At 25.5% G+C, this 230,686-nt stretch carries 198 protein-coding genes, 4 tRNA genes, 1 rRNA gene, 1 other RNA gene and 4 pseudogenes (2 of these 208 only partly in view); 121 read left to right on the forward strand and 87 right to left on the reverse strand.

Annotated elements, in window-relative coordinates; translation table 11 throughout:
* Nucleotides 1–415, forward strand: the final stretch of a protein-coding gene (gene metG / locus BAKON_RS00555) for a methionine--tRNA ligase (RefSeq protein WP_014499272.1). Its footprint begins 1,229 nt before the window's first position; only the last 415 of its 1,644 coding nucleotides appear in the window; its start codon lies off the left edge, out of view; its stop codon occupies nucleotides 413–415.
* Nucleotides 416–467: 52 nt separating this feature from the next.
* On the opposite strand, the gene tilS is transcribed toward metG, so the two are convergent.
* On the reverse strand, nucleotides 468–1,790 hold the full coding sequence (gene tilS, locus BAKON_RS00560) for a tRNA lysidine(34) synthetase TilS (protein WP_014499273.1): 1,323 nt from the start codon (nucleotides 1,788–1,790) through the stop codon (nucleotides 468–470).
* Nucleotides 1,791–1,822: 32 nt separating this feature from the next.
* A tRNA-Val gene (locus BAKON_RS00565) sits at nucleotides 1,823–1,896 on the reverse strand.
* A 162-nt stretch (nucleotides 1,897–2,058) separates the two neighbouring features.
* Here BAKON_RS00565 and BAKON_RS00570 point away from each other — a divergent pair.
* From BAKON_RS00570 to tyrS, 12 genes and pseudogenes are all read left to right on the forward strand, one after another.
* Complete coding sequence (locus BAKON_RS00570; protein WP_014499274.1) at nucleotides 2,059–2,682, forward strand: riboflavin synthase; 624 nt, start codon at nucleotides 2,059–2,061, stop codon at nucleotides 2,680–2,682.
* Nucleotides 2,683–2,786: 104 nt separating this feature from the next.
* The gene (gene rsxA / locus BAKON_RS00575) at nucleotides 2,787–3,368 is read left to right on the forward strand and encodes an electron transport complex subunit RsxA (protein WP_014499275.1); all 582 of its coding nucleotides are present in this window, start codon (nucleotides 2,787–2,789) and stop codon (nucleotides 3,366–3,368) included.
* On the forward strand, nucleotides 3,335–3,871 hold the full coding sequence (locus BAKON_RS00580; protein ID WP_430393313.1) for an RnfABCDGE type electron transport complex subunit B: 537 nt from the start codon (nucleotides 3,335–3,337) through the stop codon (nucleotides 3,869–3,871). Before rsxA ends, BAKON_RS00580 begins: the two co-directional genes overlap by 34 nt.
* Nucleotides 3,872–3,976: 105 nt before the next feature.
* Nucleotides 3,977–5,494, forward strand: a pseudogene (rsxC, locus tag BAKON_RS00585) (electron transport complex subunit RsxC); the annotation flags it as partial.
* A gap of 47 nt (nucleotides 5,495–5,541) precedes the next feature.
* Complete coding sequence (locus tag BAKON_RS00590; protein ID WP_014499278.1) at nucleotides 5,542–6,603, forward strand: RnfABCDGE type electron transport complex subunit D; 1,062 nt, start codon at nucleotides 5,542–5,544, stop codon at nucleotides 6,601–6,603.
* On the forward strand, nucleotides 6,600–6,743 hold the full coding sequence (locus BAKON_RS03245; RefSeq protein ID WP_193372671.1) for a hypothetical protein: 144 nt from the start codon (nucleotides 6,600–6,602) through the stop codon (nucleotides 6,741–6,743). Before BAKON_RS00590 ends, BAKON_RS03245 begins: the two co-directional genes overlap by 4 nt.
* A 20-nt stretch (nucleotides 6,744–6,763) precedes the next feature.
* Nucleotides 6,764–7,231 carry an RnfABCDGE type electron transport complex subunit G gene (locus tag BAKON_RS00595; RefSeq protein ID WP_264357806.1) on the forward strand — a complete coding sequence of 156 codons (468 nt, stop codon included), beginning with the start codon at nucleotides 6,764–6,766 and terminating at the stop codon, nucleotides 7,229–7,231.
* On the forward strand, nucleotides 7,221–7,919 hold the full coding sequence (locus BAKON_RS00600; RefSeq protein WP_014499280.1) for an electron transport complex subunit E: 699 nt from the start codon (nucleotides 7,221–7,223) through the stop codon (nucleotides 7,917–7,919). The genes BAKON_RS00595 and BAKON_RS00600 overlap by 11 nt, the downstream gene beginning before the upstream one ends.
* Nucleotides 7,916–8,542, forward strand: a complete 627-nt coding sequence (gene nth / locus BAKON_RS00605; protein WP_014499281.1) for an endonuclease III — start codon at nucleotides 7,916–7,918, stop codon at nucleotides 8,540–8,542. The genes BAKON_RS00600 and nth overlap by 4 nt, the downstream gene beginning before the upstream one ends.
* A gap of 22 nt (nucleotides 8,543–8,564) precedes the next feature.
* Nucleotides 8,565–9,152 carry a hypothetical protein gene (locus BAKON_RS03265; RefSeq protein WP_226989524.1) on the forward strand — a complete coding sequence of 196 codons (588 nt, stop codon included), beginning with the start codon at nucleotides 8,565–8,567 and terminating at the stop codon, nucleotides 9,150–9,152.
* 17 nt (nucleotides 9,153–9,169) lie between these two features.
* Nucleotides 9,170–10,744 carry a replication restart helicase PriA gene (gene priA / locus BAKON_RS00610; RefSeq protein WP_226989525.1) on the forward strand — a complete coding sequence of 525 codons (1,575 nt, stop codon included), beginning with the start codon at nucleotides 9,170–9,172 and terminating at the stop codon, nucleotides 10,742–10,744.
* Between the two features lie 128 nt (nucleotides 10,745–10,872).
* Nucleotides 10,873–12,141 carry a tyrosine--tRNA ligase gene (gene tyrS, locus BAKON_RS00615; protein ID WP_014499282.1) on the forward strand — a complete coding sequence of 423 codons (1,269 nt, stop codon included), beginning with the start codon at nucleotides 10,873–10,875 and terminating at the stop codon, nucleotides 12,139–12,141.
* A gap of 7 nt (nucleotides 12,142–12,148) precedes the next feature.
* Here the strand turns inward: tyrS and BAKON_RS00620 are convergent, their stop codons facing one another.
* Complete coding sequence (locus tag BAKON_RS00620; RefSeq protein WP_014499283.1) at nucleotides 12,149–12,532, reverse strand: iron-sulfur cluster assembly accessory protein; 384 nt, start codon at nucleotides 12,530–12,532, stop codon at nucleotides 12,149–12,151.
* 233 nt (nucleotides 12,533–12,765) lie between these two features.
* On the opposite strand from BAKON_RS00620, the gene ydiK reads away from it, so the two are divergent.
* The 11 genes from ydiK to yajC all read left to right on the forward strand — a co-directional run bounded on the left by ydiK (nucleotide 12,766) and on the right by yajC (nucleotide 24,928).
* A complete protein-coding gene (gene ydiK / locus BAKON_RS00625; RefSeq protein WP_014499284.1) occupies nucleotides 12,766–13,848 on the forward strand; it encodes an AI-2E family transporter YdiK in 1,083 nt (360 codons plus the stop codon).
* Nucleotides 13,849–14,213: 365 nt separating this feature from the next.
* Nucleotides 14,214–15,260 carry a 3-deoxy-7-phosphoheptulonate synthase gene (locus BAKON_RS00630; protein WP_014499285.1) on the forward strand — a complete coding sequence of 349 codons (1,047 nt, stop codon included), beginning with the start codon at nucleotides 14,214–14,216 and terminating at the stop codon, nucleotides 15,258–15,260.
* 193 nt (nucleotides 15,261–15,453) lie between these two features.
* Nucleotides 15,454–17,382: a threonine--tRNA ligase gene (gene thrS, locus BAKON_RS00635; RefSeq protein WP_014499286.1), complete on the forward strand. Its 1,929-nt coding sequence runs from the start codon at nucleotides 15,454–15,456 to the stop codon at nucleotides 17,380–17,382.
* A gap of 3 nt (nucleotides 17,383–17,385) precedes the next feature.
* Entirely contained in the window at nucleotides 17,386–17,925 is a 540-nt protein-coding gene (gene infC / locus BAKON_RS00640; RefSeq protein ID WP_014499287.1) for a translation initiation factor IF-3, read from the forward strand.
* A gap of 88 nt (nucleotides 17,926–18,013) precedes the next feature.
* Complete coding sequence (rpmI, locus tag BAKON_RS00645) at nucleotides 18,014–18,211, forward strand: 50S ribosomal protein L35 (RefSeq protein WP_014499288.1); 198 nt, start codon at nucleotides 18,014–18,016, stop codon at nucleotides 18,209–18,211.
* Nucleotides 18,212–18,253: 42 nt separating this feature from the next.
* Entirely contained in the window at nucleotides 18,254–18,610 is a 357-nt protein-coding gene (gene rplT, locus BAKON_RS00650; protein ID WP_014499289.1) for a 50S ribosomal protein L20, read from the forward strand.
* A 193-nt stretch (nucleotides 18,611–18,803) separates the two neighbouring features.
* Nucleotides 18,804–19,793 (forward strand): phenylalanine--tRNA ligase subunit alpha, encoded by a 990-nt coding sequence (gene pheS / locus BAKON_RS00655; RefSeq protein ID WP_014499290.1) that lies wholly within the window; start codon nucleotides 18,804–18,806, stop codon nucleotides 19,791–19,793.
* Between the two features lie 9 nt (nucleotides 19,794–19,802).
* Complete coding sequence (pheT, locus tag BAKON_RS00660) at nucleotides 19,803–22,190, forward strand: phenylalanine--tRNA ligase subunit beta (protein WP_014499291.1); 2,388 nt, start codon at nucleotides 19,803–19,805, stop codon at nucleotides 22,188–22,190.
* A gap of 4 nt (nucleotides 22,191–22,194) precedes the next feature.
* Complete coding sequence (locus tag BAKON_RS00665) at nucleotides 22,195–22,503, forward strand: integration host factor subunit alpha (RefSeq protein WP_014499292.1); 309 nt, start codon at nucleotides 22,195–22,197, stop codon at nucleotides 22,501–22,503.
* Nucleotides 22,504–23,455: 952 nt separating this feature from the next.
* Entirely contained in the window at nucleotides 23,456–24,568 is a 1,113-nt protein-coding gene (tgt, locus tag BAKON_RS00670; protein ID WP_014499293.1) for a tRNA guanosine(34) transglycosylase Tgt, read from the forward strand.
* A 24-nt stretch (nucleotides 24,569–24,592) separates the two neighbouring features.
* Nucleotides 24,593–24,928: a preprotein translocase subunit YajC gene (gene yajC, locus BAKON_RS00675; protein WP_014499294.1), complete on the forward strand. Its 336-nt coding sequence runs from the start codon at nucleotides 24,593–24,595 to the stop codon at nucleotides 24,926–24,928.
* A gap of 79 nt (nucleotides 24,929–25,007) precedes the next feature.
* On the opposite strand, the gene glyS is transcribed toward yajC, so the two are convergent.
* Nucleotides 25,008–27,056: a glycine--tRNA ligase subunit beta gene (gene glyS / locus BAKON_RS00680; protein ID WP_014499295.1), complete on the reverse strand. Its 2,049-nt coding sequence runs from the start codon at nucleotides 27,054–27,056 to the stop codon at nucleotides 25,008–25,010.
* Nucleotides 27,031–27,969 (reverse strand): glycine--tRNA ligase subunit alpha, encoded by a 939-nt coding sequence (gene glyQ / locus BAKON_RS00685; protein WP_014499296.1) that lies wholly within the window; start codon nucleotides 27,967–27,969, stop codon nucleotides 27,031–27,033. Before glyQ ends, glyS begins: the two co-directional genes overlap by 26 nt.
* A gap of 661 nt (nucleotides 27,970–28,630) precedes the next feature.
* Here glyQ and nfo point away from each other — a divergent pair.
* Together nfo and rplY are read left to right on the forward strand one after the other, a co-directional pair.
* Nucleotides 28,631–29,497 carry a deoxyribonuclease IV gene (gene nfo / locus BAKON_RS00690; RefSeq protein WP_014499297.1) on the forward strand — a complete coding sequence of 289 codons (867 nt, stop codon included), beginning with the start codon at nucleotides 28,631–28,633 and terminating at the stop codon, nucleotides 29,495–29,497.
* A gap of 13 nt (nucleotides 29,498–29,510) precedes the next feature.
* Nucleotides 29,511–29,795, forward strand: a complete 285-nt coding sequence (gene rplY / locus BAKON_RS00695; RefSeq protein ID WP_014499298.1) for a 50S ribosomal protein L25 — start codon at nucleotides 29,511–29,513, stop codon at nucleotides 29,793–29,795.
* Nucleotides 29,796–29,855: 60 nt separating this feature from the next.
* On the opposite strand, the gene BAKON_RS00700 is transcribed toward rplY, so the two are convergent.
* Nucleotides 29,856–30,629: a DedA family protein gene (locus BAKON_RS00700; RefSeq protein ID WP_014499299.1), complete on the reverse strand. Its 774-nt coding sequence runs from the start codon at nucleotides 30,627–30,629 to the stop codon at nucleotides 29,856–29,858.
* A 213-nt stretch (nucleotides 30,630–30,842) separates the two neighbouring features.
* On the opposite strand from BAKON_RS00700, the gene BAKON_RS00705 reads away from it, so the two are divergent.
* From BAKON_RS00705 to apaH, 3 genes are read left to right on the forward strand one after another with little or no spacing between them, the layout of a single operon-like run.
* Nucleotides 30,843–32,135: a peptidylprolyl isomerase gene (locus BAKON_RS00705; RefSeq protein WP_014499300.1), complete on the forward strand. Its 1,293-nt coding sequence runs from the start codon at nucleotides 30,843–30,845 to the stop codon at nucleotides 32,133–32,135.
* Between the two features lie 49 nt (nucleotides 32,136–32,184).
* On the forward strand, nucleotides 32,185–33,009 hold the full coding sequence (gene rsmA / locus BAKON_RS00710) for a 16S rRNA (adenine(1518)-N(6)/adenine(1519)-N(6))-dimethyltransferase RsmA (protein ID WP_014499301.1): 825 nt from the start codon (nucleotides 32,185–32,187) through the stop codon (nucleotides 33,007–33,009).
* 44 nt (nucleotides 33,010–33,053) lie between these two features.
* Complete coding sequence (gene apaH, locus BAKON_RS00715; protein WP_014499302.1) at nucleotides 33,054–33,869, forward strand: bis(5'-nucleosyl)-tetraphosphatase (symmetrical) ApaH; 816 nt, start codon at nucleotides 33,054–33,056, stop codon at nucleotides 33,867–33,869.
* Between the two features lie 34 nt (nucleotides 33,870–33,903).
* Here apaH and folA read toward each other — a convergent pair whose 3' ends face one another.
* The 8 genes from folA to ribF all read right to left on the reverse strand — a co-directional run bounded on the left by folA (nucleotide 33,904) and on the right by ribF (nucleotide 45,190).
* A complete protein-coding gene (gene folA / locus BAKON_RS00720) occupies nucleotides 33,904–34,386 on the reverse strand; it encodes a type 3 dihydrofolate reductase (protein WP_014499303.1) in 483 nt (160 codons plus the stop codon).
* A gap of 79 nt (nucleotides 34,387–34,465) precedes the next feature.
* Nucleotides 34,466–37,705, reverse strand: coding sequence for a carbamoyl-phosphate synthase large subunit (carB, locus tag BAKON_RS00725; protein WP_014499304.1), 3,240 nt, complete (start codon nucleotides 37,703–37,705; stop codon nucleotides 34,466–34,468).
* 27 nt (nucleotides 37,706–37,732) lie between these two features.
* Nucleotides 37,733–38,884 carry a glutamine-hydrolyzing carbamoyl-phosphate synthase small subunit gene (gene carA, locus BAKON_RS00730; RefSeq protein WP_014499305.1) on the reverse strand — a complete coding sequence of 384 codons (1,152 nt, stop codon included), beginning with the start codon at nucleotides 38,882–38,884 and terminating at the stop codon, nucleotides 37,733–37,735.
* Nucleotides 38,885–39,094: 210 nt separating this feature from the next.
* Nucleotides 39,095–39,904, reverse strand: coding sequence for a 4-hydroxy-tetrahydrodipicolinate reductase (dapB, locus tag BAKON_RS00735; protein WP_014499306.1), 810 nt, complete (start codon nucleotides 39,902–39,904; stop codon nucleotides 39,095–39,097).
* Complete coding sequence (ispH, locus tag BAKON_RS00740) at nucleotides 39,897–40,868, reverse strand: 4-hydroxy-3-methylbut-2-enyl diphosphate reductase (RefSeq protein ID WP_014499307.1); 972 nt, start codon at nucleotides 40,866–40,868, stop codon at nucleotides 39,897–39,899. The genes dapB and ispH overlap by 8 nt, the downstream gene beginning before the upstream one ends.
* A gap of 66 nt (nucleotides 40,869–40,934) precedes the next feature.
* Nucleotides 40,935–41,411 (reverse strand): signal peptidase II, encoded by a 477-nt coding sequence (gene lspA, locus BAKON_RS00745; protein WP_014499308.1) that lies wholly within the window; start codon nucleotides 41,409–41,411, stop codon nucleotides 40,935–40,937.
* Nucleotides 41,411–44,233: an isoleucine--tRNA ligase gene (gene ileS, locus BAKON_RS00750; protein ID WP_014499309.1), complete on the reverse strand. Its 2,823-nt coding sequence runs from the start codon at nucleotides 44,231–44,233 to the stop codon at nucleotides 41,411–41,413. The genes lspA and ileS overlap by 1 nt, the downstream gene beginning before the upstream one ends.
* 21 nt (nucleotides 44,234–44,254) lie before the next feature.
* On the reverse strand, nucleotides 44,255–45,190 hold the full coding sequence (ribF, locus tag BAKON_RS00755; protein ID WP_014499310.1) for a bifunctional riboflavin kinase/FAD synthetase: 936 nt from the start codon (nucleotides 45,188–45,190) through the stop codon (nucleotides 44,255–44,257).
* A 195-nt stretch (nucleotides 45,191–45,385) separates the two neighbouring features.
* On the opposite strand from ribF, the gene rpsT reads away from it, so the two are divergent.
* Nucleotides 45,386–45,655: a 30S ribosomal protein S20 gene (gene rpsT, locus BAKON_RS00760; RefSeq protein ID WP_014499311.1), complete on the forward strand. Its 270-nt coding sequence runs from the start codon at nucleotides 45,386–45,388 to the stop codon at nucleotides 45,653–45,655.
* 49 nt (nucleotides 45,656–45,704) lie between these two features.
* Here rpsT and dnaJ read toward each other — a convergent pair whose 3' ends face one another.
* The gene (gene dnaJ / locus BAKON_RS00765; RefSeq protein ID WP_014499312.1) at nucleotides 45,705–46,838 is read right to left on the reverse strand and encodes a molecular chaperone DnaJ; all 1,134 of its coding nucleotides are present in this window, start codon (nucleotides 46,836–46,838) and stop codon (nucleotides 45,705–45,707) included.
* Between the two features lie 112 nt (nucleotides 46,839–46,950).
* Entirely contained in the window at nucleotides 46,951–48,864 is a 1,914-nt protein-coding gene (gene dnaK / locus BAKON_RS00770) for a molecular chaperone DnaK (RefSeq protein WP_014499313.1), read from the reverse strand.
* Between the two features lie 368 nt (nucleotides 48,865–49,232).
* Between dnaK and ndhC the strand changes: the two genes are divergently transcribed.
* The 16 genes from ndhC (at nucleotide 49,233) to BAKON_RS00860 (ending at nucleotide 66,882) form a co-directional block, all read left to right on the forward strand.
* Nucleotides 49,233–49,601 (forward strand): NADH-quinone oxidoreductase subunit A, encoded by a 369-nt coding sequence (gene ndhC, locus BAKON_RS00775; RefSeq protein WP_044005654.1) that lies wholly within the window; start codon nucleotides 49,233–49,235, stop codon nucleotides 49,599–49,601.
* Nucleotides 49,602–49,651: 50 nt separating this feature from the next.
* The gene (locus BAKON_RS00780) at nucleotides 49,652–50,326 is read left to right on the forward strand and encodes a NuoB/complex I 20 kDa subunit family protein (protein WP_014499315.1); all 675 of its coding nucleotides are present in this window, start codon (nucleotides 49,652–49,654) and stop codon (nucleotides 50,324–50,326) included.
* A gap of 97 nt (nucleotides 50,327–50,423) precedes the next feature.
* On the forward strand, nucleotides 50,424–52,226 hold the full coding sequence (gene nuoC, locus BAKON_RS00785) for an NADH-quinone oxidoreductase subunit C/D (RefSeq protein WP_014499316.1): 1,803 nt from the start codon (nucleotides 50,424–50,426) through the stop codon (nucleotides 52,224–52,226).
* A gap of 22 nt (nucleotides 52,227–52,248) precedes the next feature.
* Complete coding sequence (gene nuoE, locus BAKON_RS00790; protein ID WP_014499317.1) at nucleotides 52,249–52,737, forward strand: NADH-quinone oxidoreductase subunit NuoE; 489 nt, start codon at nucleotides 52,249–52,251, stop codon at nucleotides 52,735–52,737.
* Nucleotides 52,734–54,065 carry an NADH-quinone oxidoreductase subunit NuoF gene (gene nuoF / locus BAKON_RS00795; protein WP_014499318.1) on the forward strand — a complete coding sequence of 444 codons (1,332 nt, stop codon included), beginning with the start codon at nucleotides 52,734–52,736 and terminating at the stop codon, nucleotides 54,063–54,065. Before nuoE ends, nuoF begins: the two co-directional genes overlap by 4 nt.
* An 81-nt stretch (nucleotides 54,066–54,146) precedes the next feature.
* Entirely contained in the window at nucleotides 54,147–56,879 is a 2,733-nt protein-coding gene (gene nuoG / locus BAKON_RS00800) for an NADH-quinone oxidoreductase subunit NuoG (RefSeq protein ID WP_014499319.1), read from the forward strand.
* Nucleotides 56,876–57,853 carry an NADH-quinone oxidoreductase subunit NuoH gene (gene nuoH, locus BAKON_RS00805; protein ID WP_014499320.1) on the forward strand — a complete coding sequence of 326 codons (978 nt, stop codon included), beginning with the start codon at nucleotides 56,876–56,878 and terminating at the stop codon, nucleotides 57,851–57,853. The genes nuoG and nuoH overlap by 4 nt, the downstream gene beginning before the upstream one ends.
* Nucleotides 57,854–57,868: 15 nt before the next feature.
* Nucleotides 57,869–58,411, forward strand: coding sequence for an NADH-quinone oxidoreductase subunit NuoI (gene nuoI / locus BAKON_RS00810; protein ID WP_014499321.1), 543 nt, complete (start codon nucleotides 57,869–57,871; stop codon nucleotides 58,409–58,411).
* 10 nt (nucleotides 58,412–58,421) lie between these two features.
* Nucleotides 58,422–58,931 (forward strand): NADH-quinone oxidoreductase subunit J, encoded by a 510-nt coding sequence (nuoJ, locus tag BAKON_RS00815; RefSeq protein ID WP_014499322.1) that lies wholly within the window; start codon nucleotides 58,422–58,424, stop codon nucleotides 58,929–58,931.
* 30 nt (nucleotides 58,932–58,961) lie between these two features.
* Nucleotides 58,962–59,264 (forward strand): NADH-quinone oxidoreductase subunit NuoK, encoded by a 303-nt coding sequence (gene nuoK, locus BAKON_RS00820; RefSeq protein ID WP_014499323.1) that lies wholly within the window; start codon nucleotides 58,962–58,964, stop codon nucleotides 59,262–59,264.
* On the forward strand, nucleotides 59,261–61,111 hold the full coding sequence (gene nuoL, locus BAKON_RS00825; RefSeq protein WP_014499324.1) for an NADH-quinone oxidoreductase subunit L: 1,851 nt from the start codon (nucleotides 59,261–59,263) through the stop codon (nucleotides 61,109–61,111). Before nuoK ends, nuoL begins: the two co-directional genes overlap by 4 nt.
* A 90-nt stretch (nucleotides 61,112–61,201) precedes the next feature.
* Nucleotides 61,202–62,704, forward strand: a complete 1,503-nt coding sequence (nuoM, locus tag BAKON_RS00830; protein WP_014499325.1) for an NADH-quinone oxidoreductase subunit M — start codon at nucleotides 61,202–61,204, stop codon at nucleotides 62,702–62,704.
* A 20-nt stretch (nucleotides 62,705–62,724) separates the two neighbouring features.
* Nucleotides 62,725–64,185 (forward strand): NADH-quinone oxidoreductase subunit N, encoded by a 1,461-nt coding sequence (locus BAKON_RS00835; RefSeq protein WP_014499326.1) that lies wholly within the window; start codon nucleotides 62,725–62,727, stop codon nucleotides 64,183–64,185.
* Between the two features lie 572 nt (nucleotides 64,186–64,757).
* Entirely contained in the window at nucleotides 64,758–64,952 is a 195-nt protein-coding gene (locus tag BAKON_RS03335; protein WP_044005632.1) for a TerC family protein, read from the forward strand.
* A gap of 198 nt (nucleotides 64,953–65,150) precedes the next feature.
* On the forward strand, nucleotides 65,151–66,392 hold the full coding sequence (folC, locus tag BAKON_RS00850) for a bifunctional tetrahydrofolate synthase/dihydrofolate synthase (protein ID WP_014499327.1): 1,242 nt from the start codon (nucleotides 65,151–65,153) through the stop codon (nucleotides 66,390–66,392).
* Nucleotides 66,393–66,651: 259 nt separating this feature from the next.
* Nucleotides 66,652–66,882 (forward strand): CvpA family protein, encoded by a 231-nt coding sequence (locus BAKON_RS00860; RefSeq protein WP_264357802.1) that lies wholly within the window; start codon nucleotides 66,652–66,654, stop codon nucleotides 66,880–66,882.
* 74 nt (nucleotides 66,883–66,956) lie between these two features.
* Here the strand turns inward: BAKON_RS00860 and BAKON_RS00865 are convergent, their stop codons facing one another.
* Together BAKON_RS00865 and ispE are read right to left on the reverse strand one after the other, a co-directional pair.
* Nucleotides 66,957–67,904 (reverse strand): ribose-phosphate pyrophosphokinase, encoded by a 948-nt coding sequence (locus tag BAKON_RS00865; RefSeq protein ID WP_014499328.1) that lies wholly within the window; start codon nucleotides 67,902–67,904, stop codon nucleotides 66,957–66,959.
* Between the two features lie 100 nt (nucleotides 67,905–68,004).
* A pseudogene (gene ispE, locus BAKON_RS00870) lies at nucleotides 68,005–68,879 on the reverse strand (4-(cytidine 5'-diphospho)-2-C-methyl-D-erythritol kinase).
* Nucleotides 68,880–69,112: 233 nt separating this feature from the next.
* On the opposite strand from ispE, the gene prfA reads away from it, so the two are divergent.
* From prfA to sirB1, 3 genes are all read left to right on the forward strand, one after another.
* A complete protein-coding gene (gene prfA, locus BAKON_RS00875) occupies nucleotides 69,113–70,198 on the forward strand; it encodes a peptide chain release factor 1 (RefSeq protein WP_014499329.1) in 1,086 nt (361 codons plus the stop codon).
* On the forward strand, nucleotides 70,195–71,022 hold the full coding sequence (gene prmC, locus BAKON_RS00880; protein ID WP_014499330.1) for a peptide chain release factor N(5)-glutamine methyltransferase: 828 nt from the start codon (nucleotides 70,195–70,197) through the stop codon (nucleotides 71,020–71,022). Before prfA ends, prmC begins: the two co-directional genes overlap by 4 nt.
* 168 nt (nucleotides 71,023–71,190) lie before the next feature.
* The gene (gene sirB1, locus BAKON_RS00885; RefSeq protein ID WP_014499331.1) at nucleotides 71,191–72,000 is read left to right on the forward strand and encodes an invasion regulator SirB1; all 810 of its coding nucleotides are present in this window, start codon (nucleotides 71,191–71,193) and stop codon (nucleotides 71,998–72,000) included.
* 7 nt (nucleotides 72,001–72,007) lie between these two features.
* Here sirB1 and nadE read toward each other — a convergent pair whose 3' ends face one another.
* Entirely contained in the window at nucleotides 72,008–72,814 is an 807-nt protein-coding gene (nadE, locus tag BAKON_RS00890) for an ammonia-dependent NAD(+) synthetase (protein WP_014499332.1), read from the reverse strand.
* An 83-nt stretch (nucleotides 72,815–72,897) separates the two neighbouring features.
* Here nadE and BAKON_RS00895 point away from each other — a divergent pair, with 83 nt between their 5' ends.
* Both BAKON_RS00895 and pta read left to right on the forward strand, forming a co-directional pair.
* Nucleotides 72,898–74,115: an acetate kinase gene (locus BAKON_RS00895; RefSeq protein WP_014499333.1), complete on the forward strand. Its 1,218-nt coding sequence runs from the start codon at nucleotides 72,898–72,900 to the stop codon at nucleotides 74,113–74,115.
* A gap of 44 nt (nucleotides 74,116–74,159) precedes the next feature.
* Nucleotides 74,160–76,280, forward strand: a complete 2,121-nt coding sequence (pta, locus tag BAKON_RS00900) for a phosphate acetyltransferase (RefSeq protein WP_014499334.1) — start codon at nucleotides 74,160–74,162, stop codon at nucleotides 76,278–76,280.
* A 26-nt stretch (nucleotides 76,281–76,306) separates the two neighbouring features.
* Here pta and yfaE read toward each other — a convergent pair whose 3' ends face one another.
* From yfaE to gyrA, 4 genes are all read right to left on the reverse strand, one after another.
* Nucleotides 76,307–76,570, reverse strand: coding sequence for a class I ribonucleotide reductase maintenance protein YfaE (yfaE, locus tag BAKON_RS00905; RefSeq protein ID WP_014499335.1), 264 nt, complete (start codon nucleotides 76,568–76,570; stop codon nucleotides 76,307–76,309).
* A gap of 1 nt (nucleotide 76,571) precedes the next feature.
* Nucleotides 76,572–77,702, reverse strand: a complete 1,131-nt coding sequence (gene nrdB / locus BAKON_RS00910) for a class Ia ribonucleoside-diphosphate reductase subunit beta (protein WP_014499336.1) — start codon at nucleotides 77,700–77,702, stop codon at nucleotides 76,572–76,574.
* A gap of 62 nt (nucleotides 77,703–77,764) precedes the next feature.
* Entirely contained in the window at nucleotides 77,765–80,050 is a 2,286-nt protein-coding gene (gene nrdA / locus BAKON_RS00915) for a class 1a ribonucleoside-diphosphate reductase subunit alpha (protein ID WP_014499337.1), read from the reverse strand.
* 84 nt (nucleotides 80,051–80,134) lie between these two features.
* Nucleotides 80,135–82,636: a DNA topoisomerase (ATP-hydrolyzing) subunit A gene (gyrA, locus tag BAKON_RS00920; RefSeq protein ID WP_014499338.1), complete on the reverse strand. Its 2,502-nt coding sequence runs from the start codon at nucleotides 82,634–82,636 to the stop codon at nucleotides 80,135–80,137.
* A 264-nt stretch (nucleotides 82,637–82,900) separates the two neighbouring features.
* Here gyrA and BAKON_RS00925 point away from each other — a divergent pair, with 264 nt between their 5' ends.
* Nucleotides 82,901–83,626 (forward strand): DUF2076 domain-containing protein, encoded by a 726-nt coding sequence (locus BAKON_RS00925; RefSeq protein WP_014499339.1) that lies wholly within the window; start codon nucleotides 82,901–82,903, stop codon nucleotides 83,624–83,626.
* Between the two features lie 108 nt (nucleotides 83,627–83,734).
* Here the strand turns inward: BAKON_RS00925 and BAKON_RS00930 are convergent, their stop codons facing one another.
* Nucleotides 83,735–84,328, reverse strand: a complete 594-nt coding sequence (locus BAKON_RS00930) for a peroxiredoxin C (protein ID WP_014499340.1) — start codon at nucleotides 84,326–84,328, stop codon at nucleotides 83,735–83,737.
* 93 nt (nucleotides 84,329–84,421) lie between these two features.
* On the opposite strand from BAKON_RS00930, the gene ung reads away from it, so the two are divergent.
* A complete protein-coding gene (gene ung, locus BAKON_RS00935; RefSeq protein ID WP_014499341.1) occupies nucleotides 84,422–85,063 on the forward strand; it encodes a uracil-DNA glycosylase in 642 nt (213 codons plus the stop codon).
* A 76-nt stretch (nucleotides 85,064–85,139) separates the two neighbouring features.
* Here the strand turns inward: ung and grpE are convergent, their stop codons facing one another.
* A complete protein-coding gene (grpE, locus tag BAKON_RS00940) occupies nucleotides 85,140–85,706 on the reverse strand; it encodes a nucleotide exchange factor GrpE (RefSeq protein ID WP_014499342.1) in 567 nt (188 codons plus the stop codon).
* 117 nt (nucleotides 85,707–85,823) lie between these two features.
* Here grpE and nadK point away from each other — a divergent pair, with 117 nt between their 5' ends.
* Entirely contained in the window at nucleotides 85,824–86,702 is an 879-nt protein-coding gene (gene nadK / locus BAKON_RS00945) for an NAD(+) kinase (protein WP_014499343.1), read from the forward strand.
* 93 nt (nucleotides 86,703–86,795) lie between these two features.
* The gene (locus tag BAKON_RS00950) at nucleotides 86,796–87,104 is read left to right on the forward strand and encodes an outer membrane protein assembly factor BamE (RefSeq protein WP_014499344.1); all 309 of its coding nucleotides are present in this window, start codon (nucleotides 86,796–86,798) and stop codon (nucleotides 87,102–87,104) included.
* A 35-nt stretch (nucleotides 87,105–87,139) separates the two neighbouring features.
* Here BAKON_RS00950 and ssrA read toward each other — a convergent pair.
* Nucleotides 87,140–87,505, reverse strand: a transfer-messenger RNA (tmRNA) gene (ssrA, locus tag BAKON_RS03185).
* Nucleotides 87,506–87,636: 131 nt separating this feature from the next.
* On the opposite strand from ssrA, the gene grxD reads away from it, so the two are divergent.
* Nucleotides 87,637–87,963, forward strand: a complete 327-nt coding sequence (grxD, locus tag BAKON_RS00955) for a Grx4 family monothiol glutaredoxin (RefSeq protein ID WP_014499345.1) — start codon at nucleotides 87,637–87,639, stop codon at nucleotides 87,961–87,963.
* 155 nt (nucleotides 87,964–88,118) lie between these two features.
* Here the strand turns inward: grxD and rnt are convergent, their stop codons facing one another.
* Nucleotides 88,119–88,778, reverse strand: coding sequence for a ribonuclease T (rnt, locus tag BAKON_RS00960; RefSeq protein ID WP_014499346.1), 660 nt, complete (start codon nucleotides 88,776–88,778; stop codon nucleotides 88,119–88,121).
* 219 nt (nucleotides 88,779–88,997) lie between these two features.
* Here rnt and BAKON_RS00965 point away from each other — a divergent pair, with 219 nt between their 5' ends.
* From BAKON_RS00965 to ychF, 3 genes are all read left to right on the forward strand, one after another.
* Nucleotides 88,998–89,609: a Fe-Mn family superoxide dismutase gene (locus BAKON_RS00965; RefSeq protein ID WP_014499347.1), complete on the forward strand. Its 612-nt coding sequence runs from the start codon at nucleotides 88,998–89,000 to the stop codon at nucleotides 89,607–89,609.
* Between the two features lie 149 nt (nucleotides 89,610–89,758).
* A complete protein-coding gene (pth, locus tag BAKON_RS00970) occupies nucleotides 89,759–90,292 on the forward strand; it encodes an aminoacyl-tRNA hydrolase (RefSeq protein ID WP_014499348.1) in 534 nt (177 codons plus the stop codon).
* A 40-nt stretch (nucleotides 90,293–90,332) separates the two neighbouring features.
* A complete protein-coding gene (ychF, locus tag BAKON_RS00975) occupies nucleotides 90,333–91,421 on the forward strand; it encodes a redox-regulated ATPase YchF (protein WP_014499349.1) in 1,089 nt (362 codons plus the stop codon).
* A 63-nt stretch (nucleotides 91,422–91,484) separates the two neighbouring features.
* On the opposite strand, the gene thrC is transcribed toward ychF, so the two are convergent.
* Genes thrC through thrA form a run of 3 tightly spaced genes read right to left on the reverse strand, consistent with a single transcriptional unit; the run spans nucleotide 91,485 to nucleotide 96,175 of the window.
* Nucleotides 91,485–92,774 (reverse strand): threonine synthase, encoded by a 1,290-nt coding sequence (thrC, locus tag BAKON_RS00980; protein ID WP_014499350.1) that lies wholly within the window; start codon nucleotides 92,772–92,774, stop codon nucleotides 91,485–91,487.
* A 3-nt stretch (nucleotides 92,775–92,777) separates the two neighbouring features.
* The gene (gene thrB / locus BAKON_RS00985) at nucleotides 92,778–93,707 is read right to left on the reverse strand and encodes a homoserine kinase (protein WP_014499351.1); all 930 of its coding nucleotides are present in this window, start codon (nucleotides 93,705–93,707) and stop codon (nucleotides 92,778–92,780) included.
* Nucleotides 93,708–93,724: 17 nt separating this feature from the next.
* Nucleotides 93,725–96,175: a bifunctional aspartate kinase/homoserine dehydrogenase I gene (gene thrA / locus BAKON_RS00990; protein WP_014499352.1), complete on the reverse strand. Its 2,451-nt coding sequence runs from the start codon at nucleotides 96,173–96,175 to the stop codon at nucleotides 93,725–93,727.
* 686 nt (nucleotides 96,176–96,861) lie between these two features.
* Between thrA and hpt the strand changes: the two genes are divergently transcribed.
* A complete protein-coding gene (gene hpt, locus BAKON_RS00995) occupies nucleotides 96,862–97,398 on the forward strand; it encodes a hypoxanthine phosphoribosyltransferase (RefSeq protein WP_014499353.1) in 537 nt (178 codons plus the stop codon).
* 19 nt (nucleotides 97,399–97,417) lie between these two features.
* Here the strand turns inward: hpt and panC are convergent, their stop codons facing one another.
* The 3 genes from panC to dksA all read right to left on the reverse strand — a co-directional run bounded on the left by panC (nucleotide 97,418) and on the right by dksA (nucleotide 99,655).
* Nucleotides 97,418–98,275: a pantoate--beta-alanine ligase gene (panC, locus tag BAKON_RS01000; RefSeq protein WP_014499354.1), complete on the reverse strand. Its 858-nt coding sequence runs from the start codon at nucleotides 98,273–98,275 to the stop codon at nucleotides 97,418–97,420.
* 16 nt (nucleotides 98,276–98,291) lie between these two features.
* Complete coding sequence (gene panB, locus BAKON_RS01005; protein WP_014499355.1) at nucleotides 98,292–99,083, reverse strand: 3-methyl-2-oxobutanoate hydroxymethyltransferase; 792 nt, start codon at nucleotides 99,081–99,083, stop codon at nucleotides 98,292–98,294.
* A gap of 122 nt (nucleotides 99,084–99,205) precedes the next feature.
* A complete protein-coding gene (gene dksA, locus BAKON_RS01010; protein WP_014499356.1) occupies nucleotides 99,206–99,655 on the reverse strand; it encodes an RNA polymerase-binding protein DksA in 450 nt (149 codons plus the stop codon).
* A 305-nt stretch (nucleotides 99,656–99,960) separates the two neighbouring features.
* On the opposite strand from dksA, the gene truA reads away from it, so the two are divergent.
* The 4 genes from truA to BAKON_RS01030 all read left to right on the forward strand — a co-directional run bounded on the left by truA (nucleotide 99,961) and on the right by BAKON_RS01030 (nucleotide 106,257).
* Entirely contained in the window at nucleotides 99,961–100,761 is an 801-nt protein-coding gene (gene truA, locus BAKON_RS01015) for a tRNA pseudouridine(38-40) synthase TruA (protein ID WP_014499357.1), read from the forward strand.
* A gap of 68 nt (nucleotides 100,762–100,829) precedes the next feature.
* Nucleotides 100,830–103,124 carry a penicillin-binding protein 1B gene (gene mrcB, locus BAKON_RS01020; RefSeq protein ID WP_044005657.1) on the forward strand — a complete coding sequence of 765 codons (2,295 nt, stop codon included), beginning with the start codon at nucleotides 100,830–100,832 and terminating at the stop codon, nucleotides 103,122–103,124.
* 67 nt (nucleotides 103,125–103,191) lie between these two features.
* Entirely contained in the window at nucleotides 103,192–105,816 is a 2,625-nt protein-coding gene (gene secA, locus BAKON_RS01025) for a preprotein translocase subunit SecA (RefSeq protein ID WP_014499359.1), read from the forward strand.
* Between the two features lie 54 nt (nucleotides 105,817–105,870).
* Nucleotides 105,871–106,257, forward strand: coding sequence for a (deoxy)nucleoside triphosphate pyrophosphohydrolase (locus tag BAKON_RS01030; protein ID WP_014499360.1), 387 nt, complete (start codon nucleotides 105,871–105,873; stop codon nucleotides 106,255–106,257).
* A 72-nt stretch (nucleotides 106,258–106,329) separates the two neighbouring features.
* On the opposite strand, the gene coaE is transcribed toward BAKON_RS01030, so the two are convergent.
* Entirely contained in the window at nucleotides 106,330–106,983 is a 654-nt protein-coding gene (gene coaE / locus BAKON_RS01035) for a dephospho-CoA kinase (RefSeq protein WP_014499361.1), read from the reverse strand.
* 55 nt (nucleotides 106,984–107,038) lie between these two features.
* On the opposite strand from coaE, the gene BAKON_RS01040 reads away from it, so the two are divergent.
* The 4 genes from BAKON_RS01040 (at nucleotide 107,039) to lpdA (ending at nucleotide 113,690) form a co-directional block, all read left to right on the forward strand.
* Nucleotides 107,039–108,088, forward strand: coding sequence for a GMP reductase (locus BAKON_RS01040; RefSeq protein ID WP_014499362.1), 1,050 nt, complete (start codon nucleotides 107,039–107,041; stop codon nucleotides 108,086–108,088).
* Nucleotides 108,089–108,320: 232 nt separating this feature from the next.
* A complete protein-coding gene (gene aceE / locus BAKON_RS01045; RefSeq protein WP_014499363.1) occupies nucleotides 108,321–110,984 on the forward strand; it encodes a pyruvate dehydrogenase (acetyl-transferring), homodimeric type in 2,664 nt (887 codons plus the stop codon).
* 14 nt (nucleotides 110,985–110,998) lie between these two features.
* Nucleotides 110,999–112,207 carry a 2-oxo acid dehydrogenase subunit E2 gene (locus tag BAKON_RS01050; RefSeq protein ID WP_014499364.1) on the forward strand — a complete coding sequence of 403 codons (1,209 nt, stop codon included), beginning with the start codon at nucleotides 110,999–111,001 and terminating at the stop codon, nucleotides 112,205–112,207.
* A 61-nt stretch (nucleotides 112,208–112,268) separates the two neighbouring features.
* Nucleotides 112,269–113,690, forward strand: a complete 1,422-nt coding sequence (gene lpdA / locus BAKON_RS01055; RefSeq protein ID WP_014499365.1) for a dihydrolipoyl dehydrogenase — start codon at nucleotides 112,269–112,271, stop codon at nucleotides 113,688–113,690.
* Nucleotides 113,691–113,825: 135 nt separating this feature from the next.
* Here the strand turns inward: lpdA and speD are convergent, their stop codons facing one another.
* From speD to BAKON_RS03340, 21 genes and pseudogenes are all read right to left on the reverse strand, one after another.
* The gene (gene speD, locus BAKON_RS01060; protein WP_014499366.1) at nucleotides 113,826–114,626 is read right to left on the reverse strand and encodes an adenosylmethionine decarboxylase; all 801 of its coding nucleotides are present in this window, start codon (nucleotides 114,624–114,626) and stop codon (nucleotides 113,826–113,828) included.
* A 27-nt stretch (nucleotides 114,627–114,653) separates the two neighbouring features.
* Nucleotides 114,654–115,514, reverse strand: a complete 861-nt coding sequence (speE, locus tag BAKON_RS01065; RefSeq protein WP_014499367.1) for a polyamine aminopropyltransferase — start codon at nucleotides 115,512–115,514, stop codon at nucleotides 114,654–114,656.
* 268 nt (nucleotides 115,515–115,782) lie between these two features.
* Nucleotides 115,783–116,481: a 5'-methylthioadenosine/adenosylhomocysteine nucleosidase gene (locus tag BAKON_RS01070; RefSeq protein ID WP_014499368.1), complete on the reverse strand. Its 699-nt coding sequence runs from the start codon at nucleotides 116,479–116,481 to the stop codon at nucleotides 115,783–115,785.
* A 66-nt stretch (nucleotides 116,482–116,547) separates the two neighbouring features.
* Nucleotides 116,548–116,892: an iron-sulfur cluster insertion protein ErpA gene (gene erpA / locus BAKON_RS01075; protein WP_014499369.1), complete on the reverse strand. Its 345-nt coding sequence runs from the start codon at nucleotides 116,890–116,892 to the stop codon at nucleotides 116,548–116,550.
* Nucleotides 116,893–117,128: 236 nt separating this feature from the next.
* A complete protein-coding gene (gene ftsZ, locus BAKON_RS01080; RefSeq protein WP_014499370.1) occupies nucleotides 117,129–118,283 on the reverse strand; it encodes a cell division protein FtsZ in 1,155 nt (384 codons plus the stop codon).
* Between the two features lie 57 nt (nucleotides 118,284–118,340).
* Nucleotides 118,341–119,597, reverse strand: a complete 1,257-nt coding sequence (gene ftsA, locus BAKON_RS01085) for a cell division protein FtsA (protein ID WP_014499371.1) — start codon at nucleotides 119,595–119,597, stop codon at nucleotides 118,341–118,343.
* Nucleotides 119,598–119,790: 193 nt separating this feature from the next.
* Nucleotides 119,791–120,723 (reverse strand): D-alanine--D-alanine ligase, encoded by a 933-nt coding sequence (locus tag BAKON_RS01090; protein WP_014499372.1) that lies wholly within the window; start codon nucleotides 120,721–120,723, stop codon nucleotides 119,791–119,793.
* Nucleotides 120,724–120,727: 4 nt separating this feature from the next.
* A complete protein-coding gene (murC, locus tag BAKON_RS01095) occupies nucleotides 120,728–122,173 on the reverse strand; it encodes a UDP-N-acetylmuramate--L-alanine ligase (protein ID WP_014499373.1) in 1,446 nt (481 codons plus the stop codon).
* 41 nt (nucleotides 122,174–122,214) lie between these two features.
* The gene (murG, locus tag BAKON_RS01100; RefSeq protein ID WP_014499374.1) at nucleotides 122,215–123,279 is read right to left on the reverse strand and encodes an undecaprenyldiphospho-muramoylpentapeptide beta-N-acetylglucosaminyltransferase; all 1,065 of its coding nucleotides are present in this window, start codon (nucleotides 123,277–123,279) and stop codon (nucleotides 122,215–122,217) included.
* A complete protein-coding gene (gene ftsW, locus BAKON_RS01105; protein WP_014499375.1) occupies nucleotides 123,276–124,475 on the reverse strand; it encodes a cell division protein FtsW in 1,200 nt (399 codons plus the stop codon). Before ftsW ends, murG begins: the two co-directional genes overlap by 4 nt.
* Complete coding sequence (murD, locus tag BAKON_RS01110) at nucleotides 124,472–125,791, reverse strand: UDP-N-acetylmuramoyl-L-alanine--D-glutamate ligase (RefSeq protein ID WP_014499376.1); 1,320 nt, start codon at nucleotides 125,789–125,791, stop codon at nucleotides 124,472–124,474. The genes ftsW and murD overlap by 4 nt, the downstream gene beginning before the upstream one ends.
* Entirely contained in the window at nucleotides 125,791–126,861 is a 1,071-nt protein-coding gene (mraY, locus tag BAKON_RS01115) for a phospho-N-acetylmuramoyl-pentapeptide-transferase (protein ID WP_014499377.1), read from the reverse strand. The genes murD and mraY overlap by 1 nt, the downstream gene beginning before the upstream one ends.
* Nucleotides 126,855–127,430 carry a glutamate ligase domain-containing protein gene (locus BAKON_RS03270; RefSeq protein ID WP_430393311.1) on the reverse strand — a complete coding sequence of 192 codons (576 nt, stop codon included), beginning with the start codon at nucleotides 127,428–127,430 and terminating at the stop codon, nucleotides 126,855–126,857. Before BAKON_RS03270 ends, mraY begins: the two co-directional genes overlap by 7 nt.
* Entirely contained in the window at nucleotides 127,385–128,221 is an 837-nt protein-coding gene (locus BAKON_RS03275; RefSeq protein WP_430393312.1) for a UDP-N-acetylmuramoyl-tripeptide--D-alanyl-D-alanine ligase, read from the reverse strand. Before BAKON_RS03275 ends, BAKON_RS03270 begins: the two co-directional genes overlap by 46 nt.
* On the reverse strand, nucleotides 128,218–129,711 hold the full coding sequence (gene murE / locus BAKON_RS01125) for a UDP-N-acetylmuramoyl-L-alanyl-D-glutamate--2,6-diaminopimelate ligase (RefSeq protein ID WP_014499378.1): 1,494 nt from the start codon (nucleotides 129,709–129,711) through the stop codon (nucleotides 128,218–128,220). Before murE ends, BAKON_RS03275 begins: the two co-directional genes overlap by 4 nt.
* A gap of 15 nt (nucleotides 129,712–129,726) precedes the next feature.
* The gene (ftsI, locus tag BAKON_RS01130) at nucleotides 129,727–131,484 is read right to left on the reverse strand and encodes a peptidoglycan glycosyltransferase FtsI (RefSeq protein WP_014499379.1); all 1,758 of its coding nucleotides are present in this window, start codon (nucleotides 131,482–131,484) and stop codon (nucleotides 129,727–129,729) included.
* 27 nt (nucleotides 131,485–131,511) lie between these two features.
* On the reverse strand, nucleotides 131,512–131,715 hold the full coding sequence (locus BAKON_RS01135; RefSeq protein ID WP_014499380.1) for a cell division protein FtsL: 204 nt from the start codon (nucleotides 131,713–131,715) through the stop codon (nucleotides 131,512–131,514).
* Nucleotide 131,716: 1 nt separating this feature from the next.
* Complete coding sequence (rsmH, locus tag BAKON_RS01140) at nucleotides 131,717–132,655, reverse strand: 16S rRNA (cytosine(1402)-N(4))-methyltransferase RsmH (RefSeq protein WP_014499381.1); 939 nt, start codon at nucleotides 132,653–132,655, stop codon at nucleotides 131,717–131,719.
* Nucleotides 132,656–132,885: 230 nt separating this feature from the next.
* Nucleotides 132,886–133,362 carry an acetolactate synthase small subunit gene (ilvN, locus tag BAKON_RS01145; protein WP_014499382.1) on the reverse strand — a complete coding sequence of 159 codons (477 nt, stop codon included), beginning with the start codon at nucleotides 133,360–133,362 and terminating at the stop codon, nucleotides 132,886–132,888.
* A gap of 3 nt (nucleotides 133,363–133,365) precedes the next feature.
* A complete protein-coding gene (gene ilvI / locus BAKON_RS01150) occupies nucleotides 133,366–135,081 on the reverse strand; it encodes an acetolactate synthase 3 large subunit (RefSeq protein WP_014499383.1) in 1,716 nt (571 codons plus the stop codon).
* Nucleotides 135,082–135,380: 299 nt separating this feature from the next.
* Nucleotides 135,381–136,434, reverse strand: a pseudogene (locus tag BAKON_RS03340) (FAD:protein FMN transferase).
* Between the two features lie 297 nt (nucleotides 136,435–136,731).
* Here BAKON_RS03340 and degP point away from each other — a divergent pair.
* Entirely contained in the window at nucleotides 136,732–138,168 is a 1,437-nt protein-coding gene (gene degP / locus BAKON_RS01160; RefSeq protein ID WP_014499384.1) for a serine endoprotease DegP, read from the forward strand.
* Between the two features lie 44 nt (nucleotides 138,169–138,212).
* Here degP and dapD read toward each other — a convergent pair whose 3' ends face one another.
* On the reverse strand, nucleotides 138,213–139,037 hold the full coding sequence (gene dapD, locus BAKON_RS01165) for a 2,3,4,5-tetrahydropyridine-2,6-dicarboxylate N-succinyltransferase (protein ID WP_014499385.1): 825 nt from the start codon (nucleotides 139,035–139,037) through the stop codon (nucleotides 138,213–138,215).
* A 70-nt stretch (nucleotides 139,038–139,107) separates the two neighbouring features.
* Nucleotides 139,108–139,902 carry a type I methionyl aminopeptidase gene (map, locus tag BAKON_RS01170; RefSeq protein ID WP_014499386.1) on the reverse strand — a complete coding sequence of 265 codons (795 nt, stop codon included), beginning with the start codon at nucleotides 139,900–139,902 and terminating at the stop codon, nucleotides 139,108–139,110.
* Nucleotides 139,903–140,166: 264 nt separating this feature from the next.
* Between map and rpsB the strand changes: the two genes are divergently transcribed.
* The 9 genes from rpsB to dnaE all read left to right on the forward strand — a co-directional run bounded on the left by rpsB (nucleotide 140,167) and on the right by dnaE (nucleotide 152,085).
* Nucleotides 140,167–140,901 carry a 30S ribosomal protein S2 gene (rpsB, locus tag BAKON_RS01175; RefSeq protein ID WP_014499387.1) on the forward strand — a complete coding sequence of 245 codons (735 nt, stop codon included), beginning with the start codon at nucleotides 140,167–140,169 and terminating at the stop codon, nucleotides 140,899–140,901.
* A gap of 74 nt (nucleotides 140,902–140,975) precedes the next feature.
* Nucleotides 140,976–141,785, forward strand: a complete 810-nt coding sequence (tsf, locus tag BAKON_RS01180) for a translation elongation factor Ts (protein ID WP_014499388.1) — start codon at nucleotides 140,976–140,978, stop codon at nucleotides 141,783–141,785.
* 51 nt (nucleotides 141,786–141,836) lie between these two features.
* A complete protein-coding gene (pyrH, locus tag BAKON_RS01185; protein WP_014499389.1) occupies nucleotides 141,837–142,565 on the forward strand; it encodes a UMP kinase in 729 nt (242 codons plus the stop codon).
* A gap of 78 nt (nucleotides 142,566–142,643) precedes the next feature.
* Nucleotides 142,644–143,201, forward strand: coding sequence for a ribosome recycling factor (gene frr, locus BAKON_RS01190; RefSeq protein ID WP_014499390.1), 558 nt, complete (start codon nucleotides 142,644–142,646; stop codon nucleotides 143,199–143,201).
* 94 nt (nucleotides 143,202–143,295) lie between these two features.
* Nucleotides 143,296–144,492 carry a 1-deoxy-D-xylulose-5-phosphate reductoisomerase gene (ispC, locus tag BAKON_RS01195; protein ID WP_014499391.1) on the forward strand — a complete coding sequence of 399 codons (1,197 nt, stop codon included), beginning with the start codon at nucleotides 143,296–143,298 and terminating at the stop codon, nucleotides 144,490–144,492.
* A 93-nt stretch (nucleotides 144,493–144,585) separates the two neighbouring features.
* Nucleotides 144,586–145,335 carry a polyprenyl diphosphate synthase gene (gene uppS, locus BAKON_RS01200; protein WP_014499392.1) on the forward strand — a complete coding sequence of 250 codons (750 nt, stop codon included), beginning with the start codon at nucleotides 144,586–144,588 and terminating at the stop codon, nucleotides 145,333–145,335.
* Between the two features lie 208 nt (nucleotides 145,336–145,543).
* Entirely contained in the window at nucleotides 145,544–147,946 is a 2,403-nt protein-coding gene (gene bamA, locus BAKON_RS01205; RefSeq protein ID WP_014499393.1) for an outer membrane protein assembly factor BamA, read from the forward strand.
* Nucleotides 147,947–148,109: 163 nt separating this feature from the next.
* Nucleotides 148,110–148,565, forward strand: coding sequence for a 3-hydroxyacyl-ACP dehydratase FabZ (gene fabZ / locus BAKON_RS01210; protein ID WP_014499394.1), 456 nt, complete (start codon nucleotides 148,110–148,112; stop codon nucleotides 148,563–148,565).
* 34 nt (nucleotides 148,566–148,599) lie between these two features.
* Nucleotides 148,600–152,085, forward strand: a complete 3,486-nt coding sequence (dnaE, locus tag BAKON_RS01215; protein WP_014499395.1) for a DNA polymerase III subunit alpha — start codon at nucleotides 148,600–148,602, stop codon at nucleotides 152,083–152,085.
* A 179-nt stretch (nucleotides 152,086–152,264) separates the two neighbouring features.
* Here the strand turns inward: dnaE and BAKON_RS01220 are convergent, their stop codons facing one another.
* Entirely contained in the window at nucleotides 152,265–153,983 is a 1,719-nt protein-coding gene (locus tag BAKON_RS01220) for a proline--tRNA ligase (RefSeq protein ID WP_014499396.1), read from the reverse strand.
* Nucleotides 153,984–154,280: 297 nt separating this feature from the next.
* Here BAKON_RS01220 and flhB point away from each other — a divergent pair, with 297 nt between their 5' ends.
* Both flhB and flhA read left to right on the forward strand, forming a co-directional pair.
* The gene (flhB, locus tag BAKON_RS01225; RefSeq protein ID WP_014499397.1) at nucleotides 154,281–155,432 is read left to right on the forward strand and encodes a flagellar biosynthesis protein FlhB; all 1,152 of its coding nucleotides are present in this window, start codon (nucleotides 154,281–154,283) and stop codon (nucleotides 155,430–155,432) included.
* Nucleotides 155,425–157,512 (forward strand): flagellar biosynthesis protein FlhA, encoded by a 2,088-nt coding sequence (flhA, locus tag BAKON_RS01230; RefSeq protein ID WP_014499398.1) that lies wholly within the window; start codon nucleotides 155,425–155,427, stop codon nucleotides 157,510–157,512. The genes flhB and flhA overlap by 8 nt, the downstream gene beginning before the upstream one ends.
* Nucleotides 157,513–157,645: 133 nt before the next feature.
* Here the strand turns inward: flhA and argS are convergent, their stop codons facing one another.
* Nucleotides 157,646–159,376, reverse strand: coding sequence for an arginine--tRNA ligase (gene argS / locus BAKON_RS01235; protein ID WP_014499399.1), 1,731 nt, complete (start codon nucleotides 159,374–159,376; stop codon nucleotides 157,646–157,648).
* A gap of 418 nt (nucleotides 159,377–159,794) precedes the next feature.
* Between argS and BAKON_RS01240 the strand changes: the two genes are divergently transcribed.
* From BAKON_RS01240 to BAKON_RS01250, 3 genes are all read left to right on the forward strand, one after another.
* Nucleotides 159,795–161,341 (forward strand): 16S ribosomal RNA (locus tag BAKON_RS01240).
* 54 nt (nucleotides 161,342–161,395) lie between these two features.
* A tRNA-Ile gene (locus BAKON_RS01245) sits at nucleotides 161,396–161,472 on the forward strand.
* Nucleotides 161,473–161,484: 12 nt separating this feature from the next.
* A tRNA-Ala gene (locus BAKON_RS01250) sits at nucleotides 161,485–161,557 on the forward strand.
* On the opposite strand, the gene gloB is transcribed toward BAKON_RS01250, so the two are convergent.
* Together gloB and rnhA are read right to left on the reverse strand one after the other, a co-directional pair.
* A complete protein-coding gene (gloB, locus tag BAKON_RS03195) occupies nucleotides 161,549–162,304 on the reverse strand; it encodes a hydroxyacylglutathione hydrolase (RefSeq protein ID WP_014499400.1) in 756 nt (251 codons plus the stop codon). The two genes, BAKON_RS01250 and gloB, sit on opposite strands and share 9 nt — an antisense overlap.
* A 46-nt stretch (nucleotides 162,305–162,350) precedes the next feature.
* A complete protein-coding gene (gene rnhA / locus BAKON_RS01255; RefSeq protein ID WP_014499401.1) occupies nucleotides 162,351–162,821 on the reverse strand; it encodes a ribonuclease HI in 471 nt (156 codons plus the stop codon).
* Nucleotides 162,822–162,877: 56 nt separating this feature from the next.
* Between rnhA and dnaQ the strand changes: the two genes are divergently transcribed.
* From dnaQ to BAKON_RS01280, 5 genes are all read left to right on the forward strand, one after another.
* Complete coding sequence (dnaQ, locus tag BAKON_RS01260; RefSeq protein ID WP_014499402.1) at nucleotides 162,878–163,597, forward strand: DNA polymerase III subunit epsilon; 720 nt, start codon at nucleotides 162,878–162,880, stop codon at nucleotides 163,595–163,597.
* Between the two features lie 71 nt (nucleotides 163,598–163,668).
* Nucleotides 163,669–163,742: transfer RNA gene (locus BAKON_RS01265), tRNA-Asp, on the forward strand.
* A 58-nt stretch (nucleotides 163,743–163,800) separates the two neighbouring features.
* Nucleotides 163,801–164,382 carry a D-sedoheptulose 7-phosphate isomerase gene (gene lpcA / locus BAKON_RS01270; protein ID WP_014499403.1) on the forward strand — a complete coding sequence of 194 codons (582 nt, stop codon included), beginning with the start codon at nucleotides 163,801–163,803 and terminating at the stop codon, nucleotides 164,380–164,382.
* A 105-nt stretch (nucleotides 164,383–164,487) separates the two neighbouring features.
* Nucleotides 164,488–164,964: a xanthine phosphoribosyltransferase gene (gpt, locus tag BAKON_RS01275; RefSeq protein WP_014499404.1), complete on the forward strand. Its 477-nt coding sequence runs from the start codon at nucleotides 164,488–164,490 to the stop codon at nucleotides 164,962–164,964.
* A 77-nt stretch (nucleotides 164,965–165,041) separates the two neighbouring features.
* The gene (locus tag BAKON_RS01280; protein ID WP_014499405.1) at nucleotides 165,042–165,626 is read left to right on the forward strand and encodes a nucleotide exchange factor GrpE; all 585 of its coding nucleotides are present in this window, start codon (nucleotides 165,042–165,044) and stop codon (nucleotides 165,624–165,626) included.
* Between the two features lie 32 nt (nucleotides 165,627–165,658).
* Here BAKON_RS01280 and BAKON_RS01285 read toward each other — a convergent pair whose 3' ends face one another.
* The gene (locus BAKON_RS01285) at nucleotides 165,659–165,955 is read right to left on the reverse strand and encodes an RnfH family protein (protein ID WP_014499406.1); all 297 of its coding nucleotides are present in this window, start codon (nucleotides 165,953–165,955) and stop codon (nucleotides 165,659–165,661) included.
* Nucleotides 165,956–166,044: 89 nt separating this feature from the next.
* Here BAKON_RS01285 and smpB point away from each other — a divergent pair, with 89 nt between their 5' ends.
* Both smpB and tadA read left to right on the forward strand, forming a co-directional pair.
* Complete coding sequence (gene smpB / locus BAKON_RS01290; protein WP_014499407.1) at nucleotides 166,045–166,533, forward strand: SsrA-binding protein SmpB; 489 nt, start codon at nucleotides 166,045–166,047, stop codon at nucleotides 166,531–166,533.
* A gap of 8 nt (nucleotides 166,534–166,541) precedes the next feature.
* Complete coding sequence (gene tadA, locus BAKON_RS01295; RefSeq protein ID WP_014499408.1) at nucleotides 166,542–167,003, forward strand: tRNA adenosine(34) deaminase TadA; 462 nt, start codon at nucleotides 166,542–166,544, stop codon at nucleotides 167,001–167,003.
* Nucleotides 167,004–167,028: 25 nt separating this feature from the next.
* Here tadA and acpS read toward each other — a convergent pair whose 3' ends face one another.
* From acpS to lepA, 5 genes are all read right to left on the reverse strand, one after another.
* Complete coding sequence (gene acpS / locus BAKON_RS01300; RefSeq protein WP_014499409.1) at nucleotides 167,029–167,409, reverse strand: holo-ACP synthase; 381 nt, start codon at nucleotides 167,407–167,409, stop codon at nucleotides 167,029–167,031.
* Nucleotides 167,410–167,536: 127 nt separating this feature from the next.
* Nucleotides 167,537–168,388 (reverse strand): GTPase Era, encoded by an 852-nt coding sequence (gene era / locus BAKON_RS01305; RefSeq protein ID WP_014499410.1) that lies wholly within the window; start codon nucleotides 168,386–168,388, stop codon nucleotides 167,537–167,539.
* Entirely contained in the window at nucleotides 168,385–169,065 is a 681-nt protein-coding gene (rnc, locus tag BAKON_RS01310; protein WP_014499411.1) for a ribonuclease III, read from the reverse strand. The genes era and rnc overlap by 4 nt, the downstream gene beginning before the upstream one ends.
* Before the next feature lie 135 nt (nucleotides 169,066–169,200).
* The gene (gene lepB, locus BAKON_RS01315; RefSeq protein WP_014499412.1) at nucleotides 169,201–170,145 is read right to left on the reverse strand and encodes a signal peptidase I; all 945 of its coding nucleotides are present in this window, start codon (nucleotides 170,143–170,145) and stop codon (nucleotides 169,201–169,203) included.
* Nucleotides 170,146–170,160: 15 nt separating this feature from the next.
* Complete coding sequence (lepA, locus tag BAKON_RS01320; RefSeq protein ID WP_044005635.1) at nucleotides 170,161–171,954, reverse strand: translation elongation factor 4; 1,794 nt, start codon at nucleotides 171,952–171,954, stop codon at nucleotides 170,161–170,163.
* 230 nt (nucleotides 171,955–172,184) lie between these two features.
* Here lepA and mnmA point away from each other — a divergent pair, with 230 nt between their 5' ends.
* The 11 genes from mnmA (at nucleotide 172,185) to ribA (ending at nucleotide 182,995) form a co-directional block, all read left to right on the forward strand.
* Nucleotides 172,185–173,297, forward strand: a complete 1,113-nt coding sequence (mnmA, locus tag BAKON_RS01325) for a tRNA 2-thiouridine(34) synthase MnmA (protein ID WP_014499414.1) — start codon at nucleotides 172,185–172,187, stop codon at nucleotides 173,295–173,297.
* A gap of 29 nt (nucleotides 173,298–173,326) precedes the next feature.
* Entirely contained in the window at nucleotides 173,327–173,962 is a 636-nt protein-coding gene (gene hflD, locus BAKON_RS01330) for a high frequency lysogenization protein HflD (RefSeq protein WP_014499415.1), read from the forward strand.
* Between the two features lie 38 nt (nucleotides 173,963–174,000).
* Nucleotides 174,001–175,371 (forward strand): adenylosuccinate lyase, encoded by a 1,371-nt coding sequence (purB, locus tag BAKON_RS01335; RefSeq protein WP_014499416.1) that lies wholly within the window; start codon nucleotides 174,001–174,003, stop codon nucleotides 175,369–175,371.
* Nucleotides 175,372–175,461: 90 nt separating this feature from the next.
* Entirely contained in the window at nucleotides 175,462–176,052 is a 591-nt protein-coding gene (locus tag BAKON_RS01340; protein ID WP_014499417.1) for a transglycosylase SLT domain-containing protein, read from the forward strand.
* Nucleotides 176,053–176,134: 82 nt separating this feature from the next.
* Nucleotides 176,135–176,917 carry an enoyl-ACP reductase FabI gene (locus BAKON_RS01345; RefSeq protein WP_014499418.1) on the forward strand — a complete coding sequence of 261 codons (783 nt, stop codon included), beginning with the start codon at nucleotides 176,135–176,137 and terminating at the stop codon, nucleotides 176,915–176,917.
* 202 nt (nucleotides 176,918–177,119) lie between these two features.
* Nucleotides 177,120–179,057 (forward strand): exoribonuclease II, encoded by a 1,938-nt coding sequence (gene rnb / locus BAKON_RS01350; protein ID WP_044005660.1) that lies wholly within the window; start codon nucleotides 177,120–177,122, stop codon nucleotides 179,055–179,057.
* A 62-nt stretch (nucleotides 179,058–179,119) separates the two neighbouring features.
* On the forward strand, nucleotides 179,120–179,767 hold the full coding sequence (locus BAKON_RS01355) for a YchE family NAAT transporter (RefSeq protein ID WP_014499420.1): 648 nt from the start codon (nucleotides 179,120–179,122) through the stop codon (nucleotides 179,765–179,767).
* A 37-nt stretch (nucleotides 179,768–179,804) separates the two neighbouring features.
* A complete protein-coding gene (gene lipB / locus BAKON_RS01360; RefSeq protein WP_014499421.1) occupies nucleotides 179,805–180,440 on the forward strand; it encodes a lipoyl(octanoyl) transferase LipB in 636 nt (211 codons plus the stop codon).
* 126 nt (nucleotides 180,441–180,566) lie between these two features.
* A complete protein-coding gene (gene lipA, locus BAKON_RS01365; protein ID WP_014499422.1) occupies nucleotides 180,567–181,520 on the forward strand; it encodes a lipoyl synthase in 954 nt (317 codons plus the stop codon).
* A 93-nt stretch (nucleotides 181,521–181,613) separates the two neighbouring features.
* The gene (pyrF, locus tag BAKON_RS01370) at nucleotides 181,614–182,354 is read left to right on the forward strand and encodes an orotidine-5'-phosphate decarboxylase (protein WP_014499423.1); all 741 of its coding nucleotides are present in this window, start codon (nucleotides 181,614–181,616) and stop codon (nucleotides 182,352–182,354) included.
* Between the two features lie 56 nt (nucleotides 182,355–182,410).
* On the forward strand, nucleotides 182,411–182,995 hold the full coding sequence (gene ribA, locus BAKON_RS01375; protein ID WP_014499424.1) for a GTP cyclohydrolase II: 585 nt from the start codon (nucleotides 182,411–182,413) through the stop codon (nucleotides 182,993–182,995).
* Nucleotides 182,996–183,055: 60 nt separating this feature from the next.
* On the opposite strand, the pseudogene BAKON_RS01380 reads toward ribA, so the two are convergent.
* The 9 genes and pseudogenes from BAKON_RS01380 to trpD all read right to left on the reverse strand — a co-directional run bounded on the left by BAKON_RS01380 (nucleotide 183,056) and on the right by trpD (nucleotide 191,792).
* Nucleotides 183,056–183,488, reverse strand: a pseudogene (locus BAKON_RS01380) (transcriptional regulator).
* A gap of 247 nt (nucleotides 183,489–183,735) precedes the next feature.
* Nucleotides 183,736–185,196, reverse strand: a complete 1,461-nt coding sequence (gene cls / locus BAKON_RS01385; RefSeq protein WP_014499425.1) for a cardiolipin synthase — start codon at nucleotides 185,194–185,196, stop codon at nucleotides 183,736–183,738.
* Between the two features lie 335 nt (nucleotides 185,197–185,531).
* Entirely contained in the window at nucleotides 185,532–185,939 is a 408-nt protein-coding gene (gene yciA, locus BAKON_RS01390) for an acyl-CoA thioester hydrolase YciA (protein ID WP_014499426.1), read from the reverse strand.
* Between the two features lie 37 nt (nucleotides 185,940–185,976).
* Complete coding sequence (locus tag BAKON_RS01395; protein ID WP_014499427.1) at nucleotides 185,977–186,510, reverse strand: septation protein A; 534 nt, start codon at nucleotides 186,508–186,510, stop codon at nucleotides 185,977–185,979.
* 28 nt (nucleotides 186,511–186,538) lie between these two features.
* Nucleotides 186,539–187,282: a YciC family protein gene (locus tag BAKON_RS01400; RefSeq protein ID WP_014499428.1), complete on the reverse strand. Its 744-nt coding sequence runs from the start codon at nucleotides 187,280–187,282 to the stop codon at nucleotides 186,539–186,541.
* Nucleotides 187,283–187,389: 107 nt separating this feature from the next.
* Nucleotides 187,390–188,199, reverse strand: coding sequence for a tryptophan synthase subunit alpha (gene trpA / locus BAKON_RS01405; protein WP_014499429.1), 810 nt, complete (start codon nucleotides 188,197–188,199; stop codon nucleotides 187,390–187,392).
* Nucleotides 188,174–189,343, reverse strand: a complete 1,170-nt coding sequence (trpB, locus tag BAKON_RS01410; protein WP_264357807.1) for a tryptophan synthase subunit beta — start codon at nucleotides 189,341–189,343, stop codon at nucleotides 188,174–188,176. Before trpB ends, trpA begins: the two co-directional genes overlap by 26 nt.
* A 78-nt stretch (nucleotides 189,344–189,421) precedes the next feature.
* A complete protein-coding gene (gene trpCF, locus BAKON_RS01415) occupies nucleotides 189,422–190,783 on the reverse strand; it encodes a bifunctional indole-3-glycerol-phosphate synthase TrpC/phosphoribosylanthranilate isomerase TrpF (RefSeq protein ID WP_014499431.1) in 1,362 nt (453 codons plus the stop codon).
* Nucleotides 190,764–191,792 (reverse strand): anthranilate phosphoribosyltransferase, encoded by a 1,029-nt coding sequence (gene trpD / locus BAKON_RS01420; protein WP_014499432.1) that lies wholly within the window; start codon nucleotides 191,790–191,792, stop codon nucleotides 190,764–190,766. Before trpD ends, trpCF begins: the two co-directional genes overlap by 20 nt.
* Nucleotides 191,793–192,023: 231 nt before the next feature.
* On the opposite strand from trpD, the gene BAKON_RS01425 reads away from it, so the two are divergent.
* From BAKON_RS01425 to topA, 4 genes are all read left to right on the forward strand, one after another.
* Nucleotides 192,024–192,923, forward strand: a complete 900-nt coding sequence (locus BAKON_RS01425) for a DMT family transporter (RefSeq protein WP_014499433.1) — start codon at nucleotides 192,024–192,026, stop codon at nucleotides 192,921–192,923.
* 29 nt (nucleotides 192,924–192,952) lie between these two features.
* Nucleotides 192,953–193,693 (forward strand): pseudouridine synthase, encoded by a 741-nt coding sequence (locus BAKON_RS01430; RefSeq protein ID WP_014499434.1) that lies wholly within the window; start codon nucleotides 192,953–192,955, stop codon nucleotides 193,691–193,693.
* An 89-nt stretch (nucleotides 193,694–193,782) separates the two neighbouring features.
* Nucleotides 193,783–194,820 (forward strand): protease SohB, encoded by a 1,038-nt coding sequence (gene sohB / locus BAKON_RS01435; RefSeq protein ID WP_014499435.1) that lies wholly within the window; start codon nucleotides 193,783–193,785, stop codon nucleotides 194,818–194,820.
* An 85-nt stretch (nucleotides 194,821–194,905) separates the two neighbouring features.
* Entirely contained in the window at nucleotides 194,906–197,491 is a 2,586-nt protein-coding gene (gene topA, locus BAKON_RS01440; protein ID WP_014499436.1) for a type I DNA topoisomerase, read from the forward strand.
* A gap of 29 nt (nucleotides 197,492–197,520) precedes the next feature.
* On the opposite strand, the gene BAKON_RS01445 is transcribed toward topA, so the two are convergent.
* Nucleotides 197,521–198,318, reverse strand: a complete 798-nt coding sequence (locus tag BAKON_RS01445; protein ID WP_014499437.1) for an inositol monophosphatase family protein — start codon at nucleotides 198,316–198,318, stop codon at nucleotides 197,521–197,523.
* A 232-nt stretch (nucleotides 198,319–198,550) separates the two neighbouring features.
* Between BAKON_RS01445 and BAKON_RS01450 the strand changes: the two genes are divergently transcribed.
* The 4 genes from BAKON_RS01450 (at nucleotide 198,551) to glyA (ending at nucleotide 203,443) form a co-directional block, all read left to right on the forward strand.
* Entirely contained in the window at nucleotides 198,551–199,642 is a 1,092-nt protein-coding gene (locus tag BAKON_RS01450; RefSeq protein ID WP_014499438.1) for a bifunctional tRNA (adenosine(37)-C2)-methyltransferase TrmG/ribosomal RNA large subunit methyltransferase RlmN, read from the forward strand.
* A gap of 48 nt (nucleotides 199,643–199,690) precedes the next feature.
* Nucleotides 199,691–200,803, forward strand: a complete 1,113-nt coding sequence (ispG, locus tag BAKON_RS01455) for a flavodoxin-dependent (E)-4-hydroxy-3-methylbut-2-enyl-diphosphate synthase (protein ID WP_014499439.1) — start codon at nucleotides 199,691–199,693, stop codon at nucleotides 200,801–200,803.
* Nucleotides 200,804–200,875: 72 nt separating this feature from the next.
* Nucleotides 200,876–202,120 carry a histidine--tRNA ligase gene (hisS, locus tag BAKON_RS01460; protein WP_430393314.1) on the forward strand — a complete coding sequence of 415 codons (1,245 nt, stop codon included), beginning with the start codon at nucleotides 200,876–200,878 and terminating at the stop codon, nucleotides 202,118–202,120.
* Nucleotides 202,121–202,189: 69 nt separating this feature from the next.
* Complete coding sequence (glyA, locus tag BAKON_RS01465) at nucleotides 202,190–203,443, forward strand: serine hydroxymethyltransferase (RefSeq protein ID WP_014499441.1); 1,254 nt, start codon at nucleotides 202,190–202,192, stop codon at nucleotides 203,441–203,443.
* Between the two features lie 89 nt (nucleotides 203,444–203,532).
* On the opposite strand, the gene bioD is transcribed toward glyA, so the two are convergent.
* Nucleotides 203,533–204,207: a dethiobiotin synthase gene (bioD, locus tag BAKON_RS01470; protein ID WP_014499442.1), complete on the reverse strand. Its 675-nt coding sequence runs from the start codon at nucleotides 204,205–204,207 to the stop codon at nucleotides 203,533–203,535.
* A 365-nt stretch (nucleotides 204,208–204,572) separates the two neighbouring features.
* Entirely contained in the window at nucleotides 204,573–205,604 is a 1,032-nt protein-coding gene (bioB, locus tag BAKON_RS01475; protein WP_014499443.1) for a biotin synthase BioB, read from the reverse strand.
* Between the two features lie 77 nt (nucleotides 205,605–205,681).
* Here bioB and bioA point away from each other — a divergent pair, with 77 nt between their 5' ends.
* Nucleotides 205,682–206,986: an adenosylmethionine--8-amino-7-oxononanoate transaminase gene (gene bioA / locus BAKON_RS01480; protein WP_014499444.1), complete on the forward strand. Its 1,305-nt coding sequence runs from the start codon at nucleotides 205,682–205,684 to the stop codon at nucleotides 206,984–206,986.
* On the opposite strand, the gene pgl is transcribed toward bioA, so the two are convergent.
* Nucleotides 206,967–207,971: a 6-phosphogluconolactonase gene (pgl, locus tag BAKON_RS01485; RefSeq protein ID WP_014499445.1), complete on the reverse strand. Its 1,005-nt coding sequence runs from the start codon at nucleotides 207,969–207,971 to the stop codon at nucleotides 206,967–206,969. The genes bioA and pgl overlap by 20 nt on opposite strands.
* Nucleotides 207,972–208,051: 80 nt before the next feature.
* On the reverse strand, nucleotides 208,052–210,490 hold the full coding sequence (mfd, locus tag BAKON_RS01490; RefSeq protein WP_014499446.1) for a transcription-repair coupling factor: 2,439 nt from the start codon (nucleotides 210,488–210,490) through the stop codon (nucleotides 208,052–208,054).
* Between the two features lie 550 nt (nucleotides 210,491–211,040).
* Between mfd and BAKON_RS01495 the strand changes: the two genes are divergently transcribed.
* From BAKON_RS01495 to gap, 4 genes are all read left to right on the forward strand, one after another.
* Nucleotides 211,041–212,240, forward strand: a complete 1,200-nt coding sequence (locus BAKON_RS01495; protein ID WP_014499447.1) for a lipoprotein-releasing ABC transporter permease subunit — start codon at nucleotides 211,041–211,043, stop codon at nucleotides 212,238–212,240.
* Nucleotides 212,233–212,913, forward strand: coding sequence for a lipoprotein-releasing ABC transporter ATP-binding protein LolD (gene lolD / locus BAKON_RS01500; protein ID WP_014499448.1), 681 nt, complete (start codon nucleotides 212,233–212,235; stop codon nucleotides 212,911–212,913). The genes BAKON_RS01495 and lolD overlap by 8 nt, the downstream gene beginning before the upstream one ends.
* 23 nt (nucleotides 212,914–212,936) lie before the next feature.
* Nucleotides 212,937–214,172, forward strand: coding sequence for an FtsX-like permease family protein (locus BAKON_RS01505; RefSeq protein WP_014499449.1), 1,236 nt, complete (start codon nucleotides 212,937–212,939; stop codon nucleotides 214,170–214,172).
* Nucleotides 214,173–214,282: 110 nt separating this feature from the next.
* A complete protein-coding gene (gap, locus tag BAKON_RS01510; protein ID WP_014499450.1) occupies nucleotides 214,283–215,281 on the forward strand; it encodes a type I glyceraldehyde-3-phosphate dehydrogenase in 999 nt (332 codons plus the stop codon).
* A 669-nt stretch (nucleotides 215,282–215,950) separates the two neighbouring features.
* On the opposite strand, the gene fldA is transcribed toward gap, so the two are convergent.
* On the reverse strand, nucleotides 215,951–216,460 hold the full coding sequence (fldA, locus tag BAKON_RS01515) for a flavodoxin FldA (protein ID WP_014499451.1): 510 nt from the start codon (nucleotides 216,458–216,460) through the stop codon (nucleotides 215,951–215,953).
* Between the two features lie 486 nt (nucleotides 216,461–216,946).
* Here fldA and phrB point away from each other — a divergent pair, with 486 nt between their 5' ends.
* The 7 genes from phrB to BAKON_RS01550 all read left to right on the forward strand — a co-directional run bounded on the left by phrB (nucleotide 216,947) and on the right by BAKON_RS01550 (nucleotide 226,041).
* Nucleotides 216,947–218,374 (forward strand): deoxyribodipyrimidine photo-lyase, encoded by a 1,428-nt coding sequence (gene phrB, locus BAKON_RS01520; protein WP_014499452.1) that lies wholly within the window; start codon nucleotides 216,947–216,949, stop codon nucleotides 218,372–218,374.
* A gap of 20 nt (nucleotides 218,375–218,394) precedes the next feature.
* Nucleotides 218,395–219,138 carry a Nif3-like dinuclear metal center hexameric protein gene (locus tag BAKON_RS01525; protein ID WP_014499453.1) on the forward strand — a complete coding sequence of 248 codons (744 nt, stop codon included), beginning with the start codon at nucleotides 218,395–218,397 and terminating at the stop codon, nucleotides 219,136–219,138.
* 97 nt (nucleotides 219,139–219,235) lie between these two features.
* A complete protein-coding gene (locus tag BAKON_RS01530; protein WP_014499454.1) occupies nucleotides 219,236–221,947 on the forward strand; it encodes a 2-oxoglutarate dehydrogenase E1 component in 2,712 nt (903 codons plus the stop codon).
* Nucleotides 221,948–221,950: 3 nt separating this feature from the next.
* The gene (sucB, locus tag BAKON_RS01535; RefSeq protein WP_014499455.1) at nucleotides 221,951–223,153 is read left to right on the forward strand and encodes a dihydrolipoyllysine-residue succinyltransferase; all 1,203 of its coding nucleotides are present in this window, start codon (nucleotides 221,951–221,953) and stop codon (nucleotides 223,151–223,153) included.
* A gap of 169 nt (nucleotides 223,154–223,322) precedes the next feature.
* A complete protein-coding gene (gpmA, locus tag BAKON_RS01540; protein ID WP_014499456.1) occupies nucleotides 223,323–224,018 on the forward strand; it encodes a 2,3-diphosphoglycerate-dependent phosphoglycerate mutase in 696 nt (231 codons plus the stop codon).
* Nucleotides 224,019–224,219: 201 nt separating this feature from the next.
* Complete coding sequence (pfkA, locus tag BAKON_RS01545; RefSeq protein ID WP_014499457.1) at nucleotides 224,220–225,182, forward strand: 6-phosphofructokinase; 963 nt, start codon at nucleotides 224,220–224,222, stop codon at nucleotides 225,180–225,182.
* Nucleotides 225,183–225,249: 67 nt separating this feature from the next.
* On the forward strand, nucleotides 225,250–226,041 hold the full coding sequence (locus tag BAKON_RS01550; RefSeq protein WP_014499458.1) for an MIP/aquaporin family protein: 792 nt from the start codon (nucleotides 225,250–225,252) through the stop codon (nucleotides 226,039–226,041).
* A gap of 9 nt (nucleotides 226,042–226,050) precedes the next feature.
* Here BAKON_RS01550 and tpiA read toward each other — a convergent pair whose 3' ends face one another.
* The 5 genes from tpiA to aroA all read right to left on the reverse strand — a co-directional run.
* Nucleotides 226,051–226,815: a triose-phosphate isomerase gene (tpiA, locus tag BAKON_RS01555; protein ID WP_014499459.1), complete on the reverse strand. Its 765-nt coding sequence runs from the start codon at nucleotides 226,813–226,815 to the stop codon at nucleotides 226,051–226,053.
* 109 nt (nucleotides 226,816–226,924) lie between these two features.
* Nucleotides 226,925–227,209: an integration host factor subunit beta gene (gene ihfB / locus BAKON_RS01560; protein ID WP_014499460.1), complete on the reverse strand. Its 285-nt coding sequence runs from the start codon at nucleotides 227,207–227,209 to the stop codon at nucleotides 226,925–226,927.
* 91 nt (nucleotides 227,210–227,300) lie between these two features.
* Nucleotides 227,301–228,977 (reverse strand): 30S ribosomal protein S1, encoded by a 1,677-nt coding sequence (gene rpsA / locus BAKON_RS01565; RefSeq protein WP_014499461.1) that lies wholly within the window; start codon nucleotides 228,975–228,977, stop codon nucleotides 227,301–227,303.
* A gap of 128 nt (nucleotides 228,978–229,105) precedes the next feature.
* Nucleotides 229,106–229,762 (reverse strand): (d)CMP kinase, encoded by a 657-nt coding sequence (gene cmk, locus BAKON_RS03200; RefSeq protein WP_014499462.1) that lies wholly within the window; start codon nucleotides 229,760–229,762, stop codon nucleotides 229,106–229,108.
* Nucleotides 229,763–229,816: 54 nt separating this feature from the next.
* A protein-coding gene (gene aroA / locus BAKON_RS01575) for a 3-phosphoshikimate 1-carboxyvinyltransferase (RefSeq protein ID WP_014499463.1) crosses the window boundary here: on the reverse strand, nucleotides 229,817–230,686 show its 3' portion. Its footprint extends 414 nt past the window's final position; 870 of the gene's 1,284 nt are visible here — the last part of the coding sequence; its start codon lies off the right edge, out of view; its stop codon occupies nucleotides 229,817–229,819.

A 230,686-nucleotide genomic window follows, 5' to 3' on the forward strand; every position in this document is an offset into this window, starting at 1 on the left:
TAAATTAAATAATATGCAATTATATCAATATTTTATTAATGCCAGTAGTAACATTGAAAATTTTTTAGAAAATCGTGAATTTAATTTTGTTGTGAAAGAGTCTATGAGATTATTAGATGTAGCTAATCAATATATTAATGAAAAAAAACCATGGAAAATAGAAAAAATAGAGAAAAATTTTACTAATTTACAAGAAATTTGTACAATGGGTATTAATTTATTTAGAATTATTATGATTTTTTTAAAACCGATAATACCTGATTTAGCAATTAAGACAGAATCTTTTTTAATTTCAAAATTAACTTGGGATAGTATTAAGAAACCACTTTTATCTCATAAAATAAATAAATTTATTCCATTATATAAAAGAATTAGTATGGAAAAAATTTCTGAATTAATTAATCTATATAGATAATGATAAATTGTCTTCTAAAATATATTGCGAACAATTTTTGATAAAGAGATTTTTAATAAAATGAAAATAGATCATTATGAGCAGATTTTAAATCACTTTCCCAGGATATTTTCCACGTGCCTCTATTTTTATTATTTATATTAATAATAAAGACTCCTAGAGCACTAATAAAATTATTGTTATAAAACACAAGTGGAATTTGATTTCTTAACCAAGGAGGAATTTTTTTCTCTTGCCATATTTTTTTTATCTTTCTTTTTTTATTTCTTCCTAAAATTAAAACATATCCTTCATATTGAAAACGAATATTAATTAATTCATTATTTTTAGGTGCTGGAAGTTCAATACCATTATTATCTTTTATTAAATTTCCTAGGTTATTAGGAAGTATTAGTTTAGTATATTTTTTATGCCAAAAAAGTAGGGTATTTTTAAGATTGATTTGTTTTTTTATAAAATAAAGCGATTCTTTATAACGTCTTATTTCATATTTTTCTAGAATTATTTTAGGATTTGCATCTATTCGACTAAAAATCATTTGATGATAAATGCATTGAATATTCTTATAAGATGGTATTTTTATTTTTTTTGATAAAAGCCAATATCTAATTAGTGCTGTGCATATTTCTTTTTTTATATTCTTAAAATCTTTAATATTTAAAGAATCGTCAAATTGTATAAAATCATGAATTTTTTCATGTAGAAAATAATTTAATAGCCTAGTTTCTTGTTGACATATATTTGTTGTACGAAAACAATTTTTTAAAAAATAAGGCCATCTTTTTTCTAATACAGGAATAATTGTATGTCGTACAAAATTACGATCATAATCAATGTTTAAATTACTAAAATCTTCAATCCAGTGTAAATGTTTTTTTTTGGCCCAAAACATCAGCTCTTTTTTTGTTTTATTTAGAAAAGGACGAACTATTTTTTTGGTGCCAAATAAAGTTTCAAAAGACATACTGGAAAGTCCAGTAGGGCCGCTTCCTCTTTTTAAAGATAAAATAAATGTTTCACATTGATCATTCATATGATGACCGGTCAATAGTATTTCGTCAAAAAATAAATGATTATATATAATATTGTATCTTTTTATTCTTAGTTTTTCTTCAATATTACTTGTTTTTTTATTAATATTAATATTTTCAATAATCAATGAAATGCTATTTATATCGCAAATTTTTTTACAATGTTCTGTCCATTTTTTTGAAAGTAAAGTAAGATTATGATTAATATGAATGGCACGTATCTTGATGGAATATTTTTTTTTTATTTCTAGTAATTGATGAAGAAGTACCGTGGAATCCAACCCACCACTATAAGCTATTAAAAATGATTTATTTTTATATTTACTGATAGTTTTTTCAATCAAATAAAAATTGCCTATAAACTTATATTTTTTAATACGTTCGAGTGGACTTGAACCACCAACTTCTACCATGTCATAGTAGCGCTCTAACCAATTGAGCTACGAACGTAAATATTAAAAAAATTTTCTTATATTTTTATAATTCGGATTATATATTATTATTAATATAATATACAAACATTTTTTTTTAAAATTAGAATTTTATAAAAAATATTTTTTTATTAGTAATATATATATAAATAAATTACAAAAATTGTTTTAAGGAAATATTATGTTTACAGGTATTGTAAATGGAATTGCCACTATTGTTTCTATTAAAAAAAAAATAAAAAGTTATAGATATACAGTTGAACTTCCATCTAATTTATCTAAAAATTTAAATTTAGGTGATTCAATATCACATAATGGATGTTGTTTGACTGTGCAATCAATTAATGGTACTTATATAATATGTGATGTTGTTGAAGAAACTTTAAAACGTACTAATTTAGGAATACTAGATATTGGAGATAATATCAATATTGAAAGATCAGTAAAATATGGAGATGAAATTGGTGGTCATATCGTGTCTGGTCATATTATGAACACAGCTGAAATCTGTAAAATATTAAAATCAGGTAATACTTGTACTATATGGTTAAAAATAAAGAACGTATCATTAATGAAATACATTTTTTATAAAGGATTTATTTGTATTGATGGTATTAGCCTTACTGTTGGAGATGTTGTTAAAAATGAGTTTTGTGTTCATATTATACCTCATACCTTTTTATCGACTACTATAAAAAACAAAAAAAATGGTAGTTTAATGAACATTGAAATTGATTTTTATACTCAAACAATTGTTGATACTACAGAACGTTTAATTAATAAAAATATTAAATGCATTTTGTAGTTTTATATAAAAAAATTTAAGAAATTTGATTTTAATATAAATAAAATTTCAGATTATGTGATGATTAATAATAAAATTAATATACTTAATTATAGGCATTTAAAATGAAACATTATATTTTATTTTTTATTTCTAATATATTAATTGAAAATTTTATTTTAGTAAAATTTCTTGGTTTATGTCCTTTTTTGGGTACTTCAAATAAAATTGAAACTGCTTTTGGGATGAGTTTTGCAACTGCTTTTGTTGTACTTGTATCATCAGTATTGTTATGGTGGGTTAATGCTTTTATTTTATTACCTCTTGATTTAGTTTATTTAAGAATTATCGCTTATATGTTGATTATTTCATTTAGTGTTCAATTTTTAGAAATAATATTGCGTAATACCAGTCCTATTTTATATCGTTTACTTGGAATTTTTCTTCCATTAATTACAACTAATTGTGCGGTTTTGGCAATTCCATTGTTTAGTTTGTATTCAAATCATACATTTTTAGACACTATATTTTATGGAATAAGCGCATCGTTTGGATTTACTTTTGTAATGATTGTTTTTTCTTGTATTCGCGAACGTATAGTATTGTCTGATGTTCCTTTGCCATTTAAAGGTGCTCCTATTGTTTTGATCACTGTGAGTCTAATATCTATTACATTCATGGGTTTCAAAGGTTTGATAAAATTTTAATTATGTTCATACTCATTATTTTTGGTGCATTATCTTTTTTATTAGGAATAATATTAAGTTTAACCGCTTATAAATTTCGATCAAAAGAAGATCCTTTCATAGACATAGTTGATGAATTATTACCTCAAAGTCAATGTGCTCAATGCGGATATTCTGGATGCTATCCTTATGCAAAAGCAATAGTACAAAATTCTGAAGAAATCGATAAATGCATTCCTGGTGGTGCTGATCTTATATTGGAAATAGCTAATGTGTTAAATATAAAAGAACCCAAAGAAAATTTAACTATTGACAATAAAAAACAAAAAAAAACAACTGTATGGATTGATGAAAAAAACTGTGTTGGATGCTCAAAATGTGCTATTTTTTGTCCAGTAGACGCAATAGTTGGTGCCCCTAATTTCATTCATACAGTTTTACAAAAATTTTGTACTGGTTGTAATATTTGTTTATTACATTGTCCAACTAATTGTATTAAAATAAAAAAAGAAATTCATGAATAAGTTAAAATTATTAAAAATAAAAAAAATTTTAAAAAATTTTTTTTCTATAAAATGGTGGGAAAAAATATTTTTTTCCATTTTTAACATAAAAAAAAATATAATTTTAAAGGAGGTTTGAAATATGTATTTCAAAAAAATGAATCCAGGAGTGTGTTATTAAAATCTTTACCTCTTCCTGATAAATTTTTTATTTTTATAAAAGGTGATTTTTGTAATAAAAAATTGCGTGTTGAAATAAATCAAAAAGTATTACGTGGACAACCTTTGATTTTTAGTAATAAATTCGACACTCCTATTCATGCTCCTACTTCAGGTTTAATAGAAGATATTTTTTTTGATTCAAATCATACTCAAAAACATAAAAAGAATATAAAAATCGTGCTTTCCCCTGATTATTTGGATAAATGGATCCGGTTAAAACCTATTGAAAATTATAAAAAATATACTCCTGAAAAACTAATTAAAATAATTCATCAATCGGGTATTGTTGGTCTTGGAGGAGGTGAGTTTTCTTCTGCAAAAAAATTAAAATTAAGTATAAACAAAGTACATACTTTAATTGTAAATGCTGTAGAAAGTGAACCTTATATAAGCGCAGATAATTGTTTAGTATATAATTATATAAACGAAATTTTGATCGGATGTAAGATTATTTGTTGGATAACAAAAATTCAAACAGTTGTCATCGCTATTCAAGAAGACAGTATCGAATCAATTTCAAAAATTTATGGTTTAATTAAAAATGAATCATTATTTAAAATCTGTATTCTTAAAAAGAAATATCCTGGAGGCAGTAGTAAAGTACTTATCAAATCTTTAACAGGAAAAGAGATACCTTGTAATAAACATGCTGTAGATATAGGATATCTTATTTTTAATGTTGCTACAATATTTTCAATCAAAAGAGCAATTATTAATGGAGAACCATTAACAGAACGTATTATAACTCTTTTTAGTGATCAAAATTTTTTATCTGGTAATTTTTGGATTAGAATAGGGACTCCAATAAAATATTTTCTTACTGATAATAAATTAAAAAAATGTTTAATTGCATCTGTATATTTAGGAGGTCCATTCATGGGGAAAAAGATTAATAATACAAATTACTCTGTATCAAAAAAAACAAATGGTATTTTAATTAAACTTGAACAAGAGAAAAGTAAAAATATCATCGAAAAAAACTGTATTCGATGCGGTTATTGTTTGCATGTATGTCCCGTGAATTTGATTCCCCAACAGCTTTATTGGTACAGCCGAAATAAGAATCATAAGGAAACAAAAAAACACTATATTTTAGATTGCATTGAATGTAAAGCATGTGAGAAGGTATGTCCTAGTCATATTCCATTAGTAAAATATTTTAAAAAAGAGAAGCATATTTTAAAAAGTATTAAATTAGAAAATAATCATAAAAAAATATCATTAATTAGATTTAAAAAAAGGGAAAAACGTTTATTAAATGCCAAAATGACAATTAATATTAATGATCAAAAGCATGCTTTTATAAAAAATAGCAACGTATATTTAATAAAAAATAGAGATGAAAAAATTAGTAATACAAAAAAAAATGTACGAAAAAAAGTACTTCAAGAAGCGATAGAACGTATGAAATCTAAAAAATAAAGTTTTATCTAAAAAAATTTTATATTAATATATAACATAAGAAAAAAATGAACTTTCCTTGTATCTATCATACTTATAGTATTAGAAAAATAATGTTTCTAGTTATTATAGCTTGCATTCCAGGTCTTTTTACTAAGTTTTATTTTTTTGGTGGAGGAGCTTTAATACAGATTTTATTTTCTATATTTATTACTTTATTACTAGAAATCAGCATTTTAAAAATGCGTCTTAAAAAAATTAAAATTAATTTACGAGATAATTCCTCGATTTTAACTTCAGTTTTATTTGCACTAAGTATTCCTGTTTTACTTCCTTGGTGGATAATAGTTATTGGTTTGTTTTTTTCTATCATTGTTGCTAAACATTTATATGGCGGAATGGGTCAGAATATATTTAATCCAGCTATGGTTGGATATGCAGTATTATTAATATCTTTTCCTATTCACATGAATAGTTGGAATGAAAGAGATTTTTCTTTGTCTATTTTTGATGATTTAAAAAAATCTTCATGTATTATTTTTTTTAAAAATCATACATGTACTATCAGTAGTACTAATACTATTAGTAATAGAAAATTGCGTATTACTCCTGATGCTTTTACAGAAGCTACTCCTTTAGACGATTTTAAAATTAAATCTCATTTAAGAGATAATTTTTTATCAAAAGAGATTACATTAAACGATAAAAAAAATAATATTCAGACTAGTTGGAAATATATGAATATAAGCTTTTTTTTAGGTGGAGTTTTTCTGTTATTTACAAAAATAATTTGTTGGCGTATTCCGATCAGTTTTTTAACTTCTTTAGGAGTTATATCAATTATAACTTATTTTTATTCACAAGAGTTATTTATGTCTCCATTAGTTCATTTTCTTTCCGGTGGAACTATGATATGTGCATTTTTTATTGCTACAGATCCAGTAACTACTTCTTGCACTAATATTGGAAAAATAGTTTTCGGTATTATTATCGGTTTTTTGGTTTGGATTATTCGTAATTATAGTGATTATCCTGATGCAATTGCTTTTTCTGTTTTATTTGCAAATATGACTGCACCATTAATGGATTATTATATAAAAACTTCTGGATATGGTCATAATAATATATGAAAACATTCAAAGAAATATTCAAACAAGCTTTTTTAATGAGTTTTTTTTCAATTGTATCTATATCTGGAATAGTTTTAATAAACAATATCACAAAAAATAAAATTATTTTTCAAAAAGAAAAAGAAAAAAAAAAATATTAGAAGAGGTTGTTCCTTCTAATATCTATAATGCTTTCGAAAAAAAAATGTATAAAATTAAAAATAAATTATTAGGAGATTGTAAAATACATAATTTGTGGTTGTTGTCTAAAAATAATAAACCTAAAGCCGCAATTGTTGAAACGACAGCACCTGATGGTTATTCTGGTTCTATTTATATGATAGTCGCAGCATATTTTAATGGAAAAATTATTGGTGTAAGAGTTTTATCACATAAGGAAACACCAGGAATTGGAGATAAAATTGAATTATCTGTTTCTGATTGGATTAGTAAATTTACTAGTATGTATGTCTCTTCTTTAGAAGACAAGAATTTTAAATTACGAAAATATGGAGGAGAGATCGAACAATTTACAGGAGCTACAATTACACCACAATCAGTAACGAATTCTGTTAAAAAAACAGTTTTTTTCATTAAAAATATACCATCAATATTTAATCTTTTAAATAAGGATGTTCATGAATATTAAATATTTTTTAAATAATAGATTGTGGAGAAGTAATTCTTCTTTAGTACAATTATTAGGATTATGTCCAGTTTTAGCAATGACAACTAATTCTGTCAATGCCATAGGTTTAGGAATAACAACTACTTTAGTATTAACTATTACAAATACTATAATTTCTATTTTTAAAAATTTAATACCCAAAAATTTGAGAATTCCAATTTATATGATGATTATTTCATCGATTGTTACATGTATAGAAATGTTGCTTCATGCTTATCAATTTAATTTATATCAATCTTTAGGTATTTTTATTCCATTAATCGTAACAAATTGTATTATTGTGGGACGAGCAGATCTTATTGCTTATAAAAGCTCTATAATATCATCTTTTTTCGATGGTATTTTTATAGGTTTAGGATCAACTTGTGCTATGTTTATAGTAGCTTCTATACGTGAAATATTAGGTAATGGAACTTTATTTTTTGGATTGAATAAAATTGTATCTAATATAGACAGCTCTATTTTTATTACATTATTAGATAAAAAATATACTATAATTTTAGCTATTTTCCCACCTGGTGGTTTTTTTGTATTAGGTTTTATAATTGCTTTTAAAAATTGTATAGACTTATATTATAAAAAAAATAAAATTAATAATTCTTTAAAATGTTTATGTACTAATCAGACAAAAAAAATAATAAAAAAATGAATAAAGAAAAACGTTACAAAATTTTATCACTCTTTCAGAGTAAAAATCCTGTGCCTCAGACAGGACTAGTTTTTTCTTCTCCTTTTGAATTATTATTATGTGTAATGCTTTCAGCTCAATCTACTGATATCATGGTGAATAAAATTACTAAAATATTGTTTAAAAAAGCAAATACTCCTGAGAGCATTTTGTTATTAGGATTAGATCGTCTGAAAAGTTATATTAAAAATATTGGTTTGTATAATATTAAAGCATTAAATATTCTTCGTACTTCTTTTTTGATATTAACTAAACACAAAGGAATTATTCCAAATAATCGTATTGAATTAGAATCTTTTCCTGGGGTAGGACGGAAAACATCTAATATTGTTTTAAACATATTGTTTAAAAAAAAAACTATTGCTGTAGATACACATGTTTTTAGAGTATCTAATCGTACTCATTTTGCTAAAGGAAAAAATGTAAAAGAAGTTGAAAAAAAATTAATTAAAGTAGTTCCTGATATTTTTAAAACAAACTTTCATTCTTGGTTTATTTTACATGGTCGGTACGTTTGTACTGCACGAAAAATAAAGTGCAGTATATGTTTGATATCAAAATTATGTGAATTTAAAAAAAAATAATATATTTATTATGGATATATAAGTGATTATTGTAAAAGTTGTTTTGCCTATTCCAGTTAGAAAATATTTTAAATATTTTATGCCTGATTTTATGTGTCCTGTTATTGGAGGTCGAATTATAGTTCCTTTTAATTCTAAAGATGTAATAGGCATTGTAGTTGCCGTGTATAAAAAAAACGATATTAATCAATTGAATTTTAAAAATGTTAAATCATTGATTGATACTAAATCGCTTTATACTGGCATTATATTAGATCTAATAAGATGGATACATAAAAATTGCCATTGTCCCATTGGGAATCTATTTTTTTCTGTTTTGCCAAATATTTTACATTCTAATTATATTATAAAAAATGAATATATTTGTCAGTGGAGAATAACAAAAAAAGGCCAAGAATTAGATTTAAACTATTTAAAAAGAAGAAAAAAACAGCTATATACCTTGCTTTTTTTAAAGAAAAAAGATGTTTTAAGTACTGAACTGAAAAAATACAACTTATCTAAAGTTATTTTAAAAAAATTAGAAATTGAAGATTTATGTAAAATAAATCTTAATTATAAAGTGTTGTTTAAAAAAAAAACTTTAAAATTAAAAAAAAAATATTTTTAAATAAAAAAATTTTAATTATGCTTAACGACATTTTAATAAAAAAATGTTTTGTATCTTGGTTATTAACTAAAACTAATTTGTATTCTAAAGTTAAATTTTATTTAGGTTTAATTAAGTCATTAGTATATAAAGATATGCAAATTTTAATTTTAGTGCCTTATATTAAAAATATAAACATCATTTTAGTTTTTTTAAAAAAATATTTTCATGTTTCTATTGACATAGTACATTCAAAATTAACTAATAAAAAATATCTCAAAAGTTGGATTCGAACTAAAAATGGTGAAAATTCTATTGTTATTGGTACAAAAAAAAGTATTTTTTTATCTTTTTTAAAGTTAGGTGTTATTATTATTCTTGAAGAACACAATATGCAGTATAAAAGTATCAATCAATGTAGATATAATATTAGAGATTTAGCTATATTAAGAGCATACAAAGAAAATATACCTATAATTTTAGATTCAGAGACTCCTTCATTAAAAACATTGTATAATATTTTAAATAAAAAATGTTTTTATATTCGATTGTATCAATACAATCATATTAGTAGATTAAATTATAGTATTGTTGATTTAAAAAAAGATAAAATAAAATTTGGTTTGTCTTTGACTTTAATAAATGAAATTAATAAAAATTTCAAAAACAAACAAGTTTTATTAATTTTTAATAAATTTAGTTTATTTTTTTTTGTTTTAGCATGTGAAAAATGCAACTGGATATTTAAATGTACTAATTGTCATAGTTATTTTGAAATCAATCAATATAGTAATACTTTATTTTGTAAATTTTGTTTAATTCGGATTAAAAAACCAGTTTTTTGTCATAATTGTAGATTTTTTTCGCTAGTTATACTCAAAATAAGTATAGAAAAAATTAAAAATAAAGTAAAAGATATTTTTCCAAATATTCCATCATTTTTTATATTAAATAAAAAAAATATTGATAAAAAGATATTAAATACGAAAATTTTTGAATTTTCTATTTCTAATCCTTGTATTATTATTACAACAGAAGAAATCGTCCAACATTATTATTTTCCTCATGTAAAATTAATTAGTTTAATCTGTATTGATAATTATTTTCTTTCTTTTAATTTTCGTTCTATAGAATATTTTTCTCAATTCTATATTAATTTAAGCAGATTGATTAGAAGTATAAAAAAATCATTTAAAATATTGATACAAACATCATTTTCTAATAATTTAAATTTAAAAGAAATATGCAATAGTGGATACTTTCTTTTTTCCAAGAAAATTTTGTTAATGAGAAAAAAGTTTTTATTGCCTCCTTGGAGTTTTCAAAGCATTGTTTATTCTGAAAGTTTATATGCTGAATATAATATTATTTTTTTAAATTTAATTCGTAACATCTTAATCAAAAAATCTAATAAATATAATTGTTTTTTATGGTTTGTAGGACCTGATAATACTTTTTTATTTAAAAATAAAAAAAAATATTTTCATCAATTATTAATTCAATGTTCTTCTCGTGTTTCTCTTAATAATATATTAAACGAATGTATTGACATAATTAATATTTTTACTGTTTCAAAACGAGTTAAATGGTTTATAGATATTGATCCTAATTAAAATAAAATACAAAATATATCCTTTAAAAATAATTATCAATTTTTTTTTATACTCGTTGAAGTTCTAATAAAATTAGCATAAAATATTTTTTAGAAAAATGAAAAATAAATATTTAAAAAGAGGTTTGAATGAGTGAATTTAATTTAGTTAAAACATTGCGTGATAGAGGTTTAATATCTCATATTACAAACGAAGATAATTTAAGCAAACTCATTCGAAATAATTCAATTTCTCTTTATTGTGGATTTGATCCTACAGATGAAAGTCTGCATATAGGTCATCTCTTACCTCTAATTACTTTAAAAAGATTTCAGATGGCAGGTCATAGACCAATAATATTAATAGGGGGTGCCACAAGTTTAATCGGGGATCCTAGTTTTAAAGAAAAAGAACGTATTTTTAATACTAATAATAATATTGATATATGGTCAAAAAAAATTAGTAAACAAATTTCTTGTTTTCTAGACTTTAATTTAGGTAAAAATAGTGCTTTATTATTAAATAATAATATGTGGTTTAATAAGATGAACATCTTATCATTTTTACGAGATGTTGGAAAATACTTTTCAATTAATACTATGATTAATCGAGCAGCGGTCAAGCAACGCATTATGAGACCGGATCAAGGAATTTCATTTACAGAATTTTCTTATAACTTATTACAAGCATATGATTTTTTTATTTTAAATAAACAATATCAAGTAGATCTACAAATTGGAGGGTCAGATCAATGGGGTAATATTTCTTCAGGAATGCATCTAATACATCGCAAATCTAAGAAAGAAGTATATGGTTTAACAATGCCTCTTCTTCTTCAGTCCAATGGAATTAAATTTGGAAAAACAGAGTCAGGAACTATATGGTTAGATGCAAAAAAAACTAGTCCTTATAAATTTTATCAGTTTTGGATGAACATAGAAGATATTAATGTATACTACTTTTTGAGACTTTTTACTTTTATAAAAATATCAGAAATTAATAGAAGAGAACAAAAAAAACACATTGAAAATCAAATTATTTATGATAAGTCTTTTCTTGCAAAGAATATTACTCGTCTAGTACATGGAAAAGAACAATTATTAGCGGTAGAAAGAATTACAGAATTTCTGTTTTTGAAAAATATCGATCATATTCAAGAAGTTGATTTTCAACAATTGAAGCAAGATGGTATACCGTTCATTGAAGTAGATAATATAAAAGATTTGCAAGAAGCATTAGTATTAACTTCATTAGCACAATCTCGAACACAAGCTAAAAATATGATAATCTCTAATTCTGTATCTATTAATACTAAAAAAATAAGAAAAAATCATATTTTTAATAGCCAAGATAAATTATTTGGAAAATTTACTTTATTATCTAGAGGAAAAAAAAATCATTCTTTGTTGTGTTGGTGATTAATTTTTAATTAATTGAAAAACTTTCACCACAACCACAAAATTTTTCCAATTTAGAATTATAAAACTTAAATATTTTATTGATATTATTTTTTACAAAATCTATTCTAACTCCTTCTAAAAATGGCATATCTTTGTAAAGAATATATATAAGAATATTTTTGTAAAAAAAACTAATTTCTTGTTTTGTTTTAACTTCTGTATTTTTTACTAATTTCATGGTATAGCGAAATCCTGCGCATCCTGATTTTCTTATACTTAATCTTATCCCTATGTTATCAGGATTTAAATTAATCAAAAATAAAATTTGTTTTATAGCATTTTTAGTTATTGAAATACCTTTCCACGTATTTTTATTAGGTAAATAAGTACTAACTTGATTTTCATTCATGATATTCTCGTTGTTAAAAATATATTTATAGAAATAAAAAAATAATTTTATTTAAAATACAATTCTAGTATAAATAAACATTTGTATTTTAAACAATATCATTTTTTATTAATTATTTTTATAAATTTTGATGTTATAATTGTTTTATACTTTTAAAAAAAACTTTTTATGAAACTACATTAATTTTTCAAGAAATTATTTATAATATAAAAATATTGAGGTACAACCATTATATGCAAAATCCAAAAGAGAAAATAGATTTATCGCAGTCTATTTTATCACTGATATTTGTTATCTCTATGGGTGTAATAAGTTTTTTAGTAATTCATCCATTTATATTAGGATTTTCTTGGGCTAGTATGATTGTAATTGCCACTTGGCCTCTTATGTTGAAAATACAAAAATTTTTAGGTGGAAAACGTTCTCTTGCTGTATTAATTATGATTATTATTTTACTTCTTTTTTTTATTATTCCCGTGTTTTTTTTAGTAAATAGTTTAATCGCAACAAGTATACCCCTTATTCATTGGTTTAGTTCAAATACCCTAGAATTTCCAGAATTAGCATGGTTACAAGATATTCCGCTTATCGGTAAAAAAATATTTTTTAATTATCAAGAATTATTAGATAGTGATGGAGGTGAATTAATTCGTGAAGTAAGACCTTATATGGGACGTACAACAGAATTTTTTATAATGCAAGCTAAAAATTGTGGATTATTTTTTGTACATTTAATACTAATGCTATTTTTTAGTGCTTTATTATATTGGAATGGTGAAAAAATTAGCAATGCTATTCGTCATTTTGCATTTCGATTAAGTAAAAAAAATGGTGATGCTATTATTTTACTGGCTACTCAAGCGGTTAGAGCTGTTGCGTTGGGAGTGGCAGTAACGGCTTTAATTCAAGCTCTTTTATCTGGTATAGGATTATTAATTTCTGGTGTTCCTTATTGGGCATTGTTAATGATAATAATTTTCTTTTCTTGTTTAATACAATTAGGACCATTGCCTATTTTAATACCCTCGATTTTATGGCTTTATTGGAACAATGATAATACTTGGGGTACAATACTGTTAATTTGGAGTTGTCTCGTATTTTTACTTGATCATATACTTAGACCATTTTTTATACGTATAGGGTCTGATTTGCCTATTTTATTAATTTTATCTGGAGTAATTGGTGGTTTATTGACTTTTGGAATGATTGGTTTGTTTGTTGGTCCAGTGGTATTAGTGATTTTTTATCGCTTAATAATATCATGGATGTACGGAATTTCAATGGCATCTTTTTTAGAAAATACATCGTCAAAATAAAATTTTAATTAATATTAATATTAAGATAATAGATAAAATAAATACTTTTAATTAAATATAATCTAAATTATGATAATATACAAAAGATCATTTGGTTATATCTAACAATCACTAAATAGAAAACTGATCATATTATATAACTATATTTTTTTTAAGGTTTGATTTCATTTTTTTTCTGTTTGAAAATTCTGTCATACTTATTTAAAGTATACTATTAAAAATTTTTCTCCCTAATATTATGAAATTTTTTCTATCAAGTATTTTAAGAAACTATTAGAAATGAGATTATGACTGGTTAGTTTTTTTGCTATTGTTATGAAATCTTCATATTCTTTCCAGAATAAAAAACTCATTTAGAGAACAAAATGAAAAAAACAGATGAACTACGTACAATACGAATTGATCCATTAATAACGCCAGCTGAATTAGCAAAGCAGTATGCGATTACTTCAGATATCATGGATACTGTTATCGCAACAAGAAAAAACATTGCTCGCATTATGACTGGAAAAGATTTGCGATTACTTGTTGTAATAGGTCCATGTTCAGTTCATGATCCTATCGCCGCAGTAGAATATGCACATCGATTATATGAATTACGAGTAAAATATAAAGATCGTCTTGAAATTATAATGCGTACATATTTTGAAAAACCAAGAACAGTCGTTGGATGGAAAGGATTGATTTCAGATCCAGATTTAAATGGAAGTTTTAGAGTTAATCATGGATTAGCCATAGCTCGTAAACTATTATTAGACATTAATGCATTAGGTATGCCTGCAGCAACAGAGTTTCTTGATATGGTTATAGGGCAATTTATTGCAGATTTAATTAGTTGGGGCGCTATTGGAGCAAGAACAACTGAAAGTCAGATTCATAGAGAAATGGCTTCTGCTCTTTCTTGTCCAGTAGGTTTTAAAAATGGCACTGATGGTAATATACGAATTGCAATTGATGCTATTCGTGCAGCAAAAGTTAGACATTTGTTTTTAGCACCTAACAAAGATGGACAAATGACAATCAATCATACTAGTGGTAATCCATATGGGCATATAATTATGCGAGGAGGTCGTTCTCCTAATTATCATGCAGATGATATTAATTTGGCAGTAAAACATTTACGTGAGTTCAATTTATTAGAACATTTAATGATTGATTTTAGTCACGGTAATTGTTTAAAAGAACATCTTCGTCAAAAAAATGTTGCCAAGTCTGTTTCAGATCAAATTTCTCATGGTTCTAAAGCTATTTTTGGTGTTATGATTGAAAGCTTTTTAGAAGAAGGTTTCCAAACAGTAGTTAATAATCAACCGTTAATATATGGTAAATCAATTACTGATGCCTGTTTGAATTGGAAAGACAGTACTTTAATTATTCAACAATTAGCAGATGCTGTGGATGCTCGTTTTTAATTCATATGCTAGTCAAAAAAATTTGACTAGCATCTTTTTGTTAATTTTGTAATATTTTTATATTAAACTTATCTTGATAGTCTATTTATAAAAAAATATTTTTTTATATGAGAGTACATGATATGTAAATATTTAATTAATAATTTTTTTCATAAATAATAAACAATTAATATTTTTAATTAAGGAATGAAGAATGCCTGTAATAAGATTTTTTGATAGAAGTCAACAGGTGTACGAGCATTCTGTTTCACTGATAGAGATTATTCAAAACAAAAAACCTAGTATCATAAATTCTCTTGTTGCAATTTCTGTTAATGGTCATTTTTCAAATTTAAATGCTTTAATAAAAGAAGACTCTTCTATAGAACTCATTAGTATAAAAGATCATAAAACATTAAATATCATTCGATATTCTTGTACGCAACTTTTAAGTTATGCTATAAAAAATATATGGCCGCTTTCACAGATTGCTGCAAGTGACATTATAGAAAATGGTTTTTATTGTGATATCGACTCTGAAAGAAAAATTTCAGAACAAGATCTAGTTTTATTAGAAAATAATATGAACATTCTAGTGAAAAAAGAATATAATATTTTAAATAAATTAGTTTCTTTTTCTGAAGCAAAAGAAATTTTTAAAAAATATTTTGAAAAATATAAAATTTCTTGGATTGATAAAAACATGGATTGTAAAAAGCAAATTTCTTTGTATTATCACGAAAATCATGTAGATATTGATAGAGGAATGCAGGTTTTTAATATAAAATTTTGTAAATATTTTAAATTGCAAAAAATTGGAGGTGTTTACTGGGAGGGAAATAAAAAAAATAAAATGTTGCAGCGTATTTATGGTACTGCCTGGTCTAATAAGATGGAGTTAGACAAACATCTTAACTATTTAAATGAATTAGAAAAAAGAGATCATAGAAAAATCGGAAAACTGCTTCAGTTGTATCATATGCAAGAAGAATCTCCAGGTATGATTTTTTGGCACAATAAAGGTTGGATTATTTTTAATGAATTACAAAATTTTGTTCGATGGAAATTAAAAGAATATAAATATAAAGAAGTTAAAACACCATTATTAATAGATAAGTCAATCTGGAAAAAAAGTGGACACTGGGATAATTATAAAAATGCTATTTTTACTACATTATCAGAACATCGAAAATATTGTATTAAACCAATGAATTGTCCTGGGCATGTGCAAATTTTTAATAGTAGATTAAAATCTTATCGAGATTTACCTATCCGCATGGCAGAATTTGGAAGTTGTCATCGTAACGAACCTTCAGGTTCTTTACACGGTTTGATGAGAGTGCGTAATTTCACTCAAGATGATGCTCATATATTTTGTACTAAAGAACAAGTGCGTGATGAAATTAACGATTGTATTAAAATGATATATGATTTGTATAGCACATTTAATTTTAAAAAAATACTAGTTAAATTATCTACTCGTCCAGAAAAACGTATTGGTACTGATTCTTTATGGGATGAATCAGAAAAAGATTTATCTGATATGTTACTAGAAAATCATTTATCATTTGAATATCAATCAGGAGAAGGTGCTTTTTACGGACCTAAAATTGAATTCATTTTACAAGATTCTTTAGACCGAAACTGGCAATGCGGGACAATTCAACTTGATTTTTATTTACCATTGCGTTTAAGTTCGTTTTATATTAATGAAAATAACGAACGTAAAACTCCTGTTATTATTCATCGGGCTATATTAGGTTCAATAGAACGGTTTATTGGTATATTAATTGAGGAGTGTTCAGGTAATTTACCTACATGGTTATCTCCAATACAGGTAGTTATCATTAGCATTACTAATGTTAGTTCAGATTATGTTAAAAAATTATTTAAAAAGTTTTCTGATATTAATATTCGTATAGAATCTGATTTAAGAAATGAAAAAATAGGTTTTAAAATTCGAGAACACACACTACGTCGAATTCCTTATATATTGATTTGTGGTGAAAAAGAAATTAGTTCTAAAAAAATATCTGTTCGCAGTCGAAATGGCCGTAATTTTGGAATGATTGATATTGATTATTTTATTAAAAAGTTACAAAAAGAAATTATTACACGTAACTTTCATCAAATGGAGGAATAAAGTATTAAAGGTGGAAAAAGAATTCAATTAACACGTCCTAATCGAATTAATAGTGAGATACGTGCAATTAAAGTTCGTCTTACTGGAGTTGAAGGCGATCAAATCGGCATAGTTAATTTACGTGAAGCTTTAGAAAAATCTGAGGAATTAGGATTAGATTTAGTTGAAATTAGTCCGAATGCTGAACCTCCTGTTTGTCGTATTATGGATTATGGAAAGTTTCTTTATGAAAAAAGTAAATCTTCCAAGGAACAGAAAAAAAAACAAAAAGTAATTCAGATAAAAGAAATAAAATTTCGTCCTGGTACTGATGAAGGTGATTATCAAGTTAAATTACGTAATTTAATACGTTTTTTAGAAGATGGTGATAAAGTCAAAATTACTCTACGATTCAGAGGTCGTGAAATGGCACATCAAAAAATTGGTATTAATGTGTTAAATAGAGTTAAAAACGACTTAATTGAATTAGCAATTGTAGAATCTTTTCCATCTAAAATCGAAGGTCGACAAATGATAATGATTTTAGCACCAAAGAAGAAATAGTAATTTTTAATTATATTTTTTAGAATAAACATATAAATTATTTAAACAATTTTTTATATTTTTTTTCATAATTTAAATGAAATAGTTTATGCCAAAAATTAAAACTTTAAAAAGTGCAGCTAAACGTTTTAAAAAAACTGCATCTGGTAAATTTAAACGTAAACAAGCAAATTTACGTCATATTTTAACGAAAAAAACAACAACTAAAAAACGTCATCTTCGTCCCAAGATTTTAGTGTCTAAAGGAGATATAGATAGAGTTAAATCTTTTTTACCATATGCGTAAATTAACTTATTTTATTAAGATTTTACGAATAGGAGAGCATAAATGGCTCGTGTAAAACGTGGAGTAATTGCTCACGCTCGTCACAAAAAAATCTTAAAACAAGCAAAAGGTTACTATGGAGCTCGTTCACGTATTTATAGAGTAGCGTGTCAAGCAGTAATTAAAGCTGGTCAGTATGCTTATCGTGATAGACGACAACGAAAACGACAATTTCGTCAACTATGGATTTCACGTATTAATGCAGCTGTTCGTCAAAGTAAAATGTCTTATAGTAATTTTATTTTTGGTTTAAAAAAAGCCTCAATTAATATTGATCGAAAAATATTGTCTGACATTGCCGTATTTGATATGTTTTCATTTAACGTATTAGTTAAAAAAGCAAAAGAAGCTTTATTATAAATATTAAAATTGAATATATAAGAGGGGAAAGTTCATCTCCCCTCCATTTTAAAAAATTTATAATATTTAGTAAATTTTTTTTATATTTCAATTTCAGACTCGTTAATTTAAAGAAAAATAAGCTTCCTTTATGGAAGCTTTTTAGTATGTTAAACATGCACTTTAATACAGATAAAATAAAAAAGTATATAAAATGTTAAATTTAAATAAATTATTTGAAACTATTCAAAAAGATATAAAAAATTCAAAAAATATAGAAGAATTAAATGAAATTCGTATTAAATTTTTAGGTAAAAAAGGCATTTTAACTTCTTATATGAAGAGCTTAAAAAATTTTTCTTTTGAAGAAAAAAAGAAATACAGTATTATTATTAATCAAAAAAAACAAGATATTATTAATAAAATTAATAAAAAAAAACAAAAATTAACAGTATTTTTTTTAGAAAAACGTATTAAAGAAGAAACTATTGACGTGTCTTTACCTGGACGTCGTACTGAACGTGGTTGTTTGCATCCTATAACATATACTATTGATTATATAAAAAATTTTTTTTCCCAATTAGGTTTTCAATCAATTAGCAGTCCTGAAATAGAAGATGAGTATCATAATTTTGATGCTTTAAATATTCCTAAATATCATCCAGCCAGAGATAATCATGATACTTTCTGGTTTGATGAAAATCGATTATTAAGAACTCAAACCTCAAGCATGCAAATTCGCATCATGAAAAAAGAAAAACCTCCAATGAGGTTTATTTTTCCTGGAAAAGTATATCGTAATGATTATGATATTACACATACACCCATGTTTCATCAGATTGAAGGTTTAATAGTTGATAAAAATATTAATTTTTCTAATTTGAAATGGATTATATATAAATTTTTATACAATTTTTTTGGAGAAGATGTTTCTATTAGATTTCGTCCATCTTATTTTCCTTTTACTGTTCCTTCTGCAGAAGTAGACATTATTAATGTTTATGGTAAACCTTTGGAAATATTAGGCTGTGGAATGGTACACCCTAATGTTTTGAATAATATGAATATTAATTCGAACATATATTCTGCTTGTGCTTTTGGAATAGGTGTTGAAAGAATAACAATGTTACGCTATGGAATATATGATCTTCGATCTTTTTTTGAAAATGATATAAGATTTTTAAATCAATTTAAATATAATTAGCGAGATAAAATGAAATTTAGTGAAAAATGGTTACGTGAATGGATAGACCCAAATGTTAATAGTACAGTTTTATGTGAACAAATTTCTAATTCTGGTATTGAAGTAGAAAATATTGAGCATTTCAAGTCTATATTTTATGGCGTTATAGTTGGTGAAATAGTTCAATGTATTTTACATTCTCAATACAATAATTTAAAAATATTAAAAGTAGATATAGGAAAAAAAAAATTATTAAACATTGTTTGTGGAGCATCTAATTGTTGTAATAATATGAAAGTTGCAGTAGCTACTGTCGGTGCGATTTTACCAAAAAATATCATAATTAATGCGAAACTTTTAAAAGGAGAATTGTCTGAGGGAATGCTTTGTTCTTTTTCTGAATTAGGTATTTTTTTTGATGATAAAAAAATTATTGAATTTCCTAAAGAAACGCTTATAGGAACAAATGTCAATGAATATTTATCATTAAAAGATAATATTATTAAAGTTTCTATTACATCAAATCGTCCAGATGGTTTAAGTCTTCTAGGTTTATCTCGTAATATAGCAGCTATAAATAATTTAACAATACCACCTTTAAAACAAAAATCAATTCCTATAATTATACAAAAAAAAATTGATATTGATATTCAATCTAAAAAAGAATGTATTAATTATTCAGGAAGAATTATACAAAATATCAATATGAATGTTGAAACTCCTTTTTGGATGAAAAAAAAATTATTTTTCTCTGATGTTTTATCAGAAAATATTATGACAAATATTATTAATTATGTGTTAATTGAACTTGGACAACCATTAAATATATTAAATGCAGATTGTATTGATGGTGCTATTATAGTTCGTATGGCTAACAAAAAAGAAAAAGTGTTTTTAAAAAATAATATCAAAACAACTTTAAATGAAAAAATATTAGTTTTTGCTGATAAGAATAAAATATTGTCTATTCCTGGAAATATAAATTCTAATATTGTTGATATAAACGAGAATACTAAAAATATATTTTTAAGTTCTGCTTTGATTGATAAAAAAGCAATTTCTTGTATTATTAAAAAAATGAATTCTAATAAAGCTTTGGAATATTATAATTATGGTATTGATCCGTGTATTCAAAATTATGCTATTGAATACGCAACTGATTTAATTATAAAAATATGTGGTGGCATGCCAGGTCCTATTAATAGTAATAAATCTCATTCGCCTATACATAAAAATAATACAATAAGGTTATATCATCAAAAATTAAATAAAATAACAGGTTTTTTGATTGATCCAACGATTGTTTCGAATATTTTATCTAGTCTCGACTATCAGTTAAATTTTCAAAAAAATTTTTGGGATGTTATTCCTCCTAGCTGGCGATTTGATATATTAATTGAAGAAGACGTAATTAGTGATATACTTCGAATATATGGATATAACAATATTTGTTTAACTCCATTAAAAGAAAATTTAAACTGTAGTAATAAAAATGAATTAACAGATTCTTTATTAAAAAAATTTTCTGTTATATTAACTAATAAAGGTTATTATGAAGTTATTAACTATGGTTTTATTGATCCTAAAATACACAATTTAATTTTTCCAAATAAAAAAACTTTATTATTATCTAATCCTATATCTCAAGATATGTCATGTATGCGTTTATCTTTATGGCCTGGTTTGCTTAAAAATATTTCTTATAATAAAAATCGTCAACAAGCAAATATTCGCATTTTTGAAAGTGGACTTTGTTTTTCAATAGATAAAAAAGAACATCTTGGTGTTAGACAAGAAATTTTTTTAGCGGCAGTAATCAGTGGTAACGATATTAAAGAAAATTGGTATGATAAAATAAGAAAAATGGATTTTTATGATTTAAAAGGTGATTTAGAATCGATATTAGAGTCAGTATATCAATTAGATGATATAGAATTTCGACGTGAGAAAATTTCTGGATTGCATCCGTCACAAAGTGCATCTGTATATTGTAAAAATCATTTAATTGGTAGTATTGGAACAATTGATCCAAGATTAGAAAAAGAATTAAATATAAATAGTACTACATTTTTATTTGAAATATCATTAAATAATTTTTCAGATATTAAACCATTAAAAATCCAAGAAATTTCAAAATTTCCTACAATTCGACGTGATATTGCAATATTAATATCAAAAGATATTGCGGTTTATAATATTATTAAAAAATGTAAAGAGTTTTTTATTGATGAAAAAGTAGAAATTAATCTATTTGATATGTATTTTTCTAAAGAATTTAATAGTGATAAAAAAAGCTTAGGCATTAGTTTTATTTTTCAGAATAAAACAAGAACTTTACAAGATGAGGAAATTAATTTAATGATGAATGATTGTATAGAAGTATTAAAGAATAAATTTCAAGCTGTATTAAGGAAATAAAATTATGGTTCTTACAAAAGCTGAAATTTCAGAAAATTTATTCGAAAAGTTACAATTAACTAAACAAGATTCAAAAAAATTTGTAGAATTTTTTTTTGAGGAAGTTAGGAAATCTTTAGAGAAAGGAGAAGATGTTAAATTGTCTGGATTTGGAAATTTTCAAATAAAGAACAAAAAAGCTCGTCCTGGTAGAAATCCTAGAACAGGAGAAAGTTTTCTTATAACAGCTAGACGAGTAGTGACGTTTAAAGCCGGTCAAAAACTCAAGGCCAAAATTGATCATTTTTTAATAAAAAAAAATAATCATATCTAATATCATTAGAATAGTTTTCTTTTTAAAAAGAAGTAGAGCATGCGACTTTCTGATTTTTCTTTTAATTTACCAAAATTACTTATACCTTTTTATCCTTATTTTATTTTTAGCTTATGCTGCTAAACAGTGATGTATAAAAATTCTAGAATATCGTTTTAAAAAATACTAAATTTATTCCTGCTTATTTTTTTAGACAGAAAGAAAGTAGAAGAAAATTTAAAAATTGAGTTGAAAGAATATTAAGTATTCATAAGATATTAGCAATAATCAAAAATTCCTAAAATATCAATATTAAAATTAAAATTTTTTTAGACTGAATATAAAATTAAAAGTTTTGTTATTAGGTACAAGATTTCTTTTTTTAAAACTATTTTCATAGTAATAGTTATTTAGCTATTGACATCATTAATAATATTCGAAAACTTCTTGGACTGCTAGATTACATTTTGATTTACCTTTATTAGAAAAATTATACAATAAAATCCTAGATATAGACTACATAATTCTTCATATAGGTCCTGGAATATTTTAAACTATTAAAACGATAAAAATCAAAGAATATATTATACATTCTAAATTATTTGAGATTTCTTTTTTACTGATTAAAAATGTTAAATATTTTAAAAAAATAAGCATATTATAGGAATTGGTACTATTTTACCTTGTGTTTTAGAAAGTGCATATCATTTACCTGAATAGGGTAAAAATAAAAGTTTTATTGATGATTATAATTTTTATTTTTCTAAATCAATATTAATTGAATTATTTTCTTCTTTTTTAGAAAATAGAAACACAATGAATGCTTATCATAAAGTAATAATAAATTAATATAGTTTTTTTAGCTATATCTGTAGGATCTATAAAAATTATAATAAATTATTTTAATATTGATTGTTTAATATACTTCGAACAAAAATTCTTTAAAAAATATTATTAGGATCATGAGGAAGAAATGAATTTTCAACTTTTACATCAAGATGGAAATGCTAGATATGGTTTTTTTAATTTTAATAAAAAAATAATAGAAACACCTATTTTTATGCCAGTTGGTACTTATGGTGCTGTAAGAAGTATCAGTACAGAAGAAATTAAAAAGACTGGAAGTAAAATTATTTTAGCTAATGCATTTCATTTATATTTTAGACCTGGACATAAAATAGTCAAATTACATGGAAGTTTACATGATTTTATGAATTGGTCTGGACCTATTCTTACAGATTCTGGAGGATTCCAAATTTTTAGTCTTTCACAGTTTTGTAAAGTTAATAATGAAGGAGTTCTTTTTAAAAATCACATCAATGGAAAAAATATTTTTTTAACTCCAGAAATTTCTATGAAAATTCAATTAGATTTAGGTTCGAATATTGTTATGATTTTTGATGAATGTATTTCATATACTCAAGATTGGGAAAAAACAAAAAGTGCAATGGAGAGATCATTAATTTGGGCAAAAAAAAGTCGTTTATATTTCGATTCTCATAAAAATAAAAATTTATTATTTGGGATTATTCATGGAGGAGTGTACTCATCTTTACGTGATATATCACTAAAAGAATTAATAAAAATAGGTTTTGACGGATATGCATTGGGTGGTTTAGCTGTTGGAGAACCAAAAAAAGAAATGTATAGATTATTAGATCATGTTTGTCCTCAAATACCAAAAAATAAACCTCGATATTTAATGGGAGTAGGTAAACCAGAAGATTTAATAGAAGGAGTTAATCGGGGTATAGATATGTTTGATTGTGTCATGCCCACTCGAAACGCTAGAAATGGATATTTGTTTGTTACAAATGGCATAATTAAAATTAGAAATAAACAATACAAGGAAGATTTATCTTGTTTAGATAGTGCTTGTACTTGCTATACTTGTCGATATTATACTCGTTCTTATTTACATCATTTATCTTCTTGTAATGAAATGTTAGGAGCTCGTTTAAATACAATACATAATTTACATTACTATCAGACGTTAATGTCTAATATAAGAAATTCAATAAAAAATAATAAATTTCGTCAATTTGTATTGAATTTTTATAAGCAAAAAAATAAAATAAATTTTTAATAAGACAGTTTTAAGGAAAAATAAATGAGTTTTTTTATTCAAAATGCAAATGCTGCAGTTTCTGAAACATTAGAAAATAATAATTCATATTCTTTGATATTTATGGTGATAATATTTTTATTAGTTTTTTATTTTATGCTGTTTCGTCCTCAACAAAAGAAAGACAAAGAACATAAAAATCTTATGAATTCTCTTGTTCAGGGAGATGAAGTGATGACTACTAGTGGTTTTTTAGGACGAATTAAAAAAATTACAAAAAATGGATATATTTTGCTTCAATTAAACGATACAACTGAAATATTCATAAAGCAAGAATTTATTTCATCATTATTACCTAAAGGCACTTTACGATCTTTATAATTTTTATTTGTAAAATAGGGTTTATTTGTAATAAACTATTTATTTTTTAAAAATATTTAATATAAATAAGAAAAATCTACTATGGAAAAGAAAATTTTTTTAATTTATCCAATATTAGTAATCGATTTAATCGTATCCTAGAGTTGGGATGATGTATTTTTACTTTCTTAAAAAAATTGCATATAGGTTTTTCAAGATCTTTTATTTTAACTAAAATATCTTGATATCTTTTTTCTAAAAATAAAGTTCTTGTATAAATATTAAAATTTTCTATTTGATTAAATAATATGATTTCTTCTGCTTCTATCATTAGTTTGATATTTATGTATCCAGTAATTTTCTCATTTTCTTTTTCTAAAATATTAGATATTCTTTTAATAGATAATATTATTGATTTTGAACTTTCTAATTTTTGGAAAAAAGATATAGCTTGTATTTTTTGATGAATATCTATTAGTTGTGTTGATTGATATGATAATACTGATTTGATAACTTTTATACTATATCCTGTTTCTTGATACCAATAAAATAGTCTTTTTATAAAAAACTTAATAATTTTATTAGATAAAACCGTATTATTAGAATTTTCTTTATTATACAGATAAAGACTTTTATTAATTAAATCTTTTAAATCTAATAATATGTTTTTTTCTATAATAATACGTATTATGCCTATAGCTAAACGTCTTAATCCAAATGGATCTTTATCTGAACTTAGAGTGTTTCCAACATAAAACATTCCTGATAAAGTATCCATTTTATCAGTAATTGATAATGCACAACCTATTGAAGTGTATGGAAGCTTATCCCCTGAAAAAGCTGGTAGATATTGTTCTTTAAGAGCAATAGCAATATCTTTTTTTTCTTGATCTTCTAAAGCACAGTACATGCCTATAGTGCCTTGTAATTCTGGGAACTCACATACTGTATTAGTTACGAGATCACATTTAGATAGCATTGCTGATCTGATTGCATCTTGTACATTGCTATGACTATATTTAGCAATCCATTCTATAAGCAATTGAAGCCGTAGTGTTTTTTCATATAATGAACCAAGGTTATTATGGAATAAAACTTTTTTTAGAGATAAAAGATAATGTTCTAATTTTACTTTTCTATCATTTTTAAAAAAAAAATTAGCATCTGAAAGTCGTGCATGCATTACTTTTTGATTTCCTATAATAATCTTTTCTGGTTCTTTTGAATTAATATTAGAAATAAAAATAAAATACGGAAGAAGTTCTTTCTTGGAATTATATATTGGAAAACATTTTTGTTGTTTTTCTATAGTGTATATTAATATTTTTTTTGGCATCTTAAGGAATTTTTTTTCAAAAGTTGCTAAAAGTGCTGTAGGTGATTCTACTAAAGCAGTCACTTCTTCAATTAAATAATTACTATTTTTTGCAAATCCATTAATATTTTGTGCAGTTTCTTTGATTTTTTTTAAAATTGTTTCTTTTCGAATTTCATAATCAGCAATAATGTTATTTTTTTGGAAAAGAATTTTTGGATAATTTTCTGCATTATTAATTTTTATTTGATCGTCTTTTGAAGAAAGATGATTTTGAAGAAGATTATTAGAAGAAACATTAAATATCTTTCCTGAAATAATTTGATTATCTAATAATATTACAATATTACGAATAGGACGAAAGAATTTTTGATTATTTTCTTCCCATCGCATAGCTTTTTTTATAAAGATTTTTTTAAGAGCTAATTCAGTAATTTTGGGAATTAATCGTTCGGTATTTTCCTGTTTTTTTATTTTTTTATATAATAACCACTCACCTTTTTCGTTTTTTAAATGACTAGCTTGATTTATGTTAATTTTACAATGTTTTAACCAACAAATAGCAGCTTCTGTTAAAAATCCATTTTTATCGTAAGAATTTAATATCGATGGACCTCTTTTTTTAATTTCTATGAATTTATCTGTTGTATCAATATCTGTAATTTTTAATGCGAGTCTTCTTGGAGTGGAAAAGTGCTTAATACTTTTATATGTAATATTATAAGAATTTAATTCTCTAATAAAGTTTTCATAAAAACATAAAGATATTTTTGAAAGCAATCTAGAAGGTAGTTCTTCTGTACCTATTTCAATTAATAATGTTTTTTTTTTCATGTTTTTCTCTTTTTTTGTTACATAATGGAAAACCTAGTTTTTCTCTTGAATTTAAATATTTTATTGCAATTTGAGTAGTTAATTTTCGAACTCGTAAAATGTAATTTTGACGTTCGTTTGAAGATAAAACTTTTCTTGCATCTAATAAGTTGAATATATGATTTGCTTGTAATATTTTTTCATATGATACGAGAAATAGTGGTTGTTTTAAATTTATTAATTTTATTGCTTCTTTTTCATATTGTTGAAAGGAATTAAATAAAAAATCAATATCAGAATATTGAAAATTATACTGTGATTGTTCTATTTCATTTTGTTTGAAAATATCACCATAATTTATTTTTTTATTATCATGCACACTCCAAACCAGATCATATACATTTGATTTATTTTGCATATGCATAGCAATTCTTTCTAAACCGTATGTTATTTCTACAGTTACAGGATTACATTCTAATCCGCCTACTTGTTGAAAATAAGTAAATTGAGTAATTTCCATACCATTTAACCAAACTTCCCACCCAATACCCCAAGCACCTAATGTAGGATTTTTCCAATTATCTTCTACAAAACGTATATCATGTATTTTTTCATCTATATTTAATAAATTCAACGAATTTAAATAAAGATTTTGAATATTTTTTGGAGGAGGTTTTATAATGACTTGAAATTGATAATAATGTTGCAAACGATTAGGATTTTCTCCATATCTTCCATCAGAAGGACGACGGCAGGCTTGTACATATGCAGCATTGATTGGTTCTGGTCCAATGGTACCTAAAAAGGTTATATTATGAAAAGTACCTGCTCCTATTGGAAGATCTAAGGGTTGAAAAATAGTACACTGTTGTTGTGACCAGTATTCTTGTAAAGTTTTAATTAAATGATAAAAATTATTATGATAATTTTTCATGTTACATCCAAAAATGATAACAATTCTTTTTTTTTATATATTTTAAATATTTTGGAATAATTAAAAATGTACTTATATGTAAAATAATAATAAAATTTTGTAAAGAATTTATTTTAAAATTTAATGCATTTTAAAAAAAAAGATTAAAAGTTCTATTTTATAAAGAATACAGTGATACAAATTAAAAAGAAAGAAAATTATCAATTGATAAATATATATTATAAATCATGATTTTACTTGATTCAGATTTAATAAATTATAGTTTAAAAAATAAACTAGTTGTATTTGTAAAAAATATATTCTATAAAATTTTTTAAGATTAACTCGTATAATTTTTTTTTAAAATATTAATTTTATAATATAAATAATATTACTATTAATTCTTTTTTATAATTTTGTTTGAATTCTGACTAAAAATTTTCTTCATAAATTTTATTTATAAAAAATATTGAATATTGAATTCAATTTATTTTTATTGATTAAAATATGTTTTCTCAGTATCATATTATTTTAATGTAAAAAATTTGTTTCTCTATTAAATAGAAAATTAAATTTTTACTAATATTTATATATATTCTTATTATGTCATTCTTTTTTAATTTTTTAAATATTTTTTAAAATATTGAAACAGAAATTATTCTAGCAGGAAAAAGATGAAAATATGAATTATATTGGAGCACATATTAGTTCTTCTGGTGGTTTGGAAAAAATAATTTTACGTGCTGTTCAAATAAAAGCAACAGCATTTTCTTTTTTTACGAAGAATCAGCGTCAGTGGTTCTCTCCTCCATTGGTTCAAAAAACAATAGATTGTTTTAAAGATTTATGTATTAAGCATGCATTTACACCTCAACAAATTCTACCTCATAGTAGTTATTTAATTAATTTAGGCCATCCTATTGATGAATTATTAGAAAAGTCTAGAACATCTTTTATTGATGAAATGATTCGTTGTAACCAACTTGGTTTAATACTTTTAAACTTTCATCCAGGTAGTCACTTAAATAAAATTACTGAAGGTTCTTGTTTGTTAAGAATTGCTAAATCTATTAATATAGCTTTAGAAAAAACTAAAAATGTAATTGCAGTAATAGAAAATACAGCAGGACAAGGAACTAATGTAGGATATTGTTTTGAACATTTATCTCAAATTATTGAAAATGTTCATGATAAATCTAGAGTTGGGGTATGTATTGATACTTGTCATTTGTTTGCATCAGGATACGATTTGCGTACTGAGCAAGATTGTAAAAATACATTTGAAAAATTTAATAATTTAATAGGATTAAAATATTTAAGAGGGATACATTTAAATGATTCTAAAAGAAAACTTAATAGTCGTATTGATCGTCATGAAAGTTTGGGATTAGGTGAAATAGGGAAATTAGCTTTTAGATGGATAATTAGAAATAAGAATTTCTACAATATTCCAATTATTTTAGAAACGGTTAATCCTAAGATATGGAAAGAAGAGATTCATTGGTTAAGATCACAAAAAAAATATAATCAAAAAATTTTTTTATATTAAAAGAGGTATAAAAATGTTAACACTACAAGCAGACAAAAGACAAGAAAAAGGTAAAAGTTTTAGTCGACGATTACGTATTAATAATAAGTTTCCAGGAGTTTTATATGGATCTGATAAATCTGAAATTTTACTTATACTAGATCATAACGCTGTTTTTAATTTACAAAAAAAATATGAATTTTATAAAGAAAATTTATTTTTACTTATTGGAGATGAAAAATATAAAGTTAAAGTGCAAGCTATTCAACGGCATGCGTTTAAGTTAAAATTATTGCATATTGATTTTATATATGTTTAGTTAACAATATCAGATATATGAATCAATATTATTTTTTTAAATATAATTTTTATAAATATTTTATGATGTCCCTAATAATATAGTAAAAAAAATTTTTCTAAAAATTAGCATTGTAGGATGAAACTGTATAAAAATTAAGCTTAAAAATCCAGACGATATAGTTAAAAATGCCAGCCATCCGATTTTTTTCTTAGTAAAAAAAGATGCAGTATTAATTATATGATTTTTTCTCATGTTCCACCATTTTGATATCAGCCATATTCCCAGCCATATCAAAATTGCAATAGATAATAAAAACCATTTGAAATAATCATTTTGAGAACTTTGTGGTATTTTTATAGCGATTCCTGTGACTATACCAGGGAAAAAATATACTGGTGGCCACAATATACATCCAACAATACTAGGGAAAATAAATTTTTTTAATGGTAGTTTCAACATTCCAGAAACCATTGGTATTAAGGGTCTAGTTGGTCCTATAAATCGTCCGATAATGATTGTAATTATACTATGTTTATGCAATAAGGATTTTGTTTTATCAAGTAATCTTTGATTTTTTCTTAAAAAATTAAAATTACATAACCAATTTTTAAAATATAAACCGATATAATATGAAATCCAATCACCTAATAAACATCCAACTGTACCAGAAATCCAAGCAGGATAGAATGATAATCTTCCATCACCTATAAATGTACCTAAGGTAGTCATTAAAATGATACCAGGAAGTAATAATCCTACTAAGGCAAGAGATTCCAAAAAAGACACGATACCAACTACTAAGAGAGAGTATGTTAAAGACTGTGTTATTAAAGATGTTAACCAAGATTCCATAAAGTCTCATTATTATTAAGTTTTTTTAATATTAAAAGTAAATTAATATTTTATACTGTATATTTTTTTTAAAATAACCTCAAGAAAATATTATAAATTTATTTTATTTTTTTCTAATACCTTTAAAGTAGACTACAAAAAATATTTTCTATTATTAATTGATAGAAAAGATATTTTAGTATAAAACGCTTGTTTATAAAAAGAAGAATTATAATGAAAGTATTGATTTTTATATTTTTTTATATTTTTACCGGTATTTTTTGTGTTTTAGCTAAAGAAAATCAGATAGATAATATTATAGCTGTTGTCAATGATCAAGTTATATTAAATAGTGATGTTAATGAAATGCTTTTTTTTCTAAAAAAAGAACGTAGAAATTTCAAAATTCCTTTGAGAAGTAATTTCTTAAAAGACAAAGTAATTGAAAAATTAATTGTGAATTCTTTAATATTACAAGAAGCAAATAGAATGAATGTTCGTATTACTCAAGAACAAATTGATACTGTAATAGAAAATATTGCTTCAAAAAAAAATATTAATATTAATGAATTTAAAAAAAATATTTTATTTCATGACCTAAATAATCATTTTTATTATGATAATTATATGAAAAATATTGAAAGATTATTAAAAATAAGAATAATACAAGATTATGAACTTCGTAAACGTATTAATATTTCTGAACAAGAAGTTAGTGTTGTTTTTAAAAATATCATGAAAAATAACAAAAAATTTAAAAGAATAAATTTAAGCTATATTTTATTACCTTTTGCAAAAAAAGATTCTCAGAATACGATTAGAAATAAACAAAAAATAGTAGAAGATATCGTAAATAAAATTAAAAAAGGTTATAGTTTTGAACAATTTCTTCTAGATTCTAAAAAAAATAAGTCTATTTTTGTATCAAAAAAAATGTTTTGGATGCGTTTTTTAGATATACAAAATTGCTTTGTTGAAACTTTAAACATTTTTAAAAAAGGACAAATTATAGGTCCTTTATTAGGAGATAAAGGATTCTATATTTTAAAAATTAATGATATAGATAAAAATAGAGAAAACATCACAACTGAATTTTATATGCAACACTGTTTGATTAAACCTTCTATTATTCAAACGGATATAGAATCAAAAAGGAATATTTTTAATATATACGAAAATATAAAAAAAGGCGTGTACAGTTTTGATGATGCTGTTAAAAATTTATCACATGATTTCTATTCATCTAATAAAAAAGGTGACTTAGGTTGGGTTTCAAAAAAATCATTTAGTTTTGATCTTGATAAAGAATTTTTATATTTAAATAAAAATGAAATAAGTAAGCCTATCAAATCCAATTTTGGATGGCATATATTTAAATTATTAGATAAACGTCAAGTAGATGAATTTTATAATTTTAAAAAAAAACAGGCTTACAATATTTTATTAAACAAAAAAATGATTCTAGAAAAACATAATTGGATAGAAGAACTGAAAAAGATTGCTTATATAAAAATTATAAGATCATAAGTATACTTTTCTTAATAAAATTTAAATATTAAATAATTAACTATAAATTATGATTATAAAAAATTTTAAAAAACATTTTCCTTTAAAAAGGTATGGACAAAATTTTCTTGTCAATACAAAAACTATTCAAAAGATAATTAATATAATTAATCCAAACACCAAACAAACATTAGTGGAAATTGGACCTGGATTAGCTGCATTAACAAAACCAATTTGTCAATTATTAGAAGAATTAATTGTTATTGAAATAGATCCTAATTTATTGTTTTTATTAAAAAAACGTTCATTTTATTCAAAATTAACAGTTTTTTATCAAGACGCTTTAAATTTCAATTATACAGATTTGTTTTATAAGAAAAATCAATTAATTCGTGTTTTTGGAAACTTGCCATATAATATTTCTACATCTTTAATTATTTCTTTATTCAATCATATTAAAGTTATTCAAGATATGAATTTTATGTTACAGAAAGAGGTTGCTGAAAGATTAATTTCTATTCCTGGAAATAAATCTTATGGCCGTTTAAGCATTATTTCTCAGTATTATTGTAAAATTAAAATATTATTAAATGTTGTACCTGAAGATTTTCGACCTATACCGAAAGTGCATTCTGTTTTTATCAATTTAACTCCTCATACCAATTCTCCATATTTTGTTTATGATACAAATATCCTCAGTTCTATCACAAGAAATGCTTTTCAAAATAGAAGGAAAATTTTGCGTCATAGTTTAAAAAATTTATTTTCTGAAAAAGAACTAATTCAATTAGAAATTAATCCAAATTTACGAGCTGAAAATATTTCTATCTTTCAGTATTGTCAATTAGCTGATTATTTATATAAAAAATTAAATAATCTTGTAAAAATCAATTAAATTAATTTTTTATATTTCATGTTAATTTAAAGAGGCAATAATATATGAGTACCTATTTTATTAGTGATATACATGGTTGTTATAAAGAATTTAGGATGTTGTTAAAAAAATCATCTTTTAATAATAAAGAAGATGATTTATGGATTGCCGGTGATTTAGTATCTAGAGGTCCTGATTCTTTGAAAGTGGTTAAATATCTTTATTCATTAAAAAATAGAGTGAAAATAGTTTTAGGTAATCATGACATAAATTTAATTGCAGTTCATGCTGGTGTAAAAAAAAATAAAAAAGAAAATTGCTTTGATGAGTTTCTTTCTTCGTCAGATAGTGTTGAATTAATCAATTGGCTTCGTTCTCAATCTCTTTTAAAAATTGATGAAAAACGGAAGATAATTATGTCACATGCTGGAATTAGTCCTCAATGGGATATTAATACAGCGAAAGTGTGCGCATGGGAAATTGAAGATTTTTTATCTAATGATAATTATTCTTTTTTTTTAAAATCTATATATAATAATAATATAAATTTTTGGACATTGAATTTAAATCAATTAGATAGACTTCGATATTCTATAAATTCTTTTACAAGAATGAGATATTGTTATCCAGATGGTCGACTAAATATGATTTATAAAAACTCTCCTAATTTTGTTAAATATCCTTTGCAACCGTGGTTTTTAATGCCGTCTAATATTGCAAAGGACTATTCTATTTTGTTTGGACATTGGTCTTCCTTAAAGGGAACTTATATACCTAAACCTTTTTTTGCATTAGATGCCGGTTGCTGTTGGGGAGAAGAATTAATTATGCTACGATGGGAAGATAAAAAAATTTTTTCACAGTCTTTTTTTTCGAAATAATTCAAATAAATTATTATTTTTAAAATCGTTAATTTTATCTTGATAAAATTTCAAAAGAATAATTATATGGATTTTTTTTATCTTTAAAAATTTTTTTTCTAAATAATACTTTCCAAGATGGATATAATGTATATTTAGGAAAATATGCATCTCCAATAATATTGATATCTATATGAGTCAAATATAATTTATTAGCATAAAATAACATTTTTTTGTATATTTTAGACCCTCCAATAACCATAATTTCTTTATTGTATTTTGCAGAGATTAACGCATTAGATATTGAATCAGCCCAAATTATACCTTTTTTTTTAATTTCATTACTACTAATTACTATGTTTTTACGCGTAGGCAAGGGTCTTTTAATAGATTCCCAAGTTAAACGACCCATAATTACACTTTTATTTATTGTTTTTTGTTTAAACCATTTTAAATCTTCTGGAAGATACCAAGGTATTTTATTATTATATCCAATAACTAAGTTTTTAGACATAGCAGCAATTAAACTTACATTCATTTGAAAAGATAGATCCTCTAGTATGAATTATAAATATGTTTCACAACATATTTATAAATATTTACTTAGTTTAAGTGAACTATTTTTTATTATAAAATAATTTTATTTTTTTATGTATTTCTTGTAGGGATGTAACATTTTTTGTTGGTTTTTCATTTAATGCTATAACAGTTGCAAAAGCTCCATTAATTGTTGTGTCATAGTGTACTTTATATTGAAGGGCACTACGACATATTAGTTTTGAATCTTTTATTCCTTGATGACAAGATGTAGTATTAACAATGTAAGAATATTCTCCATTTTTCAAACGATCTTGTATATGAGGACGTCCTTCATGAACTTTATTTACTAATCTAGATGAAATTCCAGAATTATTTAAAGCTATAGATGTACCTTTAGTTGCGTCTATTTTAAACCCCATCTTTTTTAATTTAACTGCCAGGTTTATAATATTATTTTTATCATCATTTCTAACAGAAAGAAGAACACGGCCTGATTTTTTCATATTCGTATGAGCACCTAACATAGCTTTAGCAAAAGCTTCTGAAAAGTTTTTTCCAATACCCATCACTTCTCCTGTAGAACGCATTTCTGGACCTAATATAGGATCGACTCCTTGAAATTTGTCGAATGGAAGAACAGCTTCTTTTACTGAGAAATATGGAGGAATTATTTCTTTAATAAAACCTTGTTCTGATAATTTTCTTCCATACATTACTCGTACAGCAATTTTTGCCAATGCAAGACCTGTCGCTTTTGAAACAAATGGAACAGTTCGTGCTGCTCTTGGATTTACTTCAATAATATATATTTGATTTTTCTTAATAGCAAATTGTACGTTCATTAGCCCTTTTACAGATAATTCAAAAGCTAGTTTTTTTACCTGTTTTCTAATTTCATTTTGTATTTTGTTAGTTAAGGTATAAGCTGGTAATGAGCATGCAGAATCACCAGAATGAACTCCAGCTTGTTCAATATGTTCCATGATTCCTCCAATTAAAACTGTTTCTCCATCGCAGATAGCATCAACATCTACTTCTGTTGCATAATCTAAATATTGATCTAATAAAATAGGAGTGGTATTATTCTTTTTTAATGTAGTTTTAAAATAATTTTTCAAACCATATGGTTCATAAACAATTTCCATTGCTCTACCACCTAAAACATAAGATGGTCGTACCATTAATGGATAACCAATTATATCGGCTTTTTTATAAGCTTGATCTAAAGTTAAGACAGTTGTATTTAAAGGTTGTTGTAATTTTAATTTAGATACAGTTTCTTGAAAACGATGACGATCTTCTGCTTTATCAATTGCATCTGGACTTGTTCCGATTATAGGAATACCTTCTTTTTCAAAATCACGTGCTAATTTTAGTGGAGTTTGTCCTCCATATTGAATAATAACTCCTTTAGGTTTTTCTATTCTAACTATTTCTAAAACATTTTCTAAGGTAATTGGTTCAAAGTATAGTCTATCTGAAATATCATAATCAGTAGATACAGTTTCTGGATTGCAGTTAATCATAATCGCTTCAAAACCATCTTCTCGCAAAGCTTGAGCAGCATGTACACAGCAATAATCAAATTCTATACCTTGTCCTATTCTATTAGGCCCACCACCTATTATTATAATTTTTTTGTCATTTTTATTTGGATGTGATTCACATTCATCTTCCCATGTTGAATACATATATGCTGTTTCGGTTGAAAATTCAGCAGAACATGTATCAATTCTTTTATAAACTGGATGCAAATTCAGTGTATAACGTAGTTTTCTTATTTCACTTTCATTTTTCTGAGTTAACATTGCAATACGTTGATCAGAAAAACCTTTTCTTTTTATAAAATAAAAAAAATCATATTTCAATCCAGAAAATCCATTTTTTATAATTTTTTTCTCTAGTAGAATAATTTCTTCAATTTGAACAAGAAACCATGGATCAATTGATGTTAAATCAAATACATCATTTACAGACATACCTGCTCGAAATGCATCACCTATATACCAAATACGCTCAGAACCAGCATCTTTTAATTCATGTCTAATTTTAATTAAATATTCTGGATCAGTACAAGATATTTTAGAATCAAAACCACTGGCACCTACTTCTAAACCACGAATAGCTTTTTGTATAGATTCTTGGAAAGTACGACCTATTGCCATGACTTCTCCAACAGATTTCATTTGTGTAGTTAGTCTATCATCACAGCCTGGGAATTTCTCAAAATTAAATCTAGGAATCTTGGTTACGATATAATCTATTGATGGTTCAAATGATGCAGTAGTATTCATTCCTGTAATGTCATTTGCAAGTTCATCTAATGTATACCCAACAGCTAATTTAGCCGCAATTTTTGCAATAGGAAATCCTGTGGCTTTAGATGCTAGAGCAGAAGATCGAGAAACTCTAGGGTTCATTTCAATAACGATCATTCGACCATTTTTTGGATTAATTGCAAATTGCACATTAGAGCCACCTGTTTCTACGCCTATTTCTCGTAAAATTGACATAGATGCATTTCTCATCACTTGATATTCTTTATCAGTAAGAGTTTGCGCAGGTGCTACAGTAATTGAATCACCTGTATGAATGCCCATAGGATCCAGATTTTCAATTGAACAAACGATAATACAATTATCATTTTTATCTCGCACGACTTCCATTTCATATTCTTTCCAACCAATAAGCGATTCGTCAATTAGAAGTTCTGTACTGGGAGATAATTTAAGTCCTCTTTCACATATCGCTTCAAATTCTTCATGATTATAAGCAATTCCTCCTCCATGTCCACCCATAGTAAAAGAAGGACGAATAATGCATGGAAATCCTACAGTATTTAATACTAAAAATGCTTCTTGAATATTATGTGCAATACCACATTTTGCAGTTTCTAAATTTAATTTTCTCATTGAACGTTCAAATAATTTTCTATTTTCGGCTTTTTTTATTGCATTAACTGTTGCGCCTATTATTTTAACGTTATATGTATCTAAAATGCCTTTATGATCTAATTCTAAAGCACAGTTTAAAGCTGTTTGACCTCCCATAGTTGGAAGTAGTGCATCTGGTTTTTCTTTTTGAATAATTTTTTCTACTATTTCCCAATGAATTGGTTCGATATATGTAGCATCGGCCATACAAGGATCTGTCATAATAGTTGCAGGATTAGAGTTTACGAGAATTATCTTATAGCCTTCTTCTTTTAAAGCTTTACAAGCTTGTGCACCTGAGTAGTCAAATTCACATGCTTGTCCAATTACTATTGGACCTGCGCCAAGAATTAAAATTGATTTTATATCAGTAGATTTAGGCATTTTTTTTCCCTAATTAATTACTGAGCTTTAGTTTTTTTGATGAACTATTAATTTAATGAAATTATCAAATAACGATGAAGCATCATGTGGTCCAGGGCTTGCTTCTGGATGACCTTGAAAACTAAAAGCTAATTTATCAGTTAAAGATAGACCTTGTAATGTGCCATCGAAAAGAGAAGTATGTGTAATTTCTATATTATTTGGCATATTTTCAGTATCTACAGTAAAACTATGATTTTGAGAGGTGATGATAACACGGTTGTTTTTGATATCTTTTACAGGATGATTTCCCCCATGATGTCCAAATTTCATTTTTATAATTTTAGCCCCACTGGCTAAAGCAAGTAGCTGATGTCCTAAACATATTCCAAAAATAGGAATATTAGTTTTTAAGAAATATTGAATAGCATGAATAGCGTAATGGCAAGGTCTTGGATCTCCTGGTCCATTAGATAAGAAAATTCCATCTGGGGATAAATTTAATACAATTTTGGGATCAGTTGTTGCGGGAACAATAGTTAGATGGCATCTTCTATCTACAAGCATACGAAGTATATTTCTTTTTACTCCAAAATCATATACAACAACATGAAATAAAAATTTTTCTTTTTTCGTGAAAAACAATTTTTTTTTATTGAGAACAAGACTTCTTTGATTCCAATTATAAATAGATTTAGTAGAAACTTTTTTTGCTAAATCTAAACCTTGTAAACTTAAAAAGTTCTTAGCCTTGTCATGTGCTATAGTGTAATTTTCTTTTTTATCTGCAATAATACATCCGTTTTGTGAACCTTTAGTACGTAAAATACGCGTTAATTTTCTCGTGTCAATATCAGATATCGCAACAATATTATTTTCTTTTAAATAAGAACATAAACTTTTTTTATTTCGATAATTACTTGCAATTGGTGATAAATCACGGATAATAAGACCTTTTAAATAAATTTTAGATGATTCTTCATCATCAGAATTAGTTCCAACATTACCAATATGAGGGTGAGTTAATGTCACAATTTGATGTGAATAAGAGGGATCAGTGATTATTTCTTGATAACCAGTTATGGATGTATTAAAAACAACTTCGCCTACAGTTATTCCTTTAGCTCCAATAGCTCGTCCGTGAAATCTAGTCCCGTCTTCTAAAACTAGTACTGCTAATTGGCTCAAAACATCCTCCATTAAAAAATACTTTATTTTATACGTGAATTGTTATTTCTATTGTAATCATTATATTTTATTTTAACTAAAATTAATATTTTTGTCTATTATCATAATGAACATTTATATGTTTTAAGACAGCATATAACGGAATTAATATTAGACATATTTTATTGAAAGTATTAATTAGATATGATTATCATAAATAAAATAATTTATGTTTTCTTGTTATTAAAATGATAGTACATCTGACATATCAAATAAACCCATCTTTTTTTTATGAATCCATAAAGCTGACTGTATAGCACCTTTAGCAAAAGATATTCTATCAGAGGCAGTATGAGTAATTTTTATTTCTTCTCCAGAACTAGAAAACATAACAGTGTGTTTTCCAATAATATTACCTGCACGCACAATAGAAAATCCAATTTTTTTTCTTTCTCTTATCCCTGTTATTCCTTTTTTATGATATATCGAATGTTTATTTAAATCCCAGTTCATTACTTTTGATATAACTTCTCCTATTGCTAATGCTGTACCTGAAGGAGCATCTATTTTGTTACGATGATGGTATTCAAGAATATCAATATCGGAACTTTTTCCTATAATTTGAGTCGTTTTTTCAATTAATTGAAATAGTAAATTAATTCCTATACTAAAATTTGATGATATAATTATAGCAATATCTTGAGAATATGATTTTATAATATCCATTTCTTCGCTTGAAAATCCAGTAGTACCAATAACAATATTTTTTTTAAATTTACTACAGTATTCTAAATACTTTAACGTACTATTAGTGTTCGTGAAATCAATTAACACATCAAAATCTTTTTTATTCATGTTTAACTCGTCATTAATAAGAACATCCATTTTTCCTATTCCGAGAATTTCACCAATATCTTTTCCAATTAGTTGACAATTTTTTTTAACTAGGGCTGCTGTTAAACATGTTTGTTCATTTTTTTTGATTTCTTTAATAAGCATTTGGCCCATACGACCCATAGCACCGGTTATGACAATACGAGTTTTTTTATTCATTTTTTTCATCCATATCATTTAAAATATTTTTAACTTGTAATAGTTTTTTGGGAATTTTAAAAATTTTTTTTTCTCTAATACCGATCATTTCAATTGGTTTATTAGCACCTAGTGTTTGTAAATATTGTATCACTTCTATTACTAGTATTTCTGGTGCTGAAGCACTAGCTGTAATACCAATATAATTTACATTTTTTAACCATTTTTTTTTAATATCAACAAAAGAATTAATTAGTCTTGTAAACTTGCCAGTTTCTTTCCCCAATTCTGCAAGACGGTTGGAATTAGAAGAATTCTTTGATCCTATTACGAGTATTATGTCTGCTATTTGAGATAATTTACGAACTGCTATTTGACGATTAGTTGTTGCATAACATATATCTTCTTTATTGGGACCCGAAATTTTTGGGAATTTATTTTTTAAAGCAGTAATAATATTTTTTGTCTTTGTAATAGATAAAGTTGTTTGTGTAACAAAATTTAATTTTTTGTTATTTTTAACAGATAAATTATTTACGTCTTCTATAGATTCAACAAGATATATTTTCCCATTTTTATTATTATATTGCCCTATTGTACCTTCTACTTCAGGATGTCCTTTGTGCCCAATAAGAATTGTTTCTATTCCTTTTTTACTAGATCTTGATACTTCTATATGTACTTTTTCTACTAATGGACAAGTCGCATTTAATATAATTAATTTTTTTTTTATAGCTTCTTCTACAATTTTTTTTGATACACCATGTGCAGAAAAAATAACGATCGAATAATCTGGAATTTGTGAGATTTTTTCAACAAAAATAACTCCTTTTTGACGTAATGCATTAATAACGTATTGATTGTGTACAAGTTCATGTCTAATATAAATTGTTTTTTTATATATTTTTAATGCATTTTCAACTATTGCAATTGCTCTTTTTACACCTGCGCAAAAACCTCGAGGATTAGTTAATATAATATTCACTATATGATCTCCAAATGTGCATATTAATAGTGATTGAACGTTATATAAACTATTTAAATTTTACATTTAACAATTTAATCGAATAAGCATAATAATTCCAATAAAAATACTGCAATCAGCTATATTAAATGTAGCAAAATGATAATTATTAATATGTAAATCAATAAAATCTATTACGAATCCATAAATAATTCGGTCTATTAAATTTCCCATTGCACCTGCAATAATTAAAGAATAAGCAGTTATTTTTTTTATTTCTTTTATTTTGGATCGAATAATAATTCTTGTTATTACTAATACAGTTAAAATACTAACAGTCGATAAAAACCATCTTTGCCAACCCTTTTGATCAGATAATAAACTAAATGCTGCTCCATAATTATGTACATGAAAAATGTTTAATATTGAACAAATTTTTTTTATTTCATATATTTTAATATATTTTATGATGCAATATTTACTAGATATGTCTAAAATAAGCATAGAAATTATTGTAGTTATGCAAATCCATTTTTTTGATTTTTTAGAATATTGATTTTTCATTATATGAATATGCGTTTTTCACCATTTCCTGTTGTGTTTAAAATACAACGATTACAAATATTGCCCTTTTTCACGTCGTTTTTAGCACGATTAAAATAATGCCAACATCTTGGACATTTTTCTCCTTGAACTTTTTTTAGAGAAATTTTTAAATTGGGAATAATTTTACTTTTTTTAACATTTATAGGAGCTGTATCATATAATTTTACTTTTATATCAGATGTTAAAAAGATAAATTTTATCTCTGTTCCTAATATTTCTAGTTTGCTTAATAATTCAGGTTTAACATATAAAATAATAGAAGCTTCAAGTGAATTATTAATAGTTTTGTTTTTTATTGCTTCTTCTAAAAATTTATTTGTTTCATTTTTTATTTTAATCATTTTATTCCAAAATTCATAATTGAATAATTCATCTTGATCTAAATAAAATAATTTTTCAAACCACTCTTCCATAAATACATATTGAGAATTTTTTTCTGGTAAATATCTCCATATTTCATCAGCAGTAAAAGATAGTATTGGTGCTATCCATCGTACAAGTGCGTTAATTATATAGTATATAGCCGTTTGAGCACTGCGTCTTGCTTGACTATTGACTTTTAATGTGTATTGTCTATCTTTTATAATATCAAGATAGAAAGAACCCATTTCTATAGAACAAAAATACATTAAACGTTGTACTATTGCATGAAAATTATAATTTTTATAGAATTCAATTATTTCTTTTTGGACCATCTTGGTTTGTCCAACAGCCCATTTATCTAGAAAAACCATATTATTTTTAGATACTATATCTTTTTTAGGATTAAAATCATTAATATTTGCTAACATAAAGCGTGCAGTGTTTCTGATTCTTCTATATATATCTGATGAATTTTTTAATATTTCATTAGAAATTGAAAGATCATGAGAGTAATTGGAAGAAGCAACCCATAATCTTAAAATATCGGCTCCTAATGTATTGACTATATCATTAGGACTAATAGTATTACCTATAGATTTAGACATTTTTTGTCCCTTTCCATCTACAACAAATCCATGAGTTAATACTTCAGAATATGGTGCTTTTTCATTTATCAATGTTGATATTATTAATGAAGACATGAACCAACCTCTGTGTTGATCTGATCCTTCTAAATACATATCTGCATTTTTTTTAATATATTTTTTATTATTATACGCTATTGAAGTGCATGTGTTTCCTGAGTCAAACCATACATCTAATATATCTAAAATTTTTTTATATGATTCATGTTCGTGACCTATTATTTCCTTTGAATTTATATTCCACCATACCTTTATTCCTTCTGACTCTACTTTTCTTGCTATTTTTTCCATAAAAAAGAAAGTATTAGGATGCATTTTTTTTGTTTGTTTGTTTATAAAAATGGACATGGGCACACCCCATTTTCTTTGTCTCGAAATACACCAATCAGGTCGGTTTTTAACCATTTCTTTTATTCTTAATTTTCCCCATTGAGGTATCCAATGTACTTTTTTTATTTCTTTCAATAATTTACAACGTAAATTATTTTGATTTATATTTATAAACCATTGTGGAGTAGCTCGATATATAACTGGACTCTTATGTCTCCAACAATGTGGATAACTATGTTTTAAAATTTCATGATGAAATAATGCATTATTTTTTTTTAGTAACTCTATAATAATTGGATTAGCTTTGAAAACATTTAGACCATCTAATTGAGGATGTATATTAGAGATATAGTCTCCTTTAAAATTGACTAGATGGCTTGTTTTAATATTGTATTTTTGACTAATTATATAATCGTCTAATCCATGGTCTGGTGCTGTATGAACAGCTCCTGTACCTGATTCAAGAGTTACGTGTTCTCCTAAAATTGCAGGTAAATCAATATCTTTGAAAAATGGATGTAAAAATTTTATTTTTTCTAAAAATTTTCCTTTTATGCAACTTATTTCAATCCATTTCTTTATCTTTAATGTATTTAATACGTTCTTGACTAATTCTTTTGCTATTATGAAATTATATTTTTCAGTTTCTATTAATTGGTATTGAAAATTTGGATGTATTGAAACAGCTTTACTAGATGGAAGAGTCCACGGTGTTGTAGTCCAAACAAGCAGATATATTTCTTTTTTATTAAAATCTTGAGCATGGAATAATTTTTTTATAATCGATTTTTTTTGACATTTCAAACCGATTATAATTGAATCTGATTTTTTTTTAGAGTATTCAATTTCTGCTTCAGATACTGAGGATGAACATTCAAGACACCAATGTATAGGTTTAAAATCTTGATATAAATATTTTTTTTTAATAATTTTAGATAAAGTTCTAATAATATTCGCTTCATTTTTAAAAGTCATTGTAAGATGAGAATTTTCCCAATCACCTATTACTCCTAACCTGATAAAATCTTTTTTTTGTTTTTCCACTTGATCTTGTGCATATTCTCTACATTTTTTTTGGAATTCTATAGTAGATATTTTTTCTTGATCAAAGTTAATCTTTTCTTCAATTTTTTGTTCAATGGGTAAACCATGACAATCCCAAGATGGAATGTAAGGTGCATCGAAACCCGACATGTTTTTAGATTTTATAATAATATCTTTTAAAATTTTATTTACTGCATGTCCAATATGAATATTTCCATTGGCATATGGTGGACCATCGTGTAGAAGAAATATTTTTTTTTCTTGGTTTTTTTTTCTAATTAGTTTATATAAATTATTTTCATGCCAATTTTTCAATATTTTTGGTTCTTTTTTTGAAAGATTTCCTCGCATAGAAAATGTAGTTTTAGGTAAGTTTAAAGTTTTTTTATAATCATTCATTCTTTTCTCTTTTTATCAGTTTTAATAAATTTTAAAATATTTTTTAACCATTAAAATATCTTTAGAAATTTGATCTTTTAATTCTTGTAGTGAAAAAAAAACTCGTTCATCACGTATTTTTTTATATATAAAAACTTCTATGTCTTTTCCATATAAATCTATTTCTATATTAAATAAATAAACTTCAAGTAATTTATTTTTTTGAATATTGAAAAAACTAGGTTTAATTCCAATATTGGATATTCCTGTTACTTTTTTATTTGAACTATATTTTATTTTAACTGCATATACTCCATTATTTAATACAAAATTTTTATTTAAAAGTATATTAGCTGTAGGATAATTTATAGTTCTTCCTATTGCGTGTCCATGAATAACTCTACCAGAGATACTAAATGTACGACCAAGAAAAAGAGACGCCAGTTTTATATTGTTTTCAGACAATGCTTTTCTAATATTAGTACTACTAATTTTTATATTATTTTTATATAGAGATTTAACTTTTATAACATTAAATTGATATTTTTCTCCTAATTTTTTTAAAAGATTAATATTTCCATTTCTTTGAAAGCCAAATCTAAAATCATCTCCTATTACTATAAATTTTACATGAAGTTTATTTATAAGTATATTTATGATAAAATCTTCAGCACTGAGAGATTCAAAAGATTTATTAAATCTAATACATAAAATATTATTAAAATTGTAAGCAGCAATACGTTTTACTTTTTCACGGAATTGTGTAATCCGAGGAGGAGAATTATTTTTTTTTAAGAATTCTAGTGGTTGAGGTTCAAACAAAATAATTATAGTTAATAATTTATATTTTATTCCTATTTGATATGTTTTTAAAAATAATTCTTGATGACCTAAGTGTATTCCATCAAAATTTCCAATAGTAACAACTGAATTAGAATTGATTTCTTTAATGTTATGAATGCCCCGTATAATCTTCATTGTTAAGTTAACCTTAGTAAATGAAGCAAATTTGAGATTGAAATTTTTTTTATATAATTTCTTTCAACATGATTCCAATAAGAATTTTTTTATTGAAAATAAATAATTATTTTTTATCATGATATATTTTTAGTATATTCATTAATATTGTTTTTTCAAATAAATGTTTAATTTTTTAAAATTTAGAGGTAGAAATTGGCTAATATTAAAGCTGCTAAAAAAGATGCAGTAACATCTGAAAAGCGTCGAAAAAAAAATTCTAGTCGACGTTCTATGATTCGTACTTTTATAAAAAAGGTACGAGTAGCTATAATGTCTGGTAATAAAAAAATAGCAGAAGATGCATTTAAAAAAATGCAACCTATTATTGACAGTCATGCCAATAAGGGTTTGATACATAAAAATAAAGCTGCACGATACAAGTCTAATTTATCATTGCAAATTAGTAAAATATGTAAGACGTAATGTTTTTAATAGTATTGCCTCTAATTTAGAAGCAATACTTTATAAAATTTTATCTTGTTAAGTCATCAAAAAATCTTTTAACTCCGTCAAAAAATCTTTTTGAGCGAGGACTATTTTTTTCACCTCGAAAACCATTAAAACTGTTTCCTAATTCACGCAAAAGATTTTTTTGTTGTTCGTTAAGATTTACGGGTGTTTCTACCACAACGCGACATAATAAATCACCTTGATTTCTATTTTGAACTGATTTTACTCCTCTACCACGAATGCGGAAAAGTTTTCCTGATTGTGTTTCATATGGTATTTTAAGTTTGACTCGGCCATCTAGTGTAGGAACTTCTATTTCTCCACCTAATGCAGCCATGGTAAAATTTATTGGTACTTCACAGTATAAATTATTTTCTTCTCGTTCAAAGATAGGATGTTTTTTGACTGTAATTTGTACGTAAAGATCACCTGATTGTGCTCCATTAATACCTGCTTCTCCTTCATTATTTAAACGAATTCGATCATTAGTATCAACACCTGGTGGAATTTTTACCAATAGTATTTTGTATGTTTCAATTCGTCCTTGTCCACGGCATACATTACAAGGATCAGTGATTACCGATCCTTTACCATGGCATGTAGGACATGATTGTTGTACAGTGAAAAAACCTTTTCTGATATGTATTTGACCTTTTCCATGACATGTAGAACATACACGAGGTTTAGTTCCTGTTTTTGCACCGCTTCCATAACATATTTTGCATTTTTGAAGAGTTGGGATTTGGATTTCTTTTTTTGTTCCTTTCACCGCTTCTTCTAATAATATTTCCATATTATAACATAAATCAGCTCCTTTTTTAGTTCTTTGAGTTCTATTTCCTCCAAAAATATCACCGAAAACATCTCCAAAAATATCACTAAAATCTGCAGAACTAGTAAAAGTACTATATGTATTACTAGATTGGCCATTTTCAAAAGCTGAATGTCCATATTGATCATATGCACTTCGTTTTTCTTCGTTAATCAAAATTTCGTAGGCTTCTTTTATCTCTTTGAATTTACCTTCAGCAGTTTTATCTCCTTGATTTCGATCAGGATGATATTTCATTGCGAGTCGTTTATATGCTTTTTTAATTTCACGTTCTTCAGCGGATTTTGGGATTCCTAAAACTTGGTAATAGTCTTTTTTTGCCATTCTTGCCTACTCTTCCTGATTTAAAAATAATTGCACGGGCGTAGATACGCTTCTACGCCCGTGCTAGTTTAAAGTCCGCAATAATTACTTTTCAATATTTTATTAAAATTGATTATTTCTTAGGATCTTTAATTTCTTCAAATTCTGCATCTACAACGTTTTCATTTTTTTTATTAGATGACATATTTTTATCTTGTTTGTTTTCTTCTGATTTTTTTTGATTAATTTCTGTTAGCTTAGAGGATATTTTTAAAAGAGTTTGTATATTCTGTTCGATATCAGATTTATCTTCTCCCTTTAGTGCTTTTTCCAATTTATTTAAAGCTGATTGAATATTTTTTTTATTTTCTTCTTCAATTAAATCTTTATTATCATTTAATTGTTTTTTTATACTATGAACTAATTGATCACCTTGATTTCTTGTTTTAATTAATTCTTCGAATTTTTGATCAGCTTCAGAATTAGCTTCTGCATCGTTCACCATTTTTTTTATTTCTTCTTCATTTAAACCAGAAGATGCTTTAATGGTAATTTTTTGTTCTTTTCCAGTTTTTTTATCTTTTGCAGATACATGTAATATTCCATCTGAATCAATATCAAATGTTACTTCAATTTGAGCTGTTCCTCTAGGTGCTGGATCAATTCCATCTAAGTTAAATTGTCCTAACGATTTATTGTCTAATGATCTTTTACGTTCACCTTGCAGTACATGTATAGTTACTGCTGATTGATTATCTTCTGCTGTTGAAAATATTTGACTATGTTTAGTTGGAATCGTAGTGTTTTTGTTTATGAGTGAAGTCATTATTCCACCCATGGTTTCAATTCCTAGTGATAAAGGAGTTACATCAAGTAATAAGACATCTTTAACATCACCAGATAAAACGCCTCCTTGTACTGCAGCTCCAACTGCTACAGCTTCATCTGGATTTACATCTTTTCTAGGTTCTTTTCCAAAAAACTCTGCAACTTTGGATTGAACCATAGGCATTCTTGTTTGTCCACCAACTAATATTACATCATTTATATCGGTTATAGATAATCCTGCATCTTTTAAAGCAACTTTAAGTGGTTTAATAGAACGAATAATTAAATCTTCTACTAAAGACTCTAGTTTTGCTCGAGTGACTTTAATATTTAAATGTTTAGGACCATTAGAATCAGCTGTAATATAGGGAAGATTTACATCGGTTTGTTGTGCAGATGATAATTCTATTTTTGCTTTTTCTGCGGATTCTTTTAAACGTTGCATAGACAATGGATCATTTCTTAAATCTATTCCTTGTTCTTTTTTAAATTCTGTCACTAAATAATTGATTAATCTACTATCGAAATCTTCTCCTCCAAGATGTGTGTCTCCATTAGTAGCAAGAACTTCAAATGTTTTTTCTTTATCAACATCGTCAATCTCGATAATAGAGATATCAAAAGTTCCACCACCAAGATCATAAACAGCTATTGTTCTATTACCTTGTCCTTTATCTAAACCATAAGCAAGTGCAGCAGCTGTTGGTTCATTTATAATTCTTTTTACTTCTAGTCCTGCTATTCTTCCAGCATCTTTAGTAGCTTGACGTTGAGCATCATTAAAGTATGCAGGAACTGTAATAACAGCTTCTTTAATTTTTTCCCCTAAATAATCTTCTGCAGTTTTTTTCATTTTCTTTAATACTTCTGCAGAAATTTGAGGAGGCGCTATTTTTTGTTTTTTTACATCAATCCATGCATCACCATTATCAGAATTGACAATGTTATATGGCATAATTTTTATATCACGTTGTACTTCATCATCGCTAAATTTTCTACCAATTAAACGCTTTATAGCAAAAAGTGTATTTTTTGGATTAGTTATTGCTTGGCGTTTAGCAGGCTGTCCTACTAAAACTTCTCCTTCTTGAGTATATGCAATAATTGAAGGTGTAGTGCGATCGCCTTCTGCATTTTCTAAAACACGCGGTTTATTGCCATCCATAATGGCAACACAAGAGTTGGTTGTTCCCAAGTCAATACCAATAATTTTACCCATTAACATTTCTCCTATTTAATATCTTGATAAATTGGGTTTGCAACCTTTATGCGGCCATTTTTTTGGCTGTTAATAAGTTACATAGGTTTATATTATATTACGCTTTACATCTATAATGTTGAATGATTATTAGATGGGGTCGCTTTTTCGCTGATCAAGGGTTAAGAGTAAAAAAAATAAAGTTTTAGTAAACTAAAATTTTAATTATAGGTTTTTTTATTTATTAAAGATAACATATTGATTAATATATTTGATGTTATAATAAATTTTATTTTTTTCATGTACTAAAATATTAACAAATAATCTACATTTTAATTTAAATATTTTTAAACTTTTAAGGAAAATACATTTTGATAAAAACAGAAATAATGACTGAATATTTATCTTTTTTTATTTTTATAATTTTTTCTTTGGGCCTATGTTTTTTTATGCTTTTTTTGAGTTGGGTGTTAGGAGGTCGATCTTCATCTAGATACAAAAACACTCCTTTTGAATCTGGAATCGTATCAACTAGTAAAACTGATCTTCATTTTTCTGTAAAATTTTATTTAATTGCTATGTTTTTTGTTATTTTTGATGTTGAAGCTCTTTATTTATATGCTTGGTCTATTAGTATAAAAGAATCTGGATGGATTGGATTTGGTGAGGCTTTTATGTTTGGAATATCTCTATTATTAGGATTATTTTATTTAATTCGTGTCAAAGCATTAAATTGGGCACCTTCAATCTCAAAGTAATATTCAATTATCTTAAATATATTATATCTTTTACTTCAGCGAGTTATAAAATGAATTATACTTTAACTAGAACAGACATTGATGAAAATAGCAAAAAATATCCCAAACAAACAATTGAATCTGTTTCAGATCCTGTAAAGGAATATATAAAAAAGAATCTTTTTATGGGTAAAATTACTGAATTATTACATAAATTGGTTAATTGGGGGCGAAAAAATTCTTTATGGCCTTATAACTTTGGGTTGTCCTGTTGTTATGTGGAAATGGTATCTGCTTTCACTTCTGTGCATGATGTTGCACGCTTTGGATCCGAAGTATTACGTGCGTCTCCTAGACAAGCTGATGTCATGGTAATTGCAGGTACACCATTTATAAAAATGGCTCCTGTTATTCAAAGATTATATGATCAAATGTTAGAACCAAAATGGGTTATTTCTATGGGTGCATGTGCTAATTCTGGTGGGATGTATGATATTTATTCTGTTGTTCAAGGAGTAGATAAATTTTTACCAGTTGATATTTATATTCCTGGTTGTCCACCTCGTCCTGAAGCGTATATGCAAGCCTTAATGTTATTGCAAAAATTAATCAGTGAAGAAAGAAGGCCATTATCTTGGATTATTGGAGAACAAGGTATATATCATAAGAAGATGTTATCTCAAAAAGTAAAAAAAAGAAGTAAAATAATTAATATTATTAATCTCCCAACTTCAGAAAAAATTTAATTATTTAATTGAAAAAATATAACTTTCTTTAATACACTAATATTTTGTTAGATAAAAATATTGTTGTATTTTTAAAATTAAATACAGCGAGAGATTTATGATAGATTTTACTCTAAAAGAAGACGTATTTTTATTGGAAAAAAAAGATAAAGAAAAATTAACTAATTCAGTAATTCATGATTTATTTAATGTTTTTGGTGAAAAATATTGTTTTTATCAAGTTGCTTTAACGGGTTTTCCTATAATTTGGATTGATAAAACACTATTAATTGAAGTAGGAAAATTTTTATGTAATTTATCTCAACCCTATACTATGCTTTATGATTTGCATGGTATAGATGAACGCGTCAGATTACATCGTGAAAATATGCCTAAAGCTGATTTTTCTGTTTTTTATCATTTAATATCTATTGAACGCAACTCTGATATTTTAATTAAAGTTCCATTATTAGAACATAATTTAATTTTGCCGACATTTACTAGTTTGTTTCCAAATGCTAATTGGTATGAACGTGAAACCTGGGATATGTTTGGTATTGTTTTTGAGAAGCATCCTAATTTAACTCGAATTATTATGCCTAGTACATGGAAAGGATATCCATTAAGAAAAAATTATTCTGCAAGAGCAACTGAGTATGAACCTTTTTTCTTAAATGAAGAGAAAGAAGACTTGGAAATGGAAGGATTAAGATTTAAACCTGAATCATGGGGTATGAAACGTAAAAATGATAATGTAGAATTTATGTTTTTAAATTTAGGACCTAATCATCCTTCTGCTCATGGTGCTTTTAGAATTGTTTTGCAATTAGATGGTGAGAATATTGTAGATTGTGTTCCAGATATTGGATATCATCATCGTGGAGCTGAAAAAATGGCAGAACGTCAGTCGTGGCATAGTTATATTCCATATACTGATCGAATTGAATATCTAGGTGGTTGCGTAAATGAATTACCTTATGTTTTAGCGGTAGAAAAACTAGCTAATATCTCTGTTCCGGAAAAAGCAGAAGTTATTAGAGTGATGATGTCAGAATTATTTCGAATAAATAGTCATTTATTGTATATTTCTACTTTTATTCAAGATGTAGGTTGTATGACACCTGTTTTTTTTGCTTTTACTGATCGTCAAAAAATATATGATTTAGTTGAAGCAATTACAGGTGCTCGCATGCATCCTGCTTGGTTTCGTATTGGTGGGGTTGCTAATGATTTACCAAAAGGTTGGGATGTTTTGTTAAAAGAATTTCTTGATTGGATGCCAAAACGATTAAAATATTATATAACTACCGCTTTAAAAAACAGTATTTTAATTAATCGTTCTAAAGGAATTGCTGAATATAATAAAAAAGAAGCATTACAATGGGGTGTTACCGGAGCAGGTCTACGTGCTACAGGATTAAATTTTGATGTGAGAAAATGGAGGCCGTATTCTGGATATCAAAATTATACTTTTGAAGTACCAACAGGTTCTGGAACAAGTGATTGTTATTCAAGAGTAATGATTAAAGTAGAAGAAATTTATCAAAGTTTGATTATTTTAAAACAATGTTTACATAATATGCCAAAAGGTCCTTTTAAATCTGAGGATGCATTAACTACACCTCCTTCTAAAGAATGTGTCTTACAAAATATTGAAACTATGATTACTCATTTTTTACAAGTATCTTGGGGTCCAGTTATTCCAGCAAATGAAAGTTTTCAAATGGTTGAAGCAACAAAAGGAATTAATAGTTATTACTTAATTAGTGATGGTGGTACGATGAGTTATCGTACAAGAATACGTACACCTAGTTTTCCACATTTACAACAAATACCTTCAGTAATTCGTGGAAGTTTAATATCAGATTTAATTGTATACTTAGGTAGTATAGATTTTGTCATGTCTGACGTGGATAGATAATTATGCATAAAAAAAAAGTCAAATTCGAGAAATTTCTATAAAATTTGTATTAACTAATGAAGAAATAAATGAAATAGAAAATCAAAAAAAATATTATGAAAATCCTCGTTCTATTTCAATAGAAGCATTAAAAATAGTTCAAAAAAAACGAGGTTGGGTTTCTGATCAAGCTATTTATGCTATCGCTAAAGTACTTCAAATAAATCCTAGTGATGTCGAAGGAGTTGCTACTTTCTATAGTCAAATTTTTCGTCAACCTGTAGGTCGTAATATTATTCGTTATTGTGATAGCGTAGTTTGTTTTTTGACTGGTTATAAAATGATTAAAATAGCTTTAGAAAATCATTTAAAAATAAAAAAAGGAGAAACTACTAAAGATAATAGATTTACTTTATTACCTGTCTGTTGTTTAGGAAATTGTGATAAAGGTCCAACAATCATGATTAATGAAGACATATATTCTTTCTTAACTCCAGAATCGATACCCTGTTTGCTGGAATCATATAAATGAATCAAATTTTACGAATTGAAGAAACACATCCCTTAACTTGGCGTTTAAGAGATGATAGAAAAACTATTTGGATTAAAGAATACTGTAATAAGAATGGTTATATAGCTTTGCAAAAAGCATTAAAAGAAATGCTACCAGAAGATCTTGTTAATATAGTAAAAGAATCTGGCTTAAAAGGAAGAGGAGGAGCAGGATTTTCCACTGGCTTGAAATGGAGTTTAATGTCTCAAAATAAATCTGATACAATATGTTCTTACTTGGTATGCAATGCAGATGAAATGGAACCGGGCACCTATAAAGATAGACTTTTAATTGAAAATATTCCTCATCAATTAATTGAAGGAATAATATTATCAGCATACGCATTAAATGTTTCTCGTGCCTATATTTTTTTAAGAGGAGAATATGTTCAAGCTGAATATATTTTAAAGAAAGCTATACAGGAAGCGATAGATTTTGGCTATATTGGATTAAACATTTTAGGCAGTAACTTCAATTTTGAATTAGTTTTGCATACTGGAGCAGGACGCTACATTTGTGGTGAAGAAACTGCTTTAATTAATTCTTTAGAAGGTCGTAGAGCTAATCCTAGATCTAAACCACCATTTCCAGCAGTTTTTGGTTTATGGGGTAAGCCTACTTGCGTAAATAATGTTGAAACATTATCTAATGTTCCATGTATTATATTGAACGGTGCAGATTGGTATAAAAAATTATCTAAAAGTTCTGATACAGGCACTAAATTGATGGGTTTTTCAGGAAAAGTAAAAAATCCCGGTGTTTGGGAGTTGCCTTTTGGTGTTACCGCTCGTGAGATTTTAGAAGACTATGCTCATGGAATGAAGTCTGGATTTTCTTTAAAAGCTTGGCAACCAGGGGGAGCAGGAACTGATTTTTTAACTAATAAACATTTAGATCTTCCAATGGATTTTAATCATATTAAGCAAGCTGGTAGTCGTTTAGGAACTGCTCTTGCTATGGCCGTTGATGATAAGACTAATATGGTTTCTCTTGTATATAATATAGAAAAATTTTTTTCTCGAGAATCATGTGGTTTGTGTACTCCATGTCGAGATGGATTACCATGGATTGTAAAAATTTTGAAAAGTTTAGAAAAAAATCAAGGACAAAAAGATGACATAAAAAACCTAGAACAATTGTGTTCTCATTTAAGTCCAGGAAAAACATTTTGTGCTCACGCACCAGGAGCAATAGAACCTTTACAAAGTGCTATTAAATATTTTCGTTCTGAATTTGAAGCTGGAATTAGCATAAAAAGAATAGATTTAAATAAAAAATTTATTGGGATTCAATCTAATTGTATTTAGTTAACCTATAGAAATGTTTATAGAAAACATTTATTTTGAAATAAATTTATCTAAAATAGAAGTTTTTGGAATTATTCTCTTATGGCTAAAATTTATATAGATAGTAAAATGTACAATGTTAATGAATCAGATAATTTATTACAAGCTTGTTTATCAGTAGGAATTGATATTCCTTACTTCTGTTGGCATCCTTTATTAGGAAGTTTAGGGGCATGTCGTCAATGTGCAGTCACACAATATAGTAGTTTTGAAGATTCTAAAGGTCGATTGATTATGTCTTGTATGACTCCGGTGACTAATGGAGCCATAATATCTATTAAAAGCACTGAATCAGAAGTCTTTAGAAGTGCTATTGTAGAACTTTTATTAACAAATCATCCACATGATTGTCCAGTATGTGAAGAAGGTGGTCATTGTCATTTACAAGATATGACTGTAATGACAAAACACAGTATACGGAAATATAGATTTCAAAAAAGAATACATAAAAATCAATATTTAGGACCATTTATTAAACATGAAATGAACCGTTGTATTGCCTGCTATCGTTGTGTTCGGTACTATAATGACTATGCAGACGGTCTTGATTTTGGAGTCTATGGCTCTAATAACAGTATTTATTTTGGTCGCGTAGAAGATGGAATCTTAGAAAGTGAACATTCAGGTAATTTAATAGAATTATGTCCTACCGGCGTATTTACAGATAAAACTCATTCTAAAAAATATAATCGTAAATGGGACATGCAATACGCTCCAGGAATATGTCAGAATTGTAGCGTTGGATGCAATATTAGTATTGGAGAACGTTATGGTGAAATACGTCGAATAGAAAACAGATATCATGAAAATATAAATCACTATTTAATTTGTGATCTTGGTCGTTTTGGTTATTCACAGACTAGTTTACATCAGCGACCAAAACAACCTACATATATTAATAATAATAATTTAACTGTATTAAATTTTAATGAAGCTATCAAAATTGGAGTTGATTTTTTTAAAAAATATAAACGTGTAATTGGAGTTGGTTCCGCTAGATCAAGTATAGAAAATAATTTTGCATTGCAAGAACTAGTAGGAAAAGAGAATTTTTCTAATGGAATGTCTAAAAAAGAGCAAGCATGTATTAAATTGATTTTAGAATGTTTAAAAAACAATGATATATATATTCCATCCTTAAAAGAAATTGAAAGTTATGATGTAATTTTAGTTCTTGGAGAAGATCTAACACAAACATCTGCTCGTGTTGCTTTAGCTGTACGTCAAGCAATTAAAAGAAGGGTTCAAGAAATAACAAAACTACATGGAATACCAAAATGGAATGTTTCTTCTAATATTCACATTTCAGAAAAATTTAAAAATTCTTTATATATTATGCATACACATGAAAGTAAATTAGATAATATTTCTGAATGGTCTTATTTTGCTCCTATTCATAAACAAGTAGATTTAGCATCTGCTATTGCTTATAAATTAGATAAAAGTCTACCAAAAGTTTTAAATTTAAGTTCTGTATTAAAAGAAAAAGCATTATTGATTGCCAATCGGTTAATTTCATCTAAAAAAACATTGATTATTTCTGGTTCGCATTCTTTTAGCGATGCTATTATACAAGCATCTATAAACATAGCTAAAGCCATTAAAACGAATACCATTCATCACCATGTTGGTGCCACTTTTTTAACATCATCTTCTAATTCTTTAGGTGTAGAATTATTTGAAGGCATGTCTATAGAATGTGTGTTAGATGAATTTAAACAAAAAAAAGCAGATGCTATAATTTTTATGGAGTACGATTTATATCGTGTTCTATCTGAAAATTACTGTAATCATTTCTTAAAAAATAAAGAAAATATAATTACTATAGATCATCAGTATACAGAGACTTACAAAAAATCTGCATTATCTTTACCTGCAACAAGTTTTACTGAAAGTTCTGGAACAGTAATAAATTTTGAAGGAAGAGCTCAGCGTTTTTTTCAAGTTTATGATCCTAATTTTTATGATAAAAAAAATTGTCTTTTTGACAGTTGGAAGTGGTTACACTTTATTAAGTCAAAAATTGATAATACAAAAATATGTTGGTTCAATTTAGATGATATAATAAATGCTTATTCTAAAAAATATTCGTTTTTTGAAGAAATACCAAAAAAAGAACTGTATTCTACTTTTCGTATTCATGGTCAAAAAATTGCTCGATCTCCTATTCGCTCTAGTGGACGAACATCTTTACGTGCTAATATTGATGTTCATGAACCTTGTCAACCTAAAGACAAAAACACTATGTTTGCATTTTCTATGGAAGGATACAATCAACCTCATGCTTCTGTATCTCATATTCCTTTTGCTTGGTTTCCTGGTTGGAATTCGCCTCAAGCATGGAATAAATTTCAGATAGAAACAGGTAAAAATTTAATATCTGGTGATTCAGGAGTACATATTTTCAAAAAAAATAATAGTAAAAAAGATATTTATTCAAATTTAGTTGTTAAAAATTTTGTTAAAGAAAAATTCTGGAATGTAATTCCTTATTATCATCTTTTTGGAAATGAAGAATTAACTCAGTACTCTTCTACTATACAAGAAAACATTCCTTTAGAATATGCTTTAATTAGTCTATCAGACGGAATTAAATTAGGTTTGCGAAAAGATTCTATAGTAGAATTTAACTGTTTAAATAAAGATTATCGTTTAGCAATAAAATTATCTAAATATTTAAGTGAAAAACAAATAGGTTTACCTATTGGAAGACAAGGTTTTCCTGCTGCTCTTGTTGGTGAAAAAATTAAATTTTTACAGGAATTCATTAAATGATTTCGTTAGAAACAAATGCAATTAAAATAATTTTTTGTTTTTTAAAAGTTATTTTTATTTTAATTTTAACAGTATTTTCTGGGGCTATGTTAAGTGTTATTGAACGAAGATTATTAGCCCTCTTTCAAAATAGACATGGACCCAATCGAGTTGGTTGGATGGGAAGTTTGCAATTATGTGCTGATATGATTAAAATTTTATTTAAAGAAGATTGGATTCCTCCTTTTAGTAGAAAATTTATTTTTATTTTATCACCAGTAATAGCTTTTACTTCTTTATTATGTGTCATTCCTATTATTCCTTTTACCTCTGATTTCGTTATTATTGATTTAAATATAGGAATTTTGTTTTTTTTAATGATGGCTAGTTTATCTGTTTATTCCATATTATTTGCTGGTTGGTCTAGTAATAATAAGTATGCATTATTGGGAGCAATGCGTGCGTGTGTTCAAACGTTAAGTTATGAAGTATTTTTAGGTTTGTCATTGATGGGTGTAGTAGCTCAGTCAGGATCTTTTAAAATATCTGATATTGTAAATAGTCAAAAGGATATTTGGAATATTTTTCCACAGTTTTTTGGCTTTTTAACTTTTTTTGTAGCAGGTTTAGCCGTTTGTCATCGACATCCTTTTGATCAACCTGAATCTGAACAAGAATTAGCTGATGGTTATCACATTGAATATTCAGGAATGAAATTTGGTTTATTTTTTATTGGTGAATATATTTCTATTATTACAATTTCATTATTAATAGCAACTATTTTTTTTGGTGGTTGGTTTGGTCCTTGGATTCCTAGTTTTTTTTGGCTTTTTTTAAAAACTATTTTTTTTATTTTTATTTTCATTTTAATTCGAGCATCATTACCAAGACCGCGATATGATCAAGTGTTGTTTTTTGGATGGAAATTTTGTTTGCCGTTAACATTATTAAATTTATTTTTAACTGCTTTTTTTGTCTTGTTAAAAGTTTTATAAGAGATTTTTTTATTTATGATATTAAAAAATATTATTGTTGGATTATTTACGCAAATAAGAACTATTTTAATGATTGGCGTAAATATTTTCTCTAAATCTGAAACTAAATTATATCCAGAAGAAAAAGTCCATCTTGCTCCTCGTTATCGAGGACGTATTATTTTGACTCGTAATATAGATGGACAAGAACGTTGTGTTGCCTGTAATCTATGTGCTGCAGTTTGTCCTGTTGATTGTATTTCTTTGCAAAAATCCGAAAAAGTTAGTGGTCGTTGGTATCCAGAGTTTTTTAGGATCAATTTTTCTCGTTGTATATTTTGTGGTTTATGTGAAGAGGCATGTCCTACAGCTGCAATACAATTAATACCTGATTTTGAATTATCTGATTTTAAAAGAAAAGATTTAGTATATGAAAAAACGGATTTATTAATTTCAGGTCCAGGCAAATATCCAGAGTATGATTTCTATGATTTTTCTGGTGTAGCCGTGAAAGAAAAAAGAATAGGTAATTTAAATGTTAATGCCAAGCCTATTAATGTAAAAGATTTATTGCCATAAGGAGATTTTTATGGAATTTGTTTTTTATATATGTTCTTTTGTAGCAGTAATATCTACTTTTTTTGTAATTATTCAAAAAAATGCAGTATATTCTCTGCTGTACTTGATAATTTCTCTTTTATCAATATCTGGTGTTTTTTTTTCTCTTGGAGCTTTTTTTGCTGGTTCTTTAGAGGTTATTATTTACGCTGGAGCTATTATTGTTTTGTTTGTCTTTGTTATCATGATGCTTAATACTAGTAATGAATACGATCTGAAAGAAGAAAATTATTTAAAGCCTTCTTTTTGGATTGGACCTAGTATTTTATCATTAATATTACTTTCGTCTATGATTTATGCTACATTTTTTTTAAAAGATAAAACAATACGTGGATTATTAATTGATTCAAAAATGGTGGGTGTAAATTTATTTGGTCCTTATGTACTCTTAGTTGAATTATCTTCCATTCTTTTACTATCTGCATTGATTGTTGTTTTTCATATTGGAACAGAAAAAAATTATAAAAATAGATCTTTATAGTCAATTAATGTTCATTAAGGATAATAATTCATGATTTCTTTATTTCACGGGTTATTTCTATCATTAATATTATTTATGCTAGGTTTAACATCTTTAATTGTTCGACGTAATATATTATTTATATTAATTAGTTTAGAAATAATGATGAATGCTGCTGGATTAGCGTTAATAGTAGTTGGTAGCTACTGGCATCAAGCAGATGGTCAAATAATGTATATATTTGCTATTACTTTAGCTGCATCAGAAGCTAGTATAGCTTTAGCATTATTACTTCAACTTTATAGACGTAAGAAAACATTAAACATTGATGTTTTAAGTGAGATGAATAGATGAATATTATTTTTCTCATAACTTTTTTTCCATTAATTGGGTTTTTATTTTTATCTTCTATGCAAGGTGTTATTTCTAGAAAAAATACATCAAGAATCGGTATATTTTCTATATTTGCATCATTTTTTATAACTTGTTTTTATGGTATTAGTATCATTAAAAATAATGATCAAGTTTTTACTCAAATATTGTGGAAATGGTTATCTATTAATGTATTAAGAATTAATTTTGGTTTTATTTTAGATGGATTATCTTTAAGTATGTTGTTTGTAATTACAGGTGTTGGGTTATTGATACATATTTTTTCTTCTTGGTATATGAGACATAAAGAGGGTTATTCACGTTTTTTTGCATATACTAATTTGTTTGTAGCAAGTATGTCAGTTTTAGTACTTGCCGATAATTTTTTATTCATGTATTTAGGATGGGAAGGAGTTAGTGTATGTTCTTATTTGCTCATTGGTTTTTATTATACTGAATTTAATAATAATCGTTGTGCTTTTAAAGCTTTTATTTTAACTCGAATTTCTGATGTTTTTTTAATGATTGCAATATTTTTAATATATAGAGAATATAATACTTTTGATTTTCAACAAATTAAATTGTTATCAAATCTTTTAAATACAGGAAATATTTATGACCTGAATGTTATTACGTTATGTTTATTATTAGGCGTAGTTGGAAAATCAGCACAGTTGCCTTTACAAAATTGGTTGTCTGATGCAATGGTTGGTCCAAGTCCTGTTTCAGCTTTAATACATGCAGCTACTATGGTAACAGCCGGTGTGTATTTAATTGCACGAACACATTTTTTATTTTTATTAACTCCTGATATATTATATCTTGTAGGACTGATTGGTATATTAACAATATTAATTTCTAGTTTTTCTGCTCTAGTTCAAAATGATATAAAACGTATTTTAGCTTATTCTACGATGAGTCAGATAGGATATATGTTTTTAGCTTTAGGAGTTAAAGCGTGGAGTGCAGCAATTATGCATTTAATTACGCATGCGTTTTTTAAAGCATTATTATTTTTATCTGCAGGATCATTGATCCTATCATGTAAAAATGAAAAAAATATATTTAAAATGGGTGGTTTACGTAAACAATTACCTTTTTTATATATTAATTTCATAGTAGGAGGTTTATCTTTAATTTCTTTTCCTTTAGTTACAGCTGGATTTTATAGTAAGGGCAATATTTTATTTAGTGTTTTACATAGTGGTTATATTAATTTTTTTTTAGTTGCTTTATTTTGTTCTTTTTTAACAGCACTTTATACATTCAGAATGATTTTTATTATTTTTCACGGAAAAAATATTCATAAAGTTACTTCATCTAATAGATTAGGACATAATATTCCATTATTTATTCTTTTATTATTTTCTACTGTATTTGGTTCATATCTATCACCACCATTATTAGAAGTATTTCCTTTGTCTAATTTATTAACAGATGATAAATTCGTATTTGAAATAATATGCAGTGTATTATCTATATCAGGAATATTTTTATCTTATTATTTTTGGATTAAAAATACATATTGGCTTAATAAAATTTTTGAATTTAAATTTATAAGACATATATATTATTTTTTATTAAAAGGATGGGGTTTTGATTGGTTTTATAAAACATTTTTCATAAATTTTTATTTGCGTGTATCTAAAATGTTATCTTGTGATCCATTAAATAAAATTATTAATTATTTTTTTAAAATCATTCAGATATGTAATTTTTATTTATTAAAAACAAGTAGTGGTTATATAAGATGGTATGCAACTTCAATCATATTAGGTATCAATTTAATATTTATATTAATTTTATTTTATTGGTTCAATTTAAAATAGTTTTTTTATTAATAAGTTTATATTGTTATAAAAACAAAAAACAATTCCATTGATTAAATAGTCATAGTGAATAATAGGGATATAGATGTAATGTTACTTTCTTTGTTAATTATCATTCCGTTTTTTAGTGGTTTTTTTTCTTTTTTTTCTTATAGATTTCATAAAAATTTTCCTCGTTGGATCGCATTATTAGGAATAATTTTAATATTATTAGTTATCATTCAAATATTTTATCAAGAAAACTATCATTTTTTTCAAATCAAAGAGTATCCTCATTTAGATTGTCAATTAATTATACCTTGGATATCAAGATTTGGTATTGAGTTTAATATTGCGATTGATGGCTTCTCTATTATAATGCTCATTTTTTCTGCTTTATTATCTATAATAGCAGTTTTATGTTCATGGAATGAAATTAAAAAAAATCAAGGTTTCTTTTATTTAAATTTTATGTTTGTTTTAACTGGTATTATTGGTGTTTTTATTGCTTTTGATCTTTTTTTATTTTTTTGTTTTTGGGAAATTATGTTGTTTCCAATGTATTTTTTGATTGCATTATGGAGTGATCAAACTGAAAGTAATAAAAATTATCTTGCTGCTAATAAATTTTTTTTATATGGACAAACTTCTGGTTTAATATTGTTGTCATCTATTTTATTATTAGTTTTTAGTCATTATCAAGATACAAATGTATTAACTTTTAATTATAATTTATTGATTAATGCACCAATTAATAGATATATAGAATATATAGTCATGATAGGTTTTTTCTTGTCATTTGCTATAAAAATGCCTGTAGTTCCATTTCATGGATGGTTACCAGATGTACATTCTCAATCGGTTTCTTGTGGTACAGTAGAAATTATTGGTGTTTTATTAAAAACTGCCCCTTATGCTCTTTTAAGGTATAATTTAGTTTTATTTCCTTTTTCAACAGGAAAGTTTTCTTTTTTTGCAATGTTTTTAGGTCTTTTTACTATATTTTATGCATCTTGGCTTGCTTTTTCACAAACAAATATTAAACGATTGATTGCTTATTCTTCTATTTCGCATATGGGTTTAATTTTAATAGCTATTTATAGTAATAGTGAAATAGCACTGCAAGGAGTAGTCATTCAAATATTGTCTAATAGTTTAACTACTGCCGCTTTATGTATTTTGTCTGGTCAACTTTATAAACGTTTTAAAACTCAAGATATCAATGATATGGGGGGTTTATGGCACTGTATTTATTGGATTCCAGGATTTTCTTTATTTTTTTCTCTTGCGAATTTAGGAATTCCTGGAACAGGAAATTTTGTTGGTGAGTTTTTAATTTTATCTGGTATATTCCAAGTTTTTCCATTGATATCTATATTAGCAACAATAGGAATTATTTTTTCGTCTATTTATTCTTTAAATATGATGCAAAAAATTTTTTATGGTCCATGTAAGAGAAAATTTTCTATTTTTTTTGTAAATAAACAAGAATTATGGACAATAATAGTATTAATTTTAATGTTAATTTTTTTAGGTTTAAATCCACAAAAAATTATAGATATTTCATATAATTCTATACATAATATTCAAAAAGAATTGAATAATTCTACTTAAAGATAAGGTTGTAATTAGTAATGATAATAAATTTACAACAATTAACAGCGATGCTACCTTTGTTGATTATAATATTCACTGCAGTGACAGTCATATTATCTATTTCTTATAATCGAAATCACTTTTTTATTGCAGTGTTTAGTATACTAGGTTTTATGTCTACGTTTTGTTCACTATATTTATTAACTAAGATCATTCCTTTAGATATAACTGTTTTATTTCATATTGATGGTTATTCTATTTTATATATTGGAATGATTGTGATTTCTAGTATCTGTACATGTGTTTTTGCATATCCATGGTTGCTTAAATATCCATTCAATAAAGAAGAATTCTATTTATTACTAATAATTTCAAATCTGGGAGCTATGTCATTAATTATATCTAATCATATGGCATCATTTTTTATTAATATTGAACTATTATCTTTACCGATGTTTGGTTTAATTGCTTATTCTAGTTACCAAAAACATTCTTTAGAAGCATCGTTTAAATATATTATTTTATCAGGTATTTCATCTAGTTTTTTATTATTAGGCATTGCATGGATTTATGCTATTTCTGGTAATCTTGATTTTTTATCTGTATATGACATATTTAAAATTGCATCTAAAAATGAAATGTTAGTTATACTATTTGGAATTAGCATGGTGCTTTTATCATTATTTTTTAAATTATCTATTGTGCCATTTCATTTATGGACTCCTGATATTTATCAAGGAACACCTGCTTCAGTGTTATCTTTTTTCTCAACAACCGGTAAAATTGCTATTTTTAGTGTATTATTGCATTTTTTATCACATATTTCCGATGTAGATAATAAAATATTGTATTTTATATTATCATTAATTACTATTTTTTCTATATTATTCGGTAATTTAATGGCTCTTTTCCAAGAAAATATTAAAAGACTTTTTGGATATGCATCAATATCTCAAATAGGGTATCTTTTAATAGTATTTTTAGGATCAAATAAAAATTATTTATTTTCTTTAGAAACTAGTGCGGTATATTTATATAGTTATTTATTCAGTAATATAGCATGTTTCGGTATTATTAATCTAATTTCTAATTCACATAAAAAAAATAATGCTAATGCAATACATTCATATCAAGGATTATTTTGGTCACAGCCACTTTTATCTGGTTTGTTTACTTTAGTCTTGCTTTCTTTAGCAGGTATTCCAATGACTTTAGGATTTATTGGGAAATTCTATATATTATCAATAATTATGAAAGAGCATCTATGGATAATAGGTTTTTCTTTCCTTATTGGCACTTTATTAGGTTTGTATTGTTATTTAAGAATTATTTTAAATTTATATCTAAATCCGCCGAAATTGTTAAAAAACGATTTAAATATATCTAGAAATTGGTTTTATACCCCTTCCGGAATAGTAATATGTATTTTGGGAATGATATTATTAATATTAGGTATATATCCAAATCCATTGATTAGTTTAGTTAAATTAGCCATATAATATTAGCTTTTAAAATATATCTAGTATAATATTATATAAATTTTTTTATATGTCGTTACTTTAGAATACTTTTTTTTCTTGATTTTAATAATTTCTATTATAGATAATTATATTTGTAAGAAAAAAAATAAAAAATATTTAAAATATTCTTTTATTTATAATTTTTATTGGTTTTTTTATCGTTGTTATTTTTTTTTATTTTTTGATATGTATTTTTTAAAAATAAAAATAGTTCAATTTCTGATTCGAATATTATATTATTTTATACTAATTATTTATTAGAAATATTACTCTGCCAATAAATAGATGATATTTTTATATAGTTTTTTATTTTACGATCTTTTAAAATACAAATAAATTTTCAAAAAAAAAGTATTATCTTATGGTATATAGGCACTGTGACATTTCGTTCTATAACAATTTTTTATGTGAAGATATTTTTTTTAAGTAGCACTAGTTATTGTATTTATTTCGTTTGTTATTCGTATTAAAAAACTTGAAATTTATTTATTTATTTTAAATAAAACCGATTTAATTAAAAAAATATTTGAATACCTTGAATTTCTAATTTCTTGAGGATTAGTAAAGATGTTAATAATAAAAAATTTATTGTTATAAATGAAAAATTTTGTATAACTCTTTTGTTATTATCTTTAATTACAATAGAGTTAACTGATATTATATTTGAAGTAGATAGTGTTCCTGCTATTTTTTCTATAAATAATGATTTTTTATTATATTTTCTTATAATATTTTATCTATACTAAGTTTAAGATCAATGTATTTTTTTTATCTAGTATTATAGAGAAAATTTCTATGATTAAATAATAAATTATCAATTTTTTAAATATTTATTAGATTAAAAATGATTTTCAAAAACTTCTTTTTTTATTACAATATTTATTACTTTTTTGCATTAAAAACTTTAAATGTTATTTTATAATATAAAAAATAATAAGAGTAACATGACTAATAAAAATTGTTCTTTTTCTACATGGCTTAAAAATTTAGAAAAATTAGATAGAAAGAAAATATACAATCTTATTGAATTAAAATCTATTGCAAAAAAATTAGATTTATTAAATTTAACATCTTTTATTTTTACTGTTGCTGGAACTAATGGAAAGGGAACAACCTGTGCAATGTTAGAAAGATTATTATTAAATTCAGGTTATCAAGTAGGACTCTATACTTCTCCTCATCTTGTAAATTTTGTAGAAAGAGTTCGAGTTAATGGATTGGTTCTGAATGAATCAGAGCATGTGTGTGCTTTTCAGAATGTAGAATCAGCGAGAAATAATATCTCATTAACTTATTTTGAATTTATTACACTTTCCGCATTAATTTTATTTAAAAAATATGCATTAGATATTCTTATATTGGAAGTAGGATTAGGTGGGAGATTAGATGCTACTAATATTATAGACTCTAATATATCTATAATAACTAATATAGGAATAGATCATACTTCTTTTTTAGGGGCAGACCGTAACAGTATTGCACGTGAAAAATCGGGTATTTTTAGAGCACATAAAATTTCTGTAATTGGAGAGACCGATATTCCTGATTCTGTGTATGAAATAGCCAAAGAAAAAAAAACAATATTAAAAACAATTAATACAGACTGGTTATGGAAAAAAAAAGATAATTATTGGGATTTTATTCATTCAAGAGTTCAATTATATAATTTACCTATTACTCGAATACCATTATCAAATGCAGCTACCGCATTATCTGCTCTGTATTATTCTAATTTAAAAATTAATGAAAAAGTTATAAGACAATCTATTTCTAAAATTCAATTATCAGGTAGATTTCAAGTGGTTTCTACTTGTCCTTATGTTATTATTGATGTGGCTCATAATCCTGATGCGGCTTTTTATTTGTCAAAAAAAATAGATGAAATTAATGTCAAAGGAAAAATATATGCAGTTGTAGGAATACTAAAGGATAAAGATATTTTAGGTATTATTAATCCATTAAGAAAAAAAGTTCATTATTGGTTTACTGCGCCTTTAAAAACCATTCGAACAGCTAGTAAAAATCAATTAAAAAATATTTTTCCGATATACAATACATCTGTTTTAAATAGTATCAATGAAGCTTATAAGAAAGCATTGATATTAGCAGAAAAAGAAGATGCCATTATAGTTTTTGGTTCTTTTATAACTATTTCAGAATTTCTTTCCTCAGAAAAAAAAATATAAGAAATATAATTTTGGAAAAATCTATGTTTTTATTAGATTACGTTATTATTTTAACTTTAATTATTTCATTTTTTTTCGGTTTATTTCGAGGTTTTTACAAAGAAATCATTTCTTCTTTTTTTTGTTTTTTTAATTTTTATTTTTTTTATAAATATAATTATTTTACTTCTTTTTTTGAAAATGCAATTCAAAATGTTTTTTTAAAAAATAAAATTTTAATATTAATTATGATTATTTTTTTTTTATTTTAAAAAAACTTTTGTATTTTTTTATAAAAAAAATAATTACGGCAGTAAAACTTTCTTATTATAACATTTATTTAGGAGGTTTATTTGGAGTTTTCCGTGGTATATTAATAGTTTTTTTTTATCTTTTTATTTTTAGTTATTTTAATCGAACTGATTATAATTATTATATCAATAATTCTATATTAATTTCTTTTTTTTTAAAATATAAAAAGTATTTTTTATTTTTTTTGAATGTGTTTTAAAAACTAAGCACATTATTTATATCAATATAAAAAATTATAGTGTGCTTAGAATTGAAAATATTCAAATAAAATATTTAATGTTCAAACATAGCAGAAATAGATTCTTCATTACTAATACGTCTTATTGCTTCTGCTAACATACCCGCTAAGGTCAATGTGCGTACGTTTGGTAGTAATTCAATTTTTTCTGATAATGGAATTGTATCGCATACAACTACTTCATCTATGACAGAATTTTTTAAGTTTATTGATGCATTTCCAGAAAAAACAGGATGTGTTGCATATGCAAAAACTCTTTTAGCCCCTCTTTCTTTTAGTGCTTCTGCAGCTTTACAAAGAGTTCCTCCTGTGTCTATCATATCATCTACTAGAATACAATCACGATTGGCTACGTCTCCAATAATATGCATAATTTGAGATACATTAGCACGGGGTCTTCTTTTATCAATAATTGCCATATCGGTATCATAGAGTAGTTTAGCAATTGCTCTAGCTCTTACTACTCCGCCAATATCAGGAGAAACAACAATCGGGTTTTTTAATTCCCTTTGAAGCATATCTTCTAAAAGAATTAAGCTACCAAAAACATTATCAACAGGTACATCAAAAAAACCCTGTATTTGTTCTGCATGTAGATCTACTGTTAAAACACGATCTACTCCAATACTAGACAAAAAATCTGCTACTACTTTTGCTGTTATAGGAACTCGTGCCGATCTTACTCTGCGATCTTGACGAGCGTATCCAAAATATGGTATGACTGCAGTAATTCTACCGGCAGAAGCTCTTCTTAAAGCGTCTACCATTACAACTAGTTCCATTATATTGTCATTAGTAGGAGAACAAGTAGACTGAATGATAAAAACATCTCCACCTCTTACGTTTTCATTTATTTGCACACTTATTTCACCATCACTAAATCGACCGACTGCTGCCTTTCCTAAATTAATATATAATCGATTTGCAATAAATTTTGCTAGTTTTGGAACAGAATTTCCAGAAAAAAGTTTCATGTCAGGCATAAAAAACCTTTTTGTATTTAGTATTATTTTATATATTTAATTATAATATGTTTTATTTTTAATATTTTAATAAATACATTTATATCAAAATATTTTTTAGTTAAAAAAATATATATTTTTTTTTATAAAGAGTTCTATGCAACGGTGAAATATTAACGCTTTTTGCTATAAATCCTTGCATGTTATTAGGTAGCAAGGAAAAAATTTTTTCTGCAGATTTCTTGTCATGAAATTCAGAAAAAATACAAGATCCTGTGCCAGTCATTCGTGAAGGTGCATACAAAGATAACCTTGAAATTAATTTTTTTATTTGAATAAATTGTCTTTTTGCTATATTTTCAAAATCATTACTAAAAGGTTCTTTTAATAATACTTCGATCGATTTTTTAGGAGTATTACTGATTAAAAATGGACTTGAAAACATATTCTTTGTTGAAATTTTAATATAAGGATAAATAACTAGATACCATCTTTCTTTTTGTGTAATCGGATATAATATATCTCCTATTCCTTCAACAATAGCTGTATTTCCCATAATAAAACCAGGTACATCTGCTCCTATTTCAAGACTGAATAAAGCTAGTTCTTTTAATGTATATTCTATGTTCCATAATTTGTTTAATACTACTAGAGTAGTTGCGGCATTAGAAGAACCTCCTCCTAGTCCACTACCTATAGGTATTTTTTTTTTAAAAATATTTTAGCTCCATAATTAAGATTATGCAACTTACCGTGAAATAGCGCTTTTTCTTTTAATAATTTAGCTGCAATAATAACACTATTTTTTACGTTTAAAATATTTTGTTTTTCAGTAAATAATTCGATACGACCTGTTTGATTAGGAATGATTTTTAATGTGTCACCATAATTAAGAAATTGAAATAATGTTTGTATATTATGATATCCATCTTTACGTGCACCTGTTACATATAAAAACAGATTAATTTTTGCAGGAGATAACCATGTATGAACCATTTTGATTTATATTTATTAAGTTGAAATATTTTTTTATATTAGTTTTGATCGAAATTAGAATGAAAGTATTTAAAATGATATACTTATTGTAGTATAGATATTTTAATTTTTATAGTTTTTAATAACTATTAAATAAAAAAATATTTTTTTATGTTTTTAATTAGATTAATAATACATTATTTAATTTTAATTAAAAATTATTTTTAGATGATACTAATTAATAGAAGGATTTTATGAATAATTCTATTTTAAAAAAATTAAAATCTTTACGAAATCGTTATCAAGAAATTGAACTTATGCTTACTCAGAAAAATATTATTGCAAATCGTGATCAATTAAAAAATTTATCTAAAGAATATTTAAAACTTTCTAAAATTATAAAATATTTTATTGAATGGGAAAAATTAGAGATTGATATTAAAAATATTCATATTATGTTAAATGATGTAGAAATGCAGGATATTGCTGAGGAAGAATTATATATTTGTAACAAAAAACAGAAAATTTTAGAAGAAAAAATAAATCGATTATTATTACCTGAAGATCCGAATGATAAACATAGTTGTTTTATTGAAATTAGATCAGCTACAGGAGGCGACGAATCTTCTATTTTTGCTGGCGAATTATTTAGAATGTATACTCGATATGCTGAAAATTGTTTATGGAAAGTAGAAATAATGAGCAGTAGTGAGAGTGAAAAAGGAGGATTTAAAGAAATAATTGCAAAAATTACAGGAAAAGGTGCATGTGGTCGTTTAAAATTCGAATCAGGTGGTCATCGTGTACAAAGAGTACCAGAAACAGAATCACAGGGAAGAATTCACACATCTACTTGTACTGTTGCTGTTATGCCTGTAACTCCTAAAGCTGAAAAAGAAGTAATTAATTTTGCCGATTTAAAAATTGATACTTTTCGTTCTTCTGGTGCAGGAGGACAACACGTCAACACTACTGATTCTGCTATTAGAATTACTCATATTCCTACTGGTAACGTAGTGGAATGTCAAGATGAGCGTTCACAACATAAGAATAAAGCAAAAGCTTTATCGATCTTATCAGCACGTATCTATGCTGCTACATTAGAAAAAAAACATCAAGAAAACTCTTCTATGAGAAAAATTTTATTAGGAACTGGTGAAAGATCAGATAGAAACAGAACCTATAATTTTCCTCAAAATAGAATTACAGATCATAGAATTAATCTTACTATTTATAAATTAGATGAAGTATTACAAGGCAGATTGAATCTACTCATTGATCCGATAACTCAAGAATATCAAGCAGATATGCTTTCTTCTTTATCTAGATTAGAACTATGAATATTAAAAGATGGATAAAAAAATCTATTAATAAATTATCTTATGTAGATAATCCTAAATATGAAGCTGAATTTTTACTCAGTTATGTTTCAAAAAAAACACGTAGTTTTATCATAAGTTCTGATTATATTGAATTGACTCGCAAACAATATAAATACTTAAATTATTTAGTTTATCGTAGATCTTTAGGAGAGCCTATCGCTTATATAATCAAAGAAAAAGAATTTTGGTCTTTGTCTTTATCTGTTTCATATGATACTCTTATTCCAAGACCTGATACAGAAATCTTAGTAGAACAAGTGTTATCTAAAATTGAAGGAAATTCTACTTGTATTCTTGATTTAGGTACTGGATGCGGAGCTATTTCTTTGGCTCTAGCAAGCGTTTGTAATGATTGGAACATTATTGGTGTTGATAAATCAGAAAAAGCTATTGCAATAGCTCAAATTAACGCAGTTAAATTAAATTTTAAAAATGTTTCTTTCTTTTATAGTGATTGGTTTTCAAATATAAACCAACAATTTAATATTATTGTGAGTAATCCACCGTATATTAGTAAAAAGGAAATTAGATTTTTTAAAAAAGATATTTTTTTTGAACCATTTGATGCTCTTATATCTGACAGTCATGGACTATCAGACATTGAAAACATAATCAAACAAGCTAAAAATTATTTATTGTATGGAGGTTGGTTGTTAATAGAACATGGATGGCAACAAAAACTAAAAGTTCAATATTTGTTTAAAAAATATCATTTTTTTGCAATAGAATCTTATCAAGATTATGGAGGAAATGATCGTGTGACCATTGGAAAAAAAATATAACAAATAAAAATTTTTAATATTTTAAAATTTTTATGAAAATAAAAAATGTTATATTAACAAAAATTAAAAAAAATGTTATATTTTGATATAAAATATATTAATTATATAAAAATTTATATTATTTAAATTTTTATTATTTATTCAAAAAATATTACTATTACTAATAATATGAAATCTCTTTCTAATATTGATTTTTCTAAATTATCACTTTTTGAATCTATTATTGTTGCTTCTCAAGCTATTCGAGAAGACTTTCCTTCGAATTGTGTTTTATCTGAACTAAACAATAAAATAAAAGAAGCTGAATCTTATGTTTCATCTGAAATCGAACCTAACCGAAAATTAGAAAAATTGTTAGAATTATTTTATGCCCGCTGGCATTTTGGTAGCGCAAGTGGTATTTATAATCTTTCAGATGTACTATGGATTGATAATGTACTAAAAACGCGACAAGGTACTGCGGTATCTTTAGGTATTCTTTTTTTGCATATTGCTCAAGAATTAAAATTGCCATTAAATCCAGTTGTTTTTCCTACTCAGCTTATTTTAAGAGCAGATTGGATCAATCAAAAAAAATGTTTTATTAATCCTTTTAATGGAGAGATTTTAGATAAACATACGTTAGAAGTTTGGTTGAAAGGCAATATTAGTCCAACAGCGGAATTATATGAAAATGATTTGTACAAATCTGAATCCATTACTGTGATCCGAAAAATGTTAGATACATTAAAATCTGCTTTAATGGAAGAAAAGAAAATGGAATTAGCATTAAATGTTGCCAATTTATTGTTACAAATTGATCCAAACGATCCATATGAAATTCGTGATAGAGGACTAATATATGCACAATTAGAATGTAATCATGTTGCTTTAACAGATTTAATCTATTTTGTCGAACATTGTCCCGAAGATCCAATTAGTGAAATTATTAAAATTCAAATTCATTCTATTGAACAAAAAAAAATTATATTACATTAAACATTATTTATGGTGTAACTGGTAGATTACGTTTATGTAATGTGTTCAAGTATAATCTTTCAATAATTTTTTGGCTTGTGCAATCTATTTTTTTTCCTTCTAAATAAGAATCAATTATATTATATGTAACACCTAAAATAGATTCGTCATCTTGTTGTGGATGCTCATCTTCTAAATCAGCCATAGGTGTTTTTAAATATAAATGCTTTGGACAATTTAATTTTTTTAATAATGATCGAACTTGTCGTTTATTTAATTTAGCAATAGGATTAATATCTGTTCCACTATCTCCATATTTTGTAAAAAATCCAGTGATATTTTCCGCTGCATGACCTGTTCCGACTACAAGACCTTTTTTGACAGCAGCAACACTGTATTGTACTTTCATTCTTTCTCTAGCTTTTTCGTTACCTCTTACATAATCGGAAATAATAATTCCGGATTTTTTTAAAGATTTTTCACTACTTAAAACCGATTGTTTGATATTAATGTTAAAAACTTGGTCGGGACGTATAAAATTAATTGCATCTTGACAGTCTTTTTCATCAGATTGAATGCCGTATGGTAAGCGTAATGCAATAAATTGATACGTAATGTCTTTTTCTTCTTTTCTTAATCTTTCCGCAGTTATTTGACATAACTTTGCGGTTAACGTGGAGTCTTGTCCTCCACTAATACCAACTATTAAAGATTTTATATAGATATGATTAATCAAATATTTTTTTAAAAAATCAATACAATTATTAATTTCGATTTCTGGTATAATAACTGGTTTTACTCCGAGTAGCTCAATAATTTTTTTTTGAAGAGTCATAAATCTTCCTAATTTTTTTGAATATTACAAATATTTATATATTAAATGATAAATTTATTTTTGACATTGTTACAATAGAAAAACTGGATAAAAAATTGAAAAATTTAATTTTTGTATTAAATTGTGGTAGTTCCTCTATAAAATTTGCAATATTAAACCCTAATAATGAAAAAAAATATTTGTCTGGTGTAGTAGAATGTTTGTTTTTATCAGAAACATATATTACATGGCAGTTTTTAGGGATAAAATATAAAAAAAAAATAGGTTCAAACATTAACCATCAAGAAGCTGTAAATTTTATTATAGATCAAGTATTACCACAAGAAAAAGATATTTTTAAAAATTTAATAGGTATAGGACATAGAGTAGTACATGGAGGAACTAAAATAAAAAAAACGACTTTGATTGATAATAATATCATTCAATATATTGAAGATGCAGTTTCTTTTGCTCCATTGCATAATCCAGCAAATTTAATTGGCATTAAAATAATGATAGAGAAATATCCTAGTTTAGCAAAAAAAAATGTAGCAGTTTTTGATACATCTTTTTATCAAGATATGCCTGAAACTTCTTTTCTATATGCAATACCGTATAATTTTTATAAAGAACATGGTATCAGACGTTATGGTGCTCATGGTACTAGTCATAATTATGTTGCTCATAAGACTTCTATTATATTGAATAAGAAATTTAGTTCTTTAAATATTATAACATGTCATTTAGGTAATGGGGCCTCTGTTTCTGCGATTTGTAATGGAATATGTGTAGATACTTCAATGGGACTAACTCCTTTAGAAGGATTAGTAATGGGCACAAGAAGCGGTGATTTAGATCCCTCTATTATTTTTTTTATGAACAAACAGCTTAATTTAAATATTGATGAAATTGAGATGATTTTAAATAAAAAATCAGGATTATTAGGTTTAAGCGGTATTAGTAGTGATTTTCGCTATTTTGAAAAAAATTATAATCATAAAAAACATGCTAAAAGATCCGTAGATATTTTTTGCCATCGTTTATCTAAGTATATTTCTGCTTATATGAGTTTAATGGAAAATCGTTTAGACGCTTTGATTTTTACTGGTGGTATCGGTGAAAATGTACCTTTGATTAGAGAGTTAACTCTGTCTAGATTATCGCTATTAGGTTTTAATATTGATCATGAACTTAATTTATATACTATAAGAGGCAAATCAGGATTAATTTCTAAATCTACTTCTCGTTCAGTATTCGTAATTGCAACAGACGAGGAATTAGCAATAGCTCAAGAAACTAGTAATATAATTAGCAGGAAATAGTTATTTTTTATCATATTATATTAATATTTCATAATGGGATAATTATGTCACGTATTATAATGTTAATTCCTTTAGATAAAGATATTAGTTTGACTTCATTAAGTTTAAGTCTGATTTATTTCTTTAATAAAAATAGATTTAAAAAAGAAAAGGTTCAATCTATATTATATTTGTCTTGTGTAAAACGTTTGTTAGATGATACATCGTTAATTATTAATAAATATTTTTCAAAAATAGTTCATGTATCAGATAGTATAGATTTTTCTGAAGTTTTTTTTAATTCTTCTGAATATTTGTTTTTATTAAATAAAATGATGGACGAATGTTATCATAATAAGTCTTTATATGAAGTTATTTTAATTGAAGGTATAAAAAATAGTATTAATGCTGAAGAGATAAATTATGATATTTCTCAAAATTTAAATGCAGAAGTAATATTTATATCTAATTTAAAAAATACTTCTTTTGAATATATTAAAAATAAGGAAAAAAAAATAAATTTTTTTTTAAAACAAAAAAAATATAAAAATATTTTAGGTATAATTTTTAATAAAATTAATTCACCTTTTATAGGTGAAAAATATAATTTTATAAAAAAACTTGTACTCTTAAAAGAAACAAAAAACAAAAGAGAATTGATTATTCCAAAAAAAATGTTTAAAAATAATTTTGTTCCAATTATAGCCTGTATACCTTGGAATAAAAAAATGATTATAACATATGCAATGGATCTTTTAAATTTTTTAAATTTGCAATATATTAATTTAATACAAAAGAAAACTCATATTATAGAAGAAATAGTTATATTTGATGAAAGTTATATAAACATGTTAAATAAAAATTATTCAAATGCATTGATAATAGTTTCTTTCAGTCGTATAGATGTTTTTATGAATATGTTTATATTAAATTATAATAGTAATAAGATTAGATGTATTATATTAACTGGAGTATTAAAATCAAAAAAATATACTGTTTCTTTATGTAATGCCTTGATTGAAAGATCTATTTCTGTTTTTTTTACAAAAAAGAATACAATAGATATTTTGTCTGAACTTCAAACTTTTAACTTTAATATTAATGTAAAAAATTTTATTTATATTGAAAGATTACAAAAATACCTTTCTAGTTTTTTTTCTTATTCTACTATTATGGTTTCTAAAAAAAAATACAATTTTAGCATTATATATTCTCCAAAAGAATTTTGTTATAATTTAAAATTATTATCAAAAAAAAGAAATAAGCGTATTATATTGCCTGAATCATATGAAATACGAATATTAAAAGCGGCTTCAATATGTTGTAATTCTGGTATTGCTCAATGTGTATTATTGGGAGATTCAAAAAAAATTTATAATATAGCAAATAAAATAGGTATTAATTTAAATAAAAATATTGAAATAATAAATCCTACTTTAATCAGACAAAAATATATCTCTCGTTTTCTAGAAATCCGTAAAGGAAAGAATATAAGTGAATTTTCTGCTGAAAAACAATTAGAAGATAATACTGTTTTAGCTACTTTAATATTAGAATCTAATTATGTAGATGGATTAGTTTCTGGATCAGTAAATACTACGTCTGATACTATACGTCCAGCATTGCAAATTATTAAAACTAATCTTGATAGTTTTTTAGTATCATCTATTTTTTTTATGTTGTTACCAAATCAAGTTTTAATCTATGGTGATTGTGCTATCAATATCGATCCAACTGCAGAAGAATTAGCAGAAATAGCAATTCAATCTGCAGATTCAGCAAAAATTTTTGGAATAGAGGCGCGTATTGCTATGTTATCTTATTCTACTGGTTGTTCTGGATTTGGACATCAAGTAGAAAAAGTAAAAAAAGCAACTTATATTGTTAAAAATAAAAGACCTGATTTGATTATTGATGGTCCTATACAGTATGATGCTGCAGTTTCAGAAAAGGTTTCTAAATTAAAAGCACCTAGTTCACCAATTTCAGGAACTGCAAATGTATTTATTTTCCCAGATTTAAATTCCGGTAACATAGCTTATAAAGCAGTTCAACGTTCTTCAAATATACTCTCTCTTGGTCCAATGTTACAGGGATTAAGAAAACCAGTAAATGATTTATCACGAGGTGCTTCGGTAGAAGATATTATTTATACTATTGCATTAACTTCAATTCAATCTAGATAAAATATATTTTTTATAAACATGCGTTTTTAAATTTTAATTATAATATTTCCATTTGGTTTACAACAGCATGGAAGTATTTCTCTTTCTTCGAATAAAGCAGCCATAGGCTGTTTTATTGAATAAAGTACTTCTCCCTTAATTAATTCAATTCTACATATACCACAATATCCAGATTGGCACTGATATTCTACATGGATATCATGTAATTTTAAAATAAATAATAGTGATATATTTTTTGTATAAATAATTTTTTTTTTAATATTAGTTATCTCAATAATAGAATACGTCATTTTATAATTCAAATTTTTTAAATGCATCATCGGATACTTCTGAATCAATCTGACCGACTAAATAGGAACTGATTTCTGTTTCTTGGGGAGCAGTTTGTATGTTATCAGAAGTTAACCAATCATTAATCCAAGGAATAGGATTAGATTGTTTTTTAAAAGGCATTTTAAAACCTATCGCATTCATACGAATATTTGTAATATATTCTATATACTGACAAAGAATATCTTTGTTTAATCCAAGCATTGAACCGTTTTGAAATAAATATTCAGCCCATTTTTTTTCTTGTTGTGAAGCTAATATGAATATATTTATAGCTTCTTCTTGACACTCTAAAACTATATCTTTCATATTTTCATCATTTTTTATATTACTTAAAAGATTTAAAATATGTTGAGTTCCTGTTAAGTGCAATGCTTCATCACGAGCTATTAATCTTATAATTTTTGCATTACCTTCCATTAACTCTCTTTCTGCAAATGCAAATGAACATGCAAAACTCACATAAAATCTAATTGCTTCTAAAACATTTACACTTATTAAACATAGATATAATCTTTTTTTTAAAATATTCAAATTAACATGAATATTTTTTTTATTAATTAAATGGGAGCCTTCACCTAATAAATGCCAATAACTAGTCATTTTTATTAGTTCATCATAATAAGTAGAAATGTTCTGAGCTCGATCATTAATATGTTTATTTGAAATAATATCATCAAATACCAAGGATGGAGAGTTGACAATATTTCTAATTATATGAGTATAAGAACGTGAATGAATAGTTTCTGAAAAAGACCATGTTTCAATCCATGTTTCTAGTTCAGGAATAGAAATAATTGGTAAAAAAGCTATATTTGGACTTCTTCCTTGAATAGAATCAAGTAGTGTTTGATATTTTAAATTACTGATAAAAATATGTTTTTCATTATCAGGTAAATTTTGAAAATCTATTCTATCTCGAGAAAGATCTATTTCTTCAGGTCTCCAAAAAAATGATAATTGTTTTTCAATTAATTGTTCAAAAATATTATATTTTTGTTGATCGTATCTCGCAATATTAACTGGTTGTCCAAAAAACATAGGTTCTTTAAGTTGATTATTTTTTTTTTTTGAAAAAATTGTGTAAGACATAATATTATACCTAATAATAAATTTAATATTGAAGTGTTTATTTTTTTGAATAGTTATGTTTTTTATATAATACATGAACCGCTTTCACAAATATCTTCTATTTTAGATTCAGTTATAATATTTTGATGATCTTCAGAACCATCTCGAGTATTTTGATAATATAGTGTTTTTAAACCAAGTTTATAAGACAACAACAAATCATATAGAAGTTGTTTCATAGGAATTTTATTTTTTAAAAATCTTTTTGGATCATAGTGAGTATTTACTGAAATAGATTGATCAATAAATTTTTGCATGATACCGGCTAGTTCCAGATACCCTGTATTATTTGGTATATCCCAAAGTAATTCATACTGTGATTTTAATTTTTTATATTCAGGAACAACTTGACGTAAAATTCCGTCTTTTGAAACCTTAATACTAATAAAACCTCTTGGTGGTTCAATTCCATTTGTTGCATTAGATATTTGAGAAGATGTTTCTGAAGGCATCAAAGCAGACAATGTTGAATTTCTTAATCCGTATTTTTTTATCTTATGACGTAATAAATTCCAATCTAAATGCAGTGGTTCATTACATATATTATCAACATCTTTTTTGTATGTATCGATAGGCAGCTTTCCTAAATAGTAATTAGTATGATGAAATAAAGAACATGCTCCTTTTTCTTTTGCTAATTCACAAGATGCGTCTAATAAATAATATTGCATTGCTTCAAAAGTTTTATGTGTTAAATTTTTTGCACTACCATCCGAATAACGTACTTTATTTTTGGCTAAATAATATGCAAAATTAATAACACCAATACCTAGAGAGCGTCTAGAAACAGCTGATTTTTTTGCTGCTGATATTGGATAATCTTGATATTCTAATATTTCGTCAAGTGCACGCACAGATAATATCGACAATTCTTTAAATTCATTGAGATCTTTAATAGTACCTAGATTTAACGCTGATAGTGTACATAGTGCTATTTCTCCATCCTTATCATAAATGTCATTTAAGGCTTTAGTGGGCAATGTAATTTCTAAACATAAATTAGACTGTCTTATTGGAGATAATTTAGGATTAAATGCACTATGTGAATTACAATGATCCACATTTTGTATATAAATACGTCCAGTCGAAGTTCTTTCTTGCATCATCAAGGAAAACAGATCTAATGCTTTGATTCTTTTTTTTCTTATATTTTTATTTTTTTCATATTGAAGATATATTTCTTCAAATTTTTTTTGATCAGAAAAAAAAGCTTCATACAAGTGAGGAACATCAGATGGACTAAATAATGTTATTTGATCTCCTGATAACATTCTCTGATACATTAATTTATTAATTTGAATTGCATAATCAATATGACGTACTCTATTTTCTTCGATTCCTCTATTATTTTTTAAAACTAAAAGACTTTCAACTTCAAAATGCCATATCGGATAAAAAATAGTTGCAGCTCCACCTCTAACGCCTCCTTGAGAGCAAGATTTTACAGCGCTTTGAAAATGTTTATAAAAAGGTATGCAACCGGTATGAAATGCTTCACCATTTCTAATGGGGCTACCCAATGCGCGAATTTGTCCAGCATTAATACCGATTCCTGCTCGTTGAGAAACATATTTAACAATAGAACTGGTTGTAGCATTAATAGAATTTAAATTATCAGCACATTCAATTAAAACACAAGAACTAAATTGACGAGTAGGAGTTCTAACTCCTGACATAATTGGTGTTGGCAGCGAAATTTTAAAAGTCGAGATTGCATTATAAAAGCGATAAATATAATTCATGCGAATATTTTTTGGGTATTGAGAAAATAAACATGCGGCTATTAAAACATATAAAAATTGTGCACTTTCATATATTTTTCCACTTATACGATTTTGTATTAAATATTTTCCTTCTAATTGTTTTACGGCCGCGTATGAAAAATTCATATCTCGCCAATGATCGATAAAAGAATTCATCTGTGAGAATTCTTGATGAGAGTAGTTTTTCAATAAATTTTCATCATATTTTCCCAAAATAATCATTTTTTTTACATGTTCATATAAGTGAGGTGGTTCAAATTGACCATAGGCTTTTTTTCGAAGATGAAAAATAGCTAATCTTGCAGCCATATATTGATAGTCTGGTGTATCTTGTGAAATAAGATCAGCTGCAGCTTTGATAATAGTCTCATGAATATTAATAGTCGTAATATTATTGTAAAATTGAATTCGAGAGCATAACTCAACTTGTGATACAGATATATCATCTAGCCCTTCTGATGCCCAATTTAATACTTTATGAATTTTATCTAGATTTATTTTTTCTTTTCTTCCATTACGTTTGGTGACAAACAGACTGTTTTTCATGATAAATTTTACTTATTTTAAAGAGTATAAAAAATTTTATTTTTGATTTAATTATTAATAATGATTATAAATAAATGTGTTTTTTTATATAGGTTCTACGATTTTTTGTAAAGCAACAACTTGTTCATTTTTCGAAGTTCTTATTAATATTACGCCTTGTGTATTTCTTCCTAATATTCCTACTTCAGAAACTCTAATTCTCACTAATGTTCCCGCATTAGTAATCATCATAATTTGATCTTTTTCTACAACTTGTATTGCTCCAATTATTTTTCCATTTTTTTTCGTGATTTTAATTGAGATAACACCTTGAGTAGCACGTGATTTTATAGGAAAATCGGTAATTTTAGTGCGTTTTCCGTATCCATTTTTTGTTGCTATTAAAATACTTCCTCTATTTTTAGGTACAATTAAAGAAACAACTTTATCATTTTTTTTAATTTTAATGCCTCTAACTCCAGATGCAGTTCTACCCATAGCACGAACGCTATTTTCTAAAAATTGAACTACCTTTCCGTTTTTTGTAAATAACATGATATTGTTATTACCATCAGTTAAAGCTACTCCAATTAGTTCATCATTAGCATGTAAATTAATAGCAATAATCCCTGCTAATCTAGGTTTTTTAAATTGTTTTAAAGAACTTTTTTTTACTATTCCATTTGCAGTACTCATAAAAATATTAAGGTTATCTTTATACTCATGTACTGGTAATATAGCTGTAATTCTTTCTTTCGGGCTTAAAGGCAATAAATTAACTATAGGTCGGCCTCTTGCATGTCTACTGGATTCTGGTAATTGGTAAACTTTCATCCAATATAGAATGCCTCGACTGGAAAAACATAATATAGTATCATGCGTATTTGCTATTACTAAACTTTCTATAAAGTCTTCTTCTTTTATTTTTGCAGCTGATTTTCCTTTTCCACCACGTCTTTGAGCATTATAGTCAGACAGAGGTTGATATTTCACATATCCTGAATGAGATAACGTGACTACTACATCTTCTTGATTAATTAGATCTTCAATATTGATATCAGTGTGATTTTCAGTGATTTCTGTTCGTCTTTTATCACTAAAATTATTTTGTATGAATAATAACTCTGATTTGATTAGATCAAACATTCGGTTTGGATTTTCGAGTATTTCTTTTAGTTCTTTCGTTTTTTTTATTAAATCATTGTGTTCTGTAATAATTTTTTTCTGTTCTAAATTAGTTAGTTTATGTAAACGTAAATCTAATATCGCCTGTGCCTGTTTTTCAGTAAAATGGTATTCATTTTTTTTAGATAGATATTTTGTTTCTAGTAAATCATTACGTTTTTTTATTTCTTCAGACATCCATTTTTTTTTAATAATCAAATTTTTTGCATCTGTTGAGTTTCCTGAATTTTTTATTATTTTAATAATCGTATTAATATTGATTAAAGCTGTATTTAATCCTTCAAGAATATGAATACGACTTTGTATCTTATTTAATTCAAAAAGACTGCGTCTTATAATTATTTCTTGTCTATGAGATAAAAAATGTTGCAATATTTCTTTTAAACATAAAGTTCTTGGTTGTCCTTGACATAAAGCAACCATATTAATTCCAAAAGATATTTGAAGTTGAGTTAGAGAATATAATTGATTTAAAATTATCTCAGATATTGCTTCTCTTTTAATTTCGATAACAATTCTCATTCCATCTTTATCTGATTCATCACGTAAAGCAGTAATTCCGTCAATTCTTTTATCTTTTACTAATTCCGCTATTTTTTCAATTAAACGTGATTTATTCACTTGATAAGGTATTTCATCAAATATAATAGATTCTTTTTTGTTTTTTTTGTTTTTTTCAATTTTATTTCGTGCGCGAATATAAATTTTTCCCTTCCCTGTACGATAAGCTTCTTCAATTCCTGATTTTCCATTGATTATTCCAGCGGTTGGAAAATCTGGTCCTGGAATATATTTAATTAGTTCTTTTAGGGAGATATTATTATTATCAATATAAGCTAAACATCCATTAATTACTTCATGCAAGTTATGAGGTGGAATATTTGTAGCCATTCCTACAGCTATACCTGATGAACCATTTATTAAAAGATTAGGTATTTTTGCTGGTAGTATTTCTGGAATGTGTTCAGTACCATCATAATTTGGTAGAAATTCAACAGTGTTTTTTTCTAAGTCATTTAATAGTTCATGAGCTATTTTAGACATTCGAACTTCAGTATATCGCATCGCTGCAGCAGAATCTCCATCTACAGAACCAAAATTTCCTTGACCATCTATAAGCATATAACGTAATGAAAATTTTTGAGCCATACGAACTATAGCATCATATACAGCAGAATCTCCATGTGGATGATATTTTCCGATAACATCACCCACGACACGAGCAGATTTTTTATATGCTTTATTCCAATCATTATTTAATATATACATTGCAAAAAGTATTCTTCGATGAACAGGCTTCAAACCATCTCGAACATCTGGCAAAGCTCGGCCAACTATTACAGACATGGAATAGTCTAAGTAAGAGCTTTTCAACTCTTCTTCAATATTGACCTGTATGATTGCTGGTGCAGGATCTTTCATAGAACTTTTATCTCTATTATTATTAAAACTAACTAAATTAAGTAGAAAAGTATAACATAATTAAACTATTAGATTCATCTAAAGAAAATCATTCTTAATGATAAATAATTTTATTATGATAAAAAATATTTTTTTATATTGTTTATTTGAAATGAAAGTATTATTATAAAAACAATAATACTTTTAACAATAAAAAGTATTATTAAGAAATAATTATTAAAAATATAATAATTTATTAACTTGACTTTAAAATGAGATATTCTTATGAAAGATGAAGAAAAAAGTTTAATAGAAAATTTATTTCATCGTTTAAAAAAAATTGAATCAAGTTCTTCTGAAAGAGATAGTTCAGCAAATGAACTAATTCAAAATTTAACAAAAAAACAACCTTCTTCTTCTTATTACATGGTTCAAACAATCTTGATTCAAGAAACGGCAATCAAAAAAATGAGCATGCAAATTGAAGAATTAAAAGCAAGAATAAAAATGTTGAATGGAGAAGATATAAATAAAAAACCAAGTTTTTTATCAAGTTTTTTTAAAAAAAATTCTACTTTGCACACAGGATCTAATAACAGTAATCTATGGAAAAAAAAAGAAGATATTTTGCCACCTAATTACGCTAATACAACTATTTTACCAACAAATCAAGTATTACCAACAGCAAATAATAATAGAAGCAGTAGTTTCCTTAGTAATGCATTACAAACAGCAACAGGTGTAGCAGGTGGTATGATTTTAGGGAATATGTTAATGAATGTGTTTAGTCATACTAAACCAGAAGAAGAGATATTTGATACTGTTAATAAATCATCTTCAGATCAGCATATACAAGATAATTTTTCAAATAATAACCACTCTAATAATGATTTAATAGATTATCAATATAATGAATCAGATATTGATAGAAATGAATTAGGTTTAGAAAGCATAAACAATGATGTTTATGATGGAGATGATATTAATATTGATGATGATAACTTTATTTAAAAAATATATGTTTTAATTATAATATTTCATATTTTAAAATATATCTATTTAAATATATTTAAAAATAAAGCCAGCATAAAATATTTTTTTTGCTGACTTTAAGTTTTTTTAAGCATATTTACTTAAATATTCAGAGACTCCTTCTGAAGATGCTTTCATACCTTTTTCTCCTTTTTCCCAATTTGCAGGACATACTTCTCCAAACTTATTATGAAAGTCTACAGCATCTACCATGCGTATCATTTCTTTTATATTTCTCCCAAATGGTAGATCATTTACAACTTGATGACGTATAATCCAATTAGAATCGATTAAAAATGAAGCTCTTAGTGCTATACCAAGATGTGGATGTTCAATTCCGTAAGATTTTTGAATATCATGTTTTATGTCAGATACCATAGGAAAATTTATTTTGCCAATACCACCATTTTTAGGCAATGTTTTTTGCCATGCTTGATGAACAAAAACACTATCAATTGATACACCTACAATTTTTACTTTTCTTGTTTTAAAATCTGAATATAGCTTATTAAATTCTATAATTTCAGATGGACATACAAAAGTAAAATCCATTGGCCAAAAAAATAGTGCGGTCGCTTGACCATTAGAATATTTTTTAAGATCAAATTGTTCAACAATTTGATTGTCTTTTAAAATTGCTGGAGCTATAAAATTAGGTGCCTTTTGTGTTACTAGAACCATTTTTTTTCCTTATAATATTATATTTTTAAAAAAATATGTTATTAAATATTTAGATATGGAAATTTATAATGAATAAGATTTTATCTTGGAAAGATGTTTTATCTCAAGAAAAAAAAAAGATATTTTATTGATATAATGCAATTTCTTAAAAAAGAACGTTTGAAAAAAATAATTTATCCGGATCAAAAAGATGTATTTAATGCTTTTTTTTTAACTCAGTTTAATGATATAAAAGTTGTTATTCTTGGACAAGATCCATATTTTTCTAAGCATCAAGCACATGGTTTATCATTTTCTGTGCCTAAAGGTTTTACTATACCACCTTCTTTAAAGAATATATACAAAGAGTTAAATACAGATTTTAAAAAGCAGCATACTTTTAATCATGGATGTCTTGAAAACTGGTCTAATCAAGGTGTTTTTTTATTGAATACGATTTTAACAGTTGAATCAGGAAAACCAAAATCACATAGTGATATAGGCTGGAATATTTTTACTGATAAAGTAATTTCTACAATAAGTTTGTATAAACATTCTATTATTTTTTTACTATGGGGAAACGATGCACAAAAAAAGTGTGATTTAATTGATAGAAATAATCATTATATATTAAAAGCATCTCATCCTTCTCCATTATCAGCATATCGAGGATTTTTTGGATGTAAACATTTTTCTTTAACTAATAAAATACTCCTTAAAAACAAGAAAAAGCCAATTAATTGGTTTGTAATTTAAAAATAGAAAAATATTTTCTATTTTTAAATATTATAAATGTATCGATTAAGTAGAAATTTAAAAAAAATGAAAAATATTAATTTTTAGAAATTGTAACTGTTGCTTTTCGTAATAATACTTTATTAAAAGTAAATCCTTTTTTATGAGTAAAAACAATATGATTAGGTGCTATTTTTTTAGATGATTCTGTTGAAATTAATGTATGAATTTCAGGATTAAAAAGTTCGTTTTTTTGACCTTCAATTTTAACTCCTATTTTATATAATATATTTAATAAAGATTGCAATATAAGTTCGATTCCTTTTATTACAGATTCATCTTTTATACTTGATGTATTAGATGATATTAGAATTTCTTCTAAAGAATCTATTACTGGAATTATTGTTTTTAAAAATCTTTCAATTTCTGTTTTTTTTATTTTTCTTATTTTTTCTTCAATATTTTTTTTTATATTTTCTATATCAGCTAATTTTCGTAATTCAATATCATTTATTTTTTTTTGATTCTGGAGCAGTTCTAGTTTGAGGCTATCTATTTTTTGATTTTGAATAGAATTCATATCAAGTACTTTTTCTTGTTCTTCTACTATGTGATTTTTTTTAAAAAATTTTTCATTATTTGATTTATTTTCTTTATTTTCCATAAAATTCACCATTAATTATATTAATAATCAAACTATTATAAAGACTGTAATTAATCTTTCAAGACTGTTTGTTATTATAATATAATATACATTATTTTTATTAGGAATTTTTATTTAATGAAGCAACATTTCACTTGTATAGGTATTGTTGGACGTCCGCGTTATGCGAGTGCATTAATAACACATAAAAAACTTTATAAATGGTTGATAAAAAATGGTTATAAAGTTTTTATTGAACACACTGTTGCTAAAGAATTAAAATTAAACAATCCTAATACTGCTACATTGATTGAAATTGGTCAATTTTGTGATTTGGCAGTAGTTATAGGAGGAGATGGTAATTTATTATGTGCAGCGCGTGTTTTATCATTTTATAATATTAAAATTATCGGTATCAATCGAGGTAATCTAGGCTTTCTTGCTGATTTAAACCCTGACACCGGTTTAAAAAAATTATCGGAAGTATTATCTGGAAATTATTTATTAGAAAATCGATTTTTATTAGATGCACAAGTCTGTCAAAAAAAAATGATTTCGAGATCTAGCATAGCTATTAATGAAGTAGTTTTACATACAAAGCACTTGGCTCATATGATAGAATTTGAAGTCTATATCGATAATAAATTTTCTTTTTCTCAACGTGCAGATGGATTAATTGTTTCAACACCTACAGGTTCGACTGGTTATTCACTTTCAGCTGGTGGACCAATTATTTCAACTTCTTTAGATGCAATTGTATTAGTGCCTATGTTTCCACATGCCTTATCTACTCGTCCTTTAGTCATTCATAGCGATAGTATAATTTGTTTGAAATTTTCTAATGTTCAGACTAATTTAAAAATAAGCTGTGATAGTCAAATTATTTTAACAATTAAAAAAGGTGAATGTGTATTTATTCGAAGAAGTTGTTATTATTTAAATCTCATTCACCCTAAAAGTTATAATTATTTTAAAACTCTAAGTTCTAAATTAAGTTGGTCTAAAAAATTTTTTTAGAATAATTAATATTTTTTATTTATAAAAAATATTACTCAGATAGGAATAAAGAGTATTAATTATTTTTTATGTAAACTATAATAGGATATTATTATGAATAACTATGTCAAAATGCTATTGATAGTAATTTTTTTCTCTAGTTGTTCAATTTTAGATAACAAAAAATATGATTCTAATTTTTTAGAGGGAATAAATTTAAATCATAATGTATTGAATAAAAATTATATTGGGATGACAAGACAACAAATAGTTTATATATTTGGGATGCCTATTATTTCTGATTCGTTCAATGATGTATATCATTATTATGTCAATAATCCAAAAAATAACAATGTATTTCAAAAAAAAATGTTGAATTTTTATTTTAAAGATAATAAGGTTTTAAAGTTTAATTTTACATAGTTTTTTATAAAATTTTTTAAATATTACATAAATTTTTTTGGAGCTGGCGGGATTTGAACCCGCGTCCAAAATTTCTACGAATAAAGTACTACATGCTTAGTTTTTTCTTTTTTCAATTCATTACCTAATTTGGAAAAACTCATTTTAGGTATATAGCTTGAAAATTTACTTCGCGCTATCATCAAGCTTGATAGCTACGTTTTCTCTTATTTGACCTTCCTGTTTTCTCGTCCTAAGAGAGAGAGGCTGAGAAGGAAGGGCTTCATACAGTTTTTTAAGCTGCTAAAGCGTAGTTTTGTTTATTATTTGCAATTATTTTTTTACGGCTTTTATCGAGGCAAACCGTTCCTCGGCATGCACTTTACTTTGTTGATAATTTTGTCAAATCCAAAAGCAGCCCCTTTTTATAACAATGTAGTATTACAAAAAAAAATAATTTTGTCTATTAATAATTTTACAGTATTTTAATAAAACTTTTATTATAGATCATTGAAATACATATTTTATATAAATTTAAAAAATGGAAATTAATATGAACATTATTGAAACAATAAAAAAACAAATTAAAGATAATATTATTTTAATATACATGAAAGGTACTCCTGAATCTCCTAGTTGTGGTTTTTCTGCACAAGCAGTAAAAGCTTTATCAATTTGTGGGGAAAAGTTTGCTTATGTAGATGTTTTAGAAAATACTGAAATTAGAAATGAATTACCAAAATATGCAAATTGGCCGACATTTCCTCAATTATGGATAGATGGTGAACTAATTGGTGGTTGTAGTATTATACTTGAAATGTTAGAAAATGGTCAATTAAGAGAACTGATATCAAAAACAGTTAAAAAATACAAAATATAATATTTCAGAAAATATTAATATAAATAATATATATGAAAAATTAGATATGACATTAAATAAATAGTATTAAACTTTTAATCTTTATTACTAATGTCATATCTTTTTATTAAGAAAATATTTAATTATATACAATAGTTATATTTTTAATATTGGATTTATATATTATTAATATTGTTTTTTTTCATGTTAAGAGGCCATCCACCTAAACGTTTCCAACGATTTACTAATTCACAAAAAAGATCAGCAGTTTGCAAAGTGTCATAAAGTGCAGAATGGGCTTGATGATTATCAAATGACAAGCCAATAGCTTTACATGCTTTAGATAAAACTGTTTGACCGACTACTAATCCGCTTAACGCTGCTGTATCAAATGTAACAAATGGATGAAAAGGATTATTTTTTATTTTTACTCTTTGAATTGCTGCCATTAAAAAATTATGATCAAAATTAGCATTATGTGCGACAACAATTCCTCGACTGCATCCCTGTATTTTAATACCTTTACGTACCATTTTTAATATAGATTGAATTGCTATTTTTTCGCTAATTGCACCGCGTAATGGATTAAATGGATCAATTTTATTAAAAGCTATTGCATCGGAATTTATTATAGAACCTTTAAATGGTTCTACGTGAAAATGTAACATATTTTCTTTTTCTAACCATCCTGATTTATCCATTTTTAATGTTATTATAGCAATTTCTAATACTGCGTCAGTACTTGCATTAAATCCTGCTGTTTCAATATCTATAACAACAGGATAAAAAGTACGAAATCGATTACTTAATAAATTGAATTCTTGAATGGTAGACATCAAAATCTCATTTTTTAAAAAACTTTGTGTTTAATATAGTTAATTTTTATATTTTTACAATTTTAATTTTAGACACTTTTAAAATATGTATCATGATTCTTGCGAATAATTTAATAAGTGTACTATAATTTATAAAAATATTTAACATTAAATTGTCAATTTAACGTTTTTAAAAAAATAATACTATAATTTTATAGAAATCATCTTTAGGAAAATAAAATGACTTATACTCTTCCTTCTTTACCTTATTCATACAATGCATTAGAACCATTTTTTGATGAAAAAACTATGATAATTCATCACACTAAACACCATCAAAATTATATTAATAACAGTAATTCTATTTTAAAAAACACACCTTTTTCTTCATTATCTATTGACGAATTAATATCTATCTTTAATGAGATTATTGTAGAAGACAAAAATTTGTTACGTAATAATGCAGGCGGTCATATCAATCATAGTTTTTTTTGGACAAGTTTAAAATTAGGTACAGTTTTAACAAATGATTTAAAAATAGAAATAGAAAAACAATTTGGTACGATTGAAGCTTTTAAAGAAAAATTTGAAACGGTGGCACTTAATCATTTTGGATCTGGTTGGGTATGGTTAGTAAATCAAAATGGTGTTTTATCTATAGTTTCCACTATTAATCAGGATAATCCTTTAATGGGTAAATTAATATCTAATACATATGGTTATCCTATTATTGGTTTAGATCTTTGGGAGCATGCTTATTATTTGAAATATCAAAATAGACGATTAGATTATATTAAGTCTTTTTGGAATGTTGTTAATTGGGAAAAAGCTTCTGATCGGTTACAGAAATAATGTATTAGTTATACTAACGAGTATTTTTTTGTAGATAACATATTGTGTCATTATTTTTTTTGAATTTTTTTATCTTAAAAAACATATAATACGTATATTATATGTTTTTTAATATTTAGGTTGAAGGATATTTTTTGAATACCATTAAAATGATAGTTGGACTATCTAATCCAAAAATAGAATATCATAATACACGTCATAATGTAGGTTCTTGGTACATTTATTCTTTAGTAAAAAGTTGTTTAAAAAATCTAAAAAAAGAAAAAAAATTTCTCGGTTTTACTGCTTCTTTTAGTCTGGAGTCAAGTTATATTCGATGTCTTATTCCTGATATATTTATGAACATAAATGGTCATTCGGTGTTCAAAATGGCATCTTTTTATAATATTAATTTAAGCGAAATATTAATAGTTCATGATGATTTAGAACTTGATCCTGGGATTATAAAAGTTAAATATAGTTATGGACATAATGGACATAATGGTTTAAGAAATATTATTAGTATATTTAATACACAAGTCAATTTTTATCGATTTAGAATTGGTATCGGTCGTCCAATAAATCGTGATCAAATAGCTTCTTTTGTATTATCAAGTCCTACAAAAAAAGAGAAAACATTAATTCAAAAATCAATTTCACATGCAATAGAAGAAAATTTTATTTCGAATATTTTAACATTTTAATCGAATAAATATATTTTCTATTTTTCAAGGCGTATAAGATATGGGTTTTAAGTGTGGTATTATAGGATTGCCTAATATTGGAAAATCTACTTTATTTAACCTTTTAACTAAAGGGAATTCAGAAGTTGCTAATTTTCCGTTTTGTACTATTAAACCCAATATAGGTATTGTTCCAGTTTTTGATGAACGTATTAATAATTTAAATAAAATTATTTCTACTCAGAAAATAGTTCATGCATTTATAGAATTTATAGATATTGCAGGTTTAGTTAAAGGAGCGTCTAAAGGTGAAGGATTGGGTAATCAATTTTTATCTAATATACGAGATACGGATGCTATAGCTCATGTTGTTCGTTGTTTTAAGAATGATAATATTACTCATATTTATAATCGAGTTCAACCTACTAAAGACGTAGATATTATTAATAGTGAACTTATATTGTCTGATTTTGATCTTTGTGAAAAGACTATATTACATTTACAAAAAAAAAATTTATTAAAAAATAATGAAACAGAAAAGAAAATTAATGTTTTAAAAAAATGTATGGATCATTTAAAGAAGTTTTTAATGTTAAAAACTCTTAATTTAAATAAAGATGAAAAACAATTAATTAGATATTTGCGTTTTTTAACTTTAAAACCAACAATGTATATTGCTAATATTAATGAAGAAAAAGACTCTTTTTATTTTTTAGATCAATTAAATAATATGGCTAAAAAAGAAAGTGCTATAGTTGTGCCAATTAATGCAAGTCTAGAGTTAGATTTAATTCAAATGCGAAATGAAGAACAAAAATCTTTTATGCAAGAATTTAATATAAAAACTCTAGGTTTGAATAAAATTATTTCTTCTAGTTATAAATTATTAAATTTAATAACTTTTTTTACTGTAGGAAAAAAGGAAATTAGGGCTTGGGAAATTCTTAATGGAAGCACTAGTATTCAAGCTGCTCATAAAATACACAGCGATTTTAGCAAAGGTTTTATTAGAGCACAAATTATTAAATATGTAGATTTTATAAAATATAAAAGTGAAGCAAAAATTAAAGAAATGGGGAAATTTAGAACTGAAGGAAAACAATATTATATTCAAGATGGTGATATTATTCATTTTTTATTTAATATTTAAAATGATTAATTTTTATAATATTTTTAGAGAGGAAAACATTATTTATCCTCTCTAATACAATATTTACTTTTCTAATAAAAATTTTTTTAATTTACTAAAAATAGGATTGATATTGTGAGATAATAATGGAAGATCAATTCTATTTTTTAGTTCATCAGGTAACGAAATTTTATTTTTTAATATGTTTTCTACAGTATTTTTAAATTTAGCTGGGTGTGCAGTACCTAGAAATAAACCAAACTCATTCTTTTTTAATTGATCTCGTAATAATCGATATGCTATTGCAGCATGAGGTTCAGAAACATAACCTAATTTAAATAATTCTTGTAATGTTTCTTCTGTAGAATCATCCGATACGCTACCAAATCTAAGTTCTTTCAAATTCCATTTTTTTCGATTAAATAATTCTTCAATTCGAGTCCAATTATTAGGTTGACTAATATCCATGGCATTTGAGATTGTAGATACGGTTTTTTTTGGATGCCATGTACCATTTTTAAGAAATCTTGGTACTGTATCATTAGCATTAGTACATGCTATAAATGATTTAATTGGTAAACCAAGAGACTTAGACAATAGTCCAGCAGTTAAATTGCCAAAGTTTCCACATGGAACCGCTATAACTAAATTTTTTCTTTCTTGTTCTGAAATTAAAGAAAAAGCTTCAAAATAATAACAAATTTGTGCTAATAATCTGCTTATATTAATAGAGTTTGCAGAATTTAATCCTATTGATTCTTTAAGTTTCTTATCATTAAAAGCTTCTTTTACTAATTTTTGACAATCATCAAAACTACCGTTAATAGATATAGTTTTTATATTTTTACCTAATGTACAAAATAGTTTTTCTTGTAATTCACTAATTTTTCCTTTGGGATATAAAATAATTACTCGTACATTTTTCATTCCATAAAACGCATGTGCTACTGCTGCACCTGTATCACCTGATGTTGCAGTTAAAATAGTAACAGATTCATTTTTTTTATTTAGTGATAATATCATTTGAGCCATAAAACGCGCTCCAAAATCTTTAAACGCTAATGTTGGACCGTGAAATAATTCAAAGCAATGTATATCTTCTGTGATTTTTATTTTTAATGGAGCCTTAAATGAAAATGCTTGTTTGACATGTTCATATAGTTTTTCTTTAGATATCTCATGATAAATAAATTTAGAAAGTATTTCAGTACTGCGAGTAATAAAATCCATTTTTAATATTTTTGATAATTCTGTAGGTGTAATAACGGGTAATTCTACTGGAAAAAATAATCCTTGTTGCCGTCCTAATCCCAGTTTTACAGCTGTTTCAAAATTTACTTTTTCACTGTGATCTTTTAAATTATAAAGTTTCATTTTTTATCCTATTTTACGTACACCTTTTGAATCTAAAAAACAAATATGAACAAATCCTGTTTCATTTTGTAAATAATTTTCTGTTAACCATAAAGATATTTTTTGGGCTGTATGTATGTTGTCGGAAATAGAAAAAATCGTTGGTCCTGAACCAGATATCCCACAACTTATTGCTCCAATTTTTTTAATTTTTTCTTTAGCTTTTAAAAAATCAGGCAATAATTTAATACGATATGGTTCTGCTATGAAATCTTGCATTAATCGTGCTGCTAAATAAGGTTGTTGACTGTATGAAGCATGAATAAAACCAGCTAAATAACGACTATTTTTGATACAAATATCTTTTTTATATTTTTCTGGTAGTATTTCTCTTGCTTCTGAAGTTGGAACTTTTATTCCTGGCCAGGCTATTATCCAAAACCAGTTTTTAAAGTTTGGAATAGTTTGACTTATTATTTCAGAATCTTCTAATATGAGCTGTAGTCCTCCAAGATAAGATGGAGCAACATTATCATAGTGTATACTGCCTGATATTTCACCTTCTATTTCTCCCATCAGAAGTAATAATTCTTTTGAGTTTAAAGGTTTGTTACAAAGTTCATTCATAGCAACTAAAGTAGCTACTACTGAACAAGCACTAGAGCCTAATCCTGATCCAATAGGCATATTTTTTTCTAGTATAATAGAAACTGGAATATTTTTTTTTATAACATGGCAAAATTTTAACCAGCATTTCCAAACAATATTTTGTTGAGTATTTTTAGGTAATTTATCAGAAAATATGCCTTTGTTAATCAAGTTAAATTTCTTTGATAATTTTACTGTTACAAAATCGCCTAATAAAGCACCATTTATAGGTATAATTGCTGCACCTAAAATATCAAATCCCACTCCAACATTACCAATAGAAGCTGGTGCATAAATTTTAATCATTACTATGCTCCTGACGTTTATGATAGTGTACGCAGTAAGTCGGAAAATACTCCAGACGCTGTAACATTATTACCAGCACCATAACCTCTTAGTACAAGAGGAATTGGTTGATAATAATTAGTATAAAATGCTAATGCATTTTCACCATTTTTTACTTTATATAATGGATCATTAATATTAACTTCTTCAAGTTTTATAAAAAATTTTCTTTCTTGTTCTATTGTTGCAACAAATCTTAGTACATTTCCTGCTTCACGTGCTAGATTAATTTTTTTTAAAAAATGCGAATCTAGTTCTTCTAATTTTAATAAGAATTTATCAACATCTTCATGTTTTTTAAAAATATCTGGTAATAAAGGTTCAATTTTAACATCTTTTAGTTCTATATTATATCCAGACTCACGCGCTAAAATTAATAGTTTTCTTGCTACATCTATACCCGATAAATCATCAAATGGATTTGGTTCAGTAAATCCTAATTCTTTAGCTTCTCTAGTAGCTTGTGATAGTAAGATACCTTCTTCCAATCTTCCAAAGATAAAAGATAATGATCCAGATAATATTCCTTTAAAACGAATTAAAGTATCACCTGTTTTAAATAAATTTTGAAGAGTTTCTATGACTGGTAATCCTGCTCCAATATTGGTTTCATATAAAAATTTTTTATTTGTTTGAGCAACAGCATTCCTTATTTTTTTATAGTAAGTCCATTCACTAGTATTTGCTTTTTTATTTGAAGTCACCACATGAAAATCATGATAGATAAAATTGACATATTGTTCTGACAATGATTGATCAGATGTACAGTCAACAATGACTGCATTTGAAAAATTATTATTTTTTATCAAACTATTTAATAATTCTAAATTGAATTTTTTATTTGTTTTTTTAAAATTATTTTTCCAATTAGATAAATTATTTGTATCATCTAAAAATAATATTTTTTTAGAATTTGCGATAGCACAAATCTTAATTTCTACGTTTTTTTCATTTAGAAATGATTTTTGTTTTGATATTTGATCTAATAATGTACTACCAATTCCACCTATTCCTATCAAAAAAACATGGATAATTTTTTTATTACAAAATAGTATATTATGAACACTTTGAACACTTCGTAAAATATGTTCTTTTTTAATTACTAGTGAAATGGAATGTTTTGAAGAGCCTTGTGCAATTGCAAGAACATTAATTTTTGAAGAACCTAAAGCAGAAAAAATTTTTGATGCAATATTATATTTTTTATAAATTTTTGATCCAACAACTGTAAGAATAGATAAATTTTTTTTTATTTTAAAAGGATTTAATAATCTATCTTTTAATTCTAGTTGAAATTCTTTGTTTAATAAGTACAGAATTTTACAAACGTCATATTCAAAAACACAAAAATTAATTTTGTTTTCTGAAGATGATTGAGTAATTAATAATATTTTAATATCATTTCTTGATGTGATAGTAAATATACGCGGAATTATATTTCCTATATCTTTTACACAAGGTCCAGACACATGAAACATTCCTATTGCATCAAGATGAGTTACTCCTTTTAAAAAATCTTTTTCAGAATAATTTTCTTGGCAAATTAAAGTTCCAATAGATTTAATATTAGTAGTATTTTTAATAAAACATGGAATTTTAAATTGAGAAATTGGTTCAATAGTACGGGGATGCAGTACTTTAGCACCAAAATAAGATAATTCCATTGCCTCTTGATATGACATCGATTTTAATAAATAAGTATTTGAAATTTTTCTTGGATCCGAAGTAAAAACTCCGTCAACATCAGTCCAAATTTCACAACAATTTGCATCTAAACAAGCCGCTAAAACTGCAGCAGAATAATCAGAACCATTTCGTCCTAAGACTACTAATTCTTTTTTTTGATTGCCTGAAATAAAACCAGCCATCAAAATAATATCATTTTTATTAATATTTATATTGTTAATATTATTTTTAGATTTAGATATATCAACAGTTGAATCCAAATAGTTATTACCTATAGAAATAAAATTTTCAACAGGATTTATAATAGTGACACTATGATTTTTAGATTCTAATATGCTTTTCATTATAAAAACTGAAAGTATTTCTCCACGAGAAATTATAATTGCACGAATATTATCAGGACACTGTTTTAGCAATGTGACGCCATGTATTATATTTTTTAATTTATTGAATTCGTTTTTTATTATTTTTTCTACTTTTTGATAGGGAAAGTTAGATTGTATTTTGAAAATATTGTTTGTTAACTGAATAAATATATTTTCTGCAAGATGCATTGTTTCTAAAATTTGATTATTCTCAATTGTTTTTTCTACAATCGCAACTAGATAGTTAGTAACTTTAGCCGGTGCTGAAAGCACTACTGCAATTTGATCAATTTTAATATTTTCTTCTATAATATTAGCTACACATAAAAATTTTTCTGCATTAGCCAATGAAGTGCCGCCAAATTTTAATAATTTCATGTTTTATAATTCCTTGTATTTATGTCATAAAAAAACCCGCCTTCAGTATGAGCAGGTTTGTTTGAAGATTATCTGAGCCTACATCATGTCTAGTTATAATAATTAAAACAGCTATTCTAGTGAAGAGGCTATAAATAGAAATTAATGTTTTTTTATAAATACGTAAAATTTATTAATTAATTATATTAGCTTGTATCTTTTAAAACAATTTACATTTTTAACTAAAAATAATTTTTATTTAAAATACTCTAAAAGAAATTTTTTTGATTTTATCATAAATTAGATATGTTTATGTTTATAAAAAAATATTATACTAAAAAAGTATTTCTTTTATATTACAAAGGTATGTAGTATTTTTTTTAAATTTAATGTTTTATTTTATCTAATATCGTATTTTATAATGAGTTATAAAATATAACATAAATTATATTTTGATATAGATAGAATACATTTTTTTAATTATTTTAATTTTTGAAATAACTATTTTCTTTAATTTTTTTTATTTAATTAATTTTTATAACATAATGATCATTATTAGTGCAATAGTTAAAAAAATAAATATTTGACTTTTAATTTTATATTAGCTTTTTATTTGTTCAATATATTATATGATTTGAATAATATATTAGTATATTATTTTGCATTTTTAATATAATTCAATTCACATTAACCATTTAGTTGATATTATGAAACATACTCTTCAAGTTATCATTACTGAAAAAGAACTTGATATCCGTGTCCGAGAATTAGGTCAAGAAATTAATAAAAAATATAGAGACAGTAAAAATAAAATGATATTAATAGCATTACTACGTGGTTCTTTTGTTTTTATAGCAGATTTATGCCGTAGAATTAATATTAAACATGAAATAGATTTTATGACAACTTCTAGTTATGGAAGAGGTATGTTATCGAATGGAGATGTAAAAATTATAAAAGATTTAGATGAAGATATTTATGACAAAAATGTTTTAATTGTAGAAGATATTATTGATTCAGGAAAAACTTTAAGTAAAGTATTAGGTATTTTAAAACTTAGAAATCCAAAATCATTATCCATTTGTACTCTTTTAGATAAACCAGAATGTCGGGAAGTTGATATTAGTGTTGATTTTATAGGTTTTTCTATTTTAGAAAATTTTTTTATAGCAGGTTATGGTATTGATTATGCTCAATCTTACCGTTATCTACCATACATAGGCAAAGTAGTTTTTAAAAAGTGAAATGAAAAACAAAAATATTTCAATAAATGAGAAAAATTTTTTTATTATCAATCAAACGGGTTTTTCCCAACCATGCAGATGCTAGAAAAATAACTTCTTTGATTTTTTGTGATGGAGGTTCTAATGTTTGGGCATTGTATATATTAAATATATCAACAGAAAAGCCTTTTTTAATTAATAAAATTTTAGATGAGTGAATAATTTTTTTTCTGATATCACTATCTTCTTTTATGATTTTTTCGCATGTTTTTTTCATGATTTTATATAAATAAGGCGCTATTTTTTTTTCTTTAGTATTTAAGTTGTTATTTCTTGAACTTAAAGCTAGTCCATTTTTTAGGCGTATTATGGGTAAGCTAATTATTTTTATCGTATAATTTAGTTCTTTTACAAGAGTTTTTATTATTAATAATTGTTGATAATCTTTTTCTCCAAAAAAAGCAAAATCTGGTTGTATAAAATTAAATAATTTAGAAATGATTGTTGTAACACCTTTAAAATGTCCAGGTCGTGATCGACCTTCTAGAATTTTAGACAATTTAGGAACGACAACAAAGGTTTGGTTTTTTATACCATTAGGATATATTTCATTTATATCAGGGAAAAAAACTATATCTACATTTTGTTTCTGTAATATTACGCAATCTTTTTTAAAAGTTTGAGGGTAATTTTTTAGATCTAATAAATTATCAAATTGCATTGGATTAATAAAAATACTTACTATAATGATATCTGCATATTTTTTTGATAATAATATTAACTTGATATGACCATTATGCAAATTACCCATTGTAGGAACAAATCCTATTTTTTTATTTGTTTTTTTTAAAAGTATTATTTTCTGATGTAAAATTTTTATTTTTTTTATAATATACACTTTAACTCCAGATTTTTTAAAAACTATATTTTTTACCAGGATAAATGCCTTTTTCAACTTCATCTATATATTTTTTAATTGCTTTTTGAATACTTCCACTCTCAGAAAGAAAGTTTTTTGCAAAACTAGGTATTTTCCCTTGAGTAATACCTAATAAATCATGCATTACAAGAATTTGTCCGTCAGTATTTTTACCTGATCCTATACCTATAACTGGAATAGATAAATTTGCAGTTATTTTTTCTGCTAATTTTTCTGGAATGCATTCTACCACAAGCATTTTAATTCCAGATTCTTCTAATAAATACGCTTCATCTATTAATTTATTTGCGTCATTTTTGTCTCTTCCTTGAATTTTATATCCGCTTAAATAGTTAAAAGATTGAGGTGTTAAACCTATATGACCACATACTAATATTGATCTATTAGATAGTTCTTTAACAATTTCAACCAACCATTTTCCACCTTCTATTTTTATCATATTCGCACCAGATCTTATAATCTTCCCCGTATTTTTAAGAGTTTCTCTCGTGTCATAATAAGACATGAAAGGTAAATCAGACAATAAGAAAGTATTTGGTGCTCCTTTTCTAACTGCTTTTGTATGATATTCAATATCTTTAATTTTAACCGGTAATGTGGAAGTATGACCCTGTATAGTCATTCCAAGAGAATCGCCTACCAGTATTACTGGTATACCCTGATTAGAAAATAGTCTAGAAAAACTAAAATCGTAAGCTGTAATGGCTGCAAATTTTTTTTTTGTTTTTTTCCAATTTTGTAATTGGGAAATTGTAATACGTTCCATATTAACTCCATTTAATTATATTAAAAACCATATTATAATAATATATACTGCATTAAGAAAGGATGTTTGAATAAATTTTGCATAATTCAAACATCCTTATCTAATATATTTTGAATTATAAATTACCCAGTCATTTGCTTTTCTCTAATTTCTGCTAATGTTTTACAATCAATACAAAGATCAGCAGTAGGTCTAGCTTCTAAACGACGAATTCCGATTTCAATACCACAAGAGCTACAATAGCCAAAATTTCTTTCTTTAATTTTTTTTAAAGTAATTTCAATTTTTTTAATCAATTTTCGACTGCGATCACGATTTCGTAAATCTAGACTAAATTCCTCTTCTTGCGTAGCTCGATCAATAGGGTCTGGAAAATTTGTAGCTTTATCTTGCATGTAGAGTAGAGTATGGTTAATTTCATCTTTTAATTGATTTTTCCATGTCGCAAGAATTTTATGAAAATGTAATATTTGATCTTTATTCATATATTGTTCATCTATTTTTCTTTGATAAGGTTGTAAACCTGCAATAGAAAGAACATTTAAAGATGATGTTTTTTTGCTTTTTTCCATAGTTCTCTCCGAGATAATATTTTTATTAAATATTGAACATAAAGAAAAATTATAAGTAAAATATTTAATTTATTATATCGTTTTTATATTTTTAAATTTAGTAAATATTTTTTTTAAGATATATTAAATATAATTTTTTATTATTTTTTTTGTATAAATAAACCATTATAATAAATTATGTTAACATAAACTATAATTAAATATTTTTTTATGTAATTGAATCTATTTTAAAATATATATTGTTCTGTATAAAACAACATAATTTTATTGTTTTAGTTAATATTCATTAATGGAACTTTTTTTAAATGGCACTTAATAATATTAAAAGATTCGCTTTAGGAGTTGAATATGATGGAAGTTTTTATCATGGATGGCAGCGTCAAAAAAGAGTGTCTAGCATTCAAGAAGAAATAGAACGAGCTTTATCTATAATTGCAAATCATAAGATAGATGTAATATGTGCAGGTCGAACTGATGCTGGAGTTCATAGTATCGGACAAGTTATACATTTCAGCACTACAGCTGTTAGAAAAAAATCGTCTTGGTCAATAGGAGTCAATAGTTATTTGTCTAAAAATATTTCTATTGTATGGGTAAAATCAGTTCCAGAAAGTTTTCATGCTCGCTATAGTGCGATTACACGCTCTTATCGTTATATAATATATAATTATAGCTTTCGTTCTGCTATTTTTCAGACTAAATTAAATCATGTTTATAGGAAATTAAATGTAAGTAAAATGCATTCTGAAGCACAATTTTTATTAGGAGAACACGATTTTACATCTTTCAGAGCACTCGGTTGTCAATCATATTCTCCTTATAGAAATATTAAAAAATTAAATGTTTTTCGTTTTAATCATTGGGTAGTAATTGATATTACAGCTAATTCTTTTTTACATCATATGGTTAGAAATATCGTTGGTTCTTTAATTGAAGTTGGAATGTCTAAAAAAAAAGAATTTTGGATGAAAGATTTATTAAGAAAAAAAGATAGAAGTTATGCAGGAGCTACTGCACCAGCTCAAGGTTTATATTTAGTATATGTAGAATATCCTTCATATTTTAATTTTCCGAGATCAGCATATACTTCTACATTCTTTGAATAAAACAAGTTAAAATTATTTTTTATTCATTGATTTATACAAAGAACTTTTCGATAAACTTCAAGGAAGTTATTAATGTATATAAATATAAAAAAAAAAGAAAAATTTTGATAAAAATATTTTTATTTATATTAATTTTATTTATCTTTTATGGATTGTATTTGTATATTAAGATAGATCGAGCAATCAATGGAAAAGTATGGAGTTTTCCTACTTTAATATATGGGCGAATAGTTAATTTAGAACCAGGTAGTTTATATTCTCAAAAAGAAATATTAAATCTTTTAAAAAGTACAATGTATAAAAAAGTAGATTTAGTTATGTTACCAGGAGAATACAGTGTAAAAGATAATACTATCGAATTCATACGACGTTCTTTTGATTTTCCTGATACTAGAGAAGGTGAGTTTCATATACTTTTATTTTTTAATAAAAATGTATTAACAAAAATAAAAAATGTTGAAAATAACCGTGATTTTAATTTTTTTCGTTTAGAACCTAAATTAATTGCTATGTTAAAATCACCTGAAGGTAAAAAACGCATATTTATTACAAGAAATAAATATCCAGAAATGTTAGTTAAAACACTATTGGCCATCGAAGACAAATATTTTTATGAACATGATGGTATTCATATATCTTCTATAGGTCGCGCTTTATTAGTAAATACTATAGCTGGTCGTACAATTCAAGGCGGAAGTACTCTTACTCAACAATTAATAAAAAATCTATTTTTAACAAATACTCGTTCAATATTAAGAAAAATTAATGAAATGTATATGGCTTTGATTTTAGATGGTTTTTATACAAAAGATCGAATTTTAGAACTCTATTTAAATGAAGTTTATTTAGGACAAGATGGAGATGAACAAATTCGAGGGTTTCCTCTCGCTAGTATTTATTATTTTGGTCGACCAATCGATGAATTAACTTTAGACCAATATGCTTTATTAGTTGGAATGGTAAAAGGCGCATCTTTATATAGTCCTTGGACTCATCCTAATATTGCACTAAAAAGAAGAAATTTAGTTTTATTTTTATTATATCAACAAAAATATATCACAAAAAAAATTTATAAAGATTTATCTAAGCGATCTTTAAATGTTAAACCTAAAGGAAATGTTATTTCACCTCATCCTTCTTTTATACAACTTGTTTCTAAAGAATTCAAAAAGAATATTAATAATTCAATTGAAAACTTTTCAGGACTAAAAATATTTACAACTCTTGATACTATTTCGCAATATGCAGCAGAAAAAGCTGTAAAAATAGGAATACCTATATTAAAAAGAAAAAAAAGACTAAAAGATTTAGAAGTTGCTATGATAGTTATAGATAGATTTACTGGAGAAATTCAAGCAGTTATTGGAAGTTCTAAGCCAGAATTTAATGGTTATAATCGTGCTTTAAAAGCTCGTCGTTCCATTGGTTCTTTATCTAAACCAATAACATATTTAACTGCTTTATCACAACCAAAAAAATATAATTTAAATACTTGGATCTCTAATGATCCTGTTTCAATTAAGTTAGATAATGGCAAATATTGGATACCAAAAAATCATAGTTTTCCTTTTAGTAGAAAAGTAATGTTATTAGATGCTTTGATTAACTCGATTAATATTCCCACAGTTAATCTTAGTATAGATATAGGTTTAAAAAACATAGTTAATACTTGGTTGGATTTAGGTGTTTCTAAAAGTCAAATTACTGCTTTTCCATCAATATCTTTAGGTTCTATTAATTTAACACCTATTGAAATAGCACAAGTATTTCAAATTATTGCTAGTGGAGGTTATAAGTCGACATTATCATCAGTCAGATCAATTATATCTGATGATGGTAAAGTATTTTATCAAACTTTGCCTCAATCAAAACATATAGCTTCTTCTGAAGCTTCTTATTTAATACTTTATGCTATGCAACAAGCAGTTAATAGTGGTACAGCAAAGACATTAGGAATCTTTTTTAAGAAGTTTTCTTTAGCCGGTAAAACAGGGACTACTAATAATTTAGTTGATAATTGGTTTGTAGGTATTGATGGAAAACAAATTGTTATTACTTGGATAGGCAGAGATAATAATAAAACGACTAAATTATATGGTTCTTCTGGAGCCATGCAAATTTACAGAAGATATCTTCAGTATCAACGTCCAATCTCACTAGTATTAAAACCACCGAAAAATATTCATATATTTTATATGAATAATCTAGGAGACTTATATTGTGAAAAAAATAATGAATACAATCGAATTTTACCAATATGGTCTATAAAAAATAACAAAATTTGCAATCCTAAAAATTTATTAGAATATTTTTTAACAAAACAGAAAAGGAATTTTTTATTTTGGTTAAAAGATTTTTTTTAAAATAAAAAATAAAATTTTTATTGAATTGTTTCTTAATTTAAAGATTTTAAATATGAGAATTTATAGTATGTTAATTAAATTTTTAACTAAAATATTTAGCAATCGTAACAATCGTATTTTAAAAAAGTTTAAAAAAATAGTATTGTCTATTAATAAATTAGAACAAAATCTCGAAAGATTATCAGATAAAAAACTGAAAGAACAAACAGAATTATTTCGTTTACGATTAAGTAATGGTGAAACTTTAGATGATATCTTGCCCGAAGCTTTTGCCACAGTTAGAGAAGCTAGTAAGCGCGTTTTTGGTATGCGTCATTTTGATGTGCAAATTCTTGGAGGGATAGTTTTAAATAAACAATGTATTGCAGAAATGCGGACGGGTGAAGGAAAAACTTTAACATCAACATTGCCAGCTTATTTAAATGCGTTAAGTGGAAAAGGTGTGCACATAGTAACTATGAATGATTATTTAGCTGATAGAGATGCTAAAAAAAATTCTCCGTTATTTGAATTTCTTGGTCTAACAGTAGGTTTAAATTCATCTGAAATGTCTTTTTTTTCTAAAAGAAAAGCTTATTTTTCTGATATTACCTATGGCACAAACAATGAATATGGATTTGATTATTTACGTGACAATATGGTTTTTTCTCCTGAGGAAAGAGTACAAAGAGACTTAAATTATGCATTAGTAGATGAAGTAGATTCAATTTTGATAGATGAAGCAAGAACACCTTTAATTATTTCAGGACCATCAGAAGATAGCTCTGAATTGTATAAAGAAATCAACAAAATTGTTCCTTTCTTGGTTTCTCAAAAAAAAGAAGATTCAGACTTTTTTCATGGAACAGGACATTTTTCTATTGATGAAAAATCAAAACAAGTGCATCTAACAGAAAGAGGATTGATTGAAGTTGAAAAAATATTGTTTGATAAAAAATTGATGAATATGGGTGAATCATTATATTCTTCAAATAACATAATATTAATGCATCATGTTTTATCTGCACTTCGTGCTCATAAATTATTTGTTCGAGACGTTGATTATCTTGTAAAAAATAATGATGTGATTATTGTAGATGAACATACAGGTCGTACTATGCCAGGAAGAAGATGGTCCGATGGATTACATCAAGCAATAGAAGCTAAAGAGAATGTTCCTATAAAAAATGAAAATCAAACTTTAGCATCTATTACTTTTCAAAATTATTTTCGTTTATACAAAAAAATATCTGGTATGACAGGTACTGCTGAAACTGAATCTTTTGAGTTTAGTTCTATTTATAATCTAGACACTATTGTAATACCAACAAATAAAACAATGATACGTAAAGATTTGCCTGATTTAGTATATATTACTCAAAAAGAAAAAATCAACGCTATTATTAAAGATATACAAAACTGTATAGCATTAAATAGACCGGTGTTAGTTGGTACAGTTTCTATTGAGAAATCAGAAATTATTTCGAAAGAATTATTGAAATTAAACATTAATCATAGTGTTTTGAATGCTAAATTTCATGCTAAAGAAGCAGAGATTATAGCACAAGCGGGTAAATCTAAATCAATCACAATTGCTACTAATATGGCTGGTAGAGGCACAGATATCGTTCTTGGTGGTAATTTAGAAGTAGAATTAAACCGATATAAAAATATTTCTTCTACTGATCTTCATAAAATTAAAAAAAAATGGCAAAAAGAACACGATTTAGTTGTTTCTGCTGGAGGATTACATATAATTGGCACTGAACGTCATGAGTCGCGCCGGATTGATAATCAACTAAGAGGTCGTTCTGGTCGTCAAGGTGATAGTGGTTCTTCACGTTTTTATCTTTCTATGGAAGACTCCTTAATGCGAATTTTTGCGTCTGATAAAGTTATTCATATGATGCGAAAATTAGGAGTATCTACGAATGAAGCTATTGAACATCCCTGGGTGACAAAAGCTATAGAAAATGCCCAAAAAAAAGTAGAAAATAGAAATTTTGATATTAGAAAACAATTGTTAGAATATGATGATGTTATCAATGAACAGCGTAGTGCCATTTATTCTCAACGTAATAAATTAATTGATACTAAAGATATAAAAATAATAATTTTTGATATTTTAAAAGACGTTTTGAAAAAAAATATTATTTTATATATTCCTAAAAATACAGTACAAGATAAATGGAATTTGATTGATTTAGAAAAAAAATTAAATATAGATTTTCATTTAAACATACCAATTTTAGATTGGTTAAATATAGAACCTCATTTACAAGATAAAAAAATTATAAAAAAAATAATTGATTTTGCAAAAATTAATTATGAAAAAAAAGAAAAACTAATTGGTTCAAATAATATGCGTATGATAGAAAAGATTATTATGTTACAAACATTAGATTCACTTTGGAAAGAGCATTTATCAGCTATAGATTACCTTAGACAAGGCATTCATTTACGTGGTTATGCTCAAAAAGATCCGAAACAAGAATACAAACGAGAATCTTTTAATATGTTTTCTAGCATGTTAGACTTATTGAAGTATGAAGTAGTATTATTTCTCAGTAAGATTAATTTATCTTATGCAAAAAAATATATAGATTTAAATAGACACTTAATATTAACTCCTAGTAATCCTAAAATTAGTCGAAATGCATCTTGTATATGTGGTTCAGGCAAAAAATACAAGCATTGCCATGGTAGTTTATAAAGTTTTATAAATATGAAAAAAATAGTGATATTTTTTATCAAAGAGATGTATTTTATGCATTCTATAGAAGCAGCAATTGGGATTATTTTAAAAAAAAATAAAGTTTATATAACTAGAGGTAAATACAATGAAAATACATGGGAGTTTCCTGGTGGAAAAGTCAAAAAACATGAAAATGTCATACATGCATTAAAAAGAGAATTATTAGAAGAAGTTGGAATTATTATATTAAAAAGTAGTTTTTTCCAATATGTGGAGGATATCAGTCTTGAAAAAAAAATAAAATTATATTTTTTTTTAATAACAAAATGGAAAGGTCACCCTTACAGTATTGAGGGATATTCTTATCGTTGGATATTTTTATGTAATTTAAGACCTCTTGACTTTCCACCAGCTAACCATAATATTATAACTTCCCTTAAAAAAAATATTAATATTTAAATTTCTTTATTATAAAAATATTTATATTTTCAAGAGTTATTTAAACATCAAAAACTAAGTATATTGAATATCTTAGTAAAATTTTGTTAAATAGTTTTTTTTGGTATCTGTTGTTTTTTTTTTATGATATTTATTTGATAAATATGAATAAAATAAATTAAAATAGTGAATATACAGATGTATTTTTTTCATGTCTTTTCTATTAACAATAATATCATCTGAAATAGAAATTCTTTTTTTTCTAGTAGTCTGTAATGCAATAATTTTTTTAGCCTCTAAAAAACTAATTTTATCTCTTTTAATTATACGTCTTATTTGTTCTTTTACAGAAGTATCGACTAAAAGAATCCGATGTGCTTGTTTTTCTAATTTTTTTTCAATTAATAAAGGCACTACCCATAAACACCAATTTGATTCTGCATTTTTTATTTGATATTTAGTTTCTTTATAAATTTTAGGATATAATAGATTTTCTAACCACAAACGATCGTTTTTGTTATTAAAAATATACTTTCTAAGTAACATTCGATTAATCGAATTATCTATATTTAGTATTTTTTTCCCAAATTTTTCTTGAATAGAAAATAATATTTGTAAATCAAATTTTATTATTTTTTTTGCGATGATATCTGTATCGATAATATCAATACCTATTTTTTTAAATTCATTAGAGAGAGTAGTTTTTCCACTACCAATACCTCCAGTAAGTGCTACAATATAAGTCATAATGTTTTAAATTTTCATTATCAGTATTGCAAGTTTAAATTAGGATAATAATTTCATGAGAATTGAAGAAGATATTAAATTAGGTTTTAAAGACGTATTAATTAGACCAAAACGTTCTATATTAAAAAGTCGTGCTCAAGTTAATCTGGTTCGTAGTTTTTCTTTTAAGTATTCTTCTAACATATGGTCCGGTATTCCTATTATTGCAGCAAATATGGATACAATAGGTACATTTGAGATGGTAAAGTCTTTATCACAATTCAATATACTAACAGCAGTTCATAAATATTATTCTTTTGAAGAATGGAAAAATTTCATTCAATTATCTTCTAAAGAGGTATTAAATCATGTAATTGTGTCCATTGGAACTTCTAATACAGATTTTTTAAAAATTAAAAAAATTTTTTTATTGTCTTCCGAGTTGAAATATATCTGTATTGATGTTGCAAATGGTTATTCTGAGCATGTTGTTTCTTTTTTAAAAATAGTAAGGAATTATTTTTCAGATAAAATTATTTGTGCTGGAAACGTTGTGACTGGAGAAATGGTTGAGGAATTAATACTTTCTGGGGCAGATATAGTTAAAGTAGGAATTGGTCCAGGTTCAGTATGTACTACACGAGTGAAAACTGGTGTTGGTTATCCTCAACTTTCTGCGATTATAGAATGTGCTGATGCAGCACATGGATTGAGTGGACAAATTATCAGCGATGGAGGGTGTACTGTTTCTGGGGATATTGCTAAAGCATTTGGAGGTGGGGCCGATTTTGTCATGTTAGGAGGAATGCTTTCAGGTCATCAAGAATGTTCAGGAGATATAATTGAAGAAAAATCAAAAAAATATATGATGTTTTATGGTATGAGTTCTATTTCTGCTATGAAACGTTATGAAGGTAAAATTGCAGGATATCGTGCATCTGAAGGTAAAACTGTTAAAATACCTTTTCGTGGTAGTGTAGATACTACAATACGTGATATTCTAGGAGGATTACGGTCTTCTTGTACTTATGTTGGTGCAGAAAAATTAAAGGAACTGACAAAAAGAACTACATTTATACGAGTGACTGAACAAGAAAATTGTATTTTTAACATTTTTAAAGAATAAATAATATTAATTTTAAAATTTTTTTATACATTTTAAGATCAATAAAATTAAATATATTTATATGTACTTAATTTTATTGATTTTTTTTAGACGTTGATGATTGATTTTGAATCAAGATGACAAGATAAAAAAATAATATTTTTTAAAACAATAAAATTAATTATAATAATTTTTTAGATTGAATACTAATTTAATCGTTAAATATATATATAATGCATAAGGAATTTATACCATGTCAGAACATTTATATAATGACGTGGATCCAATTGAAACTAGTGATTGGGTGCAAGCTATTGAATCTGTTATTCGTCAAGAAGGTCGTAAAAGAGCATATTTTTTAATTGAACAGGTTTTAAAAAAGGCTAAAATAAATAGAGTAGAATTTTTTAGTTCTTCTTTTACTAGTGATTATGTTAATACTATTTGTAGCGAAGATGAATACGAATATCCTGGAAATCTTTTTTTAGAAAAACGCATTCGTTCAGCAATTCGTTGGAATGCTATAATGATGGTATTGCGTGCATCAAAAAAAAATTTAGAATTAGGTGGACATTTATCATCTTTTCAGTCTTCTGCTACGATATATGAAGTCTGTTTTAATCATTTTTTTCGAGCTAAAGGTAGTGAAGATGGAGGTGATTTAGTTTATTTTCAAGGTCATATTTCTCCAGGAATTTATGCTCGTTCTTTTTTAGAAGGACGTTTATCAGAAAAACAACTTGATAATTTTAGACAAGAAGTTGATGGAATAGGTTTATCTTCTTATCCTCATCCTAAATTAATGCCGAATTTTTGGCAATTTCCTACTGTATCTATGGGTCTAGGACCACTTTGTGCTATTTATCAAGCAAAATTTTTAAAATATTTACAAAATCGAGAATTAAAAAATACTTCAAAACAAATAGTATATGCTTTTTTAGGTGATGGTGAAATGGATGAACCAGAATCTAAAGGTGCAATTTCTATAGCTGTACGTGAAAAACTAGATAATCTAATATTTATAATTAACTGTAATTTACAAAGGTTAGATGGGCCAGTAGTAGGAAATGGAAAAATTGTAAATGAATTAGAAAGTTTTTTTTGTGGTGCAGGATGGAAAGTGATAAAAGTAATATGGGGAAGCAGATGGGATTGTTTATTAAAAAAAGATACTACTGGAAAATTAATCCAGTTGATGAATGAAACAATTGATGGAGATTATCAAACTTTTAAATCCAAAGATGGTGCGTATGTTCGTAAATATTTTTTCGGGAAATATAAAGAAACATATGATTTAGTCAAAGATATGACTGATGAGGAAATATGGAGATTGAATAGAGGGGGACATGATCCAAGAAAAATGTTTAATGCTTTAAAAAAAGCAAAAGAAACAAAATACAAACCTACAGTTATTCTAGCTCATACTGTTAAAGGATATGGAATGGGAGTAACTGCAGAAGGAAAAAATATTGCTCATCAAATCAAAAAAATAAATATTAATGGAATAATACATATTCGAGATCGTTTTGATATTCCTGTATCGAATAATGATATAGAAAAATTACCTTATGTGACTTTCAAAAAAAATTCTAAAGAATATTGTTATATACATGAACAACGTAAAAAATTAGGTGGCTATATCCCTTTTCGTTTATCTCGTTTTACTAATGAATTAGTTTTACCAGAATTAATAGATTTTCAATCATTATTGAAAGAACAAAAGAAAGACATTTCTACAACTATAGCTTTTATACGTGTCTTAAATATTATTTTAAAAAATAATTCTATTAAACATTTAATAGTACCAATTATTGCCGATGAAGCACGAACTTTTGGGATGGAAGGATTATTTCGTAAAATTGGTATTTATAGTTCTAGTGGTCAAAAATATGTTCCTCAAGATCGAGAACAATTAGCATACTATAAAGAAGAAAAAAAAGGCCAAATATTACAGGAAGGGATAAATGAATTAGGTGCAGCCTCATCTTGGTTAGCTGCAGCAACTTCTTATAGTACCAATAATTTTCCTATGATTCCTTTTTATATTTATTATTCAATATTTGGTTTTCAAAGAATAGGAGATTTATTTTGGGCTGCTGGAGATCAACAAGCAAGAGGTTTTTTAATCGGGGGTACTTCAGGAAGAACTACATTAAATGGTGAAGGATTGCAACATGAAGATGGACATAGTCATATACAATCTTTAACTATTCCTAATTGTGTTTCTTATGATCCTTCATTTGCTTATGAAGTTGCTGTGATTATACAAGATGGATTAAGACGTATGTATGGTCCATCTCAAGAAAATATATATTATTATATTACTACAATCAATGAAAATTGTTATATGCCTGCTATGCCTTTAGGAGTAGAGGAAGGTATTTGTAAAGGAATTTATAAATTAAAAACTTTACATGGTACCGCATCAAAAGTACAGTTAATAGGTTCTGGTGCTATTTTGCGTTCTGTTTGCGAAGCTGCAGAAATTTTATTAAAAGATTACTCTATTACAACAGATATATATAGCGTTACTTCTTTTACAGAATTAGCTAGGAATGGAGAAGATTGTGAACGATGGAACATGTTACATCCTAATAAAAAAAATAAAATAGCATATGTGAAGCAAGTTATGAATACAAGTCCTACTGTTGCAGCTACTGATTATATGAAATTATTTGCTGAGCAAATTCGTCATTACATTCCATCGAAAGAATATCATGTATTAGGAACAGATGGTTTTGGTCGTTCAGATAGTCGTGATAAATTACGTGATCACTTTGAAGTAAATTCTCATTATATTGTTGTAGCTGCTTTAAATTTATTAGCTAATATAAATAATATTAATAAAAAAGTAGTAGAAGATGCAATTATTAAATTTAATATTAATACTGATAAAATTAATCCGCGTTTAGCTTAAGAGGTGAAAAAACAGTGGATATAGAAGTTAAAATGCCTGATATTGGATTAGATGAAGTAGAGGTAATAGAAATATTAGTTAATATTAATGAAACAGTAGAACTAGAACAAGGTTTAATAACTGTAGAAGGAGATAAAACTTCTATGGAAATACCATCACCTATATCAGGTGTTGTAAAAAATATTTGTGTAAAAGTTGGTGAAAAAATAAAAACTAGTTCTTTGATAATGGTTTTTAAAGTTAAAGATGCTACTTCTTGTATAAGAAAAGAAAAAGAAAATTGTCTAGATGAAAATATTCATTTAAATTTTAAGAAGAATTCTAAAGAAGATAATTTTTTTCATGCAACGCCAGTTGTAAGACGTTTAGCTCGAAATTTAAATATTGATTTATGTAATATCATTGCTACTGGTCCTAAAAATAGAATTTTAAAAGAAGATATAGAATTATATCAGAATAATATAAAAGATAATATCTTAAAAGAACGAAAAAAAATGGATTCTAATTATTATTCTGAAGAAAAAATAGAAGAATTAAAACTAAGTGACATTCAAAATATTATAGGTAATAATCTACATAAGAATTGGATGAATATACCTCATGTTACACAGTTTGATGAAGTGGATATTACCAATCTAGAAGAATTTCGTAAAAAATATAATAATGACAAGAAAATTCAAAAAGAAACCAGTAATTGTATTACAATACTAGCTTTCATAATTAAAGTAGTTGCATATGCATTAGAAAAATTTCCTATATTCAATAGTTCTTTAACTATTGATAATAAAAAAATTATTTTAAAAAAATATATTAATATTGGATTTGCTGTAGATGTAAATAATGATTTATTCGTTCCTGTTTTAAAAAATGTTGATAAAAAAAATATTGAACAATTATCTTCTGAATTAATATTATTATCAGAACAAGCTAGAAAAAGACAATTAAATATTTCAGATACAACAGGAGGATGTTTTACAATATCTAATCTAGGAGGTATTGGAGGAGGTTGGTTTTCCCCGATTATTAATTCACCTGAAGTAGCAATTCTTGGTGTTTCAAAATCTCAGATAAAACCGTTATGGAATGGAAAAGAATTTATTCCATCTTTAATGTTACCAATATCTTTATCTTATAATCATCGTGTAATAAATGGAGCTTATGCAGCGCGTTTTATTACATATATTAATAAAATTTTATCTGATATACATTTTTTAATTATGTAGTTTTATATGTTTAATATTATTTAAATATCATGTAATTAAAATTTATTTTTAAGAGGTTATAATGCATCAAAAAATTTATGCACAAGTTGTAATTATTGGATCAGGTCCGTCAGGTTATTCTGCAGCTTTTCGTTGTGCAGATTTAGGTTTAGATACTGTTTTGATAGAACGTTATAATAAAATAGGAGGTGTTTGTTTAAATGTTGGTTGTATTCCTTCAAAAACATTATTGCATATAGCTAAAGTAATTAAAGAAGCAAAAGAATTATGTAAAACTGGTGTTTCTTTTAGTGAACCAGTAATTGACATTAAAAAAATTAAAGATTGGAAAGAAAATGTTATAAATAAACTGACTAGTGGTTTATCTAGTATGAGAAAAAAAAGAAAAATAAGAATTTTTCAAGGAAATGCTATTTTTAATACTGACAAAAGTCTTTTTGTGACAAGCAAAGAAGAAAAATTGACTGTTTTTTTTGATAATGCAATTATTGCAACAGGATCTAAACCTATTAAAATTCCTTCAATACCCAATGATGATATGAGAGTTTGGGATTCGACTGATGCTCTATCATTAAAAAAAATACCCAACCGTTTCTTAATTATAGGAAGTGGTATTATTGGTTTAGAAATGGCTACGATATATAGTGCTTTAGGTTCAAAAGTTGATGTTATTGATCGATTCAATCATTTTCTTCCTTCAGTAGATAAAGATATTGCTGATACATATATAAGGTCTATTAATCAAAGATTTAATTTAATGTTAAATACTCATGCAGATAAAGTTGAACTAAAAGAAACTGGTTTAACAGTCGATATTATGCAAGATGATATTATTAAAAAAAATGTATTTTATGATACTGTATTAGTAGCAATAGGAAGAACTCCAAACATTGATACGTTGGGATTAGATAATATAGGATTAAAAATAAATAATTTTGGTTTTATTGCAGTAGATAAGCAATTAAAAACAAATATACCTCATATTTATGCTATTGGTGATGTAGTCGGTGCACCTATGTTAGCTCATAAGGGAGTACATGAAGGTCATGTTGCAGCAGAAGTTATCTCTGGTAAACAGCATTATTTTGAACCTAAAGTAATTCCATCAATAGCATATACTGAACCTGAAATTGCCTGGGTAGGATTAAATGAAAAACAGGCCAAAAAAGAAAATATAAATTATGGAATTTCAATTTTTCCATGGAATGCATCTGGTAGAGCTATTGCTTCAAATTCTAGTATAGGCATGACAAAATTAATTTTCAATAAAAAAAATAATAAAATTATTGGTGGTTCTATAGTAGGAACGAATGCTGGCGAGCTAATTGGTGAAGTTGGATTAGCTATTGAAATGGGCTGTGATGCTGAAGATATCGCATTAACTATTCATGCTCATCCTACTTTACATGAATCTATTGGTTTGTGTGCAGAAATTTTTCAGGGTACAGCAACAGATGTGTTAAATTATAAATTTAATAAGTAATTTTGATTTTTTAAAAAATTCTTTATTCTAATAAATTTTTTCCAGAAAAAGAAAAGATTATAGAAATTAAGCTTCTATAATCTTTTCTTTTCCTGGAAAAAATTTATTTTAATCTAAATACCTGTTAAATACCTATTAAGTACTATCTACCATAGATATATTTCTTCCATAATAAATTTCACGCATTTCCCTCCAGAGTAATCTTATAATATATGAACGTTCTTCTTTTTTAAGATCTTCTAAATGAATATTAAATAAATAATTCTTTAAATTAAATTCTCTTAATAACATTCGAGTATGAAAAATGTTTTCTTGATATACATTTACATCAACCATATCGTACATTGATTTTATATCATTCGACATGAAATTTTGAATAGAATTTATTTTATGATCAATAAAATGTTTTATGCCGAGAATATCTCTAGTAAATCCTCGAACTCGATATTCAATTGTTACAATATCTGATTCTAATTGATGTATAAGGTAATTCAATGCATTTAGAGGTGATATGATTCCACATGTTGAAACTTCAATATCAGCTCGAAAAGTGCAAATTCCACTGTGAGGATGACTTTCTGGATAAGTATGTACACAAATGTGACTTTTATCTAAGTGAGCAAGTACAGAAGATGATACGATATTATTTTTTGAAATATTAATTTTCTCTATATTAATTGGTTCTTCACATACTAAAATAGTTACACTGGCACCTTGAGGTTCATAATCTTGATGAAATATATTCAAAACATTAGCACCAATAATTGAACAAGTTTTTTTTAGAATTTTAGTTAGTCTAGTAGCACTATATTGTTCATCAATATAAGAAATATAACTATTACGTGAATCGTTAGTATTCGCATAGCAAATATCATAGATACAAAAACTTAGGCTTTTAGTTAAATTATTAAAGCCATATAATTTTAGTTTTTGCAATTTAATTACTCTCCTATGGAAGGATTTTTAACTTTCATTCAATGCATTAAGAATGTGTTGAGGTAAATAAAAACTACTCATATGAATTTTAGCATTATAATAATTAAAAGTTAATTTTGTATATTTTATGCGTGATTGTATTTTTTTTAGACTAATTTTTTGAAGTTCTATATTGTTAGTACCCCATGCAAAAATCATCATTCCACCATAATAAGTAGGAATATTTGCTTGATAAAATTTTGCATCACAAAAATATTTTTTTAAGTTTTTATAGGTAAGAATAGTTTCGTTTTCTTGAAGAAAGAAAACTCCATTTTGTGCTACAAAAAGGCCATTTTCTTGTAGACAATTACTACAATTAAAGTAAAATTCTGATAAAAATAAATTTTTTCCATAACCAATAGGATCTGTAGAATCTGATATGATTAAATCAAATTTATCTTTAGTTTTTTTTATGAAATTCAAACCATCATCAATTATTAATTTTAAACGAGAATCTTGATAAGAATTATTACTATGATTTGGAAAATATTTTTTACATAAATCAATAATATTAGCATCAATCTCAACCATAGTAATATTTTCAATGGTTTTATGTCTACATACTTCACGAAGTATGCCTCCATCACCTCCACCTATTATTAATACTTTTTTTATAAAACCATGAGCAAAAATAGGTACGTGAGTTAGCATTTCATGATATATGAATTCATCGCGTTCAGTTGTTTGAACAATATCATCTATAACCATAACTCTACCAAAGATAGAATTTTTAAAAATCATCACTTTGTGATGAGAAGTTTTTTCTTGATATAGCAATTCTTCAATTAAAAAATATTGTCCAAGATTACAATGAAGTTTTTCATGCCATATTTTTTTGTGATCCATAGTTATATTTATATATCCTATAAAATGTCACGTTATAGATTATTTTGGATTAATAAAAAATTACGAGTACTGTGAAAGAGTAGATTTTATTTTTAGACTTTTAAAAATAAGCATAATGATTCTTAAAAAAACTACTTTTTAAAAATAAATATGTGATTTGTATTAATTTTTTTTATGAAAAATTGTTTAAGAAAAAAATATTATCTTAATAGAGGTTATCAAAAATAATATAATAATGCTAATTATTATTAAATAGATTATATATCATTTATGTATTGATTAAATCTTCTAAAATTATTTTTACAAATTTAGAAAATTGAAACGATGCAATTGAAATATTTTTTTTAAAATTAAATGTAGCATTATTATCAGATGAATCAGAGATAGATTTTATTACAATAAGAGGAATATTAAATTTATAGCAAACTTGAGCTATTGCGGCAGATTCCATTTCAACAGCTATTGCAGAAGGAAATTGAACTTTTAAAATTTTTATATGTGCATTATCTCTAATAAATGAATCTCCACTAATAATAAGTCCTTTTGTAAATTTTAACTGGTATTTAAGAGCATTTTTTTTACAAAATTCATGTATTTTTTTATTAATGATAAATTTTTTTGGATATTTAGGTATTTGTCCTTGAGCATATCCAAAATTTGTTAAGTCTACATCATAATAACATGTGTATTCTGGAATGATAATATCACCAATTTTTAGCAATGAATTTAAACTTCCAGCAGAACCACTATTAATAATGATATCTGGTTGATATAAATTAATAAGAATCATAGTCGAAATGCTAGCAGAAACTTTTCCTATCCCTGATTGTATTAAAAAAATATTATTTTTTTTAAATCTTCTTTCATAAATTTTAAAATTACTAATAGTTTTTTTTACATATGGATGTATTATCTTCTTTAATGTTTTAGTCTCTTTACTTATAGCGCTTATTATTCCGATATTCATTTTAATATAATATATATTTAATGGTAAAAATGATACACAAAAATATCTAATATATCTTGTGTCTATTTAAATACTAAATGATGAACCGCATCCACATGTATTTTTTGCATTTGGATTAGAAACTATAAACTTAGAACCTTCTAAGTTTTCTAAATAATCTATTTGACCACCATATAAATACTGTAAACTAATGGGATCAATAATTAATGAAACATCTGATTGAGTAATGATAATGTCGTCTTTATTTATTGAGGAATCAAAAATAAATTGATATTGAAAACCATTGCATCCGCCACCATTTATATAAATTCTTAGTTTTAAATTAATATTTTTTTGTATTGCAATAAGATGTTTTATTTTTTTTATTGCTTTTTCAGTAAATTTAAGATAATCTTTAGAAGATTTTTCCATTTTTATTTTATTCTCATAATATTTTAATTTATATATTTAACAAATATCTGTCATACTGATTTTATCATAAACAAACATTTTTTAAAGAATTTTATATGCATTTGAAATTCACAAGCACATCCGTGCGCCGATAAAGAATTTAGTCGTCATTGGCGCAGGTTATTAAATACATAATATTCTTAATAAAAACTTAATTCAATTACTTTTTAAAAGATACGTTAATAATATTAAAGAAATTAATCTGCTCTTTTACGAAGAAAGGATGGAATATCTAAATATTCTGGTTCTTTTTTAATTTTTTCTTCTGTATTTTTTATTTCTTTTTTGATATTTTTTTTATCTGTTTTTGTTGGAGATACATTTAAATATTGATAACGATAATCCATTAACACTTCCCTAGAAGATTTATTTTTTATTTGATTAATATCTGATTTTTTTTCCATTCCAATACCAGTAGCCACAACTGTTACACGAAGACTATCATTCATATCAGGATCTAAAGAAGTACCTATAACAACTGTTGCATTGTCTGAAGAAAAAGATCTAATAGTGTTTCCAACTGTTTCAAATTCATCTAGTTTTAAATCAAAACCAGCAGTAATATTAACTAATACACCCCGTGCACCAGATAAATCTATATCTTCTAACAAAGGACTAGATATAGCTATTTCTGCAGCTTCTTCTGCACGATTTTCTCCAGAAGATATTCCAGTTCCCATCATCGCATATCCCATTTCTACCATTACAGTACGTACATCAGCAAAATCTACATTCATTAAACCGGGTCTTGTAATTAATTCAGCAATACCTTGTACTGCTCCTTTTAAAACATTGTTAGCCGCACTAAAAGCATCAAGTAAAGAAATTCCTCGGCTAAGTACTTTTAATAACTTATCATTAGGAATTGTAATCAAAGAGTCTACATATTTTGATAGTTCAATTATTCCCTGTTCTGCTACAATCATTCTTTTTTTACCTTCAAAATTGAAGGGTTTTGTCACCACAGCAACAGTCAAGATACCTAATTCTTTTGCAATTTCTGCCACTACAGGAGCAGCTCCAGTTCCGGTTCCTCCTCCCATACCAGCTGCTATAAAAACCATATCGGAACCATCTAGTGCAGATTTTAATAATTCTTTATCTTCTTCTGCTGAGGTTCGTCCAATTTCTGGATTGGCTCCAGCTCCTAATCCCTTTGTTATATTATTTCCTATTTGTATAGTTTGTCCTACTTCTATTTTTCTTAATGCTTGTGCATCAGTATTAATTGCAAAAAATTCAACACCTTCAATACGTTCTCTGACCATATGTTCTACTGCATTTCCACCTCCACCTCCAACGCCAATTACTTTAATTATTGCATTGCTACTTAATTCTGAAGATTCAAACATGATTTGTTTCCATTATATATATCTATATTTTATAAAGTTCTAAGTATAATATGTTTTTTAAAATTCTTTTTTAAACCAATTGTTAATTTGTTTGAAAATTTTTCCAAAAAAAGAATTTTCTTTTTTTTTATTGTCGATATTTTTATAAGACTCTTTTCCATAATATAATAAACCAATTACTGTTGAGTAATTTGGTTCAGTTATTTTTTCTATTAATCCAGAAATATTAAAAGGTTTAGCAATCCGTACTTTTTTATGAAAAACTTTTTCTGCGCAGTCAGTTAAATATGAAATATTTGAACCACCTCCAGTAAGTACTATGCCACTTAATAATTCATATTTTTCTCCTTTTTTATAAAGTTTTTTTTGTACATCAATAATTTTATCTTGTACTAAAGATAATAATTCAATATATCTTGATTCGATTACTTCTATTAATGCATCTTCCTGTAAAGTTTTTTGAAAATGATTATTCATATCAGAAAAATCAATATTTTTTGATGATCCTAAAGATGGTTTTTTTGTAGAACCATACTTTATTTTCATATTCTCTGCGTCGTAGAAAGAAGTACTAAAAGCATACGAGATATCACTGGTTACAATATTTCCTGCATATGGTATGACTTGACTATATTGTATAGCACCATCAATATAAATAGTAAAGTCTATTGTTCCTCCGCCTATATCAATCATACACACACCAAGATTGCATTCGTCTTCAGTTAAAACAGCTTTACTCGAAGCAAGACCTGAAAAAATAACTTGATCAACTTTAATATCACATTTTTCCACAGCTTTAATCATATTTTTAGCCATGTTTTGATGACAAGTAATTAAGTGTACTTTTACTTGCATGCGTACTCCGGATAGACCTATAGGATTTTTTATTCCAGATTGATGATCAATTGAGTATTCTTGAGGTATCACATGTAAAATATGATGTTCATTAAGAATCTGAACAGATTTTGCAATATGTATTACATTTTCTAGATCTTCTTTTGTTACTTCATCTTCAGAAATTGGAACTATACCTATTTCATTTTGACAATTAATGTACTTATTAGATAAAGACAGATATACAGAAGTAATTTGACAATCTGCCATAATTTCAGCTTTATTAATAGATTCTTGTATACATGAAACTATTGAATCTAAATTATTGATTCTTCCTTTATCTATTCCTTTAGACAAACAGATCCCAAATCCAATAATTTTAATCGTATCATCTGTTAATATTTCTCCTACCAAAGTTGTGACTTTAGTAGTACCAATTTCTAATCCGACTACTAATTTTCTGTCTTTTGATATGATCATTATTTTTTAGCCTGTACTTTATTTCTTTAGTTATTGCTTTTTTTGACAAACTGATTTCTTATTTTTTTATATTTATGCTATAATAGAATTAAAGAAGAAAAATTTATTTTTTCGTTTTTTATCACAAATAAAGTATAAAAATTATAATTAATGCTTTTTTTTGAAAATATTAACTGTTCTAGTTGACTTTTTATTAAAATAATTTTTTATTATTCATGTTTAAAATAAACAATACCAGTTCATCAAATGATATTCCTATTTCTTTGGCAGACATTGGAACCAAACTTCTGTTTGTCATGCCAGGTATAGTATTTACTTCTAATAACCAAAATTTATCTGTGTCATCTAATATAACATCAATTCTTCCACATCCACTACATCCGAGTGTATTCCATGCTAACATTGCTATTTTTTTCAATTCTATTTCTTGAATTGTGTTTAATCCACTTGGACAGAAGTATTGAGTTGAAGATGATATATATTTAGCGTTGTAATCATAAAAATTATTATTTGTAGAAATACAAATAGGAGGTAGCACTTGTTCACCTAGAATAGGTACTGTATATTCTTTTCCTTTTATAAACTTCTCGATAAGAATATCATTAGAGTAACTAAAGGCTATATTTATAGCGTCATCAAGTTGTTCAAAACATGATACTATTGTTATACCTATACTTGATCCTTGATTATTTGGTTTGATTAAAATAGGAAATCCTAATTTTAATATTTTTTTAATTATAAAATTATATAAAGAGGAGATATTTTTTTTTTTTGAAATATAAATATCAGGTGCTGTTAAAAGACCACGAGATTTCCATAATAATTTAGTTCTAAATTTATCTATAGAGATAGAAGAAGCCATAATTCCACTTCCCGTATAGGGAATATTTAAATATTGAAGAACTCCTTGAACACTACCATCTTCACCACCCTTTCCATGTAATGAAATGTAAACTTTATTAAAACCTTCTTTTTTTAATTGTATTATAGAGTGATCACGTGTATCAATTGGATATGCATTTAATCCAGATTTTAATAAACTTTCAAGAATAGCATATCCTGATTGAATTGAAATTTTTCTTTCAGAAGATGTTCCACCTAACAAAACAGCTATTTTTTTATTCATTGTATCACTTGTTTATTTTTTTAATTAATATTTTATGTATTATTGTATCTATATTTCCAGCACCTTGTATTAAAATAATATCGTTTCCATTTAATTTAGAAATAAGATTATCTAATATTAGATTGTGATTAGAAATTAAAGTAGCATGAGCTTTCCCTAATTTTTTTATATCATTACAAAGTGAAAGACTATCTGCTCCAATAATAAATTTTTCATTTGCAGAGTATACATTTAATATCAAAAGAACATCGACTTGAGATAAAATTTTAACAAAATCATGATATAAATTATATGTTCTTGTGTATCGATGAGGTTGAAATATCATGACTAAGTTTTTTTTTGGCCAACTAGTGCGTATAGTTTTAATAGTTTCAGATAATTCTGTAGGATGATGTCCATAATCATCTATTAACATACAACTAGTATTGTTATTAATATCTTTTTTGATTGAAAGAAATCCAAGAAATTCAAATCTTCTACAGGTACCTTTAAATTTTTTTAATGATGAAACTATATCATCATCTTTTACACCTTCATTTATTGCTAGAGCAATAGCAGCTGCTGCATTTAATGCATTATGTTTACCAGGTATATTTAATATTATATTTAATTTTTTATTGTTTTTTATAATTATTTGAAAGTTTCCAATAAAGTTCTTTTGTTTATAGCCAAAAACTCGAATATCTGCATTTTTATTAAATCCATATGTAACTACTTTGCATTTAATATTAGGTAAAATATCGCAAATAGCACTATTGTCTATACATACTATAGCTGTTCCATATAATGGAATTTTATTTAAAAAAATTAAAAAAGTTTCTTTTAATTTCTTGAAACTATTATCATAATGATCGATATGATCAGATTCAATATTAGTTAAAATAACTATTTTTGGATTTAAATATAAAAAAGAAGAATCACTTTCATCTGCTTCTACAATAAAATAATGAGAAGAACCTAGTTGAGCATGAGAATCAATAGATTTTATTAAACCGCCATTAATTAAAGTAGGATTTAGATTATTTTGTATAAAAATATCTGAAATCATCGATGTAGTGGTAGTTTTTCCATGAGTTCCAGAAATTGCTATACCAAATTTAAAATTCATTAATATTTCAAGCATTTCGGATCTTAATAATACGGGTATATTGTATTTTTTAGCGGCGATAATCTCTTTATTTTTTGAGGAGATAGCACTAGATTTAATAATAAAATCAACATTTTTCACGTTGTTTTTAGAGTGTGTAAAATATATAGTTGCTCCTAAATGAATCAATTTTTTTGTAATTGAACTTTTTAATAAATCAGAACCACTAATGTTATATCCTAATTTTAATAAAATAAGAGCAATTCCTACCATCCCTGAACCACCGATGCCGATAAGATGAATATTTTTATTTTTTTTTTCAGAAACAAAAAAGTTAATTTTTTTTATGTTTTTTATATTCATACTTTTATCTTTTTAATTTTTTCTCTTGAAATATGTAAGATTTATGTTTTTTTAACAACATCATTAATAATATTAAAAATATTTAACATTGCATCACGAATACCAAGAGAATAGGCTTTTTCTGCCATTAATAAAAGTTTATCTCTATTAAGCGAATCAAGTATATTGGCTATTAATGTAGCATTAAAATTTGATTGATCAATTATTTTTGCTGCACCAATTGATTCTAAATCTTCTGCGTTTCTATGTTGTTGTTTGTCTTTATGTGGATAAGGTATGAAGATAGCAGCTAATCCTACTATAGAGATTTCACTTACAGTTAACGCCCCAGAACGACAAATGATTATATCAGCCCATTCATATGCAGCAGCTATATTTTTTATAAAACAGGTAACTGAATATTGATTTAATTGAAATTTTTTGTATTTTTTCTTTGTTTTTTCTAATTCATAACTTCCTGTTTGATGCCAAACAATAATTTTTTCTTTTAATAAGAATGATACTTTTGGCAAAATTTTATTTAAAATAGAAGAACCTTGACTACCACCAATAACCAATACTCGTAAAAGACCTTTTCTATTTCTAAAACGATGAATAGGAGAAGGAATATTTATAATTCTTTCACGAACGGGATTTCCAACTACATCTGCGTTTTTTAGAACACCAGGAGATGCTTGCATATTTTTTGTAGATATTTTAGAAAGCCATCGATTTGTAATCCCTGCAATTTTATTTTGTTCATGTAAAATAAATGGAATTTGACAATTCCAAGCCGCTATTCCTCCTGGACCAGATACATAGCCTCCCATTCCTAGTATGATATCTGGAGACCACTTTTTTATTATTTTTTTAACATCATAATAAGCACGTATTATATATATTGGTGAAATAATTATATTCTTTAAGCTAGCATTACGTAATCCTTTAATTTTAATATAATGAAGTTGAATGTCATATTTAGGTATAATTTTAGATTCTATGCTGTTTTTTGTGCCTATCCAATGAACAGACCATCCTTTTTTAATCAAATAAAGTGCGATAGTTAGTCCTGGAAAAACATGACCACCACTTCCACCTGCCATAATTATTATTTTTTTAGAAATCATTTAGGTCCTCTAAGAAATGCTTGTGATGTTCTTAATCTAGTTTCAAAATCAATTCTTAACAGAAAAAAAATAGCTATTGAATTAATGATTAAACTCGAACCTCCATAACTAATAAATGGTAAAGTTAATCCCTTAGTTGGTAAAATGCCAGTAACAGAACCAACATTAATTGATGTTTGAAAGCTGAACCAAATACCAATAGAACATGCTAAAAATCCTGAAAAAATTTGTTTTTTTTCTAAAGATCTTTCCCCAATATACATAGCCCGCAAAGACAAAGTAAAAATTATTAACAATATTAAAAAAGAACCAATATAACCCAATTCTTCACCTATGATAGAAAATATAAAATCACTATGAGCATCAGGTAAATAATTCAGTTTTTGTATTGAATTTCCTAGGCCTTGTCCTAAAAGATTTCCACGACCTAATGCTATTAATGATTGTGTTAGTTGATATCCATTACCAAACGGATCCTCCCAAGGATTCCAAAAAGACAAAACTCTTTTAATTCGATAAGGTTCTAATAATATCAATAAAATTACTGTTAATATGCTAAAAGAAATAATTATAAAAAATTGTCCTATTTTAGCACCAGAAATAAATAAAATTGATAAAGTAGTAAAAAAAAGAACAATTACAGTTCCTAAATCAGGTTCTGCTAATAAAAGAATAGATTGTATTATGATAATACTTAAAGGTTTAAAAAATCCCCAGAAATTATTACGCACTTCGTTGGGTTTTCGTGATAAATAACTAGATATATAACAAAAAGAAGAAATTTTGCATATTTCAGAGGGTTGTATATGTAAGAAACCTATATTAATCCATCTAAAAGATCCATGTATTGAATGCCCTGCTAGCAAGACAAAAACTAGTAATAAAATTGAAAAAATCAGTATAATATTGCTATTTTTTTCCCAAAAAACAATTGGTGTACGTAAAAAGATAAAAGATAATAAAAATATCAAAAAAAAATAAAAAATCTCTCTCTTTATAAAAAAAAATGGATCATGGTATATATTTTGACTTATAGGAATTGATGTAGAGAGAACCATAATGAATCCAATAGAAAATAAACTTAAAGTTAACCATACCAGCATACGATCATAAAGTATGAAAAAAGAATCTTTTGTATTATACTTTTCTTCAATATTTCCTTTGTTTTTTGAGTTTTTTTTTTGTAAGTATATCAAGTCATTTCCTTTATTAATTTTATAAAAAGATTACCTCTCTCTTCAAAGTTAGAAAATTGATCTAAACTACTACATCCAGGAGATAAGAGTACTGTATCACCTGATTTAACTTGTTTTAAAATCAAGATCATTGCATTTTTTAAATTTTGAACATAAATAGATTTTTTCTTGCAGATTTTTGATAGTTTAATACCATCTTTTCCAAAGCAGTAGATTTTTATTTTTAGTTTTTCAAAATCATTTTTTAATATATTAAAATTTCCAGATTTACTATCTCCACCTAATAATAATCGTATTGTTCCTTTTGTTTTTATAGATTTTAAAGCAACTTCAGTACTATTTACATTTGTAGATTTAGAATCGTTTATCCAATTTATACCTTTTTTATTTTTTATTATTTGTAATCGATGAGGCAAGCCTGAAAAACTTTTAAGTGTATTTATTGTATAATTTCTAGGAAATCGCATTGCATCTGAAATAGCTATAGAGACTAATACATTATTATAATTGTGATGACCATATAATAATATTTCATTAGTATTTAATATTTTTTTATTTTTATAAAATAAAAAAGTATCTTTGTTTTCATAACAGATATAATAATCACTTTTTCTTGTTCCAAAACTAATCCAATTTTTATTTTTGATATAAAGAAGATCATTCAGTTTATCGTTAGAATTAGTTATACAAATTTCTGCTTTATTATAAATAGATATTTTAGTTTTTTTATATTGTTGAAACCCTTTTGGATATCGATTAATATGATCTTCACTAATGTTAAGAATAACTGCTATTTTTGATTTCAAAGAAAATGTATTTTCTAGTTGAAAACTAGATAGTTCTATTATGTATAAATTTGCTTTTTTATCAAGCATGTCTAGTACAGGAAAACCAATATTTCCACCTAAACAAGCTTTATAACCTGCATTTTGTGCAATTTTTTTAATTATTGTAGCTACAGTACTTTTTCCATTAGTACCTGTAATTGAAATAATAGGAAAATTTGCTTCTCTAGAAAATAATTCAATATCGCTAATAATTTCAATTCCTAACAAACGTGCTTTAATTAAAATAGGTCTAAATGAAGAAATTCCCGGGCTGATAATAATTAAATCTGATTCTAAAATCCATTTATTTTCTAAGTTTCCCAAACTATACTCAATATTTTTAGGAATTTTAAAAAAATTTACAGGATGTATAGATTCATCAATAATTTTAGGTCTTATTCCTTTTTTTAGAAAAAAATTTATACATGATATCCCTGTCAATCCCATACCTAAAATTAATATTTTCTTACCAAAATAATTACATGACATCAATATACCTTTAAGGAAATAAGACTTATTAACAATAAAATCAATGAAATAATCCAAAATCTTACAATAATTAAAGGTTCTAATATGCCTATAATTTCATAATGGTGATGAATTGGTGCCATTTTAAAAATTCTTTTTTTTCTCATTTTAAATGATATGATTTGTAGAATAACAGATATTGTTTCAACAACAAAAACACCACCCATAATAATTAGCAATAATTCTTGATGTAATAATATTGCTATAGTTCCTAAAGCACCACCTAGTGATAGAGAACCAACATCTCCCATAAAAATTTTAGCTGGATAACTATTAAACCATAAAAAACCCAATCCTGAACCAATAATTGCCATACATAATATAGATAATTCTCCTGAATTTTTTATATAATTAATATGTAAAAAATTAGAGCTATTTATATTTCCACTGAATAAAGATATTAATGTAAAACCACAAGTTAAAAAAACAACAGGCATAATAGCTAATCCATCTAATCCGTCTGTGAGATTTACTGCATTGCTAGTGCCAACTATTATGAAATAAGCAAGAAATATATATAAATAATTGATTTCAAAAGATTTTTTAAAAAAAGGAATCATTAATGTAGTGATCATAAAATCTTTATTATTAGCATTTATTATATAAATAAATCCTAAAGCAAAAATAGATAACCAAAAATATTTCCATTTTATTTTTAATCCTTGAGTGTTTTTATATCTTATTTTTTTATAATCATCTATTAAACCTATTGCACCGTATCCTATTAAAATACTTACAACATACCAAACATAAGTATTTGATAAATTACAATATAATATTATTGAAAATAATATAGAAAAAATTATAAAAATTCCACCCATAGTAGGTGTATTATTTTTTATATAGTGTGTTTTCGGTCCATTTTTTCGTATGATTTGACATTTTTGTAATTTTTTAAGATGATATATAAAATGTGGTCCAATATATAAATTAATAAAAAAAGAAGTTAATAAGCTAAATATTGCACGATATGGAATACAAGAAATAATATTTAAGTTAAAATTTAAATATTTATTAAAAAATATTAACATTTTTTTTTGCTCTCCTTAATAAGATCTTCTACCACTTCCTCCATTTTTGCACTACGAGATCCTTTTATTAATATTGTTATTTTTTTTTCCTTACAAACAATTTTTTTTAAATATTCGCTTAGATTTCTTTTATTAAAAAAATGCTTACCATTATCAAAAATCTTGGTAATTTCATGACTCATGTTGCCAATACTAAAAATTTTATTAATATTAGATAAGTTAGCAGTATTGCCTATCATTTTATGATATAAAGTGCTTTTCTCTCCTAATTCAGCCATATCTCCAGTAACTAATATTTTATAACCAGGCATTTTTTCTAAGACTTTTATTGCTGAAATCATAGATGAAACATTAGAATTATAAGTATCATCAATTAAAATTTTATTAGGTTTTAATATGATAGATTCTAGTCTTCTTGAAATTATAGGCGTTTCTAATAGTCCTGTTTTTATTTTTTTTAAAGGTATTTTAAGCGCAAAAGAAAGAGCACTGGCTGCTAATGCATTAGATATGTTTTGATAACCTAAAAATGGTAATGAAATATTTGTTTTTCCAAATGGTGTATGCATTGTAAAAGATGTGCCATATGCATGAATTTTAATGTTGCTGGAAAAAAAATTACTATGTTTTTTTTTTTGATAGAAAAGTATAAAATATTGTTTTTCTTTATATATTTTTTCCATTGTGAAAGATGATGACTATCTAAATTAATTACAACTGTACCATTAGGTTTTAAACCAGAAAATATTTCTGATTTAGCTTTAGATACTCCTAGTAATGATTTAAATCCTTTTAAATGAGCACAATGAATATTATTAATTAATATAATTTCTGGTTGAATAATATTGCTGGTATAAGAAATTTCACCTGGGTTACTTGCTCCTAATTCAATTACAGCATATTTATGTTTTTTTGTTAACTGCAATACAGTAATAGGCACCCCAATATTATTATTTAAATTATTAATAGTTGATATTGTATTTCCATTTTTTTTTAATATAGATGCTGTCATTTCTTTTACTGAAGTTTTTCCACAAGAACCAGTAATAGCTAATATTTTTGCATTTGTTTTATTTCGAATCCAACCAGCAATTTGACCTAAAGCAATAGATGTATTTTCTACTATAATATACGATACATAAGATTTTATATCTTTTTGGGTAATAAATGCAGAACATCCTTTTTTAATAGCCTCGTTTATAAATATATGAGCATCGAACTTTTTACCGATTAAAGCAATAAAAAGACAACCTGGAATAATTTTATTAGTATCAATAATAATTTCATTTATTAATAAATCTATTCCACATAATTTTCCGTTAGTAATAAAAGCAATTTTTTTTAATGATAACGAAATCATATCTTTTTTTCCAATAAGTTTAAGACTGTTTTTTTATCTGAATAATTGATATATTTATTTTTAATTATTTGTTTTTCTTCGTGTCCTTTTCCAGCTATTAAAATTATATGATTGTATTTTGCTTTAAAATAAGCATAAGATATTGCTTTTTTTCTATTTTGAATAATTAATATTTTTTTCTTATTTTCACAGCCATTTAAAATGTCTCGGATAATTTTTTCTTCTTTTTCATTTCTTGGATTATCATTAGTAATAATAACTTGATCTGACATTTTTTCTGCAATAGATCCCATAATAGAACGTTTTTTTTTATCTCTTTCTCCTCCACATCCAAATATACACCATATATATTTTTGATAATGTAAACGAATTGCATCAAGTATTTTTTTTAATGCATCAGGTGTATGAGCATAATCAATAATAAAAATTGGTTTTTCAGCAAAAGAAAATATTTCCATACGACCATTTACAGGTATTATTTTTTGAGAAGTATCAATTAAATCAGACAAACTATAGCCTAATTCTAAAAGACAAGCTAATGCTAATAAAATATTTGTCACATTAAAATATCCAATTAGACAAGATGATATTTCACCTGCCCCCCAACTTGATTCAAATTTAATAATAATAGAATTGTTATAATTTTTGATATCTGTAGCATTTATCCATTTTGTAGAATATTTTCTTGGTTTAGAATTTTTAATAGTAACTGCTATCGTATAGTAATCAAATAGTTTTTTTAACCATATTTTTCCATATTTATCATCAGCATTTAATATAATTTTTTTGACTTTATGCGTACTAAATAATAACCATTTTGCTGATGCGTACTTCTTCATATTTTCATGATAATCCAAGTGGTCTTGTGTTAGATTTGTAAATATTGCAATATAAAAAGGAACTTCTTTAACACGGTTTTCTATCAAACCATGTGAAGAAACTTCCATAGTAACTAATTTAGCTTGCTTATTTAAAGCTTGAGATAAGAAAGAATGAACAAAAAGAGGAGAAGAAGTTGTGTTTTTTGTAGGAGACAAGGAGTTGTCAAAACCATTTCCTAAAGTTCCCATAGTTGCTATTTTATTACCTAAAATATTACTCCATTGATTAATGATTTGTATAACAGTAGTTTTTCCATTAGTACCAGTTACACCAATTATTGTTAATTTTTTTCCTGGCTCTTTATAAAAGCGATTTGCTAGCATTGATATATTTTCAGATAGCTTAAAAAAGTATATAATAGGAATATTATTAATATATTTAAATATTCCGTGATTTTCTTTTTTTTCGGTTTCATATAGAATTGCTGCTACTTTTTTATAAGTAGCTTCAAAAATAAAATTACGTCCATCTTTCTTTTTTCCTCGAACTGCTATAAATAAATCTCCTTTACATACAGTTCTACTATCCATTTTTAAATTTAAAATATATTTATTTGGAATATTTTTAATCCATGGTGATAATAAATATTTTAAACAAGTTTTATTCATTCAGTGCCTTTCAATTTAATGTGATAAATCGTCTGGTTTTATATTCATTTTTTTTAATATTAATTTCATGATATTGCTAAAAACTGGAGCAGAAATTGCACCTCCATAATATTTTTTCCCTTTAGGGTTATCAATGATAATGATTAATGAAAATCTTGGATTGCTAGCCGGTGCAATTCCTGCAGTATAAGCAGTGTATTTTTTAATATAATATCCATGAATTCCTACTTTTTTTGCAGTTCCGGTTTTAATAGCAACACGATATCCTTTAACTGCGGCTTGTATACCTCCTCCTCCTGGTTTAGCGACACTTTCCATCATATGAATTACTTTTTGTACATATTTTTTTGGAAAAATTCTTTTTCCATATACTGGACTATTTATTTTTATTATTGAAAGAGGGCGATATATTCCATAACTTCCAATAGTAGCATATAATCGTGCAAGTTGAAGAGGAGTGACCATTAGTCCATATCCAAAAGAAAAGGTAGCTTTATCTAAATCAGACCATTTTTTTTTTGTGGGGAAAAAACCACTTTTTTCTCCAATTAATCCTAGTTGAGTTGGCTGTCCTAATCCAAATTTAATATAACTATCAAGTAGTTTTGAAAATGGCATAGATAATGCAATTCTTGAGACTCCTACGTTACTAGATTTTTTTAATATTCCAGTTATAGTAAGTTTATCATGATAAGAAACATCTTTTATTTGATGTTTTGCAACTAAAAAAGGTTTTGTATTAATTACCGAGTTTTCTTGAATTATACCAAGTTTTAATGCTTCCATAATTACTATAGGTTTGACTGTTGAACCAGGTTCAAAAATATCTGTAATTGCTCTATTACGAACATTTTTTTTTATCATATATCGTGTATTATTAGGATTATATGTAGGACTGTTTGCCATAGCTAGAACTTCCCCAGTTTTAATATCAATTAAAATTGCAGTTCCAGAATCAGCTTTATTTTTCTCTACTGCTTCATTTAATTTATGGTACACAATAGTTTGTAATTTTGTATCAATACTAAGTGTTAAATTATTAGATGAACTTTTATTAACTAAAGATATATTTTCAATAATTTTCCCTTTATTATCTTTCCTTATTTTTCTTTTACCTGGTTTTCCTGTTAAAAATGTATTAAAACTTTTTTCTATTCCTTCAATTCCTATTCCGTCTATATTAGTTATACCTATAAGTTGAGCTGAAATTTTTCCAAAAGGATAGTATCTTTTCGATTCTTCTAATAAAAAAATACCAGGCAACTGTAATTTTTTAATATATTTTGCAATTTCAGGACTTATTTGACGAGCTAAATAAATAAATTGTGATTTTTTATAAGCGTCTATACGCAAAAAAATTTCTTTTAATGGAATAGAAAGAGTTTTTGACAAAGCTTTCCAGTGTTTATTATTTTTAATATTTTTAGTATTAAGAATTACTGAAGGATCAGCACAAATGGCATTGACTGATACAGTCACTGCTAGCGGATATCCTGCTCGATCATTAATAATTCCCCTTGTGTCTAGAAAAGATTGAATTCTTAATGTTCTATGATCTCCTTCTATTATAAGTGGATTGGGATTAATTATTTGCAAAAATATTACGCGTAGTGTCAAAATAAGTAAAGATAGAAAAACAAAACTATATAACACGAAAAAACGCCAATTTATATAATTCGTTTTTTTTGTTTTTTTTTCGTTAAAAAAATTATTTTGTTCTTTTTTATACGTTTTCTTTATCAAATAAAAATTATTTTTTTTCAAGTGGAGCATGCACAGATAAAGAATTTTTTTCAATTATTAAATTTCTCCATTGATTATCTTTTTCTTTTTTTTTACAATAAGATGTTCTTCTTGAGTAATTAATAAGCGAGTCTTATAAACTATAATAACGAGAAAACTAGCAGATAATATAATAGCTATTAATAGTATTAAGTGAATTTTTCCATGCAAAAGAAAATCGTTTTTTATTATTTTTGGTAAATCGTAACGTTTAATTTTCATTTTATTCTCGTACTTCTGCTACACGAAGTATAGAGCTTCGAGCTCTAGGATTATCGTTTATTTCATTTTGAGTTGGTAATAGGCGACTGATAATTTTTAATTTACATTTTTTAAGTTTATTTAATTGTTTTTCCGTAATAGGCATACCATATGGAACAATTGCTTTTATGCTATTTTTAATCATAAATTTTTTAACTATTCTGTCTTCTAAAGAATGAAAACTTAGAATTGATACGCGTCCTCCTGGTTTCAATATTTTCAGTGTACTTTCTAAAGCTTTTTTAATTTCTTCTAGTTCTTGATTGATGTAGATTCTAATTGCTTGAAAACTTCTTCTTGCTGGATGTTTGAATTTATTTTTTATTGGTATAGATTTTTTGATAATATTAGCTAATTCCAAAGTACTTGTAATTTTTTTTTTTTGACTTATTTTTTTAATGCTATAAGCTATTTTTTTAGAAAAACGTTCTTCTCCGAAAGTTTTTAAAACAAAAGCAATTTCTTCAACATTACTTTTAAAAAGCCATTCTGAAGCTGGAATTCCATGATTAGGATTCATACGCATGTCTAAAGGTCCATCTTTTTTAAATGAAAAACCTCTTTTATGATTGTCAATTTGCAATGAAGAAATTCCTAAATCAAATATAATTCCATTGACTTGTCCTACAATTTTTTTCTTTTTTGCATAATCTAATAATTTTGAAAAATTCTCGTTAATGATATGAAAACGTGAGTCTTTAATATTTTTACCTATAGAAAAAGCAATAGGATCTTTATCAATAGAATATAATTTTCCATCTTTTCCTAATTTTTTTAAAATCTCATGTGAATGTCCACCTGTTCCAAATGTACTATCAATATAAATACCATTTTTTTTAATTTTTAAAGAATGAATTAGTTCTTTCTTCATTACTGGAATATGTTTAAGTGTATTATTCATTATGAAATATATATAATGTAAATTAAAATATATTACATGGTCATTTAAAAAAAATGACCATGTTAAATATGTTATAAGAAATATTGCTATATTGAATATTATTTATTAATTTTAAAAATTTTCTTTATTTTTAAAAAATTTTTTTAATATTTTCATCAAAACATTGAAAAAATTTATAAATAAATTAAAAATTTTTAGTAGATATAAATATAATATATTTTTTAAAAAAATTATCCTCGAGAAATACCAACGACTCCAGAACGAGTCACCTCAATCACTTCTGATATATTGCGTATAATTTTAAGAAAGGAATCGACTTTTTTTGTGGTACCAGATAATTGTAATATATAAGTTGTTGATGTTATGTCTATAATTTGTCCTCGAAATACCTCGGTAATATGTTTTACATCATCTCTTCTATAGTTATTTATCTGGACTTTTAATAGCATAATTTCACGTTCTATACAAGAAGATTGTCCAATTTTTACTACTCTTAATACATCTATTAATTTATGAAGTTGTTTTTCAATTTGTTCAATTGCTTTTTCATTTCCTACTGTTTGTATAGTCATTTTTGATAAAGAAGGATCTTCAGTAGGTGCTAATGTAATAGTTTCTATATTATATCCTCTTTGTGAAAATAGTCCTATTACTCTAGATAATGCACCTGATTCGTTTTCTAGCAGAATAGATAAAATTCTTCGCATATTTTAGGAAACCTCTTTTTTCCTTAACCACATTTCATTCATGCCACCCCCTTGAATCTGCATAGGATAAACATGCTCAGAATTATCTATTTGAACGTCTACAAAAACTAAATGACCACGAGATAATTTATCTAGCGCTAGTCTTAGTTTTTCTTCTAGTTCTATAGGTTTAGTGATTTTAATACCAAAATGTCCATAAGATTCTGATAATTTTACAAAATCTGGAAGTGAGTCCATATAAGAATGAGAATGTCTTCCAGAATAAATCATGTCTTGCCATTGCTTAACCATGCCTAAAGAAGCATTATTAAGATTTAATATCAATACAGCTAAATTGTACTGTCGTGCTGTAGATAATTCTTGAATATTCATTTGAATACTACCATCTCCAGTAATACAAATTACAGTTTCTTTAGGTAAAGCTAATTTAACTCCTAATGCTGCAGGAAAACCAAATCCCATAGTACCTAATCCGCCCGAATTAATCCAATGTCTAGGCTTATCAAACTGATAATATAATGCAGTAAACATTTGATGCTGTCCGACATCTGAAGTGATATAAGAAGTACCTTTTGTGAGCTTAAAAAGAGTTTGAATTACTGTTTGAGGTTTTATCTTATTGCTATTTTGATTATATTTTAGACTATTGACTTTTTTCCATTTTTTAATAGTATTCCACCAATCTGCTAAAGATGAAATTTTCTTTTCTTTTTTTAGTAATTCTAGCATTTTTTGCAAGACGTGTTTTGCATCTCCGACAATAGGTATATTAGCGGAAACAGTTTTAGAAATAGAAGTAGGATCAATATCAATATGTAAAATAATAGCATGTGGACAGTATTTATTTAAATTATTTGTAGTTCGATCGTCAAATCTAACACCTATTGCAAAAATTACATCGGCATGATGCATTGTCATATTAGCTTCATATGTACCATGCATTCCTAACATTGAAATATTTTGAGGATGAGTTCCTGGAAAAGCACCTAGTCCCATTAAAGAAGTCGTAACTGGACAATTCGTTTTTTCTGCAAATATTCGTAATTCTTTGCTGCTTTTAGAACTAATAATTCCGCCACCTGCATAAATTACGGGTCTTTGAGCTTTTAATAATGTATATAGTGCTTTTTTTATTTGTCCTATGTGACCTTTGGTTGTTGGATTATATGATCTTATATTAATATTTTCTGGCCATTTATAGTAGAATTTATTTTCTTTCTTTAAAATATCTTTTGGCAAATCAATTACTACAGGTCCTGGACGTCCAGTTGATGCTAACCAAAAAGCTTTTTTAAAAATAATTGGTATGTCTTCAGTTTTTTTTACTAAAAAACTATGTTTAACTACAGGACGAGAAATACCAATCATATCACATTCTTGAAAAGCATCGTAACCGATTAATGAAGAAGCAACTTGACCTGATATAACAACCATAGGAATAGAATCCATATATGCTGTAGCAATTCCAGTAATAGCATTAGTTGCACCTGGTCCAGAAGTAACTAATACAACTCCTGTTTTCCCAGTAGAACGAGAATAACCGTCGGCCATATGCGTTGCAGCTTGTTCATGTCTTACTAGAATATGTTCAATTCCACCAACAGTTTTTAGAGCATCATAAATATCTAGTACAGCACCACCAGGATAACCAAATATATGCTGTATTCCTTGATCAATTAATGATCGAACGACCATTTCGGCTCCTGATAATATTTCCATTTTTTCCTCCAGGATAGTAATTTATTAGGTTTTTTTTCCTATTTCGCTATCTATTAGTTTATCCTGTAGTTTATCTAGATAAAATTAGCGCTATTTTAGTATAAAATTTTTGAAGAAACAGTATTTCAAAAAATTTATTTTTTGAATGTTATTTTTATATCCTAATAAATCATTTAAAAAATAATTTAGTTCTTGATTAATCTTAAAATAGAAGATTAATTTTAATTTTTATTATTGCAAATATATCAGAGATTATCAATTAATAGAAAGAATTAAGTTTGATTTATATATTTTAGTTTTTATATATCGAAATTAGTAGATTTTTTTTTAACTAAAAATTTTTTAAATTTAGGTGAAACCCATGTTGTAAAAACATTTTTTTCTTGAGTGATAAGACAAACAGCTAATTTTTCTTTTAATGCTAATTTTTTAGCTTTTTCAAAACCTAATATCAATAATCCTGTATCCCATCCATCTGCTTCTAAAGCTGTAGAAGAGATAACACTAACTGAAACTAAATTGTGATTTATAGGTTTTCCGTTGATTGGATCAATTAAGTGTGAAATATATTTTCCTTTAAGGTAATAGTAATTACGATAAGTACCTGCTGTACTAATTGAATTGTTCTTTAAATGTATAAGTAAATGTATCGATTTTTTTTGATCAATTGGTTTTTGAATAGCAATAATTTTAGATCTAGTTTTTTTTTCTGTTTTAACTAATACAGTTCCACCAACTGAGATAGTATAATTTTTTATTTTTTTTTTTTAGTATATATGATAAATGATCTGCAGCAAAACCTTCACCAAGAGTAGAAAGATTAATTTCTATTCCATTCATATCTTTTTCTAGAAATATTCCGAAAGCATTTTTAATAATTTTTAAATGTTGACTGCCTGAAAGATGAATTTTTTTCTTTATTTTTTTTTGAGAAGGATAATTAGTTGGCTTTTCTTCAGTACCAAAACCCCATATATTAATTAATGGACTAATTGTAATATCTAATTTTCCATTAGTTTTTTTATTAATTTTGAGAGCTGTTGAAATGATATTAAAAAAATCTTGATTTATTATTTGTGGTTGATTTTTTTTGCGTCTATTAAATTGAGATACTATAGAGTTTATTTTCCAAGATGAAAGCATATTTTCATCTTGATCTAAATATTTTTGTATTAAATTTTTTATATGTACTTTATTTTTTAAATTAGGTATTTTAACTTGCCAATATGTCCCCATGGTTTTTCCTGTTAATATTAAAATATTTTTTTTTTCTTTTTTTAAAGGTTTATCATAAAAGTTAAACATGATGAATACGATACAAAAAAAAACGACATAAATAATGTTAAAAGACATAAATAACGTATTTCTCCATATTAAAGTAGATTTTAAAAAATAAATTATAATCAAAATTATATATATTTTTTTATAATGATTATTATTATTTTTTTTGTATTTTTTTAAAAATAAAAATTTATTATTTTATGTTCTATTCTCGAATCTTGATATTAGTATAAATTTTTATATTATAGATATTAACGAGGAATGGAGTTAAATATCGATGGAGTGTATAATAAACATTTATTCGGTTACACAATATATTATAATAATATTTTTATTTGCAGATTAGATTGTAATTATGAGAAAGAAATAATGAAAAAACCAGCCATAGTATTCAGCAAAGTAATACTGATTTTGATGCTATTACTAAGTTTTGGAATGTCTTGGAGCAACATTGCTCCTACTACAAAAAATAGCACTGTTTCGAAAGAAATATCTCCTAGTTTAGCACCAATGTTAGAAAAAGTTATGCCTTCAGTAATTAGTATTAATATTGAAGGAAGTACTGTTGTACGTACCTCTCGTTTACCTCATCAATTTCAACCATTTTTTGGTGATAATTCTCCTTTTTGTCAAGAAAACTCACCATTTCGAAATTCTCCTTTTTGTCGAATTAATCCTAATTCTAACAATACAAGTGAAAAATTTCGCGCGTTAGGTTCTGGTGTCATTATTAATGCTGATAAAGGATATGCAGTAACAAATAATCATGTTATTGAACATGCAAACAAAATTCAAGTTCAATTAAGTGATGGACGTCGTTATGATGCTCAAATAATCGGAAAAGATCCACGTTCTGACATTGCTTTAATACAATTAAAAGACGCAAATAATTTAAGTGCAATAAAAATTGCTAATTCTGATGATTTGCGAGTAGGAGATTATACTGTAGCTATTGGGAATCCATACGGTCTTGGAGAAACTGTTACTTCAGGTATTATTTCAGCCTTAGGACGAAGCGGTTTAAATATTGAACATTATGAGAATTTTATTCAAACTGATGCTGCAATTAATAGAGGTAATTCTGGTGGAGCACTAGTTAATTTGAACGGTGAATTAATAGGGATTAATACTGCTATTTTAGCCCCAGACGGTGGAAATATTGGAATAGGATTCGCTATTCCTGGAAATATGGTAAAAAATTTAACCGCACAAATGGTTCAATTTGGACAAGTAAGACGAGGAGAATTAGGAATAATAGGTATGGAACTAAATTCAGATTTAGCACAAATTATGAAAATAAATGCGCAAAAAGGTACGTTTGTTAGTCGAGTTTTACCTAATTCTTCAGCATTTGAAGCAGGCATTAAAGCTGGTGATATTATAATTTCTTTAAATAAAAAACCTATTTCTAGTTTTTCATCATTACGTGCTGAAATAGGATCTTTGCCAGTTAAAACTAAAATGGAATTGGGAATATTTCGAGAAGGTAGAATTAAAAATGTTATTGTTGAATTAAAACATTCTGCAAAACATAATTTAAACCCAGAAAATAATTATATAGGAATTGAAGGTATAGATTTAAGTAACTATGTATCTAATGAACAAAAAGGTATAAAAGTAGAAAACGTAAAATTAAATACTCCGGGCTCAAAAATTGGTTTTAAAAAAGATGATATTATTATCGGAGTTAATCAAAAATTAACAACCAATTTAGAAGAATTAAAGAAAATTTTAGACACGAAACCTAAAATATTAGTTTTTAGTGTAAAAAGAGCTAATGATAATATATATCTAGTAAGTGAATAATAAATACGATTCCGCCCGAAAAAATACGGGCGGTTTTTTATTTTTTATTGTATATTTCTTAATAATTTATTAATTTCTGTTTTTTTTAATGTTTTTAAATCTACTTTTTTTACAATAATAGCGGCGTAAAGATTACAATTGCCATTTTTAGATGGTAAACTTCCAGAAACTACTACAGAATGAGCAGGTACTTTTCCGTAAAATGTTTTTCCATTTTCTCTATCATATATTTTGGTGCTTTGTCCAATAAAAACACCCATAGAAATTACAGATCCTTTTTCTATAATAACTCCTTCTACAATTTCCGAACGAGCACCAATAAAACAATCATCTTCAATAATTGTTGGATTATTTTGAAGTGGTTCTAGAACACCTCCTATACCGACACCTCCAGAGATGTGTACATTTTTACCAATTTGAGCACAGGAACCTATAGTAGACCAAGTATCTATCATTGTTCCTTGATCAATATATGCACCTATATTAATATAAGAAGGCATTATTACTGTATTATAATTAATAAATGCACCATATCTTATGGTTGCTGGTGGTACTATTCGAACTTTTTCTTTTTTAAATTTTTTTTCATCATATTTTTCATATTTTAATGGAATTTTATCATAGTAATTAGTATGGTTACCTTTTATAAAATTATTTTTTTTTATATACATATATAATAAAACCGCTTTTTTCAACCATTCATGTGTAATCCAAGTATCATCTTTTTTTTCTGAAATTCTAATTGTACCGTGATTTAATAATTCAATAACATGTGAAACAGTTTTAAAAATATCACAATCGATATTGTTAATATTAATTTCGTTTTTATTTTTATATGCTTCTTCAATTACTTTTTTTAATTCTTGCATCTTTTTATTTAACCTAATTTATTATTAATGAATAAGAAATGTTTTTTTATTATAAAAAAATTAATAGAATTTAATTTTTATTAACTAATTTTGGAGGAATATGTTCGTTTTTGCGCCATGTTAAAATATCGCATCCATACTCCGTCACCAATATAGTATGTTCATATTGAGCTGATAAAGAACGATCTTTAGTTTTTACAGTCCACCCATCTTTCATACATCTTACTTGAGCATTTCCAGAATTAATCATAGGTTCAATAGTAAAAATCATTCCTTTTTCTAAAACAATATTATTTTCTTTGTTTTTATAATGTAAAACATGAGGTTCTTCATGAAAATTACGACCTATCCCATGGCCGCAATATTCTTTCACAACAGAAAAATTATTACTTTCAACATAATTTTGAATGATTTCACCGATTTTGTATAGAGGCAGACCAGGTTTAACTATTTTTAAAGCTAAATAAAGACTTTTTTGAGCAACTTGACATAGACGTTGAGATAAAATACTGGTCTTACCTACATAAAACATTTTTGAAGTATCACCATAATAATCGTCTTTGATAATTGAAATATCTATATTAACTATATCCCCTTCTTTTAATATTTTTTTTTTGTTTGGGATTCCATGACATACTACATCATTAATAGAAATACAGATTGATTTTGGAAAGCCATGATAGCCTAAACATGCTGAAATAGCTTTTTTTTTGTAAATAATATAATCATGACAAATTTGATTAATATCCTCTGTACTTATTTTTGGTTGAATATATTCTTCTATCATTTCTAATACTTCAGCTGCTAATTTTCCAGATATTCGCATTTTTTGTATTTCTGATTTTGTTTTAATTATACAAATCATGATGTTTGACCGTTTTTTATATCAATTTTCTGAATTTAAGATATATTTAAATTATACTTTAGAATATGTTTTTTTTAGAATTTAATTATAAAACTATATAAAAAATATTAATAATTATTCGTTTTTTTAAATATAAAAAAATGATATAAATTATTTTATTTAATATATAAAAAAAATAAAAATAAAAAAATTAATGTATTGATCTTTATTTTTGTTTAAGATAATACTTATAAAATATTTAATATTTTTAAATTAGAGGTAATTATGGAAATAGTATCAATGCGCGATATGCTAAAAGCAGGAGTTCATTTTGGTCACCAAACACGTTACTGGAATCCAAAAATGAAACCTTTTATTTTTGGAACTCGTAATAGAGTACATATTATCAATTTAGAAAAAACTCTTCCGATGTTTAATTTTGCTCTTTCTGAACTGAAAAAAATTTCTTTAAGAAAAGGGAGGATATTATTTGTAGGCACTAAAAGAGCTGCTAGTAAAGGAATTAAAGAAGCTGCTATTAATTGCGAACAATTTTATGTAAATCATCGTTGGTTAGGTGGAATGTTAACAAATTGGAAAACTGTTCGACAGTCTATAAAACGCTTAAAAGATCTAGAAATAGAATCTAAAGATGGTACTTTTTCTAAGTTAACTAAGAAAGAAGCTTTAATAAGAACACGGGAATTGTATAAATTAGAAAATAGTTTAGGTGGTATCAAAAATATGGGAGGATTACCTGATTGTTTATTCGTCATTGATGCTGCACACGAAAATATTGCAATAAGAGAAGCTAATAATCTAGGCATTCCCGTATTTGCTATAGTTGACACTAATTCGAATCCCGATGGCGTAGATTACATTATACCTGGTAATGATGATGCTATTCGATCAGTAAATTTATACTTAAAATCTGTAGCGCTCATCATTTCTAAAACAAACAATCAAAATATATCAGATGAAATTTTAATCAATTCTAAAAATAATATTGATGTTCAATAGAAAAAATATATAAAATTTTATAAAAAATAACTTTATAAAGTTTTAACTTTTTTTGTGAAAAAAAGGAGAATGACATGACGAATACTAATATTGATACTCGTCTTATTAAAGAGCTGAGATCTCGTACAGGAGCTGGTTTTTTAGAATGTAAACGAGCATTATTAGAAGAAAATAAGAACATAGAATCAGCGATTGATAATTTACGAAAATCAGGAAAACTTAGTGCTGAAAAAAAAATAAATAATATTACTAATCAAGGTGCCATTTTTTCCCAGATTAAAAATAATATTGGTGTTATGCTTGAATTGAATTGTGAAACTGATTTTGTATCTAAAGATGATTTGTTTATTTCTTTAGGAAAAGATATTTTATCAAAATCATTAGAAAAAAAAATAAAAGATATTGATCAATTAAAAGATATGTTTGAATCTAAAAGAACAGATTTAGTTTTAAAAGTAGGTGAAAATATTAGTATAAGTCGTTTTTATTTTATGCAAGGTGAAAATATTGTTTCTTATCTTCATGGAATTCGAATTGGTGTTTTAGTCAGTGCGAGTCCTTTGAATGAAAGAGTATTAAAAAATATTGCAATGCATATAGCTGCAAGCAAACCAGAATATTTACATCCAGAAAATGTATCTAGTACAGTTTTCAAACGTGAATATCAAATTCAATTAGAGTTAGCGAACAATCTTAATAAACCTCCTAATCTATTAAAAAAAATTATAGATGGTAGAATGAAGAAATTTATCAATAATATCTCTTTAACTGGTCAGAATTTTATTATGGATCCTACTAAAACAGTGGGAGATATTTTAAATGAAAACAATTCATATATTATATCTTTTGTCAGATTTGAATTAGGTGAAGCTATCTTTGAGTAAATTATAAATTTAAAAAACATGTTAATATAAAATATATTTAGGTTGAGAAATATGTCTACAAATAAGAAGCTTATATATCGACGTATTTTATTAAAGATAAGTGGAGAGGTATTACAAGGAGTCAATAAATTTGGTATTGATATTAATTCTCTAAAAAGAATAGCAAAAGAAATTGAATCTATAGTTACAATTGGTGTTCAAGTAGGTTTAGTTATTGGAAGTGGTAATTTATTTCGTGGTGCAACATTGTCTGAATTAGGTCTTAATCGAGTAGTTTCTGATCATATTGGTATATTATCAACAGTTATTAACAGTTTGGCGATGAGAGATACAATAAGTTCAATTTCTTCTATTAAGACTTGTTTAATGTCTGCAATACCATTAAATGGTATTTGTGAAGTATATAGTTGTGAGCGAGCAATAAAGTTATTATCTAATAATTTCATTGTTATTTTTTCTGCGGGAACAGGTAATCCTTTTTTTACAACTGATTCAGCCGCTTGTCTACGGGGTATTGAGACGGAATCTGATATTATTTTGAAAGGTACTAAAGTTGATGGGGTGTATTCAAAAGATCCATATAAAGATGATCATGCTGTTTTATATAAAAGATTAACGTATAAAGATGTTCTTAAAAAAGAACTCAAAGTAATGGATTTAGCTGCTTTTACTCTTGCCAGAGATTATCATTTGCCAATTCGAGTTTTTAACATAAATAATCCTGGATCTTTATATCGTATTATGACAGGTGATCATGAGGGTACTCTTATTACTAGATAAATTTTTTAAAAATGTAATAAGATTTATTTTATAAAATCATATTTTATTCAATTAAGAACATATTAGATAGGTAATCATGTGATTAATCAGATCAATACAAAAACTTATGAACAAATGGAAATATGTATTCAAAGGTTCAATGATAATATTAATAATATTAAAACTGGTCGAGCATCACCAACATTACTTCACAATATTTACATTGAATATTTTGGTTCTAAAACTTCTTTACGTCAAGTATCTAATATAATAGTTGAAGATTCTCACACTCTTAAAATTAATGTTTTTGATAATTCGATTACATCGTTAATTAAAAAAGCTATTTTAAATTCAAATCTTGATTTAAATCCTATTTTACAGGGTAAAGATATATTGATACCAATACCTCCATTAACGGAAGAAAGAAGAAAAAAGTTAATTAAAGTAATTCGTAGCGATGCTGAAAGTAGTCGTATTAAAATTCGTAATATTCGAAGAGATTCAAACGATAAAATTAAGAAACTGTTTAAAAATAAAATTATTAGTGAAGATAATGAACATACTTCCCAAATTAAAATACAAATGATGACGGATGAATATATTAAAAAAATAGATTCTATTTTATCGAAAAAAGAACTAGAACTTATGAAATTTTGAAATTTTTATTTTTTAAAAAATACATTTTATGTAATAAAGTATAAATCAATAAGCTTGTATAAAAAATTTATCAATGTTTTAAATAAGAATACTTATGAAAAAAATCACGATTTTAGGATCAACTGGTTCTATTGGTATCAGCACATTATCTATTATTCAAAAAAATCGGAATTTATTTAAAGTAATTGCTTTGGTAGCTAATACAAATATTAGTATTATGTTACGACAATGTGAGTTATTTTCTCCTCATTGGGTAGCAATGAGAGATGAAAAATCTGCTAATATATTAAAGAAAGAATTAAAACGTAAAAAAATAAAAACTCAAGTTCTTTTTGGGGAAAAAGATATTTGTGCTTTAGCTTCATTAAAAGAAATAGATCAAGTAATATCTGCAATTGTTGGAATAGCAGGTTTATTACCAACATTATCTGCTATAAAAGCTGGAAAAACAATATTATTAGCTAATAAAGAATCTTTGATTACATGTGGTAATTTGTTTATGAAAGCTCTTGCTTTAAGTGGTGCTAAAATTTTTCCTATTGATAGTGAACATAATGCTATTTTTCAAGTTTTATCTTTAGAGATTCAAAAAAATTTAGGAAGAGCTAGCTTAAAAAAAAACGGCATTAAACATCTTATTTTAACTGGTTCTGGTGGACCATTTTACAAATTTTCTGCATCTGATTTATCTAATGTAACTCCGGCTCAAGCATGTTCTCATCCAAATTGGTCTATGGGGAAAAAAATTTCTGTAGATTCAGCAACTATGATGAATAAAGGTTTAGAATATGCTGAAGCAAGATGGTTATTTAATGCATCAAAATCAGAAATTAAAATTTTAATTCATCCAGAATCAATTATTCATTCTATGGTGCAATTTTGTGACGGTGCTTTATTAGCACAATTATCAGTACCCGATATAAGAATTTCTATTTCATATGCAATGTCTTGGCCTAATCGTATTCATACAGATGTTAGCTGTTTAAATTTTTCTCAAACAAATAATCTATCTTTTTTTGAACCTGATTTCATTCAATTTCCATGCTTAAAATTAGCTATTGATTCTTTTTCTCAAGGTCAATCTTCTATGACTGTTTTAAATGCTACGAATGAAGTTGCTGTATCAGCTTTTCTTCATTCTAGAATTTCCTTTACTCAAATTTACGAGATAAATATGGAAGTATTAATGTGTAGCTCTTTTTCAGAACCTAATTGTATTGAAGATATTCTAGAAATTGATAGAAAAACAAGAATATTAGCTAAAAATAAAGTCTTATCTTTGAATTTTTAAATATGTATTTTTTTGATACACTAATTTATTTAATAATTTCCTTTAGAATATTTGAAGAAAATTTTATTTTTTTAAGAGAGATATATAGGTACTATGGAGTATAAATCTTTATCAGAATATACTAAACAAGATTACAAAAATATTCCTCGTCATGTAGCAATCATTATGGATGGAAATGGAAGATGGGCTAATAAACAGGGTAAAATGCGTATTTTAGGTCATAAAGAAGGTTTTAAAGCGGTAAAAAAAGCAATAAAATTTTCTATTATAAATAACTTAAAAGTATTAACACTATACGCTTTTAGTAGTGAAAACTGGAACCGTCCGTTATTGGAAATTGAATCGTTAATGGAATTGTTTTCCTTTTCATTAGATAGTGAAATCAAAAATTTCAAAAAATATAATATTCAATTTAAAGTTATTGGTGATATAACATATTTTAATAAAAAATTACAAAATAGTATTTGTAATGCAGAACAAAAAACCGTAAACAATAGTGGTCTAATTTTAAATATAGCTGCAAATTATGGTGGAAGATGGGATATTATCCAAAGTGTTAAGAAAATCATTAAAAAGGTTCAAAAAGGAATTTTAGATGCAAATAAAATTACAGAAAACACTCTTTCTCAATATTTATCTACTAGTAAATTTCTTCCGGTAGATTTAGTTATTAGAACAGGAGGAGAAAAAAGAATTAGTAATTTTTTATTATGGCAAATAGCTTATTCTGAATTGTATTTTACTGATGTTTTATGGCCTGATTTTAACCAATATATTTTTCAAGATGCCATAAAATCTTTTGCGTCTCGTGAACGTCGTTTTGGGGGATTTAAAAAATATTAGAAATGCTACATTTTTATATTATTAGTATTTTTAAGCAAATAAAATTTTAATTCATATTAAACAATGCCGCTTCAATCTATTTAAAAAAAATATAAATAATTAGGTGTCTTTTTAATTTTATTCTTATTATGATTACTTATAATTTGTAATTTTTATTTAATAAATTTTAAAAAACAAGAAATTTATTGCAGGAATAATTATAACAACAATGTTAATTAAAAATTTTTTCATGGCTTTTTTGATATTTTTTAGTGTAGCAGTTTATGCAAACAATACATTGATTGTACAAGATATTCAGTTCAAAGGATTGAAGAATTTCTCACAAAATGAAGCGTTAAAAAATGTTGTTTTTAGTATCGGAAGTGAAATATCTCAATATGATATAAAAAACAGCATTAGATCTTTGTTTAAAACGGGAAGATTTGAAGATATCAAAGTAGTTCTTTCAAAAAAAACTGTTATCTTTAATATTAAAGAAAGACCTATTATTTTGGGTCTTATGATTTCTGGGAATCATATTGTTAAAAAATCTATTTTAGATGAATTTTTAAAAAAATTAAATATCGAAAAAAAAAGACCATTCAATGACTTTTTTATTAATATATTTATTAAAAAAATAGAGGATTTTTATTATGATCTTGGAAGATATAAATCAAGTGTTAAAATATTAAAAGTATTTTTAAAAAATAATACTGTTAATTTAAAAATAGTCATTAATGAAGGTATTCCAATAAAAATTAATAATATTAAAATATTTGGTATTCAAGATTTTTCTAAAGAAAAAATTTTTTCATTATTAAGATTAAAACATCATCATTCTTGGTGGAATTTTTTAGATAAATGTATTTACTCTCCAAAAGAATTAAATAATGATTTAGAACATTTAAAACATTTTTATTTGAGTCATGGATATTTTTATTTTAATATAAATGATACAAAAGTAGATTTTTTAGAAGACACAAATAAAGTAGATATTACAATAAATATTTCTGAAGGTAAAAAGTATAGAATTTCAAATTTTTTTGTAAATGGCGATTTATTTCCATACAAAAAATTAATTTTAAATTTAATTAAAATTGATCCTTATGAATTTTATAATAAAGAAAAAATTAATTTTATAGTACAAAAAATAATCAGATGTTTATCTGAACTTGGATATATTGACGCCAAAGTAATAGTTGATCCAAAAATTAATCATGAAAAAAAAACAATAATTTTAGATTTTAATATTGATATTCAAAAACGTTTTTTTGTAAAAAGAATTCATTTTCTAGGAAATCAAATAACTCAAGATAAGGTTTTACGACGTAAAATTAAACAAATGGAAGGTAAATATTTTAATATAAAATTGGTAGAATTAGGTAAAAAATTATTAGAAAAAACAAAATATTTTAGTAATGTTGAAATTATTAAAACAATAAACTCTAATGAATTAAATCAAATTGACATTATATACAAAGTTAAAGAACAAACTACTGGTTCTATAAATTTTGGTTTAGGATACGGTATCGATAGTGGTGTAAGTTTTAATATTTCTTTTTCTCAAGACAATATATTAGGATCTGGAAATTCTTTAAAATCCAGTATTATTAAAAACGAAAATCAAAAATATGCTGATATATCAATAAGTTATCCATATTTTTTTTCTGATAGTATAGATTTAAATACTAGATTTTTTTATAATGATTTTAAATATAATTTTAATAGTATTTCAAATCTTATTAAAAAGAACTATGGTTTTGAAAGTAATTTAGGATTTTTAATCAATGAATCTCATAAAATAAACTTTGGATTTGGATATATTCACAACGGCATTAACAATAAAGAAAAAAGAATAGAAGCTCCTCTATCAACAAAAAAATCGTTAGATACATTTTTCATAAAAAATAGTTTAGTAGATGATTTTACTATAAATTATTCTTGGATATATAATAATTTAGACTACCTTTATTTCCCTACTTCTGGTAATCAGATTTATATTAGTGGAAAAAGTACTGTTCCTGGTTCTGATAATAATTTCTATAAAGTAATATTAGATAGTGAGCAATATATTCCATTAAATAAAGAAAAAAGTTTTATATTTTTAAGTCATATTCACTTGGGAATAGGAAATATTTTTAATAAAGAAAAACTTCCTTTTTATGAGAATTTCTATGCTAGTAGCGAAAATAATATTCGTGGTTTTCGTTTAAATACTATCGGTCCTAAAACAATTGATGACAGTACTAATTTAGAAGGCTGTGTTGGATATAAAAACAATAATTTATGTGAATCAATTGATTCTATTGGTGGAAACTTAACTTTAGTTAGTAATTTAGAACTTATTATACCTCTGCCTTTCTTAGATAATAAATATTCTGAACTTCTTCGTGCTTCTTTGTTTTTAGATGCTGGTAATATTTGGGACACGCAATCTGATAATACTAAAAATATTAATTTATTTCAATTTTTACAAGATAATATATTAAATGATATTTATTCATCAGCTGGTCTTTCATTACAGTGGTTTTCTCCTATTGGTCCTTTAGTTTTTTCTTACAGCATTCCCATTCAAAAAAATAAAAATTATCAGTTAGAACAATTTCAATTTAATATAGGAAAAAATTGGTAGTTTTGAATATAAATTATGGGAAAATTGTTTAACATATGCAATTATAAAGCAATAAAATTTTGTGATTTTTTATTTTAAATCAATAATTCAAGTTTAAATTTAATATAGATTTTTTGAAATATGATATTGATAATAATAAAGTATATACAATAAGGTAAATATTTTGAATATTATAAATAATACATTCAATATTAAAAAAATTTTAAAAATTTTACCTCATCGTTATCCTTTCATACTAATTGATCGAGTTTTAAATTTTGAAAAATTTAAATTTTTACAAGCAATAAAAAATTGCACTATAAATGAACCGTTTTTTCAAGGTCATTTTATAGATGAACCAGTTTTTCCTGGTGTATTGATTATTGAATCTATGGCTCAAGCCGCAAGCATTCTAATATATAAAAGTACAGGACAATTAAATATAAATAAATTTTATTATTTTGTAGGTATAGATAATACTCGTTTTAAAAAAATAGTTATTCCTGGTGATCAAATATTTATAGAAGTAATAATTTTAAAATCTAATAAAAATCTTTTAATTTTTAAAAATATAGCTGTAGTCAATAATAATATCGTTTGTAAATCTAATATTATTTTTGCTAAAAAATATTCATTTTGAAAACATATATCCATATATACATTCCGGAAAATATATGAATGAACCAAAATTTATTCATCTTCATGTACATAGTGATTATTCGATTATTGATGGATTGTCAAAACCTGAAGAATTAGTCAAAAAAGCAGCATTTTTAAATATGCCTGCTATTGCAATAACTGATTATTGCAATTTATATGGTGTAATTAAATTTTATAACATAGCGCATAAAGTGGGTTTAAAGCCTATTATCGGTATTACAGTAAAATTTTTTTCTGATTTAATTAATAACGAGTTAACAAAATTAACTTTATTAGCCTCTACTCAAGAAGGCTATAAAAATTTAATATTATTAATTTCTTATGCACATCAAAAAGGATATATTAATAATAACGAGGTTACTATTGAAAAAAAGTGGTTGTCAGAAATCAATAAAGGATTAATATTACTTTCTGGAGGTCCTCAAGGTGAACTTGGAAAAGTTTTGCTTCATGGTCAATCCTCATTAACATTTAATTGTTTATCGTTTTATCAGAAATATTTTCCTGATTCTTACTATTTAGAATTATTTCGTACAAACCGAAATAATGAAGAGACATATTTAGATTTAGCTATAGATTTATCTTTATCTACAGGAATTCCTGTTGTTGCGACTAATGATGTTTGTTTCTTAAATAAAGAAGATTTTAAAGTTCATAAAATTAGAATTGCTATTAATGAAGGTGAAACATTACAAAATTCAAAAATTCAAAATAATTATAGTAATCAACAATTTTTAAAAAGTACAAAAGAAATGTGTGATCTTTTTTCAGATATTCCAGAAGCACTTATTAATAGTGTAGAAATTGCGAAACGTTGTAATGTTTTCATATCTTCTGGAAAGTATTTTTTACCACAGTTTCCAACTGGAGAAATTAGTGTTGAAAATTATTTAATTGCACAAGCATATAGAGGCATAAAAAAACGTTTAAGTCTTTGGTGCTTAGATAATAAAAAATATAAAAGTATTTATAATCAATATAAAAATCGTCTAGATATGGAATTAAATGTAATTAATAAAATGGGTTTTCCTGGATATTTTTTGATTGTTATGGAATTTATACAATGGGCAAAAGATAATAGTATTCCAGTAGGTCCAGGACGGGGTTCTGGTGCAGGTTCTCTTGTAGCCTATGCTTTGAATATTACAGAAGTTGATCCGTTATCTTTTAATCTTTTATTCGAAAGATTTTTGAATCCAGAGCGTATTTCAATGCCTGATTTTGATATTGATTTTTGTATGGAAAAACGTGACAAAGTAATTGATCATGTTTCAGATATATATGGTAGAAATGCGGTAGCGCAAATTATTACTTTTGGAACATTAACAGCAAAAGCTGTTATTAGAGATGTAGGTCGAGTTTTAGGATATCCATACGGATTTATCAATAAACTGTCTAAGTTAGTACCTTTAGATCCCGGTATAACTTTGAATGAAGCTTTTTCTAAAGAATCTGAATTATCTAATCTTTATAAAAATAATGAAGATGTTAAAATTTTAATTGATATTGCTAAAAAATTAGAAGGAACAAATAGAAATGTTGGTAAACATGCAGGTGGTGTAGTTATTTCTCCTACTAAAATTACTGATTTTTGTCCATTATATTGTGATGAAAAAGGGGATAATCCAGTAACTCAATTTGATAAAAATGATATAGAATATGTAGGATTAGTAAAATTTGATTTTCTTGGTTTACGTACACTTACGATTATTAGTTATGCAGTTGAAATGATTAATATAAAATTAAAGTTTAATAAAAAAAACTTAATAAATATTAATTTAATTCCTCTTGATGATATTGCATCTTTTGATTTATTAAAAAAATCTGAAACTACTGGTGTATTCCAATTAGAATCCTATGGCATGAAAGATTTAATCAAAAGATTACAACCTGACTGTTTTGAAGATATTATTGCTTTAGTAGCACTTTTTAGACCAGGTCCTCTACAGTCTGGGATGGTTGATAATTTTATTAATCGAAAACACGGGCGTGAAAATATTTCATATCCTGATCATAAATGGCAACATGTATTATTAAAACCTATATTAGAATCAACGTATGGTATTATATTATACCAAGAACAAGTCATGCAAATAGCACAGGTTTTAGCAGGTTATACACTTGGAAGTGCAGATATTTTAAGACGAGCAATGAGTAAAAAGAATTTGAAAGATATGTCAAAACAACGTGCTATTTTTGAATCAGGAGCTTTAAAGAATGGTATTGACAAAAAATTATCAATAAAAATTTTTGATTTATTAGAAAAATTTGCAGGATATGGTTTTAATAAATCTCATTCTGTTGCTTATGCTTTAGTTTCGTATCAAACATTATGGTTAAAAGCACATTATCCTGCTGAATTTATAGCTGCAGCTATGACATCTGATATAGATAATACAGAAAAACTTGTTATTTTAGTTAATGAATCTTTTAATATGAGAGTAAAAATTATACCACCAAATATCAATATAAGTAAATATGAATTTTATGTGAATCATGAAAGTAATATAGTTTATGGTATTGGTGCTATTAAAGGTATAGGAGAAAACTCAGTACGAGATCTTATCCGAGAACGTGAGAAAAATGGATTGTTTCATGATTTATTTGATCTTTGTATGAGAATGGATTCTAATAAGATAACTCGTAGAGTCTTAGAAAAATTAATTATGTCTGGTAGTTGTGACTGTTTTAATACAAATAGAAATTATTTGCTTAAATCAATTGATGATGCTATAAATGCATCAAAAGAATCTTTTAGAACAAAATTTTTTAAACAAGAAAGTCTTTTCGGTGTCTTTAAAAATCAATTAAATCAAGTGAAGAAAAATAATTTTGTTAATCTTTCTTGTTCTGAAAAAAATAAATTAGAAAATGAATATCAAGTATTAGGATTTTATCTTACAGGACATCCTATTGATCAATATGTAAAAGAACTAAAAAATTATGTGAATGGTATGACATTGTCACAATTAAAATTTGCTGAGAAAAGAAAGGAATTTTTAGTTGTAGGAATTATAGTTTCTATTAAAATTAAAACTACTAAAAATAAGAATCGAATAGCTATTTTAACATTAGATGATAATACTGGTCGTTTAGAAGTCTTAATTTTTACAGCTTTATTAGATATATATGAATCTCTTTTAAAAATAAATAAACTTTTATTTGTAAAAGGAGTTTTAAACATTAGTTTTATTAACAAATATATTAATATGACGGCTCATGATCTTATGAGCTTAAGTATGGTAAGAGACAAAAACATACATAAACTAACAATTATATTAAGTGAAGATAAAAAAGATACATCTTTTTTAAAAAAATTGTATCAATGTTTAGATAAACAACCTAAAGGAAATGTGCCCGTTTGTATTTCTTATAATAAAAAAAGAGTATGTTTAAATTTAACATTGAATCAAAAGTGGTTTGTTATAATTACCGACGATTTTTTAAATGAATTAAAATTACTAGTAGGATCAAAAAAAATAAAATTAGAATACGCTTAAAAAAATACCTTAAATAATTTATATAAAATATTTTAAAGATAATATCTTATATTAAAAATATAAAAAATAAGTAGATTTTATAAAATAATATTTTTAATCAAATTTTTTAAAAAAAATTTGATTAATAATATTTTTAAAAAAACATTTTTTTATTAATTAATGAAATTTTATAGAAATTTTTATTTTTTTAGTCTTTGTATCATGAAATTTATTATATCTTTTATATTGATTAGAATTTTTTTCTTATTTTTTCTTTCACAATATTCAACGTTATTATTTTCAATTGAACGTCTACTAATAATAATTTGATGAGGAATGCCTATTAAATCCATTTCATTAAACATAACTCCTGGTCGTTCATATCTATCATCTAATATAATGTCTATTCCTATTTTTTTAAAATTTTGATATAAAATATTTGCTATTTTTTTTATTTTTTTAGATTTTTCCATATCTATAGGTAAAATAACTACTTCAAAAGGGGCAATAGAATTTGGCCAGATAATACCATTTTCATCATGATTTTGTTCAATTACGGCTGCTACGATTCGTGTTATTCCTATTCCATAACATCCCATATATAAATTTCTTGGATTGCCATCTTTAGTCTTAAAAGATGTTTTCATTATTCTAGAATATTTTTGTCCAAGTTGAAATATATGACCAATTTCAATACTTTTTTTAATATTTAAACATCCTATACCATGAGGACTTAAATCGTCTTCTGTTACTTTTCTAATATCTTTAATAACTGGAATAGGTAAATCAATATTCCAATTTACATTTATAAAGAAATGTTTATCAATATTTGAACCAATAGTAAAATCTTTCATTGTATATGTGGATATATCGGCAATAATCGGAATTTTTAACCCATAGGGACCTAAGAATTTTTTTTTAACTCCTATCAATGCAATAGTTTCTTTTTCATCTAAAAACACTAAAGGTTTTTTTAAGATATCGATCTTTTCTATTTTAAATAAATTTAATTCATGATCTCCACGTATTAATAATGCAGCTATTGAAGTAATATTTTTTATTTTTGTTTTCACTAAAAAAGTTTTAATTTGATTTTTTAATGGTGTATTTAATTTTTCAGAAATTATTATAGATTTTTTACTTTTTGCTTTATCTTTAACAATTTCATATTGATCTTTTTTTTTAAAAAAATTAATCGTTTCTATAGATTCAGCCATATTAATATTTGAAGCATATGTTTTATCGTCAGAAAAAACTATTTCATCTTCTCCATTGTTAGAAAAAGCTTGAAACTCATGAGAGATATTGCCTCCCATAGAACCTGATTCAGCTTTTACTATACAAAAATCTAATTTCATTTTTTTAAATATTTTTATATAACTGTCACGAAATTTATTATAAGTATCCTCTAAACAATTTTGGTTGATATGAAAAGAGTAAGCATCTTTCATCATAAATTCACGTGTTCTAATTATTCCAAAACGAGGTCGTGTTTCGTCTCTAAATTTTGTTTGTATTTGATATAGAATTAAAGGAAGTTCTTTATATGAATGAATTTTAGAGCCAATAAAATTTGTAATAACTTCTTCATTAGTAGGACCTAAAATAAATTGGTTGTTACGGCGGTCCGAAAATTTTAATAATTCTTCTCCGTATATATTTAATCTTCCACTTTCTTTCCATAAATATTCAGGTTGTACAATAGGCATTAATATTTCTAATGCATTTATTTTTTTCATTTCTTTTTTGATAATTTTTTTTATTTTTTTTAGCACTCTAATTCCAGTTGGAAGCCAAATATATAAACCTGATGAAATTTTTCTAATCATTCCACTTCTTAACATTAGTTGATGGCTAATAATTTTTGCATCATAAGGTATATCTTTTAAAGTTGATAATAAGTATTGACTTGTAAGCATTTTTTGAGGTCTCAAAAAAATTTTTTAATAGTAAATGTAATTTTATTATATAATAATAACTTGTCTTGAATAATTTATTTCAAATTAATATATTTAAAAAATATAAATATATATAATATTTTAATTAGCGTGAATATTATATATTTTTAAAAAACTCAATATGAATATATTATATCGATTTTTAAGAAAATTGATTTATAGTCTAATTATATTTTTAATAAAATTAACTTGTTTTTTTTTTAATACAGAGGTTTAATAAATTTTTTATCTATAAAAAAATGGTTAAAAATATTTATAATGAACGATAATATTAGTGAGGAAAAAACAGAAAATCCCACCGAGCATCGTGTTAGAAAATTTCGCAAAAAAGGAAAAACAAGATATTCTAGAGAACTGAATTCTTTATTTATTTTATTAGTAGGATTTATAAATTTATGGTGGTATAGAGATTTAATTATTTTTAATCTCGGTAAAATAATGTGTAATAGTTTTGATTTCAATAAAAATGATTTTTTAAATGAAAACAGTACTTTACTAGAAATATTTATATCTTTAAAAAATATATTTTTTATTTTTTTTCCATTTTTATTATCTTTATTAATTGTAATTATAATACCTCCTATACTTTTTAGTGGTATTGAGTTAAATTTTAAATCATTAAAATTTAATTTTGCAAAATTAAATCCTTTTGATGGTTTAAAGAGAATGTTTTCTGTGCAAATAATAGCAGAACTTATAAAGATAATATTAAAGTTATTTATAGTTAGTAGTATATCTTTTTGGTATTTGTCAATTTCTTTTTCTGAAATACTCTTTTTAATTAAAGAAAGTTATATATCTGCATTATCACATGGATGTAATATAATTTTTTCTTGTTGTTTTTTAATTATATTTGGATTAGCGCCTATTGTTTTTTTAGATATTATTTGGCAACAATTCAACTACTATAAAAAAATAAAAATGACTCGTCAAGAAATCAAAGATGAATTAAGAGAGAAAGAAGGAAATCCAAATATTAAAATACGTATCCGTCGAGCAATGAAGGCTGCTATGCGCAGAAAAATGATTTCAGATATTCCTACAGCCGATGTAATTATAACTAATCCTATACATTATTCCATTGCACTGAAATATGATGAAAGAAAAATGAATGCGCCTAAAGTAATAGGTAAAGGTATAGGTGAAATGGCTATTAAAATACAACATTTAGCTCTCAAAAATAATATCTCTATTATTTCAGCACCATCATTAGCTCGTTCATTATACCGTTATTCTGAAATAGGACAATATATTCCCAGTCCTCTTTACAAGGCTGTTGCAGAAGTTTTAGCATGGGTTTGGAAAGTACGAAAATGGAAAAAAGACGGTGGTATTTTCCCTGAAAAACCTAGAAATATATCGGTTCCGTCAGAATTAATTTTTACAGGAGAACATAAAACTAATGATTAACTTTTCTTCTTTTTTTCGTATTATAAAAAGTTTAAAAACAACTCAATGGCAAATACTTGCGGGTCCAATACTTATTTTAATGATTTTGTCAATGATGGTTTTACCGTTAGCACCTTTTGTTTTAGATGTTTTCTTTACTTTTAATATCGCATTATCAATAATAATTTTACTTGTTTCTATGTTTACTCGTCATACTTTAGAGTTTACTGCTTTTCCAACTATTTTACTTTTCTCTACATTATTACGTTTAGCTTTAAATGTGGCTTCTACTCGTATTATTTTTTTAAGAGGTCATACTGGAGCAGATTCAGCAGGAAGAGTAATTGAATCATTTGGACATTTTTTAGTAGGTGGAAATTTTGCTATTGGAATAGTTGTATTTATAATCTTAGTAATTATTAATTTCATTGTTATTACTAAAGGAGCTAGCAGAATAGCAGAAGTTGGAGCACGATTTATATTAGATGCTATGCCTGGGAAACAAATGGCAATTGATGCTGATTTAAATGCAGGTTTGATTGGTGAAGAAAAAGCTAAAAAACGTCGCATAAAAATAACACAAGAAGCTGATTTTTATGGGTCGATGGATGGTGCTAGTAAATTTGTACGTGGAGATGCAATCGCTGGCATTTTAATAATGATTATTAATATTTTTGGAGGTTTAATTATTGGTTTAATACAGCATCATATGCTGTTAAATAAAGCTGTAGAAGTCTATACACTGTTAACTATTGGAGACGGTTTAGTTGCTCAAATTCCAGCTTTGGTTATTTCTACTGCAGCAGGAGTTATCGTAACACGTGTTAGTAGTAATCAGAACGTTGGGGAACAAATGGTTAGTCAATTGTTTTATAATCCTCAAGTTATTTTATTAAGTGCAATTGTTTTAGGTGTTCTTGGTTTAGTACCAGGCATGCCAAATATTATATTTTTAGTTTTTACAGTTTTATTGTTTATCTTGTCTTGGTGGTCATATGAAAAAAAATATAATCTAGAAAGTAATTTTTTAGGTTCTGATAAAAAATATAAATTAATACATGATTCAATTTTAGAAGCATCTTGGAATGATGTTGAACTAGAAGACCCGATTAGAATAGAAATAGGTTATAAATTAACACCAATGACTGATGTTAATCAAAAAGGTGACTTATTAGATAGGATTCGTATAGTTCGAAAAAAAATTGCTCAAGAAATTGGATTTTTACCTCCGTTAGTGCGTATTAAAAATAATATGAATTTATCAGGAAATATTTATCGTATTTTTATCAAAGGAGTAGAAGTAGGTAGTGGAAAATGTTTTTATGGACGTTTTATGGCTATTCATTCAGGTAGAGAAACAGAACCTTTGCCTTTTGAAAAAATACATGAACCAACTTTTGGTTTATCTGGTTATTGGATTGATGAAGAATTTAGAAATACAGCTCAAAAAAAAGGTTATTCTGTTATAGAATCTAGTGTTGTAATTTCAACACATTTAAATTTTTTAATTACTAATCATATTGATGAATTATTTGGTCGCCAAGAAGCTCAACAATTATTAGAACATGTTGGTATGGGAATGCCAAAATTAACTGAAGATTTAATTCCAAATATAATTAATTTAACAGTTCTTCATAAAGTTCTTAAAAACTTATTATTAGAACATGTTCCGATTCGTGATATGAGAACTATTTTAGAAACATTATCAGAGTGTGCAGACACTCAAAAAGATCCAAATGAATTAACTAGTATTGTACGTATTGCATTACGCAAAATTATTATACAGAAATTATTTAATCAAAATAGTATAATTGAAATAATAGGATTAGAATCAAATTTAGAACAATTATTATTAAATAGTTTAAAATCAGGAACTAATACGATAGAACCTACTTTATCTGAAAATTTATTAATAAAAACAAAAGAAGCTATTAAAAAACAATTATTAATAGGTTCTCCTCTTGTATTATTAGTGACTCATCCCTTACGATATTTTTTATCAAAATTTTTGCGAAACAGTTTTCCAGAATTAACTGTTTTATCTCAATTTGAAATTGCAGATGTTAAAAAAATAAAAATGACTAATATTATTGGTATGTAAAAAACTATAGAATTATTTTATTTATATTTTCTTTATGCAGATTGGTGTGGTAGTAAGTAGTGCATATTAAGTACTATATTATTTCCTCACCTCGCTGAAATTATCAGGATAAATGTAACTTAAATTGTGTATTTTACATTTTTTTTACAACTGTGATACCAAGCATGTTTAGTCCTTTTTTTAAGGTTTTAGCTGTTAAAATAGATAATTTAAGTCTGGTTTTACGAGTTTTTATTTTTTTAGAAAAAAGTATAGAGCAATTTTGATAAAAATTAGAAAAACTTGTTGCAAGTTGATAAAGATATTTACACAAAATATGAGGGGTTCCTCTTTTAGAAATTAATAGAATAATTTCTTCAAATTCTAATATTTTAATAGCTAAATTTATTTCACTTGTTTTTTTTAAAATAATTTTTTCTTTTAATTTATTTATAGGTATAATAGATTTTTTTAAAATAGAAATGATTCTTGTATAAGCATATTGAATATAAGGTGCAGTGTTACCTTCAAAGCTAAGCATTTCATCCCAATCAAATACATAATTTGTATTTCTATTTTTAGACAAATCTGCATATTTTACTGCACTAATACCTATTATATTAGCTAACTGAGTCAATTTTTTTTTAGATAAATTAGACTTTTTATTTTTAATTAAATACATTGCTCTTTCTATGGCTTCATCAAGAAGTGCCGAAAGCTTTATAGTATTACCATCACGAGTTTTAAATGGGCGTTTATTTTTTGATAACATCATTCCGAACATATGATGTTCTAAAGATAAATCCTGCGATATATAATTAGCTTTTTTAGCAATCGTCCATGCTTGCATTAAATGCTGATTCTGACGAGAATCAGTGTAATATATAATACGATCAGCATGTAATATTTGATATCTATATTTAAAACAAGCAATATCAGTAGTCGAATATAAAAAACCTTGATCTTGTTTTTGAATAACTACACCCATAGATTCTCCTAATCTATTCTTAAATTCTTTTAAAAAAACAATTATAGAACCGTCTTTTTTAATTGCTATTTTTTTCTTTTGAAGATCTTGAATAATATTAGGAAGCATTTTATTATACAAACTTTCTCCCATAGTATGATTTTCTTTTAGAGTTACATTCAGTCTTTTATATATTTTATAATTTTCGACCATTGTAATAGATACTAATTTTTTCCAAATAGAATAACAATATTGATCTCCATTTTGTAATTTGACTACGTATTCTCTAGATTTTTTTGCAAATAACTGATCAATATCGTATTTTTTCTTAGCTTTACAGTAAAATTCTTCTAATTTTGAAAGAGAGATATCATAGTTTTTTAGTTTTTTATTTTCTAAATATGCAATTAACATACCGAACTGTGTCCCCCAGTCACCAATATGGTTTGCTCTAATTACATTATGTCCTAAAAAATCTAATGTTCTTGCCATAACATCTCCAATAATTGTCGAACGTAAATGTCCAACATGCATTTCTTTTGCAATATTTGGAGAAGAATAATCAATCACAATGTTTTGCGATTTAACGTAATTGATACCAAGACGTGATGAAATAAAAATTTTTTCTAATTGTTCAGAGATCCAATGATTATTGATAAAGATATTAATAAAACCTGGCTGAGAAAATGTGATTTTCTTATACATGTATTCATGTTCTTTTTTCATATTAAATATTATTATCTTAAATAATTCATATGGTTCTAGTTTTGATATACTGGCTATTTTTATTAGATTATTAAGTTGATAATGACCTAGTTCTATTTTTTTGTTCGATATAATAATAGGGTTGCAGTCTATAAGACCTATTTTAATTAAAGCGTTTTCAATGTCTTTTTGTATTATTTTTTTTAAATTCATTATAAAAACCTTATTTTGTTACACTATATAAAATATTTTAGTTGTATTTTAAAAAATTGCAAAAATATATATTTTATAGTATTTTATGAAATTAGAATCATAATTTTAATTTTTTAAAAATACATTTTATTTTATATTTTTTTAGTTTTTTATTAAATATAATTTTCAGTTATTTGTTTTTTTATTGAAGATATAAAAATAATGCCTGGTAATAAGAACAGCAAAAATTAAAAATTTTTCATAAAAGTGTTGACAATAGAATAAAAAAAATGTAATCTCTTAACATAAAGTTTCAAATATAAAAACGCTCTTTAAAAATATATTAGATAATCTGTGTGGGCACAGACAATTAAGTACAAAATTTATTTTTTTATTTAAAAATATCTTAAAGATTTTTTTTTCTTTAAGAAAAGTTTTTCAATTGAAGAGTTTGATCATGGCTCAGATTGAACGCTGGCGGCAAGCCTAACACATGCAAGTCGAGCGGCAGCGAAAAGAGAGCTTGCTCTCTTGTCGGCGAGCGGCAAACGGGTGAGTAATATCTGGGGATCTACCCAAAAGAGGGGGATAACTACTAGAAATGGTAGCTAATACCGCATAAAGTTGAAAAACCAAAGTGGGGGACCTTTTCGGCCTCATGCTTTTGGATGAACCCAGACGAGATTAGCTTGTTGGTAGGGTAATAGCCTACCAAGGCAACGATCTCTAGCTGGTCTGAGAGGATAACCAGCCACACTGGAACTGAGACACGGTCCAGACTCCTACGGGAGGCAGCAGTGGGGAATATTGCACAATGGGCGCAAGCCTGATGCAGCTATGCCGCGTGTATGAAGAAGGCCTTAGGGTTGTAAAGTACTTTCAGCGGGGAGGAAAAAATAAAACTAATAATTTTATTTCGTGACGTTACCCGCAGAAGAAGCACCGGCTAACTCCGTGCCAGCAGCCGCGGTAATACGGAGGGTGCAAGCGTTAATCAGAATTACTGGGCGTAAAGAGCGCGTAGGTGGTTTTTTAAGTCAGGTGTGAAATCCCTAGGCTCAACCTAGGAACTGCATTTGAAACTGAAAAACTAGAGTCTCGTAGAGGGAGGTAGAATTCTAGGTGTAGCGGTGAAATGCGTAGATATCTGGAGGAATACCCGTGGCGAAAGCGGCCTCCTAAACGAATACTGACACTGAGGCGCGAAAGCGTGGGGAGCAAACAGGATTAGATACCCTGGTAGTCCATGCCGTAAACGATGTCGACTTGGAGGTTGTTTCCAAGAGAAGTGACTTCCGAAGCTAACGCATTAAGTCGACCGCCTGGGGAGTACGGCCGCAAGGCTAAAACTCAAATGAATTGACGGGGGCCCGCACAAGCGGTGGAGCATGTGGTTTAATTCGATGCAACGCGAAAAACCTTACCTGGTCTTGACATCCACAGAATTCTTTAGAAATAAAGAAGTGCCTTAGGGAACTGTGAGACAGGTGCTGCATGGCTGTCGTCAGCTCGTGTTGTGAAATGTTGGGTTAAGTCCCGCAACGAGCGCAACCCTTATCCCCTGTTGCCAGCGGTTCGGCCGGGAACTCAGAGGAGACTGCCGGTTATAAACCGGAGGAAGGTGGGGACGACGTCAAGTCATCATGGCCCTTACGACCAGGGCTACACACGTGCTACAATGGTTTATACAAAGAGAAGCAAATCTGCAAAGACAAGCAAACCTCATAAAGTAAATCGTAGTCCGGACTGGAGTCTGCAACTCGACTCCACGAAGTCGGAATCGCTAGTAATCGTGGATCAGAATGCCACGGTGAATACGTTCCCGGGCCTTGTACACACCGCCCGTCACACCATGGGAGTGGGTTGCAAAAGAAGCAGGTATCCTAACCCCTTAAAAGGAAGGCGCTTACCACTTTGTGATTCATGACTGGGGTGAAGTCGTAACAAGGTAACCGTAGGGGAACCTGCGGTTGGATCACCTCCTTAAAAATATATACTTTTTTGAAAGTGCCCACACAAATTATCTAATAAAAAATTAGAAGGCTTGTAGCTCAGATGGTTAGAGCGCACCCCTGATAAGGGTGAGGTCGGTGGTTCAATTCCACTCAGGCCTACCATAAAAATTATCTGGGGCTATAGCTCAGCTGGGAGAGCGCCTGCCTTGCACGCAGGAGGTCAGCGGTTCAATCCCGCTTAGCTCCAAAAATCTTTTTTTAATCTTAAATTTAAAAATACTTCAAAAGAAGTGCAACTATTCTTTAATCCCATCGCTCTTTTAAGGGAGTCTTCATTCGTCCTTAAAAACAAATTAACTTTTTTTTCAAATAAAATATAAGAAGGTAAGCTAGACTTACCAAGTATTAATCTATTTTTAATTTTTTCAAAATATAAATTAATTAATTTATCATCAGGACATAAAAAAATAGAAAATTTTAAATTTGATACAGTGTATTCGTGAGAACAGCATAAAAAAGTATTATTTGGAAGAGAAGAAATTTTTTGTATAGAATTATACATTTCTAAATATTTGTTTAGGTATACACGTCCACAACCTCCAGAAAAAAGAGTATCTCCGCAAAAAAGATATGGATTGCTATAGTAAGAAACATGACCTGATGTGTGACCCGGCGTAAAAAAAACGTAAAAAATTTTATCTAAAATGATAATTTTATCCCCTTCGGTAACAATTTTATTAACACCATATTGTTTTGTTTCTTTAGGTCCGAAGACAGTTATTTGAGGAAAACGTTCAACAATTTTTTGCACACCTCCAGTGTGATCGATATGATTATGAGTTAATAAAATAGCCCTTGGCTGCCATTTTTCTTTCTCTATTAGTTGTATTACAGGTTCAGATAATCCAGGATCTACAATTAGACAAAAACCACGAATATCATAAAGAAACCAAACATAGTTATCCACTAAAATCAGTATTTTTTTTATCATCATATTTATTTTCTCTAAATATATCTATTTTTTAGAAAATTATTATATTTTATAATTTACTAGTTTCATAATAAGTATCTTTAATTGAAGGATTTTTAGCAGATTGACGTGCTATTATATCGCATCTTTCGTTCTCTAAATGACCAATATGAGCTTTTATCCACAACCAGGTTACTAAATGTTTTTTTAAAGATTTATTCATACGTAACCATAAATCTATATTTTTGACAGATTTTTTTTTTGTAGTTTTCCAATTTTTTTTTTTCCATATAGGTATCCAATTAATAACTCCTTTCTTTACGTATAAACTATCTGTTGTAATCTCAACAAAACATGATTGATTGAGAAATTCTAAACCTGATATCACAGCCATCAATTCCATTCGATTATTAGTAGTTAAGTAAAATCCTGCAGTTAATATTTTTTCATGTCTTTTATAACGTAATATTGTGCCATATCCTCCTGCACCAGGATTTCCTAAACAAGAACCATCTGTAAATATTTTAACTGTTTTTAACATAATTATAGTTATTCCTGTAAATCATTTTGATTATATTAAAGTAATTTAAAAAAATCATGAATAAAAAAAGAACTATCATATTAGATACGGAAACAACAGGCATAAATAAAATAAGCCTTCCTCATATAAATCATAGAGTCATAGAAATTGGTGCTGTAGAAATTATTAATCGTCGTTTTACAGGAAATAATTTTCATGTTTATATTCAACCTAATAGATTAATAGAATCTGGAGCGTTAAAAATTCACGGTATTACTAATTCTTTCTTGTCAGATAAACCTTTCTTTAAAGATATTTCTGATCAATTTTTAAATTATGTTAAAAACTCTGAATTAGTCATTCATAATGCTTCATTCGATTTAGGATTTATAAATCAAGAACTAGAAATTTTAAATCATAAAATAAAAAACATTAATACATTTTGTTCTATTATTGATACATTAAAAATAGCTCGAATGTTATTTCCTGGAAAAAAAAATACATTGGATGCTTTATGTAAACGTTATAAAATAAATAAATCTCATAGAAAAGTACATAGCGCCATTGTAGATGCTTATCTTTTAGGTAAATTATATCTCTTAATGACAGGTGGTCAAGAATCTATGTTTTCTTTCAATACAATTGATCATAAAAAAAACCCTCAAAATTTAAAAAAGAATATTAAGAGAAAAAATTCTTCTTTAAGAATATTATATCCTACATTAAAAGAAATGGATTTACATAAAAAATATCTACAATCTATGATAGATGATAATAGTATATGTTTATGGTATTAATTATCAAATAAATATAAAAAAGATTATTGACTGATTTTTTTAAAATATGTACAATGTAAAAATACTAACAAGGTGTGGTAGTTCAGTTGGTTAGAATACCGGCCTGTCACGCCGGGGGTCGCGGGTTCGAATCCCGTCCGCACCGAAAAAAATTAAAAAATAATATTTCATTATTTCCATTAATAAATTATTAACTTAAATTTATGTATAAAAAAATAATTTTTTCTGAATTTGATGCTACACTAAAAATATTAAAAAAATTTTTAAAAGATGATGATCAAATAAAAAAAATTCAAAAATCAGCTATCTTAATTGCAGAATCATTTAAAAATGGTAAAAAAGTAATATCATGTGGAAACGGAGGTTCGCATTGTGATGCATTACATTTTTCAGAAGAATTAACTAGTGTGTATAGAAAAAAAAGATCTGGATATCCTGCAATATCTATTTCTGATAGCAGTTATATTTCTGCGGTAGGAAATGATTTTGGATATGATCAAATATTTTCACGATTTATTGAAAGCATGGGATCTACAGGAGATATATTATTAGCAATTTCTACTTCTGGAAACTCTTTAAATATCATTAAAGCTATAGAAGCAGCAAAGAAAAAAGACATGAAAGTAGTTGTTTTGACAGGAAATAACGCAGGTAAAATTAAAAATTTATCTGATATAGAAATTTGTATTCCTTATTACGGATATTCCGATCGAATACAGGAAATGCATATTAAAATTATTCACATATTGATATTAATCATTGAAAAAGAAATGCAAAAAAACTAAATATTTATTAAATAATTTATTTTAACTACACTAAAATCCTATAATAATTTCAAGTTATTTCCACTTTTTAATAAATACTATTTTATAGTTTCGGAATTTCTTTTTATGAGTGAGAAATACATTGTTACCTGGGATATGCTTCAAATTTATACAAGAAAATTAGCTAATCGATTGCTTAAAAAAATACATTCTTGGAATGGAATAATTGCTGTAAGTCGTGGTGGACTTGTTCCATCAGCTTTATTAGCTCGAGAGACAGGTGTTCGATGTGTTGATACTGTATGTATTGAAAGTTATAATTATGATTGCTTAAGGAAAAATAGAAAAATAATTAAAAAAGCAGAAGGTGATGGAGAACAGATTATCGTCATAGACGATCTAGTAGACACTGGTGGTACTGCAAAAATTATTCGTAACTTATATCCAAAAGCATACTTTGTAACTATTTTTGCCAAACCAATGGGTCGTTTATTAGTCGATGACTATATTATAGATATCCCTCAAAATGTATGGATCGAACAACCATGGGATATGTCAATTTCTTACATTCCTCCTCTTATTAAAAAATATAAAATCAAATAAACATTCTTACTTAAATAAAACAATATTTTTACTAAAAAATTTTTAAAAATAAATACATACTAAAAAAGGATGTTTTTATGATGAATAAAAAAGAAGAAAAATTAGAAAAAAAAACTAATGATGATGAAAAAAATAAAAAAATCAATAATGAAAAAAATGACAGTGATTACTTAATAAAAAAAAATTTAATTCAATTTTTGGAAATTCAGTTAAAAGAATCTAAAGAAAAAATAATAGAAAAAGAAAAAATAATAGAAAAAGAAAAAACATTAGTTTATAATAGATCTAATAAAGAGATTGAAAAATCTATTAAATTTTCTTTAGAAAAATTAATTATAGACTTTCTTCCTATTGTTGATAATATCGAACGCGCTTTGAGTTTAATGGAAACAAAAAAAACAGAAGCCAATTATATAGAGATTTTAAATAAGTTAAAATTTACTCATAAATTATTAAAAAAATCTTTTGCTTTATTTAATATTAAAAAAATAGATAACATAAATATATCATTTGATCCATCTATTCATCAAGCTATGTCGATTCATTATACTGATACAATAGAATCTAATCAAATAGTTACAGTTATGCAGCCAGGTTATATTCTTCACGAAACTCGTTTATTACGTCCTGCCATGGTTATAGTTTCAAAGAAAAAAATATAAAAATAATATATTTTTTAGGTTTAATAATATTATTAAATTTTTTTTCTGTTATTAAATCTAAAAATATTTTTTCTTCTCCATTCTTTTGGATCTATAATTAAATTTCTATAAACTTCAATTCTATCTCCATCTTTTATTTTTGATTTTAAATGTACTTTTTTATTGTATATTCCAAAACTGTTTTTATAAAATGAAATATTATTTATTAAATTTAATAAATTTGATGCTAATATAGCATCTTTTACATTAGATCCTGATTTAATCTTAACATTATAAATATATTGAATCTCTGATAAAGCATAAACAATAGTTACTTTAATAATATTCATATTTTTATCAAAATTTCTTTTTGATTTATTTTTTTAAATGTAATGTAAAGATTATTTTAACTTATTTTTCCTTTGGAATAAATTTAATTATGTTAAATAAAAAAAAAGCTCATAACAAGTCATCTAAAATTGTAATTAATAAAAAAGCATATCATAATTATTTTATAGAAAAGGTATTTCAATCTGGTCTAGTATTAGAAGGTTGGGAAGTTAAATCTATCAGATCAGGAAAAGTAAATATTTCAGAAAGTTATATAACAAACTATCTTAATGAGATGTATCTTTGTAATTCCTTAATTCAACCTTTGAATATGTCTTCAAATCATATTTTTTGTGATCCAACAAGAAAAAGAAAATTATTATTACATAAAAATGAAATTGATTTATTATCTTTTAAGAAAAAAAATACAGGATATACAATGATTTCATTATCTTTATTCTGGAAAAAATCTTGGTGTAAATTAGAGTTTGGATTGGCAAAAGGTAAAAGCATACAAGATAAAAGAATAAATATAAAAAATAAAGATTGGGAAAAAGAAAGATTAAAAATACTTAAAAAAACTAAAAAAATGTATTAAAATATTTTATGAGATATAAAAAAGATAAACATTGGATGACTATTGCTTTAAAATACGCATATTATGCTAAAGAAAAAGGTGAAATTCCTATAGGTGCTGTATTAGTATTTAAAGAACGTATAATTGGAATAGGCTGGAATAAGTCTATTGCTACTAATGATCCAACTGCACATGCAGAAATTATAGCATTGCGTCATGCAGGAAAAAATATAAAAAACTATCGTTTGTTAAATACTACATTATATGTAACGTTACAACCTTGTATCATGTGTTGTGGAGCGATCATACACAGTCGAATTAAACGTTTAGTATTTGGTACAAATTGTGAAAAAGTAGATGCTAAATTTTCTTTTAAAAATATTTTTTTCGATTCACAAAAACATTATAATTTAGATATTAAAAAAAATGTTATGAAACGTGAATGTTCTAATATTTTAATTGACTTTTTTAAAAAAAAAAGAAAAAAATAAAATTTATATTTGTAAACAATTTAAATTAATTTTCTAAAATAACTAAAGCATAAGCATGTAATTTTTGATCAGATATACTTACATGTATAGATTTACATTTTATTTCTTTAGATTTCTTTAAAGCATTCTTAAAAAAACGTAATTTTGGCTTTCCTAGTTTATCACTATAAAATTCTAATTGATTAAATGTTATTCCATAATTTATACCTGTCCCTAATGCTTTAGAAGCCGCTTCTTTAGCAGCAAATTTTTTTGCAAGAAAATTAATATTGTTCTTACTCAAAAGATATTTTTTCCACTCTTCTAGAGATAAAATTCTTTTAGCAAATTTGTTGCCATAATTCAAAAAAATGTTTTTAATACGTAATATTTCTATGAAATCTATTCCTACGCCTACAATTGACATTTTAAAAAATACACCTTTTATAAGTAAAATTTATATTGTTTAAAAACATGATTATTTTTTTTAAAATTAGTTAAATATTTCAACTTTTAACTAATTTTAAAAAATTAGTTATGTCTCTATTATTTTTTTAATTTTTATATTTAACCCACAAGAGTAGATGAGTTTTAATATGAAATTCTTTTTCTATATTATTTCTTGCAATAATGCTAATTTTTTTTATTTTCTCTCCATTATGACCAATTACAATACCCTTTTGTCTTATATTCTCTACCCAAATTACAGCTCTTATATGAAGTGATATTTGTTCTTTTTTATAAAAAGATTCAATTTCTACTTTTATTATAGAAGGCAGTTCATCTCCTAAAAATAATATTAATTGTTCTCGAATAATTTCAGATGTTGTAAAAAATTTAGAATTAGTTGTAATATAAAATTCAGGATATATATGAGATGTTTTTGGTAAATAAGATTTAATTATATCGTTCAATGTAATTATACTTTTTTTTCTTTTCGCAGAAATAGGAATAATTTCTACGATATCAATTTTCTTTTTAAGAAAAGCAATAAAAGGTAATAAAATTATTTTTTTAGTTATTTTGTCAATTTTATTGATTGCAATAATAATTGGTATTTTATTTTTTTTTATTTCGTTTAAAATCTTTTCATCCTCTTCTGTCCAATATACTCGATCGATAATAAAAATTATTAATATTGAAGTTTTTATTATTTCATAAAAATTATTTTTCTTGTATTGAATTTGATTGTTTTTTTTGTCAAAAATAATCCCCGGTGTATCGATATAAATGAATTGATGATAATTTTGTGTTTTGATTCCTGTAATATTACTTTGTGTTGTATTTTTTTTTCTTGATACAATAGAAATTTTTTTTCCTATTATATTATTTAGTAATGTTGATTTACCAACATTTGCTTTTCCAATAATACTTATATATCCACAATATTGTTGTTTTTTTTTCACTCTACACCCAATTGAATTAATGCTTTCTGTGCTGCGTCTTGTTCAGCTTTTCTTCTACTAGAACCAGTACCAATTAAATATTCTGAAATTATACTAATTTTACAATGGATGGTGAATAATTGATTATGAGCTTCACCATATACTTCAACTATAAAATATGTAGGTAAAGATAAATGTTTTGATTGCAAATATTCTTGTAATCGTGTTTTGGGATCTTTTTGAGTGTCTCCAGGACTAATATTTTCTAAACGTTTTTCGTACCATTTTAAAATTAACTCTTCTACTGTTTTAATATTACTATCTAAATAAATACTTCCAATAAGAGCTTCTACAGTATTTGCTAAAATAGATTCACGACGAAAACCTCCACTCTTTAATTCTCCTTGACCTAATTGTAAATATTCCCCCAAATCAAATTCATATGCAATTTCTGCTAAGGTATTACCTCTAACTAAAGTTGCTCTCATACGACTCATATCACCTTCATCAATATATGGAAAATGTTGATATAAAGCACTAGCAATTACAAAGCTTAAAATAGAATCACCTAAAAATTCTAGTCGTTCATTATGTTTGCTACTTGCACTACGATGTGTTAATGCTTGCTTTAGAAGATCTTTATGAGTAAAAGTATATCCTAGTACTTTTTGTATTTTTTTTGTTACGATATGATTCATGTTATACCAATTTCAATAATATTTTCATTGATTACATATATATATAACAGGAAAAATAGAAAATTTGATAAAATTGAAGATGCATGTCAATATAAATATATAATACTAATTATATTTTTACTATATTAATTCTTTCTAATATATATTTCCAATTCTGTTTATACGTATACCAGTAGGCCATTCATTTTCATTTTTATCAAAACTCATCCATATTTTAATGGCTTTTCCCACTAAGTTTTTCTCAGGTACAAAACCCCAATAACGACTATCTAAACTATTATCACGATTATCTCCCATCATAAAATATTCATCTTTAGGTACAATCCAAGTTAATTTAGGCATATTTTCTTGTTGAAAAAAATCTTTCTTTGGATTATTAATATTATTTAATAACAATATTTTATGTTTAATATTGTTAATATTTTCTTCAATAAGATCAAAATATAATGAATTATATACTTTTTTTTCTTCTAATTTATCTTTTTTGTTAAAGAAATATATTTTTTGAATAAAGTTACTTGATTCAGGTTTTGAATAATTAATAAATAATTTTTCCTGACATTTTTTTTTGTTTAAATAATTTGTGCATATTTTTATATGTTTATTATTAATATTATATGTTATCTTGTCTCCAGGTAATCCTATTATACGTTTAATATAGTCTATATGATGATCTTTAGGATACTTAAAAACCACGACATCACCACGTTCAGGGTTTTTTATATGTATTAATGTTTTATGTGTAATTGGTTCCTTAATATCATATGAAAACTTTTCTACTAAAATAAAATCACCTACTAAAAGAGTAGGCATCATAGAACCAGAAGGAATTTGAAAAGGTTCGTAAATAAATGAACGTATAATGAATATTATTAAAAAAATTGGAAAAAATGATGCTAAGGATTCAAAAAAATATATTTTATTTTTTAATTTTACTGTATTTTTTTGATTCAAATGATTATTTTTAATTATTTTTTTATTAATTAAATAATTTTTAATATTTTTAATACGATAAGAAATCCAAAATATTCCAGTTATTAATGTGCTAATTAATAAAAAAATAGTTAAGACGTTAGCCATTTTAATTTCCTTATATTAATTTTTGCTAGTATTTAAAATTGAAAGAAATACTGTTTTAGGCATGTTGATATTGCCTATTTTTTTCATTCTTTTTTTTCCATCTTTTTGTTTTTTTAACAATTTTTTCTTTCTGCTAATATCACCACCATAGCATTTTGCTAATACATTTTTTCTAAGTTGTTTGATAGTTGAACGTGCTATAATAGAATTATTAATTGTTGCTTGAATGGAAATATCAAATTGATGTCGAGGTATTAATGTTTTCATTTTTTCAACTATTTCACGAGCACGATGTTGTGCATTTTTATGATAAGATAATATTGTTAATGCATCTACTTTTTCTGAGTTAATTAATATATCTATTCGAACTATTTTTACAGGTTGAAAACATTTAAAATCGTATTCTAATGAAGCATATCCGCTAGATACAGACTTTAACTCATCAAAAAAATTTAATACTACTTCATTCATAGGTATATTATATTTTAATAATACTTGATGTGTATGATAAACCATATTAGTTTGCACACCTCTTTTTTTTATACATAATTTTATTACTGGTCCAAGAAATTGAGGAGGTAATAAAATATTACATTCTACTATAGGTTCCTTAATTCTTTTGATTTCACTTGTATTAGGAAAGTTAGAAGGGGTATCTAAATAGATTGTTTTGCCATTGTTTAATTCTATTTCATAAATTACTGTAGGAGCAGTTGAAATTAAATTAATAGAATATTCTCTTTCTAAACGTGCTTGAATGATTTCCATATGTAATAAACCGAGAAATCCACATCTAAATCCAAAACCAAGAGCTGCGGAACTTTCTGGTTCATAAAATAAAGAAGAATCGTTTAGACTGAGTTTTCCTAATGCATCTCTAAATGTTTCATATTGATCTGATGTAACAGGAAATAGACCAGCATATATTTGAGGTTTAATTTTTTTAAATCCTATTAATGTGTTTTTCGCTGGATTTTTAGCTATTGTTAATGTATCTCCAACAGGAGCAGCAATAATATTTTTTATACCACAAATAATCCATCCTACTTCACCACATTTTAATTCAACTTTATTTAATTTTTTAGGTGTAAAAACTCCTAATTGATCAACAAAATAATTTTTTCCGGTGCTCATTACTTGGATTTTATCTTTTTCAAATAAAATTCCATTTTTAATTCTAATTAAAGATACTACTCCTAGATAGTTATCAAACCATGAATCTATAATTAAAGCTTGCAAAGGGGCATCTACTGACCCGTTAGGATGAGGAATATCAGTAATAATGCGTTCTATAAGATCTTCAATACCCTCTCCTGTTTTAGCAGAACACCTAATTGCATCTAATGCAGATATTCCTATAATGTCTTCAATTTCTTTAGCTACTTTTTCTGTATTAGAATTCGGAAGATCGATTTTATTTAATACTGGTACAATTTCTAAATTCATCTCTAATGCAGTATAACAATTAGCTAAAGTTTGAGCTTCAACTCCTTGAGTAGCATCTACAACTAACAAAGCTCCTTCACATGCTGCTAATGATCGAGATACTTCATAAGAAAAATCTACATGACCGGGAGTATCAATAAAATTTAAATTAAAAATATCCCCTTTCTTATTTTTATAATCAATCATAACACTTTGAGCTTTAATAGTAATTCCCCGTTCTTTTTCTAAATCCATTGAATCTAATACTTGATTAGACATTTCTCTTTCAGATAAGCCACCACATATTTGTATTAATCGATCAGATAGAGTTGATTTTCCATGATCAATATGAGCTATAATAGAAAAATTTCTTATATTTTTCATCTTTTTTATACCATATTTATGTTTTATATATTTTAACATGCGATGAAAAATATTTTTTATTATTTTTATGAATTTTAAATAAAAAGTAATTTACTTAAGAATAAAAATTTATTAAAAAAGCGTATTTTAAAAATATAATTCATTTATTATTTTTTTTTATAATATATAATATAATATTAAATACATTAAAAAACCTAAAAATAAAATATTAATAACTAATATTATTTAACATGACAATCAAAAAAAATAAAAAAGTAATTGTTGCTATGTCAGGAGGCGTAGATTCATCTGTTTCTGCATGGATGTTAAAGAAACAAAAATATCAAGTAGAAGGTTTATTTATGAAAAATTGGGAAGAAGATGATCAAGAAGGATATTGTAATTCTACTCAAGATTTACTTGATGCTGAAAACGTATGTGAAAAATTAAATATACATCTTCATAAAATAAATTTTTCTTTAGAATACTGGGAATATGTCTTTAAGAATTTTTTAAATGAGCACAAACAAGGGAAAACACCAAATCCCGATATATTATGTAATAAAGAAATTAAGTTTAATATGTTTTTAAATTATTCTATTCAGGAACTCCAAGCCGATTATATTGCTACAGGTCATTATGCTCGTATAAAAAAAATAAATGAAAAATATCTACTTTTAAAAGGAACAGATCTCAATAAAGATCAAAGTTATTTTTTATATACTTTAAACAAAATTCAACTTAAAAGAATTTTATTTCCTATTGGACATTTAAAAAAAAAACAAGTGAGAAACATTGCTAGAAAGATAGATTTAAAAAATTCTGAAAAAAAAGATTCTACAGGAATTTGTTTTATTGGACCTAAGAAACTAAAAAATTTTTTAAGTCTTTATCTCCCCGAAAATAAAGGTGATATAGTTACAATTGCTGGACAAGTTGTTGGAAAACATAATGGAATTTTTTTCTATACCTTAGGCCAACGACAAGGATTAGGTATTGGTGGAATAAAAGGAGAATACAATATACCATGGTATGTTGTAGAAAAAAATATCAAAAAAAATATATTAATTGTTGCTCAAGGCTCTTATAATAGATATCTTATGTCTGTTGGTTTAATTGCAAAAAATGTTAATTGGATTAACAGCGATCAATTATCTTTTCCTTTTTCATGCATGGCGAAAACAAGATATCGTCAAAAAGATATAATATGTAAAATAGAATATATCAATAATAAATTTATAAGAATATTATTTGATTTGCCAGTTATCGCAGTTACACCTGGTCAATCAATAGTTTTTTATTTATCAGAAATATGTATAGGGGGCGGAATTATTGAATCTAGATTGCCATTATTATCATTTTAATTATTTTAAATAGTAAGGAGATAATTATAATGAAAAAAATACACTTAATTACCTTATCACTTGCAGGCATATGTCAATCAGCTCATTTAGTACAGCAATTAGCTCATTCTGGAAAATGTGATAATAATGCATTTAGTATATGTTTAAAAAGTATTTTAGAAATCAATCCTGCATCTGTAATTGCAATATATGGAAATCATGAAAAAAACCTAATCGTGGGATTGAAAATTTTAGTTTCACTTTTAACTTTTTCTAGTTTTTCTCATTCATATTTTGAATTAATTAAATATATTTTTAATATGATAATAATTGAAAGAAAGTTAAAAAAAAATCGTATAGCGATCTATTCTTTAAAATATAAAATATCAGTTATAGCTAATGAGTATCACTTAAATTATAATATCGAAAATTTAATTAATAAATTAGCTAGATTATATCTTAATATTATTAGCTCTTTAGGATCTCGAATTTTAGTAAAAGGAGTAAAAAATTTTTTACAAGATCTTCGAATACAAGAAAAAATTCGATGTTTATTGTTTTCAGGTATTCGTGCTATAGTTTTATGGAAACAATATGGTGGAAATCAACTGCAATTAATATATTTTAGATATTCTATTATTAAAAAAGCAAAAAAAATATTATATAATTTAAAATATGTTACTTAATTCTTGTTGTAAATTATTAAGAAATTAGGATATAAGATATGGAATTAACTTCTTTAACTGCTATTTCTCCTATTGATGGTCGATATAGCAGCTTAACAATATTATTGAGAAATATTTTTAGTGAATTTAGTTTCTTAAAATATCGTCTTAATATCGAGATTCAATGGCTAAAAAAAATAATTAGCATACCTAAAATAATAGATATTAGTAATATTAAAGATGAAGAAATACTATTTCTTGATAATATCGTTAAAAAATTTAATGAAAAAGATGCAATATTTATTAAAAATATAGAAAAAAAAACTAAGCATGATGTTAAGGCTTTAGAATATTTTTTAAAACACAAGATTTCTAAATCTAAAAATCTTTTAATAATTTCAGAATTTATACATTTTGGATGCACTTCAGAAGATATTAATAATATAGCCTACGCGTTAATGATTAGAGATGCTCGCGATCAAATAATTTTACCATTATGGTGTAAAATCATCAATGCCTTAAAAAAAATGGTTTTTAAATATAAAAACAGTTCTTTATTATCTTTAACTCATGGACAACCAGCTACTCCGTCAACTATGGGTAAAGAAATTGCTAATTTTTATTATCGAATGAAACGTCAGTATAAAATATTAAAAAAAATAGAAATATTAGGAAAAATTAATGGAAGTACTGGTAATTATAATGCACATTTAGCTGCATATCCCGATATTAATTGGCATAAAATAAGTGAGGATTTTATAATATCGTTTGGAATTAATTGGAATCCATATACTACACAAATTGAGCCACATGATTATATTGCAGAATTTTTTAGTTGTATGTCACTTTTTAATACAATATTAATTGACTTTAATCGCGATATATGGGGCTATATTTCTCTTAATTATTTTAAGCAAAGATTAATCGATAGTGAAATAGGTTCGTCAATAATGCCACATAAAATTAATCCAATTGATTTTGAAAACTCTGAGGGTAATTTAGGACTATCTAACTCTTTAATGAATCATATGATAACAAAATTACCTATTTCTAGATGGCAACGTGATTTGAGTGATTCTACAGTATTAAGAAATTTAGGAGTAGCTATTTCTTATTCAATAATTGCATATCATTCTGTATTATCAGGAATCAATAAATTAGAAATCAATGAATTGCAAATGTTAAAAAATTTAGATAAAAATTGGTCTATCTTATCTGAACCAATTCAAACTGTTATGCGTCGTTATGGAATTAAAAATGCATATGAAACTTTAAAAAAATTAACCAGAGGAAAAGATATAAACAAAAATATTATACATGAATTTATTTCTAGTTTAAATATTCCAGAACAAGAAAAATACCGTTTAAAAAAGATTACTCCTTGTAACTATATTGGTGGAGCCAGTCAAATTATTGATGAAATAAAATAAAAAAATTTTTTTAAAAAACATATTATAATAAAAATTATATACATTTATCTAAAATCATTCAAAAGATTTAAAATACTGAGGAGATTTTTTGTGACATTAGGAATTTTAATCATTTCTATTCTACTATTAACAGGATGTAATCAATTCGTACATAAAAACCCAAATTTGAAAAATAATTATCTATTAAAAAAAAATAGTATAGAACATACCTTAAAAAATTGGAATGATATTATTCAAGTGGCTGCAAAGCAATATAAAGTTGATCAAAAATTAATTAAATCTATTATTTATGCTGAATCTTCTGGTAATCCTTATGCTAAAAGCAAATCAAATGCTATTGGATTAATGCAAATCAAACCTTCTACAGCTGGATTAGAAGTATATCGTTTACATGGGAAAAAGGGTCAGCCTTCCATTAAAGAACTATATAATCCAAAAAAGAATATTAATATAGGAACTGCTTATATTAGTTTTTTACAAAAAAAATTAATTGGCATAAAAAATAAAGATATAATGAGATATGCTATTATTGTTTCATATGTTAACGGAATGAGTGCACTTCTGAAAACATTTTCTAAAAATAGTAAGGAAGCAATAAATATAATTAATACTATGACAACAAAATCTTTTTGTACACACATAAAAAAAAACATCCAGCAACTCAAGCATTTCGCTATTTAATGAAAGTCATTATAATTTATAATTTAATATAAAAATATTTTTTAAATTATACACAAAATTAAAATATTTTTGAGATATAAAAATGGGTTTTTTAAAAGGTAAAAAAATTTTAATAATTGGAATTTCAAGTGTAAGATCAATTGCTTTTGGTATAGCAAAATCTTTATATCATCAGAAAGCTGAATTAGGTTTTGTATGTCAAAATGAGAAAATAACTAAAAAAATAAAAAATTTGGCAAATTCAATGGAATCTTGTGTCACATTATCTTGTGATGTTTCTAATGATAAAAATATTAAAAAATTATTTATCGACTTAAGTCAGGTATGGAAAAATTTTGACGGATTAGTTCATGCTATTGCCTATTGTCCTAAGGAACATTTGCATGGAGATTTTATTGATACTGTTACTAGAGAGGGATTTAATATTGCTCATGAAATCAGTTCTTATAGTTTTTTAGCGTTAGTAAAAGAATGCAGAAAAATGTTAAACAATTTTTCTTCTTTATTAACTTTATCTTATTTAGGAGCTCAACGGGTAGTACCAAATTATAATATTATGGGTTTAGCTAAAGCATCATTAGAAGCAAATGTTCGTTATATGGCTTATGCGCTAGGAAAAGAAAACATTCGAGTTAATGCTATATCATCTAGTCCTATTAGAACTGTGTCTTCTTATAAAATTAAAAATTTTAACAAAATAAAAAATTATTCTTATTCATCTGCATTTTTAAAAAATGCTATTAACAGTGAACATATAGGTAATGTAGCATCTTTTTTGTTATCTGATTTATCACTAGGTATTACCGGATCAGTTATTTATGTTGATAATGGCTTTAATATAAGCAGTATGAATAGTATCTTATAATATTATTTTTTTAAAATTTATCTGAATTTTTTAAAAAAACATAACATTCTATCATCAAAAAAGTATCATGATATACCGTATGATTTAAAAAAATTAAAAATATAATTATCTCTGCTATTTCATAAATAAATTATATATTTAAATTCATTTTTAAATTTATAAAATTATTATTTTTTTACTATGACAATTAGGTCGTATTATGATGTTCCAAAATAATCCATTACTTACACAGTTAAAAAAACATCTACATGCTAAAACACCACGTGTTGAAGGTATAGTAAAAAGTACTGAAAGGGGATTTGGATTTTTAGAAGTAGATTTGCAAAAAAGTTATTTTATACCTCCAAAAAATATGAAAAACGTGATGCATGGAGATAAAATAATTGCATTATTAAAAATAGAAAAAGATAGAGAAATAGTTGAACCTGAAAAATTAATCGAGCCTTTTTTAAATAGGTTTGTTGGAAAAATAGAAAAAAAAGATAACCGATTATTTATCATACCAGATCATCCATTTTTAAAAGATCTTATAATGTGCCAATTTAATAACAATTGCGTTAATATTTTTAATAATGGAGACTGGGCTATAGCTCAATTAACAAAACATAAACTTAAAGGAGATCACTTTTTCTGTGCTGAACTGATTGAAAAAATTACGCAAAAAAATGATCCGTTAATACCATGGTTAGTGACTTTAGCACGTTATAATCTTAGTAGAAAAGAACCTTTATCAGAAAAAAATGATCTCATATTAAAAGAACATGATGATAGAAAAGATTTAACTGATTTAGATTTCATTACTATAGATAATATAAATACAAAAGATATTGACGATGCTCTTTTTGTTGATGAAAAAATCAATGGTGAAATTGTTTTAACTGTAGCTATTGCCGATCCAACAGCTTATATAAAATATGGTAGTAAATTAGATATTTCAGCATCTAAAAGAGCATTTACAAATTATTTACCTGGGTTTAACATTCCTATGTTGCCCCGACATTTATCAGAAGATATATGTTCATTAAAACCTAATGAACGTCGTCCTGCATTAGCATGTCATATTAATATTTTAAAAGATGGAAGAATTTCTGATAAGATTCATTTTTTCTTAGCTTGGATAAAATCAAAGGAAAAATTATCTTATGATCATGTTTCAGATTGGATTGAAAAAACTGGACAATGGAAACCATCAACAAAATCTATTGAAAAACAAATATTAATTTTGCATCGTTTGTGTTTATTACGTATAAAATGGCGTAAAATAAATGCGGTATTATTCAAGGATAGTCTAGAATATCGTTTTCATTTATCTGAAAATGGACACATCATAGATGTTGTAATTGAAAAAAGACGCATTGCTCATAAAATAATTGAAGAGTCAATGATAATTGCGAATATATCTGCTGCTAATTTTTTATCTAAAAATCTTGGTTTTGGTATATATAATATACATACCGGTTTTGATTTTATCAATGCTGAAAATGCAGTTTCTTTTTTAAAAAGTTACAATTTAAATTTTAGTACGGAAGAAATAACTAGTTTAAAAGGTTTTTGTAATCTTAGACGTGTTTTAAATATATTATCAAATAATTATATTGATAGTCGTATTCGTCGTTTTCAATCTTTTGGAGATTTTAGCACTACACCAGGACCTCATTTTGCACTTGGTTTTGCAGAATATGCAACTTGGACTTCTCCTATTCGTAAATATAGTGATATGATTAATCATCGTTTGTTAAAATCAATTATTAAAAAAGAAAAACCAATTAAACCTAGTGAAGATATTAAATTAATAATAAGCGAACAAAGAAGACGGAATCGCATGGCTGAAAGAGATATTTCAGATTGGCTCTATGCCATATTATTACAGCAAAAAAAATATCAAAATAAAAAATTTAACGCTGAAATAACTGATATTTCTCGAAGTGGAATAAGAGCACGATTAATAGAAAATGGTGCTAATGTTTTTATTCCTGGAATCTTTATACATCCTATTAGAAACGAGTTAAATTTCAATAAAGAACTAGGAAAAGTCTTTATTAATGGTATTATGCATTACAAAATATCTGATTTAATTCAGGTTACTTTATCAGATGTTCGTTTAGAAACACGTAATATTATTGCTAAACCTCATTTTTAAAATTAAAAAAATAAAATATTTTAAAAAAGTTATAAAAATTTAACATAAATTAGGAGTATAATATGAATATTTCAATTTTTGATTTATCTATATATATAAAATTCTTTATAGGTTTATGTGCTTTAGTTAATCCAATTGGAATGATTCCTATCTTTACAAGTATGACGAATAATCAGTCGTTCTTAGAAAGAAAAAAGACTAATTTAGTAGCTAACTTTTCAGCATCATTAATTTTGTTAATATCGTTATTCTTCGGTAGCAATATTTTAAATATTTTTGGCATATCTATTAATTCTTTCCGTATTGCTGGTGGGATACTTATTATGAGTATAGCTTTTTCTATGATTAGCGGACAATTTACAAAAAAAATAAATTCTAAAAAAGACAAAAAAGAAGAGAATAATCTAGATAATATAAGTGTTGTCCCCTTATCTATGCCTTTAATTGCAGGACCTGGGGCTATTAGCTCTACTATTGTTTGGAGTACTTATTATACAAATTGGACAAATTTATTTATATGTAGCTTTGTAATTTTTTTATTTTCGTTTGTATGCTGGTTATGTTTTGAAGCAGCTCCATGTGTTGTGCAAATTTTAGGAAAAACAGGAATTAATATTATTACTCGGATCATGGGCTTGTTACTAATGTCTTTGGGTATAGAATTTATTAGTACAGGTATTAGTACTATTTTCCCGGGATTATTACATTAACCTACTTTTTTACATTTAAATTTTTACTGGATAATTTTTGCAAAAAAAAATAATTTTTTTTCGTGATTTAGGAATAGAACATTGGTTAACAACTGTCGATAAAATGAATAATTTTACAATATCACGTGATATTTATACATTTGATGAAATTTGGTTTGTAGAACATCATCCAATTTTTACTGAAGGACAGTTAAACAATAAAAAAAATATAATTTGTGCTCATGACATTCCAATAGAAAAAACTGATAGAGGAGGTCAAATTACATATCATGGACCTGGACAACAAATATTATATTTTTTGATCAATATAAAACGTAGAAAAATTAGTATTCGTCAATTAATAGACATAATGGAACAAACAGTTATAGAAACTTTAAATAGTTTTTGTCTTAAAGCATACACTAAAAAAAATTCACCAGGTGTATATATAAATGAAAAAAAAATATGTTCTTTAGGATTGCGAATCAAAAAAGGTTCTACTCTACATGGTTTAGCACTTAATGTTAATATGAACTTAAAACCATTTGATTATATTTACCCTTGTGGAGACATAAATATAAAAATGACACAAATAAAAGATTTTAATGTAAACATTGAATTAAAAGATATAAAAATTATTTTAATTAAAAAATTATCTAAATTGTTAAAAGTTACTATGATCAATGGTGACTAAAAAAATAAATCAAATAATTTTGATTAATTATGAATATAATATCACATTTTGAACTCTTACTTTAATAATCATTGTCATTTTATATATAGTATATATTCAATAATTGTAATTGAGATAACAAATTTCATGAAGATAAATAAAGATGTTTTTTTAAACAATAAGACATCAGAAAAATTAAAAATTATTAATACTAAAAAAATTTATGACGTCACAAAAAAATTAGCAAAACCCAACTGGATAAAAATCAAAATACCTGTTGATACATCTCGTATATATCAAATAAAAAAAGCATTACGTAAAAACAATCTACATTCTGTTTGTGAGGAAGCTCATTGTCCAAATTTATCAGAATGTTTTAATAATGGTACTGCAACATTCATGATTCTTGGATCTATATGCACACGTAATTGTCCTTTCTGTGCAGTATTTCATGGAACACCTAATCCTGTAAATACAGAAGAACCTCAAAAGTTATCTAATACTATTTTTGATATGGCAATTAATTATGTAGTTATTACATCAGTAGCACGTGATGATTTACATGATGGAGGTGCTCAACATTTTGTTAATTGCATTCAAGCTATTCGAAATAAAAATACAGTTAAAATTGAAATACTAGTTCCTGATTTTCGAGGAAGAACAGAATTAGTTTTAAATATTTTTAATAATGCATTACCTGATGTTTTTAATCATAACATAGAAAATATTCCTAGAATGTATAAAAAAATTCGTCCTGGAGCAAATTATAAAAGATCTTTATTATTATTAGAATCATTTAAAAAAAAATATTCTAATATACCAACTAAATCAGGTCTAATGTTAGGACTTGGTGAAAAAGATATAGAAATTACTCAAGTAATGAAAGATCTTTATTCAAGTGGTGTGTCATTGTTAACAGTAGGTCAATATCTTCAACCTAGTACCAGTCATTTACCAGTACAACGTTATATATCACTTTCAGAATTTGAAGATATAAAAAAGGAAGCGTTATCTATTGGTTTCACTAATGCTTTTTGTGGTCCTTTAGTGCGTTCATCATATCATGCTAGTTTTCAATCGAATTTACCTGTTAAGAAATAATAATATTAATAGTATTTAAAAATTAAATTTTATATGTCATATAACTAGTACGTTTTACATTAAAAAATGTATAAGAAATAATATTTTTTATTGATGTATATTATTGATACTCGAGGTTGTATAGTGTCGTATTCTAATTTTTTCAACATACCTAAAATCATTATTGCATTAGATTTTTGCAATAAAAAATCAGCTATGAAGTTAGTAAATCTTCTTGATCCATCAATTTATTATTTAAAAATTGGAAAAGAAATGTTTACAATTTTAGGTTGTAAATTTATAAAAGAATTACAAGAAATGGGATTTAACATATTTCTTGATTTAAAATTTCACGACATCCCAAATACTGTTTTTAATGCTATAAAAGCAGCAGCAGATTTAGGAATATGGATGTTAAGTGTTCATGCTTCAGGTGGTAAAAAAATGTTAATTTCTGCAAAAAAAGCATTGAAATCTTTTAAAACACCTCCTTTATTAATAGCTGTTACAGCATTAACTAGTTTGAAAGAAAAAGAATTAAAAGAAATTGGAATTCAAATTTCATTAACAGAATATATTTTAAAATTATCAAAACTATCTCATGATTGTGGTTTAGATGGTATTGTATGCCCAGGAAGAGAAGCTAAAAAAATTAAATTTTTATTTGGAAATAAATATAAAATTATTACACCAGGTATTAGGATTGCTAAAGATTTACCATATGATCAAAATAATATAATTACTCCTAAAAAAGCAAAAGAATTGAAAATAGATTATATAGTTATAGGACGTTCTATTACTATGTCAAAAAATCCAATTAAAAAACTAGATTTAATAATAAAATCTATGCAATAAATTAAAATATAAAAACATTTAAAAATATTTTTTTTAATCCTAAATTAGGAGGATTTATGCAATTAATAGAAAAAGCTATATTACCCACTCTTTGGGGAAACTTTTTTATATTAGGTTTTGAAGAAAAGAAAAATGGTAAAAACCATGTTGCTCTTGTATATGGTGATATAAAAAAAAGCACTCCTATTCTTTCTAGAATACATTCAGAATGTCTTACAGGAGATGCTTTATTTAGTTTGCGTTGTGACTGTGGAAGTCAATTAGAAATGTCTATGAAAAGAATTGCTCAAGAAGGCAGTGGTGTATTAATTTATCATCGTCAAGAGGGAAGAAATATTGGCTTGCTTAATAAAATAAGAGCATATGCTTTGCAAGATACAGGACTAGATACTGTTCAAGCTAATCAAAAACTTGGTTTTTCTGCAGATGAGAGAGATTTTTCATTATGTGCTGATATATTTAATATATTAAATATTAAAGAAATTCGTTTATTAACAAATAATCCATTTAAAGTTCAGATGCTTAGTGATGCTGGTATAAATGTCATAGAACGAGTCCCTCTTATTGTAAAAAAAAATCCTAATAATGCTTATTATTTAAAAACTAAAGCTGAAAAAATGGGACACTTATTATCTGAATAAATATAATTAATTATTGAAATATAAATTGCTATTAATTTTTTTAAAAATACGCTTTATTTCTTAAATAATAGGGGTTTTTTGATGAACCCCCGAATTAAGAATTATAAAAAAATCTTTTAATATTTTTTTGTCCTTTAAAATAGCATTTCTAATTTCCGATGGAGTACATCTTTGACCAGTCCATGTTTTAAAATCTCCATTTTTATTAATATATTTATATTTTTCCGGTCTTTTTGGTATTTTACGTTTTTCTAATGATTTAATAGAATTAGTTTTTTTTAATTAGTTCATTAGGGTTTATACCATCAGCTATTAACACTTCTTAATATTTTTTTATTTTTCTTTTTCTTATCGCGTTTTTTTCTGCTTCTCTTCATTCTTTAATAACAACTTTAAATTTTTCTAATATTTCTTCTAGAGTTTCTAAAGAATATTCTCGTGAATACACACGAAGTGTGCGAATATTATTCAGAATTTTTAGTATTTCATTTATTAGCATGTTCTCATCATATCAGTTCAATATAAAAATGTTTTTATTTAATAATCAATGTCAAAAATGAGAAATTAATAATTTTAATATAAAAAAAGAATTTATATATTAAAAATACAAAAATTTTTTATGAAACTATTAATAAATCTTAAAAAACATATTTAAAATAACCTAATGACTTTATGAAATATAAATAGACGTATTTCACTAAAATTAAATATTTATTAAAAAAATTAAAAAAACATTACTATTACAACAATGGACTCAAAAAATAAAATATTTTTTCAAGCACCCTAGTCCAATATGCACGCATAGACCAAACCTTTTTATCTATCAACTGAGAATTAGAAATATATTCATTTTGTATGCAAAATAAATTATGTCCAAAATCACTATCATCAATAACTAAAGTAATTTCAAAATTCAACCAAAGACTTCTCATATCTAAATTTGCAGTTCCAATCAAACTTAATTGTTGATCTACTAATATACTTTTACTATGCAAAAGTCCTTTTTTAAATTGATAAATTTTTACACCTGCTTCTAATAATTCACTAAAAAAAACTCTGCTTGCCCACTTTACTAATATAGAATCATGATATAAAGGTATAATTATACTAACTGCAACTCCTCTTTGAGCAGCAGTACAAATTGCTTGTAGTAAATCTTCACTAGGAACTAAATAAGGAGTCGTCATAATTAATTCATTTTTAGCGGAATAAATAGCTGTTAATAATGCTTGATGAATCATATTTTCGGGGAATCCTGGTCCAGATGCAATTGCCTGAATACTAGAATTTTTTTTAGGTTGATTTTCTAAAACTTTTTCATTTGGTAGTTGAGGTAGAATTTTTAAACCTGTTTCAATTTCCCAATCACAGGAATAAATTATTCCTATAGTCGCAGCTATAGGTCCTTCTATTCTTGTCATTAAGTCAATCCATTGACCAATTCCAGAAGATTGTTTAAATAGATAGGGATCCACGAGATTCATACTACCAGAATATGTAATATAGTTATCAATTAATATAATTTTTCTATGCTGTCTAACATCAATACGTCTTAAGAAAATTCGCATTAAGCTAACTTTTAGAGCTTCTACTATTTGAATTCCAGATTTTCTCATTATTTCAACCCAGGGACTCTGAAAAAACTCAATACTTCCTGCTGAATCAAGCATTAATCTACAATGTATTCCACGTTTAGCAGAGTCAATAAGTGCTATTGCTACATCATCGGCTATTCCACCTGGTTTCCAAATATAAAATACCATTTCAATATTTTTACGTGCTAAATAAATATCACGTATTAGTGTTTGCATAATTTTTTTAGTATTAGTTAAAAGTTTAATTTTATTGCTTTTTATACCAGATAGACCCTGTCTATGTTTACATAATTGAAATATAGAAGTAGCTACTTCACTATTTTTTAATTGAAAAATATATGTTCGAGATTTTAATTCATTAAGCCATTTATTAGAAATAGACCATATTCTATTTGCAATTTTTTTTTGCCTTTTCCCTAAATACAATTCGCCAAAAAAGAACCAAACACAAAATCCAATAAACGGAATAATATAAATTGTTAAAAGCCAAGACATAGAAGAGGGTATATTACGGCGTTTAATTAAAACTCGAAAAGTAATATTAGCAATTAATAACCAGTATGTTAAAAAAACTAGACATTTGATTGAATTATAGAAAATATCCATCCATTGAAGGTCCTATTTATGATTTTTTCAAAAGGTCTTATATTTAATTAAACATTTTTCTATTTTCAATAATAAAGTATATTTAATATTTAAAATAACAAGATGATTAATAAATACTAGAAATTTATTCATCAACATTTTAAAATTTTAATAAAAAATCATATAAAACTAGTTTTATTCAACACTTTTAAAAAAAGAAATTTTGTAATATATGAACATATAATTAGTTTTATTAAGTGTTGAACATTATATCTTAAAAATATTTTTTTATATAAATGAAAATTTTTTTTAGTAATTAATATATTTTTAGAAAATGATTATTTCTATAAGCTTTTTTAAATAATACTCATAGGTAATAATTCCCTAGATTTTCCTGCTTCATCAATAGCTACATAAATAAATACTGCTTCTGCAGCACAGTAATATTGACCTAATGGTTTAGAATAAATTTTCTTAATCCAGATTTCCACATTAATTTTAATAGAACTTTTGCCAATTTTGATGCAATTTGCATAGCAATTCACAATATCACCAACTGATATAGATTTTAGAAAAGTAATCCCATCAACTCGTACAGTTGCTACTTTTCCTCCTGCAATTTCTTTTGCTAATATTGCACCTCCCATATCCATTTGAGACATAATCCAACCACCAAAAATATCACCATTAGCATTAGTATCTGCAGGCATTGAAAGTGTTTTTAACACTATTATTCCCTGTGGTAATTTATTTTTTTCTGACATTATTAAAATGTTCGCTCTATTATTATGTTATAAAAAATTACTTATCTTTTGATATTTTACAATTAATATAAATACCAGTTACTAAAATTAAAAAAAATGTTAAAGACGTAAAACCAAAAACTTTAAAATTTACCCATGTTGTTTCTGAAAAATAAAATGCTATATAAATATTTAAAATACCACAAAATAAAAAAAACAAAGACCAAAAAAAGTTGATTCTACGCCAATAAATATTAGATATTTTTATATCTTTTTCTAAAAATCTTTGTATCATCGGTTTTTTTGTCAAAAACTGGCTAATTAATAATATTATAGAAAAAATTATATAGATAATTGTTATTTTCCATTTAATAAATTGACTATTATGAAAAAATATTGTAAGAGAACCAAAGAAAAAAATGATAAAAAAACTAAATAAACCGATTTTATCTACTTCATTATAAATAAACCAATGAAGTACACATATTAATCCTGATGTAACAATTAGAGCACCAGAGGCTACAAAAATATCATAAAAATTATAAAATATGAAAAAAATGAACATTGGTAATATATTTAATATTTGTTTCATAATATAAACCTAGATAATCTTTTAATTTTTAAGAACGTAAAAAAATCATATAAAATCGAAACAAGTATATAATTAAAATAGAAAATAGTATATTCATAGTAATATTTAATATTAAAAATAAAATATTTGTATTAATAAAATAAATATGACCTAGTAATATTGTTAAAAAAAACTTACTTAACATCCAAAATAAAATACCTGATCCTATAATTTTTATATGTTTCCAAGAAATATGCATACTAAGACGTATAGAATCTATCAATCCATGTTCTTTAAAAGAAAAAATAATTGGAGATAAAGAAAGTGTTATTGATAATAATATACCTGGTATAATTAATAACATAAAACCTATTTGAATCATAAAAGTAGTCAAAAAATTTAACATGAATAAACTTGGTAAAAATGAAAACAAAGAACATATTGATGATATAATTGATTTTTTTTTATTTTCAGATAAAATAGAAATTAAAATTATAATACTTCCTAATAATACTGTTTTACTGATTAACAATTCTATGATTTTAAAAAAAGAATATTTTAATAATGCATTTTTTTCTTCTAAATCCATATTTTCAATTAATTCTAATAATGATCTAGAATGCAAAAATTCATTGTTTTCTATTATAGATGCAATATATACATCTGGTTTAATTAACATATTAATTAACATATTAATAAAGGTAACAAACATGGATATGAAGAAAATAATTCTTATTTGTTTGCAAAAAAAATAACATGTATCATGATATAATTCGCTTACTGTAATTGTCATATGTATATTCCCTTATAAATCTTTTTATATAATACAAAGATTATACATATAATTTAAAACAAGAATATTTTTTAAAATATATATATTATGAATTTTAATAAAAAATATTATTTTAATTTACTAGACAATTTTAATGAATTAATAAATCTTTTTATTTTTTTAATCATTTCATCTTCTTGATTTAAATATTTTTCAATAATATGTATAATTGCTGAACCACATATTATGCCAGATAAACCTGATAACATTGCTTCTTTAACTTGTTTAGGATTTGAAATACCAAAACCTTGTAATAAAGGAATAGAATTGTATTTTTTTATTTTTTTTATAAAACTTGTAGGTAACGAAAAAGTTTTATTTTCAATACCTGTTACTCCCGCACGAGATAATACATAAATAAATCCTTGTGCATATGAAGAAATTTTATGTAAAAAATTTTTATCTGCATCCGGAGGACACATAAAAATAGAATTAATCTGGTGCTTATTTGCAGTTTTATAAAAAACTTTTGATTCCTCAATTGGAACATCTGCTATAAGAACAGAATCTAAACCAGAATCAAAACATTGCAAATAAAAATTATCAATACCTTGATTATATACAAGATTGGCATATATCAAAACACCAATAGGTATTTTTTCATTTTTTTCGCGTATTTTTTTTAATATTTGAAAGTATTCAAAAAAAGTATTTTTTTTAGATAAGGCTCGTAAGTTTGCTTTTTGAATAGTTGGTCCATCAGCTAATGGATCTGAAAATGGAATTCCAACCTCTAAAGCATCAGCTCCATTTTCAATCAATGCTTCAATAATTTTTATTGATATTTCTAAAGAAGGATCCCCTAAAACCACAAAAGGTATAATACATCCTTCTTTTAACAAAGATAATCTTTTAAACATTATCTGATATCGATTCATTCTTTTTTCCCTTTTTTAAAACATCATGCACTGTAAAAATATCTTTGTCACCCCGACCAGAAAGATTAACAATTAAAATTTGTTTTTTTTGAGGATGCATTTTCATTATTTTTAATGCATATGCTAAGGCATGAGAAGATTCTAAAGCAGGAATAATGCCTTCTTCTCTACATAAAGATTGAAATGCATTGATCGCTTCTTGATCAGTAATAGATACATATTGAGCACGATGAGTGCTATTTAACCAAGCATGTTCAGGTCCTACAGACGGAAAATCTAATCCTGCTGAAATCGACCAAGATTCTTGAATTTGTCCCTCTTGATTTTGCATTAAATGAGATTTCATACCAAAATAAATACCAGTTCTACCATGTTTTAATGGTGCTCCATGTTTTCCTGTATGTATGCCATGACCTGCTGGTTCTACACCAATTAGATTAACTTTATCATAAATAAAATCTGAGAATATTCCAATTGCATTGGAACCTCCTCCGATACATGCAATAATTGAATTTGGAAGCTTATTTTCTTGTTCTAAAATTTGTTTTTTTGTTTCTTCTCCAATCATTTTCTGAAATTCACGAACAATAGTAGGATAAGGATGTGGTCCAGCTGCAGTACCAATCATATAATGAGATGTTTTATAAGTACTAGACCAATCACGTAAAGCTTCATTACATGCATCTTTTAATGTACCAGAACCATTTTTTACTGATATAACTTTTGCACCCATTAATTGCATGCGAAAAACATTTGTACTTTGTCTTTTAACATCTTTAACTCCCATGTAGATTCTACATTTTAAATTTAACAATGCACAAGCAATAGCAGCAGCTACACCATGTTGACCAGCACCTGTTTCAGCAATGATTTCTTTCTTTTTCATTCTAATTGCCAACATAGCTTGTCCTAAAACTTGATTAGTTTTATGTGCTCCACCATGTAGCAAATCTTCTCTTTTTAGATAAATACGCGTTTTTGTACCTTTGGTTAAATTTCTACATAAAGTCAATGGAGTGGGTCTTCCAGCATAATTTTTTAATAAATCATGAAATTTTTTTTGAAAATCAGTGTCTTCTTGTGCAGAAACAAAATTTTTTTCTAATTCAAATAAAGCAGGCATTAATATTTGAGGTACATACATACCACCAAATTCGCCAAAATAAGGATTTAGTAAAGTCACGTAATAGTTTCTCCTATCGTTTATTTAAAAAAAAGTTATTTAACAATATCTTAGTCGTTGAAAAATTAATCTTATTTTTTCATGATTTTTAATACCAGGAGATATTTCTATACCAGAATTAAAATCTAATCCTGAACAATGGAATTTGGAAGCAATAGTACAATTCTCTAAATTAATTCCCCCAGCTAAAATAACGTTGTCTAAAACCTGATTATGTAAAATAGACCAATTAAAAGATGTATTACTTCCTCCAAAAAAAGAGTCAAAAACATACATATTTATATTTTTATACTTACGATCAGGTAATTTAGATTGAATAGAAAAAGCTTTCCAAATTTTAACTTTGTCAGATAGTATATTTCTTAATTTATTAATATAGTCTTGATTTTCTTGACCATGCAATTGAACGGCATAGAGAGACAGTTCTTCAGAAAATTGAGCAATAGTATTTATATCTTCATTTTGAAAAACTCCTACAAACCTTAATTGGCTATTTATGATAATATTTTTGGCAGTTTTTTTAGTAATATAACGAAGAGAATTTTTTACAAAAATCAGTCCGCCATAAATTGCCCCGCATTTTTCAGATATTTGTATATCAGTATTCCGAGTTAACCCACAAATTTTATTATTGCCAAATATTATAGAACGTACCCCGATTTCTAAATTATTTTTCGACATTAAATGTGAACCAATTAAAAAACCATTAACAAATTTACCAAGTTTTTTTATTTCACTATTTTTTGTTATGCCTGATTCGCTAATTATAATAATATCTTTTTTAATTAAAGAAGATAAAATGCGAGTACGATTCAAATCAATTGACAAATCGTTTAAATTACGATTATTAATACCGATAATATTGGCATTTAATGCAAGGGCACGTTCTAATTCTTGTTTATTATTTACCTCAGTTAATATTCCCATATTTAATAGTTTTGCTATTTTAGATAATTCTTGATACTTTGCATCATCTAAAACAGATAACATTAATAAAATAGCATCTGCATTATAGTATCTAGCTAAATATACTTGATATGGATCAATAAAAAAATCTTTACATAAAACAGGCTGAGTAACACATTTTCGTACTATGTTTATAAACTTTAAATTTCCATGAAAATATTTTTCATCTGTAAGAACCGAAACAGAAGAAGCATATTTTTTATACACATTAGAAATTGCAACTAAATCAAAGTTATTTCTAATAATCCCTAAAGAGGGCGATGTTTTTTTGTATTCTAATATAAAACATGGTTTTTTTTCTTTTAAAGAACTATAAAAATCTCGTGTCTTTATATTGATTTTATTTTTAAAACTACATAGAGGTTGGTTTTCTTTTCTCAATGTAATCCAATATATTTTATCTTTTATAATTTTTTTAAGTATATTTTCTTGCATAATTGTCTTCTTTTAGCATATCAGAAACATTTCTTATGTGTTTGTAAACATCTCCACTTCTGATTTTATGTAATGCTAGCTCTGTATTTTCTTTTAAATTTTCATTTCCAAAAACTTTTAATAATAATGCTACATTTACTGCTATTAATTCTTCATGTAATCTATTACCTTTACCTTGCATTATTTGACTGATTATAAAGTGATTTTCTTCTAATGAGTTTATTTTTAATCTATTTTTAGGATGGGTTTTTAATCCGAAACTTTCTGGTTGCAATTCGTAAGATATAATTTCTTTATTAAGTAATTCAGAAACATATGTTGTTCCAAATAAAGTAACTTCATCAGTATCATCACTGTGTACAATTATTCCTCTTGTATATTTTAGATTTTGTAATATTTTAACTGTAGGACCGATGAGTTTTTTGTTATATACACCAATAACTGTAAGAGGAGGTACTGCAGGATTAAGAAAAGGTCCTAATAAATTAAAAATAGTTTTAGTTTTTAGGTTTTTACGAACATTATTAGAATATTTAAAACCATCGTGATATTTAGGTGCAAATAAAAAACAAATATTTAATTCATCTAGAGTTTGACGAGATTTTTCTGGAGATGCATTTAAATTTATATTTAATTTCTCTAAAAGATCAGAAGAGCCTGATTTACTAGAAATCTTTTTATTGCAATGTTTAATAACTTTAAAACCACATGCAGCGGCAACAAACGCACTTGCAGTTGAGATGTTAATAGTATTTTTATTATCGCCACCCGTCCCTACAATATCAGAAAAAATGTAATCAGGTTTTGGAAAAAATTTCATTTTTTCTGAAAATGCGTATATTGCTCCGGTTATTTCTTCAATTGATTCACCCCGTATTCGCATTGCTGTTAATATAGATGCTAATTGTATATCTGTTATTTTTCCAAAAGAAATCAATTTAAATAATTGATAACTTTCTTCTTGAGTTAAAGATTTTGAATCATAAATTTTATTTAAAATATTTTGCATTTATTACCTTTAAAAATTTTTTAAAAATAAATATTTATTAATTGTAAAATGTTTTAAAATTTATATTTTTTAAATTTCACAATAATCTATTGATGTAAATAATTCAATTTAAATTTAAAAAACTTTATTTTATATGATTTTTACAAACGAATTTTATACTAAAAAAATAAAAATATAACTATCATTTTAGAGCATTATATATGTTATATTTTTATTTTTTGGAGTTTTTACATGAATAAAATGTTAGTAATAATATTATTTTCTTTAGTATCTCTTACTTGGGGGACTACTTGGATCGCAATGAAAATCGCAACAGAAACAATTCCTCCATTTTTTGCTACTGGAATACGCTTTTTAGTCGCCTCTCCTTTGTTAATTATTATTGCATATTATACACAAACGCCTCTTTTATTTCCATATGGACAAAGATGGTTTCAATTTATCATTTCTATTTTTTATTTTTCTATACCATTTACATTAATGTTGTATGGAGGAACTTATGTAAGCTCTTCTATCGCATCTATTATATTTTCAAATATGCCTGTAGCTGTATTAACAGTATCATTTTTATACTTAAAACAAAAATTATTTTTAACTCAAAAAATAGGTATTTTGATTTCTTTAATTACATTATTAACTGTTTTACTGATAGAATTAGAATCAGAATGTTTTTTTCAATGGAAAGGAATTTTAGCTTTACTTTTTGCATTGTTTAGTCATGCTTTTATTTATGCAGAATGTCAAAAAAAATGCTGTAATGTATCTGTTATTACTTTTAATGCTTTACCATCGTTAGTGTCTGGAATATTATTATCTACTATATCTTGGTTTATAGAAAATCCTCATATTGATACTTTTTCTAATAGATCTATTTTAGCTATATTTTATCTCGGAGATTTTTCTGGAATTTTTGGTATTTTATCTTTTTTTTATTTGCAACAGAAAGTAAGTGCATTTTATGCTTCTACTGTTTTTTTAATTTTTCCAGTTATTGCTGGATTTTTAGAAAATTATATTTATAAAAATACAATTTTACTATGTGAAATGTGGTTTATTTTCCCATTAATTATAGGAATATTATTAACTTTGATTCCAGTTGATTATCTAAAAAAAATAAAAAATAAACCATAAATAATTAAATTATAAAAGGTTTTAGATAGATGAGTGAAAAAATACAAAAAATATTGTCTCATTTTGGATATGGTTCACGTCGAAATATTGAAAAATTGATTCAATGTGGGAATATATCTATCAATGGGATAAAAGCAATAATTGGTCAACGTTTAGATTATAAAAATATTGGAGAAGTTAGGATAAAAGGAGAAATAATATCTATAAAAAAAACATATTTTAAAACAAAAGTAATAATTTATAATAAACCAGAAGGAGAAATTTGTACTAGAAATGATGTCAAGAAAAGACCTACTGTATTTGATAAATTGCCTTTTTTAAATATTCATCGATGGATTAGTATTGGAAGATTAGATCTTAATACTAGAGGGTTATTATTATTTACAAATAATGGAAATCTAGCTAATAAACTCATGCATCCCAAGAACAAAGTAGAGAGAGAATATTATATTAGAGTTTTTGGACAAATTAATAAAAATACAATGAATATTTTAAAAAATGGAGTTAAAATTAAAGATGGTTATGCTTCATTTAAAAGTATAGAACCTATTGATTGTAAAGACTCAAGAAAAAATAAATGGTTTAAAGGTGTTTTATGTGAAGGAAAAAATCGTGAAATCAGATCCATGTGGAAAACTGTAAAATGTCAAGTTAGTAGATTAATCAGAATAAGGTATGGGAATATTATTTTGCCTAAAAATTTACAATTAGGGCATTGGACTGAATTAAATTCCACATTAGTAGATAATTTATCTAATTTAGTTGCTTAAAGAGAATACTAAAAATTTTTATATAAAAAATTCTTTATATATTTATTTGACAAAAACATTTTAGCTGTCTTTTAAAAAAGGTTCATTGTGTGAATTTACTTTTAAATTATGAATTATTCTTAGCAAAAATTATTACTTTTATTATAATCAGCATCTCTACATTGACTTTATTTTATACAATAATAAAAAGAAAAAAAAACACTGATAGTAAAATAAAAATTACTTTACTTGAAGATAATTATAAAAATATAAAAAATAAAATCTTATTATCCACAATGGAAAATTTTGAAAAAAAAATATGGTTTGAAAAAGAAAAAATAAAAAATAAAAAAAACAAAAAAAAAATATTAGAAAATAAAGATCAATATCTTAAAAATAAAAAGAAAAAATTATATATTTTAGATTTTAAGGGAGGAGTTTATGCAAATGAAGTGATGGGATTGCGAGAAGAAATATCTGCTGTACTTTCTGTGGCAAATAAAAATGATGAAGTTTTATTACGTTTAGAAAGCTCTGGAGGTGTAATTCATGGATATGGATTAGCTGCTTCTCAATTAAATAGATTGCGTCAACGAGGAATACATCTAATTGTATCTGTTGATAAAATTGCAGCAAGTGGAGGATATATGATGGCATGTGTTGCAGATTATATTGTTTCAGCACCATTTGCAATAATAGGTTCAATTGGAGTGGTAGGTCAAATACCCAATTTTAACAAACTATTAAAAAAATACAATGTGGATGTTGAGCTTCATACTGCAGGAGATTATAAACGCACCTTGACAATGTTTGGACATAACACTCAATCAACACGTGATAAATTCTGTGAAGAATTAAATATGACACATAAACTTTTTAAAAATTTCATAAAAGAAATGAGACCATCTTTAGATATTGAAAGTGTGTCTAATGGAGAGCATTGGTTTGGGACAATGGCTTTAGAAAAAAAATTAGTTGATCAAATTAGTACAAGTGATGATATTCTAATGTCGAAGATGGGAGAATACACTTTGTTGAACATTCAATATATTTATAAAAAAAAAATATTAGAACGTTTTACTTCTTCTATAGTACATAATATTAGAAAAATTTTACTTAAAATATTTTTTCATAAAAATTATTTATAATTTTAAAAAAAAATTTTACATATAATTCATGTTGTGTTAATTATTTTTTTAGAATATAGATTAATATGATTTACTGGGTAAAAACATGAAAAAATCTCTTGTTATAGTTGAATCTCCAGCAAAAGCAAAAACTATAAATCAATATTTAGGTGCTGAATACATAGTAAAATCTAGTATAGGACATGTACGAGATTTAATAACAGGTAAATCCCAAAATAAAGAAAAAAATAAAAAACATCCTAATGAAAGTATTTTTGCAAAACCAAATAAAAAAACTCTTTTGATAAAAAAAATGGGTATTGATCCCTATCACAATTGGAAAGCTGAATATTATATTTTACCTGGCAAAGAAAAAATAATTTCTGAATTGAAATCTATTGCTAATCAGGTAAATCATATATATCTTGCTACAGATCTAGATAGAGAAGGCGAAGCAATAGCTTGGCATTTAAAAGAAGTTATTGGAGGCGATTCTTCTAAATTTAGTCGTGTCGTATTTAATGAAATTACTAAACACTCAATAAAAAAAGCATTTCAAAACGTCGGTCATATAAATATGAATCGAGTACATGCACAACAAGCACGTCGTTTTATGGATCGAGTGGTAGGTTATATGATTTCACCTTTATTATGGAGAAAAATTTCAAGAGGGTTATCTGCAGGACGAGTTCAATCTGTAGCGGTTCGTATAATTGCCGATCGTGAAAAAATTATAAAAAATTTCATTCCAGAAGAATATTGGAAATTAAATTTATCGCTATTTACTAAAGATAAAAAAAAGATTGAAATGGATGTCACACATTATAATAATAAAATATTCCGCCCTAAAAATAGAAATGAAATATATTATGCAATAGAGAAAATAAAAAAATCATTATTTTTTGTTAAAAATTATGAAGAAAAAATATTTTATAAAACTGCGTCTGCTCCATTTATAACCTCTACTTTGCAACAATCTGCTAGTCTTCGTTTAGGATTTAGTGTAAAAAAAACAATGTTTTTAGCACAAAAACTATATGAAGAAGGTTATATAACTTATATGAGAACTGATTCTAATTATTTAAGTAAACATGCAATTAAAAAAGTCAGAACATATATAAAAAATTATTATGGGGATGATTATTTACCTAAAGAACCTAATTTATATTCCAATCGAAAACATTCTCAAGAAGCTCATGAAGCCATTCGACCATGTGATATTAAAATCGAAAATATCAACTCAGATAATTTAAGTTCTAGTGCTAAAAAATTGTATAAGTTAATTTGGAATCAATTTGTAGCTTGTCAAATGACATCAGTAAAATATAAATCTATTACTATAATAGTCCTAGCTGATCTGTTTAAACTACAAAAAAACGAACAAATAGTACTATTTAATGGTTGGACTAGACTTCTAATAGAAGAAAAGAATATAAATTATGAATTTCCTGTTCTAAATATAGGAGATATTTTGTTTATAGATAAAATTACACCTAATCAAAAATTTACTAAACCTCCACCACGTTTTAGTGAAGCATCTTTAGTGCGTGAATTAGAAAAAAAAGGTGTTGGAAGACCTTCTACTTATTCTGTAATCACATCAAAAATACAAGACCGAGGATATGTTAAAATCAAAAAAAATAAATTTTATGCAGAAAAGATGGGAGAAATTCTTACTATTAGATTAAAAAAAAGTTTTAGCAATTTAATTGATTATAATTTTACTGCCTATATGGAGGAAAAACTTGATAAAGTTGCTGATAATAAAATTGCTTGGAAAAATGTACTTGATTCATTTTTTGAAGATTTTTCTAAGCAATTAGAAAAAGCTAAAAAAAGTCCAGAAGAAGGAGGTATGGAATTAAATAGCATTGTTCCAACTTCAATTAAATGTCCAATGTGTTGTAAAAAAATGGGAATTAAGACTGCTATAACTGGTGTTTTTCTTAGTTGTTTAGGATATAATAATATTGATATTACAAAACGTTGCAAACAAACTATAAACCTTATTTCACTGAATGATTTTAATAAAGAAGAAGATAATCACAGACAGATGTCTCTAGAATTAATGAATCGATGTGACGAATGTAATATGTCTATGGATAGTTATTTTATTGATAAAAAACTAAAATTACATATCTGTATTAATAATCCTAGTTGTCTTGGCTATAAAATTGAAAAAGGAGTTTTTAAAAGTCCTGTTTATTTATCTGAAATAATTCAATGTGAAAAATGTAATGGTGACATGATGTTAAAAACAGGTCCATTTGGTAAATTTTTTATATGTATTAATAAAACATGTAAAAATACAAGAAAGATTTTGCCCAATGGTGAAATATCTGATCCGAAATTAGAACCGATTCCCTTTCCACAATTATTATGTAAAGAATCTGATGCATGGTTTGTTTTGCGAGAGGGAATTTCCGGTATTTTTTTTGCTGCAAACACTTTTCCTAAATCACGTGAAACTAGATCTCCATTTGTAGAAGAATTAGCTCGATTTCAATATTTGTTACCAGAAAAAATACATTATTTATCTAGTGGTCCTATAATAGATGATTATGGTAATAAAACTATTGTATGTTTTGATAGAAAAACAAAAAAGCATTATATTACTTCTAAAAAAGAAGGAAAATTTACAGGTTGGTCAGCTATATTTATTGATAAAAAATGGTGTGTAACAAGCAAATAGCATTTAAGAAAACGTAATTTTTAATTAAATTATTTTAAATAATATTTGCGTATTTTTTCAGTAATTAATCTAATTAATTTTGGACTGCTGGTTATATTACCAGAATGACAATCTTCATATTGGTGTCCTCCTGTAAAATCACTGATTAAACAACCAGATTCTCGAACTTGTAACTTACCTGCTATAAAGTTATTAGGTTCTAAATCAAAATCAAATAAACAATCTATTTTTCCAGCTGCAACGTAAGCCAAATCGAGTACAGTAGAACCAGTACATCTAAAAGAAATGCCAGATAAAATTAATTTTTGATATATTTTAAAAGAAGATAAAATGTCATTTTGAATTTTATTAGGTAGATTAACAGCAATCGTTGTTTGATCTAAAGTATTAACTTTGCTGCATCTAGTACGGTATCCATTTAATTGAGAACCTTGTCCTTTTACAGCTGTAAATAAATCATTTTTTATAGGATCATATATTACAGAAATTTCAGTTCTGTTTTTCACAATAACAGCAATAGAAATGCAAAAATACGGAAAACATTTAATAAAATTATTTTTTCCATCTAATTCATTGATAACCCAAATAGTGTTTTTTTCATTTTTTTTAATAAAAATATTTTCATTTTTTTTTAAAATAATATGATTAGGATAAGATCTATGAATAATTTCACTTATTATTCTATTTGTTTTATACATTATGTTTTTTATAAATGTTTTGTTTTTTTCTAAATCTTCTATAATAAATTTATATGTATCATAATTTTGAATAATAACGTTTCCTCCTTTTCGTACTGCACGAATAGCAATATTTAACATTGGATGCATGGTAATCTCCTAAATTTTAAACTTTTTTAGAATAATATCATGATTTAAATATCTTTAATATGCATTAAGAAATAATAATATTTTTTAAAATATTAAAACAGTGTGAAAATTAATGAACTTATTATATTAATTGAGTTATATAAAATTATAATACATTTTTACTATTTTTTTTCTTCTAGGGTGAAATTTTAAATGAAAAAGTATTTTTTAGTAATTCATTTCAGGTCTATAGATGAATAAAAATATCAATATATTAAATATTTCAACATCTAAAATTAATTTGTTAGATTTAAATCGTCAAGATCTAAGATGTTTTCTTATTTCTTTAGGTGCAAAAAATTTTTGTACAGATCAAATCATGAATTGGATTTATAATTATTACTGTAATGATTTTAATAAGATGTTTAATATTAGTAAAAAAATAAGAAATCAATTATATGAAAAATCTCATATATTTGCATCAAAATTTATAGAAGAAAAAGTCTCTTATGATGGTACGATAAAATGGATTACTTCTATTCATAATCAAAAAATTGAGACAGTTTATATTCCTGAAAAAAAACGCTCTACTCTTTGTGTTTCTTCACAAATAGGATGTGCTTTAAAATGTCATTTTTGTGCTACTGGACAAGCAGGTTTTCAACGTAATTTAAAAGTTTCTGAAATTATTGCTCAAGTTTGGCGAGCAAATAAAACATTAAAAGAAAAAAAAATTGCAAATGGTGTTACTAATATAGTCTTTATGGGTATGGGTGAACCTTTATTAAATTTAAATAATGTTGTTTCTGCATTAAAAATAATTTTAGATAAAAATGGTTTTGGTTTATCAAAACGTCGCATTACTTTATCAACTTCAGGAATAGTTCCGGCTTTAGATAAATTAAGACATATGATTGATGTTTCTTTAGCAATTTCTTTACATGCTCCGAATGATTCTATTAGAAATTGTATTATGCCGATTAATAAAAAATATAATATTTCTTCCGTTTTAAATTCGACATTAAAATATTTAAAATATTCTAATGCAAATCGAGGTGGAGTGACAATAGAATACGTTATGTTAGATGGAGTCAATGATTCTAATGAAAATGCTCAACAATTAGCTAGTTTATTGAGTCGAATACCTAGTAAAATTAATTTAATCCCTTGGAATTCTTTTTTAGGTTCATCTTTTTTATCTAGCAGTATGAATCGAATAAATATTTTTGCAAATATTTTAAGAAAAAAAGGATTTACTGCAATGATTAGAAAAAACAGAGGAGACGATATTCATGCTGCATGTGGTCAATTAACTGGTAATATAACTAATCGTTCTAAAAAATAATTTATTTATTATTCCTTCTATTATATATGAATATATAAAAAAAAATTTATGAATAAATATAAAATCATTAACAGAAGAAAATCTGATCGCATCTATATCGGAAAAGTACCTATTGGAAATAACTCTCCTATTTCAGTTCAATCAATGACTAATACCAAAACTATAAATACTTTAGATACTATTAATCAAATTTTAGAATTACAAAAAGTAGGAGTAGATATCGTTCGTATTTCTATACCGACTTTAAAAGCCGCAGAATCATTTAAAGAAATTAAAAAACGAGTTCAAATTCCATTAATTGCAGATATACATTTTGATTATAGGTTAGCCTTAAAAGCTATAGAATATGGAGCAGATTGTTTAAGAATTAATCCTGGAAATATTGGAAATAAAAAAAGAGTATCCGAAATAATTAATTATGCAAAAGATAAAAATATATCTATGCGTATTGGTGTAAATGCAGGATCATTAGAAAAAGATATATTAAAAAAACATAAAACTCCTACTCCAGAAGCTTTAGTAGAATCAGCGATGAGACATATAGAATATTTTGATGCTTTAGATTTTAATCAATTTAAAGTCAGTGTTAAGGCATCTGATGTTTTTTTAGCAGTAGAATCATATCGGATATTAGGAAAAAAAATTACACAACCTTTACATATTGGAATTACAGAAGCGGGAGGTTTAAGAAATGGAACAGTAAAATCTTCTATAGGTATTGCTTTATTATTATTAGAAGGTATTGGAGACACAATACGAATTTCATTAGCTGCAAATCCTATTCAAGAAGTAAAAGTAGGTTATGATATTTTAAAAGTCTTAGGTCTAAGATCAAGAGGAATTAATTTTATTGCTTGTCCTACTTGTTCAAGACAAGAATTTGATGTAATTAATACGGTAAATCAATTAGAAAAAAAATTAGAAGACGTTTCAACTTCTATAGATGTATCAATTATTGGTTGTATTGTGAACGGGATAGGAGAAGCTAAAACAGCAACATTAGGTTTAACAGGAAATTATAAAAAAAGTTCATTTTATGAAGATGGAATACGTCAACAAAAAAAAATCAAAAATGAAAATATTATAGAAATCATGGAAATCAAAATTCGAGAAAAAATAAAAAAGATAGATGAATTAAATAATAAAAAAAACAATATTTAACTATATATTTCAATTAATTTACATGGAATAAAAGAGAAAATAGTGAATAAAGAAATTAAATCAATTAGAGGGATGCATGATTATCTTCCAAAAGAATTAAAAATATGGAATTATATAGAAATTATATTAAAAGAAGTTCTAACGAGTTACTGTTATTTAGAAATTAGATTGCCTATATTAGAAAAAACTGAAATTTTTAAAAGAGCAATTGGTAATGTTACTGATGTAGTAGAAAAAGAAATGTACTCTTTTAACGATCGAAAAGGTAACAGTTTAACCTTGCGTCCAGAAGGCACTGTCGGTTGTGTACGAGCTATCATACAAAATCATTTATTAAATAAAAAAAATAATAAATTTTGGTATTTAGGCCCTATGTTTCGATATGAAAGACCACAAAAGGGGAGATATCGTCAATTTTATCAATTAGGTGCAGAAGTCTTTGGATTTGATACAGAAGATATAGATTTAGAAATTATTATTTTGACAAATCGTTTATGGAAAAGAATTGGTATTGATTCAGATGTAATATTAGAAATTAATTCAATTGGTTCTAAAACAGATCGTTTTCAATATAAAAAAGAACTAGTTTTTTTTCTAAAAAAATACGAACATTTATTAGATGAAGACTGTAAGAGACGATTATATACTAATCCCTTACGTATTTTAGATTCTAAGAATAAAAATGTTCAAAAAATATTAGAAGAAGCTCCCTTACTAAGTAAATATATCAATGTTTCTTCCAGTAACCATTTTCAAAATTTATGTAACATAATGAATTCACATGGAATAAAATATAAATGTAATCCAAATCTAGTACGAGGATTAGATTATTATAATAATACTGTTTTTGAATGGAAAAGTAATCATTTAGGTTCACAAAACACTATTTGTGCAGGAGGTCGATACGACTCGTTAGTGCAAGAAATGGGAGGTCAAAAAACACCCGCTATAGGATTTGCAATAGGCATAGAACGTTTAGTTTTATTAACAAAATCACTAAATATTTTTTCTAAAATCATAGAGAAGATTAATATTTATATTATTTTTATAGGAGATAAAAATAAATACTATGCCGTAAATTTATCTGAAGAAATAAGAGACTTATATCCAAAATTAAAAATATTCATTAATTTTTTAAATCAAAATATTAAAAAAAAAATAAAACATGCTGTAAATTCTTTAGCAAGTATTATTATTTTCATAGGTGATGATGAAATTAAAAAAGGATTTTTTTTAGTTAAAGATTTAAAAAAAGAAAAAGAATATCATCTTTTAAAAAATGAATTAATGATTAAAATTCAAAAAATTTTTAAATAAATTTAATGCTTTTTGTAAAAAAAAACTATTTTTTAAAAATTTAAATAAAACTTAATTTTTAGGTAAAAAATGTTAAATAATAAAATAGATCTTTCAAAATATGATCCAGAGCTATGGCTAGCAATAGAAAAAGAAAAAAAAAGGCAGGAAAATCATATAGAGTTAATTGCATCAGAAAATTATACTAGCCATCATATTATGCATGCACAAGGTTCTCAATTAACTAATAAATATGCAGAAGGTTACCCTGGAAAACGATATTATGGTGGTTGTCAATATATAGATATAATAGAAGAATTAGCAATCAATCGAGCAAAAAAATTATTTGATGCCGATTATGCTAATGTTCAACCGCATTCTGGTTCTCAAGCTAATTTTGCTGTTTACACAGCACTATTAAAACCAGGCGATACAATATTAGGTATGAAGTTATCACATGGAGGTCATTTAACTCACGGATCTCCTGTAAATTTTTCTGGAAAAATATATAATGTTATTTCCTATGGAGTAGATAAAAATGGCGAAATTGATTATGAAGAATTGTTACATTTAACTAAAAAGTATGAACCAAAAATGATTATTGGTGGTTTTTCAGCATATTCAGGTATTTGTGATTGGAAAAAAATGCGTTTTATTGCAGACAAAGTAAATGCTTATTTTATTGTTGATATGGCTCATATTGCTGGTTTAGTAGCAGCTCAAATTTATCCAAATCCAATTCATTATGCACATGTCGTGACTAGTACAACTCATAAAACATTAGCGGGACCTCGAGGTGGACTCATCCTAGCCAAAAACGGAAGTGACACTTTATATAAAAAATTAAATTTATCAGTTTTTCCTGGTGCACAAGGTGGACCACTCATGCATGTAATTGCCGGAAAAGCAATTGCATTTAAAGAAGCTTTAGAACCAGAATTTAAAATATATCAAAAACAAATAGTAAAAAATGCTAAAGTTATGGTGCAAAAATTTCTACAAAAGGGATATACGATAGTATCAGGTAGCACTGATAATCATTTATTTTTAATTGATTTAACTAATAAAAAAATAACAGGAAAAGATGCTGATATTGCTTTAAGTAAAGCAAATATTACTATTAATAAAAATACTATACCCAATGACCCAAGAAATCCTTTTATTACTTCAGGCATACGTATTGGAACACCTGCAATTACTAGAAGAGGATTTAAGGAGAATGAAGTTTCTGAAATATCATCTTGGATATCTAGCATTTTAGAAAACATTCATGATGAACTTAATATCATCAAGATTAAAAATCAAGTATTAGAAATTTGTTCAAAATATCCGGTTTATAATTGATTAAAATATATTAAATATATCCATCTTTGTTAAAAATTATATTAATAATTATAAAAACAATGCTTTTTGAAAAAATATATTTTGAATTTTCATGTAGGTAATTTTATTTTTATTTTTTTAAAATTGATTTTGTTTTTATTTTCTAAATAAGGAATTTCACCTAAAAAGGGAGCTTTAATATAACTTAACAAAGTTTGGATGTAATATATGTTATATTTGTCTTTAGGAATAATATTATTAGCTATCCAGCCTCCACATTTTATTTTTTCTGAAATAATAGCTTTTTCTGTTAATATTGCATGATTAATACAACCTAATTTAATAGCAACAACAATAATAACAGTTAACTTTTCTTCTTTAACCCAATCTGAAAAAGTATCTTTATAAGATAATGGTGTATACCATCCACCAGCACCTTCTATTAAAATCCAATTACTTTTTTTTATAATCATTCTTAAACCTAAAGATAGCTCTTCTTTTTTAACGTGCTTTTTTTGCAGTGCACTTAAGATGTGAGGAGGAGCATTTTCAATGAATGAAATTGGATTAACTTCTTTATAATTTAATACTATAGAACTGCTTTTTTTAAGAATAACTGCATCATCATTTAAAAAACTACATAATTTTTTTTGACATCCAGAAGATACGGGTTTATATCCTGCTGTTTTATATCCAGCTATAGCAGCTTTTTTTAACAAAATACTACTTACAATGGTTTTTCCTACATTAGTATCAGTTCCGGTAATAAAAAATTTTTTAATCATAATTAAATCTTATTTAGCTGACGTGTAATTAAAAGATAGATATTTTATTTAATATAAAGATTAATACTAGTAAAAATGTTTTTGTATGATTATTTTTTTAAAAAATTATTATTGAAAATTATATAAATATCAAAATTCCTCCAAATCGAGTAACTCGATACAAGTTATCATGTATATTTGATAAAATAATAGATAACTATAATATTGAGTTACTCCTAAAAATAAAAAAATTATTCTCATTTAGAATAATTGCCTGATATTTTATTTAAAGAATAAAATATTTTTATAACATAAAATATTGATAAAATATTGATAAAGTATTTTAAAAACTTAAGTGTTTAAGAATTAATTTTTTATATTGTATATTATAATATAGCTGCATTATAGTATTGATCTTTATTAATTTTTGATGAATGAACAATCGTATTATATTTATTGTCTTTTAACATATTTTGTTTTTTGTATTCAGGATATAAATTTAATTTGTTAAATAATTCTAAATCATGTTTTTCTTCTGGATTATCTGTAGTAAGTAATTTGCATCCATAAAAAATAGAATTTGCTCCTGCCATAAAACACATTGCCTGAGTTTGATCATTCATTTCTTGTCGTCCTGCAGACAATCTAATATAAGATTTTGGCATCATAATACGAGCTGCAGCAATGACACGAATAAAATCAAATGATTCTACGTTTTTATTATCTTCCATTGGTGTTCCTGGAATTTTAACTAACATGTTAATAGGAACACTTTCAGGTTGAATAGATAAATTAGATAATTCCATTAATAATTCAATACGATCTTTTATTTTTTCTCCCAAACCTATAATACCTCCAGAACAAATTTTCATACCAGCATTACGAACTACATGTAAAGTATTAAGTCGTTCTTGATATGTACGAGTAGTGATAATACTGCTATAAAAATTCTCCGATGTATCTAAATTATGATTATAAAAATCTAAACCTGCATTTGCTAATTTTTCTGCTTGTGAATTATTTAAAGAACCCAAAGTCATACAGGTTTCCATGCCCATATTTTTTATTTCTTTAATAATTTTTTCTAAATAAGGCATATCTTTTTCTTTTGGGTTTTTCCATGCAGCACCCATACAAAATCGACTAGAACCTGAAGATTTTGCTTTTTTTGCAGCACTAATAATTTTTTCCATTTCTAATAAAGGTTCTTTTTTTAAAGTAGTTTTATATCTAGCACTTTGTGGACAATATTTACAATCTTCTGGACAAGATCCCGTTTTTATCGAAAGTAATGTACTTATTTGTATGGCATTAGGATTAAAGTTTTTCCTATGTTCTGTTTGAGCTTGAAACATAAGATCAAAAAATGGTTTTTTAAAAAGTTCTTGTGTGTTTTCTAGTGTCCATTTTTTTTTCATATTATCTCCAAAAAATTATGATTTTATTTAAGTAAACGTTTATAATTAATTATTTAATATTTTATATATAAATCATCATGAGTCAATCTGATACATTTTTTGATTATAAACATATTTGGCATCCTTATGCTTCTATGATAAATCCTATTCCTTGTTATACTGTTATATCTGCTAAAGGAGTTTATTTAAAATTAAAAAACGGAAAAAATATAATAGATGGTATGTCTTCATGGTGGTCTGCAATACATGGTTATAATCATCCAATTTTAAATAAAGCATTAAAGAAACAGATGAGAAAAATGTCTCATGTAATGTTTGGTGGAATAACACATCCTTCAGCAATTGCACTTTGCAGAAGATTAATTGCATTAACACCAGAAAAATTAGATTGCGTTTTTCTTTCTGATTCAGGTTCAGTTGCAATCGAAGTAGCAATAAAAATGTTAATACAATATTGGCAATCTTTAGGTCAAAAAAGAAAATTATTTTTAACTATTCGTAATGGTTATCATGGTGATACTTTTGCGGCAATGTCAGTTTCAGATCCTGACAATTCTCTTCATAAAATATATAACGATTTATTACCTAAAAACTTATTTGCAGACGCTCCAGTTTCTTCTTTTTATAAAGATTGGAATAACAGTGATGTCATATCTTTCAAAAAAATAATAGAAAAAAACTCTTTAAAAATAGCAGGAGTTATATTAGAACCTATAGTACAAGGTGTGGGCGGAATGAATTTTTATCATCCTACATATTTACAAAAAATAAAAATCTTATGCGATCATTATTCTATTCCAGTAATTTTTGATGAAATCGCAACTGGTTTTGGTCGAACTGGGAAAATATTTGCTTTTGAACATGCTAATGTTGTACCAGACATACTATGTTTGGGAAAATCAATAACAGGTGGCACAATCACTTTAGCTGCAACTTTATCTTCACGTCATATTGCTGATACGATTAGCAAAAGTAAAGCAGGCTGTTTTATGCATGGTCCAACTTACATGGGGAATCCTTTAGCCTGTGCAGTTGCTAATGCTAATATAAAATTATTAAAAACTAATCAATGGAAAATACAAGTATCTAATATCGAAAAACAGTTATTTAAAAATTTATTACCATTAAGAAATCATCCTTATGTAATTGATGTACGTATATTAGGAGCTATTGGTGTAGTTGAGTGTTTATATTCAGTAAATATGTGTTTAATACAAAAATTTTTTGTTGAAAATGGTGTCTGGATCAGACCCTTTAAAAAACTAATTTATATTGTACCACCCTATACTATTAGTTATAATGCATTAAAAAAACTAATTAATGTTATTAAAAAGGCTTTAAATAAGACTGAATTATTTAATTTTAATGCAACTCATGTATAAGTATCCATACAGGTCTTTTTCCGGTATTATAAATATTTAATTTTTTTAATTCACCGCTACTATTAGAAATGCTATATACAACTAATGTATTAGATTTTTCTCCAGCAACTATTAAATGTGTATTATTATCATTTATATGAAATGATCGAGGTTGTTCTTCTGTATAATAACTTTTAAAAAAAATAATTGTATTATTATATTGATTGATATGAAATAATGAAATAATATTTAAAAATCGATCTGCAGCATATAAAAAACGACCACATGATGTTAAATGAATATCAGAAGACCAATAATTTTCTGAAAAATTATTATTTGATATATTAATATTTTGTATATTTTTTACTTTTATTATGTGATTTTTTTGATGTATTTTCCATACGTCTATAGTTCCATTTAGTTCGTTTATAGTATAGATAAAATCTTGATTGGGATGAAAAGCAATATGACGGGGTCCTGATTTTTTTTGTGTATAAAGTATTTTTTGTTCAGTACTTTTTAATATTCCAAATTCTGTCAAATAATACAAATAAATACAATCTTCTTTAAGAGACATGACAAATAATATATTATATTTATAATTTATTTCAGCAGAATGACAACCTTCTATATTATAAATGATTTGAATTGGATTTTGTGGGACACAATATTGATTTAAAGGACTTACACTAATACAATTAGAATGATAAGAGCTAGAAAATAAAAATTCTTTTCTTCGATCAAAAGAAAGATAATTCGATTTTCCTGGGATATTGCTTTCATTTATTTTTTTAAGAAAACCATTTTTGTCTATAGAATACGTAATAATTTTATTATTAGGAAAAATACCAGCATATAATAAATTTTTATTTTTGAGAATTTTTATAGGTTGAACTTGACCATTTGTTTTAATTGTTTGTATTAGATCCATATCTCCATTATTATATAAATTCCATACTTCTATACTTTGACTATCTGAATTTGCAACATAAACAATTTGTCTCATATAATTCCTTTAATATTTTAAATAATTAAAATACATAAATATTTTCAATAATTTTAAGATATGTTGTTATAGAATAAAAGTTAAAAACTATTTTTATGTAAATTTCTTAATAAATTTATAATCCATTTAAGACGTGCATGATCATTTTTAAAATTTAAAACAAATTTTATTTTTATTGGGCTTTTCATTTGCCAAATTTTTGGTTCTTCTTTAAAAATTTTTAGTAGATATTCAATATTTACAGAATTATTATCATTGAACTCTATAAAACCTGTATTTTTATTAGATTTGATATATTTAATACCAATTTTTTGTGCTATCAATCGAATTTTAGAAATTAAAATTAAATTTTTAGAAAAAATAGGTAATTTTCCAAATTGATCAATCAGTTCATATTTTATTTTTTCTATTTCTTTCTCGTTTTTAGCATTAGAAATCTTCTTATAAAAAAATAGTCTTGTATTAATATCTATTATATAGTCATCAGGCAATAAAGATGAGACGTATAATTCAACTTCTGTTGATGTTTTTAATAATTTATTAGTAGATAACATTTTTCCACTTTTTAATAAATCAACAGCGTTTTGTAATAATTCCATATATAAAGATAGACCTATATTTTTGATATGTCCACTTTGTTCTGTACCTAATATCTCACCTACTCCTCTAATTTCAAGATCGTGATTAGACAGAGAAAAACCGCCCCCAAAATTGTCGACCGATGAAATAGCTTCTAATCTTTTTTTTGCATCCGGAGTAATTTTTTTAAAATTATTAATAAGAAATAAAGCATATGCTTGATGATGGGATCTACCAATACGACCACGAAGTTGATGAAGTTGAGATAATCCAAAACGATCAGAATTTTCAATAATAATTGTATTGGCTTTTGGTATGTCAACACCACTTTCAATAATTGTAGTGCAAACCAAGACATTAAATTTATTTTTGTAAAATTCATTCATTACTTTTTTCAAATCAACATTCTTCATTTGTCCATGACCTATTTTAATACTGGCTTCAGGAATCAACATTGACAATCTCTCAGCAATATGTATGATATTTTGAACTCGATTATATATATAATAAATTTGACCACCTCTTGATATTTCGCGTAATATCGTTTTTCTTATTAGTAAAGGGTTGTATTCTTGAATGAAAGTTTTAATTGCTAATCTTTGAGCTGGAGGTTTTGCTATAATAGATAAATCTTTTATACCAGTCATTGCCATATTTAAAGTACGCGGTATAGGTGTAGCTGTCAAAGTGAGTATATCTACGTTAGAATATTTTTTTTTAATAATCTCTTTATGACTTACACCAAATCTATGTTCTTCATCAATAATTAATAATCCAATATCATACCATTCTATTTTTTTAAATAATAATTTATGAGTACCGATTATAATATCAATCTGTCCGTTTTTAGTATTTTGAAAAATTAGATCTTGTTCTTTTTGTGTTTGAAATCTAGATAATATTTTAATAATAACAGGCCAATTAGAAAAACGTATTTTAAAATTTTTATAATGTTGTTGCGCTAATAATGTAGTTGGTACTAAAATAGCTACTTGTTTCTTATTAGATACGGATAAAAAAGATGCTCGCATTGCAATTTCTGTCTTTCCAAAACCTACATCACCACAAATTAAACGATCCATAGGAATTGATTTAGACATATCTCTTATTACAAATTTCATTACTTCATCTTGATCTGATGTTGTCTTAAAAGAACAATCCTTGCAAAAGCAATCGTATTTTTCTTTATCTTTTTTAAATGCAAAACCTTTTCTTGATTTTCTTTTAGCGTAAATATGCAATAATTGTGCAGCATGATCATAAACAGTTTTACTAATTTTATTTTTTTCTTTATTCCAATCCTGACTACCTAATTTATGAAGAGGAGCATTTTCTAGTGATTTTGAAGTATAGGGTGAAACAAGATGTAAATAGGAAACTGGTACATATAATTTGTCTCCTGCTGCATACAAAATAATTAAATATTCAGATTGTGTACTAGCGGTTTCTATAGTAGTTAATCCTTTATATCTTCCTACACCGTGTTCAATATGCATAATTGGATGATTTAAAACTAATTGAGATAAACTACAATATTTATTAATATCAGGTTTTTTTTTTGTATTGGAAATAGATTTATTGTCAACTAATATTGGTAATAAATCTTTTGTACAAATAAATAAAAGATTATTTTTTTTATCTAAAAAACTATTTTCTAATTCTTCTACTATGTAGAAATAATCAAATTTTGCATTAACATCAAGAATGTTTTTTATGAGTTGTGGGTAAATTTTATTTTTTATCAAAAATTTCAAAATTTTTCTTAAAGATTCTTCTTTTTTTAAAGAAAATATTATTTTTCCTGAAAATGAATGTAAATAAGACGATAGCTTATTCATTATTTTTGGATTATTAACATTATAAAATAGATTTAATAATCTTTCGTGTTCCAAATTAATAATTCTTTTATTTTTTACAATTTTTTTTTCTATAATTTTCATGGAAGAGTATTTTATTTAAAGAAAATAATGATAATTTGATTCGACTTGAATAGTATTTTTTGAATTGTAAAATTATGGTGTTTAATCAAATTACATTTGTCTACGATTTTATAAAAATGATTTTTAATAATTTTTTTAAAGTCGTATTTAAAAATAACAACTACTAATGATTTTTTATTAAACTGTCTTTTTAAATTTTTTGCTATAAATATTTTTATGTTTTAGTAAAAATATCTATTTTAATCATAAAACATCATAAAAAATAAATTAAAAATAGTAAACTCAATTTTATTTAAATTAAATTTGATAAAATAGAAGAAATAATAGCGTTATACAATAAAAATATATTATCAAATAAAATTTTTAAATATTTTTTATGTTTTACTTTTTTTGTACATATAATATTAGTATTTAGTATATAATAAAAAGAATAGAGTTAGGAATTAAGAATTTTATTAATATAAATAAAAAAATTTTTTAGTTCCCTTTATTTTAAGTTTATATCCAAAAGATTTAAATAAAATTTTTATAAATTTAAGATTATATCAGAATGTACAAGCCTATATCTTTTTTTATTGCTTTACGTTATTTATGGAACACTCATCTCCCAAATTTTAAAAAAATTATTACAGTTTTATCTATTATGGGTATGAGTATTAGCAGTGCTTCATTAATTATTATAATATCTATAATGAATGGATCTGAAGAAAATTTTAAGAAAAATATTTTATCTTTTATTCCACATTTAATAATAACTAACAAAAATCAATATATTAAAAAATCTGAATTTCCTAAAAATATTTTACAATTAAATAACATTGAAAAAGTTTCTGATTTTATTAGTAAAGAAATTATTGTTAAAAGTCAAAACAATATAGCTATGGCAGAAATAATTGGAATTGATAATACAAATTATTATTATAAAAATAACTATAATACAAAAAATATTTTAGATATACTTAAGGCAGGATATTATAATATAATTATAGGTGAACAATTAGCTAAAAAACTTAATGTTCATATTGGTGATAGACTTAAATTAATTCTTTTATCTAATAAAAACAATTTTTTTTCAGGGAAAATCTTTAATCAATGTACATTTAAAATAGTTAGTTTTTTTTCAACTCAAAATGAAGTTGATTATTATCAAATTTTAATGAATAAAGAAGATAGCTTAGATTTCTTAAATTACTCTAAAAATTATATTACTGGTTGGCGAATATGGTTAAAAAATCCATTATCTCTAGATATTCATCAAATAAAAAAAACAGTTGATAATTTAATTATATTAGATTGGAAAACACAAAAAGGTGAGCTTTTTAAAATGATAAAAATTGAAAAATATATTATGTTATTTTTATTTTTTTTAATTTTTTTAGTTGCTGTTTTAAATATATTTATTATTCTTACTGCACATGTAATAGAAAAAAAAAATACCATTGCAGTTTTAAAAACACAGGGATTATCAGATTGGAAGATTATGTTAATATTTATTATATTTGGTTCAAGCACTGCAATTATTGGAAACATATTAGGTACAATTATTAGTATATTACTAATAATACAAAATAATTTTTTAAAATTTTTTATAAATATTTTTATTGATGAAATTAATATTCCAATAATTGTTATGCCATATCAAGTCTTTTTTATTAATATGATATCCACATTTTTTGCAATTTTTTTAACATTATATCCATCTTGGAATGCTGTTCGATTAAAACCAGCTAGAATTTTATCTAATGAATAATATTATTATAAAATGTATTAATTTAACTAAATCTTATCAAGATGGAGATTTTACTTTTAATATTTTAAAAAATATATCGTTTGAATTGCAGAAAGGAGATATTGTAGGTATCATTGGAAAATCAGGTTCAGGTAAAACTACTTTTTTACATCTACTCGCCGGATTAGATACTCCTACTTCTGGTGACATATTGTTTAATAATAGATTGTTTAGTTCTATGTCATGTAATCAAATATCAAAATTTAGAAATGTTGAATTAGGTTTTATTTATCAATTTCATCATTTAATGTTAGATTTTAACATACTAGAAAATGTCGCAATGCCTCTTTTAATAGATAATAAAAGCAGAAAAGAATCTGAAGAAATAGCATACAAAATGCTTAAAAAAGTTAAATTAGAAGGTAAAACTAAAAAATATCCATCTGAAATTTCCGGAGGAGAAAGACAACGTGTTGCGGTTGCTAGAGCTTTTGTTAATAAACCTTCTCTAATAATCGCAGATGAGCCTACTGGTAATTTAGATAAATACAATACAAATATTATTTTTGATTTAATGTTTCAATTAAACTCTGATTTTAATACTTCTTTCTTAATAGTTACACATGATCCTAATTTAATTAAAAAAATACCTATTTTACTCCAAATGAAAAATGGTCAATTATTTAATTATTAAAATTAATGAAAAAGAAATATTCAATGAATTTTTTGCCTTTTTTAATTGCTAGAAGATTGTATCTTAAACAAAATAAAAACTATACAGTCTTATTAACTTCTATTTTATCTAAGATAGGAATTTCTATTAGTATATTTTCATTAATTATAAGTTTTAGTGCGTTAAACGGATTCCAGGCATTATTAAAAAAAACAATTTCATCAACTCTACCACACGGCATTATTCAATTAACTGATGAATCATTATTAAAATGGCAAGATGTCATAAAAGAACTAAAAATTTTTCCAGGAATTGATTATTCTGAACCTTATATTATCACTAATGGATTATTAGTTATAAAAAACAAAGTAAAACCAATTGAAATTAAAAGTTTTAGTAATATAAATTACTTAAAAAAAAATTTTTCTATTTCATATAATAATGATTTTTTTAAAAAAAAACACTATAATCATGGAATTATTCTTTCATCTTCTTTATCAAAAGATTTATCGATAAAAAAAGGCGACTGGATTAATGTGCTTTTTCTAAAAAATAAAGATAACAATCTTAGTTATCCAATCCAAAAATTTTCTTTAAAGATTATAGATATATTTCAAGCAAACGGGATATTAGATTCTAATATAGGATATGTTCCTTTTAGTTTTTTTAAAAAATTTTTTCATATAGAAAATCACATCAATACAATTGAATTACATATATCTGATCCGTTTGACGCAGATAAAATCATTTTAAATATTGCAAAAAAAATTAATATACCCTTTTTGGCATATACATGGACTAACAGTTATAAATATATATATCATGATATTAAGAAGATTAAAGTAATAGTATATTTAAGTATTTCATTACTAGTGATTATTTCATGCTTTAGTATTGCATCTATTTCTTTAATGACTATATCTAAGAAAACTCAAGAAATTGCAATTTTACGTAGTATAGGCGCTAATAATATTCTTATTCAATTAATTTTTTTATATTATGGATTACGCACTATCATCGTAGGTAACTTAATTGGTTTATTCTTAGGAATAATAACAATCTTAAATTCTAAGAGAATTATGTTATTTTTAGAAAAAAAATTTCAAGATAACATGTTATTAGATAATTTTTATTATCATTGTTTTTTTTTATTAAAAATAAATTTATCAGATGTAATAATTATATTCATAAGTACAACAATTATAGGAATCATAACAAATTGGTATCCAGTACGTTATGCATCAAAAATTAATCCTAGTAAAATATTAAGAGAATATTAATAAAAATATCTTTTAAAAAAACTTATTTTTTAATGAAAAAAAATAAAAAATATATATCTATTAAAAACACACATCTCATTATGAAAATAATTTTTTAAAATGGTGAAAATATGACTATTAAAGTAGGTATTAATGGATTTGGTCGTATTGGACGAGTATTATTTAGACTTGCTCAGAAACGTTCAGATATTGAAATTATAGCTATTAATGATTTATTAACTCCTGAATATATAGCTTATATGTTAAAATATGATTCGACACATGGTACTTTTAAAAAAAGTATTAAAGTTGATAAGGAAAATATTATTGTTGATGGAAAAAAAATTCGTATTACTTCAATAAAAGACCCTGAAAAATTAATGTGGGATGATGTATCCATTGATGTAGTAATTGAATCAACAGGTCTTTTTTTAACAAAAGAACAAGCTTATAAACATATTTTATCTGGTGCAAAAAAAGTAGTTGTTACAGGGCCCTCAAAAGATAATATTCCAATGTTTGTAAGAGGTGCAAACTTTCATAAATACAAAGGAGAAAATATTGTATCGAACGCATCATGTACTACTAATTGTTTAGCTCCTTTATCTAAAGTAATAGATGATAATTTTGGTATAATTGAAGGTTTGATGACAACTGTACATGCTAGTACAGCTACGCAAAAAATTGTCGATGGTGCTTCTAATAAAGATTGGAGAGGAGGTCGCGGTGCACTGCAAAATATTATTCCATCTTCCACTGGAGCAGCTATTGCTGTAGGAAAGGTCTTACCAAACTTAAATGGTAAACTAACTGGTATAGCATTTCGGGTACCGGTATCAAATATATCTGTAGTTGATTTAACAGTCCGTTATAAAAAATCAGCTACATATGCAGAAATATGTCAAAAAATTCAACAAGCTTCTCAAGAAGAAATGAAGGGAATTTTAGGATATACTGAAGACGAAGTTGTTTCTGCAGATTTTAATGGAGAAGAATTAACTTCTATTTTTGATGCTAAAGCAGGCGTATCTTTAAATAAAAATTTTGTGAAATTAATTGCTTGGTACGATAATGAAACAGGTTATTCAAGTAAAGTTCTTGACTTGGTATCTCTAATATCTAGAAAATAGATATAAAATATAATTATAGTAGTAACTTTAAAAAATGTAGTATTTATATTGCTATTAAAATAATGATCGATGTATTTTTATTTTTTTGTATATAGCAGTATTAAGGCTGTACTTAATACTGCTTTTTATATTTTTAAAATATTTTTTATCATAATTTTTAATTACATGAAATAATTTTTATTTTCTTCTAATTAAAAATTCGTGTCTTTTTTTTCAGTTAATAGTAATTACTTTATTTTTTATTTTCAAAAGAATAATTGATATGATAGAGAACTTTTTAATATACTATTTATAAAGTTGATCATTGCTTTTTAAAAAAAATATTAAAAAATAATTAAATATAATTAAATTATTATATTTCATATGTAATTTTTATAAAAAATGAGTGAAATTATTAAAATATAATCTATTTTTTAATAGATAATACAAAAAGATTTTTCTATTATGTTTTTTTATAAGATTTTATAATTGACTACTTTTTTTATATAAAAAAATATAAATATTTTTGCATAAGTATATTTTTTAAAATAAAATCTATACAACTATTAAACTGTTATTAAATGAAATACTATTACTGTATATTTTAGATATTAGTATATTAATGATATTTACATTATTTATTTTTAGAATGTAAGTTTATAACTTTAAGAATATACTTTGATATTTTATTTAAATGAAATAAGGTTTAATTTTTTTCACCCATTTTTTTATTCTATATTCAGTTTTTTCTGCTTGTCTGTCTTCATCTAAAATTAATCCAACAAAATATTCTTTATCTAATAAAGCTTTGGATCTTTCAAAAAAATATTCCTTTGTAGACCATTTACCAACTATATTTGCTTTATTTTTTTTTAAAATATCATAAATTACACCTACTGCATCACAAAAATATTCACTGTAATCCTCTTGATCTCCACATCCAAATAATGCCACAGTTTTATTTAAAAAATTAATCTTTTTTAAAGTTGGCAAAAAATCATCCCAATCACATTGAACTTCACCATAGTACCAAGTAGGTACTCCTAATATTAAAAAATTAAAATCTTCAATGTCTTTTTGAGAAGCATTACTAATATCGTATAAAACAGAAATATCATTACCTATATGTTGTTGAAGTAATTTAGCTATTTTTTCTGTATTTCCAGTATCACTTCCAAAAAAAATACCTACTTTTTTCATTTTCGTCTCCTGTAATAAAATATCTTTTTAATATCAATATATGATATTGTATTTATATTGAATATATAAAATAAAAATTGCATTCTTATATAATTTTATAGAAAAAGACAACGTTGTTATTGTAATATTATTTTTTTAAAAAATTCATACTTAAAAATTAAAAAATTAGTATTAAAGATTTTTTTAATTAAAAAATTGTTGCTCGATTTTTTTTGATTTTATCTATATTATAGTGAAATTATAAATGTATTTAGAAAGATAATAATTATTAAAAGATAAAAATATTTTTTAAAATTATAAAAAATTTTATAATATTATGTAGAATAAAAAAAATATTTCTTCTTTTAAAAAGTCATGGATACTTATTTATATATTCATGAAAAAATTAATTAATATATAGAATAGTTATATAAAATTTTACATAAAAAAATAGTACATATTTATAATATGTTTTTCTAATTTATTTATTTATTAAATATAAATATTATGCAAAAAAATTTAATTTGGTTCCGTAATGATCTTCGTTTATATGATAATACAGCTTTACATCAAGCATGTAAATCTAATGAAGATAAAGTAATAGGTTTGTTTATTGCTACTCCTGAGCAATGGAATAATCACTATATGTCTGAAAAAAAATTATCTTTCGTTTATCATCATTTGATTTCTTTACAAAAAGAATTATTTAAATTGAATATTATTTTATATTATCATGAATCTACTAATTTTTTAAATTCTATAGAATATCTTATTTTTTTTTGCGAAAAACATAAAGTAAATAATCTATTTTATAATTATCAATATGAAATAAATGAACGTAATCGAGATTATTTAGTAAAAAAAAAATTATCTCAAAAAGGATTTATTATAAAAGGTTTTCACGATAATCTTTTATTTTCTAATACAAAAATTAAAAACAAGCAAAATGAAACATATAAAGTTTTTACTTTTTTTAAAAAAAAAGTTATTCAGAATTTACATAATAATATACCAGAATGCTTTCCTGTCCCTTTAAAAAGAAAACCTGATAGAGATATTTTTTTAAATCCTATTTTCCTTAAAAATTTAACTTTTAATTTTAATAGAAACATTTTCCCTATTGGAGAAAAAAAAGCTATTGATCGTTTAAAAAATTTTTGTATACATAAAATTCATGATTATTCATTCAAACGAAATTTTCCTTTTTTAAATAGTACTAGCATGTTATCTCCATATTTGTCTGCAGGAATAATATCATCTCGACATTGTCTTATGATGCTTTTAAAAACAAAAAATAATTTTTCATTAAATGCTCTTGTTACTTCTTCTTGGTTCAATCAAATATTATGGCGTGAATTCTATTATCATTTATTAATTGGATTTCCAAGAATTAGTAAATATGAATCATTAGTGACATGGGAAAAAAAAATCATCTGGATGAATAATACAGAACATTTTAATGCTTGGAAAAAAGGAAATACAGGTTTTCCTATAATAGATGCTGGAATGAGACAATTAAATAAATTAGGATGGATGCATAATCGATTAAGAATGATTGTATCTAGTTTTTTAGTAAAAAACCTTTTAATTGATTGGAGACAAGGCGAAAAATATTTCATGTCACATTTAATTGATGGAGATTTAGCACTAAATAATGGAGGATGGCAATGGTCAGCATCAGTAGGATGTGATTCTGTGCCCTACATACGAGTTTTCAATCCATTGAATCAATCAAAAACTTTTGATATATCAGGTGCTTTTATAAAGAAATTTATTCCAGAATTAAAAAATATACCTAATCATTATATTCATCAACCACACATATGGTCAAAGGAACAAAATTTCAAGCTGGATTATCCCGCTCCTATTATAAATTATAGCGATAGTAGAAAAAAATCTTTGTTAATATTTAATCAAGCACGATTAAAACTTTAAAAAAATAGGTTTAAAAATTTATGAATAATTTTTTTTTAGAAGATATTATTAATAAAAAATTATCATCTAATCAACATAACGATATAGTTCCTAATGGTTTACAGATTGAAGGAACAAAAACAGTAAATAAAATTATTACTGGAGTTACTGCTTGTCAAGCTTTATTAGACAAAGCATTATTTTATAATGCTGATACTATAATAGTTCATCATGGTTATTTTTGGAAAAATGAATCAAGATATATACATAACATGCAAAGGAAACGATTAAAAACCATACTTTCTAATAATATTAACTTATACAGCTGGCATCTACCTTTAGATATTCATCCAGAATTAGGTAATAATGCTCAAATAGCAAAAAAATTAGATATTTGTACTCGGGGTAATATTTTACCATATGTTTTTTGGGGCACGATAAAAAATCCAATGAACGGTTTTGAATTTGCAAAAAAAATAGAAAAAAAATTTAAAAAATGTCCTATACATCTACATGAAAATGCTCCATTGTATATTAATCGTATTGCTTGGTGTAGCGGTAGAGGACAAAGCTTTATTAAACAAGCATGCAAATTTGGAATCGATGCATTTTTAACAGGTGAAATTTCAGAAGAAACTACTCATATTGCTAGAGAATTGGGTGTCCATTTTTTTTCTTTAGGACATCATGCTACTGAAAAAGATGGTATTAAGTCTTTAGGTAAATGGCTAAATAAAAAATATAATTTATGTGTTGATTTTATTGATATCCATAATCCTGCATAATGTTATTAAATTAAAAATTCAATTATAGAAAAAAATTATCAATTAATTTTTATTTTTTAAAAATTAATTTAATATTTTTCTTATTTAAAAGAATATTATGAACAAAAATAAAATAGAATACTGGTTAAATTCCTCTTGGTTATCTAGAGAAAACCTAGATTATATAGAAAAAATATACAAAAATTTTTTAATAGATGCTCAATCTGTAGATACTACTTGGCATAAAGCATTTTTAGAGCTTTCTAAGGGAAAAAAAAATAAATATTCACTCATTGATAAAATCAATTATATTATTAATTCATTTCGTCTACAAGGTTATAAAGCAGCTTTAATTGATCCACTACAATTAACAAAACAAAAAAATATTCAAGATTTAAATTTATCATCTTATAGTTTTACACAAGATGAAATAAAAGAGAATATTAAAATAAATTTTAAAAATTGTATTAATTTTAAAACTAATATTGTCAGTTTACATAAAATATTATCTGAAAAATATTGTGGTTCTATTGGTTTTGAATATATGTACATAGATGATATCTTAGAAAAAACATGGATTACAAATTATATAGAATCTTTTTTTAATGAAAATTTATTAACTAAAAAGGAAAAAGTAAATTTTTTAAAAGAAATAACTTATGCTGAAACTTTAGAAAAATACATTGGAAAAAGATTCCCTGGTGCGAAGCGTTTTTCTTTAGAAGGAGCAGAAACATTAATTCCTATGTTGCATGAAGTAATAAGATTTTCGAAAAAAAGCAACATATCTAAAATCATATTAGGAATGGCTCATCGAGGCAGGTTAAATGTACTTGTCAATGTTTTAAACAAAAGTCCAAAAATTTTATTTGATGAATTTTCTGGTTTAAATTCATTTAAAAAAATAAGTGGTGATGTTAAATATCATATGGGAGGAACTTCTGAAATAAAACATGAAAAAAAAATAATTCTTAATTTAGCATGTAATCCATCTCATTTGGAAATAATTAATCCTGTTGTATCTGGAATAGCTCGATCTTATATTGATGAAATAAAAAAAATAGACAGCGAAATTTTACCTATCAGTATTCACGGTGATGCTTCTGTAATTGGTCAAGGTGTAGTACAAGAAACATTAAATATGTCTCAAACAGAAGCTTATAAAGTAGGAGGAACTATTCATATTGTTGTTAATAATCAAATTGGATTTACTACTTCTGATCCTAAAAATCTTCGTTCAAGTCAATATTCTACTGATATTGCAAAAATAATTCAAGCACCTATATTTCATGTTAATACCGATAATATAGAAGCATCTATTTTTACTATCCAATTAGCTCTTAATTTCAGAAGAAAATTTAAAAAAGATGTCTTTATAGACTTAGTTTGTTATAGACGTCATGGACATAATGAAGTAGACGAGCCATCTGTTACGCAACCGTTAATGTATCAAAAAATAAAAAATCATCCTACTGTAAGAAAAATATATTCTGACTTTTTGATATCTCAAAAAATAATTACATCTAAAAAAAATCAAGAAATTATAGATCAATATTCTTGCAAATTAGAAACAGGTCAATGTATTTTTTCAAGATCTAAAGAAATATATTTTAAAGATGATATAATTTTTAAAGAAATAAAAACAAAAAAAATAATCAAAAATATAAATTTTTCTAGTTTACAAAATTTAGCTTGTTCAATTAATAGCATCCCTGATTCAATTAAAATGCATCATCGAGTTAAAAAAATTTATCAAGAACGATTAAAAATGGCTCAAGGATTAAAATTATTTGATTGGGGTGCAGCTGAAACATTAGCTTATGCTACAATCATTAATGAAGGAATTTCTTGTCGTATTTCTGGAGAAGATGCAAGTAGGGGTACTTTTTTTCATCGTCATGCTATTATTCACAATCAAATAGATGGTTCTATTTACATACCTTTGAACAATATAAGATCAAAACAAGGAAAATTTCAAATTTGGGATTCTGTGTTATCAGAAGAAGCAGTTTTAGCTTTTGAATATGGATATTCTTTATTTCCATCGAACACTCTTACTATTTGGGAAGCTCAATTTGGAGATTTTGTTAATGGTGCTCAAATAGTTATTGATCAATTTATAAGTTCTGGTGAACAAAAATGGAATCAAAAATCTAATTTAGTTCTTTTTTTACCTCATGGTTATGAAGGACAGGGACCTGAGCATTCGTCTTCTAGAATCGAACGATTTCTTCAACTTTGTGCAGAAAAAAATATGCAAATATGCATGCCAACTACATCATCACAAATATTTCATATTTTACGAAAACAAATATTAAATGAAGTTTATACACCACTAATTATTTTCACCCCAAAATCTCTTTTAAGAAATGCTATGGCAGGATCTTCTTTAAATACTCTTGCAGATGGTAAATTTCAAAAAATAATAGATGAAGTAGATAATATTAATAAAAAAGAAAAACGTCTTATTTTTTGTACTGGAAAAATATATTATGATTTATTACAAAATCGTCGTGAAAAAAAAATTGATTCTATTCTTTTAATTCGTATTGAACAGTTATATCCTTTTCCTAAAAATGAAATAGTAAAAATACTAAAAAATTATTTTTACGTAACAGATTATATATGGTGTCAAGAAGAACCTTATAACCAAGGTGCGTGGTTTTATATAAAAGATTATCTAAATGATATATTGCCGTTAAATACTTCATTGAAATATATTGGTCGTAAATCTTCAGCTTCACCTGCAGTTGGTTGCATTTCCATTCATAAAGAACAGCAACAAAAAATAATTCAAAATGCATTAAACATCAATTCAATAATAGGATAAAGAATGAAAAAAATAAATATTCTTGTTCCAGATTTACCGGAATCGGTTAGTGATGCAACAGTTGTAAAATGGCATAAAAAAATAGGAGATACAGTTAATCGTGATGATAATATAGTTGATATTGAAACAGATAAAGTTACATTAGAAGTATCCTCTCCATGCGATGGAATATTAAAATTAATTTTAGAAGAAGAAGGGAAAATAGTTAAGTCTCGACAAATACTCGGTGAAATAAAAAATGTAAATATTATTAATAATAATATTTTAGAAGAAGAAAATAACTCATTAAATAGAATAAATAATTCTACAAATAAAGAAGAGCAAGAATATCTTTTAGAAAAAAAAGAGAAATATCTTACTCCATCTCTAAGACGATTAATTAAAATAGACAAAAATAATACAACTAATCTTGAAAAGATTGTAAAAACACAAGAAAACATATCGAATAATAACTTATTAAATTCTAATACTTTAAATCTTAATGAGGATAACCAAAAAGAAAATAAAAAATTTGAAAATAGAGTTAAAATGACTCGCTTACGACAAAGAATTGCAGAACGATTACTAGATAGTAAAAATAATACAGCTATGCTAACAACATTTAATGAAGTAAATATGCGCGAAATAATACTTTTAAGAAAAAAGTATGGCCAAGATTTTGAAAAAAAATATGGTATTAGAATTGGTTTTATGTCTTTTTTTGTAAAAGCAGTAATTCAGGGTTTGAAGAATTTTCCAGAAATAAATGCATATATAGATAAAACAGATATAGTTTTTTATAAGAATTTTGATATAAGTATTGCTATTTCAACACCTAGAGGATTGATAACACCAGTCTTAAGAAATGCTGATAAAATGTCCATGTCAGAAATAGAAAAAAAAATAAAGGAATTTTCTGATAAAAGTATTCAAAATAAAATTAATATTAAAGAATTAATCGGTGGAAATTTTACTATCACGAATGGGGGTGTTTTTGGTTCTTTGATATCTACACCTATTATCAATCCTCCTCAAACAGCTATATTAGGTATGCATATGATTCAAGAACGGCCAGTAGCTGTTAATGGAGAAATTAAAATTCTTCCTATGATGTACCTAGCATTATCTTATGATCATCGTTTAATAGATGGAAAAGAATCTGTAGGTTTTTTAGTGAATATAAAAAATACATTAGAAGATTTTACTCGTATTTTAATTGATATTTAAAGTTATTTTTTATACTTTAATATTTTATATTTTAAAACACAATAATTAAATTGATTATATAATATACTTTTATTTCTAAAATTAAAAAATACAGAAAGTTTTATATAACAAATTTTTTTAATAATTAAAAGATAACATTTATAGAAAAAAAGTGATAAGAGAGAATTCCATGACAATTAATAAACTAGTTTTAATCAGACATGGTCAAAGTGAATGGAATGAATTAAATAAATTTACTGGATGGCATGATGCTAAATTATCTAAAAAAGGAAAATATGAAGCAAAATCTGCTGCTATCTTATTAAAAAAAGAAAAATTTTTTTTTGATTGTGCATATACATCTGTATTGAAAAGAGCAATACATACATTGCAATATATTTTAGATGAATTAAATCAGAATTGGTTATCAGTAAAAAAATCTTGGCGTTTAAATGAAAGACATTATGGTGCATTAGAAGGATTAAATAAAGATGAAGTCATTCAAAAATATGGAGAAAAAAAAGTTCTCTTATGGAGGAGAAGTTTTGAAACTAGTCCTCCTCATATTGATATCAAAGACAAACGTTTTCCAGGAAATGACATACGCTATTCCCATTTAAATATCAATGATATTCCTATAGGAGAGAGTCTAGAAATCACTGCAAAACGAGTTATACCTTATTGGAATAAAATTATTTATCCTCAATTAAAAAATAATAAAAAAATACTTGTTGTAGCACATGGAAATTCTTTGCGTGCTTTAATACAACATTTAAATAAAATAGATAATAAAGAAATTTTAAAATTAAACATACCTACTGCAACACCTATTATTATAGAATTTGATCAAAAAAATAATCCAATTAAATGGTATTATTTAAGATAATTTTATTAAAAAAATATTTTTTTATTTTATATTTTTTAAGAACGTCTTGTTTGCTTCGTTTAGTTATATTTAGAATTGTATTTACACTAAATAATATGAATATATTTTCTAATATAATTATGTTTAATAGATTTTTTTAAAATATTAACAGGAATAAATAGAAAAATAAAATTTTTAGAAGTTAAAAAACAAGAGGTTCTAATGATTAAAAAAATTGGAGTCTTAACCAGTGGTGGAGATGCTCCAGGGATGAATGCTGCAATTAGAGGAGTTGTTAGAACAGCACTTAGTGAGAGATTAGAAGTCTTTGGAATTTATGATGGATATTTAGGTTTATATGAAAACCGTATGGTAAACCTCGATAGATACAGTGTATCTGATATGATCAATAGAGGTGGAACATTTTTAGGATCAGCTAGATTTTCTGATTTTCATCAAGATAAAATACGATCTATTGCAGTACAAAATGTAAAAAAAAGAAAAATAGATGCTCTTGTTGTTATCGGAGGCGACGGATCGTATATAGGAGCTCAAAAATTAACAGAAATGGGTGTTCCATGTATTAGTATTCCAGGTACTATAGATAATGATGTTTCAGGTACTGATTATACAATAGGTTATTTTACTGCTTTACAAACAGTTGTTGAAGCTATTGATAGATTACGTGACACCTCATCTTCTCATCAACGTATTTCTATAGTAGAAGTAATGGGTAGATATTGTGGAGATTTAACATTAGCTGCAGCTATTGCTGGTGGATGTGAATTTATTGTACTACCAGAAATTGACTATAAAAAAGAAGAATTAGTTATTGAAATCCAAGCAGGTATTGCTAAAGGAAAAAAACATGCTATTGTTGCAATAACAGAATATATTTGTGATGTAGAAGCATTAGCACGATATATTGAAAAAAAAACAAATCGAGAAACTAGAGCTACAATCCTTGGACATATTCAAAGAGGTGGATCCCCTGTAGTATATGATCGAATATTAGCTTCAAGAATGGGTGCATATTCAGTTGAACTATTAATAAAAGGTTATCAAGGTAAATGTGTTGGAATACAAAACGAAAAGATGGTTTTTAATGATATAAGAAGTGCACTAAAAAATATGAAACGTACTTTTAAAAAAGATTGGTTAATTACTGCTAAAAAGTTATATTAATATGAAATTAGTGCCGGTCTTGCCGGCGCTTTAGTTTTTAAACCAAGTGATATAGGTGTTTTAAAAAATGAACATTTATAGAAAAAAAAATATTTTAAAAAAATGTTTTGTTGAGTTTTTTGGAACAGGTTTAATAATATTTTTTGGTGTAGGAAGTTTAGCTGCTTCTAAACTAACAAATGTTAATTTTGATCAATTTGAAATCAGTTGTATTTGGGGTTTTGCAGTATCTATATCAATATATTTTAGTTCTACAATATCTGGTGCTCATTTAAATCCAGCTATTACTATTTTCTTTTGGTTATCCTCTAAATTTAATAAAAAAAAGGTATTGCCTTATATTATATCTCAAATATTCGGTTCTTTTTTTTTTACAATGTTAATATATTATCTTTATAAAAACTTTCTAGTATCATTCGAAATAAAAAATAATATTTTTAGAGGAACACAAGATAGTCTTAATTTAGCCTCTATTTTTTGTGTATATCCTAATAATAAAAACAGTTTTATTTTTGATTTTATGATTGAAATATTTTCAACTGCATTGTTTATGTTAATAATATTAGAATTTAATAATAAAAATAACAATTACTTTTTATATAATAAATCTATAGTTCCTATCTTAATCGGTCTGCTAACTTGTCTGATTAATTTAGTTATAAATCCTTTGAATAACATAAGTCTAAATCCAGCAAGAGATTTAGGTCCTAAAATATTCCTAAGTTTAACTGGATGGGGCGTTTTGTCTTTTACTGGAGGAAATGACAACATTCTATATTGTTTAATTCCTATGATAGGACCAATTTTAGGTGCTAATTTAGGTGGTTGGATACATAAAAAATTAATTGATAATAGTTAATTGTTTCTTTTAAAGAATATGATCAGATATTTTAATAATTCTACAAAATTCTGCAGGATCTAAAGAAGCATTTCCAATTAACAAACCATTGATATCTGGTTGCTCCATAAATTTTTTTGCATTAGAATAATTAATAGAACCTCCATACTGAACTATTATATCATTTATATCAATTGAATCATGTTTTACAATGTAATTTTTTATAAATTTATGTATTAATTGTACATCTTTAGGTTCAGCTGATAAACCTGTTCCAATAGCCCAAATAGGTTCATAAGCAATTATAGTATTTTTAAATGCTGATTTGCCTATTTTTTTAAATATATCATGTAATTGTTCTGTAATAACTTCTTGAGTTTTGCCATTTTTTTTATCTATTTCTGTTTCACCGATACATAAAATCGGTATTAAGTTTGACTCTTTAATTAAATGAAATTTTTTTATAATAATATCATTAGTTTCATTATGCATTAAACGTCTTTCAGAATGTCCAATGATAACATATTTTACTCCTATGTCTTCTAGCATTAAAACTGATGTTTCACCAGTAAAGGCTCCTTTTAAATGAATATCTATATTTTGTGCACCAAGAAAAATATTCATGTTACTTACATCCTTGTATACTCGTTCTAAATATATAGTTGGAGGAGCAATAATAATTGTATTCTTTTTTGAATGAATTGATGATTGTAATTTTAAATATTTAAAAAAATTAGAAATCATATTTATATTGCCGTTTAATTTCCAATTAGCTGCAATAAAAAATTTTTTCATTTGCCTACCTTAACTAAAGTATAATTTTATAATAATAGAAACTAAGCTTTCTTATAAAATAAAGAAATCATGTAAACTTAGTTTCTATTGTAAAGAATATTAAAAGATATTATTTATATATATTTGCTCTATCGCGTAATTTTTTTCCGGGTTTAAAATAAGGAACATATTTTTCATTTAATTTCACTGTTCTTCCAGTCTTAGGATTCCGACCAATACGAGAAGCACGATAATGTAAAGAAAAACTACCAAATCCCCTAATTTCAATTCTTTGTCCCTGTGCTAAAGAGGTAGTCATATGTTCTAACATTTCTTTTGTAGCACGTTCTATCATTTTATTTGAAATATGAATTCTTTGTTCAGCAATTTTTTCGAATAATTCTGACTTCGTCATAAATCCTCTATATTTATAAATTTTAAAATGTATTTCTTCATATTTTAAAAAAAAATTATATAAAAAATATATTTTTCTATAACAAAAGTAATTATTCAGTGTTTTTAGCTGCTTTAAACGCTTCTGTCATAACATTAGAAAACGAGTCATCATTTGTTTTGCTATTAGGTGAAGCCACTAAATCTTTTTTTTCATTTTCATCTGCAATATGAATTACAACATAAATTATTCTATTTTTGCGATCAAAGCTAGATAACTTTACTGAAATTTCATCTGCAATTTTGAACTTATTTATTATTTGATCAGAATCTAAACGGGGGATGTCAGATAGTTTTACAATAGCTTCTAAATGTTCTGGTAATGTTACAATAATATTTTTTTTATCCAAAGATTTAATCTTTCCAGTAATAATAGCTCCTTTCTTATGATTGGCAATATACACATTAAAAGGGTCTTCTTCCAACTGTTTAATACCTAAAGATATACGTTCTCTTTCTGCATCAACTTGAAGAACTACAGCAGAAATTTCATCATTCTTTTTGTATTTTTTCACTGCCTCTTCACCAGGCGTAATCCAAGAAATATCAGATAAATGTACTAATCCATCAATACCTCCATTTAAACCAATAAAAATTCCAAAATCTGTAATAGATTTAATTTTTCCAGTAACATGAACTCCTTTTTTGTGAGTTTCAGAAAATTCTTTCCATGGATTAATTTTACATTGTTTCAAACCAAGAGAAATACGACGACGTTCTTCATCTATATCTAATACCATCACCTCAACAATATCATTAACTACAACTACTTTTGACGGATGAATATTTTTATTAGTCCAGTCCATTTCAGATACATGTACAAGACCTTCTACTCCCTCTTCAATTTCTACAAAACAACCATAATCAGTTAAATTTGTCACACGGCCACTTAATTTAGTTTCTTCTGGATAACGTTTAGAAATTGCTATCCATGGATCTTCACCTAATTGTTTTAATCCTAATGATACACGTGTTCTTTCTCTATCAAACTTCAAAATTTTAATATTAATCTCATCTCCTACATTTACTATCTCACTGGGATGTTTAACTCTTTTCCAAGCCATATCAGTAATATGTAAAAGACCATCTACACCACCTAGATCTACAAAAGCTCCATAATCAGTTAAATTTTTTACAATACCTTTAACATGCATTCCTTCTTGTAAATTTTCTAATAATTGATCTCTTTCAGCACTATTTTCTGATTCAATTACAGCACGACGTGAAACAACAACATTATTGCGTTTTTGATCTAATTTTATTACTTTAAATTCTAGTTCTTTCCCTTCAAGATGAATTGTTTCTCGAACTGGTCGAACATCAACTAAAGAGCCTGGTAAAAATGCACGTATCTCATTTAGTTCAACAGTAAAGCCGCCTTTAACTTTACCATTAATAATTCCAACAACTGTTTCTGATTTTTCATGAGCTTGTTCTAATATTAACCATGCTTCGTGACGTTTTGCTTTTTCACGAGATAGAAGTGTTTCTCCAAATCCATCTTCAATTGCATCTAAAGCAACATCAATTTGATCTCCTATATTAATATCTAATAAACCTTGAGAATTTTTAAATTGTTCAGTAGGAATAGCAGATTCAGATTTTAGACCCGCATCGACTAAAACTATATCTTTTTCTATAGAAACAATAGTACCGCGAATAATTGAACCTGGACGAGTTTTGATTTCTTTTAGCGATTCTTCAAATAATTGAGCAAAAGATTCGTTCATATTGATAATTTTGAAAAATTTTTATTAAATGTTCATTTTAACTTCATGCTAAAATGATCTTATTTTATATGTCTTATGATAGTCCTTATCAAAGAGTGTAATATTTCAAATATTAAATTTATTTTTAATCATATTTTTATTTTTTTAATAATATATTTCATTAACACTCCAAATACTTCTAACAAACTCATATTAGTAGAATCTAATATTATAGCATTTTTTGCTGCGCATAAAGGAGAAATTAATCGATTTTGATCACGTTCGTCACGATTCTTCATTTGTGCAAATAATTCTTGAAAATTAGCATGATAACCATTTTTTTTTAATTCTAACATTCTTCGTTTTACACGCACTTTTAAATCAGCATTTAAAAAGAATTTAAGTACCGCATCTGGAAATACTACTGTACCCATATCACGTCCTTCTGCTATTAAACCTGGTAAACATCTCATTAATCTTTGTTTTTTCAATAAAATTTTTCTAACACGAGGATAAACTGATAATTGAGAAGAAATTTCGCTAATTATATTAATATTTCTTGAATTATAAAAAAAATTAATATTTTTTTTTTTAATTAATGAATCATCTAAATTATTTAATAAATTAATAATATTTTTTTCAATAATAGAAATATTTTCTTTTAGTGCTAAACATGCTACTAATCGATAAATTTTTCCTGACTCTAATAACGACCAATTTAACTTATCAGATATTATTTTAGAAAGAGTGCTTTTACCAACACCACTAGGACCGTCAATAGTAATAACCGGAATTTTATTTATCATATTTTATCTTTAATATATAGAATAGTCCTACTCAAAAAAATTTTATAAAATTCGTCAGATTTTACTAATAGATAAAAAATCTTTAAAATAAGATGGAAAAGTTTTTGAAATACACTCTGGATTCAGTATATTTACACCTATTTCAGATAAAGATATAAGCGAAAAACACATAGCCATACGATGATCATTATAAGTGTTAATATTAGAATATTTAAATAAAATAGGAGGAGAAATAGATAAAAAATCTTTTCCTTCTTTAACTATAGCACCAATTTTTCTTAATTCTATAGTCATTGCAGATAAACGATCAGTTTCTTTAACTCGCCAGTTATATATATTTCTGATAACTGTTGTACCTTTTGAAAAAAGAGCCACCATTGCAATAGTCATTGCTGTATCAGGAATATGATTCATATCTAAATCTATTGCATTCAACTTATTACGAGTACAAGTAATAGAATAGTCTTCCCAATCAATTATTGCTCCCATTTTTTCAAGAACATTTGCAAATTCTATATCTCCTTGAATACTTTTTTTTCCAACACCAGTAACTTTGATTGAACCACCTTTTATAGCTGCAGCAGCTAAAAAATAAGAAGCTGAAGACGCATCCCCTTCAATTATATAGTTGCCTGGTGTTTTATATTTTTGTTGCCCTTTTATATAGAATACATTATAAGAATTATGTTCAATATTTACTCCAAAATGTTTAATTAAATTAAGTGTAATATCAATATAAGGTTTAGAAACTAAATTTCCTTTTATAAAAATTGTAGTATCTTTTAGCGCAAGCGGAGAACTTATTAATAATGATGTTAAAAACTGACTAGAAATATTTCCATGCAAAAAAATAGAACCTCCAATAAAACCACCCTTTGTGCGTATCGGAGGATATCCTATTTGTTTTTGATATTCTATAACAGC

It is taken from the genome of Buchnera aphidicola str. Ak (Acyrthosiphon kondoi), from assembly GCF_000225445.1.
Lineage (GTDB): Bacteria > Pseudomonadota > Gammaproteobacteria > Enterobacterales > Enterobacteriaceae > Buchnera > Buchnera aphidicola_A.

What these genes read in the sequence shown, in the direction of transcription:
- BAKON_RS00600 (WP_014499280.1), top strand. Translation starts at nt 7,221, where the DNA reads ATGAATATTAAATATTTTTTAAATAATAGATTGTGGAGAAGTAATTCT.
- coaE (WP_014499361.1), bottom strand. Translation starts at nt 106,983, where the DNA reads ATGACTTATATTGTAGCACTTACTGGAGGTATTGGTAGTGGAAAAACT.
- ftsI (WP_014499379.1), bottom strand. Translation starts at nt 131,484, where the DNA reads ATGCTCCACTTGAAAAAAAATAATTTTTATTTGATAAAGAAAACGTAT.
- sirB1 (WP_014499331.1), top strand. Translation starts at nt 71,191, where the DNA reads ATGAAATCTCTTTCTAATATTGATTTTTCTAAATTATCACTTTTTGAA.
- BAKON_RS01070 (WP_014499368.1), bottom strand. Translation starts at nt 116,481, where the DNA reads ATGAATATCGGAATAATAAGCGCTATAAGTAAAGAGACTAAAACATTA.
- ydiK (WP_014499284.1), top strand. Translation starts at nt 12,766, where the DNA reads ATGCAAAATCCAAAAGAGAAAATAGATTTATCGCAGTCTATTTTATCA.
- grxD (WP_014499345.1), top strand. Translation starts at nt 87,637, where the DNA reads ATGAACATTATTGAAACAATAAAAAAACAAATTAAAGATAATATTATT.
- uppS (WP_014499392.1), top strand. Translation starts at nt 144,586, where the DNA reads ATGGAGTATAAATCTTTATCAGAATATACTAAACAAGATTACAAAAAT.
- cls (WP_014499425.1), bottom strand. Translation starts at nt 185,196, where the DNA reads ATGGATATTTTCTATAATTCAATCAAATGTCTAGTTTTTTTAACATAC.
- dapB (WP_014499306.1), bottom strand. Translation starts at nt 39,904, where the DNA reads ATGAATAAAAAAACTCGTATTGTCATAACCGGTGCTATGGGTCGTATG.
- pyrH (WP_014499389.1), top strand. Translation starts at nt 141,837, where the DNA reads ATGTCTACAAATAAGAAGCTTATATATCGACGTATTTTATTAAAGATA.
- thrA (WP_014499352.1), bottom strand. Translation starts at nt 96,175, where the DNA reads ATGAAATTATTAAAATTTGGCGGCACTTCATTGGCTAATGCAGAAAAA.
- bioB (WP_014499443.1), bottom strand. Translation starts at nt 205,604, where the DNA reads ATGAAAAAAAAATGGACACTAGAAAACACACAAGAACTTTTTAAAAAA.
- rnt (WP_014499346.1), bottom strand. Translation starts at nt 88,778, where the DNA reads ATGTCTACCATTCAAGAATTCAATTTATTAAGTAATCGATTTCGTACT.
- dnaK (WP_014499313.1), bottom strand. Translation starts at nt 48,864, where the DNA reads ATGGGTAAAATTATTGGTATTGACTTGGGAACAACCAACTCTTGTGTT.
- lspA (WP_014499308.1), bottom strand. Translation starts at nt 41,411, where the DNA reads ATGAAAAATCAATATTCTAAAAAATCAAAAAAATGGATTTGCATAACT.
- BAKON_RS01400 (WP_014499428.1), bottom strand. Translation starts at nt 187,282, where the DNA reads ATGACAATTACAGTAAGCGAATTATATCATGATACATGTTATTTTTTT.
- BAKON_RS00965 (WP_014499347.1), top strand. Translation starts at nt 88,998, where the DNA reads ATGACTTATACTCTTCCTTCTTTACCTTATTCATACAATGCATTAGAA.
- dnaE (WP_014499395.1), top strand. Translation starts at nt 148,600, where the DNA reads ATGAATGAACCAAAATTTATTCATCTTCATGTACATAGTGATTATTCG.
- glyS (WP_014499295.1), bottom strand. Translation starts at nt 27,056, where the DNA reads ATGAAAAAAAAAACATTATTAATTGAAATAGGTACAGAAGAACTACCT.
- yciA (WP_014499426.1), bottom strand. Translation starts at nt 185,939, where the DNA reads ATGTCAGAAAAAAATAAATTACCACAGGGAATAATAGTGTTAAAAACA.
- tyrS (WP_014499282.1), top strand. Translation starts at nt 10,873, where the DNA reads ATGAGTGAATTTAATTTAGTTAAAACATTGCGTGATAGAGGTTTAATA.
- ung (WP_014499341.1), top strand. Translation starts at nt 84,422, where the DNA reads ATGTTTTATCTCAAGAAAAAAAAAAGATATTTTATTGATATAATGCAA.
- rplY (WP_014499298.1), top strand. Translation starts at nt 29,511, where the DNA reads ATGTTAACACTACAAGCAGACAAAAGACAAGAAAAAGGTAAAAGTTTT.
- lpcA (WP_014499403.1), top strand. Translation starts at nt 163,801, where the DNA reads ATGTATAAAAAAATAATTTTTTCTGAATTTGATGCTACACTAAAAATA.
- secA (WP_014499359.1), top strand. Translation starts at nt 103,192, where the DNA reads ATGTTAATTAAATTTTTAACTAAAATATTTAGCAATCGTAACAATCGT.
- folA (WP_014499303.1), bottom strand. Translation starts at nt 34,386, where the DNA reads ATGAATGTAAGTTTAATTGCTGCTATGTCTAAAAACTTAGTTATTGGA.
- nuoM (WP_014499325.1), top strand. Translation starts at nt 61,202, where the DNA reads ATGTTACTTTCTTTGTTAATTATCATTCCGTTTTTTAGTGGTTTTTTT.
- tsf (WP_014499388.1), top strand. Translation starts at nt 140,976, where the DNA reads ATGACGAATACTAATATTGATACTCGTCTTATTAAAGAGCTGAGATCT.
- purB (WP_014499416.1), top strand. Translation starts at nt 174,001, where the DNA reads ATGGAATTAACTTCTTTAACTGCTATTTCTCCTATTGATGGTCGATAT.
- mfd (WP_014499446.1), bottom strand. Translation starts at nt 210,490, where the DNA reads ATGAAAATTATAGAAAAAAAAATTGTAAAAAATAAAAGAATTATTAAT.
- BAKON_RS01505 (WP_014499449.1), top strand. Translation starts at nt 212,937, where the DNA reads ATGAATTTTTTGCCTTTTTTAATTGCTAGAAGATTGTATCTTAAACAA.
- map (WP_014499386.1), bottom strand. Translation starts at nt 139,902, where the DNA reads ATGATTTGTATAATTAAAACAAAATCAGAAATACAAAAAATGCGAATA.
- trpB (WP_264357807.1), bottom strand. Translation starts at nt 189,343, where the DNA reads ATGTATGTACCTCAAATATTAATGCCTGCTTTATTTGAATTAGAAAAA.
- cmk (WP_014499462.1), bottom strand. Translation starts at nt 229,762, where the DNA reads ATGATAAATAAAATTCCGGTTATTACTATTGACGGTCCTAGTGGTGTT.
- ftsZ (WP_014499370.1), bottom strand. Translation starts at nt 118,283, where the DNA reads ATGTTTGAATCTTCAGAATTAAGTAGCAATGCAATAATTAAAGTAATT.
- nfo (WP_014499297.1), top strand. Translation starts at nt 28,631, where the DNA reads ATGAATTATATTGGAGCACATATTAGTTCTTCTGGTGGTTTGGAAAAA.
- argS (WP_014499399.1), bottom strand. Translation starts at nt 159,376, where the DNA reads ATGAATTTAAAAAAAATAATACAAAAAGACATTGAAAACGCTTTAATT.
- folC (WP_014499327.1), top strand. Translation starts at nt 65,151, where the DNA reads ATGACTAATAAAAATTGTTCTTTTTCTACATGGCTTAAAAATTTAGAA.
- ndhC (WP_044005654.1), top strand. Translation starts at nt 49,233, where the DNA reads ATGACTGAATATTTATCTTTTTTTATTTTTATAATTTTTTCTTTGGGC.
- BAKON_RS01355 (WP_014499420.1), top strand. Translation starts at nt 179,120, where the DNA reads ATGAATATTTCAATTTTTGATTTATCTATATATATAAAATTCTTTATA.
- murG (WP_014499374.1), bottom strand. Translation starts at nt 123,279, where the DNA reads ATGATTTCTAAAAAAATAATAATTATGGCAGGTGGAAGTGGTGGTCAT.
- gpt (WP_014499404.1), top strand. Translation starts at nt 164,488, where the DNA reads ATGAGTGAGAAATACATTGTTACCTGGGATATGCTTCAAATTTATACA.
- carA (WP_014499305.1), bottom strand. Translation starts at nt 38,884, where the DNA reads ATGGAGGATGTTTTGAGCCAATTAGCAGTACTAGTTTTAGAAGACGGG.
- rsmA (WP_014499301.1), top strand. Translation starts at nt 32,185, where the DNA reads ATGATTATAAAAAATTTTAAAAAACATTTTCCTTTAAAAAGGTATGGA.
- erpA (WP_014499369.1), bottom strand. Translation starts at nt 116,892, where the DNA reads ATGGAAAAATCTTCTAAAGATTATCTTAAATTTACTGAAAAAGCAATA.
- pheT (WP_014499291.1), top strand. Translation starts at nt 19,803, where the DNA reads ATGAAATTTAGTGAAAAATGGTTACGTGAATGGATAGACCCAAATGTT.
- phrB (WP_014499452.1), top strand. Translation starts at nt 216,947, where the DNA reads ATGCAAAAAAATTTAATTTGGTTCCGTAATGATCTTCGTTTATATGAT.
- carB (WP_014499304.1), bottom strand. Translation starts at nt 37,705, where the DNA reads ATGCCTAAATCTACTGATATAAAATCAATTTTAATTCTTGGCGCAGGT.
- trpCF (WP_014499431.1), bottom strand. Translation starts at nt 190,783, where the DNA reads ATGCAAGAAAATATACTTAAAAAAATTATAAAAGATAAAATATATTGG.
- nuoH (WP_014499320.1), top strand. Translation starts at nt 56,876, where the DNA reads ATGATTTCGTTAGAAACAAATGCAATTAAAATAATTTTTTGTTTTTTA.
- rpmI (WP_014499288.1), top strand. Translation starts at nt 18,014, where the DNA reads ATGCCAAAAATTAAAACTTTAAAAAGTGCAGCTAAACGTTTTAAAAAA.
- mnmA (WP_014499414.1), top strand. Translation starts at nt 172,185, where the DNA reads ATGACAATCAAAAAAAATAAAAAAGTAATTGTTGCTATGTCAGGAGGC.
- nuoG (WP_014499319.1), top strand. Translation starts at nt 54,147, where the DNA reads ATGGCTAAAATTTATATAGATAGTAAAATGTACAATGTTAATGAATCA.
- tadA (WP_014499408.1), top strand. Translation starts at nt 166,542, where the DNA reads ATGAGATATAAAAAAGATAAACATTGGATGACTATTGCTTTAAAATAC.
- BAKON_RS01430 (WP_014499434.1), top strand. Translation starts at nt 192,953, where the DNA reads ATGAGTGAAAAAATACAAAAAATATTGTCTCATTTTGGATATGGTTCA.
- BAKON_RS00590 (WP_014499278.1), top strand. Translation starts at nt 5,542, where the DNA reads ATGAACTTTCCTTGTATCTATCATACTTATAGTATTAGAAAAATAATG.
- pgl (WP_014499445.1), bottom strand. Translation starts at nt 207,971, where the DNA reads ATGAGACAAATTGTTTATGTTGCAAATTCAGATAGTCAAAGTATAGAA.
- hisS (WP_430393314.1), top strand. Translation starts at nt 200,876, where the DNA reads ATGCATGATTATCTTCCAAAAGAATTAAAAATATGGAATTATATAGAA.
- BAKON_RS00780 (WP_014499315.1), top strand. Translation starts at nt 49,652, where the DNA reads ATGAATTATACTTTAACTAGAACAGACATTGATGAAAATAGCAAAAAA.
- BAKON_RS01425 (WP_014499433.1), top strand. Translation starts at nt 192,024, where the DNA reads ATGAATAAAATGTTAGTAATAATATTATTTTCTTTAGTATCTCTTACT.
- ychF (WP_014499349.1), top strand. Translation starts at nt 90,333, where the DNA reads ATGGGTTTTAAGTGTGGTATTATAGGATTGCCTAATATTGGAAAATCT.
- fldA (WP_014499451.1), bottom strand. Translation starts at nt 216,460, where the DNA reads ATGAAAAAAGTAGGTATTTTTTTTGGAAGTGATACTGGAAATACAGAA.
- BAKON_RS00930 (WP_014499340.1), bottom strand. Translation starts at nt 84,328, where the DNA reads ATGGTTCTAGTAACACAAAAGGCACCTAATTTTATAGCTCCAGCAATT.
- ispG (WP_014499439.1), top strand. Translation starts at nt 199,691, where the DNA reads ATGAATAAATATAAAATCATTAACAGAAGAAAATCTGATCGCATCTAT.
- yfaE (WP_014499335.1), bottom strand. Translation starts at nt 76,570, where the DNA reads ATGACGTATTCTATTATTGAGATAACTAATATTAAAAAAAAAATTATT.
- bamA (WP_014499393.1), top strand. Translation starts at nt 145,544, where the DNA reads ATGTTAATTAAAAATTTTTTCATGGCTTTTTTGATATTTTTTAGTGTA.
- flhA (WP_014499398.1), top strand. Translation starts at nt 155,425, where the DNA reads ATGATTAACTTTTCTTCTTTTTTTCGTATTATAAAAAGTTTAAAAACA.
- ispC (WP_014499391.1), top strand. Translation starts at nt 143,296, where the DNA reads ATGAAAAAAATCACGATTTTAGGATCAACTGGTTCTATTGGTATCAGC.
- lipA (WP_014499422.1), top strand. Translation starts at nt 180,567, where the DNA reads ATGAAGATAAATAAAGATGTTTTTTTAAACAATAAGACATCAGAAAAA.
- nuoL (WP_014499324.1), top strand. Translation starts at nt 59,261, where the DNA reads ATGAATATTATTTTTCTCATAACTTTTTTTCCATTAATTGGGTTTTTA.
- degP (WP_014499384.1), top strand. Translation starts at nt 136,732, where the DNA reads ATGAAAAAACCAGCCATAGTATTCAGCAAAGTAATACTGATTTTGATG.
- BAKON_RS01530 (WP_014499454.1), top strand. Translation starts at nt 219,236, where the DNA reads ATGAACAAAAATAAAATAGAATACTGGTTAAATTCCTCTTGGTTATCT.
- BAKON_RS00570 (WP_014499274.1), top strand. Translation starts at nt 2,059, where the DNA reads ATGTTTACAGGTATTGTAAATGGAATTGCCACTATTGTTTCTATTAAA.
- rsmH (WP_014499381.1), bottom strand. Translation starts at nt 132,655, where the DNA reads ATGAATAATACACTTAAACATATTCCAGTAATGAAGAAAGAACTAATT.
- speE (WP_014499367.1), bottom strand. Translation starts at nt 115,514, where the DNA reads ATGGATCACAAAAAAATATGGCATGAAAAACTTCATTGTAATCTTGGA.
- BAKON_RS00835 (WP_014499326.1), top strand. Translation starts at nt 62,725, where the DNA reads ATGATAATAAATTTACAACAATTAACAGCGATGCTACCTTTGTTGATT.
- BAKON_RS00950 (WP_014499344.1), top strand. Translation starts at nt 86,796, where the DNA reads ATGAATAACTATGTCAAAATGCTATTGATAGTAATTTTTTTCTCTAGT.
- BAKON_RS01395 (WP_014499427.1), bottom strand. Translation starts at nt 186,510, where the DNA reads ATGAAACAAATATTAAATATATTACCAATGTTCATTTTTTTCATATTT.
- lolD (WP_014499448.1), top strand. Translation starts at nt 212,233, where the DNA reads ATGAATAATATTATTATAAAATGTATTAATTTAACTAAATCTTATCAA.
- murC (WP_014499373.1), bottom strand. Translation starts at nt 122,173, where the DNA reads ATGAATATAAAAAACATAAAAAAAATTAACTTTTTTGTTTCTGAAAAA.
- rpsA (WP_014499461.1), bottom strand. Translation starts at nt 228,977, where the DNA reads ATGAACGAATCTTTTGCTCAATTATTTGAAGAATCGCTAAAAGAAATC.
- rnc (WP_014499411.1), bottom strand. Translation starts at nt 169,065, where the DNA reads ATGAATCATATCGTAACAAAAAAAATACAAAAAGTACTAGGATATACT.
- gpmA (WP_014499456.1), top strand. Translation starts at nt 223,323, where the DNA reads ATGACAATTAATAAACTAGTTTTAATCAGACATGGTCAAAGTGAATGG.
- bioD (WP_014499442.1), bottom strand. Translation starts at nt 204,207, where the DNA reads ATGATTAAAAAATTTTTTATTACCGGAACTGATACTAATGTAGGAAAA.
- BAKON_RS01450 (WP_014499438.1), top strand. Translation starts at nt 198,551, where the DNA reads ATGAATAAAAATATCAATATATTAAATATTTCAACATCTAAAATTAAT.
- hflD (WP_014499415.1), top strand. Translation starts at nt 173,327, where the DNA reads ATGAAAAAAATACACTTAATTACCTTATCACTTGCAGGCATATGTCAA.
- glyA (WP_014499441.1), top strand. Translation starts at nt 202,190, where the DNA reads ATGTTAAATAATAAAATAGATCTTTCAAAATATGATCCAGAGCTATGG.
- tgt (WP_014499293.1), top strand. Translation starts at nt 23,456, where the DNA reads ATGAATTTTCAACTTTTACATCAAGATGGAAATGCTAGATATGGTTTT.
- bioA (WP_014499444.1), top strand. Translation starts at nt 205,682, where the DNA reads ATGAGTCAATCTGATACATTTTTTGATTATAAACATATTTGGCATCCT.
- BAKON_RS01220 (WP_014499396.1), bottom strand. Translation starts at nt 153,983, where the DNA reads ATGCTTACAAGTCAATACTTATTATCAACTTTAAAAGATATACCTTAT.
- pyrF (WP_014499423.1), top strand. Translation starts at nt 181,614, where the DNA reads ATGTATATTATTGATACTCGAGGTTGTATAGTGTCGTATTCTAATTTT.
- BAKON_RS01090 (WP_014499372.1), bottom strand. Translation starts at nt 120,723, where the DNA reads ATGAATAAAAAAATAGCTGTTTTGTTAGGTGGAACATCTTCTGAAAGA.
- trpA (WP_014499429.1), bottom strand. Translation starts at nt 188,199, where the DNA reads ATGAATCGATATCAGATAATGTTTAAAAGATTATCTTTGTTAAAAGAA.
- nuoJ (WP_014499322.1), top strand. Translation starts at nt 58,422, where the DNA reads ATGGAATTTGTTTTTTATATATGTTCTTTTGTAGCAGTAATATCTACT.
- thrB (WP_014499351.1), bottom strand. Translation starts at nt 93,707, where the DNA reads ATGATTAAAATTTATGCACCAGCTTCTATTGGTAATGTTGGAGTGGGA.
- mraY (WP_014499377.1), bottom strand. Translation starts at nt 126,861, where the DNA reads ATGTTAATATTTTTTAATAAATATTTAAATTTTAACTTAAATATTATT.
- murD (WP_014499376.1), bottom strand. Translation starts at nt 125,791, where the DNA reads ATGTCATGTAATTATTTTGGTAAGAAAATATTAATTTTAGGTATGGGA.
- pheS (WP_014499290.1), top strand. Translation starts at nt 18,804, where the DNA reads ATGTTAAATTTAAATAAATTATTTGAAACTATTCAAAAAGATATAAAA.
- pta (WP_014499334.1), top strand. Translation starts at nt 74,160, where the DNA reads ATGTCACGTATTATAATGTTAATTCCTTTAGATAAAGATATTAGTTTG.
- aceE (WP_014499363.1), top strand. Translation starts at nt 108,321, where the DNA reads ATGTCAGAACATTTATATAATGACGTGGATCCAATTGAAACTAGTGAT.
- gyrA (WP_014499338.1), bottom strand. Translation starts at nt 82,636, where the DNA reads ATGAAAGATCCTGCACCAGCAATCATACAGGTCAATATTGAAGAAGAG.
- thrS (WP_014499286.1), top strand. Translation starts at nt 15,454, where the DNA reads ATGCCTGTAATAAGATTTTTTGATAGAAGTCAACAGGTGTACGAGCAT.
- flhB (WP_014499397.1), top strand. Translation starts at nt 154,281, where the DNA reads ATGAACGATAATATTAGTGAGGAAAAAACAGAAAATCCCACCGAGCAT.
- rnhA (WP_014499401.1), bottom strand. Translation starts at nt 162,821, where the DNA reads ATGTTAAAAACAGTTAAAATATTTACAGATGGTTCTTGTTTAGGAAAT.
- nth (WP_014499281.1), top strand. Translation starts at nt 7,916, where the DNA reads ATGAATAAAGAAAAACGTTACAAAATTTTATCACTCTTTCAGAGTAAA.
- nrdB (WP_014499336.1), bottom strand. Translation starts at nt 77,702, where the DNA reads ATGTCTTACACAATTTTTTCAAAAAAAAAAAATAATCAACTTAAAGAA.
- smpB (WP_014499407.1), top strand. Translation starts at nt 166,045, where the DNA reads ATGTTAAATAAAAAAAAAGCTCATAACAAGTCATCTAAAATTGTAATT.
- BAKON_RS01040 (WP_014499362.1), top strand. Translation starts at nt 107,039, where the DNA reads ATGAGAATTGAAGAAGATATTAAATTAGGTTTTAAAGACGTATTAATT.
- ftsA (WP_014499371.1), bottom strand. Translation starts at nt 119,597, where the DNA reads ATGATCATATCAAAAGACAGAAAATTAGTAGTCGGATTAGAAATTGGT.
- BAKON_RS01135 (WP_014499380.1), bottom strand. Translation starts at nt 131,715, where the DNA reads ATGAAAATTAAACGTTACGATTTACCAAAAATAATAAAAAACGATTTT.
- topA (WP_014499436.1), top strand. Translation starts at nt 194,906, where the DNA reads ATGAAAAAATCTCTTGTTATAGTTGAATCTCCAGCAAAAGCAAAAACT.
- lpdA (WP_014499365.1), top strand. Translation starts at nt 112,269, where the DNA reads ATGCATCAAAAAATTTATGCACAAGTTGTAATTATTGGATCAGGTCCG.
- lepB (WP_014499412.1), bottom strand. Translation starts at nt 170,145, where the DNA reads ATGGCTAACGTCTTAACTATTTTTTTATTAATTAGCACATTAATAACT.
- BAKON_RS03245 (WP_193372671.1), top strand. Translation starts at nt 6,600, where the DNA reads ATGAAAACATTCAAAGAAATATTCAAACAAGCTTTTTTAATGAGTTTT.
- priA (WP_226989525.1), top strand. Translation starts at nt 9,170, where the DNA reads ATGCTTAACGACATTTTAATAAAAAAATGTTTTGTATCTTGGTTATTA.
- ilvN (WP_014499382.1), bottom strand. Translation starts at nt 133,362, where the DNA reads ATGCGAAGAATTTTATCTATTCTGCTAGAAAACGAATCAGGTGCATTA.
- ileS (WP_014499309.1), bottom strand. Translation starts at nt 44,233, where the DNA reads ATGAATGATTATAAAAAAACTTTAAACTTACCTAAAACTACATTTTCT.
- dnaJ (WP_014499312.1), bottom strand. Translation starts at nt 46,838, where the DNA reads ATGGCAAAAAAAGACTATTACCAAGTTTTAGGAATCCCAAAATCCGCT.
- BAKON_RS03270 (WP_430393311.1), bottom strand. Translation starts at nt 127,430, where the DNA reads ATGCATACACCATTTGGAAAAACAAATATTTCATTACCATTTTTAGGT.
- ihfB (WP_014499460.1), bottom strand. Translation starts at nt 227,209, where the DNA reads ATGACGAAGTCAGAATTATTCGAAAAAATTGCTGAACAAAGAATTCAT.
- BAKON_RS00620 (WP_014499283.1), bottom strand. Translation starts at nt 12,532, where the DNA reads ATGAATGAAAATCAAGTTAGTACTTATTTACCTAATAAAAATACGTGG.
- BAKON_RS00865 (WP_014499328.1), bottom strand. Translation starts at nt 67,904, where the DNA reads ATGCCTGACATGAAACTTTTTTCTGGAAATTCTGTTCCAAAACTAGCA.
- ribF (WP_014499310.1), bottom strand. Translation starts at nt 45,190, where the DNA reads ATGAAGATTATACGGGGCATTCATAACATTAAAGAAATCAATTCTAAT.
- grpE (WP_014499342.1), bottom strand. Translation starts at nt 85,706, where the DNA reads ATGGAAAATAAAGAAAATAAATCAAATAATGAAAAATTTTTTAAAAAA.
- trpD (WP_014499432.1), bottom strand. Translation starts at nt 191,792, where the DNA reads ATGCAAAATATTTTAAATAAAATTTATGATTCAAAATCTTTAACTCAA.
- acpS (WP_014499409.1), bottom strand. Translation starts at nt 167,409, where the DNA reads ATGTCAATTGTAGGCGTAGGAATAGATTTCATAGAAATATTACGTATT.
- gloB (WP_014499400.1), bottom strand. Translation starts at nt 162,304, where the DNA reads ATGATGATAAAAAAAATACTGATTTTAGTGGATAACTATGTTTGGTTT.
- tpiA (WP_014499459.1), bottom strand. Translation starts at nt 226,815, where the DNA reads ATGAAAAAATTTTTTATTGCAGCTAATTGGAAATTAAACGGCAATATA.
- BAKON_RS00705 (WP_014499300.1), top strand. Translation starts at nt 30,843, where the DNA reads ATGAAAGTATTGATTTTTATATTTTTTTATATTTTTACCGGTATTTTT.
- nadE (WP_014499332.1), bottom strand. Translation starts at nt 72,814, where the DNA reads ATGACTCTTCAAAAAAAAATTATTGAGCTACTCGGAGTAAAACCAGTT.
- yajC (WP_014499294.1), top strand. Translation starts at nt 24,593, where the DNA reads ATGAGTTTTTTTATTCAAAATGCAAATGCTGCAGTTTCTGAAACATTA.
- prmC (WP_014499330.1), top strand. Translation starts at nt 70,195, where the DNA reads ATGAATATTAAAAGATGGATAAAAAAATCTATTAATAAATTATCTTAT.
- pfkA (WP_014499457.1), top strand. Translation starts at nt 224,220, where the DNA reads ATGATTAAAAAAATTGGAGTCTTAACCAGTGGTGGAGATGCTCCAGGG.
- nuoK (WP_014499323.1), top strand. Translation starts at nt 58,962, where the DNA reads ATGATTTCTTTATTTCACGGGTTATTTCTATCATTAATATTATTTATG.
- sucB (WP_014499455.1), top strand. Translation starts at nt 221,951, where the DNA reads ATGAAAAAAATAAATATTCTTGTTCCAGATTTACCGGAATCGGTTAGT.
- rplT (WP_014499289.1), top strand. Translation starts at nt 18,254, where the DNA reads ATGGCTCGTGTAAAACGTGGAGTAATTGCTCACGCTCGTCACAAAAAA.
- BAKON_RS03275 (WP_430393312.1), bottom strand. Translation starts at nt 128,221, where the DNA reads ATGATTTCGTTATCATTAAAAAAAATTGCTTTTATTACTAACGGAAAA.
- BAKON_RS01525 (WP_014499453.1), top strand. Translation starts at nt 218,395, where the DNA reads ATGAATAATTTTTTTTTAGAAGATATTATTAATAAAAAATTATCATCT.
- gap (WP_014499450.1), top strand. Translation starts at nt 214,283, where the DNA reads ATGACTATTAAAGTAGGTATTAATGGATTTGGTCGTATTGGACGAGTA.
- rnb (WP_044005660.1), top strand. Translation starts at nt 177,120, where the DNA reads ATGTTCCAAAATAATCCATTACTTACACAGTTAAAAAAACATCTACAT.
- panB (WP_014499355.1), bottom strand. Translation starts at nt 99,083, where the DNA reads ATGGAACGTATTACAATTTCCCAATTACAAAATTGGAAAAAAACAAAA.
- glyQ (WP_014499296.1), bottom strand. Translation starts at nt 27,969, where the DNA reads ATGAAAAATTATCATAATAATTTTTATCATTTAATTAAAACTTTACAA.
- BAKON_RS00665 (WP_014499292.1), top strand. Translation starts at nt 22,195, where the DNA reads ATGGTTCTTACAAAAGCTGAAATTTCAGAAAATTTATTCGAAAAGTTA.
- rpsB (WP_014499387.1), top strand. Translation starts at nt 140,167, where the DNA reads ATGGAAATAGTATCAATGCGCGATATGCTAAAAGCAGGAGTTCATTTT.
- BAKON_RS00700 (WP_014499299.1), bottom strand. Translation starts at nt 30,629, where the DNA reads ATGGAATCTTGGTTAACATCTTTAATAACACAGTCTTTAACATACTCT.
- pth (WP_014499348.1), top strand. Translation starts at nt 89,759, where the DNA reads ATGATAGTTGGACTATCTAATCCAAAAATAGAATATCATAATACACGT.
- BAKON_RS01285 (WP_014499406.1), bottom strand. Translation starts at nt 165,955, where the DNA reads ATGAATATTATTAAAGTAACTATTGTTTATGCTTTATCAGAGATTCAA.
- BAKON_RS01345 (WP_014499418.1), top strand. Translation starts at nt 176,135, where the DNA reads ATGGGTTTTTTAAAAGGTAAAAAAATTTTAATAATTGGAATTTCAAGT.
- truA (WP_014499357.1), top strand. Translation starts at nt 99,961, where the DNA reads ATGGCACTTAATAATATTAAAAGATTCGCTTTAGGAGTTGAATATGAT.
- nuoF (WP_014499318.1), top strand. Translation starts at nt 52,734, where the DNA reads ATGAATCAAATTTTACGAATTGAAGAAACACATCCCTTAACTTGGCGT.
- BAKON_RS01550 (WP_014499458.1), top strand. Translation starts at nt 225,250, where the DNA reads ATGAACATTTATAGAAAAAAAAATATTTTAAAAAAATGTTTTGTTGAG.
- nrdA (WP_014499337.1), bottom strand. Translation starts at nt 80,050, where the DNA reads ATGAAAAACAGTCTGTTTGTCACCAAACGTAATGGAAGAAAAGAAAAA.
- BAKON_RS01445 (WP_014499437.1), bottom strand. Translation starts at nt 198,318, where the DNA reads ATGCATCCAATGTTAAATATTGCTATTCGTGCAGTACGAAAAGGAGGA.
- prfA (WP_014499329.1), top strand. Translation starts at nt 69,113, where the DNA reads ATGAATAATTCTATTTTAAAAAAATTAAAATCTTTACGAAATCGTTAT.
- BAKON_RS01495 (WP_014499447.1), top strand. Translation starts at nt 211,041, where the DNA reads ATGTACAAGCCTATATCTTTTTTTATTGCTTTACGTTATTTATGGAAC.
- ribA (WP_014499424.1), top strand. Translation starts at nt 182,411, where the DNA reads ATGCAATTAATAGAAAAAGCTATATTACCCACTCTTTGGGGAAACTTT.
- BAKON_RS00630 (WP_014499285.1), top strand. Translation starts at nt 14,214, where the DNA reads ATGAAAAAAACAGATGAACTACGTACAATACGAATTGATCCATTAATA.
- lepA (WP_044005635.1), bottom strand. Translation starts at nt 171,954, where the DNA reads ATGAAAAATATAAGAAATTTTTCTATTATAGCTCATATTGATCATGGA.
- hpt (WP_014499353.1), top strand. Translation starts at nt 96,862, where the DNA reads ATGAAACATACTCTTCAAGTTATCATTACTGAAAAAGAACTTGATATC.
- nadK (WP_014499343.1), top strand. Translation starts at nt 85,824, where the DNA reads ATGAAGCAACATTTCACTTGTATAGGTATTGTTGGACGTCCGCGTTAT.
- nuoC (WP_014499316.1), top strand. Translation starts at nt 50,424, where the DNA reads ATGATAGATTTTACTCTAAAAGAAGACGTATTTTTATTGGAAAAAAAA.
- nuoI (WP_014499321.1), top strand. Translation starts at nt 57,869, where the DNA reads ATGATATTAAAAAATATTATTGTTGGATTATTTACGCAAATAAGAACT.
- dnaQ (WP_014499402.1), top strand. Translation starts at nt 162,878, where the DNA reads ATGAATAAAAAAAGAACTATCATATTAGATACGGAAACAACAGGCATA.
- murE (WP_014499378.1), bottom strand. Translation starts at nt 129,711, where the DNA reads ATGAATAAAACTTGTTTAAAATATTTATTATCACCATGGATTAAAAAT.
- rsxA (WP_014499275.1), top strand. Translation starts at nt 2,787, where the DNA reads ATGAAACATTATATTTTATTTTTTATTTCTAATATATTAATTGAAAAT.
- thrC (WP_014499350.1), bottom strand. Translation starts at nt 92,774, where the DNA reads ATGAAACTTTATAATTTAAAAGATCACAGTGAAAAAGTAAATTTTGAA.
- BAKON_RS00925 (WP_014499339.1), top strand. Translation starts at nt 82,901, where the DNA reads ATGAAAGATGAAGAAAAAAGTTTAATAGAAAATTTATTTCATCGTTTA.
- dksA (WP_014499356.1), bottom strand. Translation starts at nt 99,655, where the DNA reads ATGGAAAAAAGCAAAAAAACATCATCTTTAAATGTTCTTTCTATTGCA.
- dapD (WP_014499385.1), bottom strand. Translation starts at nt 139,037, where the DNA reads ATGCAAGAATTAAAAAAAGTAATTGAAGAAGCATATAAAAATAAAAAC.
- apaH (WP_014499302.1), top strand. Translation starts at nt 33,054, where the DNA reads ATGAGTACCTATTTTATTAGTGATATACATGGTTGTTATAAAGAATTT.
- ilvI (WP_014499383.1), bottom strand. Translation starts at nt 135,081, where the DNA reads ATGGAAATATTATCAGGAGCCGAAATGGTCGTTCGATCATTAATTGAT.
- BAKON_RS01280 (WP_014499405.1), top strand. Translation starts at nt 165,042, where the DNA reads ATGATGAATAAAAAAGAAGAAAAATTAGAAAAAAAAACTAATGATGAT.
- BAKON_RS01030 (WP_014499360.1), top strand. Translation starts at nt 105,871, where the DNA reads ATGCATTCTATAGAAGCAGCAATTGGGATTATTTTAAAAAAAAATAAA.